The 230,686-nt window shown below is 60.3% G+C and carries 204 protein-coding genes, 1 other RNA gene, 1 pseudogene and 1 riboswitch (2 of these 207 cut by a window edge); of the genes and pseudogenes, 97 read left to right on the forward strand and 109 right to left on the reverse strand.

The genetic code is table 11. From position 1 onward, the window contains the following. Positions 1-2,014: the 5' portion of a CS1-pili formation C-terminal domain-containing protein gene (locus tag QMK52_RS01710; protein ID WP_320403754.1), read on the reverse strand. 509 nt of this gene lie to the left of the window's left edge; the window shows 2,014 of its 2,523 coding nt (coding positions 1-2,014); its start codon is at positions 2,012-2,014; the stop codon falls past the left edge of the window. Positions 2,015-2,122: 108 nt separating this feature from the next. Beyond that, positions 2,123-2,620 carry a CS1 type fimbrial major subunit gene (locus QMK52_RS01715; protein WP_005785186.1) on the reverse strand — a complete coding sequence of 166 codons (498 nt, stop codon included), beginning with the start codon at positions 2,618-2,620 and terminating at the stop codon, positions 2,123-2,125. A gap of 493 nt (positions 2,621-3,113) precedes the next feature. On the opposite strand from QMK52_RS01715, the gene QMK52_RS01720 reads away from it, so the two are divergent. Next, a complete protein-coding gene (locus tag QMK52_RS01720; RefSeq protein WP_104501815.1) occupies positions 3,114-3,623 on the forward strand; it encodes a PadR family transcriptional regulator in 510 nt (169 codons plus the stop codon). Then, a complete protein-coding gene (locus tag QMK52_RS01725; protein WP_320403755.1) occupies positions 3,620-4,387 on the forward strand; it encodes a siderophore-interacting protein in 768 nt (255 codons plus the stop codon). The genes QMK52_RS01720 and QMK52_RS01725 overlap by 4 nt, the downstream gene beginning before the upstream one ends. A gap of 1 nt (position 4,388) precedes the next feature. Here QMK52_RS01725 and QMK52_RS01730 read toward each other — a convergent pair whose 3' ends face one another. Next, positions 4,389-5,012, reverse strand: a complete 624-nt coding sequence (locus QMK52_RS01730) for a Pr6Pr family membrane protein (protein ID WP_005785181.1) — start codon at positions 5,010-5,012, stop codon at positions 4,389-4,391. A 4-nt stretch (positions 5,013-5,016) separates the two neighbouring features. Then, positions 5,017-5,250 carry a VF530 family DNA-binding protein gene (locus QMK52_RS01735; protein WP_003188882.1) on the reverse strand — a complete coding sequence of 78 codons (234 nt, stop codon included), beginning with the start codon at positions 5,248-5,250 and terminating at the stop codon, positions 5,017-5,019. 171 nt (positions 5,251-5,421) lie between these two features. Between QMK52_RS01735 and QMK52_RS01740 the strand changes: the two genes are divergently transcribed. The 4 genes from QMK52_RS01740 (at position 5,422) to QMK52_RS01755 (ending at position 12,718) form a co-directional block, all read left to right on the forward strand. Beyond that, positions 5,422-7,440 (forward strand): TonB-dependent receptor, encoded by a 2,019-nt coding sequence (locus QMK52_RS01740; protein WP_005785178.1) that lies wholly within the window; start codon positions 5,422-5,424, stop codon positions 7,438-7,440. A 381-nt stretch (positions 7,441-7,821) separates the two neighbouring features. Further along, positions 7,822-10,239, forward strand: a complete 2,418-nt coding sequence (locus tag QMK52_RS01745) for a glucose/quinate/shikimate family membrane-bound PQQ-dependent dehydrogenase (protein WP_320403756.1) — start codon at positions 7,822-7,824, stop codon at positions 10,237-10,239. Positions 10,240-10,416: 177 nt separating this feature from the next. Continuing rightward, positions 10,417-11,262, forward strand: coding sequence for a 2OG-Fe(II) oxygenase (locus tag QMK52_RS01750; RefSeq protein ID WP_005785174.1), 846 nt, complete (start codon positions 10,417-10,419; stop codon positions 11,260-11,262). Positions 11,263-11,296: 34 nt separating this feature from the next. Then, the gene (locus QMK52_RS01755; protein WP_320403757.1) at positions 11,297-12,718 is read left to right on the forward strand and encodes a pyridoxal phosphate-dependent decarboxylase family protein; all 1,422 of its coding nucleotides are present in this window, start codon (positions 11,297-11,299) and stop codon (positions 12,716-12,718) included. On the opposite strand, the gene QMK52_RS01760 is transcribed toward QMK52_RS01755, so the two are convergent. Beyond that, complete coding sequence (locus QMK52_RS01760) at positions 12,715-15,051, reverse strand: putative bifunctional diguanylate cyclase/phosphodiesterase (protein WP_320403758.1); 2,337 nt, start codon at positions 15,049-15,051, stop codon at positions 12,715-12,717. The two genes, QMK52_RS01755 and QMK52_RS01760, sit on opposite strands and share 4 nt — an antisense overlap. Positions 15,052-15,401: 350 nt before the next feature. On the opposite strand from QMK52_RS01760, the gene QMK52_RS01765 reads away from it, so the two are divergent. From QMK52_RS01765 to cmoB, 6 genes are all read left to right on the forward strand, one after another. Beyond that, on the forward strand, positions 15,402-18,956 hold the full coding sequence (locus QMK52_RS01765) for a YncE family protein (protein ID WP_320403759.1): 3,555 nt from the start codon (positions 15,402-15,404) through the stop codon (positions 18,954-18,956). Between the two features lie 176 nt (positions 18,957-19,132). Beyond that, entirely contained in the window at positions 19,133-21,553 is a 2,421-nt protein-coding gene (gene lon, locus QMK52_RS01770) for an endopeptidase La (protein ID WP_122736131.1), read from the forward strand. A gap of 200 nt (positions 21,554-21,753) precedes the next feature. Then, entirely contained in the window at positions 21,754-22,143 is a 390-nt protein-coding gene (locus QMK52_RS01775) for a protease inhibitor I42 family protein (RefSeq protein ID WP_320403760.1), read from the forward strand. A gap of 1 nt (position 22,144) precedes the next feature. After that, positions 22,145-22,801, forward strand: a complete 657-nt coding sequence (locus QMK52_RS01780) for a lysoplasmalogenase (RefSeq protein ID WP_320403761.1) — start codon at positions 22,145-22,147, stop codon at positions 22,799-22,801. A gap of 35 nt (positions 22,802-22,836) precedes the next feature. Further along, the gene (gene cmoA / locus QMK52_RS01785) at positions 22,837-23,580 is read left to right on the forward strand and encodes a carboxy-S-adenosyl-L-methionine synthase CmoA (protein ID WP_005785157.1); all 744 of its coding nucleotides are present in this window, start codon (positions 22,837-22,839) and stop codon (positions 23,578-23,580) included. Then, positions 23,577-24,533 (forward strand): tRNA 5-methoxyuridine(34)/uridine 5-oxyacetic acid(34) synthase CmoB, encoded by a 957-nt coding sequence (cmoB, locus tag QMK52_RS01790; RefSeq protein WP_320403762.1) that lies wholly within the window; start codon positions 23,577-23,579, stop codon positions 24,531-24,533. Before cmoA ends, cmoB begins: the two co-directional genes overlap by 4 nt. 140 nt (positions 24,534-24,673) lie before the next feature. Here the strand turns inward: cmoB and tadA are convergent, their stop codons facing one another. The 10 genes from tadA to lptF form a co-directional block, all read right to left on the reverse strand. Further along, on the reverse strand, positions 24,674-25,171 hold the full coding sequence (gene tadA / locus QMK52_RS01795; protein WP_005785153.1) for a tRNA adenosine(34) deaminase TadA: 498 nt from the start codon (positions 25,169-25,171) through the stop codon (positions 24,674-24,676). Beyond that, positions 25,171-26,553, reverse strand: a complete 1,383-nt coding sequence (locus tag QMK52_RS01800; protein WP_320403763.1) for a multicopper oxidase family protein — start codon at positions 26,551-26,553, stop codon at positions 25,171-25,173. Before QMK52_RS01800 ends, tadA begins: the two co-directional genes overlap by 1 nt. A gap of 225 nt (positions 26,554-26,778) precedes the next feature. Next, positions 26,779-27,522 carry a pyridoxine 5'-phosphate synthase gene (pdxJ, locus tag QMK52_RS01805; RefSeq protein WP_005785150.1) on the reverse strand — a complete coding sequence of 248 codons (744 nt, stop codon included), beginning with the start codon at positions 27,520-27,522 and terminating at the stop codon, positions 26,779-26,781. A 51-nt stretch (positions 27,523-27,573) separates the two neighbouring features. Beyond that, positions 27,574-28,263, reverse strand: coding sequence for a DNA repair protein RecO (recO, locus tag QMK52_RS01810; RefSeq protein WP_005785148.1), 690 nt, complete (start codon positions 28,261-28,263; stop codon positions 27,574-27,576). Between the two features lie 154 nt (positions 28,264-28,417). Beyond that, positions 28,418-29,320, reverse strand: coding sequence for a GTPase Era (gene era, locus QMK52_RS01815; protein ID WP_005785147.1), 903 nt, complete (start codon positions 29,318-29,320; stop codon positions 28,418-28,420). Beyond that, positions 29,313-30,002: a ribonuclease III gene (gene rnc / locus QMK52_RS01820; RefSeq protein ID WP_005785145.1), complete on the reverse strand. Its 690-nt coding sequence runs from the start codon at positions 30,000-30,002 to the stop codon at positions 29,313-29,315. Before rnc ends, era begins: the two co-directional genes overlap by 8 nt. Positions 30,003-30,154: 152 nt before the next feature. After that, entirely contained in the window at positions 30,155-31,009 is an 855-nt protein-coding gene (gene lepB, locus QMK52_RS01825; RefSeq protein WP_005785144.1) for a signal peptidase I, read from the reverse strand. A 5-nt stretch (positions 31,010-31,014) separates the two neighbouring features. Next, positions 31,015-32,814, reverse strand: coding sequence for a translation elongation factor 4 (gene lepA, locus QMK52_RS01830; RefSeq protein WP_005785142.1), 1,800 nt, complete (start codon positions 32,812-32,814; stop codon positions 31,015-31,017). A gap of 151 nt (positions 32,815-32,965) precedes the next feature. Beyond that, positions 32,966-34,045: an LPS export ABC transporter permease LptG gene (lptG, locus tag QMK52_RS01835; protein ID WP_005785141.1), complete on the reverse strand. Its 1,080-nt coding sequence runs from the start codon at positions 34,043-34,045 to the stop codon at positions 32,966-32,968. Then, positions 34,038-35,156: an LPS export ABC transporter permease LptF gene (lptF, locus tag QMK52_RS01840; protein ID WP_005785139.1), complete on the reverse strand. Its 1,119-nt coding sequence runs from the start codon at positions 35,154-35,156 to the stop codon at positions 34,038-34,040. Before lptF ends, lptG begins: the two co-directional genes overlap by 8 nt. A gap of 284 nt (positions 35,157-35,440) precedes the next feature. Between lptF and QMK52_RS01845 the strand changes: the two genes are divergently transcribed. From QMK52_RS01845 to rlmF, 5 genes are all read left to right on the forward strand, one after another. Next, entirely contained in the window at positions 35,441-36,931 is a 1,491-nt protein-coding gene (locus QMK52_RS01845) for a leucyl aminopeptidase (RefSeq protein ID WP_005785138.1), read from the forward strand. 51 nt (positions 36,932-36,982) lie between these two features. Next, a complete protein-coding gene (locus tag QMK52_RS01850; RefSeq protein WP_005785137.1) occupies positions 36,983-37,411 on the forward strand; it encodes a DNA polymerase III subunit chi in 429 nt (142 codons plus the stop codon). 8 nt (positions 37,412-37,419) lie between these two features. Further along, positions 37,420-37,794 (forward strand): hypothetical protein, encoded by a 375-nt coding sequence (locus tag QMK52_RS01855; RefSeq protein ID WP_005785135.1) that lies wholly within the window; start codon positions 37,420-37,422, stop codon positions 37,792-37,794. 212 nt (positions 37,795-38,006) lie between these two features. Then, on the forward strand, positions 38,007-40,853 hold the full coding sequence (locus tag QMK52_RS01860; RefSeq protein WP_005785134.1) for a valine--tRNA ligase: 2,847 nt from the start codon (positions 38,007-38,009) through the stop codon (positions 40,851-40,853). A 138-nt stretch (positions 40,854-40,991) separates the two neighbouring features. Continuing rightward, positions 40,992-42,011 carry a 23S rRNA (adenine(1618)-N(6))-methyltransferase RlmF gene (gene rlmF / locus QMK52_RS01865; RefSeq protein WP_005785132.1) on the forward strand — a complete coding sequence of 340 codons (1,020 nt, stop codon included), beginning with the start codon at positions 40,992-40,994 and terminating at the stop codon, positions 42,009-42,011. 78 nt (positions 42,012-42,089) lie between these two features. On the opposite strand, the gene QMK52_RS01870 is transcribed toward rlmF, so the two are convergent. Next, on the reverse strand, positions 42,090-42,371 hold the full coding sequence (locus QMK52_RS01870) for an HU family DNA-binding protein (RefSeq protein ID WP_005785131.1): 282 nt from the start codon (positions 42,369-42,371) through the stop codon (positions 42,090-42,092). Between the two features lie 397 nt (positions 42,372-42,768). Here QMK52_RS01870 and yejK point away from each other — a divergent pair, with 397 nt between their 5' ends. Together yejK and QMK52_RS01880 are read left to right on the forward strand one after the other, a co-directional pair. Continuing rightward, positions 42,769-43,773 (forward strand): nucleoid-associated protein YejK, encoded by a 1,005-nt coding sequence (gene yejK / locus QMK52_RS01875; RefSeq protein WP_003171997.1) that lies wholly within the window; start codon positions 42,769-42,771, stop codon positions 43,771-43,773. Beyond that, entirely contained in the window at positions 43,773-44,123 is a 351-nt protein-coding gene (locus QMK52_RS01880; RefSeq protein WP_005785130.1) for a glutaredoxin family protein, read from the forward strand. The genes yejK and QMK52_RS01880 overlap by 1 nt, the downstream gene beginning before the upstream one ends. A gap of 90 nt (positions 44,124-44,213) precedes the next feature. Here QMK52_RS01880 and QMK52_RS01885 read toward each other — a convergent pair whose 3' ends face one another. The 6 genes from QMK52_RS01885 to QMK52_RS01910 form a co-directional block, all read right to left on the reverse strand. Continuing rightward, positions 44,214-46,454, reverse strand: coding sequence for a TonB-dependent receptor (locus QMK52_RS01885; protein WP_194440170.1), 2,241 nt, complete (start codon positions 46,452-46,454; stop codon positions 44,214-44,216). A 150-nt stretch (positions 46,455-46,604) separates the two neighbouring features. After that, positions 46,605-47,582 carry a FecR family protein gene (locus QMK52_RS01890; protein ID WP_194440169.1) on the reverse strand — a complete coding sequence of 326 codons (978 nt, stop codon included), beginning with the start codon at positions 47,580-47,582 and terminating at the stop codon, positions 46,605-46,607. Further along, a complete protein-coding gene (locus tag QMK52_RS01895) occupies positions 47,579-48,157 on the reverse strand; it encodes an RNA polymerase sigma factor (protein ID WP_005785126.1) in 579 nt (192 codons plus the stop codon). The genes QMK52_RS01890 and QMK52_RS01895 overlap by 4 nt, the downstream gene beginning before the upstream one ends. 7 nt (positions 48,158-48,164) lie before the next feature. Continuing rightward, complete coding sequence (locus tag QMK52_RS01900; RefSeq protein ID WP_005785124.1) at positions 48,165-48,491, reverse strand: DUF3325 domain-containing protein; 327 nt, start codon at positions 48,489-48,491, stop codon at positions 48,165-48,167. Then, entirely contained in the window at positions 48,491-50,065 is a 1,575-nt protein-coding gene (locus QMK52_RS01905) for a PepSY-associated TM helix domain-containing protein (protein WP_320403764.1), read from the reverse strand. Before QMK52_RS01905 ends, QMK52_RS01900 begins: the two co-directional genes overlap by 1 nt. Then, positions 50,062-50,364, reverse strand: a complete 303-nt coding sequence (locus QMK52_RS01910) for a DUF3649 domain-containing protein (RefSeq protein WP_320403765.1) — start codon at positions 50,362-50,364, stop codon at positions 50,062-50,064. Before QMK52_RS01910 ends, QMK52_RS01905 begins: the two co-directional genes overlap by 4 nt. Positions 50,365-50,534: 170 nt before the next feature. Here QMK52_RS01910 and QMK52_RS01915 point away from each other — a divergent pair, with 170 nt between their 5' ends. From QMK52_RS01915 to fecA, 3 genes are all read left to right on the forward strand, one after another. Beyond that, entirely contained in the window at positions 50,535-51,023 is a 489-nt protein-coding gene (locus tag QMK52_RS01915; protein ID WP_320403766.1) for a sigma-70 family RNA polymerase sigma factor, read from the forward strand. Beyond that, positions 51,020-51,961 (forward strand): FecR domain-containing protein, encoded by a 942-nt coding sequence (locus tag QMK52_RS01920; protein WP_194440167.1) that lies wholly within the window; start codon positions 51,020-51,022, stop codon positions 51,959-51,961. Before QMK52_RS01915 ends, QMK52_RS01920 begins: the two co-directional genes overlap by 4 nt. A gap of 90 nt (positions 51,962-52,051) precedes the next feature. Continuing rightward, the gene (gene fecA / locus QMK52_RS01925) at positions 52,052-54,388 is read left to right on the forward strand and encodes a TonB-dependent Fe(3+) dicitrate receptor FecA (RefSeq protein ID WP_320403767.1); all 2,337 of its coding nucleotides are present in this window, start codon (positions 52,052-52,054) and stop codon (positions 54,386-54,388) included. 135 nt (positions 54,389-54,523) lie between these two features. Here the strand turns inward: fecA and QMK52_RS01930 are convergent, their stop codons facing one another. Further along, positions 54,524-55,396, reverse strand: coding sequence for a LysR family transcriptional regulator (locus QMK52_RS01930; RefSeq protein ID WP_005785114.1), 873 nt, complete (start codon positions 55,394-55,396; stop codon positions 54,524-54,526). Between the two features lie 106 nt (positions 55,397-55,502). Here QMK52_RS01930 and QMK52_RS01935 point away from each other — a divergent pair, with 106 nt between their 5' ends. After that, positions 55,503-57,014, forward strand: coding sequence for an MFS transporter (locus QMK52_RS01935; protein ID WP_320403768.1), 1,512 nt, complete (start codon positions 55,503-55,505; stop codon positions 57,012-57,014). A 54-nt stretch (positions 57,015-57,068) separates the two neighbouring features. Here QMK52_RS01935 and QMK52_RS01940 read toward each other — a convergent pair whose 3' ends face one another. Then, on the reverse strand, positions 57,069-57,479 hold the full coding sequence (locus tag QMK52_RS01940; protein WP_005785111.1) for an HPF/RaiA family ribosome-associated protein: 411 nt from the start codon (positions 57,477-57,479) through the stop codon (positions 57,069-57,071). Between the two features lie 212 nt (positions 57,480-57,691). Then, positions 57,692-58,639, reverse strand: coding sequence for a LysR substrate-binding domain-containing protein (locus QMK52_RS01945; protein ID WP_005785109.1), 948 nt, complete (start codon positions 58,637-58,639; stop codon positions 57,692-57,694). Between the two features lie 137 nt (positions 58,640-58,776). Here QMK52_RS01945 and QMK52_RS01950 point away from each other — a divergent pair, with 137 nt between their 5' ends. The 3 genes from QMK52_RS01950 (at position 58,777) to QMK52_RS01960 (ending at position 62,086) form a co-directional block, all read left to right on the forward strand. Then, the gene (locus QMK52_RS01950; protein ID WP_005785108.1) at positions 58,777-60,153 is read left to right on the forward strand and encodes an L-serine ammonia-lyase; all 1,377 of its coding nucleotides are present in this window, start codon (positions 58,777-58,779) and stop codon (positions 60,151-60,153) included. Between the two features lie 61 nt (positions 60,154-60,214). Then, entirely contained in the window at positions 60,215-61,501 is a 1,287-nt protein-coding gene (locus tag QMK52_RS01955; protein WP_320403769.1) for a serine/threonine transporter, read from the forward strand. A gap of 267 nt (positions 61,502-61,768) precedes the next feature. Beyond that, a complete protein-coding gene (locus tag QMK52_RS01960) occupies positions 61,769-62,086 on the forward strand; it encodes a DUF3509 domain-containing protein (RefSeq protein ID WP_032877639.1) in 318 nt (105 codons plus the stop codon). Here the strand turns inward: QMK52_RS01960 and QMK52_RS01965 are convergent. Beyond that, positions 62,083-62,571: a phosphate-starvation-inducible protein PsiE gene (locus tag QMK52_RS01965; RefSeq protein ID WP_003188808.1), complete on the reverse strand. Its 489-nt coding sequence runs from the start codon at positions 62,569-62,571 to the stop codon at positions 62,083-62,085. The two genes, QMK52_RS01960 and QMK52_RS01965, sit on opposite strands and share 4 nt — an antisense overlap. A gap of 294 nt (positions 62,572-62,865) precedes the next feature. Here QMK52_RS01965 and QMK52_RS01970 point away from each other — a divergent pair, with 294 nt between their 5' ends. Then, positions 62,866-63,126, forward strand: a complete 261-nt coding sequence (locus QMK52_RS01970) for a YebG family protein (RefSeq protein WP_005785100.1) — start codon at positions 62,866-62,868, stop codon at positions 63,124-63,126. Positions 63,127-63,181: 55 nt separating this feature from the next. Here the strand turns inward: QMK52_RS01970 and QMK52_RS01975 are convergent, their stop codons facing one another. Beyond that, on the reverse strand, positions 63,182-64,201 hold the full coding sequence (locus tag QMK52_RS01975) for a Glu/Leu/Phe/Val dehydrogenase family protein (RefSeq protein WP_005785098.1): 1,020 nt from the start codon (positions 64,199-64,201) through the stop codon (positions 63,182-63,184). Positions 64,202-64,387: 186 nt separating this feature from the next. On the opposite strand from QMK52_RS01975, the gene QMK52_RS01980 reads away from it, so the two are divergent. After that, entirely contained in the window at positions 64,388-65,191 is an 804-nt protein-coding gene (locus QMK52_RS01980; protein WP_005785096.1) for a SirB1 family protein, read from the forward strand. 265 nt (positions 65,192-65,456) lie between these two features. On the opposite strand, the gene QMK52_RS01985 is transcribed toward QMK52_RS01980, so the two are convergent. The 4 genes from QMK52_RS01985 to hmgA are packed head-to-tail and all read right to left on the reverse strand — an operon-like array spanning position 65,457 to position 70,092. Next, positions 65,457-66,818: an MFS transporter gene (locus QMK52_RS01985; protein ID WP_005785094.1), complete on the reverse strand. Its 1,362-nt coding sequence runs from the start codon at positions 66,816-66,818 to the stop codon at positions 65,457-65,459. 52 nt (positions 66,819-66,870) lie between these two features. Beyond that, a complete protein-coding gene (maiA, locus tag QMK52_RS01990) occupies positions 66,871-67,506 on the reverse strand; it encodes a maleylacetoacetate isomerase (RefSeq protein WP_005785092.1) in 636 nt (211 codons plus the stop codon). A 12-nt stretch (positions 67,507-67,518) separates the two neighbouring features. Then, positions 67,519-68,805 carry a fumarylacetoacetase gene (fahA, locus tag QMK52_RS01995; protein ID WP_320403770.1) on the reverse strand — a complete coding sequence of 429 codons (1,287 nt, stop codon included), beginning with the start codon at positions 68,803-68,805 and terminating at the stop codon, positions 67,519-67,521. A 3-nt stretch (positions 68,806-68,808) separates the two neighbouring features. Then, positions 68,809-70,092 carry a homogentisate 1,2-dioxygenase gene (gene hmgA, locus QMK52_RS02000; protein ID WP_320403771.1) on the reverse strand — a complete coding sequence of 428 codons (1,284 nt, stop codon included), beginning with the start codon at positions 70,090-70,092 and terminating at the stop codon, positions 68,809-68,811. Between the two features lie 120 nt (positions 70,093-70,212). Between hmgA and QMK52_RS02005 the strand changes: the two genes are divergently transcribed. Further along, positions 70,213-70,992 carry an IclR family transcriptional regulator gene (locus QMK52_RS02005; protein WP_005785085.1) on the forward strand — a complete coding sequence of 260 codons (780 nt, stop codon included), beginning with the start codon at positions 70,213-70,215 and terminating at the stop codon, positions 70,990-70,992. Between the two features lies 1 nt (position 70,993). Here the strand turns inward: QMK52_RS02005 and dacB are convergent, their stop codons facing one another. The 6 genes from dacB to QMK52_RS02035 all read right to left on the reverse strand — a co-directional run bounded on the left by dacB (position 70,994) and on the right by QMK52_RS02035 (position 77,670). After that, a complete protein-coding gene (gene dacB / locus QMK52_RS02010; protein ID WP_320403772.1) occupies positions 70,994-72,451 on the reverse strand; it encodes a D-alanyl-D-alanine carboxypeptidase/D-alanyl-D-alanine-endopeptidase in 1,458 nt (485 codons plus the stop codon). Between the two features lie 168 nt (positions 72,452-72,619). After that, positions 72,620-75,034, reverse strand: a complete 2,415-nt coding sequence (locus tag QMK52_RS02015) for a TonB-dependent receptor (protein ID WP_320403773.1) — start codon at positions 75,032-75,034, stop codon at positions 72,620-72,622. 109 nt (positions 75,035-75,143) lie between these two features. Further along, complete coding sequence (locus QMK52_RS02020; protein WP_005785079.1) at positions 75,144-75,416, reverse strand: GIY-YIG nuclease family protein; 273 nt, start codon at positions 75,414-75,416, stop codon at positions 75,144-75,146. A gap of 37 nt (positions 75,417-75,453) precedes the next feature. After that, complete coding sequence (locus QMK52_RS02025; RefSeq protein ID WP_005785077.1) at positions 75,454-75,924, reverse strand: nuclear transport factor 2 family protein; 471 nt, start codon at positions 75,922-75,924, stop codon at positions 75,454-75,456. A 91-nt stretch (positions 75,925-76,015) separates the two neighbouring features. Then, complete coding sequence (locus tag QMK52_RS02030; RefSeq protein ID WP_005785075.1) at positions 76,016-76,651, reverse strand: response regulator transcription factor; 636 nt, start codon at positions 76,649-76,651, stop codon at positions 76,016-76,018. Positions 76,652-76,851: 200 nt separating this feature from the next. Continuing rightward, on the reverse strand, positions 76,852-77,670 hold the full coding sequence (locus QMK52_RS02035) for a response regulator (protein WP_005785072.1): 819 nt from the start codon (positions 77,668-77,670) through the stop codon (positions 76,852-76,854). A gap of 404 nt (positions 77,671-78,074) precedes the next feature. Here QMK52_RS02035 and QMK52_RS02040 point away from each other — a divergent pair, with 404 nt between their 5' ends. The 9 genes from QMK52_RS02040 to QMK52_RS02080 all read left to right on the forward strand — a co-directional run bounded on the left by QMK52_RS02040 (position 78,075) and on the right by QMK52_RS02080 (position 86,414). Next, positions 78,075-78,698 (forward strand): DUF1120 domain-containing protein, encoded by a 624-nt coding sequence (locus QMK52_RS02040; protein ID WP_005785071.1) that lies wholly within the window; start codon positions 78,075-78,077, stop codon positions 78,696-78,698. Positions 78,699-78,713: 15 nt separating this feature from the next. Next, positions 78,714-79,331, forward strand: coding sequence for a DUF1120 domain-containing protein (locus tag QMK52_RS02045; RefSeq protein WP_194440654.1), 618 nt, complete (start codon positions 78,714-78,716; stop codon positions 79,329-79,331). A 33-nt stretch (positions 79,332-79,364) separates the two neighbouring features. Continuing rightward, positions 79,365-79,985 carry a DUF1120 domain-containing protein gene (locus QMK52_RS02050; RefSeq protein ID WP_005785067.1) on the forward strand — a complete coding sequence of 207 codons (621 nt, stop codon included), beginning with the start codon at positions 79,365-79,367 and terminating at the stop codon, positions 79,983-79,985. 16 nt (positions 79,986-80,001) lie between these two features. Then, entirely contained in the window at positions 80,002-80,622 is a 621-nt protein-coding gene (locus QMK52_RS02055) for a DUF1120 domain-containing protein (protein WP_005785066.1), read from the forward strand. 3 nt (positions 80,623-80,625) lie between these two features. Then, entirely contained in the window at positions 80,626-81,309 is a 684-nt protein-coding gene (locus tag QMK52_RS02060) for a DUF1120 domain-containing protein (RefSeq protein WP_005785064.1), read from the forward strand. A gap of 32 nt (positions 81,310-81,341) precedes the next feature. Further along, a complete protein-coding gene (locus tag QMK52_RS02065; protein WP_005785061.1) occupies positions 81,342-82,046 on the forward strand; it encodes a fimbria/pilus chaperone family protein in 705 nt (234 codons plus the stop codon). 120 nt (positions 82,047-82,166) lie between these two features. Further along, positions 82,167-84,593, forward strand: coding sequence for a fimbria/pilus outer membrane usher protein (locus QMK52_RS02070; RefSeq protein WP_005785060.1), 2,427 nt, complete (start codon positions 82,167-82,169; stop codon positions 84,591-84,593). Between the two features lie 11 nt (positions 84,594-84,604). Next, the gene (locus tag QMK52_RS02075; protein WP_320403774.1) at positions 84,605-85,744 is read left to right on the forward strand and encodes a DUF1120 domain-containing protein; all 1,140 of its coding nucleotides are present in this window, start codon (positions 84,605-84,607) and stop codon (positions 85,742-85,744) included. A 25-nt stretch (positions 85,745-85,769) separates the two neighbouring features. Continuing rightward, a complete protein-coding gene (locus tag QMK52_RS02080) occupies positions 85,770-86,414 on the forward strand; it encodes a DUF1120 domain-containing protein (protein ID WP_005785057.1) in 645 nt (214 codons plus the stop codon). On the opposite strand, the gene QMK52_RS02085 is transcribed toward QMK52_RS02080, so the two are convergent. From QMK52_RS02085 to QMK52_RS02110, 6 genes and pseudogenes are all read right to left on the reverse strand, one after another. Next, positions 86,411-87,676 carry a CynX/NimT family MFS transporter gene (locus QMK52_RS02085; protein ID WP_005785054.1) on the reverse strand — a complete coding sequence of 422 codons (1,266 nt, stop codon included), beginning with the start codon at positions 87,674-87,676 and terminating at the stop codon, positions 86,411-86,413. The genes QMK52_RS02080 and QMK52_RS02085 overlap by 4 nt on opposite strands. Next, positions 87,666-87,820, reverse strand: a pseudogene (locus QMK52_RS02090) (GntR family transcriptional regulator); the annotation flags it as partial. The pseudogene QMK52_RS02090 and the gene QMK52_RS02085, both read right to left, overlap by 11 nt. A 187-nt stretch (positions 87,821-88,007) precedes the next feature. Beyond that, the gene (locus tag QMK52_RS02095; RefSeq protein ID WP_005785051.1) at positions 88,008-88,772 is read right to left on the reverse strand and encodes an amino acid ABC transporter ATP-binding protein; all 765 of its coding nucleotides are present in this window, start codon (positions 88,770-88,772) and stop codon (positions 88,008-88,010) included. Positions 88,773-88,783: 11 nt separating this feature from the next. Further along, complete coding sequence (locus QMK52_RS02100) at positions 88,784-89,881, reverse strand: amino acid ABC transporter permease (protein ID WP_005785049.1); 1,098 nt, start codon at positions 89,879-89,881, stop codon at positions 88,784-88,786. 10 nt (positions 89,882-89,891) lie between these two features. Beyond that, on the reverse strand, positions 89,892-91,073 hold the full coding sequence (locus QMK52_RS02105; RefSeq protein WP_005785047.1) for an amino acid ABC transporter permease: 1,182 nt from the start codon (positions 91,071-91,073) through the stop codon (positions 89,892-89,894). 72 nt (positions 91,074-91,145) lie between these two features. Further along, positions 91,146-92,177, reverse strand: coding sequence for an amino acid ABC transporter substrate-binding protein (locus QMK52_RS02110; protein WP_005785045.1), 1,032 nt, complete (start codon positions 92,175-92,177; stop codon positions 91,146-91,148). A gap of 346 nt (positions 92,178-92,523) precedes the next feature. Here QMK52_RS02110 and QMK52_RS02115 point away from each other — a divergent pair, with 346 nt between their 5' ends. Both QMK52_RS02115 and rhlB read left to right on the forward strand, forming a co-directional pair. Further along, entirely contained in the window at positions 92,524-93,180 is a 657-nt protein-coding gene (locus QMK52_RS02115; protein WP_005785043.1) for an alpha/beta hydrolase, read from the forward strand. A gap of 95 nt (positions 93,181-93,275) precedes the next feature. Then, positions 93,276-94,742: an ATP-dependent RNA helicase RhlB gene (gene rhlB, locus QMK52_RS02120; protein WP_005785041.1), complete on the forward strand. Its 1,467-nt coding sequence runs from the start codon at positions 93,276-93,278 to the stop codon at positions 94,740-94,742. Positions 94,743-94,807: 65 nt separating this feature from the next. Here rhlB and QMK52_RS02125 read toward each other — a convergent pair whose 3' ends face one another. The 8 genes from QMK52_RS02125 to QMK52_RS02160 all read right to left on the reverse strand — a co-directional run bounded on the left by QMK52_RS02125 (position 94,808) and on the right by QMK52_RS02160 (position 109,922). Further along, on the reverse strand, positions 94,808-99,538 hold the full coding sequence (locus QMK52_RS02125) for an RHS repeat-associated core domain-containing protein (protein ID WP_320403775.1): 4,731 nt from the start codon (positions 99,536-99,538) through the stop codon (positions 94,808-94,810). Between the two features lie 60 nt (positions 99,539-99,598). After that, the gene (locus tag QMK52_RS02130) at positions 99,599-101,614 is read right to left on the reverse strand and encodes a hypothetical protein (RefSeq protein ID WP_320403776.1); all 2,016 of its coding nucleotides are present in this window, start codon (positions 101,612-101,614) and stop codon (positions 99,599-99,601) included. Between the two features lie 128 nt (positions 101,615-101,742). Further along, a complete protein-coding gene (moaE, locus tag QMK52_RS02135; RefSeq protein WP_005785035.1) occupies positions 101,743-102,195 on the reverse strand; it encodes a molybdopterin synthase catalytic subunit MoaE in 453 nt (150 codons plus the stop codon). Between the two features lie 2 nt (positions 102,196-102,197). Beyond that, on the reverse strand, positions 102,198-102,440 hold the full coding sequence (locus QMK52_RS02140; RefSeq protein ID WP_005785032.1) for a MoaD/ThiS family protein: 243 nt from the start codon (positions 102,438-102,440) through the stop codon (positions 102,198-102,200). Beyond that, complete coding sequence (gene moaC, locus QMK52_RS02145) at positions 102,437-102,910, reverse strand: cyclic pyranopterin monophosphate synthase MoaC (RefSeq protein WP_005785030.1); 474 nt, start codon at positions 102,908-102,910, stop codon at positions 102,437-102,439. The genes QMK52_RS02140 and moaC overlap by 4 nt, the downstream gene beginning before the upstream one ends. A 124-nt stretch (positions 102,911-103,034) precedes the next feature. Beyond that, complete coding sequence (locus QMK52_RS02150; protein ID WP_320403777.1) at positions 103,035-106,763, reverse strand: autotransporter domain-containing protein; 3,729 nt, start codon at positions 106,761-106,763, stop codon at positions 103,035-103,037. A gap of 299 nt (positions 106,764-107,062) precedes the next feature. Beyond that, positions 107,063-108,457: a PhoH family protein gene (locus QMK52_RS02155; RefSeq protein WP_005785025.1), complete on the reverse strand. Its 1,395-nt coding sequence runs from the start codon at positions 108,455-108,457 to the stop codon at positions 107,063-107,065. Positions 108,458-108,797: 340 nt separating this feature from the next. Then, positions 108,798-109,922, reverse strand: a complete 1,125-nt coding sequence (locus QMK52_RS02160) for a polysaccharide deacetylase family protein (RefSeq protein WP_005785023.1) — start codon at positions 109,920-109,922, stop codon at positions 108,798-108,800. A 120-nt stretch (positions 109,923-110,042) separates the two neighbouring features. On the opposite strand from QMK52_RS02160, the gene yaaA reads away from it, so the two are divergent. The 13 genes from yaaA (at position 110,043) to QMK52_RS02225 (ending at position 128,209) form a co-directional block, all read left to right on the forward strand. After that, positions 110,043-110,822: a peroxide stress protein YaaA gene (yaaA, locus tag QMK52_RS02165; protein ID WP_005785021.1), complete on the forward strand. Its 780-nt coding sequence runs from the start codon at positions 110,043-110,045 to the stop codon at positions 110,820-110,822. Positions 110,823-111,700: 878 nt separating this feature from the next. Beyond that, positions 111,701-113,017 (forward strand): nucleotide sugar dehydrogenase, encoded by a 1,317-nt coding sequence (locus tag QMK52_RS02170; RefSeq protein ID WP_014717010.1) that lies wholly within the window; start codon positions 111,701-111,703, stop codon positions 113,015-113,017. An 83-nt stretch (positions 113,018-113,100) separates the two neighbouring features. Beyond that, a complete protein-coding gene (gene alg8 / locus QMK52_RS02175) occupies positions 113,101-114,582 on the forward strand; it encodes a mannuronan synthase (RefSeq protein WP_005785017.1) in 1,482 nt (493 codons plus the stop codon). 37 nt (positions 114,583-114,619) lie between these two features. Next, a complete protein-coding gene (locus QMK52_RS02180) occupies positions 114,620-115,786 on the forward strand; it encodes an alginate biosynthesis protein Alg44 (protein WP_005785015.1) in 1,167 nt (388 codons plus the stop codon). A gap of 83 nt (positions 115,787-115,869) precedes the next feature. Beyond that, positions 115,870-117,318, forward strand: a complete 1,449-nt coding sequence (gene algK / locus QMK52_RS02185) for an alginate biosynthesis TPR repeat lipoprotein AlgK (RefSeq protein ID WP_320404220.1) — start codon at positions 115,870-115,872, stop codon at positions 117,316-117,318. Next, complete coding sequence (locus QMK52_RS02190) at positions 117,315-118,805, forward strand: alginate export family protein (RefSeq protein WP_005785011.1); 1,491 nt, start codon at positions 117,315-117,317, stop codon at positions 118,803-118,805. Before algK ends, QMK52_RS02190 begins: the two co-directional genes overlap by 4 nt. Continuing rightward, positions 118,805-120,373 carry a mannuronan 5-epimerase AlgG gene (algG, locus tag QMK52_RS02195; RefSeq protein ID WP_005785009.1) on the forward strand — a complete coding sequence of 523 codons (1,569 nt, stop codon included), beginning with the start codon at positions 118,805-118,807 and terminating at the stop codon, positions 120,371-120,373. Before QMK52_RS02190 ends, algG begins: the two co-directional genes overlap by 1 nt. 11 nt (positions 120,374-120,384) lie before the next feature. Further along, entirely contained in the window at positions 120,385-121,833 is a 1,449-nt protein-coding gene (locus tag QMK52_RS02200) for an alginate O-acetyltransferase (protein WP_194440154.1), read from the forward strand. Between the two features lie 8 nt (positions 121,834-121,841). Next, entirely contained in the window at positions 121,842-122,951 is a 1,110-nt protein-coding gene (locus tag QMK52_RS02205; RefSeq protein WP_005785006.1) for a mannuronate-specific alginate lyase, read from the forward strand. 229 nt (positions 122,952-123,180) lie between these two features. Further along, entirely contained in the window at positions 123,181-124,713 is a 1,533-nt protein-coding gene (locus QMK52_RS02210) for an MBOAT family O-acyltransferase (protein WP_032877692.1), read from the forward strand. A gap of 11 nt (positions 124,714-124,724) precedes the next feature. After that, positions 124,725-125,897, forward strand: coding sequence for an alginate O-acetyltransferase (locus tag QMK52_RS02215; protein ID WP_005785003.1), 1,173 nt, complete (start codon positions 124,725-124,727; stop codon positions 125,895-125,897). 16 nt (positions 125,898-125,913) lie between these two features. After that, entirely contained in the window at positions 125,914-126,570 is a 657-nt protein-coding gene (locus QMK52_RS02220) for an alginate O-acetyltransferase AlgF (protein ID WP_005785001.1), read from the forward strand. Positions 126,571-126,757: 187 nt separating this feature from the next. Continuing rightward, complete coding sequence (locus QMK52_RS02225) at positions 126,758-128,209, forward strand: mannose-1-phosphate guanylyltransferase/mannose-6-phosphate isomerase (RefSeq protein ID WP_005784999.1); 1,452 nt, start codon at positions 126,758-126,760, stop codon at positions 128,207-128,209. A 154-nt stretch (positions 128,210-128,363) separates the two neighbouring features. Here QMK52_RS02225 and QMK52_RS02230 read toward each other — a convergent pair whose 3' ends face one another. Further along, a complete protein-coding gene (locus tag QMK52_RS02230; RefSeq protein WP_320403778.1) occupies positions 128,364-132,086 on the reverse strand; it encodes a dermonecrotic toxin domain-containing protein in 3,723 nt (1,240 codons plus the stop codon). Positions 132,087-132,438: 352 nt separating this feature from the next. Here QMK52_RS02230 and QMK52_RS02235 point away from each other — a divergent pair, with 352 nt between their 5' ends. From QMK52_RS02235 to QMK52_RS02250, 4 genes are all read left to right on the forward strand, one after another. Further along, positions 132,439-132,903 carry a hypothetical protein gene (locus QMK52_RS02235; RefSeq protein ID WP_005784995.1) on the forward strand — a complete coding sequence of 155 codons (465 nt, stop codon included), beginning with the start codon at positions 132,439-132,441 and terminating at the stop codon, positions 132,901-132,903. Positions 132,904-132,917: 14 nt separating this feature from the next. Then, on the forward strand, positions 132,918-133,730 hold the full coding sequence (locus tag QMK52_RS02240) for an SDR family oxidoreductase (protein WP_194440151.1): 813 nt from the start codon (positions 132,918-132,920) through the stop codon (positions 133,728-133,730). A 90-nt stretch (positions 133,731-133,820) separates the two neighbouring features. Continuing rightward, entirely contained in the window at positions 133,821-135,167 is a 1,347-nt protein-coding gene (locus QMK52_RS02245) for an AAA family ATPase (protein ID WP_320403779.1), read from the forward strand. Next, a complete protein-coding gene (locus QMK52_RS02250; RefSeq protein WP_320403780.1) occupies positions 135,160-135,780 on the forward strand; it encodes a retron system putative HNH endonuclease in 621 nt (206 codons plus the stop codon). The genes QMK52_RS02245 and QMK52_RS02250 overlap by 8 nt, the downstream gene beginning before the upstream one ends. Before the next feature lie 2 nt (positions 135,781-135,782). Here the strand turns inward: QMK52_RS02250 and QMK52_RS02255 are convergent, their stop codons facing one another. Further along, entirely contained in the window at positions 135,783-136,640 is an 858-nt protein-coding gene (locus QMK52_RS02255) for a LysR family transcriptional regulator (RefSeq protein WP_320403781.1), read from the reverse strand. 112 nt (positions 136,641-136,752) lie between these two features. Here QMK52_RS02255 and QMK52_RS02260 point away from each other — a divergent pair, with 112 nt between their 5' ends. Together QMK52_RS02260 and QMK52_RS02265 are read left to right on the forward strand one after the other, a co-directional pair. Then, positions 136,753-137,940: an MFS transporter gene (locus QMK52_RS02260; protein WP_005784987.1), complete on the forward strand. Its 1,188-nt coding sequence runs from the start codon at positions 136,753-136,755 to the stop codon at positions 137,938-137,940. Next, complete coding sequence (locus QMK52_RS02265; protein WP_005784985.1) at positions 137,933-138,334, forward strand: hypothetical protein; 402 nt, start codon at positions 137,933-137,935, stop codon at positions 138,332-138,334. The genes QMK52_RS02260 and QMK52_RS02265 overlap by 8 nt, the downstream gene beginning before the upstream one ends. Before the next feature lie 426 nt (positions 138,335-138,760). On the opposite strand, the gene QMK52_RS02270 is transcribed toward QMK52_RS02265, so the two are convergent. The 4 genes from QMK52_RS02270 to QMK52_RS02285 are packed head-to-tail and all read right to left on the reverse strand — an operon-like array spanning position 138,761 to position 143,521. Next, positions 138,761-139,621, reverse strand: a complete 861-nt coding sequence (locus QMK52_RS02270) for an HlyD family secretion protein (protein ID WP_194440148.1) — start codon at positions 139,619-139,621, stop codon at positions 138,761-138,763. Positions 139,622-139,631: 10 nt separating this feature from the next. Beyond that, positions 139,632-139,832 (reverse strand): DUF1656 domain-containing protein, encoded by a 201-nt coding sequence (locus QMK52_RS02275; RefSeq protein ID WP_005784982.1) that lies wholly within the window; start codon positions 139,830-139,832, stop codon positions 139,632-139,634. Beyond that, positions 139,822-141,999, reverse strand: coding sequence for an FUSC family protein (locus QMK52_RS02280; protein WP_320403782.1), 2,178 nt, complete (start codon positions 141,997-141,999; stop codon positions 139,822-139,824). The genes QMK52_RS02275 and QMK52_RS02280 overlap by 11 nt, the downstream gene beginning before the upstream one ends. Positions 142,000-142,009: 10 nt before the next feature. Next, a complete protein-coding gene (locus tag QMK52_RS02285; protein WP_320403783.1) occupies positions 142,010-143,521 on the reverse strand; it encodes an efflux transporter outer membrane subunit in 1,512 nt (503 codons plus the stop codon). Between the two features lie 181 nt (positions 143,522-143,702). On the opposite strand from QMK52_RS02285, the gene QMK52_RS02290 reads away from it, so the two are divergent. The 5 genes from QMK52_RS02290 (at position 143,703) to QMK52_RS02310 (ending at position 148,229) form a co-directional block, all read left to right on the forward strand. Next, positions 143,703-144,671 carry a LysR family transcriptional regulator gene (locus tag QMK52_RS02290; protein ID WP_005784976.1) on the forward strand — a complete coding sequence of 323 codons (969 nt, stop codon included), beginning with the start codon at positions 143,703-143,705 and terminating at the stop codon, positions 144,669-144,671. A gap of 144 nt (positions 144,672-144,815) precedes the next feature. Next, the gene (locus QMK52_RS02295; protein ID WP_005784974.1) at positions 144,816-145,790 is read left to right on the forward strand and encodes a 2-hydroxyacid dehydrogenase; all 975 of its coding nucleotides are present in this window, start codon (positions 144,816-144,818) and stop codon (positions 145,788-145,790) included. 198 nt (positions 145,791-145,988) lie between these two features. Next, positions 145,989-146,891 carry a chemotaxis protein CheV gene (locus QMK52_RS02300; protein WP_005784972.1) on the forward strand — a complete coding sequence of 301 codons (903 nt, stop codon included), beginning with the start codon at positions 145,989-145,991 and terminating at the stop codon, positions 146,889-146,891. 3 nt (positions 146,892-146,894) lie between these two features. After that, positions 146,895-147,377, forward strand: a complete 483-nt coding sequence (locus QMK52_RS02305) for a GNAT family N-acetyltransferase (RefSeq protein ID WP_032877712.1) — start codon at positions 146,895-146,897, stop codon at positions 147,375-147,377. Between the two features lie 108 nt (positions 147,378-147,485). Beyond that, positions 147,486-148,229 carry a YkgJ family cysteine cluster protein gene (locus QMK52_RS02310; protein ID WP_103734610.1) on the forward strand — a complete coding sequence of 248 codons (744 nt, stop codon included), beginning with the start codon at positions 147,486-147,488 and terminating at the stop codon, positions 148,227-148,229. Positions 148,230-148,280: 51 nt separating this feature from the next. Here QMK52_RS02310 and QMK52_RS02315 read toward each other — a convergent pair whose 3' ends face one another. Both QMK52_RS02315 and QMK52_RS02320 read right to left on the reverse strand, forming a co-directional pair. Then, positions 148,281-149,063, reverse strand: coding sequence for a transporter substrate-binding domain-containing protein (locus tag QMK52_RS02315; RefSeq protein ID WP_005784966.1), 783 nt, complete (start codon positions 149,061-149,063; stop codon positions 148,281-148,283). Positions 149,064-149,225: 162 nt separating this feature from the next. After that, positions 149,226-149,459, reverse strand: coding sequence for a hypothetical protein (locus QMK52_RS02320; RefSeq protein WP_005784964.1), 234 nt, complete (start codon positions 149,457-149,459; stop codon positions 149,226-149,228). Positions 149,460-149,652: 193 nt separating this feature from the next. Between QMK52_RS02320 and QMK52_RS02325 the strand changes: the two genes are divergently transcribed. The 6 genes from QMK52_RS02325 to QMK52_RS02350 all read left to right on the forward strand — a co-directional run bounded on the left by QMK52_RS02325 (position 149,653) and on the right by QMK52_RS02350 (position 159,722). Continuing rightward, positions 149,653-150,819, forward strand: a complete 1,167-nt coding sequence (locus QMK52_RS02325) for an efflux RND transporter periplasmic adaptor subunit (RefSeq protein WP_320403784.1) — start codon at positions 149,653-149,655, stop codon at positions 150,817-150,819. Next, entirely contained in the window at positions 150,816-153,911 is a 3,096-nt protein-coding gene (locus tag QMK52_RS02330) for a multidrug efflux RND transporter permease subunit (RefSeq protein WP_194440145.1), read from the forward strand. Before QMK52_RS02325 ends, QMK52_RS02330 begins: the two co-directional genes overlap by 4 nt. 7 nt (positions 153,912-153,918) lie before the next feature. Further along, positions 153,919-154,596 carry a heavy metal response regulator transcription factor gene (locus QMK52_RS02335; RefSeq protein ID WP_005784958.1) on the forward strand — a complete coding sequence of 226 codons (678 nt, stop codon included), beginning with the start codon at positions 153,919-153,921 and terminating at the stop codon, positions 154,594-154,596. Next, positions 154,586-155,950: a heavy metal sensor histidine kinase gene (locus tag QMK52_RS02340; RefSeq protein ID WP_320403785.1), complete on the forward strand. Its 1,365-nt coding sequence runs from the start codon at positions 154,586-154,588 to the stop codon at positions 155,948-155,950. Before QMK52_RS02335 ends, QMK52_RS02340 begins: the two co-directional genes overlap by 11 nt. A gap of 859 nt (positions 155,951-156,809) precedes the next feature. Further along, on the forward strand, positions 156,810-158,132 hold the full coding sequence (locus tag QMK52_RS02345; RefSeq protein ID WP_005784954.1) for an OprD family porin: 1,323 nt from the start codon (positions 156,810-156,812) through the stop codon (positions 158,130-158,132). 105 nt (positions 158,133-158,237) lie between these two features. Then, positions 158,238-159,722 (forward strand): diguanylate cyclase, encoded by a 1,485-nt coding sequence (locus QMK52_RS02350; RefSeq protein WP_005784952.1) that lies wholly within the window; start codon positions 158,238-158,240, stop codon positions 159,720-159,722. 67 nt (positions 159,723-159,789) lie between these two features. Here the strand turns inward: QMK52_RS02350 and lpxC are convergent, their stop codons facing one another. From lpxC to rsmI, 18 genes are all read right to left on the reverse strand, one after another. Next, positions 159,790-160,701, reverse strand: a complete 912-nt coding sequence (gene lpxC, locus QMK52_RS02355) for a UDP-3-O-acyl-N-acetylglucosamine deacetylase (RefSeq protein WP_003171886.1) — start codon at positions 160,699-160,701, stop codon at positions 159,790-159,792. A 112-nt stretch (positions 160,702-160,813) separates the two neighbouring features. Then, positions 160,814-162,019: a cell division protein FtsZ gene (gene ftsZ, locus QMK52_RS02360; RefSeq protein WP_005784951.1), complete on the reverse strand. Its 1,206-nt coding sequence runs from the start codon at positions 162,017-162,019 to the stop codon at positions 160,814-160,816. 75 nt (positions 162,020-162,094) lie between these two features. Then, positions 162,095-163,357 (reverse strand): cell division protein FtsA, encoded by a 1,263-nt coding sequence (gene ftsA, locus QMK52_RS02365; protein ID WP_003188682.1) that lies wholly within the window; start codon positions 163,355-163,357, stop codon positions 162,095-162,097. Between the two features lie 15 nt (positions 163,358-163,372). Continuing rightward, on the reverse strand, positions 163,373-164,242 hold the full coding sequence (locus tag QMK52_RS02370; RefSeq protein WP_032803262.1) for a cell division protein FtsQ/DivIB: 870 nt from the start codon (positions 164,240-164,242) through the stop codon (positions 163,373-163,375). 3 nt (positions 164,243-164,245) lie between these two features. Beyond that, positions 164,246-165,202, reverse strand: coding sequence for a D-alanine--D-alanine ligase (locus QMK52_RS02375; RefSeq protein ID WP_032877721.1), 957 nt, complete (start codon positions 165,200-165,202; stop codon positions 164,246-164,248). Beyond that, on the reverse strand, positions 165,199-166,647 hold the full coding sequence (murC, locus tag QMK52_RS02380) for a UDP-N-acetylmuramate--L-alanine ligase (protein WP_320403786.1): 1,449 nt from the start codon (positions 166,645-166,647) through the stop codon (positions 165,199-165,201). The genes QMK52_RS02375 and murC overlap by 4 nt, the downstream gene beginning before the upstream one ends. Then, a complete protein-coding gene (murG, locus tag QMK52_RS02385) occupies positions 166,640-167,710 on the reverse strand; it encodes an undecaprenyldiphospho-muramoylpentapeptide beta-N-acetylglucosaminyltransferase (RefSeq protein WP_005784943.1) in 1,071 nt (356 codons plus the stop codon). Before murG ends, murC begins: the two co-directional genes overlap by 8 nt. Beyond that, positions 167,700-168,923 carry a putative lipid II flippase FtsW gene (ftsW, locus tag QMK52_RS02390; protein WP_005784942.1) on the reverse strand — a complete coding sequence of 408 codons (1,224 nt, stop codon included), beginning with the start codon at positions 168,921-168,923 and terminating at the stop codon, positions 167,700-167,702. The genes murG and ftsW overlap by 11 nt, the downstream gene beginning before the upstream one ends. Then, positions 168,920-170,266, reverse strand: coding sequence for a UDP-N-acetylmuramoyl-L-alanine--D-glutamate ligase (murD, locus tag QMK52_RS02395; RefSeq protein ID WP_320403787.1), 1,347 nt, complete (start codon positions 170,264-170,266; stop codon positions 168,920-168,922). The genes ftsW and murD overlap by 4 nt, the downstream gene beginning before the upstream one ends. 6 nt (positions 170,267-170,272) lie before the next feature. Then, positions 170,273-171,355, reverse strand: a complete 1,083-nt coding sequence (gene mraY / locus QMK52_RS02400; RefSeq protein WP_005784939.1) for a phospho-N-acetylmuramoyl-pentapeptide-transferase — start codon at positions 171,353-171,355, stop codon at positions 170,273-170,275. Further along, positions 171,355-172,725: a UDP-N-acetylmuramoyl-tripeptide--D-alanyl-D-alanine ligase gene (locus QMK52_RS02405; protein ID WP_320403788.1), complete on the reverse strand. Its 1,371-nt coding sequence runs from the start codon at positions 172,723-172,725 to the stop codon at positions 171,355-171,357. Before QMK52_RS02405 ends, mraY begins: the two co-directional genes overlap by 1 nt. Next, positions 172,718-174,181 (reverse strand): UDP-N-acetylmuramoyl-L-alanyl-D-glutamate--2,6-diaminopimelate ligase, encoded by a 1,464-nt coding sequence (locus tag QMK52_RS02410; RefSeq protein ID WP_005784935.1) that lies wholly within the window; start codon positions 174,179-174,181, stop codon positions 172,718-172,720. Before QMK52_RS02410 ends, QMK52_RS02405 begins: the two co-directional genes overlap by 8 nt. Beyond that, complete coding sequence (locus QMK52_RS02415) at positions 174,181-175,923, reverse strand: peptidoglycan D,D-transpeptidase FtsI family protein (protein WP_164699553.1); 1,743 nt, start codon at positions 175,921-175,923, stop codon at positions 174,181-174,183. The genes QMK52_RS02410 and QMK52_RS02415 overlap by 1 nt, the downstream gene beginning before the upstream one ends. Then, a complete protein-coding gene (gene ftsL, locus QMK52_RS02420) occupies positions 175,923-176,216 on the reverse strand; it encodes a cell division protein FtsL (protein WP_003188663.1) in 294 nt (97 codons plus the stop codon). The genes QMK52_RS02415 and ftsL overlap by 1 nt, the downstream gene beginning before the upstream one ends. Next, positions 176,213-177,160, reverse strand: a complete 948-nt coding sequence (gene rsmH / locus QMK52_RS02425) for a 16S rRNA (cytosine(1402)-N(4))-methyltransferase RsmH (protein WP_413817830.1) — start codon at positions 177,158-177,160, stop codon at positions 176,213-176,215. The genes ftsL and rsmH overlap by 4 nt, the downstream gene beginning before the upstream one ends. Continuing rightward, the gene (gene mraZ / locus QMK52_RS02430) at positions 177,157-177,612 is read right to left on the reverse strand and encodes a division/cell wall cluster transcriptional repressor MraZ (protein ID WP_003171868.1); all 456 of its coding nucleotides are present in this window, start codon (positions 177,610-177,612) and stop codon (positions 177,157-177,159) included. Before mraZ ends, rsmH begins: the two co-directional genes overlap by 4 nt. A 355-nt stretch (positions 177,613-177,967) precedes the next feature. Continuing rightward, positions 177,968-178,321: RNase P RNA component class A (rnpB, locus tag QMK52_RS02435), an RNA gene on the reverse strand. A gap of 95 nt (positions 178,322-178,416) precedes the next feature. Further along, positions 178,417-179,322 (reverse strand): 16S rRNA (cytidine(1402)-2'-O)-methyltransferase, encoded by a 906-nt coding sequence (gene rsmI, locus QMK52_RS02440; RefSeq protein ID WP_164699512.1) that lies wholly within the window; start codon positions 179,320-179,322, stop codon positions 178,417-178,419. A gap of 176 nt (positions 179,323-179,498) precedes the next feature. On the opposite strand from rsmI, the gene QMK52_RS02445 reads away from it, so the two are divergent. The 4 genes from QMK52_RS02445 to QMK52_RS02460 all read left to right on the forward strand — a co-directional run bounded on the left by QMK52_RS02445 (position 179,499) and on the right by QMK52_RS02460 (position 182,946). Further along, positions 179,499-181,310, forward strand: a complete 1,812-nt coding sequence (locus QMK52_RS02445; RefSeq protein WP_005784928.1) for a penicillin-binding protein activator — start codon at positions 179,499-179,501, stop codon at positions 181,308-181,310. Continuing rightward, on the forward strand, positions 181,310-181,681 hold the full coding sequence (locus QMK52_RS02450) for a YraN family protein (RefSeq protein WP_005784926.1): 372 nt from the start codon (positions 181,310-181,312) through the stop codon (positions 181,679-181,681). The genes QMK52_RS02445 and QMK52_RS02450 overlap by 1 nt, the downstream gene beginning before the upstream one ends. Before the next feature lie 93 nt (positions 181,682-181,774). Continuing rightward, positions 181,775-182,368: a phosphoheptose isomerase gene (locus tag QMK52_RS02455; RefSeq protein WP_320403789.1), complete on the forward strand. Its 594-nt coding sequence runs from the start codon at positions 181,775-181,777 to the stop codon at positions 182,366-182,368. After that, the gene (locus QMK52_RS02460; RefSeq protein ID WP_005784922.1) at positions 182,365-182,946 is read left to right on the forward strand and encodes a BON domain-containing protein; all 582 of its coding nucleotides are present in this window, start codon (positions 182,365-182,367) and stop codon (positions 182,944-182,946) included. Before QMK52_RS02455 ends, QMK52_RS02460 begins: the two co-directional genes overlap by 4 nt. Positions 182,947-183,015: 69 nt before the next feature. Here the strand turns inward: QMK52_RS02460 and QMK52_RS02465 are convergent, their stop codons facing one another. Both QMK52_RS02465 and QMK52_RS02470 read right to left on the reverse strand, forming a co-directional pair. After that, the gene (locus QMK52_RS02465; RefSeq protein ID WP_005784920.1) at positions 183,016-183,786 is read right to left on the reverse strand and encodes an OmpA family protein; all 771 of its coding nucleotides are present in this window, start codon (positions 183,784-183,786) and stop codon (positions 183,016-183,018) included. A 174-nt stretch (positions 183,787-183,960) separates the two neighbouring features. Next, positions 183,961-184,605 carry an MBL fold metallo-hydrolase gene (locus QMK52_RS02470; protein ID WP_005784918.1) on the reverse strand — a complete coding sequence of 215 codons (645 nt, stop codon included), beginning with the start codon at positions 184,603-184,605 and terminating at the stop codon, positions 183,961-183,963. Between the two features lie 148 nt (positions 184,606-184,753). Here QMK52_RS02470 and QMK52_RS02475 point away from each other — a divergent pair, with 148 nt between their 5' ends. From QMK52_RS02475 to QMK52_RS02490, 4 genes are read left to right on the forward strand one after another with little or no spacing between them, the layout of a single operon-like run. After that, positions 184,754-185,344, forward strand: a complete 591-nt coding sequence (locus tag QMK52_RS02475; protein ID WP_005784917.1) for a paraquat-inducible protein A — start codon at positions 184,754-184,756, stop codon at positions 185,342-185,344. Then, complete coding sequence (locus QMK52_RS02480; RefSeq protein WP_005784915.1) at positions 185,341-185,985, forward strand: paraquat-inducible protein A; 645 nt, start codon at positions 185,341-185,343, stop codon at positions 185,983-185,985. Before QMK52_RS02475 ends, QMK52_RS02480 begins: the two co-directional genes overlap by 4 nt. Beyond that, entirely contained in the window at positions 185,966-187,615 is a 1,650-nt protein-coding gene (locus QMK52_RS02485; protein ID WP_005784913.1) for an intermembrane transport protein PqiB, read from the forward strand. Before QMK52_RS02480 ends, QMK52_RS02485 begins: the two co-directional genes overlap by 20 nt. A gap of 14 nt (positions 187,616-187,629) precedes the next feature. Further along, the gene (locus QMK52_RS02490; RefSeq protein WP_032803258.1) at positions 187,630-188,187 is read left to right on the forward strand and encodes a membrane integrity-associated transporter subunit PqiC; all 558 of its coding nucleotides are present in this window, start codon (positions 187,630-187,632) and stop codon (positions 188,185-188,187) included. Between the two features lie 12 nt (positions 188,188-188,199). On the opposite strand, the gene QMK52_RS02495 is transcribed toward QMK52_RS02490, so the two are convergent. From QMK52_RS02495 to QMK52_RS02515, 5 genes are all read right to left on the reverse strand, one after another. After that, on the reverse strand, positions 188,200-190,932 hold the full coding sequence (locus QMK52_RS02495; RefSeq protein WP_320403790.1) for a LuxR C-terminal-related transcriptional regulator: 2,733 nt from the start codon (positions 190,930-190,932) through the stop codon (positions 188,200-188,202). A gap of 251 nt (positions 190,933-191,183) precedes the next feature. Beyond that, a complete protein-coding gene (locus tag QMK52_RS02500; RefSeq protein ID WP_005784906.1) occupies positions 191,184-192,548 on the reverse strand; it encodes a DUF1329 domain-containing protein in 1,365 nt (454 codons plus the stop codon). A gap of 42 nt (positions 192,549-192,590) precedes the next feature. Next, the gene (locus QMK52_RS02505; protein WP_320403791.1) at positions 192,591-194,450 is read right to left on the reverse strand and encodes a DUF1302 domain-containing protein; all 1,860 of its coding nucleotides are present in this window, start codon (positions 194,448-194,450) and stop codon (positions 192,591-192,593) included. Positions 194,451-194,782: 332 nt separating this feature from the next. Further along, the gene (locus tag QMK52_RS02510; protein WP_005784903.1) at positions 194,783-196,465 is read right to left on the reverse strand and encodes a fatty acid--CoA ligase; all 1,683 of its coding nucleotides are present in this window, start codon (positions 196,463-196,465) and stop codon (positions 194,783-194,785) included. A gap of 265 nt (positions 196,466-196,730) precedes the next feature. Continuing rightward, positions 196,731-197,363: a LysE family translocator gene (locus tag QMK52_RS02515; protein ID WP_005784901.1), complete on the reverse strand. Its 633-nt coding sequence runs from the start codon at positions 197,361-197,363 to the stop codon at positions 196,731-196,733. An 87-nt stretch (positions 197,364-197,450) separates the two neighbouring features. Between QMK52_RS02515 and QMK52_RS02520 the strand changes: the two genes are divergently transcribed. From QMK52_RS02520 to QMK52_RS02530, 3 genes are all read left to right on the forward strand, one after another. After that, entirely contained in the window at positions 197,451-198,413 is a 963-nt protein-coding gene (locus QMK52_RS02520) for a 2-hydroxyacid dehydrogenase (RefSeq protein ID WP_005784899.1), read from the forward strand. A 30-nt stretch (positions 198,414-198,443) separates the two neighbouring features. Further along, the gene (locus QMK52_RS02525; RefSeq protein WP_005784897.1) at positions 198,444-199,442 is read left to right on the forward strand and encodes a class I SAM-dependent methyltransferase; all 999 of its coding nucleotides are present in this window, start codon (positions 198,444-198,446) and stop codon (positions 199,440-199,442) included. Positions 199,443-199,493: 51 nt separating this feature from the next. Further along, positions 199,494-199,613, forward strand: a riboswitch (yybP-ykoY riboswitch). 88 nt (positions 199,614-199,701) lie between these two features. Further along, positions 199,702-200,286, forward strand: coding sequence for a TMEM165/GDT1 family protein (locus QMK52_RS02530; RefSeq protein ID WP_005784895.1), 585 nt, complete (start codon positions 199,702-199,704; stop codon positions 200,284-200,286). 69 nt (positions 200,287-200,355) lie between these two features. On the opposite strand, the gene QMK52_RS02535 is transcribed toward QMK52_RS02530, so the two are convergent. From QMK52_RS02535 to QMK52_RS02550, 4 genes are all read right to left on the reverse strand, one after another. Further along, positions 200,356-201,174 carry a M48 family metallopeptidase gene (locus tag QMK52_RS02535; protein ID WP_005784894.1) on the reverse strand — a complete coding sequence of 273 codons (819 nt, stop codon included), beginning with the start codon at positions 201,172-201,174 and terminating at the stop codon, positions 200,356-200,358. Between the two features lie 109 nt (positions 201,175-201,283). Continuing rightward, positions 201,284-201,904, reverse strand: a complete 621-nt coding sequence (locus QMK52_RS02540) for an SOS response-associated peptidase (protein WP_005784892.1) — start codon at positions 201,902-201,904, stop codon at positions 201,284-201,286. 37 nt (positions 201,905-201,941) lie between these two features. Continuing rightward, positions 201,942-202,202 carry a putative signal transducing protein gene (locus tag QMK52_RS02545; protein ID WP_005784889.1) on the reverse strand — a complete coding sequence of 87 codons (261 nt, stop codon included), beginning with the start codon at positions 202,200-202,202 and terminating at the stop codon, positions 201,942-201,944. Positions 202,203-202,233: 31 nt separating this feature from the next. After that, positions 202,234-202,416 (reverse strand): CPXCG motif-containing cysteine-rich protein, encoded by a 183-nt coding sequence (locus tag QMK52_RS02550; RefSeq protein WP_005784887.1) that lies wholly within the window; start codon positions 202,414-202,416, stop codon positions 202,234-202,236. 132 nt (positions 202,417-202,548) lie between these two features. On the opposite strand from QMK52_RS02550, the gene QMK52_RS02555 reads away from it, so the two are divergent. Then, the gene (locus QMK52_RS02555) at positions 202,549-203,712 is read left to right on the forward strand and encodes a 1-acyl-sn-glycerol-3-phosphate acyltransferase (protein WP_194440139.1); all 1,164 of its coding nucleotides are present in this window, start codon (positions 202,549-202,551) and stop codon (positions 203,710-203,712) included. Positions 203,713-203,878: 166 nt separating this feature from the next. On the opposite strand, the gene QMK52_RS02560 is transcribed toward QMK52_RS02555, so the two are convergent. Further along, positions 203,879-204,127, reverse strand: coding sequence for a hypothetical protein (locus QMK52_RS02560; protein ID WP_005784883.1), 249 nt, complete (start codon positions 204,125-204,127; stop codon positions 203,879-203,881). Positions 204,128-204,309: 182 nt separating this feature from the next. Here QMK52_RS02560 and QMK52_RS02565 point away from each other — a divergent pair, with 182 nt between their 5' ends. Beyond that, complete coding sequence (locus tag QMK52_RS02565; protein WP_005784881.1) at positions 204,310-204,519, forward strand: hypothetical protein; 210 nt, start codon at positions 204,310-204,312, stop codon at positions 204,517-204,519. Between the two features lie 59 nt (positions 204,520-204,578). On the opposite strand, the gene QMK52_RS02570 is transcribed toward QMK52_RS02565, so the two are convergent. After that, positions 204,579-205,163 carry a YajG family lipoprotein gene (locus tag QMK52_RS02570; RefSeq protein WP_005784879.1) on the reverse strand — a complete coding sequence of 195 codons (585 nt, stop codon included), beginning with the start codon at positions 205,161-205,163 and terminating at the stop codon, positions 204,579-204,581. Between the two features lie 182 nt (positions 205,164-205,345). On the opposite strand from QMK52_RS02570, the gene QMK52_RS02575 reads away from it, so the two are divergent. Both QMK52_RS02575 and mqo read left to right on the forward strand, forming a co-directional pair. Then, positions 205,346-205,579, forward strand: a complete 234-nt coding sequence (locus tag QMK52_RS02575; protein ID WP_005784877.1) for a hypothetical protein — start codon at positions 205,346-205,348, stop codon at positions 205,577-205,579. A 726-nt stretch (positions 205,580-206,305) separates the two neighbouring features. Continuing rightward, positions 206,306-207,814: a malate dehydrogenase (quinone) gene (gene mqo / locus QMK52_RS02580; protein ID WP_005784875.1), complete on the forward strand. Its 1,509-nt coding sequence runs from the start codon at positions 206,306-206,308 to the stop codon at positions 207,812-207,814. 54 nt (positions 207,815-207,868) lie between these two features. Here the strand turns inward: mqo and QMK52_RS02585 are convergent, their stop codons facing one another. The 3 genes from QMK52_RS02585 to QMK52_RS02595 all read right to left on the reverse strand — a co-directional run bounded on the left by QMK52_RS02585 (position 207,869) and on the right by QMK52_RS02595 (position 209,257). Further along, complete coding sequence (locus QMK52_RS02585) at positions 207,869-208,156, reverse strand: PA4642 family protein (protein ID WP_005784873.1); 288 nt, start codon at positions 208,154-208,156, stop codon at positions 207,869-207,871. A gap of 72 nt (positions 208,157-208,228) precedes the next feature. After that, positions 208,229-208,696, reverse strand: coding sequence for a WbuC family cupin fold metalloprotein (locus QMK52_RS02590; RefSeq protein WP_194440138.1), 468 nt, complete (start codon positions 208,694-208,696; stop codon positions 208,229-208,231). Positions 208,697-208,699: 3 nt separating this feature from the next. Then, a complete protein-coding gene (locus QMK52_RS02595) occupies positions 208,700-209,257 on the reverse strand; it encodes a hypoxanthine-guanine phosphoribosyltransferase (protein WP_005784869.1) in 558 nt (185 codons plus the stop codon). 164 nt (positions 209,258-209,421) lie between these two features. Between QMK52_RS02595 and upp the strand changes: the two genes are divergently transcribed. Then, on the forward strand, positions 209,422-210,060 hold the full coding sequence (upp, locus tag QMK52_RS02600; protein WP_003188608.1) for a uracil phosphoribosyltransferase: 639 nt from the start codon (positions 209,422-209,424) through the stop codon (positions 210,058-210,060). A 2-nt stretch (positions 210,061-210,062) separates the two neighbouring features. After that, positions 210,063-211,337, forward strand: a complete 1,275-nt coding sequence (locus QMK52_RS02605) for a uracil-xanthine permease family protein (protein WP_005784866.1) — start codon at positions 210,063-210,065, stop codon at positions 211,335-211,337. Positions 211,338-211,460: 123 nt separating this feature from the next. On the opposite strand, the gene hisC is transcribed toward QMK52_RS02605, so the two are convergent. The 10 genes from hisC to QMK52_RS02655 form a co-directional block, all read right to left on the reverse strand. After that, the gene (gene hisC / locus QMK52_RS02610; protein WP_320403792.1) at positions 211,461-212,513 is read right to left on the reverse strand and encodes a histidinol-phosphate transaminase; all 1,053 of its coding nucleotides are present in this window, start codon (positions 212,511-212,513) and stop codon (positions 211,461-211,463) included. A 3-nt stretch (positions 212,514-212,516) separates the two neighbouring features. Then, a complete protein-coding gene (gene hisD, locus QMK52_RS02615; protein ID WP_003188601.1) occupies positions 212,517-213,833 on the reverse strand; it encodes a histidinol dehydrogenase in 1,317 nt (438 codons plus the stop codon). 128 nt (positions 213,834-213,961) lie between these two features. Then, complete coding sequence (gene hisG, locus QMK52_RS02620; RefSeq protein WP_003188599.1) at positions 213,962-214,597, reverse strand: ATP phosphoribosyltransferase; 636 nt, start codon at positions 214,595-214,597, stop codon at positions 213,962-213,964. Positions 214,598-214,735: 138 nt separating this feature from the next. Beyond that, a complete protein-coding gene (murA, locus tag QMK52_RS02625; RefSeq protein WP_005784861.1) occupies positions 214,736-216,001 on the reverse strand; it encodes a UDP-N-acetylglucosamine 1-carboxyvinyltransferase in 1,266 nt (421 codons plus the stop codon). A 23-nt stretch (positions 216,002-216,024) separates the two neighbouring features. Continuing rightward, a complete protein-coding gene (locus QMK52_RS02630) occupies positions 216,025-216,264 on the reverse strand; it encodes a BolA family protein (RefSeq protein WP_003188597.1) in 240 nt (79 codons plus the stop codon). Between the two features lie 115 nt (positions 216,265-216,379). Further along, positions 216,380-216,685: a lipid asymmetry maintenance protein MlaB gene (locus QMK52_RS02635; RefSeq protein WP_005784859.1), complete on the reverse strand. Its 306-nt coding sequence runs from the start codon at positions 216,683-216,685 to the stop codon at positions 216,380-216,382. Next, positions 216,682-217,329, reverse strand: coding sequence for a phospholipid-binding protein MlaC (locus QMK52_RS02640; RefSeq protein WP_005784857.1), 648 nt, complete (start codon positions 217,327-217,329; stop codon positions 216,682-216,684). Before QMK52_RS02640 ends, QMK52_RS02635 begins: the two co-directional genes overlap by 4 nt. A gap of 11 nt (positions 217,330-217,340) precedes the next feature. Further along, positions 217,341-217,808: an outer membrane lipid asymmetry maintenance protein MlaD gene (gene mlaD, locus QMK52_RS02645; RefSeq protein WP_005784855.1), complete on the reverse strand. Its 468-nt coding sequence runs from the start codon at positions 217,806-217,808 to the stop codon at positions 217,341-217,343. Continuing rightward, on the reverse strand, positions 217,808-218,605 hold the full coding sequence (mlaE, locus tag QMK52_RS02650; RefSeq protein ID WP_005784853.1) for a lipid asymmetry maintenance ABC transporter permease subunit MlaE: 798 nt from the start codon (positions 218,603-218,605) through the stop codon (positions 217,808-217,810). Before mlaE ends, mlaD begins: the two co-directional genes overlap by 1 nt. Beyond that, the gene (locus QMK52_RS02655) at positions 218,605-219,414 is read right to left on the reverse strand and encodes an ATP-binding cassette domain-containing protein (protein WP_005784851.1); all 810 of its coding nucleotides are present in this window, start codon (positions 219,412-219,414) and stop codon (positions 218,605-218,607) included. Before QMK52_RS02655 ends, mlaE begins: the two co-directional genes overlap by 1 nt. A 298-nt stretch (positions 219,415-219,712) precedes the next feature. On the opposite strand from QMK52_RS02655, the gene QMK52_RS02660 reads away from it, so the two are divergent. The 10 genes from QMK52_RS02660 (at position 219,713) to QMK52_RS02705 (ending at position 226,719) form a co-directional block, all read left to right on the forward strand. After that, a complete protein-coding gene (locus tag QMK52_RS02660; protein WP_005784849.1) occupies positions 219,713-220,687 on the forward strand; it encodes a KpsF/GutQ family sugar-phosphate isomerase in 975 nt (324 codons plus the stop codon). Beyond that, on the forward strand, positions 220,688-221,212 hold the full coding sequence (locus tag QMK52_RS02665; protein ID WP_005784847.1) for a KdsC family phosphatase: 525 nt from the start codon (positions 220,688-220,690) through the stop codon (positions 221,210-221,212). An 8-nt stretch (positions 221,213-221,220) separates the two neighbouring features. Then, positions 221,221-221,793, forward strand: coding sequence for an LPS export ABC transporter periplasmic protein LptC (gene lptC / locus QMK52_RS02670; protein ID WP_005784845.1), 573 nt, complete (start codon positions 221,221-221,223; stop codon positions 221,791-221,793). Further along, positions 221,780-222,313: a lipopolysaccharide transport periplasmic protein LptA gene (gene lptA / locus QMK52_RS02675; protein WP_005784843.1), complete on the forward strand. Its 534-nt coding sequence runs from the start codon at positions 221,780-221,782 to the stop codon at positions 222,311-222,313. Before lptC ends, lptA begins: the two co-directional genes overlap by 14 nt. Then, positions 222,313-223,038, forward strand: a complete 726-nt coding sequence (gene lptB / locus QMK52_RS02680; protein ID WP_005784841.1) for an LPS export ABC transporter ATP-binding protein — start codon at positions 222,313-222,315, stop codon at positions 223,036-223,038. The genes lptA and lptB overlap by 1 nt, the downstream gene beginning before the upstream one ends. 183 nt (positions 223,039-223,221) lie before the next feature. Further along, a complete protein-coding gene (locus tag QMK52_RS02685; protein WP_005784839.1) occupies positions 223,222-224,715 on the forward strand; it encodes an RNA polymerase factor sigma-54 in 1,494 nt (497 codons plus the stop codon). A 75-nt stretch (positions 224,716-224,790) separates the two neighbouring features. After that, positions 224,791-225,096: a ribosome hibernation-promoting factor, HPF/YfiA family gene (gene hpf, locus QMK52_RS02690; RefSeq protein ID WP_003171804.1), complete on the forward strand. Its 306-nt coding sequence runs from the start codon at positions 224,791-224,793 to the stop codon at positions 225,094-225,096. 9 nt (positions 225,097-225,105) lie between these two features. Further along, positions 225,106-225,570 carry a PTS IIA-like nitrogen regulatory protein PtsN gene (gene ptsN, locus QMK52_RS02695; RefSeq protein ID WP_005784836.1) on the forward strand — a complete coding sequence of 155 codons (465 nt, stop codon included), beginning with the start codon at positions 225,106-225,108 and terminating at the stop codon, positions 225,568-225,570. Between the two features lie 2 nt (positions 225,571-225,572). Further along, complete coding sequence (gene rapZ / locus QMK52_RS02700) at positions 225,573-226,430, forward strand: RNase adapter RapZ (RefSeq protein WP_005784834.1); 858 nt, start codon at positions 225,573-225,575, stop codon at positions 226,428-226,430. A 16-nt stretch (positions 226,431-226,446) separates the two neighbouring features. Next, positions 226,447-226,719 carry an HPr family phosphocarrier protein gene (locus QMK52_RS02705; RefSeq protein WP_005784832.1) on the forward strand — a complete coding sequence of 91 codons (273 nt, stop codon included), beginning with the start codon at positions 226,447-226,449 and terminating at the stop codon, positions 226,717-226,719. A gap of 21 nt (positions 226,720-226,740) precedes the next feature. On the opposite strand, the gene QMK52_RS02710 is transcribed toward QMK52_RS02705, so the two are convergent. The 6 genes from QMK52_RS02710 to pmbA all read right to left on the reverse strand — a co-directional run. Beyond that, positions 226,741-227,634, reverse strand: a complete 894-nt coding sequence (locus QMK52_RS02710) for a ZIP family metal transporter (RefSeq protein ID WP_005784830.1) — start codon at positions 227,632-227,634, stop codon at positions 226,741-226,743. Positions 227,635-227,666: 32 nt separating this feature from the next. Continuing rightward, the gene (locus QMK52_RS02715; protein WP_005784828.1) at positions 227,667-228,278 is read right to left on the reverse strand and encodes a superoxide dismutase; all 612 of its coding nucleotides are present in this window, start codon (positions 228,276-228,278) and stop codon (positions 227,667-227,669) included. 1 nt (position 228,279) lies between these two features. After that, complete coding sequence (locus tag QMK52_RS02720; RefSeq protein ID WP_005784824.1) at positions 228,280-228,708, reverse strand: hypothetical protein; 429 nt, start codon at positions 228,706-228,708, stop codon at positions 228,280-228,282. 27 nt (positions 228,709-228,735) lie between these two features. Next, positions 228,736-230,112: a class II fumarate hydratase gene (locus QMK52_RS02725; RefSeq protein WP_320403793.1), complete on the reverse strand. Its 1,377-nt coding sequence runs from the start codon at positions 230,110-230,112 to the stop codon at positions 228,736-228,738. Continuing rightward, on the reverse strand, positions 230,105-230,500 hold the full coding sequence (locus QMK52_RS02730; protein ID WP_005784820.1) for a hypothetical protein: 396 nt from the start codon (positions 230,498-230,500) through the stop codon (positions 230,105-230,107). The genes QMK52_RS02725 and QMK52_RS02730 overlap by 8 nt, the downstream gene beginning before the upstream one ends. A gap of 147 nt (positions 230,501-230,647) precedes the next feature. After that, positions 230,648-230,686, reverse strand: partial view of a metalloprotease PmbA gene (pmbA, locus tag QMK52_RS02735; protein WP_005784818.1) — the final stretch only. The gene runs 1,308 nt beyond the window's last position; the window shows 39 of its 1,347 coding nt (coding positions 1,309-1,347); the start codon falls outside the window, past its right edge; it ends in the stop codon at positions 230,648-230,650.

Below are 230,686 nucleotides of genomic sequence, written 5' to 3' on the forward strand. Positions count from 1 at the left end.
CGGTTTCCACGTCGATGATCATCCCGGCACCGTTGCCCTGGTACTGGCTGCTCAGGAGCATTTTCCCGGCACCGGCAACAAAGGTGCTGTTGAGGTTCAGGCCACCGCTCAAATCACCATTGAAGGAGCTGCGCTGGATAAAGCCGTCACCGCTGACCACGTCCGTACTGAAGCTGGTCATGCCTGATAGGCCGACGCCGTAGGTATCGGTGATCGCGGTCGCCGAGATGCTTTGCAGCACGTGGTCGGTGAGGTCCTGGCGCAGGGTCACCGAAGCGTTATTGTCGCGCCCGCCATCACGGGCGGTACGGGTGCCGATGCTGCCGGAAATCTGCCGGCCATCGCGGCCCAGGTTCATGCTGACACTCACGTCCACACCGCGATTGCGCGCATCGTTGGTGCCAGCGCTACCGGGCCGATCGAACACCGAGAAGCGCCAGTTGGCATCGCTGCCGAACAGGTTGTCGTGGCGGCTCCAGCCCAGGTCCAATCCCGCGCCCTCGATATTGCCCTCACTGTGGGACAGGCGCATGTTCAGGGTGTTTTTCGCGTCGAGCCGGTGGTTGACCGACAACGCGGTGTTGCTGGCCTCGCCGACAAAGGTATTACGCCGCAGACGTGTGCCGTCGGGCAGGGTTTCGTAGGTGTCGCGGGTGTCGAGCCAGCTGCGGTTGTGGCTGAACACCAGGTTGGTCGCGCCGAAGGTGTAGAGCCCTTGCAGGTCCATGCCGGTGCCGTGGTCCTGAGTCTGGTACAGGTTGGCATAGACGCTGGTGTTGTTGGCCACCGTCCAGTCCATCGAACCGCCGTACTGGAGTTGCTCGCGCACCTGGCGGGCCGACAGGCCAAGGATCACGCGCGGGTGTACCAGATAGTTGAGCGACGCACCGGCCGTCATCGCGCCCGAGGCTTGCTCATCCCAGTTGCTGAAGAGTTTGGTCTCGCGCCCGGCGAACAGGTTGTAGCGCCAGCGGTCTTCGGCGTTGCGCCAGTTGCTGGGCTTGTACACCAGCTCCTGGGTGGTGCTGGTGGTGAGGCCGTCTTCCACCAGGCGCACTTCCACTTCATAGATGCCGCCGGGCAGTGGCCGTGTATCGAGGGTTTGCAGGCCTGCCGCGACCGCCTGGGTATTGATCAGCAAGCCGTTGCGGTAGATCTCCACCGCCGCCTGGCGGTTGGCGGTAACGTAGATCGGATACACGCTGGGCTTGGAATTGTTGATGGCCAGGCTGTCGGAGCTGCCGTACATCAGACCCAACGCCGTATCGGGGCTGGCGCCGAAGCTGCGCAATTGACGGGTCAGGCCGTCGGAATTGGGGGTGAAGTGACCCAGGCGGAAAAATTGCCTTTCGAGTTCGCGCTGGGTGTACAGCTCGTGAATCGCGTGGCGCATGGGTTCGTTGTCGCCACTCTGACGCGCCAGTTGCAGGTTGAATACCTGGCTCCAGTTACCCACGCTGGAACTGGCTTGCAAGCCATAGCGACCGCCCAGGCTGTCTTCCTGGCTGCCGTTGAGGTTGAGCTGGTTGTTAATGATCAGCCCCAGGCTGCCGCCTTCGGGCTGGTCATAGAAACGCGGAATGTCGTCGCTGCGTTCGACGTCCTGGGTCAGGATCGCCAACTGGGAGTTTTCCAGGTTGTAGAACGCCGAGATCATTTTTTCCGGGCAGGCCTGGGTGCAGGCGCCCAGGGCCACGCCTTTTTCCAACAGGGCTTGCCAGGTATCACGGGTAGCGGCCGGTACTTTGCTGTCGCCGGTGTCGGTGAATTCGAGCAAGGTCACGCGATCATCCCGCGACAGCACAATCAGAGCCTCGCCCAGCGGTTGCTGGTCAAGGTCCAGACGCACCGCCAACGGCACGTCGAAAAAGTGATCACTGAAACCTGCGGGCAGGCCTTGGGCCTGGGTAATCAAGCTGCCAGGGGTTGCAGCGCCGGAGGCAGCGGGTGCAGCCAGCGCACTCGTACACATCAACAGCGCAAGCGCAGCCGCGATAGGCGTCATCGGAAACATGAACGGATACCCTGAATGCCAAGAGATAAAAAAATCAGGTCGGCGGACAGAGAAGGGAATCAGCCGACCTGCAAGTGAATGCCCGTGATTAACAGGCACTCATTGGCATCACAGGGCTGGCAGTACGGCGTCGAATACCAGCGGTATCACGGCAGTGTAGGAACCACGCTGAGTCGCCGTAGGCCTGGCAGCGGAGATGTTCAGTTCAACACCCGCACCTGGAGTGGAGTCGGCTTCGTTGAGCACTTCCTGCGGGGTGCCGGACAGGGCCACACGATTGAGGGTGGTGGTAAGCGGGATGTTCTGCGCGGCATCACCGTTGAACAGCACCGCCGGGCCACCTTCGATGTAGGCGGCAACCGAACCGTTGGTGTTCTTGATGTCGTAGATGGCGCTCAGGGGCGCCAATTCACCGCTGACCAGGTTGTAGGTCATGGTCTCGTCACGGCCCCAGTTCGGATCACGCGGCTGGGCGTGGAACACGGTGGTCGGGATGTTTGCCTTGAGGTTGACGGTGTGGCTGGCTTCACCGGCAGCGATAGCGGTTACCGAGGAAGACAGCGCCAGAACAGCCAGGGGAACAGCAACAGCAAACTTCTTGAACATGGTCAATACCTGTAGTTGACAACATTGGTTGGTTCATTGCGAAGGAGATCCCTAACAACGAATTACATTGCCGATTAGTTGGAACAAGCAATGCCAAACAATGATCAATCGAAACTAGAGGCAGGTATGCAGGCGCATTCTAAAATTAGCGTAGCCCTTGTAAACAGCGGTTGAGCGAAAAAGATGGCATTTCGCCAAAACTTTAAAAGTATCCGTAGGAAACAGACTACACACTTAAAAACACGATAAAGAAGTTACTGTAAGACGCAGACCACACTAACTCAAAAGCGCCTGCACAACCACGGGTTAGATAAGAATTCGAGTCATGACTCTAATTAAAGTTATAGCTCTATAAATAAAAAAGATCCAATCGGACTTGTTTCATTTATGACCGAAACCCGCGGCTACCCCATTGACCGTTGGTCGCCAAGGGCTATCCTCCGCACAAAGATATATCTTAAGTTATATCTAAACTTGTTCAGAGGACTTGCGCATGAAACACGAGCATCGCGGCGAATTTGAAAAACGCGGCGGCCGCGGCCCACGGGTATTCGCCCCCGGCGACCTGAAGCTGCTGCTGTTGTCATTGATCGCCGAGCAACCTTGCCATGGCTACGACCTGATCCGCCGCATCGAAAGCCTGTTCGACGGCGCCTACAGCCCCAGTCCCGGCGTGATCTACCCCACCCTGACCTTTCTTGAAGAGAGCGAGCTGATCAGCGGCGACGCCGATGGCGGAAAAAAACGCTACACAATCACCGACGCCGGTCGTCTCTTCTTAAGCGAACAAGCCGTTGCCCTGGAGGGTGTGCGCATGCGCCTGGATGTCAGCAAGCGCTCGCTGCGTGGCCACGACCGCCCACCCCAGATCCATGAGGCGGTGCACAACCTGCGCCACGCCTTGCATTCGCACAACGGGCACTGGAGCCCGGAAGAAATCATTCGTGTCGCGGCGCTGCTCAATCGCACCGCTCAAGCCATTGCCGACGGGACAGACCAATGAACACACAAGCCATTCATCGCGTGACCCACGAAATCAAACGCCGCCGCCTGGAAGTTCTGCGGGTGGTGGACATCACCCCGCGCATGCGTCGCATCACACTGGGCGGGCCTGAACTGGAGGGCTTTATCAGCCTGGGCAGCGACGATCACATCAAGCTGCTGTTCCCGCAGAACGCCGCCGAGCAAGCAGCGCTTGAAAGCCCGACGTTCGCCATCAAGGGCGACGGCCCGCAACCGGCCATGCGCGACTACACGCCACGGCGCTACGACCTGGAAATCGGCGAGCTGGATATCGACTTCGTGCTGCATGGCGATGGCCCTGCGTCCACCTGGGCCGAGCAGGCGCAGGTCGGGCAGCACCTGTATATCGGTGGGCCACGGGGCTCGATGATCGTGCCGGACATTTTCGACAGCTACCTGCTGATCGGCGATGAAACCGCCCTGCCCGCCATTGCGCGGCGTCTGGAGGAGTTGCCCGCTGGGCGCAAGGTGATTGCAGTGATTGAAATCGCCAATGCGGCGGAGCAACAGACGCTGCAAAGTGCGGCCGATGTGGAGGTGATCTGGGTGCTGCGTGGCCACGATGACCTGCTTGAGGTGGTGCAAAACCTGACGCTGCCCGACGGCACGCTGTACAGCTTCGTGGCGACCGAAACCAGGTTGTCGCGCCAGGTACGGCGGGTGTTGCTGGACACCCACAAAGTCAATGAAGAATACCTCAAGGCCGTGGGTTACTGGCGCGCCGACGGTAGCTCGCAAGAGTGAGTCAGGGCCGGGGCTTGATGAATTTATCCAGCCCCACCATCACCAACGCTATCGCCACAAACCCCGCCAGAATCCCCCCGGCATTCACAAACACTTGTGGATAACCGAGGCGGTCCACATCGATGAACGGGTACTGATACTGCCCAAGCAAATGCCCACGCATCAGCACATACGCGAAGTACATCAATGGGTAAATCACCCAGGCGCCGATGTGCTTGAGGCGCAAAAAACCCTTGGGCACACAGCGCCACCAATAAATCAGAAACAGCAACGGCATCACGTCGTGCAGCAATTCATCGGCGATAAATTGAAAGCCTTCAGGGCTCCACAAATGCCGCAGCAGCAGGTTGTAGGCCAGGCTTACCACCACAATGCTCACGGCGACTCCACTGCTGATGTGAGGCGCCAGGAAAAACCGTTTGCCGGCTGACTCCCGGTTGACCCAGGCGTAGCTCAACACCACCACCACCAGGGTGTTGGTCAACACGGTGAAGAAACTGAAAAAACTCACCAGCCCACCCAGCAGGCTGGCTTCAATGGACCAGCGTGAATAAAGGATCAGGTACTGCTGGATCGTCAACCCCACCCAGCCGGCAAGCGCCGCCGTCGCGACAAAACGCTTCATGGGTTCAGTCCAGCGGGCGTTTGGTGCGCATCAGCTTGACGTACAACCCTTCGACTTTTTCCCGCGCCCAGGGCGTCTTGCGCAGGAAGGTCAGGCTCGACTTGATGCTCGGGTCGCTCTTGAAGCAGCGGATATCAATACGTTCGGCCAAGCCGCTCCATTCGTAATGCTCCACCAGGGTGGTGAGCACGTGTTGCAGGGTCACGCCGTGGAGCGGGTCGTTGCTTGTCGCGGTCATGCCAGGCCTTTTGCAAAAAGAGGAAACACAGCCGCGCACCTTAGCCGACGAGGCGTGCAGGTGGAAGCATCGCATTGAATATAGCCCGCCAGGAAAAGTTCCCCTTCCTGACGAAAAAAGAGATGTTATATTGTAACTATATCTATCAGACGTTTTGCCTAGGAATATCCGATGTCCCTGCCTTCTCTCTGGCGCTTGTCCCCTCTCGCCGCCGCCTTGTTGATCAGCTCACAAGCCTATGCCCTGGAACTGCCCCCCCAAGTCGTCACTGGCAACCCGCTGGGTAGCGAACAACTGGCCTCGCCCACCACTGTGCTGGAAGGTGATGAGCTGACCCTGCAACAAAAAGGCAGCCTCGGCGAAACCCTGAACAAGCAGCCCGGGGTGTCATCGTCGTATTTCGGCCCAGGCGCCAGCCGCCCGATCATTCGCGGCCAGGATGGCGACCGGATTCGCATCCTGCGCAACGGCGTGGGGGCGCTGGATGCGTCGTCGCTGTCCTATGACCACGCGGTGCCGCTGGACCCGATCAATGTCGACCGTATCGAAATCGTGCGCGGCCCCGCAGCACTGCTGTACGGCGGCAGTGCCATCGGTGGCGTGGTCAACACCTTCGACAACCGCATCCCCACCGAGGCCATCGAAGGCATCCACGGTGCGGGGGAACTGCGCTACGGCGGCGCCGACACCACCCGCAGCAGCGCGGGCAAGCTGGAGGCCGGCAATGGCACATTCGCCTTGCACCTGGACGCCAATGCGCGGGAATTCAACGACCTGAAAATCCCTGGTTATGCGCGCAGCCGCCACGCGCCGGAGAGCGAAAACGGCCCCGGCAAAAACGGCCGCCTGGGTAACAGCAACGGGCGTCAGGACGGCGGTGCGGTGGGTGGTTCCTACACCTGGGATGATGGTTACGCGGGCCTGTCCTACAGCAACTACGACAGCAATTATGGCTCCCCCGCCGAGCAGGATGTACGCATCCGCATGAAGCAGGATCATTACGCCTTTGCCTCCGAAATCCGCAACCTGCAGGGCCCGTTTACCTCGGTGAAGATCGACGCGGGCTACACCGAGTATCAGCACCGCGAAATCGAAGGCGGCGAAACCGGCACCACCTTCAAGAACAAAGGCTATGAAGCCCGAGTGGAGGCGCGTCACCAGCCCATCGGGCCGTTCGACGGCGTGGTCGGCGCCCAAGTGACCCGCAATGAATTTTCGGCCCTGGGTGAGGAAGCGTTCGTACCGCAGACCGATACCAACGCTGGCGCCCTGTTTATCCTGGAAGAGATGCAAGCCACCGAGCGCTTGAAACTCAGCCTGGGTGCGCGCCTTGAGCACACCAACGTCGACCCGGATGGCAAGGGCAATGCGCGCTTTGCCACTGCGGATAAATCCAGCGACTTCACCGCTGGCAGCCTGTCGTCGGGTGCGGTCTACACGCTTACGCCCATCTGGTCGGTGGCCGCGACGCTGGGCTACACCGAGCGCGCCCCGACCTTCTACGAGCTGTATGCCAACGGTGCCCACGTCGCCACCGGCACCTATGAATTGGGCGACGCCAACCTGTCGAAAGAAAAAGCCGTGTCCAGCGACCTGGCCCTGCGTTTTGACAATGGCACCCATAAGGGCAGCTTTGGCGTGTTCTACAGCCGCTTCTCCAACTACATCGGCTTGCTCGGCACTGGCCGCACGTTGAACGACGAGGGTGAAGAGGATGCTGGCGGTATTCCCGAGTACGGCTACTCCGGCGTACGTGCGCGTTTCGCCGGTTTCGAAGCCCAGGATCACTGGAAGCTCGGCGAAGGCGCCTACGGCAAGTTCGCGCTGGAACTGTCGGGCGACTACACCCGCGCCACCAACCTGGACAGCGGCGAAGCCTTGCCGCGCATTGCGCCCCTGCGTTTGAACAGCGGCTTGCTGTGGGAACTGGATCGCTGGCAGGCACGTATCGATGTGGAACATGCCGCGGGCCAAGGGCGCGTGCCGGATAACGAGAGCGGCACCGATGGCTACACCACTTTGGGAGCAAGCGCGGGCTATCGCTTCAACGTCGGTGGCAGCCAGTGGCTGGCGTTCGTCAACGGTGAAAACCTGACCAACCAGACCGTGCGCTACGCCAGCTCGATCCTGCGCGACATCGCACCAGCACCGGGACGCAGTGTGCAATTCGGCATCCGCACCACCTTCTGACCAACACCGAAAACCCTTTGTGGGAGGGAACAAGCCCCCTCCCACATTATTAGATTAGCCAGCGACTATCTGTCACTGTTACCAAAACTGAAATGATGCATCTTGCGATTCACCCTTTCTCAAAACGCCCCGCCGCATTATCCTTCGCAACAATCTGAAACGCTTCACCTCCCGGTCGCCCCATTTGCCGAATCTCTTCCTGCACAAAGACAGCGCTGTCTTGAATCGACCAGCGCCGGGGGGTTTATTGCCCGCTTGTGGATAACCGAGTTATCCACAGAAAAAACCAAAAATAACGATGAACCAAGCCCGAGCCGAATCGTCATCTACAGTGAGTGAAGCACGGGGTTACATAATTCCAACGTAACGGAGAAACACACTATGAGCACTGATGGTGCCTCAAGCCCAAGCCGCCTGTTGCCCAGGCTGCTGGGGGTCTTGCTGCTGATCATGGGGCTGGCCTTGCTGGCCGGCGGCGTCAAGCTGAGTATGCTCGGCGGGTCGCTGTACTACCTGCTGGCCGGTATCGGCATTGCCCTGACCGGCGTGTTGCTGCTGGCTACCCGCCGCGCTGCGCTGGGCCTGTATGCACTGGTGTTGTTCGCCAGCACCGTGTGGGCCCTGTGGGAAGTGGGCCTGGACTGGTGGCAGTTGGTGCCGCGCCTGGCCCTGCTGTTCGCCCTGGGCATCGTCATGCTGCTGCCGTGGTTTCGCCGGCCATTGCTGCGTGGCCAAGCCGCGCCGCTGGGCACTGGCGCGCTGAGCGTGGCCTTGGTGCTGGCGGGCGCAACCGCCCTGGCCAGCCAGTTCACCAACCCAGGTGAAATGGTCAAGACCGGCCAACTGGACCGCGACGCGGTACCCGGCATGGCCAGCGCCGCACCCTCCCAAGCCGATGGCGACTGGAACTCCTATGGCCGTTCGGCCTTCGGTGACCGTTACTCGCCACTGGCGCAGATCACCCCGGAAAACGCCCACAAACTGGTGCCAGCGTGGACCTATCGCACCGGCGATATCCCGGGGCCGAACGATCCGGGTGAAACCACCGCGGAAAACACCCCGCTGAAAGTCAACGGCATGCTCTACGTGTGCACGCCGCACAGCCAGGTGATCGCGCTGGACCCGGACACCGGCAAGGAAATCTGGCGCTTCGATCCGAAGATCAGCAGCCAGGGCGCCGAGAACTTCAAGGGTTGGGCGCACATGACCTGCCGTGGCGTGTCGTATCACGATGACGCCGCCTACGCTTCCGAACAGAGCCCGACTGGCAGCGCTAGCCCGGCTGCAGCACCGACTGCCTGCCCGAAACGCATCTTCGTGCCGACTGCTGACACCCGTCTGATCGCCCTGAACGCCGACACCGGCAAGATGTGCGAAGACTTCGGTGACAAAGGCCAGGTCGACCTGCGTGCCAACATCGGCAGCTTCGCCCCAGGCGGCTACTACTCCACTTCGCCACCGGCCGTGACCAAGAACCTGGTGGTGATCGGCGGCCATGTGACCGATAACGTTTCCATCGACGAGCCTAGCGGTGTGATCCGCGCGTTCGACGTGCACACCGGCAAGCTGGTGTGGAACTGGGACAGCGGCAACCCGGACGACACCACCCCGTTGGCCGAGGGCAAGACCTACACCCGCAACTCGCCGAACATGTGGTCCATGTTCGCCGTGGATGAAAAACTCGGCATGTTGTACCTGCCGATGGGCAACCAGATGCCCGACCAGTACGGCGGCGACCGTACCGATGATTCCGAGAAATACGCAGCTGGCCTGACCGCTCTGGACATCGACACCGGCCACGTGAAGTGGACCTTCCAGTTCACCCACCATGACCTGTGGGACATGGACGTGGGCGGCCAGCCTTCGCTGATCGACATCAAGACTGCTGACGGCGTCAAGCAAGCGGTGATGGCATCGACCAAGCAAGGCAGCATCTACGTGCTGGATCGCAGCAACGGTCAGCCAGTGGTTCCGATCAACGAAATCCCTGTACCGCAAGGCGCAGTGGCCGGCGATCGCACCTCCCCGACCCAACCCAAGTCCGACCTGAACTTCATGCCGCCGCCCCTCAAGGAGCGTGACATGTGGGGCGTGACGCCGTTCGACCAACTGATCTGCCGGATCGACTTCAAGTCGATGCGCTACGACGGCCCGTTCACCCCGCCATCGCTGCAAGGCTCGATCGTGTACCCAGGCAACTTCGGCGTGTTCGACTGGGGCGGCATCTCGGTTGACCCGGTGCGTCAGATCGCGTTCGTGAACCCAAGCTACATGGCGTTCAAATCGAAACTGATCCCGGCAGCCGACATCGCCAAGCAAGGCCCACGCGTCAGCGAAACCGAAGGCGTACAGCCGAACAAAGGCGCGCCGTACGGTGTGATCCTTGAAGCACTGCTGTCGCCGATGGGCCTGCCGTGCCAGGCGCCAGCGTGGGGCTACGTGGCAGCGGTCGACCTGACCAACCACCAGACCATCTGGATGCACAAGAACGGCACCGTGCGTGACAGCTCGCCGGTCCCGATCCCGCTGACCATGGGCGTGCCTAGCCTGGGCGGTACGTTCACCACCGCCGGTGGCGTCGCGTTCCTCAGCGGCACCCTGGACCAGTACCTGCGTGCCTATGACGTGAAGAACGGCAAGCAACTGTGGGAAGGCCGCCTGCCAGCAGGCGCGCAAACCACCCCGATGACCTACACCGGCAAGGACGGCAAGCAATACGTGCTGGTCATGGCTGGCGGTCACGGCTCGCTGGGCACCAAGCAGGGTGACTATGTGATGGCGTTCAAACTGCCGGATTAAGCAGCATCGGCGGTCAATGAAGGCGGCTACCTGATGGGTAGCCGCTTTTTTTTCGTCCCTGATAACCACCACGCAAAGAGAAATCCTACTTGCCCGCTGCCCGTTGTCAGTAATTTAGTGCACAAGCCCTGCGTAACATCTGGGTGCACGGATGAAATTCAAATGGAGCTTTTCACTATGACGGACCATAGCGCTGTACAACCAAACCTGTGTATCTCGACAAAAATCCTGGAACTGGAACAACTCGACAGTCCAAGTTTAAGAAAGCTGATCAGCGGGCAAGTGCTTGCCATTCGAGTGCCCGACTTCGCCAACGAAAAAACCAGTGCACGGTTGATTCAGAGCATCAGCGAAACCGCCACGCTGGAGCAATACAGCCACGAAACCTACGAGGGCGGGCACGTCGTACAGCACTTCTATGGCGTGCATCGCTGGGGCACGCCGTTCAATTCCACCTATGGCAAGGTTGCGGGCAGTGATGCCCAACGCAAGTATTACGCTGACGCTGCCCATATGCGCAGCCTGATCGACCGCATTTGCGCCCCGCAACAGCCGCCCATTCAAGACTTGATGGAGCAGTTCCAGAGCATTTGGCCGCAAGGCGCACAAGCCGCTGCATTCCAGGGCCAGCCGATGTTCTGCGGGATCATCCGCGCCATGTTTCCCGAGACGGCGCACCTCTCTGAAACCGTTCCTCACGTGGATTGCCTGCCCCGCTTGATCGCTGATCTGGAACATCAGTTCAGCGCCAATATCTACCTTCAGACACCACCTTCGGGAGGAGAGTTAGTCATTTGGGATACCCCAGCGTTTGCCTATGACGAGGTCAAGCATTTCGAAGGCGCCCAACTGCCCGAGCAGCGCTTGCAAAAGCCGTTGCGCATTCAGCCACGCAAAAACGAACTGGTGATCATCAACACACGCCGCCCCCACGCCATTTGCGGATTCGATTCGGGCACACGCATCAGCATGCAATCGTTTATCGGCTACGTTCCTGGCGAACCGTTTTACTTCTGGTGCTAACCCTTTTATCGCGCTTGCAAATGGACATGTTGATATGACCCCCGAAGAATTCCGTCGCCATGGCTACGCCATGATCGACCTGATCGCAGACTATCGAGAAAACATCGAGCAACGCGGCGTGCAGCCCAACACGGTGCCTGGCGAAATCAAGGCCGCCCTGCCAGCGAGCCCGCCTGACAGCGCCGAACCGTTCGAACAGATCATGGGCGATGTCGAAAAGCTGATCATGCCCGGGCTGCTGCATTGGCAGCATCCGAGTTTTTTCGGCTTCTTCCCTTCCAACGTGGAGCTGTCTTCGGTGCTGGGCGATTGCCTGAGCACTGGCCTGGGTGTGGTGGGCTTGTCCTGGCAATCCAGCCCGGCCCTCACCGAAATCGAAGAAGTGACCACCGATTGGCTGCGCGACATGCTCGGCCTGAGCAGCGCCTGGAGCGGCGTGATCCAGGACTCCGCGTCCACCTCCACCCTGGTGGCCCTCATCAGCGCCAGGGAGCGCAGCTCCGATTACGCGCTGATGCATGACGGCCTGCAAAACAGCGGCGCGCCCCTGATCGTCTACACCTCAGCCCACGCCCATAGCTCGGTCAACAAGGCGGCGATCCTGGCCGGATTCGGCCAGAACCATATCCGCACCATCGCCACCGACCAACACAATGCAATGTCGCCCCAGGCATTGGCGCACGCCATCGAACAGGACCTGGCCGCCGGCAATCGCCCCTGCGTAGTAATTGCTACCACCGGGACCACAGCCGCCATGGCGATCGACCCTCTGGATGCGATTGGCGACCTGACCCAACGCCACGGTGTGTGGCTGCATGTGGACTCGGCCATGGCCGGCGCTGCGATGATCCTGCCGGAATGCCGGGCACTGTGGCAGGGCATCGAAAAAGCCGACTCCCTGGTGCTCAACCCGCACAAATGGCTGGGCGCGGCCTTCGATTGCTCGGTGTACTTCGTGCGCGACCCCGAGCATTTGATTCGCATCATGACCACCAACCCGAGCTACTTGCAGTCCAGTGCCGACGGCCAGGTCAGAAACTACCGCGACTGGCGGATTTCACTGGGCAGCCGCTTCCGTGCCCTGAAGCTGTGGTTTCTGATACGCGAACAAGGCGTCAGCGGCTTGCAGGCACGGCTGAGGCGCGACCTGGCCAATGCACGCTGGCTGGCTGAACAGATCGAAAGCAGCGCGCAATGGAAACTGGTGGCCGCGCCAGCCCTGCAAACCCTGTGTATTCGCCATGAACCGCCAGGGCTGAACGGCGAGGCGCTGGATCAGCACACGCGGGCCTGGGCAGAAAAGCTCAACCAGTCCGGTCATGCCTATGTCACCCCGGCCCTCCTCGAAGAGCGCTGGATGGTGCGGGTGTCCATCGGAGCATTGGGCACCGAGCGCCAGCATGTCGAACGGTTATGGACGCGGCTGCAAAGCCTGGTCGAGCAAACGCATTCTTAGGTCGACACCCGCGCACGGCGCATCCAGCGCTCGAACGCCATGGCATTCAGTGGCCGGCTGATCAGGTAGCCCTGGGCCGTGTCGCACTGCCAGTGCTTGAGCAGGGTGAGGCTGTGCTCGAACTCCACCCCCTCGGCCACTACCTTGAGGCCCAGGTTGTGGCTCATCTCGATGGTGGAGCGCACGATCACGCCGTCGCCGCTGGTGCTGTCGAGGTTGCGTATGAACGACTGGTCGATCTTCAACTCCTGTACCGGCAGGCGCTGCAACTGCGCCAGTGATGAGTAACCGGTACCGAAGTCGTCCACCGACAGGCTGATGCCGCAGCCGCGCAGTTGTTCCAGCACGCTGAGGGCTTGCTGTGGATTGTGCATGATGGCGCTTTCGGTGATTTCGAAAAGCAAATGCTCGGCGCTCACCTCGTAGTGGATCAATAGCGCAGTGACGCGAATGGCCAAGTCGTCATCGACCAGGTCGTTCACCGAGATATTCACCGACAGTTGAATCACCAGGCCACGCAGCGCCCATTCGGCAATCTGGCGGATGGCCTCCTCAATCACCCATAAGGTCAGGGGCCCCATGCTGCCGGTGCGTTCGGCCAGGGGAATGAATTCTGTGGGCGACACTTGCCCAAGGGTCGGGTGTTGCCAACGCAGCAAGGCTTCCGCCTGGCCCACATGGCCGTGCTTGAGGTCGAGCTTGGGCTGATAGCACAGGAACAACTCGCCTTCGACCACCGCCCGGCGCAGATCGCGGATCAAGGTAATCTGGCGTTGGTGAGCGAGGTCGCGATCAGGCTGGTAGATCTGCAAATGCCCCGGCATGGTGGCCGCGTCATGCCGAGCGATGGCGGCGCGGTTGATCAGTTCCTCGACCTGCTGACCGTCTGCGGGATACGCGGCAATGCCGATGCTCACTTCATGACGCACTTCATCGTTACCGATGCGCTGGGGTTCGGTCAGCAGCCCGTACACGCGGTCGGCACGGGCGACGGCGGAGTCGATTTCGGTGTTTTCCAGCAACAGCAGAAACTCACTGCCGGCAATGCGCGCGGCGGTGTCGCTGGCCAGCAGGCTCATGGACAGGCAGCGGCTGGCTTCGCACAACATTTCTTCCACACCCTGGGGGCCGAAGCCTTCGTTGATGACCCGATAGTTTTCAATCCCCAGGTACAGCAACACCACCGGCCGCCGCGCACTGATCGCACTGCCCAGACGCTCCATGGCCAGGGCACGATTAGGCAGGCCGGTGAGCGCATCATGCAAGGCGTTATGGGCCAACTGTCGTTCGCGCACGGCGATGCCGCTTTGCATGGCATTGAAAGCGCGGGCCAAGAGGCCGAACTCATCGTGGCTGCGCACCCGCACCGGCGTGTGGTAGTCACCGGCGCCGATCCGCTCAGCGGCCCGCACCAATGCATTGAGCGGGCGTGATACACGCCGCGCAAGAAACAACGCCGCCCCCAGCGAGACCAACAGCACCGCCACGGCAATCACCAGAAACTGCCGGTCCAGCGGTGCGAAGGATTCCAGGGCGTGGTCCAGCGGGCTTTGCAGCAGCACGCGCACTTCATCGCCTTCGCCGCTATTGGCCAAGGGCAACACCTGGCTGAGCACGCGCTGGCCATGGAACCCATGGACCCGCGCCTGCGGATCGATCGACGTGCCCAGCAGCAGGTCGATGACGCTCGGGCGCACACTGCCCGGCTGGGTAGTGAAGAGCTGGCCGACATGGCCGCCTTGCACACTGAGGAACGACACCTCAAGGTTGCTCATGGAGCGCAACTCATGGGCAAATTGCGTATCCATGGGAAAGCCCATGATCACTCGGGCGATGGGCGCAGGTTCAAGGACTTCCTTCTGCACCAGCAAGTAGGGGCGCCCAGCCATGGCGACGATCAACATTTGCTGGCCGCTGCGGCGCGCGCTGCGCAATGCATTGGCATAAGGGAACGCCTCCCCTTGCTTCATCGTCAGCAAGGTACTGACCATGACCCTGTCATCCAGGCCCAACACGAACACTTCGCTGGAATTGACCCCCGTACCGTGGCGCCCCAGGGCCTCCAGGATCGGCACCGTTGCGCCACCGGCCACGGCCTGCTTGAACGGGCCATCGATGGTGAGCCAGTCCAACCCATATTGCAGGCGGCGGCCGCGCAGGTCCAACAAGCGCTCGAACACCTGCCGCCCAGTGTCCAACTGCACCTGGGCCTGGTTCTCCACGGCGCGGGTAGTAGCGGCCTTGACGGCGAAATATGTGGCCGCCACCACCACCAGCAACAACAGCGCCAGTACTCCGGCAATCCGGGTTTGAAAGGTGTGCAGCCAGTGCATGGGCGTGCCTTCGGGTATCACCCGCCGCTGCGCGTGACTCCATCCTGTTCTCATACCTGTCCCTGGCGACCTGATCCGCCGTCAAAAAAACATTCATTTAGAGCGAATATTCAATTCACGCAGATTAGCTGGGACTAGAGATAAGTAAAACCCGTAAAAACAGGGGCCGGCGCGCCATATTTTTGACATAAAAGTCTTCGTCATCACTGCAAAGCCCACTGTACCGTCGGTCGGCACTGTCATTTCTCACAGCTAGGCGAAGTGAAAAGGGTCGGATTGAATGAGTTACGGCTCGATCAAGCACAGGCTGCGAGTCGCACTTCTGACTCAATCACAATCAGGTGCCCGCCATGTCTTACGATCCAGACCATCTGTTACACGTGCCCAGCGCCCCCCGTTCTGCAGATTCAAGCGACAAGCCTGCTGGAGGACTTTCGGGAGACCCTGCAAACCCAACGTTGCTCGAAGAGGAAGAAGAGGAAAAAGTTCCGTTCTCCGACTTGGTGCTGAATATCGCGAACATCACCCCAATACCGGGTACCGATGGAGGCCTCAACAACGCAGCGCTGATAGTCAACCCCTCGGGCGTCAACTGCACCTTCAGACCCTGGATCAATATGGCCTATGACGACCGTGCATCCATTAATGTTAACGATATCGAAGCGGCTCATTACAACGTCACAGAGGAAGACGTCAGGGTTGGCAGGTCCGTGACCCTGACGATAGATCGTTTCAAGTTTGTCGACCAGGCACAAAACAAACTTCAAGGCGTAGTCAAAGGCGTGAACAGCGGCACTACCAGAGAATTCAGCATCTTGGTGGACAGCAAAGCGCCCGGTGGCCTGGACCCCGATGGCAGTACTGAGTTGACCAACGAAAACCTGGCGCGGATTGAATTCGTAGACCCCATCATCGAAAGCACAGGCATCGTAAACAGTGGACACATCACCAACGGCGTCAAGATCCGCATCGCCAAATACCCGGTGAATCAGGCGGTAGATCAGGTTTATCACCGCAAAGAGGGCGACGTCATCCACGTGAACATTGGGGGGGTGGTCAGTACTCATCAAGTGACCAACGCGGAGGCAGCCAGCAACGAGCCGGTCATCATGACGATCGAACACGGCAAGTGGATGGAGATGACCAAGGGCGCGAATATCGCCCTCTGGTATGTGAGAGACCGGGTGGGTAACCAGTCTTTCGGCTTTTCGATCCCAAGGACCATACAGAACAGAACGTACGCGGGCACCAGCCTGAGCGCCGGGGAAGTTCATGAACACGAGTACGATGCAGACAATAACGAGTATTACATCGACGCCGATGCTCACGCGCGCGACCTGAACTATAAGGTCCGCCTGAACGGTGACGGCTGGCAGATCAACGATGAGTTACACGTCACCTACTTTGGGTTGACCTCGGCGGGAGCACTCAAACACATTGAAACTTATCCGGTGCTGCGCCCGGATTTGCTGCGCGTTGACATCCGGCTGCCACTGGCCTTTGTCAAACAACTGGTAGGCGTTTCACTGATTGCCTACCACGAACGCGTGCGCCCCGGAGAGCCAGAGAATGTCCCGTCCGAAACCGTTATTTACAAGGTTCGAGGTACACCCGTCGACAACCGATACCCAGCGCCCATCGTCGAAGGCCTGGTCAACGGCACGCTGCCCAATATCGACCCTGTATGGATTAAAGTGCCCCGCGGCAGGCTGATCAAAGATGACAGGATCGAATTGTCCATTACCGGTAAAACACCTTCCGGCGACGACGTGTATGCGTCAGACGTCCTACGCGTAACCGAAGATGACCCGGACTACATTTGGTTCTCGTTCAGATACCAACTGGTGTTCAAGCCGTTGGAGGGATCGGCGTTCACTGCAAAATACGTGGTCAATCGAGACGCCGAGAACCCCTCGCAAGCGGTTACCGTACCGGTCGGTGACATCGCTCTCCCCCTGCCCGCTCCCGTGTCACCGGACGCGCCACCGCCTGAACATCGGTTTGATGAGTTGGTAACCAAAGGCAATCTCAGAGCGAACGTCGAGTGGCATTCGAGCATCGCTCTGAACGATGAGGTAAGGATACTTGCCGAAGGAAGCAAGACGAACGACTCGGTTCCCACCTCGTGGCTCAAAGTTGATGGCACTTGGTATGGCGACACCCTTCCCTTCTACATCCCGCGCACCCTACTGCTGAACAATAGACACGGAACCGTGACGCTGCGTTGGGAAGTACGTACTCCGCCCTCGGTCAGCGTGCGTAGGTCCCTGCCGCTGATCGTCAAAGTCGGTGTGGGGTTGCAACTGACCGAATGCCCGACCCTGGTGGAAGCAGACCCAGTGTCGTCTTGCAGGGTCAGCCTCGATCCCCTGCGCGTATGGACCCCGTTTGCTCGCACAACTACATTCAGGGTCACTTACCCCATGGATCGCAATGACTGGGTCACCCTGAAAATAGAGGGAAAAGCCGGTGTGGGCACGCCGCAGATTCCGCCTAAACGTGGTGTTCCCGATGCGGGTCATGACTACATCACGTTTGCCTGGCTCAGTGACTTTATCGCTGCGTACCCAGGCGAATCCTTCGAGGTGTACTTCGAAGTGCTGCGCGACAACGACACGACTGAATCGCCTCGGCTTACCGTTCAGGTGCAACGTTTCCCTGCGCAAACGCTTAACCTGCTGAGCGTACCGGAGGCGGTGAACGGGGTGATCGACCCTGACAAAGCCAATTCGGTACAAATCAGGGCCTGGCCGTTTTTCCGCGCCGGCCGCGCAGTAGGGATCAACCTCTACAGCACGACCGACCTGGCGCTGCGGCGCGCGATTGATGTAACACCGGCAGAAGTGAGTGCCGGGCGTACGCTTGATCGGATACCGACCGAGTATTTTGAAGACTTCGCCGATGACACCGATGTCCGCGTAGAAGGCTGGGTATCGATGGATGGGTACAATTGCGAGGAAACAGCCCAGCGCTTTAACGTGGGCATATACCGCGTACGCAGGGCGGCGGGGGGGATTGTCCGGGAGATCGACGTGGGGAATGGGCCGACTTATATCGCGGTCAGTCGGGACGGTAAAAAGGCGTGTGTGGCAAATGGGCGTACGCCGTCGATTTCGGTAATTGATCTGGAGAACAATACGGCCCGGACGGTAAATACGGTGGGTTCTGTTATTAATGGATTGGCGTTGCATCCTTCGAACTCGAATCTGTATTTCTCGGTGGAAGGTGCCGGCACATCACATAGAAATCCAATTTTAAATATCAGCAATTTCACTTTCCGCTATGGCAACTGGCTACACGGTGATACCCGTGCAATATGCCTAAATCCAGGCGGAACACGACTCTTTATCGGGCCTCTAACCAGCACTTTTATTTACTATTGGAGCACCGTAACAGAGAAGCACGAGACTAGTGCCTCCACAGTCCAAACCGGCTCCAGAGCGATAATAACTAACCCTCAAGGCACAGCATTTTATTCAGTTAGCGAGAACACACAGCGTGTTGATATCAATAGCAAAGTTCGCACCCACTCGGCCGCTAATAACGGAATCGCAAGTGCTCTAGCACACTCCCCACTGTTCGCCACCTTCGAACGGCTATTTGTATGTGTGCCTAACTTAGGAAAAGTAGATATCTACAACACCTACAACAACGGCCTTACTTACGTCAAATCCCTAACCGGACTGGCGACTCCACGGGGCGTAGCCTTCCACCCAGTCAAACCGCTGGCCTACGTGACGGAGTTCGCCAGCAACACCGTCCGAATCATCGACACCACGACCGAGGAACTGGTGGGCAGTATCCCTGGCTTCAATCAACCCACGGGCCTCGCGTGCAGCGAGGATGGCAGGTACTTGTTCGTCTGCAACTTCGGCAACAACACCGTAGCAGTGGTCAACGTGTAACCACCGAAAAATGCCGCGTCTGCCTCAGGACGCGGCATTCAACCGCTCTACAGCGCCGGAGGCCATCTGCGCCATGCCCGGAAATCTCATGCAATATGTTGCTATCTCACCCCCACCATTGAAACCACTGCTCCCCCGCCCCATCTAACCTGCATACTCCCTTATGCAGGTGCCCCATGAGCGACCAGCAAGACGTCCCTGATTACGACCTCAACGATTACGCCGACCCCGAAAACGCCGAAACCGCCTCGTCCAACACCGGCCTGGCGCTGCCTGGGCAGAACCTGCCGGACAAGGTCTATATCATCCCGATCCACAACCGGCCGTTTTTCCCGGCGCAAGTGCTGCCGGTGATCGTCAATGAAGAGCCGTGGGCCGAGACCCTGGAGCTGGTGAGCAAATCCGACCACCACTCCCTTGCCCTGTTTTTCATGGACACGCCGCCCGAAGACCCACGGCATTTCGACACCTCGGCCCTGCCGCTGTACGGCACCCTGGTCAAGGTGCACCACGCCAGCCGCGAGAACGGCAAGCTGCAATTCGTGGCCCAAGGCCTGACCCGTGTGCGCATCAAGACCTGGCTCAAGCACCATCGCCCACCGTACCTGGTGGAGGTCGAATACCCGCATCAGCCCAGCGAGCCCACCGACGAGGTCAAGGCCTACGGCATGGCGTTGATCAATGCGATCAAGGAACTGCTGCCGCTCAACCCGCTGTACAGCGAAGAGTTGAAGAACTACCTCAACCGCTTCAGCCCCAACGACCCGTCGCCGCTCACCGACTTCGCCGCCGCCCTCACCTCGGCGACAGGCAATGAGTTGCAGGAAGTGCTGGACTGCGTGCCCATGCTCAAGCGCATGGAAAAAGTGCTGCCGATGCTGCGCAAAGAGGTCGAAGTGGCGCGCCTGCAAAAAGAACTGTCTGCCGAAGTGAACCGCAAGATCGGCGAGCACCAGCGCGAATTCTTCCTCAAGGAACAGCTCAAGGTCATCCAGCAGGAGCTGGGCCTGACCAAGGACGACCGCAGTGCGGACGTCGAGCAGTTCGAGCAGCGCCTGGAAGGCAAGGTGCTGCCGGCCCAGGCGAAAAAACGCATTGATGAAGAATTGAACAAACTGTCGATCCTGGAGACCGGCTCGCCGGAATACGCCGTCACGCGCAACTACCTGGACTGGGCCACTTCGGTGCCATGGGGCGTGTACGGCGCAGATAAGCTCGACCTCAAACACGCGCGCAAGGTGCTGGACAAACACCATGCGGGCCTGGATGACATCAAGAGTCGCATCCTCGAATTCCTCGCGGTGGGCGCCTATAAAGGCGAAGTCGCCGGCTCCATCGTGTTGCTGGTAGGCCCGCCGGGCGTGGGCAAGACCAGCGTGGGCAAATCCATTGCCGAGTCCCTGGGCCGACCGTTCTACCGTTTCAGCGTCGGCGGTATGCGCGATGAGGCCGAGATCAAGGGCCATCGCCGCACCTACATCGGCGCCCTGCCCGGCAAACTGGTGCAGGCACTGAAAGACGTGGAAGTCATGAACCCGGTGATCATGCTCGACGAGATCGACAAGATGGGCCAGAGCTTCCAGGGCGACCCGGCATCGGCGCTGCTGGAAACCCTGGACCCGGAGCAGAACGTCGAATTCCTCGACCACTACCTGGACCTGCGCCTGGACCTGTCCAAAGTGCTGTTCGTGTGCACCGCCAACACACTGGACTCGATTCCGGGCCCGTTGCTGGACCGCATGGAAGTGATTCGCCTGTCGGGTTATATCACCGAAGAAAAAGTCGCCATCGCCAAGCGCCACCTGTGGCCCAAACAGCTGGAAAAAGCCGGCGTCGCGAAAAACAGCCTGACCATCAGCGACGGCGCGCTGCGTGCTTTGATCGACGGTTATGCGCGGGAAGCCGGGGTGCGTCAGTTGGAGAAACAACTGGGCAAACTGGTGCGCAAGGCGGTGGTCAAGCTGCTGGATGAGCCCGACAGCGTGATCAAGATCGGCAACAAGGACCTGGAAAGCTCCCTGGGGATGCCGGTATTCCGTAACGAGCAGGTGCTGTCCGGCACCGGCGTGATCACCGGCCTGGCCTGGACCAGCATGGGCGGCGCCACTTTGCCGATTGAAGCAACGCGTATCCACACGCTCAATCGCGGCTTCAAGCTCACCGGGCAGTTGGGTGAAGTGATGAAGGAATCCGCCGAAATCGCCTACAGCTACATCAGCTCGAACCTGAAGTCGTTTGGCGGTGATCCGAAGTTCTTCGACGAAGCCTTCGTTCACTTGCACGTGCCGGAAGGCGCCACGCCGAAAGACGGCCCGAGTGCGGGTGTGACCATGGCCAGTGCGCTGCTGTCGCTGGCACGCAACCAGCCGCCAAAGAAAGGCGTGGCCATGACCGGCGAACTGACCTTGACCGGGCATGTACTGCCGATTGGCGGGGTGCGTGAAAAGGTGATTGCGGCGCGGCGCCAGAAGATCCACGAGCTGATCCTGCCGGAGCCCAACCGTGGCAGCTTTGAAGAGTTGCCGGAGTACCTGAAGGAAGGCATGACGGTGCACTTCGCCAAGCGCTTTGCGGATGTGGCGAAGGTGCTGTTCTGATAGAGCTCTAGCGCCTGAACCGGCCTCATCGGGGGCAAGCCCCCTCCCACAGGGAACCGGCGTCGTGGATGACAACGCGGTCAAATGTGGGAGGGGGCTTGCCCCCGATGGCGTGAGTGGCCGCGACACATACCCTCCTTGTCACACCCTGGCTCATCTTCGGTTATGCTCGCCCTTCGTCGTGTATAAACGGAGCCTCCATGACCACTGCCCGCCTGCTTCTCCCCTTGAGCCTTGCCCTGTTGGCCGCGTGCGCCAGTGCACCGAAGCAAAACGTCACCGTGGACAACCAGAGCGCCTGCCCGCTCCAGCTTAAAACCAATCAGAACCTGATCCTCACCTTGCCCAGCAACCCCACCACTGGCTACCGCTGGGCCATCCAGGACTCCGCTGGCGGTGTTCTGCGCGCATTGAGCCCCGAGGTCTATAGCAGCACCGAATCCGGTGTGATCGGCGGCGGTGGTCAATCGACCTGGCGCTTCCAGGCATTCGCCCCAGGGCAAGGCCGTTTGCGCCTGACCTCCCAGCAACCCTGGGAGCCGGAAGCCGAACCTGTCGAAACCTTTGACTGCGCCATTACGGTGAACTGATATGCCCTGGCTGATCCTTGCCTTGATGGGCGCCGGTACCTTTATCTACGGCCTGGCGACTCACGCGACGCTGCTGTGCCTGCTGGTCAAGCCACTGCCGGTTCTGGCACTGCTGGGTTGGCTGCATGACGCGCCGCCTACCGATTATCGACGCTGGATCAGCCTGGGGTTGATTTTTTCCGTGGTGGGCGACGTATTGCTCGCCTGGCCGGGGGACCTGTTTATCTTTGGCCTGGGCGCATTTCTATTTGCGCATCTGGCTTACCTCAAAGCCTATTTCAGCGACTGTCGACGTCTGGCAATAGTACCGCTGGTGCTGGCCCTGGCTGTCGGGGCGATCCTGCTGGGCATCCTGATCTCCCACGGTTTAGGCGAGTTGCTGATACCGGTGGTGGTTTACGCGCTGGTGATCAGCGCCATGCTCTGGCGTGCATTGGCAAGGTTGGGCAGCGCGGTACCGCAACGCTCGGCACTGCTGGCGGCAGCGGGTGCGGTGTCGTTTGTGTTTTCCGATACGTTGATCGGTATCAACCGGTTTGTATTGGCCTTCGATGCGGCGCCCTATTTGTTGATCGCCACTTATTGGCTCGGGCAATGGGGCATCACCGCCTCAGCTTTCCATCAGACAACCCGCGCATCCGAGGGCCAACTTGGCTAAAATGCCGGCCTTTCCCCCTCGTCGCCGGAACAACCGTGAGCAAAGAACCCGATCGCCTATTCGCCCAGCCCCTGCCCCAGGTGCCGGACTTCGCCTTTAACGAGGATGTGGTGCGGGTGTTCCCGGACATGATCAAACGCTCGGTACCGGGCTACCCGACCATCGTCGAGAACCTCGGCGTGCTGGCCGCGCAATTTGCCCAGCCGGATAGCGTGCTGTATGACCTGGGCGCGTCCCTGGGTGCCGTGACCCAAGCCCTGCGTCGCCATGTGCGCACCGATGGCTGCCGGGTGATCGCGGTGGATAACTCGGCGGCGATGGTCGAGCGCTGCCGCGAATACCTCAACGGCCAGGACTCGATGTTCCAGGAGCTGCTGCCGGTCGAGGTGATCGAGGGCGATATCCTCGCGCTGAAATTTGAGCCGGCATCGGTGGTAGCACTGAACTTCACCCTGCAATTTATCGCCCCTGACGAACGTTTGGCGTTGCTCGGGCGTATCCGCCAATCGCTGCTGCCGGGCGGGGCGTTGATCCTCTCGGAAAAGCTGCGCTTTAACGATGTTGAAGAACACGCACTGCTGACCGACCTGCATATCGCGTTCAAACGCGCCAACGGCTACAGCGAACTGGAAATCGCCCAGAAGCGCAGCGCCATCGAAAACGTCATGAAACCCGACAGCCTCGAAGAACACCGCGAACGCCTGCTGGCAGCCGGGTTCTCGAAAGTCGTGCCGTGGTTCCAGTGTCTTAACTTTGCCTCGTTGATTGCCTTGCCATGATTGATTTATCCCCCCTCGCCCGCCATCTGGTCGGCACTCCTTTGGCCGTTTGGGCCCAGGGCCTGCAAGCGCAGCTCGACAGCAAGATGGAAAAAGGTCACGGCGACCTGGAGCGTTGGCAGAGTGCTTTGGACGCACTGCCGAAGATCCAGCCCAACGAAGTCGACCTGTTGAACGGCCTGGTGCTGGACACCGATTGCGACGACGAAACCCGCACCCGGATGCACTCGGCACTGATGGGGCTGAGCCCATGGCGCAAAGGCCCGTTCCACCTGTTCGGCGTGCATGTGGACACCGAATGGCGTTCGGACTGGAAATGGTCGCGGGTTGCGCCGCACTTGAACTTGAAGGGCAAACGCATCCTCGATGTGGGCTGCGGCAACGGTTACTACATGTGGCGAATGCTCGGCGCGGGCGCCGACAGTGTGATTGGCGTGGACCCCAACTGGCTGTTCTTCTGCCAGTTCCAGGCAGTGCAACGTTACCTGTCTGAGCCCAAAGCCTGGCACCTGCCGTTCCCGTTCGAAGACTTGCCAGCGAACCTGGAAGGCTTCGACACGGTGTTCTCCATGGGCGTGTTCTACCATCGCCGCTCGCCGATCGAGCACTTGCTGGCGCTCAAGGACACCTTGGTCAAGGGCGGCGAGCTGGTCCTGGAAACCCTGGTGGTGGAAGGCGATCAGCAGCAGGTGCTGGTGCCGGAAGACCGTTATGCACAGATGCGTAACGTGTGGTTCCTGCCCTCGGTGCCGGCATTGATGTTGTGGCTGCGCCGTGCAGGCTTCAGTGAGGTGAGGTGCGTGGATGTGAGCGTGACCACGGTTGAGGAACAGCGTGGAACAGAATGGATGAAATATCAGTCGCTCAGTGACTTCCTCGACCCCGAAGATCACAGCAAGACCATCGAAGGGCTGCCGGCGCCGATGCGGGCGGTGATCATCGCTCGCAAATAAGTCCACTATCTTCCTGAAAAAATGGAGATCAAATGTGGGAGCTGGCTTGCCTGCGATAGCGGTGGGTCAGTCAAGATTGGGGTGACTGACAGATAGCTATCGCAGGCAAGCCAGCTCCCACATTGATACTTCAGTGTTCTTCAGAGTGGTGGCTTGGCCCGGCGAGCCTTGAAGAACTCGCTCAACACCGTGCCGCACTCCTCGGCCAGCACGCCGCCTTCAAACAGTACCTTATGGTTGAGAAAACCCTGGGTAAAAAACTGCCCCTGGCTCTGCACAATCCCGGCCTTGGGCTCCAGTGCGCCATACACCACCCTTGCGATGCGTGAATGCACGATCAACCCGGCGCACATGCTGCACGGTTCCAGGGTCACATACAGCGTGCTGCCCACCAGGCGATAGTTGCTGATCGCTTGCGCAGCGGCGCGGATCGCGACCATTTCGGCATGGGCGCTGGGGTCGTTGCCGCTGATCGGGCAATTGAAGCCGCGACCGATGATTGCACCATCCTGCACCAGCACCGCACCCACCGGCACTTCGCCCAGTGCGGCGCCTTGGGCGGCCAGGGCGAGGGCTTCGCGCATAAAGTCCTGGTCGCGGCTGCGGTCGATAATCGCGCTGGGGCGAATCTGGCGCATCACGCCACCTCGATAGCGGCCATCAGGCCGGTTTCCATATGGTCGATCACGTGGCAATGGAACATCCACACTCCCGGGTTATCCGCCACCAGCGCCACGCGGGCGCGTTCGTTCTTGCCCAGCAGGTAGGTGTCGGTGAAATACGGGATGACCTTGTGGCGGTTCGACGCGATCACCTTGAAGCTCATGCCATGCAGGTGGATCGGGTGCTGGTACTGGGTCATGTTCTTCAATTCAAAGATGTAGCTCTTGCCCTTTTCAAGCCTGGCAATCGGGCGGTCGGCACAGGTCTTGTCGGTGATGTCCCAGGCCTGGCCGTTGATCTGCCACAGGCTGGGCGGCTTACCGTTTTCGACGTTGACCGACACCGAACCGACCCATTCGAAATTGAAGTTGAGTTTCTCGGCATTGGCCAGGTCCGGCTCGGCAACCGGGTTGGCCGGCAATGCCGGTGGCCACTGGGTAGGCGCATCGGTGTTGGGCACCGAACGGAAGGTGCCCAGGCGCACCGGGCCGTTGCGGATAGACAATTCTTCACCCACCGGCGGGGCCTTGATTGCCAGACAGATGCGCATCCCCGGGCCCAGCCAGTATTCCTTGCCCAGCGGGCGCGGCTCGATGGGGTTGCCGTCCAACGCGTAGATCTGCGCTTCGACGCCGGGGATGTTGAGGCGATAAGTCAGGGTGTTGTCGAGGTTGAGCAAGCGCACGCGAGTGATTTGCCCGGCGGGCAGGTCGATGACCGCCTGGGGCACGCCGTTGATGGTGGAGAGGCGCCCTGCAGTGCCGCCCCGCGCCGCTTCACGGGGGATACTGAACTCGACAAACGCGCCCTCTTCGTCAATGTGCCAGTTCTTCAGGCTCAAGGTACGTTCGTATTTGAAGCCGGTGGGCTCGCGCTCTTCCACAATCAATGGGCCGACCAGGCCACGGCCAAGTTCTTCGCTGCTGCTTACGTGGGGGTGATACCAGTAGCTGCCGGCATCGGGCACGCGGAATTTGTAGTCGAAGTATTCGCCCGGCAGCACCGGCAATTGCGAAACGTAGGGGACGCCGTCCATTTCCATCGGCAGGCGGATGCCGTGCCAGTGGATGGTAGTGGCGACCGGCAGGTGATTGATGAAACGTACCCGCAGCCATTCGCCCTGGCGCACACGCAACTCGGTGCCAGGCGCCGAAGGGCCGAATGCCCAGGCTTGGGTCTTGTACCCCGGTACCAACTCTACGTCCAGGGGCGCCGCAATCAACTCGTAATCGTGCCCGGCCTCGGACTCAGCGACTTTCCCCAGCCAGTAGCGGTAGCCACCGCCGGCACCGACGCCTACTACGGCCAGGCCAGCAAGACCACCCAGGATTTGTCGACGGGAAAAGGATCGGGACACAACAACCTCGCGTATCTGCCGCAGGCCAAGGGCCCGCAAAGGGCTGATACGATACACCTGCGTCGGCTAAACAGTAAGGCTTCGCATTGCCGCACATTGAAAACGCCGAAGACTCGTCATGTGGGAGCTGGCTTGCCTGCGATTGCGGTGGGTCAGCTACGAATGCATCAACTGATACTCCGCTATCGCAGGCAAGCCAGCTCCCACATTGATCTTCATTGTTTATTAATGCTTGGCAGCGGCCAGAATCAGGGCTTTCATCTCGGCCACGGCGCCTTTGAAACCGACGAACAACGCATGGGCCACCAGCGCATGGCCGATATTCAGTTCGTTGATGCCCTTGATCGCCGCCACAGCTTCGACGTTGTGGTAGTGCAAGCCATGGCCGGCGTTGACGATCAAGCCTTCGTTGAGCCCGCAGTTCACGCCGTCGATGATGCGTTGCAGCTCGTCGGCCACTTCAGTCGGGGTGGTGGCGTCGGCGTAACGGCCAGTGTGCAATTCGATGGCCGGGGCACCAACCCGGCGCGAGGCTTCGATCTGGCGCTCGTCGGCGTCGATGAACAACGAGACTTCACTGCCGATCTTCGACAGGCGCTCCACCGCGGCCTTGATCCGCGCTTCCTGGCCGGCGACGTCGAGGCCGCCCTCGGTGGTCAGCTCCTGGCGGGTTTCGGGCACCAGGCAGATATGCGCCGGGCGAATGCGCTCGGCAAACGCCATCATTTCTTCGGTGACGCCCATTTCGAAGTTCATGCGGGTTTGCAGCACGTCCTTGAGCAGCAGCACGTCGCGCTCCTGGATGTGGCGGCGGTCTTCGCGCAGGTGCACGGTAATGCCGTCGGCGCCCGCTTCTTCGGCGTCCAGCGCGGCCTTGACCGGGTCAGGGTAACGGGTGCCCCGGGCCTGGCGCAGGGTGGCGACGTGGTCGATGTTGACGCCAAGAAGAATGCGATTGCTGGTGGTCACGGAAGCGCTCCTGAAAAGGGAAAGAATCGGTGCACAGCATACACGGGGATGTCAGGGCTTTCGAAACAACTCGCGACTGACCAGCGGTCGCCCGCCCAGGTGCACGGCCAGGGCCTGGCGCATCAGGCGCTTGGCGGCGGACAAGGCGCCCGGCGCGCTCCAGTCCGCATCGCTCATGGCCAGCAGTTCGCTGCCCTGGAACAGCCCCGGCTGCAACAGGTACACGCGTTCAAGGCCCGCATCCACTTGCAGGCGGTACATGCCGTCGGCGGCGACGGGATCGCCGTGCAGGTCGTTGTGCAATTCAAAGCCATAGCCCAGGTCGTCGAGCAAGCGCCATTCGAAGGCGCGCAGCAGCGGCTCCAGGGGCCGGCCTTCAGCGAGGGCCAGCAAGGTGGCAGCGTAGTGATCGAAGACTGCCGGGTGCGGGTCTTCGGCGGGCAACAGTCGGATCAGCAGTTCATTGAGGTAAAGGCCGCTGAACAGTGCATCACCGTTAAGCCAGGCGGAAGTGCCGACGCTTTCCAGGCGGCCGACGTTTTTCAGCTCGCCCTTGCCGCGAAACTCCACATCCAGCGCCACGAATGGCCGCGCCAAGGTACCTGCCTTACCCCGTGCGCTGCGCAGCACCGCACGCAGGCGGCCTTGAGGCGTGAGGAAGTCCACCAGCGCGCTGGTCTCGCGATAGGCGCGGCTGTGCAGCACGTAGGCGAGTTGGCTGGGAGGTGGGGATTGAGACATGGGAACTCACTGCTGGAATGCAATTTTGAAAACCACACAACCTAATATGGGAGGGGGCTTGCTCCCGATGGCGGTGGGTCAGTTAACAAATAAGTGACTGACCCTCCGCTATCGGGAGCAAGCCCCCTCCCACATTTTTTACCCTGCGGTGTTCTTAAAGGTCGCCGTAGCCCAGTGAGCGCAACGCACGCTCATCATCGGACCAGCCACCCTTAACCTTCACCCACAGGTTAAGCATGATCTTGGAGTCGAACAGCAATTCCATATCCTTGCGCGCTTCAGTGCCGATGCGCTTGATGCGCTCGCCCTTGTCGCCAATGATGATTTTTTTCTGGCCGTCACGCTCGACGAGGATCAGCGCATGGATATGCAGGGTCTTGCCCTGCTGCTTGAACTCTTCGATTTCCACGGTGATCTGGTATGGCAGCTCGGCACCCATCTGACGCATGATTTTCTCGCGTACCAGCTCGGCGGCGAGGAAGCGGCTGCTGCGGTCGGTGATCTGGTCTTCCGGGAAGAAATGCTCGTTTTCCGGCAGGTAACCGGCAATCACGCGCTCCAGGGCTTCGAGGTTGTGGCCGTGCTGGGCCGAGATCGGCATGATCTGGGCGTTCGGCAGTTGTTCCTGCAACCAGGTCAGGTGCGGCATCAGCTCGGCCTTGTCTTCGATGCGGTCGGTCTTGTTCAACGCGACGATCAAGGGGCCGGTGACGTACTGCACACGCTCGAGAACCATCTGGTCTTCGTCGGTCCACTTGGTGCGGTCGACCACGAAGATCACCACGTCGACGTCTTTCAACGCCGCCGAAGCGGTCTTGTTCATGTAGCGGTTCAGGGCTTTCTCACCGCCTTTGTGCATGCCCGGGGTATCGACATACACCGCTTGCACGTTGCCTTCGGTCTTGATGCCCAACATGTTGTGACGAGTGGTCTGGGGCTTGCGCGAAGTGATCGCGAGTTTCTGACCGAGGATGTGGTTGAGCAGCGTGGACTTGCCCACGTTCGGGCGGCCGACGATGGCAACATAGCCACAGCGTGTTGCGGTTGAATCAGTCATGGCCATTCTCCACGCCCAGGGCAATCAGTGCTGCAGCGGCCGCTACCTGTTCGGCAATACGACGGCTCACACCCTGACCTCGGCTTTTTTCATTCAATAGGGTGATTTCACATTCCACGAAGAACACGCGGCAATGGGGCTCACCCTGGATATCCACCACTTCGTAGCGTGGCAGTTCGCAACCGCGGGACTGCAGGTATTCCTGCAGGCGGGTCTTGGGATCTTTGTTGGTGTCGACCAGTGTCAGGCTTTCGATTTCAGAAGCCAGCCAGGCGACCACGCGCTCCTTGGCCGTCTCCATCCCTGCATCGAGGTAGATCGCGCCGATCAAGGCTTCCAGGGCATCAGCCAGAATCGATTCGCGACGGAAACCGCCGCTTTTCAATTCACCGGACCCCAACCGCAGGTACTCGCCCAGGCCGAAACCTCGGGCCAGCACGGCCAGGGTCTCGCCTTTCACAAGGCGCGCCCGCAGGCGCGAAAGCTGGCCTTCGCGCGCTTGAGGAAAACGCTCGAACAGCGCCTCACCGGCGGCAAAATTGAGGATGGCATCACCGAGGAATTCCAGGCGCTCGTTATTGCGCCCTGCAAAGCTGCGGTGTGTGAGGGCAAGGACCATCAATTCGGGGTCCTTGAAGGTGTAGCCGAGCTGGCGCTCGAGACGACTTAGAGAAACGGTCACGGTTTATCCATATCTAGTTGGTGGCACCGGCGGCCATCGACGATTGACGCAGTGTTCAAATTCACATCCTGGTTGGTGCTGCATGGGGCCGGACGATTAATTGTCCAAACCCCAGAAAAGCATTCGGCGCTGTGTTCACAGCGCCGCCTGTATTACTTGATCAGCCCGACCCGCGAGAAGTTCGGCAGGTGGCTGAGCTTGGGCTCCGGCCAACTCATCCAGACCGCGAAGGCTTTGCCGACGATGTTCTCGTCGGGCACCATGCCCAGCAGGTCCTTGGGAATATTGGGGTCATCCCAGTAACGGCTGTCATTGGAGTTGTCGCGGTTGTCGCCCATCATGAAGTAGTGCCCGGCGGGTACTTTCCACTGGCCATCAGGCATTGCGCGGTAGCGGCTCATTTCCTTGCGGATCTCGTGCTCTACCGCACCGAGTTTTTCCTGGTACAGCTCGGCGCTGCCCAGGGTGTTCGGCTCGGCGCCCAGCAGCTTCTCGGCCACCGATTCACCGTTGATGAACAGGCGCTTGTCGCTGGTGTAGCGCACCACGTCGCCCGGCAGGCCGACTACACGCTTGATGTAGTTGACGTTAGGGTCGCTCGGGTAGCGGAATACCATCACATCGCCGCGCTGCGGGTCACCGATCTCGATGACTTTCTTGTCGATCACCGGCAAGCGGATCCCGTAGGAAAACTTGTTCACCAGGATAAAGTCGCCCACGTCCAGGGTCGGCTTCATCGACCCAGAAGGGATCTGGAACGGCTCCACCAGGAACGAACGCAGCACCAGCACGATGAACAACACCGGGAAGAACGACTTGCCGTATTCAACCAGCAAGGGCTCTTTGTTCAGCTTCTCGACCACCACCGCATCGGGCTGGCTGACACTGCCCTGATAGGAAGCAATGGCCGACCGCCGACGCGGGGCGAAGAACACCAGATCGAGCAACGCCAGGAGGCCGCAAACGGCGACGGCGATAACCAGCAACAGCGGGAAATTTAGTGACATAGGACCTAACTATCCAACCTGAGCACCGCAAGGAAGGCTTCTTGTGGAACTTCCACGTTACCTACTTGCTTCATGCGTTTTTTACCGGCCTTTTGCTTCTCAAGCAGCTTGCGCTTACGGCTTACGTCACCGCCGTAGCATTTGGCCAGTACGTTCTTTCTGAGAGCCTTGACGGAAGTCCGTGCAATGATCTGCCCGCCAATGGCGGCCTGGATCGCAACGTCGAACATCTGGCGCGGAATCAGTTCTTTCATCTTCTCGGTCAGTTGGCGACCTTTGTAGTGCGCGTTGTCCTTGTGCACGATCAGCGCCAGGGCATCTACCTTGTCGCCGTTGATCAGCACATCCAGTTTCACCAGATTAGCCGATTGGTAACGATCGAAATGGTAATCCAGCGAAGCATAGCCGCGACTGGTGGATTTGAGACGGTCGAAGAAGTCCAGGACCACTTCGTTCATCGGCATATCGTAGGTCACTTGCACCTGGGTACCGAGGAACAGCATGTCGCGCTGTACGCCACGCTTTTCGATACACAGGGTGATGACGTTGCCCAGGTGCTCCTGCGGGACCAGGATATTGGCCCGCACGATTGGCTCACGCATGTCTTCGATGGCCGACAGATCCGGAAGCTTGGACGGGTTGTCGACGTAAATCGTTTCACCGGTTTTGAGCAACAGCTCGAAAATAACGGTCGGCGCCGTGGTGATCAGGTCCAGGTCGTACTCGCGCTCAAGGCGCTCCTGGATGATTTCCATGTGCAGCATGCCCAGGAACCCGCAGCGGAAGCCGAAGCCCAGGGCGTCGGAGCTTTCCGGGGTGTACTGCAACGACGAGTCGTTGAGGGTCAGCTTTTGCAGGGCTTCGCGGAAATCCTCGAAGTCGTCGGAGCTGACCGGGAACAGGCCGGCGTAAACCTGTGGCTGGATACGCTTGAAGCCGGGCAGTACGTCGACATCCGGCGTGGAGCTCAGGGTCAGGGTGTCACCCACCGGTGCACCGTGGATGTCCTTGATACCGGCGATGATGAAGCCTACTTCACCGGCTTTCAGATCAGCGGTGGCGGTGTGCTTGGGGTTGAATACACCGACGCTGTCCACCAGGTGGATCTTGCCAGTGGACTTGACCAGGATCTTGTCGCCCTTCTTGACACGGCCATGGCGCACGCGGACCAGGGAGACAACGCCCAGGTAGTTGTCGAACCAGGAGTCGATGATCAACGCTTGCAGCGGATCTTCGTAGTTGCCGGTCGGCGCGGGAATGGTGTGCACCAGGCGTTCGAGTACTTCGTCGACACCCAGGCCGGTCTTGGCGCTGCAGGTGACGGCGTCGGTGGCGTCGATGCCAATGATCTTCTCGATCTCTTCCTTGACGCGCTCAGGCTCGGCCTGGGGCAGGTCGATCTTGTTGAGCACGGGCATGACTTCCAGGCCCTGCTCGATCGCGGTGTAGCAGTTGGCAACCGACTGCGCCTCGACGCCCTGGCCGGCGTCGACCACCAGCAAGGCACCTTCACAGGCCGCAAGCGAACGGCTGACTTCGTAGGTGAAGTCGACGTGGCCCGGGGTGTCAATGAAGTTCAGCTGATAGGTGATGCCGTCTTTGGCCTTGTAATACAGAGTAACGCTGTGGGCCTTGATGGTGATCCCGCGTTCGCGTTCGAGGTCCATGGAGTCCAGTACCTGGGCTTCCATTTCACGCTCGGCAAGGCCGCCGCACATCTGGATGAATCGATCGGCCAGCGTCGACTTGCCATGGTCAATGTGGGCGATGATGGAGAAATTGCGGATATGACTCAAATCACTCACGGATCAACACTCAAAAAGGCTGCAGGCAGATTGCCCGCTGAAAAATAGCCGGGAATTGTACCTGATGCTCAGGCCAGACGTCATCTTTGCTGACCAGAACAAAAATGCCCCACTCACGAGAGCGGGGCATTTTTTGTGCATAAGCGCAGCTTCAACCGGCCCGACGCAGCAGCCAGAACCCGGCCACGGCGCAGATGGCCGTCGGCACCAGCACCGCAAACAGCGGCGAGAAACCGAACACCAGGCTCGACGGCCCGAGCAGATCCTGGGCGATGCGGAAGGTAAAGCCCACCAGCACGCCGGTAAATACCCGCTGGCCCAGGGTTACGGAGCGCAACGGCCCGAAGATGAAGGAGATCGCCATCAACACCAACGCGGCGGTTACCACCGGCTGCAGGACTTTCACCCAGAACGCCAGCCAGTAGCGGCCGTTGTTCAGGCCCTGCTCCTTGAGGTAATGGATGTAGCTCCACAACCCCGAGATCGGCAGCGCTTCGGGGACCATCACCACGGTGTTGAGCAGTTCCGGCTTCAGGGCGATATCCCACTGCTCGGTCGGTGCATTGACCACTTCGGTGCTGGCCTTGGTGCCCTGGCCCACATTGCGGAAGTAGGTGGTGGTGACGTCGCTCAGCTGCCATTGCTCGGCATTGTATTGCGCGCGCTTGGCGAAGCTGGAGGACAGCATGTGCCGCTCTTTATCGAAGGTATAGCGCGTGACACCGATCAACAGGCCGCCTGGCTGCACGGCGTTGATGTGGATGAACTCATCACCCTGACGGTGCCACAGGCCGTGCTTGGCGCTTTGCGCATCGCCCGAGCCCTGGGCCAGGGCGCGATTGGCCTGGGCAGTGGCTTCGGCCGGGGGCGCGACGTATTCACCGATCAGCACGCTGCACGCCATCAGCAGCAGCATCGGCTTCATCACCGCCCAGACGATACGACCAATGGAAACGCCAGCGGCGCGCATGATGGTCAGCTCGCTGTTGCTGGCCAGGGTGCCCAGGCCGATCAGGCAACCGATCAGCGCCGCCATCGGCATCATGTCGTAGAGACGGCGCGGCGCAGTCAGTGCCACGTAGCTCAGTACATCCGTGACCGTGTAGGTGTCGGTGACGTTGCCCACTTCATCAATGAAGGCGAACAGCAAGGCCAGGCCAAGAATGATGCCCAGTACCGCGAGGATGGCGATCAGTACGCTGCTGCCAATGTAGCGATCAAGCTTAGCCACGGGCCAACTCCTTCAGGCCACGACGGCTCTTCATTTTCAAACGGATAGGTTCCCAATAGAGCAGCCCCAGGCCGATCAACAGGAAAACCCCGTGCACCCACCACAGGCCAAGGGCTGGCGGCAACTTGCCTTTCTCGAGGGAGCCACGGGCGGAAATCAGGATGGTCAGGTAGGCCATGTACAGCAGGATCGCCGGCAGCAGTTTGAGGAAACGCCCCTGGCGCGGGTTGACGCGCGACAGCGGCACGGCCATCAAGGTTACGATAAACACCAGCAGCGGCAAGGACAAACGCCATTGCAGCTCGGCAATGGAGCGCAGTTCCTGGCTGCCGAACAGCGATGCAGTCGGCAGTGCGTCGCGGTCGGTGACCTCGCCGCTGATCTCAGGCTTGGGCAGCATGACACCATAAGTGTCGTACTTGATCGCCCGATAGTCCGCCAGACCAGGGCTGCCGTCGTAGCGGTAGCCATTTTCCAGGATCAGGTAGCGGTTGCCGTCGGGGCGCACTTCCTGGCGGCCACTGTCGGCCACCAGAATGGAAATGCCACGGTCCTTCTGGTTCTGGCCAAGGTTTTTCTGGGAAATGAACACGCCGCCGAGGTTGGAGCGGTCATCGGTCATGGTTTCGGTATAAGTCACCCGCGTGCCGTCGCTGAGCGCCTGGAAGCGCCCGGGCTCGAGGGTATCGAACTCGGTCATCGCATCCTGCTTGTTCAACAGCAGCTGGAACTGCATGGCGCCCTGGGGCGCCAGGCTCATACTCAACCAGGCCACCACCAGGGCAACGCCGGCGGCCGGCACCATGGTCATGGCCAGCAAACGTTGCTGGCTCATGCCAGTGGCCGACAGCACGGTCATTTCACTCTCAAGGTACAAGCGGCCATAGGCCAGCAATATGCCGAGAAACAGGCCAAGGGGCAGGATCAGCTGCAGCATCCCGGGCATCCGGTAGCCCATGATCAAGAACAACGACCCCGGATCCAGGGCGCCTGCGGCGGCTTGAGCCAGGAACTTGACGAAACGACCACTCATGATGATGACCAGCAACACCGCACTCACGGCACTCAGGGTCAACAGGACTTCGCGGGACAGATAACGGAAGACGATCAAACCAGACACTCCAGGGTTGTCAGGCTAAGGCGGCCAAACAAGCAAGCATACCGAGACGACCCGTTTATCACGGATCGGCTAAAAAGATGGCGCATTATCCTGTGATTGACCGCGCCTGTCACGGAGCTTACTCATGCGCACGCACAAAGCGTGCGCCAAGGGTTGTCAGGCTCCGCCGGCGAGGTTCAAACTGCGGCCTTTGTCCGCTGGCGGTTTACCAAGCTGCCGAGCTTCAAGCCTGAGTACAAACTCCAGGCTCACAGACCTTGATAAGGGACCCGAACATGGAATTGGTTGTAAAAAGCGTTAGCCCCGAAACGTTGAAAACCGCCACCCTCGTGGTCGCTGTCGGCGAAGGCCGCACACTCGGCGTCGCCGCCAAGCAACTGGACGAACTGAGCGGCGGCGCGATCAGCGCGATCCTCAAGCGCGGCGACCTGGCCGGCAAAGTCGGCCAGAGCCTGCTGCTGCAGAGCCTGCCCAACCTCAAGGCCGAGCGCGTATTACTGGTGGGCGTGGGCAAGGACGCCGAACTGGGCGACCGTCCATTGCGCAAGATCATCAGCGGCATCCTTACCACCCTCAAGGGCCTGGGCGGCAGCGATGCGGCACTGGCACTCGACGAAATCGTGATCAAGGGCCGTGACAGCTACGGCAAGACCCGCCTGCTAGCCGAGTCGCTGCTGGACGGCGGCTATGTTTTCGACCAGTTCAAGAGCCAGAAGGCCGAACCCCGCGCCCTGAAGAAAATCACCCTGCTGACCATCAAGGCTGCCCAGGCTGAAGTTCAGCGCGCCGTGACCCACGCCCAGGCCATCGCCAACGGCATGTCGTTCACCCGCGACCTGGGCAACCTGCCGCCGAACATCTGCCACCCGACATTCCTGGGCGAACAGGCCAAGGCATTGGGCAAAGAGTTCAAGGGCTTGAAGGTTGAAGTGCTGGATGAAAAGAAGATCAAGGACCTGGGCATGGGCTCGTTCTATGCCGTAGGCCAGGGCAGCGACCAGCCGCCACGCCTGATCGTGATGCAATACAACGGCGGCAAGAAATCCGAGAAGCCTTACGCCCTGGTGGGTAAAGGCATCACCTTCGACACCGGCGGCATCAGCCTCAAGCCGGGCGCGGGCATGGATGAGATGAAATACGACATGGGCGGCGCGGCCAGCGTGTTCGGTACCCTGCGTGCCGTGCTGGAACTCAAGCTGCCGATCAACCTGGTGTGCATCCTGGCCTGTGCCGAGAACATGCCGAGCGGCGGCGCGGCCCGCCCGGGCGATATCGTCACGACCATGAGCGGCCAGACCGTGGAAATCCTCAACACCGACGCCGAAGGCCGCCTGGTGCTGTGCGACGCCCTGACCTACGCCGAGCGCTTCAAGCCCCAGGCCGTGATCGACATCGCCACCCTGACCGGCGCGTGCATCGTTGCCTTGGGCTCCCACACTTCGGGCCTGCTGGGCAACAACGACGAACTGATCGAGCAACTACTCAGCGCCGGCAAGGCTGCCGACGACCGCGCCTGGCAACTGCCGCTGTTCGATGAGTACCAGGAACAACTGGACAGCCCGTTCGCCGACATCGCCAACATCGGTGGCCCGAAAGCCGGCACCATCACGGCGGCCTGCTTCCTGTCGCGCTTTGCCAAGAACTTCAACTGGGCCCACCTGGACATCGCCGGCACCGCCTGGACCAGCGGCGGCAAGGACAAGGGCGCAACCGGCCGTCCGGTGCCACTGTTGACCCAATACCTGCTGGATCGCGCCAAGGCCTGAAACTGAAGATGCCGGGGCGACCATCCCGCCGCCCCGGCCTCAGGAACCGCAATGACCCAAGTCGACTTCTATATATTGCCCAGCGCCGATCCCCTCGCGCGCCTGGACTTTGCCTGCAAGCTCACCGAAAAAGCCTGGCGCATGGGCCACCGCATCTACCTGCATTGCAGCGATGCCGCCCAACGCGATGAGCTGGATGCCCGCCTGTGGCGCTTCAAGGGCGAAAGCTTCGTGCCCCACGGCCCCGCCGAATCCGAACCTGAAAGCCTGGTAGTCCTGGGTGTGGGCGACAGTTGCGGCGATCACCATGACCTGCTGGTCAACCTGGACCTGAAAGTACCGGCCTTTGCCAAGGCGTTCGCCCGCGTGGCGGAAGTGGTGGTGGAGGACCCGGCTATTCGTCAGGCCGCGCGGGAGAGTTTCCGTTTCTATCGCGAACAGGGCTATTCTCTGCAGGATCACCGGCTACAACGACTTTAGAGCACACGATGGACACTCCCAACCCGCTGAAAAAAGACGACCACCTGCTGGACGACCTGGAGTCGATCCGTCAGTTGCTGGGTGATGACAACCTGCAACCGCCGCTGCTGACCGAAACGGCCGACGGCGAGGTACAGATCCCGCTGCTGTTCGACATGGTCAGCGGCAAGCCTGCCGCGCCGGAACCTGTGGTTGCAGAACCCGCTCCCGCCGCAGAAAAAGCCCCCGATGCCCTGCTCCTGCACCTGGACAATGAACTGCGCGCTGCCGCGCAATTGATCATGCAGGATGTGATCGACGACTTTGCGCCGCATATTGAAGCCGAGATCAAGCGTCGGATGGATGCGCGGATGGAGCGGTTGCTCAGCCAGTACCAGTCCTAAACGACACTGATATTTCCTGTGGGAGGGGGCTTGCTCCCGATAGCGTTGTATCAGCCGATGATTCGGTGGCTGACACTCAGCAATCGGGAGCAAGCCCCCTCCCACATTAGTTTTGCATCAGCCTTAAGTCCGTCTTCAACTCGCCCTCCTCGTCCTCCCCCGTTATACTTGCCGGCTTTCCTGAATAAATGCCAACTAGGGTCCCGCCGCGCATGGATAAGACCTACCAGCCCCACGCTATCGAAACTTCCTGGTACAACACCTGGGAGTCCGAGAACTATTTCGCCCCACAAGGTGCGGGCGACTCGTACACCATCATGATCCCGCCACCGAACGTCACTGGCAGCCTGCACATGGGCCATGGCTTCAACAATGCGATCATGGATGCGTTGATCCGTTTCCGCCGTATGCAGGGTCGCGACACCCTGTGGCAGCCGGGCACCGACCACGCCGGTATCGCCACGCAGATGCTGGTGGAACGCCAACTGGAAGCCACCGGCCAGAACCGTCACGACCTGGGCCGCGAGAAATTCCTGGAGAAAGTCTGGGAATGGAAAGATCAGTCCGGCGGCAATATCAGCCGTCAGATCCGTCGCCTGGGCTCCTCCGTGGATTGGAGCCGCGAGCGCTTCACCATGGACGACGGCCTGTCGGAAGCCGTGAAGGAAGCCTTCGTGCGCCTGCACGAAGACGGCCTGATCTACCGCGGCAAGCGCCTGGTCAACTGGGACACCAAGTTGCACACGGCCATTTCCGACCTCGAAGTGGAAAACCACGACGAGAAAGGTTTCCTGTGGAACCTCAAGTACCCGCTGGCCGATGGCGCCAAGACTGCTGAAGGCAACGACTACCTGATCGTCGCCACCACTCGTCCGGAAACTATGCTCGGCGACGCCGCCGTAGCCGTTAACCCGAACGACGAGCGCTACCAGGCGCTGATCGGCAAGTTCGTCGAACTGCCACTGGTTGGCCGCCGCATCCCGATCATTGCGGACGACTATTGCGATCCCGAATTCGGCACCGGCTGCGTGAAAATCACCCCGGCCCACGATTTCAACGACTATGAAGTCGGCAAGCGCCACAACCTGCCGCTGCTGAACATCTTCGACAAGAATGCCGCCGTATTGCCGGCCTGCCAGGTATTCAACCTGGACGGCTCGTTGAACGACAGCATCGACGGCAAGATTCCGGCCGAATATGCAGGTCTGGACCGTTTTGAAGCGCGCAAGCAGATCGTTGCCGCCTTCGACGCCGCCGGCTTGCTGGTCAGCGTCGACGACCACGGCCTGAAAGTGCCGAAGGGCGACCGCTCCGGCACCGTGATCGAACCGTGGCTGACCGACCAATGGTACGTGTCCACCAAGCCGCTGGCAGAGCCTGCCATCGCCGCCGTGGAAGATGGCCGCATCCAGTTCGTGCCTAAACAGTACGAAAACATGTACTTCTCGTGGATGCGCGACATCCAGGATTGGTGCATCAGCCGTCAGCTGTGGTGGGGCCATCGTATTCCGGCCTGGTATGACGAGTCGGGCAAGGTCTATGTAGGCCGCGACGAAGCCGAAGTGCGTGCCAAGCACAACCTCGGCGCCGACATCGCGCTGCAACAGGACAACGACGTACTCGACACCTGGTTCAGCTCGGGCCTGTGGACGTTCTCCACCCTGGGTTGGCCGCAGCAGACCGAATTCCTGAAGAAATTCCACTCCACCGACGTGCTGGTCACCGGCTTCGATATCATTTTCTTCTGGGTTGCCCGGATGATCATGCTCACCATGCATTTGGTGAAAAACGAAGACGGCACCCCGCAGGTACCGTTCAAGACCGTGTACGTACACGGCCTGGTACGCGACGGCCAGGGCCAGAAGATGTCCAAGTCCAAGGGCAACGTCCTGGACCCGCTGGACATCATCGACGGCATCGACCTGGAAACCCTGGTGCAGAAACGCACCTCGGGCCTGATGCAGCCAAAACTGGCGAAAAAGATCGAGAAGCAGACTCGCGACGAATTCGCCGACGGCATCGCCAGCTACGGCACCGACGCCCTGCGCTTCACCTTCTGCTCGCTGGCCTCTACCGGTCGCGACATCAAGTTCGACATGGGCCGCGTCGAAGGCTATCGCAACTTCTGCAACAAGATCTGGAACGCCGCGCGCTACGTGCTGGATAAAGGCGAAGACTGCGGCCAGAACGGCGAAGCCTATGAGTTGAGCCTGGCTGATCGCTGGATCATCTCGCAGTTGCAGCGCACCGAAGCCGAAGTGACCCGCCAGCTCGACCAGTTCCGTTTCGACCTGGCTGCACAGGCGCTGTACGAGTTCATCTGGAACCAATACTGCGACTGGTACCTGGAACTGTCCAAGCCGGTATTGTGGGACGAAAACGCCCCGGTCGAACGCCAGCGCGGTACTCGCCGCACCCTGGTGCGCGTACTGGAAGTGGCATTGCGCCTGGCGCATCCGTTCATGCCGTTCATCACCGAAGAGATCTGGCAGCGCCTGGCGCCGCTGGCCGGTATCGAAGGCAAGACCATCATGCTGCAACCTTGGCCGGTGGCCAATGAAGCGCGCATCGATGAGGCCGCCGAAAGCGATATCGAATGGCTCAAGACCCTGATGCTCGGCACTCGCAACATCCGCGCCGAGATGAACATCGGACCGGGCAAACCACTGGCCGTGTTCGTGAAGAACGCCAGTGCCGAAGATCAGCGTCGCCTCAGCGAGAACGACGCGTTGCTCAAGAAGCTGGCCAAGCTGGAGTCGATCACCGTATTGGCTGCCGATGCCGAAGCGCCGCTGTCCGCCACTGCATTGGTGGGCGACATGGAAGTGCTGGTACCGATGGCCGGCCTGATCGACAAGGGCGCCGAACTGGCCCGTCTCGACAAGGAAATCGCACGCCTGCAAGGCGAAGTGCAACGCGTGGGCGGTAAGCTGTCCAACGCGGCATTCGTCGACAAGGCGCCGGCGGAGGTGATCGAGAAAGAACGCGCCAAGTTGGCCGAAGCTGAACAGGCTTTGGGCAAACTGGCCGAGCAACATGCGCGGATTTCCAGCCTGTAAGGCTTGAGTCGCGTAAAAAAAGAGACCTTCGGGTCTCTTTTTTTGCTTCTGTGGGAGCAAGCCCCCTCCCACATTTGACCGGGTTGAGCTCAGGATGTGTGACAATGGCCGCCACTTTGAGCCAACACCAGAATCATCATGACCGCCCCCACTACGCCTAAACCTTCGCGCAAGAAGCCTAAATCCGCTACCCCGGCCAAGCCCGTGGTACCGCGCAAAGAGGCCACCCTGCACCCGCGCAACCGCCACACGGGCCGTTACGACTTCCCGGCGCTGATCAAGACCACGCCAGAACTGGCGAAATTCGTGATCATCAACCCCTATGGCAAGGAAAGCATCGACTTCGCCAGCCCGGACGCGGTGCGGGTGTTCAACCGGGCGTTGCTCAAGTCGTTCTATGGCATCCAGCATTGGGACATCCCGGCCGATTACCTGTGCCCGCCGGTACCGGGGCGTGCCGACTATGTGCATTTTCTCGCCGACCTGCTGGCCAGCGTCAACGACGGCAAGATCCCGCGTGGCTCGATCGTCAAGGTGCTGGATATCGGCATGGGCGCCAACTGCGTCTACCCGCTGATTGGCTACATGGAGTACCGCTGGAACTTCCTGGGCTCGGAGGTCGACCCTATCGCCGTGAGCGCCGCCAAGGCCATCGTGCAGTCCAACGACCTGAGCAAGGTTATCCAGCTGCGCCAGCAGCCCAACCCCAAGCAGATCCTGCTGGGTTTGCTGGAACCCGGTGAGCGCTTTGACCTGACCATGTGCAACCCGCCGTTCCATGCGTCCATGGATGAAGCCACCAAGGGCAGCGAGCGCAAGTGGCGTGCCCTGGGCAAGGCGGATCCGAAACGCAAGTTGCCGGTACTCAACTTTGGCGGCCAATCGGCTGAACTGTGGTGTGAAGGCGGCGAAGCACGCTTTGTGACGCAGTTGATCGCCGAGAGCGCGCATTTTGCCCACAAGGTGTTGTGGTTCAGCACCCTGGTGTCAAAAGCGTCCAACTTGCCTGCGATCGAAACCGCGCTGAAAAAAGCCGGCGTGCTGGAAAGCCAGGTGGTAGAGATGTCTCAGGGGCAGAAGCAAAGCCGGTTTGTGGCCTGGACCTTCCAGACCAAGAACGAACAGCAGATCTGGCGCCAGCGCTGGGTGCGCGATTAACCTTTCATCACAATAAAACCGCAGGCAACAAAAAACCGTGCCCGGATCACTCCGGAGCACGGTTTTTTTTACTGCGTCTTACTTGTTAACAGCGTCGGTCAGGCCTTTAGCCACAACCAGCTTGATAACTTTCTTGGCAGCGATTTCGATGGCAGCGCCAGTCGAAGGGTTACGGCCAGTACGGGCAGGACGCTCGGTTACTTTCAGCTTGCCAATGCCTGGCAGAGTGATTTCGCCGCCATTTTCCAGCTGATCAGCAACGATCTGGCCCAGTTGGTCCAGAGCAGCGCGCGCGGTGGTTTTTGGCGCGTCGATAGCTTCAGCGATATCAGCGATCAGTTGGTCTTTAGTCAAAGCCATTGTGGTGTTCCTTCCCTATCAAATTCATATGGATTGCAGAGTGCAGTGTCAGCCGTCGAGCCCGACCGTCATGGCCTGGCATCCCCGGCTATAACCACGGAGATCGGGGTTATAGATGCTTGAAACGGGGATTGGTTCGACCTGACAAATGCTGAATGCACGCTTAACGCCGAGACTTGGCGTAAGACGGGGCAAAACTAGCACAGAGACGGGGAAATATCCGCCTCAACATACCCATTTGGTCAGCTTTATCGCTCTAAACCGTGAAAAAAAGGCATATGGGCAGTCGGAGGGCATCCAAAATGCCCTTCGGGGCACGTCACGGCCAATGGGTGCGGTACACTGGGCGACTTTTCGGGGAGGCCGCCCCCTCCCCCTTCAACCAGCCGAGAAGCCTATGCCGATCCGTCATTGCATCGTCCACCTGATCGACAAAAAACCCGACGGCACCCCCGCAGTGCTCCATGCCCGCGACTCCGAACTGTCCGAGTCGGCCGCCATCGAGAACATGCTTGCCGACCTCAACGAGAGCTACAACGCCAAACAAGGCAAGGCCTGGGGTTTCTTCCATGCCGAGTCCGGCGCGCATCCGTTCAGCGGCTGGTTGAAGGAATACTTTGACGGTGGCCAGGACTTCACCACCTTCAGCCGCACGGCGGTGGAACACCTGCAGAAGCTGATGGAGGAGTCCAACCTCTCCACCGGCGGCCATGTGCTGTTTGCCCATTACCAACAAGGCATGACCGACTACCTGGCCATCGCCCTGCTGCACCACAGCGAAGGCGTGGCAGTCACCGACGAGCTGGACGTGACGCCCTCGCGCCACCTGGACCTGGGCCAGTTGCACCTGGCGGCACGCATCAACGTCTCCGAGTGGCAGAACAACAAGCAGTCAAAGCAATACATCTCCTTTATCAAGGGCAAGAACGGCAAGAAGGTCTCGGAGTACTTCCGCGACTTTATCGGTTGCCAGGAAGGCGTCGACGGCCCGGGCGAAACCCGCACCCTGCTCAAGGCGTTCAGTGACTTCGTTGAAAGCGAAGACCTGCCTGACGAATCCGCCCGCGAAAAGACCAAGACTCTGGTGGACTACGCCAGCAGCCAGGCCAAGCTCGGCGAACCCATGGGCCTGGAAGAACTCTCCGGCCTGATCGATGAAGATCGGCCAAAAGCGTTCTACGACCATATCCGCAACAAGGATTACGGCCTGTCGCCGGAGATTCCGGCCGACAAACGCACCCTCAACCAGTTCCGCCGCTTCACCGGGCGCGCCGAGGGCTTGTCCATCAGCTTTGAAGCGCACCTGCTGGGCGACAAGATCGAATACGACGAAGCCGCCGGCACCTTGATCATCAAGGGCCTGCCAACCCAACTGACCGATCAGCTCAAGCGCCGTAACTGATGCTGGGCGGGGTTTTAAAGAAAGTCCTGCTGGTGTTGCTGGTGGTGGTCGTGATCCAGAACTGGGGCAAGATCGAGCGGGTGTTCAACCCGTCCCAGGTGGTGTCGGAGCAGGTACGCGCCTCTGCGCGGGTGGTGCTCTATGCGACCGAGTGGTGCGGGTACTGCAAGCAGATCCGGCGTTTTCTGGACCAGAAGGGTATCCCGTACCAGGCCGTCGATATCGAGAAGGATACCCAGGCGCGCAAGGCGTATGAAGCGCTGGGTGGGGGTGGGATTCCATTTGTGGACGTCAATGGCACATTGATCCGCGACTACAACCCGGATGCGATCATGGCGGCCCTGAAGTAACCCCCGTCTCAAAAGCACAGCAGAACTAAATGTGGGAGGGAGCAAGTCGAATCGTCGCACCGCCCCTCCCACATTTGGTTTGTGGTGGTCTTAGAAGTTGGCTTCCAGCGACACCATCGCTGTACGCTCCTCGCCCACGTTGTAATACGCCGTACTCGCCCCCAACCCGTTGACCGGCGCCGAGTTGAACGCCACGGTACGCGCCGAACTCAAGTATTCCTTGTCGAAGACGTTGAGCATCGACAGGCGCAGGGTCGCCGACTTGATGACCCTCTTGTCCACCGGTAAGTAAATACCGGCATTGAGGTCAAACACCGTACGGCCTTCGATCTTCTCCTTGTTGGTCAAATCACCATAGAAGCTGCCGACATACTTGCCCGCGACGTTGCCGTAAAACCGCGAGTCGTCGTACCCGAACACCAGGTTGAACATGTTTTCCGGCACGTTGGCCAGTTGCTTGCCCGACGTTGGCAGCAGCACATTCTTACTGAGCAGGTCGTCCTTCTGCTCGGACTGGGTGTAGGTGTACGAGGCGTAGTAGTTGAAGTTGTGCGGCAACAAGCCACTCCACTCCAGCTCCAGGCCCTTGTTATCGACGCTGCCGACGTTAAGCACCATGTAGTCACCGCTGGCGTCGGTGGTCGACACCTGGCGATCCTTGAAACTGATATAGAACAAGGTCGCACTCAGCGCCATGTCGTCTTCGGTGTAGCGCCAGCCCAGTTCCTGGTTCCAGCTCAATTCGGACTTGAGGCTGACGGAGTCGCCCTTGTTGTACAGCACGTAGTTGGGAGGCGTGCGCATATTGCGAGTGACGTTGTAGAACGCCTGGTTGCTTTCGTCGACCTGGTACTTGGCGCTGAAGTTGGGCAGGAACTGGTGGTAACGGGTGTTACGTTTTTCCGCTTTGTCGTAGAGGCTGCCGAGATTGTTGCCGTCGCGCTCGACGTATTGGTAGGCCAGGCCCGCGACAAAACTCAGGTCCGGCGTGGCTTGCCAGTTGTCCTGTACCCAGAGTTTCTGCGCCGGGGTGACGGTGTAATAGTGGCGGCCTTGTACAGTGGCGCCATTCTTGTCGACCACCTGCCCGCCGCTGTTGTAATCGCCCCACACATCATCGGGTGCGCCCTCGCCGTTGATCCCGATAAATGGCTGGGTCTGGCGCTGGCGTGCGCGTTCATACCAGTAGCCGTAGTCCAGACTGTGCGCTTCGTTGATGTCCCACTTCATTTTGGCCGTGACGCCCGGGCGCCAGGTCTCGGTCCATGAAGGGCGGTAATAGTTGGCCGATTGCAGGTTACTCAGGTCGTAGTTGCCGGCCTTGTCAGACTTTGGCCCCAGGTTGGAGGCGGTCTGGCCGCTGAAGCTGCCGCCGTTGGACCAGTAGTAGTACGGCGTGACTGTCAGCGACAGGTTGTCTTGCAATTGCCAGCGCTGGGTCAGCGTGGCGTTTACGCTTTCGAAGGGGTTGCGGTTGAGCTTGTAGGACGCAGACAACAGACCTGCCTTGTACACCGGGCTTTCGGCGTAGTCCTTGCGCCGCCCCTCCGTGTCAAACTGTGATTTGCTCAGGCTGTTGTAGTTGTAGTTTTCCTGTTTGTTGTACTTGACCGTGGCCAGTGTGGAATTGCCGTTGTCACCTTCGAACAAGCTGCTCCACTCGATCTTGTCGCTGCGCAGAGTGCCCTTGCCGCGCCACTTGTCGCCTTCCAGGTGCGACGCCGAGACCCAGGTTTTCAGGCCGCCAAAATCGCCGGTATTAGCCCGCACAAACGTCTTGCGCAGGGCGTTGGCACCTACGATCTGCTTGGCGAATACCCCGGCATCCTTGGTCGGCCGGACAGTGATCATGCCGATGTTGCCGCCGCTGGAGCCAATGTGCGGGCCGTCTGCCTCGGAAGAGCCTTGGGTGGCGAACACTTCGGCGAGGTTTTCCGGGTCACCCAGCTGGTTGGAATACACGCTGTAGTTGCCCGAGTCGTTGATCGGCACGCCGTCGACCGAAACCCCGACCTGGTCCGAACTCATGCCGCGCATGGTGAAGGTGGTGCCGCTGGTGCCGCTGGCGTCATCACTGGAAACGTTGATGCCCGGGGTGTACTTGAGCTTGTCGATGGCGTTGGCGGTGCCCGACATTTCATCCATGGCTTCTTTGGTGACCGTGGAACGCGCCTTGGCACTTTCTTCGCGGATCATATGGCCGTTGCCCAGGGTCTGCTTGCCGGTAACGTTCACCGACCCCACATCCTGTGTGCCATCGGCCAGAACCAGCGGCGCAAAGCCGCCCAGGCCCGATGCCATAAGCAGGGCATAAAGAGTGTTGTAGTTCACGTGTAGATCCCTTACTGACATTGTTGTGTTGTATGGGGCAGAGGTGCTCTTCCTGACCACTTGTTCAGGAACCCAGGGATGATCCACGGCACGTGTAACCGTTTGGTGACAGGTTTTGGCGATTGCGATGAAGGTTTGGTGAAGCGCGCCCTAGCGCAACACGATCATGCGCCCCAGCAGCGAGTGTTGTTCAAAGCCGAGCACCGCTTGCAGCGCATTCAACACCGCCTGCGGATCCTTGCTTGGAAAGCTGCCGCTGACGCGCCTGGCGCCCATCTCATCGTTAAGCAACACGATGCGGCCCGGGTAATAACGGCTCAGGTCCTTGACCACATCCGCCAGCGGCGCCTTGTAGTAATTGAGCCAGCCGTCACGCCAGGCCAGGCGTGACTGGCTGTCGACAGCGTGCAGGGTGTCGGCTACGCCGTCGGCATAGGCCACTTGCTGACCTGCGGCCAGTACCTGTTGCAGGCCCTGTCTGGATGGCGTCACGCCAACCCGTCCGGATAACACGGTGACCTCTGCCCCGGCAGGTTGCAGGCGCACTTCAAACTGGGTGCCCAGCACCCGCGCCTCACCACCGCCCGCCTCCACCACGAAGGGCTGACCCGTGTGGGTCACACTGAAAAATCCCGCACCGCGACGCAGTTGGATATGCCGCGCGCCATGGCTGAAATCCACGGCAATGGCGCTGTCGGCGTCGAGGGTGACCTGGGATTGATCTGCCAGGGTAAAGGTCTTCACCTCCCCCGCCGCCGTCACGTAATCGGCACCTAACTCATCGACCCAGCGCGACGGCTGCCAACCGGCGCCCATCGCCACCATCAGCAGCAGGCTTGCAGCCATCGCCAGGGTGCCGGACCAACGCACCCCACGTGAACGCTTGGAGGTGTTGATCTTGTTGAGGTAGCCCTGCAAGGCCAGCGCATCCTCATCAGCCAGCTGACGTGCCGGCACTTCGCTCAACTCCCACAGCACCTGGGCCTGGGCGTAGGCCTCGACATGCGCGGGATCAGCGCGCAGCCAGCGGCTGAAAGTAGCCTGGTCGCCGCTGCTGGGCTGGTCATGCAACAGGCTCAGCCAGGCCAGCGCAGCCTGTTCCTGGGCGGGTGTGGGCGTAACGTTCACGGTGCTTTCCCTGGCGTGCGTGGAGGCGGTGGTTCGCGAAGGCTGGCCTTGCAGGCTTCGAGGGCGCGCATCATATGTTTTTCCACGGCACTTTGGGACAGCCCCATGGCCTTGGCGATCTCTGCATATTTGCGACCGTGGATGCGGTTGAGCAGGAAAATCTGCCGGGTGCGCTCGGGCAAGCTGCGCAAGGCGGCTTCGACATGGCGCAGATCATTGCCGGCCTCCAGCGCCGCCTGGAACTCGCACCTCTGGTTGTCTTGCTGCTCCGGCAACCAGCCTTCATTGCTGCGCACTCGGGCGCCTTCAGTGCGCAAATGATCGATGGCGATATTGCCCGCGCAGCGCAGCAGGTAGGTACTGAGCTCTTCGACCTGCACCAGGGGGCGGCGCCAGAAACGCAGGAACAAATCCTGCACCAGGTCGGCCGCGGTGGCGCGGCAACCGACGCGGCGGCTGACCAGGGCCTCCATCTGCGAACGCTGGGACAAAAATACCTGCAGGAAATGCGCTCGCCCACCGGCCGCATCGGTGTGCGGGCTGTCCTGGGGTTCCGGCGGTGGACTGATCATCATGGCAGGCTCAGGACAGGGCGAATGCCGCAACAGGGCTGGCCAGCAGGCTCAGGCCCGCCAGGATCAAGGCCAGCCTTGGGCGATAAGGCAGCAGCAACACCAGCAGCAAGGCGCTGAGCATCAACACCGCGCACCACTGCACCAGGCCCTGGCTCCAGCCGGCGGCAAGCACCGCGGGCCAGATCGCGACAATCAGCAGCAACCAACCGCCCACGCGCAGCCCCAAACGCCGAGTGGGCGTGGGTTTGCTGTGCAGCAGCTCGCCGTGGTGACGGTCTGTGGACAGGCATAGCGCAGTAAACCCGGCGTAGCACATCAGCAGCGCGAGCAGCATCAGCTGGCCTCCTGCTTGAGCGTCAGGCCACGTGCACGTTCGGCCTTGGGTTGCGGCGCGGTGCGATGGTGCATCTTCCAGGCCGCCCAGGCGAGAAACGCGCCACTGGCCAGGCAGGTCAGGTCGAAGCCGGCCATGGCCCAGTCGCCATTGACCAGAGAAACACCCAAATGCTGCGAGGTGGTGCTGGCGTTAAGCAGTGGGACCGCCGCAAACAGCAACGCGCCGAAGCTCAGTTGCTCGACCCAACCCTGGCGACCGCGACGCAACATGGCGTGCAGCAGGCTCAGGCCCCAGGCGGTAAAGAAGGCTTGTACTTCCCAGTCGGAACGCTCGGCGAAACTCACCGGCAACAGTCGGTTGGCCCAGAAAAACGCAGCGATGGCGATCATCAGCCCGGACATGCTGGCAATGTTCAACACTTCTACCAACCGCAGTTCAAACGGCATCACCGAAGTTTTGGCATGCTTGAGCTGGCGCTTGCCGAGCCAGATCACCAGCCCCGTGCCGATCATCGCCGTGCCCGCCAGGCCGCAGATAAAGTACAACCAACGCAGCACGGGACCGGCAAAATGGCCCATGTGCAAACCATAGAAACTACCACCAATCACCGCAGGCAAAGACGGCTCGCCACTGGCCCGCAACAGCTCGCCAGTGGTGCCGTTGAACGACAGGGTATTGCCAAAGGCGTGCACCACGCTGTCGGAGCCAGCGCGAAACACATTCACCGAGGCGTTGACATCACCAGGGTTATTGACCGCCAGCCGCCCCACATGGCCGCCCGCCCACTGCTCGCGCGCCTGCTGGTACATCGGCAGTAACGGCAGCAACTGACCGGGCTGGCCGAGGGCCGGCGCATTGTTGGTAGCGGGGAACAACTCATCGAAGAACGCCCGGCTGTCGTCGCCATAGGACGCCATGATGGGCGCGGGCATGACCATGTTCATGAAAATCACCAGGCTGCTGTAGGTGATCATCAGGTGAAACGGCAGCACCAGCACGCCCACCGCGTTGTGCCCGTCGAGCCAGGAGCGCTGGCCTTTGCGCGGGCGGAAAGTGAAGAAGTCCTTGAAGATTTTCTTGTGGGTGATGATGCCGGTGATCAGCGCGACCAACATCACCATCGCGGCGATGGTCGACAGCCAGCGGCCCCACGGGTAAGGCATTTGCAGCTGGAAGTGGAACCGATAGAAGAACTCGCCGCCCTTGCTGTCGCGGGCCTGCACGGGTTGGCCGCTGACCGGGTCGAGGGTTTTCTGGATGAAGGTGCCGCGCTTGCCGGGCTCGACCTTGTCTTGCCACATCACGGACAGGCCGGGATCACGATGGGTAGGCAAGGTAATGAACCAGCGTGCGGCCGTGGGCGCCTGTTGTTGCAGGTAATTCTGGGCTACGGCAAGGCTACGCCCGTCGTCCAGGGGATGGGCCTGCACTTCGGGCTGCATCCAATGGGTAATTTCGTCTTTGAAATAGGCCAGGGTGCCGGTCAGGAAAATCGCAAACAGCAGCCAGCCGAAGATCAATCCGGCCCAGGTATGCAGCCAGGCCATGGCCTGGCGAAAGCCCTCTTTCATGTGCGCGACACCCAGAAACCAACGCCGGCCAACGTGGCAAACAGCGCACTTGGCACCATCACCCCGGCCCAGGCGCGCCAGGCCGTGCGGCAAGCGAAACACCAGAGCACCGCCAGCAGGTAGAACACGAACGAACTCATCATGCCGGTGACCACCGCATCGGCGCGGGAAGTGGGCAACCAGAGCGCCAGGCAGATGGCGGCCAGGGAGGCCATCAAGTAACCACCGATCACAGCCGCCAGCACGCGCGAGGTGACGGCGAGGCGATAGGAAATGGGCAATGCGGTTTTGCTTTTCATGCGGCAGGCGCCAAGTTCATCAACGCGCAATATTAATGATAAATATTCTCATAAGCAAAAGAGAACGGATGAATCACCTGCCCTGGCCGATTGCCGAAGCTCGTTACCCGCCCTACAATGCGAACAATTCTTGTTCTCTAAAGCATGTCAATGCTTGTGGAGTGATCGCGTTGCAGCCGTCCAACACCGTCGAAGTTTTGTATAACGACCATCACCACTGGCTCACCGGCTGGTTGCGACGCAAGCTCGGCTGCCCGGAAAATGCGGCCGACCTGGCCCAGGACACCTTTATTCGCGTGCTCAGCGCACGGGATACCCCGACACTGATCGAGCCCCGCGCCTTCCTCACCACCGTGGCCAAGCGCGTGCTGTGCAACTTCTATCGCCGCCAGGACCTGGAGCGCGCCTACCTCGATGCCTTGGCGCAAATGCCCGAGCAGATGGCGCCATCGGAAGAAGACCGCGCAATCATTCTGCAAACCCTGCTGGAGCTGGACCAACTGCTCGACGGCCTGCCCCGGCTGGTTAAACGCGCGTTCCTGCTGGCCCAGCTCGACGGCCTGACCTACGCGCAAATCAGCGCAGAACTGGGCATTTCCATCGCCACGGTCAAACGCCACCTGACCAAAGCCGCCATGCGCTGCTACTTCGCCCTATGAACGTGTCCAGCCAAGTCGCCGAACAAGCCGTGCACTGGCTGCTGGAAATGCAGCAAGGCGCGCTCACCCCTCGCCAGCAAGCGGCCTGGCAACAATGGCTGAACGCCCACAGCGAGCACCAGCGTGCGTGGGAGCAGATTCAACAGGTCAATCAGCGCTTGCGCGGGATGCCCTCGCCCCTGGCCCATGCAGCCTTGAATGCACCGCGCTCCAGCAGCCGACGCCAGGCGCTGAAGTTGCTGCTGATCCTGGGCGCTGGCTCGGCAGCGGCCTGGAGCCTGCGTCAGCAACATATTCTGCCGCCGCTGAGCGCCGACTATCGCAGCCCGGTTGGCCAGCGCCGTACGGTGCAATTGGCCGACGGCAGCCAGTTACAGCTCAACACCGGCAGCGCGGTGGATGTGCATTTCGACGGTCGGCAGCGCCTGGTACGCCTGCTCGAAGGGGAAATCCTGCTCACCTCCCGTGCCGGTGATACGCCGTTGCGCGTGCTGACCGGCCAGGGCCTGCTCAGCAGCCAGGCGGCGCGCCTGAATGTGCGCCAGTTCAACGACCACACCCAATTGGCGGTGCTGGCCGGCCAGGTCGAGGTGATGCCCAACAACTACAGCGGCTTGCCGCTGAGCGTCGATGCCGCACGCCAGGTCAATTTCACCCGCAAGGGCTGGGACACCCCACGCGCCACCGACGCCAACTGCGGCGCCTGGGCCGACGGTATGTTAGTGGCTGCACACATGCGCCTTGAAGACTTCTTGAATGAACTGGGGCGCTATCGTCGCGGCCAGCTCAATTGTGACCCGCAAGTGGCAAACCTTTTGCTGTCCGGCAGCTACCCGCTGGATAACAGCGAACGCATTCTGGACCTGCTGGAAATCAGCCTGCCAGTGAAAGTTCGGCGTTTCACCCGCTATTGGGTGACCGTGCAGGCCCGGGCCTGAATTTATTTTGCATTTGTGTGAGCCGTTTTCCGCACCTGGCGTGACAGAGAAGGAAAGCCACCTTGATCCTTCCTTCTCAGGACCACCTTCATGCCCCAGCAACCGACGCTTCTTGCCCGCACCTTGCGCCAACTCCTACTGGGCGCCAGCCTCAGCCTGACCGTGCTGCCTGCGGTGATGGCCGCCGACGCCAAGGCGTACCACATCGCGCCGACCACCCTGGAAGCGGCCCTGAACCAATTTGGTCGCCAAGCCGGTGTGCTGGTGTCGTTCGGTTCTGATGTGACGGCTGGTATGCAAAGCCACGGCCTGTCGGGCAATTACAGCGCGGCCGAGGGCCTGAGCAAACTGCTGGAGGGCACCGGCCTGCAAGCCCGGGCCGAGGGCGACAACGCCTTCAGCCTGCAACCGGCTGGCGCCCCCGCCACCCTCGAACTGCAAACCTCCAACGTGGTCGGCGACTGGCTCGGTGACGCGGCGCAAACCAACGTGTTCGAACACCCCGGCGCCCGTGATGTGATCCGCCGCGAAGAGTTCGAACGCCAAGGTGCAACCCAAGCTCGCGACGTGCTCAACCGCATTCCCGGCGTCAACGCCCCGGAAAACAACGGCACTGGCAGCCATGACATGGCGCTGAACTTCGGCATTCGCGGGCTCAATCCGCGCCTGGCATCGCGCTCCACGGTGCTGATGGATGGCATCCCGGTGCCCTTCGCGCCCTATGGCCAGCCGCAGTTGTCCTTTGCACCGATCAGCATGGGCAACATGGACGCGGTAGACGTGGTCCGTGGCGGCGGTGCGGTGCGTTATGGCCCGCAAAACGTCGGCGGCATCGTCAACTTCGTGACCCGCGCCATCCCGGATGCGCCCACGGTCAAAGGCGGCTTGCAGACCGAAACCAGCCCGTCTTCCAGCCACGACGGTTTCAAGACCACCGGCAACCTGCTCGCCGGCGGCACTGCCGACAATGGCCTGGGCGGCGCGATCCTGTACTCCGGCACCCGCGGCGGCGACTGGCGCGAAAACAGCAACACGCGCATCGACGACCTGATCCTCAAGGGCAAATACCAACTGGACGACGCCAACAGCTTCAACGCCATGGCGCAGTACTACGAAGGCCAGGCCGACATGCCCGGAGGCTTGAACGTCAAGGACTACAAGGCCGACCCGTATCAGTCCACCCGCCCCTACGATAAATTCTGGGGCCGCCGTACGATGTTCAACGTCGGCTATCGCTACGAGCAAGACCGCCGCGAATTCACGGTCAACAGTTTCTTCACCAAGACCCTGCGCAGCGGTTACCTGGACCAGGGCAGCTTCCTGTCGCTGTCGCCACGCGAATACTGGGTACGCGGCCTTGAAACCCGCTTCGCCCAGGGCTTCGACCTTGGCCCGACCAGCCATGAAGTGGGTGTCGGCTACCGCTATATCAATGAAGCCGGTCACGAGTTGCGCTACCGCACGCCGATTGCCGCCAACCAGCAAATCCCCACCACCAACAGTCGCAACGACCGCGACACCCGTGGCGGCACTGAAGCCAACGCGTTCTTTATCGACGACCGCATTGATATCGGCAAGTGGACCATCACCCCGGGCGTGCGCTACGAGATGATCAAGTCTGAGCAAACCAACAATCTGAGCAACGTCAAATACAAGGGCGACTACAACACCGCGCTGCCGGCGCTGAACGTGCTCTATCACCTCACTGACGACTGGAACCTCTACGCCAACACCGAGGGCTCGTTCGGCAGCGTGCAGTACAGCCAGATGCCCAACCGCGTGAACCGCGGCGAAGTAAAACCGGAAAAAGCCCGCACCTGGGAACTCGGCACGCGCTACGACAATGGCAGCCTGCGCGCCGAAATCGGCGCGTTCCTGATCAACTTCGACAACCAGTACGACAGCAACCAGACCAACGACACGGTGATCGCCCGCGGTGAAACCCGTCACCAGGGCATCGAGTCGAGCATCAACTATGCGCTCGACGGCCTGAGCCCGGCGCTGGCGGGTTTCGATGTGTATGCCACTTATGCCTATGTCGACGCGACCATTCGTGAAGACGGCCCGAACAAAGGCAACCGCGTGCCCTTCTCGTCCAAGCACAAAGGCACCCTCGGCGTGGGTTACACCGAAGGCCCGTGGAAGCTGAATGTGGACAGCAGCTACCAGAGCAGCCAATTCGCCGACAATGCCAACACCCAGGCCGAAAGCGCCGACGGTGCCAATGGACGCATCCCCGGCTACATGCTGTTCAGCAGCCGCGCGGCCTATGACTTCGGCCCGCAATTGTCGGATTTGAATGTGGCGGTGGGGGTGAAGAACATCTTCAACAAGCAGTACTACACCCGCTCGTTTGACGACAACAACAAAGGCAAGTACGTGGGTGAGCCGCGCACGGTGTATGTGCAAACCTCTATCGCGTTCTGACCCAAATCTGCAGAACAATACAGAACCTACTGTGGGAGGGGGCTTGCTCCCGATGGCGGTGTGTCAGTCGGTACATTTGCCACTGATACACCGCTATCGGGAGCAAGCCCCCTCCCACATTGGCCCCCAGTGGCTTCAGCTGCCCGCCAGGCAACTGGGGGTGGCCGCCACCAACGCATCGATGGCACACCGCGTCTTGGCCGGCATATGCACCGCCGTCGGCCAGACCACATGGATCGGCGCAGGCTGTTCGCGATAGCTGGGCAGCACCGCTTCCAATTGCCCCCGCAGCGCATAGTGAGCAATCAACCAACTCGGCAACCAGGCCAGGCCCACGCCCGCGATGGCGGCATCGGCTAGCGCCTGGAGGTCGTCCACTATCAGGGGCGAAGCCAGGCGCGAGCGATGCGTGGTGTTGCTGCGATACGCAATGCCGCGATGAGCGGCCAGGTCTTCGATACTCTCAATGGCACCCTTGCGCTGCAGATACGCCGGTGACGCTGCCAGCCCCATAGCCTGTTGGCCCAGGCGACGGGCACTCAGGCGGTCGGTATCCGGTAACGGGCCGATGCGTACGGCCATATCGAAGCCTTCCTGCGCCAGATCGATCATGCGGTCGGAGAAGCAAATCTCGATTTCAAGTTCAGGGTAACGCTCCATCAGGCCCCACAAGGCCGGTGCCGCATAGTGGTGCCCGAATGCCAGCGGCACACTGACCCTCAGTCGTCCCCGTGGTTGTTGCCGGCCACTTTCGAGCACCGATTCGGCCGCTTCCAGTTCGGCCAATGCGCGCAGGCAATGTTCGTAGTAGGCCTGCCCATCCTCGGTCAACCGCTGGCGGCGTGTGGAACGCTGCAACAGGCACGTGCCCAGCCGCGCCTCCAGACGCGCCAAGCCTTTACCGACGGCCGAGCGTGTAAGGTTCAGGCGCTCGGCGGCGTCGGTCAGGTTGCCGCTCTCGACGATTTGCAAAAACAGCTCAACGCCATCAAAACGCGGGGTAGCCATGCGTCAATTGTCGCCCTTGATTCCCATATCGATGGAAAACTTATCACGAATAACGAATTCGATTCCCGAGAGAATAGAGCCCTCCCCTATTTGAAAGGAACTCGTCATGCCGTCCGCCGCTGCTGCATCGGCCCTCAACCCGCCGAGCGCCGCCAGAAATGCCCTGGCCCTCACCGCCGTTTGCCTGGTGGCCCTCATGTTCGGCCTGGAAATCTCCAGCGTGCCGGTGATCCTGCCGACGCTGGAACAGGAATTGGGTACCGGCTTTCAAGACGCCCAATGGATCATGAATGCCTACACCCTGGCCTGCACCAGCGTGCTGATGGCGGCGGGCACGCTGGCGGATCGCTTCGGTAGGCGGCGCGTGCTGGTGCTGTGTCTATGGGTGTTCGCCCTGGCCTCGCTGGCGTGTGGCCTGGCCCACGATGCGCCGACACTGATCGTGGCGCGATTCATCCAGGGCATTGGCGCCGGCGCGATGATGATTTGCCAGTTTGCCATCTTGTCCCACCAGTTCCGCGAACCGGCGGCGCGGGCGCGAGCCTTCGCGATATGGGGCGTAATTGCCGGCGTGGGCCTGGGTTTCGGGCCGATGATCGGGGCAGTGATACTGGCCGTGGCGGACTGGCGCTGGGTTTTCCTGGTGCATGTACCACTGACCTTGTTTACCTTGGCGCTGCTGCACATCAGCGTGCAGGAATCCCGTGACCCGGCCAGCCATCGCCTCGACATTGCCGGCATGTTGACCATGACGCTGGCGGTGTTTGCGCTGGTCTACTTCATCACCCAAGGCAGCGAGAACGGTTTCGGCACCCCGGCGATGCTCGGCTGGGCCGGCCTGTCGGTCTTCGGACTGCTGCTGTTTATCTTGATTGAGCGGCGCAGCGCCCATCCGATGTTCGACTTCTCGGTGTTCCGCATCCAACGTTTCAACGGCGCCTTGATGGGCTCAATCGGCATGAACTTCAGCTTCTGGCCGTTCATGATCTACTTGCCACTGTATTTCCAGGCGGGCCTGGGTTACGACACGCTGACCACCGGCGCGGCGCTGCTCGCGTACACCTTGCCCACTTTGTTGGTGCCGCCATTGGCCGAACGCCTGGCCCTGCGCTTTGGCGCCGAATGCATCATCCCCCTGGGCCTGGGGACGATGGGCGCAGGTTTTTTGGGCATGGCCGCGGTTAATTACGCCGAACAGCCCAGCACAGCACTGGTGCTGCTCAGTTGCGCGATCGCCGGCATTGGGCTGGCACTGACCAATTCGCCGACCACCAATACCACCACCGGCGCCGTCTCGACTGACCGCGCAGGCATGGCCTCGGGCATCGACTTCAGCGCACGGCTGATCACCCTGGCGCTCAACATCGCATTGATGGGGCTGGTGCTGTTGCTCGGAATCAGCCATCACCTGGCCAATGTATTGCCGGCCAGCACGGCGGCGGATTGGGCAACCCTCAGCCAGCATATTGCGGCGGGCAAGCTGAACGCGCCTGGACTCACACGCCTGGAGGCACAGACGGCCCTGCGTAGCGGCGCTGGTTGGGCCATGCTGTTTGCGGGCTTGGGCGCTTGCGGGTTGGCCGCTCTGAGCCGGTATTTCTTCCAGCGACGGCGTTGAACGAAAACGGGCCTGCATATGCAGGCCCGTTTTCAGTGGGGAATGAAAAAACAGTTAGCTGTTAATGACAGCGTTTTCGTTTTCCAGGAATTCCTCTTCCAGCGCGTCTTCATTCACTTTGTTGATCGGCTGGTTTTTCCCGGCAGCGCGAGGCTTGCCTTGCAGTTTGCCGAACAAGTGTTCCAGCGCATGATCCAGCTTGGTGGCGGCGCCATCGATCGCTTGCTCCAGCGTATCGGCTTTATGGCACACGGAAACTGGCTGGTGGCCCTTTGGCCGTGCTTCCAGGCGGCAACTTAAATCGTGGGGTCCGGGCTTGTCGCCGTTCTCGTCCCGCAGGTAGACCTCAACGCGGGTCAGGTCTTCTTCATAACGTTCGAGCGTGCTCTCAATGGTAGTACGTACCCACTCCTCCAGTCGGATGCTGCTTTCAATATGGTTATCGCTATTGACTTGGATTTGCATAGTTCTTCCCTTATTTCAGCTAGCTCGCCAGAGATCACAAACTGCAACACCGGGGTGGTGAAACCATGACCTCTTGATTACACAATTGAGCACCTGCTGAAACAATTCAACCCCTTTGCAAAGATAAATCCCACATTACAAATTAACCCTGACGACGAGCAAAAACGCTGGTAGGGTGGGGAGTTAGTTACAACTTCTTACGTCCTGTTTCCTCACAATTGCCCCTCTCCCAACGGGTGCAAACCGCGAAAAATCCCTGCTTCCTCCACCAGCCAGTCGTGCACCGCGCGCACGCCGGGGTGGCTCAATGCACCTGGCGCATACAGCAGCACATAGCGCTTATGGTTGGGCACGGCCAGGCCAAACGGCACAATCAGGGTGCCGCGCTCCAGTTCATCATTGAGCAACGTGCGCCGCGCAATCGCTACCCCCATGCCGGCAATGGCGGCTTCGATGGTCAGGTGGTTGCGGTTGAAGGTATGCCCGCGCCGCACGTCGGCACCGTGGTGGCCGATGGCATTCAGGTAGAACTCCCACTCGGCATATTCATAACTCCCACGCCAGGCAGTGATGTCGTGCAGCAGCGGAAAATGCGCCAGATCGGCCGGGCCATGCAACGGCGGCCGTCCACGTAGAAGGCTGGGGGCGCACACCGGGAATATCTGCTCGTCCAACAGGGCTGTGGATAACAAGCCGGGGTAGCTGCCATCGTTGAGGTCGATGGCCAGGTCGAAGTCGCCTTCATGCAGGGCGATGCTGCTGTCTTCGGCGACCATGCGCAGTTGGATGTCGGGAAAGCGCTGCTGCAAACGTGGCAGGCGCGGGGTCAGCCACTTGCCGAGAAACGAGGGGATCGAGCGCAGGCGCAGGGTGCCGCTGATCATCCCGGCATCCAAGCGCTGCAACTCCGCATCAATGCTCCCGTAAGCCTCGCCGACCACCGCCGCCAGGCGCTGCCCCTCGGCGCTGAGTTCAACCCCGCGGGCGCGCCGATGAAACAGCCGAAAGCCCAGGCGCTCCTCCAACTGGCGAATCTGCTGGCTCACCGCCCCCGGCGTGATGTGCAGTTCTTCGGCGCAGCGGGTGAACGACAGATGCCGTGCAGCGCAAGAAAACACATGCAGCCACACATAGGTCTGGCCGTGAAGGGGGCGGGTCATAGCGTTTAGTCCTGCTAAAGGGTGTCTTAGGATAATTCGTTGGTCAGTGCCGATCCAGAGGCTCAGTATCGCGCCAATTCCGCCTGCTCTACAAAACATGGCAGCGATTTCTACTCCATTGCTTGTAAGGCTTTAGCATGGCTATCAGTGTTTTCGATCTATTCAAGGTGGGCATTGGCCCCTCCAGTTCCCATACCGTCGGCCCGATGCGCGCTGCCGCGACGTTCGCCCAGGCCCTGACCGATCAGCATTTGCTCAGCCAAACCCGCCGCGTTGAAGTACGCCTGTACGGCTCGCTGTCCGCCACCGGCGTAGGCCATGCCACTGATCGCGCCTGTGTGATGGGCTTGATGGGCGAATGGCCGGACCGCGTCGACCCCACCTCGATCAATGCACGTATCCAGCAACTGCGCGAGTCGGGTCAATTGCTGCTGGCCGGCTCCCAGGCAATCGCTTTCAACTGGCACACCGACCTGTTGCTGCTGGATGAAAGCCTGCCTTACCACCCCAACGCCATGTCCCTGCACGCCTATGGCGACAACGGCCTGCTGAGCGAGCAGACCTATTACTCGGTAGGCGGTGGTTTCATCATCGAGGCCGCCGAAGCCGCATCAGGCATTGCGCCGACCAGCGACGTGCAATTGCCCTACGACTTTTCCAGTGCTGTGGAACTGCTGGCGTTGTGCAACAAGCACGGCTTGCGGGTTTCTGAACTGATGATGGCCAACGAACGTGCGTGGCGCAGCGACGAAGACATCCGCAGCGGCCTGCTGCACATCTGGTCGGTGATGCGCGAATGCGTGGAACAGGGCCTGCGCGATGAAGGTATCCTGCCCGGCGGCCTGGACGTGCCGCGCAGGGCGGCGAAATTGCACCGCAGCCTGCTGGAAATCGGCAAACCCAATGTGATCACTTCAACCTTGTCGGCGATGGAATGGGTCAACCTGTTCGCCCTCGCCGTCAACGAAGAAAACGCCGCCGGCGGGCGCATGGTCACCGCCCCGACCAATGGCGCGGCCGGCATCATCCCGGCGGTGCTGCATTACTACATGAAATTCAACGCCGACGCGTCTGACGACGATGTGGTCAATTTCTTCCTGGCCGCCGCCGCCGTCGGCATCCTCTGCAAGAAAAACGCCTCGATCTCCGGCGCCGAAGTCGGCTGCCAGGGCGAAGTGGGCTCGGCCTGCGCCATGGCCGCCGCCGGCCTGGCCGATATTCTCGGCGCCACCCCCGAGCAACTGGAAAACGCCGCCGAAATCGGCCTGGAACATAACCTCGGCCTGACCTGCGACCCGGTCGGCGGCCTGGTGCAGGTGCCGTGCATCGAGCGTAATGCCATTGCCGCGGTCAAGGCGATCAACGCCACGCAAATGGCCCTGCGCGGTGACGGCAAGCACTTCATTTCCCTCGACCGGGTCATCCGCACCATGCGCGATACCGGCGCCGATATGCATGACAAATACAAAGAAACTTCACGGGGCGGCCTGGCGGTCAGCTGGGTGGAGTGCTGATCGGAGCACTGCTACCCGCCCCAACGTGAGCCCGCGCAAAAATAATAACGAGGCAATACCGATGACTGATGTACGTACACCTGCTGCCGAAAATCCTGTATCCGAAGCAAGCGTGACCACCGGCTGGACCAAACACGACACCACCTGGATGCTCGGCCTCTACGGCACCGCCATCGGCGCCGGCACCCTGTTCCTGCCGATCAACGCCGGCGTCGGCGGTTTCTGGCCGCTGATCGTACTGGCGCTGCTGGCTTTTCCGATGACTTTCTTCGCCCACCGTGGGCTGACGCGCTTTGTGTTGTCGGGCAAATCCGGCGACATCACCGAAGTGGTCGAGGAACACTTTGGTGTCGGCGCCGGCAAGCTGATCACCCTGCTCTACTTCTTTGCGATCTTCCCGATCCTGCTGGTGTACAGCGTGGCACTGACCAACACATTGGGCAGTTTCATGGAGCACCAACTGCACATGACGCCACCGCCCCGTGCGATCTTGTCCCTGGTGCTGATCCTCGGCCTGATGGCCATCGTGCGTTGTGGCCAGGGTGTGATCGTCAAGGCCATGAGTGTGCTGGTGTACCCTTTCGTTGCTGCGCTGTTGCTATTGGCTGTCAGCCTGATTCCCAACTGGAATGGCGCGTTCTTCGCCTCCGCCAGCGAAGGCATGCCGCTGCCGCTGTTCTTCAAGACGCTGTGGCTGGCGATCCCGGTGATGGTGTTCTCGTTCAACCACTCACCGATCATCTCCGCTTTCGCCGTGGACCAGAAGCGCGTCTACGGCGCCCAGGCCGAGCGAAAAAGCAGCGGCATCCTCGCCACCGCCCACGCCATGATGGTGCTGACCGTGATGTTCTTCTGCTTCAGTTGCGTACTGGCGCTATCGCCCGCTGACCTGGCCGCCGCCAAGGCGCAGAACATCTCGATCCTGTCGTACCTGGCCAACCACTTCCAGACGCCAGTGATCGCCTACGCCGCGCCGCTGATCGCACTGGTGGCGATTACCAAATCGTTCCTGGGCCACTACATCGGTGCCAGCGAAGGCTTCCAGGGCTTGATCGTCAAATCCCTGCGCGGGCGCAACCGCTCGATGTCGGCGAAATGGCTGGAACGCTCCACCGCGCTGTTCATGGTGCTGACCTGCTGGGCCGTGGCCACCTTCAACCCAAGCATCCTGGGCATGATCGAAACCATGGGCGGACCGATTATCGCGTGCCTGCTGTTCCTGATGCCGATGTACGCGATTCGCCGCGTGCCATCGCTGCGCCAGTATTCGGGCCAGCTGTCGAACGTGTTTGTAGTGGTGATCGGGTTGATTGCGCTGTCTGCGATCGTTTTTTCCGTGATGCCCTGAAATAGCTCACCTGCCTGAGTAACAACACAGACCCAATGTGGGAGGGGGCTTGCCCCCGATAGCAGTCTTTCAGCCGAGTATTTATTGGCTGATACACCGCTATCGGGGGCAAGCCCCCTCCCACATTGAGCTTCCAACGCCTGTACGGCACGGCCCTTGCTGTAGAACTTTTGAGGAAAACGGAATTTGGCCGATGGTCAGGCAATGCGAACTAATCCTGACACCGGCCGTCAATGACTGCATGTTCTTATCAGGCGGTAACGCACCATGGACAATCCTTTTCAGATCATCACCGACACCTTCACCCCCCAATACCGCGTCAATCTGAGCATCCAGCGGCTGGACGGCAGCATCATGCTCACCCTCTCGGACGAGACCGGCGTGGTGGCCAAGCGCATGATCAGCGCCGAACAGCGCAACGACCCGCAGCGCCTCAAACGCCTGGTGCAAAGCATCCAGTTCGGTATCGCCATCGAACAGGGTCATAGCGCCGTGGAAATCCTCGAACTGATGACGGACGGCGACAGCCACAAACTCCTGCAGCGCCCGCCTGCCCGCACCCTGCCCTTCAGCGTGGGGCTTTAAAGCTCGCCCTTCTCGGTCTCCAGGCTCGCCTCGCCTTTGCGACGCGGGCTTTCGACCTTCACCGAAGGGAACGCCGACGACGCATAGCGCACCACCAGAATGGCAAACGCCAACAACAGAATTCCGCCGCACAGGTAGATGATGCCCACATCCGGCGGGTTGTGGTGCGACACGTTGGAGATCAGCAAACGCGTAAGCGCGGTGATTGCCACATAGATCAGGAAGCGTACCGGCATGTGGTTGGTCTTGAAGTAAATCCCGACCATCGCGCCCAGTTCCAGGTAGATGAACAGCAGCAAGATGTCATCGATCTTGATATGGCCGTTCTCCAGCATCCCCAGGAATTCCATCACCGCCGCCCAGGCGGTCACCGCACCAATGGCAAACAACGCCAGGTAGTGAAACGACTCGACAAACAGATTGCCCAGGGACTCGGCCAGCCCGTGGACTTGCTGGCGCAGCCTTTCGGCCCAGTTGATTTTCACGATGATGCTTCCTTAGGTCGGTTCGACCGGATAATGCGAGTTGGACGTGACGGTTGTTCTGTATGCAGAAAAAAGGCCATAGACAGGGTATTGAGATGATGGCGGGCTGATATTAGGCACTTAATCAATCTTTGTGGCGAGAGAGCTTGCTCCCGCTGGTGTGCGCAGCGCCCCCATTTCCCAACTACATTAAAAACCTACTATCCAAACCCCGGCGTTTGGCTTATCCTTTTCGCTGTATATAAATACAGTAGTCGCAAAAGACAACTATCGTGAAGGCATGTGAGGTGGTGAATGGCCGTCGAAGTGGTATACCGCAGCAGCCGAGATCTGGAGCGTTTGTTCATGGATAAAGCCGAAGCTGACCGTCATGACAAGATGCTTGAACTCGCTGAGTTGCTGGCAGAGGTGTTGCAAAAAGCCGTGCCATCTTTGAGTGAGCAGCAGGTGGAGGAAGCCGGGATCTACATGGCGAAGAACCGCGATGTATTTGCCAAGGCATTCAAAAGCCAGCCGGACGCGTTGTCCGAGTTGCTGAACGCGGTGGCAGAGTAAAGCCCGAATTGAACAGGCCCTGAATCATGGATTCAGGGCCTTTTTAATGCCCGGCCTATTTGTACAGCAGACGTTCGGCCAGCTCATCGGCGACCCGTGCGGGGGAGCGCTTTTCGGCTTGGGCGTGGGCGAAGATTTCGGTCAGGCGCGTGCCAATGTTCGACAGGTGCGCGGTAATCCCGGGCAGGTCGGTGCCGGCGTGTTTGAGGGCGACGTAGATCAGGCCGCCGGAGTTGATCACGTAGTCCGGGGCATAGAGGATGCCGCGGCCTTCCAACTGGTCGGCGATGTCCAGGTTGGTCAATTGTGCGCTGGCCGAACCTGCCACGGCGGCGCACCGCAACTGGCCGACGCTGTTGCGGTTGAATACAGCGCCGACGCCGCAGGGCGCGAGGATGTCGCAGGGGGTGCTGAGCAAGGCATCGTTGGCAATCGGGTGGGCGCCCAGTTGTTCCATGGCCAGTTGCACCTTGCCGTGGTCGATGTCGCTGACCAACAGTTCTGCACCCGCAGCGTGCAGTTGCTCAGCCAGGGCATAACCGACGTTGCCCAGGCCCTGCACCGCTACGCGCAAGCCTTCAAGGTTGTCGCTGCCCAGGCGCGCCATGGCGGTGGTACGGATGCCGGTAAATACACCCATGGCGGCATGAGGCGCAGGGTCGCCGGCGGCGGTGGTGCTGGTGACGAAGCGAGTGTGCTGGGCGATGCAATCCATGTCGGCGACCGAGGTGCCGCTGTCGATCGAGGTAATGAAACGGCCGTCGAGTTTTTCGATACAGCGGCCAAACGCCTCGAATAGCGCGGCGCGGCTCTCCACGTGCACAGGGCGGATGATGACCGCCGTACCGCCGCCCACCGCCAGCCCGGCCAGTGCAGCCTTGTAACTCATGCCTTGGGCCAGGCGCGCGGCATCGGCCACGGCACTGTCATCGTTGGGGTAAGCCAGGTAGCGACAGCCGCCCAAGGCAGGCCCCAGGCGACTGTTGTGGATGGCGATGATCGCTTTCAGCCCGGTCACCGGGTCGACGCTCAGGTGCAGCGATTCAAGGCGGGTGCTGTGCATGAGCGCAAACATCAATGAGCTCCCGAATCACTTTTGGTTGTGGGCAAAGTATAGGCTCGCGGCAGAAAACTGCTGGATTGCACTGGAATAAGCCGCGCTGTTTCGTAAGATCCAGGACATAAGCACGCAGGATATTTTTCAAGATACTGGACGAAATTTCCTGGCAAGGCTAAAACGGGGCATCCGCCGGAGAACGCGATGAATCCCCGCACAGCCTTTTTCGCCTGCCTGGACCGTTCACCCCCTGCGCTGTTTGAAGCCGCGCTGTGGATGGCTGCCGAACACGATGCCAGCGTACAGCCGTTGCTGATCCTGCAAGAGCTGCGTGTGCTGCAACAGCAGGTCAGCCTGGGCATGCCCCTGTTGCCGGCCGATGAACTCGGCCAGCCGCTGCTGCGGCGCCTGAATGACCTGGGGTTTGCCCAGGATGACCAGACCCCGTTGCGCCCCGCCGCCGCGCTGCTCGACAAAGTGCTGCGGCGAAAACGCGGGCAACCCTTGGCCATGGGCCTGATCGCCCTGGAAATGGCACGGCGCCTGGATATCCCCATGGTCGGGGTAAATTTCCCCGGCCACTTCCTGCTACGCGTACCCGGTGCCGACCACCTGCTGGACCCGTGCGGCGGTCGACGCTTGTACCCCAACGATTGTCGCGAACTGCTGCACCGGCAATACGGGCCAAAACTCAACTTGCACGCCGACCACCTGCACACCGCCGAGCCTAGGGCGATCCTGCAGCGGCTGTCACGTAACCTGCGCCAACTGCACCTCGCCAACGACGATCCCCTGGCTGCCCTGGTGGACGCCGAGCGCGTACTGGAACTGGGCAATGCCAGCGCCGCCGACTACCTTGCACGCGCCAGCCTATACCAGCGCCTGGATTGCCCGAGTGCCGAGCGCTTTGACCTGGAACATGCGTTGATGCTCAGCGAAGACCCGATCCAGCGCCTGCGCCTGACCGAGCGGCTGGGGCACCTGCCGCCCAATTCAGTGGTGCATTGACCTAGGGGGCGTTCTCAATTAGTTTCCCCGCCGCGTTGTCGCCTTAAAGCGGGCCAGGCAAGGCGCAGGCCGCAGGGAATGGTTGTTCCCTTTCCAAGGCCTGCAACGCAGGCTGGCCCGCTTTAAGGCACAACCCGAAGGGCCTGCTGTTGTGCAGGGCTGCGTTGCTCGAAGCTTATTTGGAATGACCAAACCACGCTTCTCGCGCCTTGCCCTGCACAACAGCAGACCCGGCGCGACGGGGAAACTAATTGAGAACGCCCCCCTAGGTGCGATTGAGAATATCGCCAGGCACTGGCGTTTTTAGCGTAGTGGAGCCCGGCGCCCGCACCTGAATAATCAACAGCGCCGCAATCACGGCCGGAATCGCACAGAAGAAGAAAATCTGCTGCACCGGTATATGCATCGCCAGCAACATACTGCCGAACAGCGGCCCCAGGATTGATCCAAAACGCCCTACCCCCAACGCCCAGCCTGTGCCGGTGGCGCGCACCTGCGCCGGGTAGAAATTGCTCGCAAAGGCATTGAGGGTCAGTTGCCCGCCGATGATGCAGAACCCGGCAGCGAACACGCAGGCCACCAGGTAACGTGGATTGTCGTGGTTCAAGCCCAGCAGGATGGTGCACAACGCAGCCGCCGCCAGCACGCCGGACAACAGTCGCACCTTGCTTTTCAGGCGGTCGGCAAACCAGGCCATGAGGATGGCGCCCAAGGTGCCGGCAAACAGGAACATGGACGTGACCAGGTTGGCTTCGTTCAGCGCCAGGCCGCTTTCGAGCAACAGCGATGGCAACCAACTGATCATGAAATACAGCAAAATCAGGCTGACAAAAAAGGTCGCCCAGATCAGCAGCGTCGGGCGCGCGTAGCCGTTGCGAAACAGCTCCACCACCGTCAGTTTGCTGCCTTGTTCCTGCAGGTTTTCAGCTTCGGTCGCGGGCGGCGGTTGCCAGTCGGGCAGCATCCGCGCCGTGACTTTGCGCAGACGCAGATACGGCGGCGCATCGCGCAACAGGCGTGGCAAGGATTCGGGCAACAGCCACACCAGGAACGGGAACAGCAGCAACGGTGTTACCCCACCAGCCAGGAACACCGCCTGCCAACCAAAGCTATCGATAAACCCGGCCGCCACAAAGCCGCCTGCCGCGCCGCCGAACGAAAAGCCGCAGGCCGCCAGGGTCACCATCAAGGTGCGCATGCGCGGCGGCGAATATTCAGACATCAATGCCATGGCACTGGGCATTGCGCCTCCCATGCCGATGCCGCAGATAAACCGCGCCGCCATCAGTGTGGTGAGGGAATTGGCAAACACCATCAGTACGGTCAGGCTGGCGTAGATCAGCACACAGGCCAACAGGATGCGCCGCACGCCGAAACGATCCGCCAGCGGTGTCACCAGCAGCGAGCCGAGGGTCAACCCAAGCAGGTTGGCGCTGAATACCGGCCCGAACGCGGCTTTTTCCAGGCCCCAATCCTGAGCCAGTGCCGGCACTACATAGCCCAGCACCTGGGCGTCGTAGCCATCGGTGACCAGCAGCAACGCCAGCAACACGAGAATCAACCACTGGTAGCGCGACACCGGACGGGCGTCGAGTGCCGCGCGAAAGCTGGCAATCTGATTGTGCATCGCAAGGTACCTTTATTTTTTATTAGGTTGGCACGATCAAATGTGGGAGGGGCTATGGCGTGTCAGGTTGATTGGCGGGGTGGGCCTGCACGAAGGCCGGATGTTGGGCCGCCAACGCCGCCACTCGCCCTATGCGCGAGTACGCCGCCAAGGGCACCTTGAAACGCTCGGCCGCGTACAACTGCGGGATCAGAAACGTATCGGCCAAGCCCGGCTGCTCGCCAAAGCAAAACCCTGTGTCGCCAATCAACTGCTCCACCGCGCCCAGGCCCTGACTGATCCAGTGCCCGATCCACTCCAGCAATTGCGCCTCATCGTGCCCCCACTTGCGCAACAGGTTCTGCGTGCTGGAGTTGTGCAGCGGGTGGATATCGCAGGCGATGATCGACGCTACCGCCCGTTCATGGGCACGGGCTGCCGGATCACTTGAGAGCAGTGGCACCTGTGGATAACGCTCCTCCAGATATTCGATGATCGCCTGCGATTGGATCAACGTCTGCCCTTGATCAGTACGCAACGCCGGCACGCGCCCTTGCGGGTTGATCGCCAGGTACTCGGGCTGGTGATTGGCGCCGCCTGCCGGGACCAGCAGGTTGACGGGCAGCGCGGTGAAATCCAGGCCCTTGAGCGCCAGGGCAATACGTACCCGATACGACGCGGTGGAACGGTAGTAAGTATAGAGTTCCATGACCCTGCCCTCTTAACGTGCCGCAACCACAGTACCGCGGCATTCACCAAAGCCGATGCTGGCAAAACCTTCGCGGCGGCAACGGCCACGCAGGATGATTTCGTCACCATCTTCAAGGAATTTACGTACCTCGCCCGAGGCCAATTCAATCGGCTTCTTGCCGCCTTCGGTAATTTCCAACAGGCTGCCGAACTGCCCCGGCTGCGGCCCGGACAAGGTGCCTGAACCAAACAGGTCGCCGGCCTGCAACTGGCAACCGTTGACGCTGTGGTGCGCAACCATTTGCGCCACTGTCCAGTACATATGCTCGGTATTGCTCAAGGTCAGGCGATGGGCGGGCAGGTTCTGCTCGCGCATTGAGGCTGTGGTGAGCAGCACTTCCAGCTCGATATCAAAGGCGCCCGCGTTCTGATCACGTTTATCCAGCAGATACGGCAGCGGTTGCGGGTCGCCCTCGGGCCGCGCCGGTTGCGCTTTGCGAAAGGGCTCCAGCGCTTCGGCGGTCACCACCCATGGCGAAATACTGGTGATAAAGCTTTTCGACAGGAACGGGCCCAGCGGCTGGTATTCCCAGGCCTGGATATCTCGCGCCGACCAGTCATTGAGCAGACAGAAACCGGCGATGTGCTCGGCCGCATCGCCGATGGCAATCGCTTCGCCCATGGCATTGCCCTGGCCGATCCAGATGCCCAGCTCCAGTTCGTAGTCCAGGCGCGCGCAGGGGCCGAGCGTCGGTTCGGACTGGCCGGCCGGCAGTGTCTGGCCTTTGGGGCGCCGGACCTGCGTGCCCGACGGGCGAATGGTCGACGCACGGCCGTGGTAACCAATCGGCACGTACTTGTAGTTGGGCAACAGGGGGTTATCCGGGCGAAACAGTTTGCCGACGTTCTGCGCGTGCTCGATGCCGACGTAGAAGTCGGTGTAGTCATTGATCTTCGCCGGCAAGTGCATCTGGCAATCGGCGGCGCAGTGCAGCACCTGCGCTTCGCGCTGTTGCAGCTGGCTGCCTTCGGCCAGCAGCTCCAGCAGGCGCTCGCGTAACGCCACGCGTGGCCCACGGCCAAGTTCAAAAAAAGCGTTCAATTGGCCACCCGCTGTTGCCTCAACGGCACGCCGGGCATCACCGTCAAATTCATCCAGCGCGGCGTGCAGGTCGAGGACCATATCGCCGATCGCCACGCCACAGCGCGGGGCCGAGCCGTTGATACTGAACACGCCCAGGGGCAGGTTCTGCAGGGGAAAATCCGCGTGACCGTTGGCCGAGGCCACCCAGCTGCGGGTCTGCGTTGGTTGCGTCATGGGTTATCTCCGATTCGGGTTGAAGGTGGCGGGCAGTGAGGCCCAGCACGCGTCGTAAGCAGGTTGCAGCTGCGGGCACTCCAGGGCGAACTGGGTCGGGCGCAGCACTTGGCTGGTCTCGAACATGAAGGCCATGGTGTTATCGATCTTGTGCGGCGCCAGGTCCGCATTGATGGCCTTGGTGCAGGTCTCGCCATCCGGGCCATGGGCGCTCATGCAGCTGTGCAGCGACGCGCCGCCGGGCAGGAAGCCTTCGGCCTTGGCATCGTAGGCGCCCTGGATCAGGCCCATGTATTCGTTCATCAGGTTGCGATGGAACCATGGCGGACGGAAGGTATTCTCGGCCACCATCCAGCGCGGCGGGAAGATCACGAAGTCGAGGTTGGCCAGGCCATGCACGCTGGTAGGTGAGGTCAGCACGGTGAAGATCGACGGATCCGGATGATCGAAACTCACCGTGCCGATAGTGTTGAAGCGACGCAGGTCGTATTTGTACGGCACGTTGTTGCCGTGCCAGGCGACCACGTTGAACGGTGAGTGGTCCAACTCGCAGGCCCACAGTTCACCGAGGAATTTCTGTACCAGCGTGGTCGGTTGCTTGAGGTCTTCGTAGCGGGCCACTGGCGTCAGGAAGTCGCGAGGGTTGGCCAAACCGTTGCTGCCGATAGGACCCAGGTCGGGCAGGCGCAGCGGGGCGCCGTGGTTTTCAGCGACGTAGCCGCGAGCCTGCGCGTCCAGCAGTTCGATACGGAATTTGAGCCCACGGGGCAGTACCACAATTTCCAGTGGCTCGACGTCGAGCACACCCAATTCGGTGGCGACGCGCAGGCGGCCCTGCTCCGGCACGATCAGCAGTTCACCGTCGGCATTGAAGAACACCCGCTCCATGGAACGATTGGCGCGGTAGGTATAGATGCTGATGCCCGAAGGTTTTTCCGACCCCGAGTTGGCAACCATGCCGACCAGTCCATCAATAAAGTCGGTCGGCTCACTCGGAATATCCAGCGGGTTCCAGCGCAGGCGATTGGGCGTCACTGCGCCCAAGGGTCCACCGGCCATTTGCCGCGCAAGCTTGACGAACGCCGGGTGATTGGCCGACGGCTGGATGCGGTACAGCCACGTGCGCCGCGCTTCACTGCGTGCCATGGTGAAGGCAGTGCCGGAAAATAGTTCGGTGTAGAGCCCGTAGGGGGCTTTTTGCGGTGAGTTCTGGCCGACCGGCAGCGCGCCAGGCAAGGCTTCGCTGGCGAATTCATTGCCAAAGCCCGACAGGTATTCGAGGTCCATGGATCTTCCTCTGTACAGAAGTTGTTTTTATCGTAATCCAGTTACGCATAACGTAATTTGATCACTATCGACCGTCAAGCTATAAAGACGCCCATTCATCTCTCGGATTCTCGCCCTTCCATGGAAAAGCCCCGCGACACCGGTAAACAGAAAGTCCGCTCGGCGGAAGTCGGCACCGATATTCTCAAGGCTCTGGCCGAATTGTCCCCGGCCACCTCGCTGTCGCGCCTGGCCGACCATGTGCAGATGCCGGCGAGCAAGGTCCACCGTTATTTGCAGGCGCTGATTGCCTCCGGCTTTGCCGAGCAGAACACCGCCACCAACCATTACGGCCTGGGCCGGGAGGCTTTGCGCGTGGGGCTGGCGGCGCTGGGCAGCATGGATGTGTTGAAAGTCGGCGCCATGCCCCTGGCCGAGCTGCGCGATGAATTGAATGAGACCTGCTTTCTGGCGGTGTGGGGCAACCAGGGCGCGACCGTGGTACAGATCGAGCCGGCAGTGCGCGCCGTTACCGTGGTGACGCAGTTGGGCTCAGTGCTGCCGCTGCTCAGTTCGTCCACCGGGCTGGTGTTCAGCGCTTACCTGCCGTCACGGGAAACGGTGGAACTGCGCGAACGCGAGATTCAATCCGGCACCGCCCACTCGCTGGCGGACGATCAGGCCTACGCCACGGTGTGCGAGCAAATCCGCAGCCGTGGCCTGCACTTTGTGCATGGCCTGCTGATGCCCGGCGTGGATGCGTTGTCGGCGCCGGTGTTCAATGCGGTCGGGCAAGTGGCGGCAGTGATGACCGTGGTCGGCCCGACCTCACTGTTCCATGCCGATGAAGATGGCCCGGCGGCGCAGCACCTGCTGGCGGCGACCCGGGCCGTGAGTTGGCGCATGGGCTATCAGCCCTGAATCAATCGTCGCTGCGCGACAGCGCAACGGCCACGCGGTCTTCCAGCGCCTTGACCTGCGCGCCGGCCACTACGTAGTTGTTGGTCAGCATCGCGAACACCAGCTTGCGCCCGCCGGCGTCGGTGATGTAACCACTCAATGACGACACGCCGCCCATGGAGCCGGTCTTGGCGTGCAGGTTGTTTTGCGCCTGCGTGTCGCGCAGACGGTAGCGCAGGCTGCCGCCGGTCATGCGGTCAGTGCTGCCGGCAATCGGCAGCGCGTTGTACCAGGCGTCGAACCACGGCTGTTTGCTGGCGGCCAGTAGCAGGTCGGTTAGGGTTTGCGACGATACCAGATTGCGCCGCGAGAGGCCGGAGCCGTCGACCTGACTGAACGTGCTGGTGTCCAGTCCCTGACGCTTGAGAAACCCGGCCACCGCCACGGCGCCCGCCGCTGCCGTGCCGCTATTGGCGGTCTGGCGCCCCATGGCCTTGAGCAAGGCTTCAGACATGTTGTTGTTCGAGAGTTTGAGCAGCGGCACGATCAACTCCTGTAACGGAGCCGATTGGTGCTCGGCCAGCACCGTCACTGCAGCCGGGCTTGCCCCACCCATCACTCGACGCCCCAATACGGTGATGCCCTGTTGCGCCAAGGCTTGTTCGAATAGATTCGCGACCAGTTGCGTCGGCTCCCAGACGCTGACCAATTGCTGGCTCTGGCGCCCCGGCGCCACTGCGCCGCTGAGCTGCAACAGGTTGGTGCCATGGCGACGGTTGATCCCATAGCTATTGCCCGGCCCACTGATGGCGCGGTTGCTCAGTTGCAGGTAGTCGCTGGGCGGGAAAATATCGACACTCACCGGTGTGCCGGCCCGTAACGGCGCCTTGGCTGTGACCAGCACGCTGCCTGCATCAAAGTCCGCATTGGGTGCCACGGTCAGCGCCGAAATCTGCGCGCCGTAGTAGGTGGTTTCATCGTCATGGGACCAATCCACCCCCAGCCGCTCGGCATCGAACCAGGTGTCGTCGAACACAAGGTCGCCCTGCACCTGGCGCACGCCCTGGCTGGCCAATTGCGCGGCCAGGGTCTGGTAATCGGCAAACTGAACGGTCGGGTCGCCGAGGCCACGCAGGTACAGGTTGCCGGTCAAACGGTCGCCCTGGCGTATGCCATTGCTCAGCAGTTGGGTGGCGAAGCGGTATTGCGGCCCCAGCACATCCATCGCCGCGGCGGTGGTCAGCAACTTGAGGTTGGACGCGGGCACCAGCCGGGTGCGCGGGTTGTGCTGATACAGCGTGGAGCCCGTGCGGGCGTCACGTACCATCAGCGAGACCGTAGCGCCTTGCAGCGCCGGATCGCTCAACAGTTTATCCAGGGTTGCCGGCGTGGAAGTTTGGGAGACGCTGGCGCAGCCGCCCAGTAAAAAACTCAAACCGACCAGCAGGGTGCCGGTGCGTAACCATTTTACAAAGTGCATCGTTGCGTTTTCCATAAGCATGCAATGGCGGCAACGCTAACAGCTCGCTATCAATGTGGCGACCGCTTTCCTGTGGGAGCTGGCTTGCCTGCGATGCAGACAACTCGGTGTATCAGGCAAACCCAGTCGATGCCATCGCAGGCAAGCCAGCTCCCACAGATAAATGAATCAGAAGGTCAAGGTGCTGGACACCGACACCTGCCGCGCATCGCCCATGGACACAAACTGCGTATTCACCGATGAGGTGTAGTAAGTACGATCGAACAGGTTCTTCACATTGAGCTGGAACTTGACCTTCTGCCCTTCAAGCCGGGTGTCATAGCTGGCGAACACATCGGCCACGGTGTAGCTGGGCAGGTCGAAACTGTTGGCCGCGTCACCTGCCCGCTCGCCGACATAACGCGCTCCGGCGCCGACGCGCAGTTGATCGCCGCCCAGGATACTGCCGAAGTCATACACCGCCGACAACGAGCCGGTGCTTTTTGCCACATTCTGCAGGCGATTGCCTTTGAGCTTAGGGTCTTCGGTAACCTCGGCATCGGTATAGGCATAGCTGCCAATCAGGCTCCATTTATCCGTCAGTTGGCCGCTGGCATCCAGCTCCAGACCGCGAGAGCGCACCTTGCCGGCCACGCTGTACTCCGAGGTCAGGCCCTCGCCTACCTGCACCAACACGTTGCGTTTATCGATGGTGAACAGCGCGGCACTGGCGGTGATGCGCCCCGGCAGGTCGAACTTGGTACCCAGCTCCCAGGCTTTGGATTCTTCCGGCTGCAAACTGCCACTCAACACGGTTTTATTGGCCAGCGGCGCGATGGTGGAGTTGGGTTTGAACGACTCGGTATAACTGCCGTAGAACGACAATTGATCAGTGTAGCGATACACCAGCCCGGCCCGTGGTACCCACTTCTGGCCATTGCCGTCGGTGTTGGCGGTAAACGGCACGCCTTTGCCGGCGTATTGGTCGTACATCTGGTAGCGCGCACCGCCGACCAGAATCCATTGATCGTTGAGGTGGATGGCATCCTGGAAGAACAGCGAATCGCTGCGCAGCAGGTCGGTCTGGTTGCTGTCCGGCGCGCTGACTTTGGAACCGGCGACTTCATTGCCGTACACCGGGTTGTTGTAATCGAAGGTGCCCCGCGGCGCCTGGCGGATCAGGTCGGCACGGTAGATCTTGCGGTACTCATCGTCCAGGCCGAACACCAGATCGTGCTGCATACCTGCAACATCGACCTTGCCTTCAAGGCTGGCGGTGGCGAAGCGATCGGTGGTCAACGCGCCCTGGGTACCGTCCATGCTACGGGTCAGAGTGCCGTTGGTGTTGACCTTGACCACGCGCACCTGGCTGGCGTCATAGGTTTCGCGATTCCAGCTGTAGCCGAAGTGAGCCTTCCAGTCGTCGTTCAGATCGTGGTCGACGGTCAGGCGATACAGATCGGAGCGCCCTTCCATATTGTTGAACGGCTCATCCAGACGCCGGGTCGCGGGGATGTTCAGCGGGTGGTTGGTCTTGGGATCGATGGCGGTGCCACGGTCGAACGGCGCGAGAAATTCGCGGTGTTCATAGGCCAGCACCACTTGGGTGGTATCGCCGTACCAGGCCAGGGACGGCGCCACCAGGGTCTCGCGATGGATGCCGTAGTTACGCCAATAGTCTTCGTCTTCATGATCGACAATCAGGCGATAAGCCAGGCCGCTGTCGCCGAGGGGGCCGGTGGTGTCGAGGTTGCCGCCACTGCCGTTCTTGCCGCTGCCGAAGGTCGAGCCGCGCGCGGTCAGGGAGGTGGACTGCACCAGCTCAGGCTTTTTGCTGACGATATTGACTACGCCGCCCGGGTCCTGGATGCCATACAACAGCGAGGACGGGCCCTTGAGCACTTCAATACGCTCGGCGGTAGCGTTCATGGCACGGCCCTGCACCACCGGCATACCGTCCTTCATGATCGAGCCGTTACGGTTGTCGCCAAAACCACGCAGCATCACCGCGTCCTGAGTACTGCCGAGGGTGTTGGACTGGGTGATGCCGCTGATATTGCCCAGGGCGTCATCCAGGTTGCGCGGTTGCTGGTCGCGCAGCACCTGGGCCGGCACCACGTTGACAGTTTGCGGGGTTTCCAGCAGCAACCCATGGGAGCGCATCACCGAACTGGTGGGCGGCGGCTGATAGCTGGTGCTGTCCTGCGTCGGGTTGACCGCGCTGATGGTGGTGGCGCCAAGGTTGACCGCACCGTCGCTGGGCAGCGGCTCCAGGGCCAGGGTGCGAGCGTCGATCTGGCGGAAGGTGAAACCTGTATTGCTCAGCAGACGTTGCAGGGCCTGGGTTGCGCTCATCTGCCCACTGACCGCCGGGGCATTGAGGCCGAAGGGCGCTTCATCGGTGTAGATCACACTGATGCCTGTGACCCGGCTGAACTCGCTCAGGGCCTGGGGCAGTGGTTTGGCTGCCAGGGCAAAATTGAACTGGGCGCTTTGCTGCTCCTGCGCACGCGCAACGCTCAACGGCAGCAACGCCAGCCCTGACACCGCCAGGACCGAGGCTCCCAGCCACTGTTTTACCCAACCACCCGCCGCTGACTTCATGCTGTGAGAACCCGTGTAGAAAACGCTGTTAATGCGAATAGATCGCAGTTTCATGCACTACACGGATGGGCCGGGGATTTACCTCACCTGAATCAGCAAATAATTTCGATCATTGCTTGCCACTCGTCGCGAGACACTCCTTGGCGCTCTTCTTCAGCTTCTTGATCAGCCGCTCCTGGCGCAACGCCTCACCCTTGCTCGCGCATTGTTCGGTGTACACCAACGCCACCGCCGGGCTGGACAAGAAGAACCGCGCGCCCTTGCCGCTTTGGTGGCAGGCAAAGCGGCGCACCGGGTCATTGCTGATGCCGCAATACAACGAGCCATTGGCGGCACGCACCAGGTAGACGAACCAGGGTTTGGGTTCTGCAGGATCAGTCACAGGGCAATTTCGGTAAACCAGAGGAGCGCCAATCTTATCAACGACCGGCCTGGAATGCCTTCAAGCCTTTAAGTGCCTGGGCCCGCACCGCATTTTTCAGCGCCGGCGACCAGCCCAACAGCAGCCCTTTCAAGCCCAGCGCCTGGCGCGACCATCGCCACAGGTCGAAGTGATCCTGGTGCTCGCAGATCTTGCCGTCGCGAAACACAAAGCGCGCACCGATGTCGTTGACCACCGTATTCCCCGTGGCGCTGAACAGGTAAGTCGCCACCCAGTGCGCGCTGCCTGTGCTGTCATCACTGCGCACGTGGTCGAAGGTCAGGGAGAAATCCTTGGCCCGCGTGGTGAGCATGCGCCACATATCCCCAGCGTCGCGCCCGCGCAACTCGCCGAAGGCCGGGTCGCTGAACACCACGTCTTCGGTGTAGCAGGCGGCCATGGCTTCGGCATCCAGGCGCTGGAAGGCACTGTAGAACTCGGTGATCAGGGCGTTATGGGCATCACTCATGGGCAGGCTCCGCAGGTGTCGAAAGAATAAGCGCACGATAGGCTGCCCAGACCGCGCTGGCTACTGACATTCGCCAGGCAAATGCATGAGCCTACGGCACCATCCCAGTGCTGCGAGCGTAGGCGAACAGGTCTACATCGGTGGAGATACTCAGCCGCTGCATAGCCGTGCTTTTCTGCTTACTGATGGTCGAGATACTGCGGTTGACCTGTGCCGCAATCTGGCTGACGGTCATGCCGCTGGCCAACATGCGCACCACCTCACGCTCCTTGCAGGACAATTGCGGCACCTGGGACTGATCGCCCGTGCCCGCCTCCACCATTTGCACCCGCAGGGATTCACTGGCGAACGTCTGGCCGGCACACACAGCCTTGATCGCCTGGGGCAGCTCTTTGGCGGAAGCACTTTTGGCCACCACGGCCTTGGCACCATGGGCGAAGGAAGCACGCAGGGTGGCGACGCTGGCGAACATGGTCACCAGAATCACCGGCAACTGCGGATACTGGCGGTGCAACAGGCTCAACAGCCCGTAGCCGTCGGCCTGCTGGCCGCCTGGCATGGCAAAGTCTGTGACGAGCAAGTCACACGGGGTTGTCCTCAACACTTCGAGCAACTGATCGGGGCCGTCGGCCTCCGCGACCACTTTGCACCGGCCATGCGCCTCAATCACGACTTTCTGCCCGATACGCACAATAGGGTGATCGTCAGCAATAATTACTCGAAGCATAGATTCCCACGAATGATGGCAAACTGAATCCGCGCAAAATACCCCCGCTGGCGCTCATCAACAACCGCTAACAAAGCGCTGCTGGCAGCCGCGCTCAATGTTCAGTAGCTCACACTTTTTTGCCTACAAAACAATAAGAAAATACCTACAGCAAAGACAAGATCAACGGATTGCAAAACGTTCTGCGTCAACACTGCCTCTCAGACTTCAGAGAGGTACTCGAGATAGACGAACAAGCGCGCCAGGAACAACTCCAATTGCACCTTGTGCGCAGCAACACCCTGGGACTGGACCTGTTCGATCAGCCTCACGGCGCTTGATTCAAGGCCAGTACCACCCAAAAACACCAGGCTGCCCACCAAGCGATGGAGGCGCTCAGCCGTCAGTGATGAGTTCAACGTCAAGCAGGCATGACGCAACACGCGGTGGTCTTCCCAGGCCTCGAACAACAGGGTTTCCAACAATTGATCGACGATACGCTCGCTGCCAAACATCGCGACCAACGTGGCACGGGTTGGCCAGCCGGCGAGCGGTGCAACAGCTCTCTGGGCGACATGCGCGTCATCCTCGCCCGGCAACCAGCGTGCCAACACGGCGTGCAGCTGTTCAAGGGTCAATGGCTTGAGCAGCCAGGCATCCATGCCGGCGTCGCGGCAACGCTGGGGGCTGTCGTTTTGCAGGTTGGCGGTCAAGGCAATGATCGGCACTCGCCTCTGCCCGTTGTCACACTCATGCTGGCGAATAGCGCGAGCCATGCTGTAGCCATCCATAACGGGCATCTGGCAATCACTGATCACCAAGTCGAAGGGCCGGCTGGCGAAGGCCACCAGCCCGAAGTACCCATCGTCGGCCAATTCGTATCCCAGCCCCAACTTCTGCAGCAAACAACCCAGCAACAGGCGGTAGGCCGAATGATCTTCCACCACCAGCACGCTCAGCTGCTGCCAATGAAGCGGGGGGGCACCTTGCGGCTTCAATTTGCGGTTCGCTCCTGCTGTTGAACCTGCCAGCGAACCCATCAGTACCTCTATCGTGACTATTGATCCGGCAGTAATCTCCGGCACTGGTGCAATAGCCCTCGAGACCTTTCATGCAGCAATGATCGAAATACCCTTTCAGGGGTTATCGACAAAAAACATATAATCCTTTGAGTCAATCAGAGTCGATACAACAACTACGAAAAGCACTACCGAACCACCCTCTCCCGGCACGTCCTTCGTACCCCTGCCAATGTCGTATTAGTTGTATTTCCCCCGTGCATCCCCCTGGCTAGATTATGCCTACCCCAAAGAGGGACGGCTTGCCACTCCCCGGCAAGCGCTAAAAAACATCGAGATCACCGCCAGGCAACCACCCGTCCACACACGATCGGGCGTTGCTCTGCCGCATCTCAATCTGCCAGCTTGTAATGGAACAATTTGAAATGAAGACCTCTGTATCCCTACTGAGCAGTGCCCTGCTGCTCGCCATAACGTCATCCGCTTTCGCCGCCAGCAGCGTCGACCTGACTGTCAAAGGGTTGATCACGCCCAGCGCCTGCACACCCAGCCTGCCGGGTGACGTCGATCTTGGAAAAATCGCCGCAAAAGATCTGTATCAAGACAGCTATACGCCGCTTGAGAAAAAGACCCTGCAACTGAGCGTCAATTGCGACGCGGCGACGCTGTTTGCAATCCATCCCGTCGACAATCGAGCCGGTTCCGCCGCGTCTGGCGCCGCCTTTGGCCTGGGCTTGATCAACGAAAACCAGAAGCTCGGCCTGTATCAGTTGACGTTCACCAACCCCGTCACTGAAACACCATCCACCCTGATTGCAATGTACAACTCCGAGGGCCGATGGACAGAACTCCTTAAGGATGAGGTCATTGCCCCCAACGATCTGGTGGCGCTGGGCAGCCGCGGTGAGAACGGTTGGGCCCCCCACCCGATCAAAGAGGCGCTCATGGACATGACGCTGCACACCTTGATTGCACCTGCAAGAAACCTGACCTTGACCAGCGAAGTGGCCATCGACGGCTCCGCGACCTTTGAAGTGAAGTACCTGTAAATGGACGTTTCCCAGATGAAGACCCGCCTGCCCCTGTTGAGCAGCGCCCTGCTGCTCACCCTGGCGTCATCCGCTTTCGCTGCCAGTTCCGTGGACCTGACCGTCAAGGGCTTGATCACACCGAGTGCCTGCACCCCGAACCTGCCAGGGGCTGTGGACTATGGAAAAGTCGCAGCAAAAGACCTGAACCTCGACAGCCATACCTGGCTTGAGGACCAGACATTACAACTGAGCGTGAGTTGCGAGGCGGCGACGCTGTTTGCCATCAAGCCCATCGACAACCGAGCCGGCTCCTCAACGTTCGGCGCCTACGGCCTGGGTGTAGCCAACGGCACAGAAAAGCTCGGCGGGTACCAACTGATGTTCAGTAAGCCCGTCGCCGAAACGCCTTCGACCTTGCTCTACCAGTACGAACAGCGCCCCTGGGCGCCGCTCTATCCGGAGGACCCGCTGCAAGACGCTATGTTGGTGGCCCTGGGCAGCCGTGCCGATTCCGGCTGGGCCCCGCACCCCGTGCAGAACGCGCTCATGGACATCACCGTGCACACCGCCATTGCACCCGCCAACGGCTTGAGCCTGGCCAACGAAGTGGCGCTGGACGGCTCCGCAACTTTGGAAGTTCTGTACCTGTAACCCCTCATCTTCGTACTAAGGAAGGTTCAAACGATGACTTACTTAAGAGCCACGCCCCTGGCCGTCCTATTGTTGACCACCTCGCCTCTCACACTGGCCGCCAGCAGCCTGGACCTCACCGTCAAAGGCATCATCACGCCAAGCGCCTGCGCGCCAGAGGTCTCCGGCGGTGGCAATGTCGACTTCGGCAAGGTGTCGGTCAAGGATCTCAATAGCGACACCTACACCGACCTGCCCCGAGAAACCATGCTCTTGAGCGTGCGTTGCGAAGGGCCGACGTTTTTTACCCTGAACACCATCGACAACCGTGCCGGCACCACTGCCAGCCACTTCAGTTGGCACGGCCTGGGCATGACCCCCAACGATGAAAAAGTCGGTGATGCCGGGCTTGGCCTCTACCAGCCGGTCGCCGACAACATGCCGGTACGCACCATTATCTCCAGGGATGGCGGCACAACCTGGATGCCCTCCGTGATGCTCAGCCACACCGTGCTGACGGCGGTTGCCAACAACGACGGCCTGGTGCCGATTGCGATCCAGAAGCTGGACGCCGAGATCCGCCTGATCACTCACATTGCGCCTGCCAGCAACCTGACGCTGACCGACGATGTACCTATCGACGGCCACGCCACCGTGCAAGTCAATTACCTCTAAGGATATGGAGCCCCCGATGAACATTCGATTGACCACCCTGGCCGCCAGCGTACTTCTGCTCAGCTCAACCACTGCCTTCGCTGCCTCCAGCGTCGACCTGACCGTCAAAGGGCTGATCGTGCCCAGCGCCTGTATACCCACCTTTCACGGTAGCAATGTGATCGACCACGGCAAGATCTCTGCTAAAGACCTGAAACCTGACAACCCGACAGTCATTGGCAACCATACCCTGGTCCTGGCCGTCAATTGCGATGCGCCGATCCAATTCGCCCTGCACTCGATCGATAACCGTGCATCCTCAGGTATCTCTTCGAGTTACGGCCTGGGCTTTATCAATGACACCCAGAAGCTGGGGGGATACAGCCTCACGCTTGCCAATCCACTGGCCGATGATGGTGTAGTGGTGCAACCCATTGCATCGTCCGACCAAGGTAATACCTGGTTCAAAGAAAAGTTCTGGGATCCGGGCCTGTACATGTCGATCGCCGCAATGGATGACGACAGCCAGCCGCTGCCTGTCAAAGACCTGCAGGTCGATCTGCAAGTGCAGACCTTCATCATGAGCACTGCCGGCATGGACCTCAGCAATGAGGTGACCATCGACGGCTCCGCCACCCTTGAAGTGAAGTACCTGTAACCCATGGCCGCCCACCCCTCGAGCGCCGGCAGGCATGGGCTGCGTCTGGCGCTGCCCGTGCTCGCGGCATGGGGGCAAAACGTGGCCATCGTGCTTGGCCTGGCCGCGATGACCGATGCCCACGCAGCGTCGACCGTCGACCTCACGGTGACCGGCCGGGTGACACCGGATGCCTGCCATATCGAGCTGACGAATGACGGCATCATCGAGCACGACAAGATCCCCGCACATAGCCTCAATGCAGACGAGTTTACCGTGCTGCCCAGCCAGCTACTCGAACTGCATGTGCTCTGCGCCAGGCCCATGCTGTTTGCCTTGGTAGGCATCGACAATCGCGCCGACTCCTCGCTGGCCCCCGACTTTTTCTACGGACTGGGCAGAAACATCCACGCCCCCGAGGAGCGTCTCGGCTCCGTGGCGTTGTCCTATCGCAACGCGGTGGGCGATGCGCAGCCCATGCAGGTATTGGCCTCCACCAACAACGGGGAAACCTGGTCGCCGGACCCCAACGCCTATCCAAGATCCTATATGGCCTTTGCACCGCTGGGCGACCGTCAACCGGATTTCATCAGCCAACTGACCGCCGAGCTTCAGGTGGTCACCGCCATCAACTTTTCGCAGTACCTGACGCTGGACCAGGAAGTCCCCCTCGACGGCTCCATCGTCCTGGATTTGCGCTACCTCTGACCGATGCCTTTTGGCCTAATGGAAAACCCGTCATGACGACGACATTCTCAAACACCGCTGTCGGCCTTGTCGCCCTGCTGCTGATACTCGGCAATCAAGTCAAAGCCGACGGGATGATACCGGACACCTCCGTGGTGATCGTGTTCGAAGCCGAAGGCGAAGCGGCAGTGTCAGTGACCAACACCGACAGCCAACTCGCGCTGCTGCATGTGACCCTGCAGGATATTCCGGAGGACACCGAGCCGCTGCTGGTGGTGACCCCGCCGCTTTCACGGGTCGAGGCGTCCAAATCCCAGTTGGTGCGCTTCATCCTGCAAAACCGGAAGCCGTTGCTCACCCAACGGCTTAAACGCGCGGTGTTCGAAGGCATGCCCCAAGGCCGTGACGCGACCGCCGCCGGACATGCCCGCGTGGGTGTGACCGTGCGCCAGAACTTGCCGGTGATCGTGCATCCCAAAGGCCTTGCCCCCAACCGCACGCCCTGGACCGACCTGACCTGGACCTTGCGCGACGGCCAGTTGCAGGTGCGTAACGACACGCCCTATGTAGTACGCCTGGCGCAGGAACTGCTGCTGTTGCCCGGCAACGGCAGGGCGATGCTGCCGCGCACTTACGTGCTGCCCGGCGAAGCCTTGAGCGTGCCGGCCAGCGGCGGCAAGGCCAACACGGTCAGGTTGCAGCCGGCCACTGTGTACGGCTTTGCGGTGAAGGCCTACGACGCACCGATCACCCTCTGACTGAAAACCGCAGGCGTCGCCCCCCTGACCGCCGCCTGAATAACGAAGTGACGGCTCATTGACCGTCACCAGAACGCCTGGGCACACGGGGCCCGCGCGTTCACTACTCGAGTACCTTGCGTGAAAACAGTATTGAGTTACCGTGACGGCGAAGCCGTGCCCGACATCCCTGTCAGCTCGACCTTGCCGCTGGTGTTACTGCTGTGCGCGCTGATGCCCGCCAAGGCATGGGCCGAAAACTCCAGCTTCGACGCCCAGACCTTGCATCAACGCGGCATTGATCCACAGCTGGCCAGCCTGCTGCTGGCAGCACCGCGCTTCGCCAGCGGGCAACACACGGTCAATCTGCGGGTCAATGGTCAGCGACACGGCCGGCTGGATGTGACCTTCGATCAGCAAGGCAACCTGTGCTTCGACCGCGCATTGCTGGACGCCGCCAACCTGGTGATCCCGAATGAAACGGCAGGTTGTCAGGATTTTCTTGCGCAATATCCACAAACCCTGGTTGAACCGGACCCGGCGACGCTGACGGTGTCACTGGTGGTACCCACCGAGGCGCTGCGCCCCATACAACAGGATATCTCGGGGTACGAAACCGGCGGGTTTGCCGGGCTGCTCAACTACGACCTCAGTGGTTTCTACAACCGCTTCGGCGATGACGCCAGCCGCTTTGGCTCGGCCAACACCGAGGTGGGGTTCAATGCCGGCGATTGGATCGTGCGCAGCCGCCAAGTACAGACCTGGCAGGATGGCCTGTCACGCAGCACCCACTTGCAAGCCTATGCCCAACGCACCTTTGCCAGCCACCAGGCGGTGCTGCAGGCTGGGCAAATCAACCTGTATAACCCGGTACTGTCCGGCGCGCAGATCACCGGGGTGCAGGTGCTTACCGAGCACGCCCTTCAAGAACAGGGCCAGGGTGCGCGGATCCAGGGCATTGCCAACAGCCCTGCCCAGGTGGAGGTACGACAGAACGGAGCGTTGATTCACTCCACCGTCGTGCCCGCTGGTCCCTTTACCCTGACCGATGTACGTCGCTTGAATACGCGCTCGGACGTGGAGGTCACGGTCAAGGAAAGCGCTGGCGGTGAGCGGCGCTTCACCGTGCCGGCGGCCATGCTCGGCCTTGGGTTGCCAGCACCGGGTTACTCCGTGGCGGCGGGTCGGGTGCGTAATGTGGGCGACGCCAAAGGCGCTGATCCGTGGGTGGTCAGTGGCGGCTGGACCGGTGCGCTGCACCCGCAGTTGACCCTGGGCACCGGTGTACTGGCAGCCAGCGATTACCGCTCGGTGGGCGCCAGCCTGGGCTGGTTGCCGTGGGTGGACAGCCAGATCCAACTGTCCACGCAGCTGTCCAACACCCAGGCGTGGGAAAAGGTTTCGGGCGTACAGACTGACCTTTCCTGGTCCCAGCGCCTGGGCGAGCAGTGGTCGATCAGCGTCGCCAATTCCTGGCGCAGCATCGGCTATCGCGAACTCGAAGAAAGCACGTATGAGCGTGGTGACAGCAACCGCGACTCTCGTTATCGCGACCAGCAAAGCCTCAACCTGGGCTGGTCGCATCCGCTGCTGGGTGCGTTCAGCGCCGGGGTTGCGCGCTCGGCCAACTTCGCTGGCGACAGCAGCAGCCGTGCGTTGGCCTCGTGGGGCACGAGTATCGGTGCTGTGTCACTGTCGGCCAGTGCCGAGTGGCAAATGGGCGGTAGCCAGCAACAGGACAACGCCGTGTACCTCAATATCAGCGTGCCGTTGGGCGAAAGTCGCCGGCTACGTAGCTGGGCGCGCAATTCCGGCGGTGAGAACCGCACCGGCCTGGGCCTCACCGAACAGATCGACGACCAACTCAGCTATCGCGTCAGCGCCGAACACGACAGCAGCGACCATCAAGTGGAAACCACGCTGGGCGTCTCGGTATTGCCGCGTTACAGCCAGCTCGATTTCAGCTACAGCCGCTCCGATGCCGAACGCTCCAGTTATCAAGGCGGCGCTCGCGGCGGTGTGGTGATACATGGCGACGGCGTAACTTTTTCACCCTACCCGGTGCGCGACACCTTTGCCCTGGCGTCGGTCGGCGATATGAGTGGCATCAAGCTCAGCACCCCCAGCGGCGCGGTATGGACCGACTGGCAAGGCCAGGCCGTGGTGCCGCAAGTCACCGCCTACGGGCGCAGCCCAGTGGAAGTGCAGACACGTTCACTGCCGCGCAATGCCGACATCCACAATGGCCTGGCGATGATCTCGGCCGGACGCGGCGCTGTTGACCGAGTGGAATTTGGCATCAGCTTGACCCGTCGCATATTGCTCACCGTCAGCACCGACCAGGGTAAACCTCTGCCTGCCGGAGCCTCAGTCAGCAGCGCCAGCGGCGAGTTCGTCACCTTGGTGCAAGACGGCAGCCAGGTGTTTCTACCCAACGTGCTGGACCAATCGACGCTGTGGATAACCATGCCCGATGGCGGTCGATGCGAATTGCGTTACTCACTTCCGGAAAAAGCCGACCCCACGGTGTACTTCGAAACTGCTCCCGCGCGTTGCCACGCGCCTTGAGGATCCCCGTCATGCCCTTCGCAACGTGTATGCGCCAACTGTGCCTGTGGTTATTGATCGGCGGTGCCGGCACCGCCCACGCCTTGGAAGAATGCCAACTGAATATCAGCGAACCCCTGATCGATTTCGGCTTGATGAGCCGCCTGGCACAAAGCGACAGTGCACTGGAACGCTTGCTTGGCGAGCGGCGCCTGAGCGTGACCATCAACTGTCCGCAAGCGCAAGATTTGAGCCTGTTCTATCGCGCACTGGCCGCTAGCCCGCAGCGCCTGCAATTTACCCCGCATGGCAGCTATGCCATCGAAGCCGGCAACGCCGTGCTCGATGGTCGCGCCGTAAAGTTGGGGCTGCTACCTGCTGCGGGCCAGGCGCCCGTGGCCAATGGCACGGAGCTGGAATGGCGCTCCGGCCATGGCGTCGCGCCGGTCGAACACGGTGCGGTGCTCAGGGGCAACACCCTGTCGTTGCAACTGACGCTGCGCGCCTGGGCCGACCCCGCTGCCACTCAAGTGCGCGACAACACCACCTGGGAAGTTTCCGGGATGGTGTACAGCGCACAAAACGGACGCTACCGGGAACTGACCGTGCGCGCGCACTTTGCGCCCATCGCCTGCCTGCCGACATTATCCGACCACGGCGTGGTGGACTACGGCACCCTGTATGCCAAAGACCTCAACGCCACCACTGAAACACCGCTGCCCATGCGCACACTGCGCCTGAGTGTGACCTGCGATGCGCCGATCCGCTTTGCTCTGCACATGAAAGACAATCGCGACGGTTCAGCCACGGGCGGTACCGATGAAACCGCGTATGGATTGGACCTGGATGCCAGTCGCAACAAAATCGGGCGGTTTTACCTGACTATCGACCCGGCCGAATTCAGCGCCGACACCTTCCCCGCGCTGTACCGCACCGACTCCACCAGCAACGGCGTGGCATGGAGCAGTTCCACCGCACGGCAAATCCCCATGGCCGCCAACAGCCTGCTGGGGTTTACCGACACGATGGGGGTCACCACCGGCCCGGTCGCCATCCAGACCCTGACCGGCACGATGCGCCTCAAGTCTTACCTTGCCCCCATGCAAAGCCTGAATCTTCGCGAGGTGGTGCATATCAATGGTTCCGGCACTATCGAAATCGTCTACCCCTGACCCGTCACTATGAGGAACTCGTCCCGTGAAAACCCGCCTCTTTACCAGTCTGTTGCTGTTGACCAGCACGCCCTCTGTGCTAGCCGCCTCGGCGGTGGACCTGAGTGTCAAAGGCCTGATCACTCCCTCCGCCTGCATGCCGCAGTTCCCCGGCGGTGCCCTGATTGACTACGGCAAGATTGCCCAACAGGACTTGAACCTGGAGACTGCTACGCGTCTGCCCGTCAAGACCTTGACCGTCGGCATCGCCTGCACGGGCACGGTTCGCTTTGCCCTGCGCATGCGCGACAACCGCGACGGCTCGGCCATGGTCGACAGCGAGATTTACTACGGCCTGGGGTTCGATGTCAGCGGCAACCGCCTGGGGGTCTACTCCATGACCTTCGACCCACGACAGACCCAGGCCGGCAACATTGCGCAGATCTACGGCACCGAGTCCACTACCGGGGGCCTGGCGTGGCGCACGTCCAACCTCAACCCCATCGACATCGGCTCCAGGAGCTACCTGGGTTTTACCGACGTAGAGGGTAGTGTCAGCGGCCCCGCGGCCATCGGTTTAATGCTGAGCACCGTCACCGTGCAGACGGTGATCAATGCTCGACAAAACCTGGACCTGAGCGTGGAAACCCCGCTCGACGGTTCAGCCACTCTGGAAGTGGTTTACCTCTAGAGCTTCTCGCTGGTGACCTGTACGTAGCACGCACGACCGGCGCCCAGGCCCGCGACAATCGCGCCCAGGCCGATCACCGCGAAGATCCAGCCGATAGCCGCCCAGCCGCCGGTCCAGTCGTGCACCAGGCCAACCGCAAACGGGCCCATTGACGCCAGGGTGTAACCGATCCCCTGGGCCATGCTCGACAGGTTGGCGGCGACGTGAGCGTCACGCGAGCGCAGCACGATCAAAGTCAGCGCCAGGCTGAAGGTGCCGCCCTGCCCCAGACCGAGCAGAATCGCCCAGCCCCATAAACCGTCCAGCGGCGCATACAGGCAACCGAACAGGCCGCCGAGGGTCAGCAGCATCACCACCACAATCGCCAGGCGCTGGTCCTTGCCTCGGGTGGCCAACCACGGTGCGGCCAGGGAACTGAGCAGTTGCACAATGATGGAGCCTGAGAGCGCCAACCCGGCTTCGGTAGCACTCAGGCCACGTCCGATCAGGATTGACGGCAACCAGCCAAACACAATGTAGGCCAGGGACGATTGCAGGCCCATGTACAAAGTCACCTGCCAGGCGAGCGGGTCACGCAGCAAGCCCCTGACCCGGTAAGCCACCTGATGGGCACCGTGCTTTTGCCCCACTTGTGGCAACCAGAACAAGGCCGCCAGCAACGCCGGAATAACCCAGAACCCCAGGCCGATGGCCCAGCTGTCTGCGAAATATTGGCTCAGGGGCACCGTGGCTCCCGCAGCCAACGCAGCCCCTAGACACAACGCCATGGTGTAGACGCCGGTCATGGCACCCGCCTGCCTGGCAAAATCGCGCTTGACGATGCCCGGCAGCAACACGCCAATGATGCCAATACTCGCACCGGCAATCAGGCTGCCGGCGAACAGCCCCACTTCACCGAACGAACTGCGCAGGATAATTCCGGCGGCCAGGGTCAGCAGGATGCCCAGCACCACGCGCTCGGCGCCAAAACGTCTGGCCAGGATCGGCGCAGTGGGCGCGAACAGGCCCAGGCACAAGACCGGCAAAGTAGTCAGCAACCCGGCCTTGGCCGCAGATAACCCAAGGCTGCTGGAGACTTCAGCCAGCAGTGGCGACATGCTCGACAGCGCCGGCCGCAGGTTCAACGCCACCAGTACCAGGCCCAGTAGCAGGAGCCACGGACGAACCACCCGCGGATGGGCCTGCTGGACGGCCTCGTCATCGGCTTCGGCGTCGATCAACAGTTCTTCGAGTTCAGTCGTACGTTTGGCTTCAAGGTTCATTGATCAACTGCCGGCAGAGGGATTTGGCACGTTCGCGGTCTTGGTTTCTACCGCGTCGAGCAAGGCGATATGCAGGTCGAATACAGCCTGGCGACGCGGTGAGATGTTCAGGGCCTGACGTAACTGGGCGCCGACGAGGCTATTCGCAGTTGCCTGCAAAGGCAACGCACCAGAGTGCCTGGATTAGCAAAAGAAGCAGTAGAGTGGCTAGGCCAGGGTATTTGCGCAGGTTTACTCATATCCTCAACACGGGAGCCAGAGGCGCTCAAGGCTTGCTAGCCGACAAACAATAAACCCGGCACCAGGCCGGGTTTATGTGTTCAACCATCGATCAATGCAGTATCTGGCTCAAGAACAACTTGGTCCGGTCATTCTGCGGGTTGTCGAAGAAGTCATTCGGCGCCGCCTGCTCCACGATCTCGCCCTTGTCCATGAAGATCACGCGGTTGGCCACGGTGCGCGCAAAGCCCATTTCGTGAGTCACGCACAACATGGTCATGCCGTCTTCGGCCAGGCCAATCATGGTGTCCAGAACCTCTTTCACCATTTCCGGGTCGAGTGCCGAGGTCGGCTCGTCGAACAGCATGATTTTCGGTTTCATGCACAAGGCACGGGCGATGGCCACACGCTGTTGCTGGCCGCCGGACAGTTGCCCCGGAAACTTGTGGGCCTGCTCTGGAATGCGTACGCGCTCAAGGTAGTGCATGGCAATTTCCTCGGCCTTGCGCTTGGGCATCTTGCGCACCCACATCGGCGCCAGCGTGCAGTTTTGCAGGATGGTCAGGTGTGGGAACAGATTGAAGTGCTGGAACACCATGCCCACTTCACGGCGGATCGCTTCGATCTGCTTGAGGTCGTTGGTCAACTCCACGCCATCGACCACGATGCGGCCTTGCTGGTGCTCTTCCAGGCGGTTGAGGCAGCGAATGGTGGTGGACTTGCCCGAGCCCGACGGCCCGCACAGCACAATGCGCTCGCCCTGCTTGACGTTGAGGTTGATGTCTTTCAACACGTGGAACTGGCCATACCACTTGTTGACGCCCTGCATCTGAATAATGCCTTCAGGGCTCACCGGCTGCTTGATTGCTTGGCTCATTAAAACAACTCCTAACGCTTGTGGCCGGTGTCGAGCTTGCGTTCCAGATGCATGGAATAGCGCGACATACCAAAACAGAAAATCCAGAACACCAGGGCGGCGAACACGTAGCCTTCAGTGGCCATGCCCAGCCATTTGGGGTCGGCGGCGGCTTGCTTGACGCTGTTGAGCAGGTCGAACAGGCCGATGATGATCACAAGGCTGGTGTCCTTGAACAGTGCGATGAACGTATTGACGATGCCCGGTATCACCATCTTCAAGGCTTGCGGCAGGATCACCAGGCCCATGCTGCGCCAGTAACCCAGGCCCATCGCCGCAGCCGCTTCGTATTGCCCCTTGGGGATCGCCTGCAAGCCACCGCGCACCACTTCTGCCACATAGGCCGACTGAAACAGAATCACGCCGATCAGGGCACGCAACAACTTGTCGAAGTTCATGCCCTCGGGCAGAAACAACGGCAACATCACCGATGACATGAACAGCACCGTGATCAACGGCACGCCGCGCCAGAACTCGATGAAGGTCACGCAAACCACCCGAATCGCCGGCATGTTCGAACGCCTGCCCAACGCCAGCACAATGCCCAACGGCAAGGCGCCGGCGATGCCCACCGTGGCGATCACCAGGGTCAGCATCAAGCCGCCCCATTGGCTGGTCGCCACGTTGCTCAGCCCGAACACGCCGCCATGCAGCAAGCAGTAGGCGATGATCGGGTACAGCAGCAAAAAGCCCAGGCCGTAGATCGCCTTGCGTGGAAAACGCGAGATGAACAACGGCGCCACGCCAACGATGGCCAGCCATACCGTCATGTCCACGCGCCAGCGCAGGTCGACGGGGTAATAGCCATACATGAACTGCCCGAAGCGCTGCTGGATGAACACCCAGCAGGCGCCCTCTTTGGTGCAATCGGCGCGCGTGGTGCCGACCCAGTTGGCATCCAGAATCGCCCAATGCAAAATCGGCGGCACCACCAGGTACACCAGGTAGATCGCCAGCAAAGTCAGCAGCGTGTTGAGCCAGCTTGAGAACAGATTGGCGCGCATCCAGGCCACCGGCCCGAAGACTTTGCCCGGGGGTGGCATATCAGGTTTGAACGTATGCGTAGTCATGGGCGTCTCCTCACCGCTCGATCAGCGCAATGCGCTTGTTGTACCAGTTCATCAGCAGGGAAATGCTGATGCTGATCGCCAGGTACACGCTCATGGTGATGGCAATGACTTCGATGGCCTGGCCGGTCTGATTGAGCACCGTGCCGGCAAACAGCGAAACCATTTCCGGGTAACCGATACCGGCGGCCAACGAGGAGTTTTTCGCCAGGTTCAGGTATTGGCTGGTCAACGGGGGAATGATCACGCGCAAGGCTTGCGGGATGATGACCTTGCGTAGCGTCGGCCCCGGGCGCAGGCCCAGCGAGCGTGCCGCTTCAGTCTGGCCATGGCTGACGGACTTGATGCCAGAACGCACGATCTCCGCAATGAAGGCCGCCGTGTACACGGTCAGGGCCAGGGTCAATGCCAGCAGTTCCGGAATCAGTACCCAGCCGCCGACGAAGTTGAAGCCTGCAAGCCTGGGCATTTCCCAATGCAGCGGTGCGCCGAAGGTCAACCCGCACAACGTCGGGATCACAATCAATAGCGCCAGGCCCGTCCAGAATTTATGGAACGGTACGCCTGTCGCTTCAAAGCGCTTGTTGGCCCAGCGGGTCATCAGCACGATAGCCACGATAGCGACCACCACGCTGGCGACAAACGGCCAGAACCCATCGGCCGCCAGCGCCGCCGGCATGTTCAGGCCACGACTGCTGACGAAGAACATGTCACCGAAGTTATGGCTGTTGCGCGGCCCCGGCATGGTCAGGAACACCGCGAAATACCAGAACAGGATTTGCAGCAACGGCGGGATATTGCGAAAGACTTCCACATAGACCGTCGCCAGCTTGTTGATCATCCAGTTGGGCGACAGGCGCGCCACGCCGATGATGAAACCGAGCAGGGTTGCCAGCACCACACCAATGACGGTCACCAGCAAGGTATTGAGCAAGCCGATCACAAACACCCGGGCATAGCTGTCCGATTCGGTGTAGTCGATCAAATGCTGCGCGATGCCAAAGCCGGCACTGCGCTCAAGAAAGTCGAAACCGGAGGTGATGCCCCGGTGTTGCAGGTTGGTCTGGGTGTTGTGAAACAGGTACCAGCCCAGCGAGACCACCGCCACAATGGTGATGATCTGGAAGAGCCACGCGCGCACTTTGGGATCGCTGAAGCTGAGCTTCTGCTTGGGTGCGCCGATGAGATTTTGCATGGAATGCCCCGCAAGGAATGGAACAGAACATCACCCGGCGGTTGGCCCACCGGGTGATAGAACCATCAGCGATCAGCGCACAGGAGGTGCGTACTGGATACCGCCGTTGTTCCACAGCGCGTTCAGGCCACGGTCGATTTCCAGCGGCGTGCTCTTGCCCAGGTTGCGCTCGAACATTTCGCCGTAGTTACCCACTTGCTTGACGATCTGTACGACCCAATCCTTCTTCACTTTCAGGTCTTTGCCGTATTCGCCATCGGCACCGAGCAGACGCGCAACGTCCGGGTTCTTGGTGGACTTGGCTTCGGCCTCGACGTTCTTGGAGGTCACACCGGCCTCTTCAGCGTTGAGCATGGCGTAGCCCACCCAGCGCACGATGGCCAGCCACTCGTCGTCGCCGTTACGCACCACCGGGCCCAGTGGTTCCTTGGAAATGGTTTCCGGCAGCACCACGTAGTCTTTCGGCGCCGCCAGCTTGCTGCGCTGGGCGAACAGTTGCGACTTGTCGGAAGTCAGCACGTCGCAACGCCCGGACTCCAGCGACTTGGCGCTTTCATCAGAAGTGTCGAAGGTGATCGGGGTGTACTTGAGGTTGTTGGCGCGGAAGTAATCGGAAACGTTCAGCTCAGTGGTAGTACCCGCCTGGATGCAGATGGTCGCGCCGTCCAGTTCCTTGGCACTTTTCACGCCGAGCTTGTTGTTGACCAGAAAGCCGATGCCGTCGTAGTAGGTGATGAAGCCCGGGAATTTCAGGCCCATGCCCGCATCGCGGGAACTGGTCATGGTGGTGTTGCGCGACAGGATGTCGACTTCGCCCGATTGCAGCGCGGTGAAACGCTCCTTGGCGTTCAACTGGCTGAACTTGACCTTGGTGGCGTCACCAAAAACCGCAGCAGCCACAGCGCGGCAGTAGTCAGCGTCAATCCCGAGGATCTTGCCGCTGGCATCCGGCACCGAGAAACCCGGCAAACCGTCACTTACGCCGCATTGCACAAAGCCTTTTTTCTGCACGGCATCCAGAGTGGCGCCCGCCTGGGCGAAACCACTGACACCCAGTACAGCCGCCGCGGTGACGATGGCCAGGGTGGACTTCAATACCTTCATTACATACCTCCAGTTGCTCTTGTTGTGTCCAAGCTCCAACCTCAGCGCACCCTTATGAGGCGATATCGACCCGTGTTGGCTTTTTTTGGGGTCAAGCAGCATGAGGTTTTTGCGGTAATTCCAGTTGCTTTCCCACCGGCGGCAGTCACTGATAGTGTTACCGCCCTGGGAGAGTTCTGACATCGACCTACACATAGCAAGGCGCGTACCAGAGTGCTGGCCGAGTCGCTGCCCGTCCTGTTCAGTGGTAAAAGATTCAACCTTGCGACATTCTCTTAACAGATCAACCTGTCGCGCACCGTCCCGATGCCCCCAATCCAAGCGTGCGCACATATATGGAGCAGACATGACCGACCCCTTGATTCTTCAGCCCGCCAAGCCCGCAGACGCCTGCGTTATCTGGTTGCATGGCCTGGGTGCCGATCGCTACGACTTCCTGCCGGTGGCCGAGGCGCTGCAGGAAAGCTTGCTGACCACCCGCTTCGTTTTGCCCCAGGCGCCCACTCGTCCGGTGACCATCAACGGCGGTTATGAGATGCCGAGCTGGTACGACATCAAGGCCATGAGCCCGGCGCGTTCGATCAGCCTGGAAGAACTGGAAACCTCGGCCAAAATGGTCACGGATTTGATCGAGGCACAAAAGAGAACCGGAATAGACGCTTCGCGAATTTTTCTCGCGGGTTTTTCCCAGGGTGGCGCAGTGGTTTTCCACACGGCGTTCAAACACTCGGAGGGTCCATTGGGTGGCGTAATTGCCCTCTCCACGTATGCACCGACCTTTGACGATGAGCTGGAGTTGTCCGCCAGCCAGCAACGCATTCCCGCCCTCTGCCTGCATGGCCAGTACGACGACGTCGTCCAGAACGCCATGGGTCGTAGCGCCTACGAGCATTTAAAGAGCCGTGGTGTCACCGTGACATGGCAGGAATACCCAATGGGCCACGAAGTGTTACCCGAAGAGATACGCGATATCGGCACCTGGCTGGCTGAACGCCTGCGCTGAAACCCGCGTTTATGTAGCCGTATGACAGACGCACTACGCCGCGCCCGATTCTTGCATTACACTGGCCGGCGTACATTCCTTAACCAATTAATGAGATGACCGTGCTCAAAGCACTCAAGAAGATGTTCGGCAAAAGCGAGGCTGAGCCGCTCGCGCCTGTTCCCAGTGCTCCTGCCCCCAAGCCCGGCAACCGCAATGACGGTCCACAGCCTGGCCGGACTACGCCTGCCGCCTCACCGAAAAAACCCACGGTGACGCCGCCTGAACAGGTAACGCCTGCTGAGGCCGCCCCAGCACCTGCGGCCAAACCTCGTCGCGAGCGCGCGCCCAAGCCGCCGGTGACCCCGTGGAGACTCGAAGACTTCGTCGTCGAGCCCCAGGAAGGCAAAACCCGCTTCCACGACTTCAAGCTGGCCCCGGAACTGATGCACGCCATCCAGGACCTGGGTTTCCCGTACTGCACGCCGATCCAGGCGCAGGTGCTGGGCTTCACCCTGGCCGGCAAAGACGCCATCGGCCGCGCCCAGACCGGTACCGGCAAGACCGCCGCGTTCCTGATCTCGATCATCACCCAGCTGCTGCAAACGCCGCCGCCCAAGGAACGCTACATGGGTGAACCGCGCGCCCTGATCATCGCCCCTACCCGGGAGCTGGTGGTGCAGATCGCCAAGGACGCCGCCGACCTGACCAAGTACACCGGCCTCAATGTCATGACATTTGTCGGCGGCATGGACTTCGACAAGCAGCTCAAGCACCTCGAAGCCCGTCACTGCGACATCCTGGTCGCCACTCCAGGCCGCCTGCTGGACTTCAACCAGCGCGGCGACGTGCATCTGGATATGGTCGAAGTGATGGTGCTGGACGAAGCCGACCGGATGCTCGACATGGGCTTTATCCCGCAAGTACGCCAGATCATTCGCCAGACGCCGCCGAAAACCGAGCGCCAGACTCTGCTGTTCTCCGCGACCTTCACCGAAGACGTGATGAACCTCGCCAAACAGTGGACCACCGACCCGTCGATCGTCGAGATCGAGGCGCTGAACGTTGCCAGTGAAAACGTCGAGCAACATATCTACGCCGTGGCCGGTGCCGACAAGTACAAGCTGCTCTACAACCTGGTCAACGACAATGGCTGGGAACGCGTGATGGTCTTTGCCAACCGCAAGGACGAAGTGCGCCGCATCGAAGAACGCCTGGTGCGCGACGGCGTCAATGCTGCGCAACTGTCGGGCGATGTGCCGCAGCACAAGCGCATCAAAACCCTGGAAGGCTTCCGCGAAGGCAAGATCCGCGTGCTGGTGGCCACCGACGTGGCCGGTCGCGGTATTCACATCGACGGCATCAGCCACGTGATCAACTTCACCCTGCCGGAAGTGCCGGACGACTATGTGCACCGCATTGGCCGTACCGGCCGTGCCGGGGCGGCGGGTGTGTCGATCAGCTTTGCCGGGGAAGATGACTCGTATCAGTTGCCGTCGATCGAGACGCTGCTGGGGCGCAAGATCAGCTGTGAGACGCCGCCGACGCATTTGCTGCGTCCTGTAGAACGCAAGCGACCGTAAGGTTGAACCAATGCCAGTCAGCGAGCCTGACTGGCATTTTTTATGCGCCCACTGCCTTGTCCAGATCAGTCACTATCGCCCAGGTCACTCCAGACAGGCTGACGAATACGCATGGCCTCTTTTCGAAATTCCCCATAGAACTGAAAACTGCTCCCCGGCATGTCTGCCAGCCCCAGGCTTATGGGGCGCGGCTGTGGTTGCTGCTGGCGCTGTGACTGCTCGTCGTCGGCCGACGGCTGAGCTTGCAGGCTCTTGGTTCGCGCATCCAAGCCACGACCGAAGTTAGTCCACCGGAGTACCGCGCGGGTAGCACCGAATAGTTGACTGGCAGTGGTTACCCTGGCTGGCACAGCGAGCGAGTAGGATAACCCTGCCGCGTTCTTGCCGGCCGCAACGAGCCCGCTGCCCAATTGACTGGAAAGTAAGCCCGTGGTTTTTTCGGAGGCCGAGGACGCCGCGCTTTTGAAAGCGATAATCCCAGCATTGACAGAGATCGAGACCGCGGCAACGACGCCTACCGTAGAAAACCCGAAAGATGCCCATCCAAGGTTCTTGATGTGCTGCGAACGATCCCACCCCATTTGCTTGTCGACGGCCTCGATACTCAGCCCTGTAATCCCCAGCGTGCCGCCTACCGAGCTAGAGCCCGTAGCGATGACGCCCAGAATATTTGCCGCCTTTACCGCCCCTTTAGCGAGCGCCGCCGCCATCCCGACCACTGCAACCTTGAACGCCACCACCGATAAGGCCAGCGCAATCCCGGTCAGCACCCAAGACAGCCACTTTGGAAAAAGCCCACTCGGGTCGATGAGGTTGATCGGGTTACCAGCGCAGTAGGCGTAGCTGTTAATCCCACCCTCATCAAAAGGCGCCAATGGATCAGCCGAAAAGAACACCATCAAGCCCGGGTCGTAGGCACGCGCACCCAAATGGTAAAGGCCTGCCGCCGCATCCAGACGCTCGCCGTTAAACGCCGGCAGTTGCAGATCCGCCATCGATCGCACACTGCCGTCCTGCGGCACAACCTGGCCCTCGCCATACGGCGCGTAATGACGCTGCACAGGCGCTTGCCCAGGTTCCACCACGCCGCGCACGGTACCGGCCCCGTCATTCAGATGCAGCTGCGGCCCCTCGACGCCACCGGTACGCGCCTGCACTTGGCCCCCGACGTTGAAGTAACGCAGTTTTCTACTGCCCTGCACCAACCTATCCAGATGATCCCCCGCATAGACCATGACCACAGGTGATTCATTGTCACGTGTCGCCACGACTTGTCGAGACTCGGCATCGTACTGGTAGCTGCACTGCAGGGAACCTTCCTGCACGCAGGTCAACTGGTCATAGCCGTTGTAGGTGTAAGTTCGCCCTGCTGGCCCCCCGGTCAAATTACCCGCCGCATCATAGGTCAGGGCATCATCCTGCAACGGGTTGGAGTGGGTCACACGGGTCAGGCGCGTGGGGTCTGCGTCGGTGAAAAACCGCTCGCTGATGTCCTGCGCGCCGTCAGCGAAAGTCGTCACGACGTGCGTGATGTTATCCAGGCTGTCGAAGCAAAATTGCTGCCCAACGATGTCGCGCCCCAGCGAGTCCTGGGGATGTTCACGCCCCTCGCATTTGTAAGTCTTGAGCCGCAGGAAGGCGTCATAGGTGAAGGTCTCCCCCATCACCAATTCAGAGGCTGCGTCACGCACGATGCGACTGGCCAGCAGGCTGTTGGGATGATAAGTGCTGCTGATGATGTGTAGCAGCACGCCATTGTGCAAAAAGCGCCGCTGCGCCTCCCGCCCCAAGGGGTCGTAGCTCACCTGCGTGACCACCTCGGTATCGGCGTAGCGAGTGGTCAGTACGTCAGGTCGCGCAAACATGTCATAGCGCTGTTCAATGACTACCGTCCCAGCAGTCATCGTGCAAACCCTGCCCATGGAGTCATATTCAAACTCGCTACGCTGCCCATCATCCGAGATGTGTTGCAACATACGCCCGCCGATTGAATAACCATACTGCGTGACCAGTGCCATACCGAGGACCGTTTGTATCTCTTTTTCCGGGTAGCCGTTCACATCATGGAACAACTCATGTTTGAGCGTGCCACTCTCTGAATAGGTCGGCTGACCACTGACCGGATCATGCCGGTACTGCCTATCAGTGTGCCCCGACATTTTGACCGTGCTCGGGGTGCCCAACTCCTTGTCGTAGGTCCATTGCTGACGGTGCCCACTGCCCGAGACCACGGCGACAGGTTCGGTCCAGTTTGTCTCATAGTGCCAAGTGGTGGCGGGTGCCGTGCCCCTGGACTGAGCAGTCAAACGCCCCAGGCTGTCGTAGGTGCGCGACCCCACCTGTTTGCCATCGATACTGATTGAACTGGGCAGCGACTCGCTGGTTCCACGCGCGTAGGCCACCGTGCGCAGCCGCGCAGGGCTGCCATCCGAAGGCGTGTGGAGGGTGGTCAATACGCGGTCGAACAGGTCGTAGGTGTAATCGATGCGATGCTTGTCCACGTCCACGCGTGACAGGCAGCGCCCCAGGCCGTCATAGAGGCATGACTGCACTTCGGTAATCTGCCCGAGGGCGTCCACCTGGTTCACCAGGAACGGCTGATGATGAGCATTCAGATAGGTTTCCAGGCGCTCGCCGCCTTCGACCCCCGTTACACGCAGGTGCAGCCTTGGGTCATATTCATCGATCGCCACGCTGCCATCGGCACGGCTTACACGGCAGGCGTTGCCCCACGCGTTATAAGCGTAGCGCGTGGTCAATACACGCTCGCCATCCGGCAGATAATCAATATGAGTCCGTTCCACCGTTTGCCCAAGGGCGTCATAGCGCCAAGTCCCGAGGGGCTGCTCCTTTGCACCGTTTTCCAGCAACAACGCCTCGGCGACCGGCCGCCCCGCCCCGTCGAAGTAAGTGACGGTACTGCGGCCTTGTGCATCAGTCATCACCAAATGAGCGCGTTTCGTTGGCGCTGCATAGTGATAAACAAAACTACGACTGGCCTGCTGCGGCTCACCTGGCGAAGCGGTTTGCGCCGTCAATCGTCCTGCAACATCGTACGCGGTGACCAGCGTTGCCCCTCCATCCCGGCTCATCAACAGTAGGCGCCTGTCGACCAGAGAGTGCGTGCGCACTGATTCCAGCCAGTGGCCCTCACGCCCCAACAGCCGACAGGTTTCGCTAAGCGTGTCGCCTGTGACGGTGTAACTGTAATTGCTGACTAACACCTGGCCATCAACGGTAGACGTGGTGCTTTTCAACCGGCCAGCCAGCTCGGCAGGCGCGTCGTAGTAGGTTTGCTGTGTGCTGAATGCGCCAGCCTGAGTGACCGACTCCGGCATGACAAAATAGCTGTTATCCGTATGCTGCACACGGGTATGGGTGTACTCGGTGAATCGGACGGCAGGCGTGCCCCCGGCGGGGATAAGACGCTCTTGCTTGACATAGCGCGGGAACAAATCATGGGGGTCGGCCGGACACTTACCCAGTTCTCCGTCTTTGGAGTAATAACTGTATTCAATGCGCACCCCGGAGTCCTCGGTACGGCTTAGCTCGTTACCGTAGTCGTCAGTCTCAATCTCGACCTTTACCACCCGCTCCGCGCCTCCCGCCACCAGCGCATAACTGGTCGTGATAACGCGGGGTAGCTGGAGGTTGGGAGGCTGCGCCGGAAAGAGCCCTGGGCACACGTTATATTCAATGGTCCTGGTAGTCCGGGTGCCTTCGCGCAGGACCTGCTCCTCGGTCAGCAGGTGGAATTTGTTGTAAGTGGTACGCGTAACGCTCAGCGTTGTCTTACTGGTTATGTCATCGATGCGGGTCTCTTCCGTCCAATAGTTGTAGTCACTGCCTATGAGGTACAGATTATCCTCGCCCTCACGAAAACCGCCTGAAAAGGGATAGCCGGTGAAATTCCTGCCCGGGCTGTAACTATAGGTACGTGACATGCCGGGCTGGCCGGCAGCGGGTGTCTGGACCCAACTGGTGACGCGGGGGATGTGTTGACCATTGGCATACTGATGGCCGTTTTCAGCATAGTTGATCAACTCATCACCCCCCATCGGTGGGCGCACCCGGCGGATCGCAATCATGCCGTTGCGAAAAGCTTGTCCGTACTCCAATACATAGTTTGCACTGGGAGGCGACTCGCGACTGTCATAAGGGGCGGTGAAACCGGTCAGTCGACCATTCGACTGAGTGAAGGCGATACGCGCATAACGTCCTCCGTCGACTCGCGTATCACTACGTACCAAGCGCCCGTTGGAGTAGGTCAACAACAGCAGCACTTGCTGATCATGATCCAGAATACGCTCAAGAGAACCACCCGGCGCGTACTCCCACTTCAGACGCTCACCGTTTTCAAACTGGATAGCATCAATACGATAGGGCGTGGTGCTGCCCGTACGCTTCAATATCTCGACGGTACCGTCCTTGTAAATCACATGAAGCGTCGTGGCATCCGGTCGTTTGACTACCAGGTCCTTAAGCTTGCGGTCCTTGATCAGCAGCGTTCCTCCAACTGGGGGCAGGCTTTGGGTTTTAAATTGTTCGCCGGTGAGCAGTGTGAGCCGCGAAAGGGTGCTGTCAAACTCGGTGTTGCTGATGCTCCAACTGGTTCCATAAACACCCACTTTGTTATTCAGCATGGAGAATGACAGCGCGATCGTTCTACTGATCTCCAGCGGGCCTTGCGGGTACAAGGTGGCCAACTGAATTCGACAACCGTATTGGCCGGTGCGTGGGTCTACTGCGCCGCCGAAGTAAGAGCGGAAATTAAAGGCTTGAGAGTAAACATCCATATCTGACTCCGACACTTAACGTAGAATCCAGAATGAGAGAAAGCAAAAACCCACAACACTCTAAACATCCGTCAAACCAAGCTTATCTCCGTCATATAATTGCTCAATTCGAAAAACATGTTCGCATCCGTAATTATCCCACAAGCGCCAAACACTATTATTATCCCTGCTACCCGTTATATTATATTCCCCACAAAAACGAACAGCTCGCATTATTGTCGATCGCCGATTGAACCTGACAGAATCTCCGGATGGATTGGGGTGTCCGCTAAAAATATCCCCTATCAAAACTGAAGCATTAACAGTATCTTTATTAATCACCACCCCGCCCTTTGCAAATGAACTTTGCTTGTTTCTTGTAAAATAGGAGGTGCGAAAATTCCATCCTTCAGCAGGAATTGACGCAGGGGAGTCAAGACCTCTATTTACAAGAAATCGCAAACCCGCCGGGGGTGTCCAATAATAAACATCGACATCACACAGATTATCACTATAAGCATCATTATCGACATACTCGACAAGCTGGCTCGTTGACAACGCATAGGGTAGTGTTGCGCGAATCGTTACATACGAGTCAAAGGCAACATCATCATCACTGTAGTTAGTGGTGTACGTCACCCCACCTAATTCGATTGACGCCATGAATCTGCGCTCTTCGATGGGCACACTCGGATCCACACGTAAATAGCGCTCTATGATCTCGACTTGTCGCTGAGCGTGCCCAGCCACGACCTCTGGTTTTTGATCCGGCCTTACCTCATCGATACGTGTACGCCATAGACCCGTATCGTAAATGTTCTTCTCCTTATCACAACTCCAACCTTCAGGAAGCGGCTCATTGACATTTGGCGAGTAGAGCGTAATGGTCAAGCTATTACGCTCCGCATCCGACAGCCTGGCAGGTATCCAATACCCACCAGCATCCAGTTGTTCAACAACAACCTCAACGACCACCTTGCATTGATGACGCCCATTGGCATACAGCTCATCGGTAACGGTCCCGCCACCGGGCAACATGATTTTAAAATGAATGAGCTTGAGGGTCCGAACGATCTCGCCGGTCAATTTAAAAAAAGGAACGCCAGGAAGATTCAGTGGATCTGTGTGTTTCACTAAAAATTTTTGCTCAGTGCCATAGTTATCCAACACCCGCCAAAAACTCTTCGCGTCGCGATTTTCAGGCACCAGTGGGGACTTCAACCTGATCGCACGCAGCACAGTCGCTCTTTTGTTAAACGGGATTAAGGGATCGGGAGAGGGTGCAGGAAGCCCTGCATCAATCTCATGCAGATGAAGTGTCGAGTCGAGCTCATCCTTGTTTATAAAGGTTCCTACCCTGCTTGAAGTAGTGTTATCGATAGGCGAATGCCACGATAAAACGCTCTGAAAATCCTTACCCTCCCCCGGCAAACCCAGCGGGCTATCAAAACCCATATTTTTTACTACCCACAAGCCTCCTGGTGGGGTCCAGTAGTAAACATCCACCAAGGTGCGATAAGGAGGCGCACTGGAGTAGGCGAGATAATCCACATAAAGATCCATATCGTCCGCATCCCAGCTCATTGGGCGAACAGGGTTAATCGTGATAAAAGACTCAAAAACGGCGTCGCGCTTAAAGCTGTAAGTTGTGTAAACACAACTATCTATGGTCACACACGCCATAAATACTGCTGGCCCGATGGGTGCGTCCGGAGCGCAACGTAAATAGCGCTTGATAGGTTCCTCCAATGAACGCTCAAGACGTTTTTCCAAGTCGTTGCCCGGCTCCAGCGGCAGTGATTTATCCCGCCAAAGCCCAAGCGTGAATTGATTTTTTTCTACATCGCAGCTCCACCCGGGTGTGAGGGTTTGATTGCCATGTTCTGAGCATTCGACAACGGTAACACTGGCGCGCTCTTCATCAGTCAAGCGCACACGGACCCACTCGTCGCCTACGCCACTGATTTCTTTAACAACGTCAATGAGGACTTCACATTGATGGCGTCCGTTGGCATAGAGCCCATTAGCCGCTTGCGTATTGGCGGGACGACTGATGCTGAACTTCGACAAACGACATTTGCTTGCTTGTGTGACCATGTCCCACCCCATCATTAAGTAAGTCCTGAGATCATCAGAACCCGCAAAGAGGGGCGGAACAACTGTCAGATCTGACAGTTCTATAGATTTATTTTAAATATCGCTATCGGTTAAAAGCGCGGCAACGCCTATGATTTCCAGCGATCCGCCGCTGCGTGATCACTGTCTCGCCCATCCACCCAACGAACCCCCTCACTGGTGTTCTCCTTTTTCCAGAACGGCGCCCGCGTCTTCAGGTAATCCATCACAAACGCACAGGCGTCAAACGCCGCCTGCCGATGAGCACTGGCCGCCGCCACGAACACAATCGGCTCACCCGGTTCCAAGGCGCCAATGCGGTGCAACACCTCCAACTTGAGCAACGGCCAACGCTGCTCAGCCTCAACGGCAATCTTGGCCAAAGCCTTTTCAGTCATGCCCGGGTAGTGCTCCAGAAACATCCCAGACACATCGCGTCCGTCATTGAAGTCACGCACGTAACCGACAAAGCTCACCACCGCGCCTACGCCCACATTGGCCGCGTGCATGGCGTTGACTTCGGCGCCCGGATCAAAGGCTTCGACCTGCACACGAATGGCCATGCTCAGCCTCCGGTCACGGGCGGGAAAAACGCGACGTCGTCACCCGCTTGCACCGGCTCATCAAGGCCGCACAGTTCTTCATTGCGTGCGCACATCAGGCTGCTCTCGTTGAGCACTGCAAACTCCGGGTCACCGGCCAGCGCCAGGCGCACAGCATCGACGGTGGCGAAATCGCCCTCCATCTCCAGAGAGTCCAAGCCTACCGCTTCAGCGTAACGCGCAAAAAACAATACGTTGATGCTCATATCTGGTCCGCCTTGAAATGCCCGCTTTTACCGCCAAGCTTTTCCAGCAGGCGAATACTTTCGATGGTCATGCCACGGTCCACCGCCTTGCACATGTCGTAGATCGTCAGCGCGGCGACGCTGGCCGCCGTCAGGGCTTCCATTTCCACGCCGGTCTGGCCGGAGAGCTTGCAGCGCGCCAGGATATGCACGGCATCCACGCCATCGGCGCGCAGTTCGACCTTGACCCCGGTGAGCATCAGCGGGTGGCACAGGGGGATCAAGTCACTGGTTTTTTTCGCCGCCTGGATCCCGGCAATGCGGGCCACGGCGAACACGTCGCCCTTGGGGTGGGCGCCATCGACAATCATTGTCAGGGTTTCGGGCAACATGCGCACCCGCGCTTCGGCCACGGCCTCACGGAACGTCACGGCTTTGTCGGTGACGTCGACCATATGGGCACGACCTTGGGAATCGAGATGAGTCAGCACAGCAATACTCCTGATCAGGAGCAGCGATTGTAAACCTGTGGGTCAAATTTGCGCAGGGCTGTTTATTCCATAGATGACTGTGGCGCGGGAGCAAGCTCCCTCGCCACAGGGCACCAGTGCAGGGTCAGAAACGGAAGGTAAACCCGGCGTTGATCCCGTTGTTGTTACCGCGGTTGGACAGCAAGCCGCTGTAGTTCAGCGACACCAGGGTGTCTTTGGTCAAGGCCATTTGCGCACTGGCCTTGATCACCGCGCCATCCCGGGCGACGGGCACGCTATTAACGGCAAAAGCAGTGTCGCTGCCGGCAAACTTCAGCGAGGCTTCGCGATCGGTATCACCGAACTGATGCTCCCAACCCAGCTCACCGCGCAACGTCACTGCCGAGGTGGAGCTGACCGGCAACTGCGTATGCGCACGCAGGCCCACCGTAGAGAGCGTCGCGTCCTGGCTTTGCTTGCTGGCGTGCAAGGCAGCGGCGCCGCCTTTTTCCTTGAACGAGTCGCTCTGGTAGTTCAGGTACGTGAGGTTGGCGAAGGGTTCGAATGGGTTCCACTGGGTGTAGCCGATCTCGGCAAACACTTGGTCGGTGCGCGCATTGTAATCGGCCTTGGCATAGTCCGACTGGTTGGCGTAAGCCACCCGCCGCGAAGTATCCAGACGATGCCAGGTGGTAGCGCCGCCCAGGCGTAAGGCGATCGCCTCGAAGCGCTTACCGCCATACACCGACAGGTGGTAGTTGTCGCTGTCCGCCGAAGCCGACTGGCCATTGAGGTGGCTCTGGGTATAACCGGTCGCCGCCCCCACGCGCCAGCCGTCGCTGACCTCGGTATCCAGCCCCAGCAATACCCCACTGGTGGACGAAGAATAGCCACTGGCGTTGTTGTCACCGCTGACGTTATTGCGCCCACCGAGCAGTTGCACCCAGCCGCCGTTGTCACGGCTATCGATCTGCGCGCTGGAATCCAGGGCCTGGGCCTGTTGCAGACGAGCATTGACCGCTTCGCGAAGGTATCGACTGTCGGCCATTTGCGCCGCCGCAACATCCGAATGCAGCTGCCCCGACAATTGCTTGAATGCATCCCGAGCCTGTGCAGCGGAATCGGAAGCCAACAGGCTTTCGTAAACCGGGCTGCCGGCGCCCAGCGTCTCGGCCGCTGTCGCCACAGCCCGTTCGTTGCGGGTTTGCGCGACGCTGGCGAAGGTGGTCTGGTTGCGCGCTATCGCCAGGGTCAGTTGGTTCGGTTGGTAAGCGAGTTGCGTGCCGATGAACAGGTAGTTGGGCGCGAACGCCGCAAACTGGCCATTGATACCCTGACTGGCGCTGAGGATGTTGAACTGCTGGCCCAGCAAACTGCGCGCCTCGCTGGCGGACAGCAGGTTGGGACTGTTCTCCAGGGACACGTTCACCACACCGCCATTGAGGGTCGCCACGCCGCTGCTCTGGATCTGGTCGCTGCGGCCATTGGCCCCCACTTCAACGGCATACACCGAGCCAGGGTTGAAGGTCACGTCGCCGGTACGCAGCGTGCCAATCGAATGCCCCGGCGCCACGCGCCCGCCAGTGTTGACGGTCAGGGCGCCCACCGTGCCGTTGCCGGCCAGGGTGCCGCCCACTGTGGTCATTACGCCATTGTCAGCATTACGCGTGCCCACGGCACTGCCATCCACCGTCACGGCAGAGGTCAACGCACCGTCCACCGACAATGTGCCTCCGCGCACCCAGGTGCTACCTGAATAGGTGTTCTGGCCTTCCAACACCAACTCGCCGTCACCGGACTTGACCAGGCTACCGACGTAGGTGGCGCCGGTGAGCAAGTCCTGGCCACGGGTGAGCGTCGCCTGCTCCCGTGCATGACCGATCTCGTATTCGAACTGATCATCGGCCGAGGCACTGGTGGGCAGGCCATTGAGCCAGCCCTTCTGCTGCTTGGTCGCCGCCCAGGTGGCCTGCTCGGCAGCGTCTTCCACACGGCGGGCGCGAATGGCTTCATCGGAAATCGGGTTGGCCCAGATATCGCGGGTACCGGTAGGCAAGGCCACCGCCACGGCACCCAGGAACTGCCCCGGCCCTTGCATCGCTTTTTGCAGATTGGGCAGGCCCCATCCGCTGACCACACCCGGCACTTGCGGCGTTCCCGGCGCGGCATCATGCACCGGTTGCAGGTTGTCGTAGGTGCGCCCTCCCGTCAGCTCGCCCACGGGCGTGTCCGCACCGTCCGGCGCCTGCAGGCTGGAGGTGGTGAGCAACACATCCCGCGCCTGGCTGGCGGTCATGTAGGGAAAGCGCTGGATCACCAAGGCCAAGGCGCCGGAAACGCTCGGCGCCGCCGCGGAGGTACCATTGGCATTCGGGATGATTTCGCCCTCAGGCCCGGCAGACGGGATGCCCGATACGCCCATTACACACCACCACTTCGAGGTGCCGCAGCGGTTGTAGACCTGGGCGCTGGTCTCGTCATAGCCGGTGATCGCGAGGAACTTGCCTTCGATATCCGGCTTGAAAAACGGCAGGTTCGCGTTGGTGTCCGGGTTGTCACCATGGCTGTCGTTGCCCGCCGAGATGATCTGGATAAAGCTGTTTTGCCGTGCAGTGTCGGCCATGGCGTCCATCCAGGTTTTGTGCCCGGCGTGGGCCTTGTCCCAGAACGGGCGATAGGCGGCGGTCATGTCCCGCAGGTTTTGCGCGGCGCTGTCGCCGACATTGCCAAAGTGGTTCTCCACGTCATCGCGCGAGCTTTGCCCCCAGCTCTGGTTGACGATCGACACGTTCTTCGCCGCCAGGGCGTTGTAGCTGGCCATGAACGCGTTGTAGTCGAGGTCGTTGGAGCCCTGGTACCGATCGTTGTCGCTGCCGCCTGTGTTGGCGACAAAGATATTCGCATCGAAGGCAATGCCGTGCATCCCGGTGCCGTTGCGATTGGCGCCGAGCACACCGGACATTTCCGTACCGTGGCCATCGTTGAACGCCGGGTCATACTCACCGGGAATACTGAAATGTTCACCCTGCTTGAACTCGCCGCTGGGCACTTCAAGGCGGTAGCGCGGATGGGTGGCGTAGTACTCGCCAGTGGAAGTCACCGCCTGCACTCGGTCCTGGCCCTGGGCATTCTTGCCCTGGAATTCGAAGTGCCGGGTGAGGATGCCCGAGTCCAGCACGCCGACATTCACACCCTTGCCGGTGATGCCCAGGGCATAGGCGTAATACGCGTTGGTGCGGTCCAGGCCAGAGTTGACCTGGGCTTCCGGGGTCTTCCAGGTTTGCGCGTTGGCGCTCCAGTCACGGGTCGCGCCGGCCCAGGATTGCCCGGCGTTCAGTTGCCCAGTGAGATTGCTGCTCACACCCGGCTCTACGTAGGTATAGGGCTTGGCGGCCGGCAGGTTGGCGATGATGGCCTTGGAGAAATCGAGAATATTGGTGGTGTAGCGACCATTGTTGCTGAACAGCCGGCTGCGGTAGTAATCCAGGCGCGAGGTGTAGTCCAGCGGTCGCCGTGTATCGCCGAGCATGGCGCCGATGGTGAGGTTTTCAGGCTGTAGTTCGTAGTTCTGCTTGAGGGCCGAATCGAACTTGCCGGACTGGGCGGCGAAGTCCTTGGCCGCCAGGTCGACGATATCCGCGTAGGCAAACCGCAGGTTCTTGTACACCTCAGTGTCGGAGCCGAAGGAGGCGACGGCTTTGCGAAATGCCGACTCCAGTACCTGGGAGGTGTAGGGATTGTCGTCCGCCCAGGCCAATGAGCCCTGGCCCAGCCAGAGGGCCAGGCCGAGTGCGATAGGTGTCAGGGGTATCTGCTTGAAACGAGTGGCGTGCTTGCGTTGCGACAAAGTGAAGCCATTACCTGCTACGTCCATTTTCCTTTCCCTTTGGATATGTGCGTCATCAATGAGCGATGTATCGGGCTTTTGTAATAGGCAGGGTCACGGTGAAAACCCTAGACAGGTCTTCAAAACGTTCGTCGAATCAAGGAGGTGGTGTTCCGACGGGTTGTGGAGTGTTCTTATTGTTTTTACCGCGGGAAAAAATGTAACAAAATAATTACAAAAACCACAAGTACCCAGGGCGCGTTATCGCAGGCAAATGTCGCCCACAACAAAAACCCCGGATTTCGTGAAAAATCCGGGGGGGTTCGTGGCATTTAGCCACTTGTTGGTTACAGGTGGGATTCGGCGTATTCAGCCAGAATCGAACGAGGCACCCCTTGCAGCGCGATATGCACGCCGTTGGGGAAGTCTTTGAAACGTTCCGTCAGGTAGGTCAGCCCGGAGCTGGTCGCGGACAGGTAAGGGGTGTCGATCTGTGCCAGGTTGCCCAGGCACACCACTTTGGAACCGGCACCGGCACGGGTGATGATGGTTTTCATCTGGTGCGGGGTAAGGTTCTGGCATTCATCGATCAGTATCAGGCTCTGCTGGAAGCTGCGACCTCGGATGTAGTTGAGGGATTTGAACTGCAACGGCACTTTGCTGAGGATGTAATCGACGCTGCCATGGGTGTTTTCGTCATCCATGTGCAAGGCTTCGAGGTTGTCGGTGATCGCCCCCAGCCACGGCTCCATTTTTTCCGCTTCGGTGCCGGGCAAAAAGCCGATTTCCTGGTCCAGGCCCTGCACACTGCGGGTGGCGATGATGCGGCGATAGCGTTTGGTCACCATGGTCTGCTCGATGGCGGCCGCCAGGGCGAGGATGGTTTTGCCCGAGCCTGCGGCGCCGGTCAGGTTGACCAGGTGGATGTCCGGGTCGAGCAGCGCATACAGCGCCAGGCTCTGGTAGATATCACGCGGTTTCAGGCCCCAGGCTTCCTGGTGCAACAGGGGTTCCTGATGCAGGTCGAGGATCAGCAGCTTGTCGACCTGGATCTCTTTGATCCAGCCCACGAAGCCTTGTTCATCGACGATGAATTCATTGATATGCACGGCCGGCAGGTTGTCGATCAGCTGTACCTGGTGCCAGGTGCGGCCATGGTCCTGACGGGTCTCGACCTTGCTGACACGGTCCCAGAACGAACCGGTCATCATGTGATAACCCCGCGACAGCATCGACACGTCGTCGACTAGCTGGTCGGTGCTGTAGTCCTCGGCAGCGATCCCACACGCTCGTGCCTTGAGGCGCATATTGATGTCTTTGGTCACCAGCACTACGCGCAGGTCCTTGTCGCGCGCGTGCAGGTCGATCAATTGGTTGATGATCTTGTTGTCGTTCAGGTTTTCCGGCAGCAGGCTGTTGGGCTCGCTGCGCTTGCTCATCAGGATCGACAGCAAACCCTTGGGCCCGCTTTTGCCACGCTGGATCGGCACACCGACCTCAACGTCCTCGGGCGAGGCTTCGCCCAGGGTCTTGTCGATCAGACGGATGGCCTGGCGGCATTCGGCGGCGACGCTGTGGTGGCCGCTTTTGAGTTTGTCGAGCTCCTCAAGCACGATCATCGGGATGGCGACGTGGTGTTCTTCAAAGTTAAGCAATGCGTTTGGATCGTGGATCAATACGTTGGTATCAAGCACGTAAAGGATTGGCTGGTCGGAAGAAGGGTTACGTCCATGATCATCCATACTCGGTCACCTTTGTGGGAGCCAGTCGACGCAATACCTGGGCGGTGCTGCGCCTCGATTCGACCACCGAATGCACCTGAGGGACGTCAAGTGCACTGCCCACATGAGGAGTCTTGGAAGACGCCACCTGTGTCGCAGGGTTCGGCGGTCTGACTTCGTAATACCGCAAAACCCATGACAGGAAAAAGCACTTTGACGCTTTTTTGAAGTTTATTTTTCAGGATGACGAATAGCACTAGCCGAGTGCCAGCCACCCCGTTAAAGTCGGAAGTCCGCCTGCATCGAAATGTCGCAGCAAATCACCCCAGAAATGCCTCATCCTCAACGGGGCCGGGGATTTTCAGCGAAATGCCTCGCGACACTCCTGCCAACCCAAACCACTCTGCGCCGTTGCCTGCAACACCATCGGCAATGCCACTCGCGCCTTGTCCTGGGTGTCGTGATACACAATCACGCCTTTGCGCCACAGCAGCATCAGCGTCAGCACCCGCTGCGCCGATTCCTCGGCCTTGAGTTTGCCCGGATCGTCCTGGGAATCGATGTCCCACAACGCCACCTGCAAACCCTGCTGCTGGAAGAACCCCTGGCTGTCCGCACGACGCTGCCCATAAGGCGGTCGGAACAGCGGCACATAGTTTTCCGGCATCAGGTTCTGCACCAGCGCGGCACTGCGGGTGATGGAGCTTTGCCAGTCGACCCAATGGCTATGGGAACGGTATTGCCAACCCTGGATACCCACGCACTGCCCTTGGTACAGCGCCTGCACATCCGCAACAGAACTGCGCTCCACACGGCTTTGCAAACTGCTGCCGAGGGAGAAGAACGTGGCGTTCATCTTCTGCTTGCGCAGGTAGTCGGTGAGCCAGTCGGTATTACCGCCCACCAACGCCGGGCCGCCATCGAAGGTCAGCAGAAACATGCGATCGTTGAGCTCGTCGCCATTGCGCTCATGGTCGCCAAAGCGCGCCACTTCGCTACTGATCTGCGGGAACAGCGCAGCCTTGCGCAGCAGCTCATCCAGATAGCGCTCATGAAAGTGCCGGCTGGGTGCGGCCCAGCCTATATAGAACGAGTTGTCACTGACCTCGAACTTGCCGGCCTGCTCGCGCAGGTCGTCCATGTTTTCCACCAGGTAGCAGAACGAAGCATCTTCTTCGCAGCTCTGCTGGGCGAATGTGTAGTTCTCCAACAGCCGTTGCCAGAGCTGGCGACGCAGGTCGTCGATGGCCGCCAGGTTGATGATCTTCAGCCCCAGGCGTTGCTTGAGCGCGGTGTCGTCCAGGGCTTCGCTGGCAAGCAGGCCGTGGGCAAACATCAGGATTTCCGCCCGCGAGGCCACATCGAACAGCGCGGGGCTGGTGAGTTTTTCCGGCCAGGTGCTGCGGTCGAGGCTGGCGACATCCACCGGCGCCGCTTGGGCGGTGACGCACAGCAGGCAAGCCGACAATAAAAGCGCTAATCGCACACGGGGTCTTCCTTTCCAGAGTTACCGCCCATCATAGCGGATCGCATCTATCGCCATCATAGGTGGAGTCCAAACGCCCCAACCCCTAGAATCTCGCCCACGATTCCAGGAGCCAATTTCATGCTGATGGTGATTTCCCCCGCCAAAACCCTCGATTTCGAGTCCAAGCCGGTCACTGCGCGCTTTACCCAACCGCAATACCTGGACCATTCCCAGGAGCTGATAGAACAGCTGCGCGAACTGAGCCCGGCACAGATCAGCGAATTGATGCACGTCTCCGACAAGATCGGTGGCCTCAACGCCGCCCGTTTCGGCAGCTGGACGCCCGCCTTCACCCCGGCTAATGCCAAGCAGGCGCTGTTGGCTTTCAAGGGCGATGTGTACACCGGTCTCAACGCAGAGACCTTCAGCGATGCCGATTTCAGCTATGCCCAGGACCATCTGCGTATGCTCTCAGGCCTGTACGGCCTGCTGCGCCCGCTGGACCTGATGATGCCGTATCGCCTGGAGATGGGCACCAAGCTGGCCAACGCCCGGGGCAAGGACCTTTACGCGTTCTGGGGCACCCGCATCAGCGAATGGTTGAATGAGGCCCTGGCCGCACAAGGCGACGATGTGCTGCTCAACCTGGCGTCCAATGAGTACTTCTCGGCGGTCAAGCGCACGGCCCTGAATGCGCGCATCATCAACACCGAGTTCAAGGACCTGAAGAACGGCCAGTACAAGATCATCAGCTTCTACGCAAAAAAGGCCCGGGGCATGATGAGCCGCTTTGTGATTGAAGAACGCATCAACGATCCGGCCAAGCTCAAGCAGTTCGATGTGCAGGGCTATCGCTTCAATGCGGAGCAATCCAAGCCGGATAACCTGGTGTTTTTGCGCGATCACGCACCGGAGTAAGGCCTGTACAGCCACCAAAATCAAATGTGGGAGCTGGCTTGCCTGCGATAGCGCAGGGTCAGCCGGCTCACATGTTTCTGATAGACAGCTATCGCAGGCAAGCCAGCTCCCACATTTTTTGCCTGCATTTCACCTTAAGAATCGTCATTTATTTGGCGCCAGAAAAACATCCAGACACAACCCTAACGATTTTTTCACTCGACACTTGTCGGTTTTTTTCGTAGTGGCACCACTTTTTTTAATCAGTAGTGGCACAAAACTATCCTCTCGCACCAACTCCCCATAACTACTGGTCTAAATAGCAAGTGCTATCAATATAGTACCAGTGCCATCTTTTCTAATATTTCAAAAAATTTCGGGAAAGGGGATGAGCGGCCAGGAACTTCGTCCTGATGCACCGCTCATACCACCGGTAACGAAATTCTCTGTTTGCGTAAGAGATGACTTACATAACGACCAACGGAAGTAGCCAAGTTGTCATAAAACACTTTGGTTCTATGGTCATAACATCAACTGATCGAGTTAAGGGTGGCGATAAGTACGCATTGCTATCCCCTGCAGGCCAAGGCAGCGCTGACCTAAATGAGCCCGTGCAAATACACAAGGCATTGATAGAAAAGGCATTTTGCCTTCATCAGAACCTTGCCGCACCGGCGCCGGAGCCTTCCTCCAAGGAAGCACGGCTGCATTTCAGGGCAAGCCCCAATAATAAGGCCTCGTTGCGCACAACTTGAGTGCAATAGTTAGTCACTCGTTATTCAACATGCCTGCACGCGGTAAGTCGGCGTCTATTCGCCTAACTTTCGCGGCATCAGTGACGCTTGCAAACATGAACTCCGGCCATTTAATGGCATGAATTAAACAAAGAGGTAATTGCGATGCGCATCAGCATATTTGGTTTGGGTTACGTTGGCGCCGTGTGTGCCGGTTGCCTGTCTGCCCGTGGCCACGAAGTGGTCGGCGTAGACATCTCCAAGGAAAAGATCGATCTGATCAATGCGGGTAAATCGCCGATTGTTGAGCCGGGTCTTGGCGAGTTGTTGAGCCAGGGTATCCAGACCGGCCGACTGCGTGGCACTACCAACTTCGCCGAGGCGATTCGCGATACCGACCTGTCGATGATTTGCGTCGGCACGCCCAGCAAGAAGAACGGCGACCTGGAACTGAACTACATCGAGTCGGTATGCCGCGAGATCGGTTTTGTCCTGCGTGACAAGACCACCCGCCACACCATCGTGGTGCGCAGCACCGTCCTCCCGGGCACCGTCGCCAACGTTGTGATTCCAATCCTCGAAGACTGCTCCGGCAAGAAAGCCGGCGTCGACTTCGGCGTTGCGGTCAACCCGGAATTCCTGCGTGAATCCACCGCCATTGCCGACTACGACCTGCCACCAATGACCGTCATCGGCGAGTTCGATAAAGCCTCCGGCGATGTCCTGCAATCGCTGTACGAAGAACTCGACGCGCCGATCATCCGCAAGGACATCGCCGTCGCCGAAATGATCAAGTACACCTGCAACGTGTGGCACGCCACCAAAGTCACCTTCGCCAACGAGATCGGCAACATCGCCAAGGCTGTCGGCGTCGATGGTCGTGAAGTGATGGAAGTGGTCTGCCAGGACAAGACCCTCAACCTGTCCCAGTACTACATGCGCCCTGGCTTCGCTTTCGGCGGTTCGTGCCTGCCAAAAGACGTGCGTGCCCTGACCTACCGCGCCGGTTCCCTGGACGTGGAAGCACCGCTGCTCAACTCGCTGATGCGCAGCAACGAATCCCAGGTGCAGAACGCCTTTGACATCGTTTCCAGCCACGACAAGCGCAAAGTCGCCCTGCTGGGCCTGAGCTTCAAGGCCGGTACCGATGACCTGCGTGAAAGCCCATTGGTAGAACTGGCGGAAATGCTGATCGGCAAGGGCTACGACCTGAGCATTTACGACAGCAATGTCGAGTACGCCCGTGTGCACGGCGCGAACAAGGACTACATCGAAGGCAAGATCCCGCACGTGTCGTCGCTGCTCAACTCGGATTTCGATGATGTGATCAACAACTCCGACGTGATCATCCTCGGTAACCGTGACGAGAAGTTCCGTGCCCTGGCGCATAACGCTCCGGAAGGCAAGCAAGTGGTCGACCTGGTGGGCTTCATGTCCAAGGCCACCAGCGTGAGTGGCCGTACTGAAGGTATTTGCTGGTAACAGCAACGGCAAGTTTCAGGCTGCAAGTGTCTTTATCCCCAGTGCTTGCAGCCTGAAGCCTCCTCCCCTTCCGGATGACGCTTATGTCCAAGTTAAAACATGTATTTCTGCAATCGGCCGGCTGGCTGTTATTCCTCAGCCTGTTGATGGGTCTCGCCCTGCTGTTGCCGGCGAGCACCTTCGATTCGCAATCGAAGAATTTTATTTTCCTGATTGGCGCCGTGGGTATCTGGCGCTACTCGATGGGCGCCACGCATTTCTTTCGCGGCATGCTGTTCCTGTACGTGGTCTACCCGCACCTGCGCCGCAAAGTGCGCAAGCTGGGCAAGGCCGCCGACCCGTCCCATGTGTTCCTGATGGTCACCAGTTTCCGCATTGACGCGCTGACCACCGCCCAGGTCTACAGCTCGGTGATTCGCGAAGCCATCGAATGCGGCTTCCCTACCACCGTGGTCTGCTCGCTGGTGGAAATGTCCGATGAGCTGCTGGTGAAAAGCCTCTGGGAAAAGATGAACCCACCGGCCCACGTCAAGCTCGACTTCGTGCGCATTGCCGGCACCGGCAAGCGCGACGGCCTGGCCTTCGGCTTCCGTGCCATCTCCCGCCACCTGCCGGATGACCGTGCCGTGGTAGCCGTGATCGATGGCGACACCGTGCTCGCCGAAGGCGTGGTCCGCAAGACCGTCCCCTGGTTCCAGCTGTTCGGCAATGTCGGTGGCCTGACCACCAACGAATTCTGCGAAGTGCGCGGCGGCTACATCATGAGCGAGTGGCACAAGCTGCGCTTCGCCCAGCGCCACATCAACATGTGCTCCATGGCCCTGTCCAAGCGCGTGCTGACCATGACCGGGCGCATGTCGGTGTTTCGCGCCAGCGTAGTGACTGACCCGGGCTTTATCGCCGATGTGGAAAGCGACTCGCTGCAACACTGGCGCCTGGGGCGCTTCAAGTTCCTCACCGGCGATGACAAGTCCAGCTGGTTCAGCCTGATGCGCCTGGGCTACGACACCTTCTACGTACCGGACGCCGCCATCAACACCGTGGAACACCCGCCGGAAAAGAGCTTTATCAAAGCCAGCCGTAAACTGATGTTCCGCTGGTATGGCAACAACCTGCGCCAGAACTCCCGTGCCCTCGGCCTGGGCGTGCGTCGCCTCGGCGTGTTCACCAGCGTGGTGCTGTTCGACCAGCGCGTGTCGATGTGGACCTCCCTGCTCGGCCTGACCGTGGCGATGATCGCCACGTTCAAGTATGGCGGCGCGTTCATCCTCGCGTACCTGCTGTGGATCGGTATCACCCGCCTGATCCTGACCCTGTTGCTGTCGTGCTCAGGCCACAAGATCGGCCCGGCCTACCCGCTGATTCTCTATTACAACCAGATCATGGGCGCGTTGGTGAAGATCTACGTGTTCTTCCGCCTTGATCAACAGTCCTGGACCCGCCAGGACACCAAACTGACCCGCGATTTGGCCAGCTTTCAACGTTGGTTCAACACCTGGTCGTCTCGGACCATGACCTTCTCCGCCGGCAGCATCTTCGTTGCCGTGTTGCTGATGATGGTCTGACCCTGCCAAGCCTGAATTAACTAGGAAATCGAATACTATGAACAGCCAAGTAAACGCCAACGTTGTCCACGAATCCGAAGCCCAGCGCCAGCACGCCCGGGTCAAAATCCCGGCCAAGCTGCGCTTCTTCAACAGCGACCGCACGCCGACCGAAGCACGCGTGATCGACCTGTCCGCCGGTGGCCTGGCCTTTACCGCCACCCAGCCGCTCACCGTCGGCCAAGTGCACAAGGGCCGCCTGCAGTTCGTGATCGATAACCTCGGCCTGGCCATGGACGTGGAGCTGCAAATCCGCTCCTACGATCGCCAGACCGGCCGCACCGGCTGCCAGTTCCAGAACCTCGATGCCCAGGACATTTCCACCCTGCGCCACCTGATCACCTCGCACTTGTCCGGCGACATCGTGACCATGGGCGACGTGCTGGCGACGCTGCAACGCGACAACTTCACCAAGGCGCGCAAGGTCAAGGACGGCGGCAGTGGCATGACCGCGTTCGGTCGCCTGCGTGCGGTGACGTTCAGCCTGGCGATTTTCCTGGTTGGTCTGGCCGCCTTCGGTTTTGTCTTCAAATCGCTGTACGGCATGTACTTCGTCAGCCACGCCCAGGCCGGCCTTGTGAGCGTACCGGGCATGAACGTGACCATGCCGCGTGACGGCACCGTGCAGAGCCTGCTCAAAGGTGACTCGGTAGCGGCCAAGGGCGCGCCACTGGCGACGTTCAGCACCAGTATGCTCGACGTACTCAAGGGCCACCTGGACGAAGACCAACTGCAACCGGCCAAGGTTGAAGAGCTGTTCGGCAAGCAAATGACCGGCACCCTCACCTCGCCATGCGATTGCGTAGTGGCCCAGCAACTGGTCGCCGATGGCCAGTACGCCAGCAAGGGCGATGTGATCTTCCAACTGGTGCCGCGTGGCAGCCAGGCTAACGTCGAAGCCCGCTTCACCTACCGCCAGTTTGGCGATGTGCGTCCAGGTACGCCGGTGAGCTTCCAGGTCGCCGACGAAGAACAGGTTCGCACCGGCACCATCGTCAGCAGCACCAGCCTGAACAGCGCCGACCTGTCCTCTGACATCCGTGTGCAGATCAAGCCCGACGCACCGCTGGACAGCACCTACGCCGGTCGCCCGGTGGAAGTCACCAGTGACCGTGGCCCATCGCTGAACTGGCTGATCGACAAAGCCATGGCTCACGGTCTGTAAGCGAGGACATGCCTGTGAACCCTATTCCAACAACACCGCTGACCTCTGTGGGAGCCGGGCTTGCCCGCGATGCAGGCGACTCGGTGCATCAGTTGCACCGCAGCGATGCCATCGCAGGCAAGCCAGCTCCCACACAGAGCAGATTTCACTTGGCCTCTGCGTACTGCGCGCTGGCACTGGCCGTGAGCCTGGCCGGTTGCGCCGGCCTGCCCGACCAACGCCTGGCCAATGAAGCCCTCAAGCGCGGCGATACCGTCACCGCGCAGCAGAATTACCAGCAACTGGCAGACCTGGGCTACAGCGAGGCCCAGGTGGGCCTGGCCGATATCCAGGTCGGCACCCGCGACCCAGCGCAGATCAAGCAGGCCGAAGCCACTTACCGTGCAGCGGCGGACACCTCGCCGCGTGCCCAGGCACGCCTGGGTCGCCTGCTGGCGGCCAAGCCGGGCGCCACTGAGGCCGAGCACCACGAAGCCGAAAGCCTGTTGAAAAAAGCCTTTGCCAATGGCGAAGGCAACACCCTGATCCCGCTGGCGATGCTGTACCTGCAATACCCGCACAGCTTCCCCAACGTGAATGCCCAGCAGCAGATCAGCAAATGGCAAGCGGCCGGTTACCCGGAAGCCGGCCTGGCCCAGGTGCTGCTGTATCGCACCCAGGGCACTTACGACCAGCACCTGGATGATGTGGAGCGCATCTGCGAGGCCGCGTTGAACACCACCGATATCTGCTATGTCGAACTGGCCACGGTCTATCAGAAAAAACAGCAGCCTGAACAACAGGCCGAATTGCTCAAGCAGATGGAAGCAGGCTTCAGCCGTGGCAGCGTCACCGCCCAGCGCGTCGACAGCGTCGCCCGCGTACTCGGCGATGCCACCCTCGGCACCCCGGACGAAAAAACCGCCCAGGCTTTGCTTGAAAAAATCGCCCCCGGCTACCCGGCGTCCTGGGTCAGCCTGGCGCAGTTGCTCTACGACTTCCCCGAACTGGGCGATGTCGAGCAGATGATGAAGTACCTCGACAACGGCCGCGCCGCCGACCAGCCGCGCGCCGAATTGCTGCTGGGCAAGCTCTACTACGAAGGCAAGTGGGTGCCAGCCGACGCCAAGGCCGCCGAGGCGCATTTCGAAAAAGCCGTGGGCCGTGAAGTGGCCGCCGATTACTACCTCGGCCAGATCTACCGCCGTGGCTACCTGGGCAAGGTCTACCCGCAAAAGGCCCTGGACCACTTGCTGACCGCTGCGCGCAACGGCCAGAACAGCGCCGACTTTGCCATTGCCCAACTGTTTTCCCAAGGCAAGGGCACCAAGCCCGACCCATTGAACGCCTATGTCTTCAGCCAGTTGGCCAAGGCCCAGGACACGCCAGAGGCCAATGACCTGGCCACCCAGCTCGAAGCGCCGTTGACCCCTGAGCAACGCGCCGAGGGCCAACGCCTGGTGCAACAGGAACTGGCCGCCCGCGGCACCCTGGCCCAAAGCACGCTGCAACTGCACGCCCTGCAAGAAGAAGACGGCGAGGAATCCCTATGAAGCTCAACCCATTCGTCAAGGCCGGTATCGGCCTGTCCTTCGCCCTGCTGTGGTCGTGCCCGACCCTGGCCGCGCTGACCGAAGCCAAGAACTTCGGCCTGGAAGTCAAAGCCACCGCGCAGTCCGAAGACGACCGCGACCTGGGCACCCAGAAAGGCGGCGACGTCAACGGTATCGGCCTTGACCTGCGCCCCTGGATCTACGGCGAAAGCGGCGCGTGGAGCGCCTATGCCATGGGCCAGGCGGTGGTGTCCAGCGACATCATCGAGACCGACACCCTGCAACAGTCGGCCGATGACACCACCGAGCAGCAGTCGAGCAACGACGACCGCAAGGCCAAGAAAAACTATCTGGCCCTGCGCGAGTTCTGGGTCGGCTACAGCGGCTTCACGCCCTACCCCGGCGAGATCCTCAAGTTCGGTCGCCAGCGCCTGCGCAATGACGACGGCCAATGGCGCGACACCAACATCGAAGCGCTGAACTGGACCTTCGACACCACCTTGCTCAAGGCCAATGTCGGCGCCGCCGAACGCTTCAGCGAATACCGCACCGACCTCAAGGAACTCTCGCCAGTCGACAAGGACCGCCAGCACTTCTACGCCGACGCCGCCTACCAGTGGACGCCGGGCCAGTGGATCGGCCTGCGCGGCCACCACACCCATGACGACGGCAAGCTCGATTACGCCGAACCGGGTGTGGCCAGTGACCCGTTGGACAAGCGCGAAAACGGCGACCTGACCTGGCTCGGTATCGAAGCCAACAGCGATGCTTACAACTGGCGCAACACCAACACCGTCAACTACTGGGCCAGCATCACCGGCATGCGCGGCGACCGCGACAAGGTCAACGCCTTGAACGCCGACGGCACGCGCCCCACCAGCGCCAAGCGCAGCGATGACCTCAGCGGCTGGGCCACCGACATCGGTGTGCGCCTGCGCCTGGACCCGCAATGGCAAGTCGGCGCGGCCTATTCCCGTGCCAGCGCCGAATACGAACAGAACGGCCTGCAAAGCAACCGTTCGAACTGGACCGGCACCCAGTCCCGCGTGCACCGTTTCGGTGAAGCGTTTCGCGGCGAGATGAACAACATGCAGTCCATGAGCCTGTTCGGTTCCTGGCAGCTGCGCGAGGACTACGACGCCAGCCTGGTGTACCACAAGTTCTGGCGCGTGGACGGCAACAAGCCGGTGGGCAGCAACGGTATCGATGCGGTGCAGAACAACACCGACGACGTCACCGGCGCGATCCTCTCCAGCACCTCCCTGCCGCTGGAAGATGGCAAGAAGGACCTCGGCCAGGAGATGGACCTGGTGGTCACCAAGTACTTCAAGAAAGGCTTGCTGCCCGCCGCGCTGAGCCAGTCGATCGACGAGCCATCGGCCCTGGTGCGCTTGCGCGCCGGCGTGTTCAAGCCGGGCGACGCCTACGGCAGCCAGGTCGACTCCTACATGCACCGCGCGTTTGTCGACGTGGTCTGGAAATTCTGATGGGAGCCTGCGCCATGAATGCTCAAAGCCTACTCGTCGCGGCAATGCTGATGGCCAGCGCCACAGCGTTTGCCGATACGGCGGCCAAGGCGCCGATCATCGCCAAGGAACTGCAACAGGCCAAGACCTACACTATTTCCAGCCCGCCCACCGCGCCGCTGGAAATGGCCAAGCCGGCGCTGCCCGATCTGTCGGGCTACACCGCCGCCGCGATGGAAAAGAAGATCATCAAGACCAAGGCGGGCAAAATCAGCATCCGCCGCATGATGCAGGAAGACGCGCTCAAGGACTTTATCGGCGGCGATAACAAGATGGCCGAATGGGTGGTGCGCCAGCATGGCATCCCCCAGGCAATCTTTGTCGACGACGGCTACATGAACCTCAAGGACCTACTGGGCAAGGTGCCCAAGCAGTACTTCAGCGAAACGTCGCCGGGTGTCTTTTTGGCCAAACTGCCGATTGTGGTCGGACGCAAGGGCATCCTCGATATCGACAAGAACACCCAGGAATTGCGCCTGTCCCAGCAAGCTGGCTCATTTTTGATCAACGACGGCCAGTTGTTCGTACGTGACACCAAGGTCACCGGCTGGGATGAAAAAACCAACGGCCCTGCCCTGTTCAAATCGCCCAAGGAGTTCCGCCCATTCCTGCTGGCCTGGGGCGGCACTGAGACCTATATCTCCAAGACCAAGATGGCCAGCTTCGGCTACGCCAACAGTAAGTCCTACGGGGTGAGTATTTCCCAGTACACGCCGAACATGGCCAAGGTGCTCAAGCGTCCCGAGCCGACCGGTTGGATCATCGACTCCGAGTTCTCGGACATGTGGTACGGCTTCTACTGCTACGAGACCACAGGCTTTGTGATCAAGGGCAATACCTACAAAGACAACATCGTCTACGGCATTGACCCCCACGACCGCTCCCACGGCCTGATCATCGCCGACAACACGGTGTACGGCACCAAGAAGAAGCACGGCATCATCATTTCGCGGGAAGTGAACGACAGCTTCATCTTCAATAACCGCAGCTACGACAACAAGCTCTCGGGCCTGGTGATCGACCGTAACAGCGTGAACAACCTGATCGCCGACAACGAGATCTACCGTAACCACACCGACGGCATCACTCTCTATGAGAGCGGTGACAACCTGCTGTGGGGCAACAAGGTGATCAGCAACCGTCGCCACGGCATCCGCGTGCGTAACAGCGTGAACATCAAGCTCTACGAAAACACCTCGATGGCCAACGGCCTGACCGGCGTGTACGGCCACATCAAGGACTTGACCGACACCGACCGCGACATCGCCCTCGACCCATTCGATGCCAAGGTCTCGCTGATCGTGGTGGGTGGTGAACTGGCGGGTAACGGCAGCGGGCCGCTGTCCATCGATTCGCCGTTGAGTATCGAGTTGTATCGCGTGTCGATGCTGGCGCCGACCAAATCCAGCGGCATCAGCTTCTCCGGCATTCTGGGCGATCGCCAGGAAGAAATTCTCGACCTGCTGGTGCGCCAGCAGAAAGCCGTGCTGATCGACCCCGTCGAACGCCAGACCGAATTGCAGGACTGAGGATGACCCTTATGCACCCACACATGATCAAACTGCTGAGCCTCTCGGGTCTGACCCTCGGCCTGCTGGCGGCCAGCCAGGGCGTGCGCGCCGATGAAGTCAAGGCACCGACCTTCACTGCCGAGCCGTGCTGCAGCCTGTGCCCGGCGGCCCATGACGCGAAGAACTACACCACGCGCTACCAGCAGAACTTCACCACCCTGGTACAAGCCCAGGGCGATTGGTTGTTCCGTACCCAGGAAGACCTGCGCACCGAATTCGACACCACACCGGCCGGCTACAAACGCATGCAGCAATTGCACGATGCGTTCAAGGCCAAGGGCGTGGAACTGGTGGTGGTCTACCAGCCAACCCGTGGCCTGGTGAACCGCAACAAGCTCAACCCTGAAGAAAAAGCCAAGTTCGACTTCGACAAGGCGCTGACCAACTACAAGACCATGCTTGGGCGTTTCGCCAAGATGGGCTACGTGGTGCCGGACCTGTCGCCGCTGACCAACGAGCAGTTGCCGGACGAACTGCCGGCTCACGACTTCTACTTCCGCGGCGACCAGCACTGGACCCCCTACGGCGCCCAGCGCACGGCGAAGATCGTCGCGGCCAAGGTCAAGCAGATGCCGGAGTACGCCGAGATTCCCAAGCGCGAATTCGAGACCAAGCGCTCGGGCCGCATGGGCAAGACCGGCACCCTGCACAACATGGCCGGGCAACTGTGCGGCACCAGCTATGCGATCCAGTACATGGACCAGTTCACCACCGAGCCCAAGGGCGAAGCCGGTGACGGTGACCTGTTCAGTGATTCGGGCAACCCGCAGATCACCCTGGTGGGCACCAGCCACAGCGGCAAGAACTACAACTTCGCCGGTTTCCTCGAAGAAGAAATCGGTGCCGACATCCTCAACGTCGCCTTCCCCGGCGGTGGCCTGGAAGGCTCGATGTTGCAGTACCTGGGCAGCGACGAGTTCCAGAAGACCCCACCGAAGATCCTGATCTGGGAATTCTCGCCGCTGTACCGTCTCGACCAGGAAACCATCTACCGCCAGATGATGGCGCTGCTGGACAACGGTTGCGAAGGCAAGCCTGCACAGATGTCCGCCAGCACCACCCTCAAGCCCGGCAAGAACGAACTGATGGTCAACAGCGCGAACAGAGACCTGCGCAACGCCAACCATCAGGTCGACATCCGCTTCGCCGATCCATCGGTCAAAACCTTGCAAGCCACCCTCTGGTACATGAACGGTCGCCACGAGGACATCAAGATCGAGAAACCCGAGACATCCGATACAGACGGGCGTTTCGCCTTTGAACTGCGCACCGATGAAGACTGGGCCTCGCAGAACTTGCTGGCCGTGGAAGTACAGGGCCCGGAAAAGGGTGCTGCCGCGCAGAAAGTCGAAGCGAAAATTTGCACACGCAACGTATTCCCAAGCGGTGGTCAGCAGACCGCTTCAACTGGGCAATGAGGTTACTTATGCAGAAGCTATTGATTCCATCGTTACTGGGCCTGGCGATCTTCGCCGGGGCAGCCAACGCCGCCGCGCCGCTGCGCCCGCCCCAGGGCTATTTCGCACCGATCGAAGCGTTCAAGACCGGCGACTTCAAGGAAAACTGCGACACCATGCCGACCCCCTACACCGGGCCGTTGCAGTTTCGCAGCAAGTACGAAGGTTCGGACAAGGCGCGCTCCACGCTGAACGTGCAATCGGAAAAAGCCTTCCGCGATAGCACTGCCGATATCACCAAGCTGGAAAAAGACACCAGCAAACGGGTGATGCAGTTCATGCGCGACGGTCGCCCGCAGCAGCTCGAATGCACCCTGAACTGGCTGGTGTCGTGGGCCAAGGCCGACGCACTGATGTCCAAGGACTTCAACCACACCGGCAAGTCCATGCGCAAATGGGCACTGGGCAGCATGGCCTCGGCCTATGTACGCCTGAAGTTCTCCGAATCTCACCCGCTGGCCAACCATCAGCAGGAGTCGCAACAGATCGAAGCCTGGTTCAACAAACTGGCCGATCAGGTGGTGAGCGACTGGGACAACCTGCCACTGGAAAAAACCAACAACCACTCCTACTGGGCCGCCTGGTCGGTGATGGCGACCTCCATCGCCACCAACCGTCGCGACCTGTTTGACTGGGCCGTGAAGGAATACAAGGTCGGTGTGAACCAGGTCGATGACCAGGGCTTTTTGCCGAACGAATTGAAGCGTCAGCAACGCGCGCTGTCGTACCACAACTACGCCCTGCCGCCGCTGTCGATGATCGCCAGTTTTGCCCTGGTCAACGGCGTGGACCTGCGCCAGGAAAACAACAGCGCGCTCAAGCGCCTGGGCGACAAAGTGCTGGCCGGGGTGAAAGACCCGGACATCTTCGAGCAGAAGAACGGTAAAGAGCAGGACATGAAGGACTTGAAGCAGGACATGAAATTCGCCTGGCTTGAACCCTTCTGCACCCTCTACACCTGCGCACCGGATGTGATCGAGCGCAAGCACGGGATGCAACCGTTCAAGACGTTCCGCCTGGGTGGCGACCTGACCAAGGTCTACGACCCGGCGCACGAAAAAGGCAACAAAGGCAGCTGATACATAGCTCCCGGTTGGACTCGGTCCAACTGTGGGAGCTGGCTTGCCTGCGATAGGGGTCTGACATTCAACATTGATGTCGACTGATACACCGCCATCGCAGGCAAGCCAGCTCCCACAGTTAACCCGGTTCCTTCAGTGAAATTGCAATACAACCTCCCCCCGAAATCGTGGGGGGGTTTGGGGGGGCTCTGGCCCTTGACTGTTGGTTAAACATGGAGAGATCGGGATGGTTTTCTCGTCCAATGTGTTCCTGTTTCTGTTCTTGCCGATCTTTCTCGGCTTGTACTATTTGAGCGGGCAACGCTATCGCAACCTGCTGCTGCTGATTGCCAGCTATGTGTTCTACGCCTGGTGGCGAGTGGACTTCCTGGCGCTGTTCGCCGCCGTCACGCTGTGGAATTACTGGATCGGCCTCAAGGTCGGTGCCGCTGGCGTGCGCACCAAGCCGGCGCAGCGCTGGCTGCTGCTTGGCGTGGCGGTCGACCTGTGCATCCTCGGCTACTTCAAGTACGCCAACTTCGGCGTCGACAGCATCAATGTGATGATGAAGTCGGCCGGCCTGGAGCCGTTCATTCTCACCCACGTGCTGTTGCCGATTGGTATCTCGTTCTACATCTTCGAGTCCATCAGCTACATCATCGACGTGTACCGCGGCGACACCCCGGCGACCCGCAACCTGATCGACTTCGCGGCGTTCGTGGCAATCTTCCCGCACCTGATCGCCGGTCCCGTGCTGCGTTTTCGCGACCTAGCCGACCAGTTCAACAACCGCACCCACACCCTCGACAAGTTCTCCGAGGGTTGCACGCGGTTCATGCAGGGCTTCATCAAGAAGGTATTTATTGCCGACACCCTGGCGGTGGTGGCCGACCATTGCTTCGCCCTGCAAAACCCCACCACGGGTGACGCCTGGCTCGGCGCACTGGCCTACACCGCGCAGCTGTACTTCGATTTCTCCGGCTACAGCGACATGGCCATCGGCCTGGGCTTGATGATGGGTTTCCGCTTCATGGAAAACTTCAAGCAGCCCTACATCAGCCAGTCGATCACCGAGTTCTGGCGGCGCTGGCACATCAGCCTCTCTACCTGGCTGCGTGATTACCTGTACATCACCCTGGGCGGCAATCGTAAAGGCACGTTGACCACCTACCGCAACCTGTTCCTGACCATGCTGCTCGGTGGCCTGTGGCACGGCGCCAACATCACCTACATCGTGTGGGGCGCCTGGCACGGCATGTGGTTGGCGATTGAAAAAGCCATCGGCCTCAATACTGCGCCGCGCAGCTTCAACGTGTTGCGCTGGGCCTTCACCTTCCTGCTGGTGGTGATGGGCTGGGTGATCTTCCGCGCCGAAAACCTGCACGTCGCAGGCCGCATGTACGGTGCGATGTTCAGCTTCAGCGAATGGTCGCTGTCGGAACTCAACCGCGCCAACCTTACTGGCCTGCAAGTGGCAACGTTGGTGGTGGCCTACGCAACCCTGGCGTTCTTCGGCCTGCGCGATTTCTACACCAACCGCCCTGCCGACAAGACCAAGCCAGCCGACCCGAGCCTGATCAAGGCGGTACCGGGCGACAACCCAGGCAGCATTCACGAGCCCGGTTTCAGCGTGGGCCGTGACGCCGCCGTGCAACCGGCCTACTGGACCGCTGACTGGCCACGCTACGCCATGCGCGCTGCGGTGCTGCTGCTGTTCGTGGCGTCGATTCTGAAACTGTCGGCGCAGAGTTTCTCGCCGTTCCTTTACTTCCAATTCTGAGGGAGCCGACCATGACCCGTTCATTACGCGTCCTCTATATCGGCCTGTTCCTGGTGCTGCTGCTGGCACTGGGGGCGTGGTCACTGCGCAGCTTCTTTGGCTTCAGCACCAACGCTGATGCCACAGTGCTTAACGGTCGCTGGACCAAAGCCGTCGAGACTCACTACGACGAGGAGTTCCCGATCAAGCGCCTGGGCACCAACCTGTGGGCTGCGCTGGACTACAAGCTGTTCAATGAAGGTCGCCCTGGCGTAGTGCTGGGCCGCGACCACTGGCTGTACAGCGACGAGGAGTTCAATCCGGCCGTCAACGAAGACCAGAACCTTGAAGGCAACTACGCGCTGGTCGAAGGCGTGCGCCAGAAACTCAAGGCCCAAGGCATCCAACTGGTGATGGCGATTGTGCCGGCCAAGGTGCGCCTGTACCCGGAACACCTGGGTGAGGTGAAACCGGCGAGCATTCACGCCAACCTGTACCAGGACTTCCACGCCCGGGTCGCCGCCGACAACATCCCGGCCCCCGACCTGCTCGGCCCGCTGCAACAGGCCAAGCTGGGTGGCAAGCAGGTGTTCCTGCGTACCGACACTCACTGGACTCCGGACGGTGCGCAAGTCGCTGCCACGCAATTGGCCAAGGCGATTGCCGACAAGACCCCGCTGAGTGGCGAGCCGCAGCGTTTTGTCACCGAGGCCGAGAAAACCGAGCCGCATAAAGGCGACCTGCGTTTGTTCCTGCCCCTGGACCCGCTGTTCGAAAACCTGATGCCGCCCAAAGAGCCGCTGGAAAAACGCGTCACGCACCTGGCCGAAGAGAAAGGTGACGACGCGCTGTTCAGCGACAGCGAAACCCCGGTGGCCCTGGTGGGCACCAGCTACAGCGCCAACCCCAACTGGAACTTCGTGGGCGCGCTCAAGCAAGCCTTGCACAGCGACGTGGTCAGCTACGCCGAAGACGGCCACGGCCCGATCCTGCCGATGCTCAGCTACCTCAAAAGTGACGATTTCAAGAACAACCCGCCCCAGGTGCTGATCTGGGAATTCCCCGAACGCTATCTGCCCGTGAATAACGAAATCGGTGACGCCGACCCAGCGTGGGTTGCGCAGCTTAAACAAGCCGGTTCGCGCCAACAGAACATGGCAATCAATACATCTAAATCCGAGACGCCCGACCGGGCGCAAAACTGAAAGAGAGGTAACTCACATGACTTTCACTACTACTCCTCGTCGTCTCGCCAAGACCCTGGCTATCGCTGCCGGCCTGAGCTTCGTATCAATGTCCGCCTTTGCCGGTGGTGACGCCGCCCTCTACGGCCCAACCGCGCCGAAGGGCTCCAGCTTCGTGCGCATATACAACGCCAGCAACCAGGAAGTCAGCGCCACCGTCGGCGCCACCAACCTCAGCGACGTTGCACCGTTGGCCAGCAGCGACTTCAGCTTCATGCCGGGCGGTGACTACAGCGCCAAGGTCGGCAGCCAGACCGTACCGGTCAAACTCGCCGCCGACCACTACTACACCCTGGTCAACAGCGGCAGCGGCCAACCGCAGTTGATCGAAGAACCGCCGTTCAAGAACAAGCAGAAATCCCTGGTACGCGTGCAGAACCTCAGCGACAAGGCCCTGAGCCTGAAAACTGCCGACGGCAAGACCGATGTGGTCAAGTCGGTAGCCGCCAAGGGCCGTGGCGAACGTGAGATCAACCCGGTGAAGGTAAGCCTGGCGTTGTATGACGGCGACAAGAAGGTCGGCGATGTGAAGCCGGTAGCGCTGGAGCGTGGTGAGGCAGCGGTGCTGTATGTCACCGGCTCCGGTTCGAGCCTGTCGCCAGTGTGGGTGAAACGCCCAGTGTCGACCCGCTGATTATTTCCCTGAGTTGACACGTCCCCTTGTGGGAGCTGGCTTGCCTGCGATGGCGGTCTTTTAGGCGCCATCGCAGGCAAGCCAGCTCCCACACTGACCGGTTTTCAACTCAGGACCGAGACAAAAACAAGAGTGAAACGACAAACCTTCGTAGCTCTGACCCAAACTGATTCAAGGAGAAACACCCATGATCCCAGTAATCCTTTCCGGTGGTAGCGGCTCACGTCTTTGGCCGCTTTCGCGTAAACAGTTCCCAAAACAATTCCTGGCCCTGACCGGCGAGCACACCTTGTTCCAGCAAACCCTGGAACGCCTGGTGTTCGAAGGCATGGACTCCCCTATCGTGGTCTGCAACAAGGATCACCGCTTCATCGTCAACGAGCAACTGAGCGCACGTAAGCTTGAATGCCAACGCATCCTGATGGAGCCCTTTGGGCGCAACACCGCACCGGCCGTGGCCCTGACCGCGATGATGCTGGTCAACGAAGGCCGTGACGAGCTGATGCTGGTGCTGCCTGCCGACCACGTGATCGACGACCAGAAAGCCCTGCAACGTGCCCTGGCCCTGGCCACTGTGGCGGCCGAGCGTGGCGAGATGGTGTTGTTCGGCGTACCGGCGACCCGTCCGGAAACCGGCTATGGCTACATCAAGTCCACCAACGACTCGCTGCTGCCCGAAGGCGTGAGCCGCGTGCAGCAGTTCGTGGAAAAGCCCGATGAAAAGCGCGCCATCGAGTTCGTCAAAAGCGGTGGTTACTTCTGGAACAGCGGTATGTTCCTGTTCCGCGCCAGCCGCTTCCTCGAAGAGCTGAAAAAGCACGATCCGGACATCTACGACACCTGCGTGCTGACCCTGGAACGCAGTGAGCAGACCCACGACACGGTCACCTTCGACGACGCCACCTTCGCCTGCTGCCCGGACAACTCCATCGACTACGCCGTGATGGAAAAGACCCAACGCGCCTGCGTGGTGCCATTGGCCGCCGGCTGGAGCGACGTGGGTTGCTGGGCCTCGCTGTGGGCGGTCAACGACAAAGACGCCAACGGCAACGTGAGCAAAGGCGACGTAGTGATCCAGGACAGCCGCAACTGCATGGTGCATGGCAACGGCAAACTGGTATCGGTGATCGGCCTGGACAACATCGTGGTGGTGGAAACCAAAGACGCGATGATGATTGCCCACAAGGACAAGGTCCAGGGCGTCAAGCAGATGGTCAACACGCTCAACGAACAGGGCCGCAGCGAAACCCAGAACCACTGCGAAGTCTACCGTCCGTGGGGCTCCTACGACTCGGTGGACATGGGCGGCCGCTTCCAGGTCAAGCACATCTCGGTCAAACCGGGTGCGTGCCTGTCGCTGCAGATGCACCACCACCGCGCCGAACACTGGATTGTGGTCAGCGGCACCGCGGAAGTCACCTGTGACGACAACGTGTTCCTGCTCTGCGAGAACCAATCCACCTACATCCCGATCGCCTCGGTGCACCGCCTGCGCAACCCGGGCAAGATCCCACTGGAGATCATCGAAGTGCAATCGGGCAGCTACCTGGGGGAAGACGATATCGAGCGGTTCGAAGATATCTACGGTCGCTCGACGCCGGTTGAACGTGGCGTGTCAGTGAAAACTATCGCGCAGTAAAACAGTCGTACAAGAAGCCCTCGCCCAGCCCATTGCGTCCCCTATCCGCAGTGGGTTGGGTGGGGGCTTTTTGTTGAGGGCTTTGTGGTGAATAGGCCGAAAGCACGACAGTCATCATGGCCACCCAATACCGGCCAACGCCATGGGCTTATATTTAAATCGGCGTTCTCCCATGAGAAATAACGCGATCGACTAATTCACCGTTAGGCCCACCCCGGTACTTCAAAGGAATGGAAAACGGCACATCCACATAGAAAATATGCGGATTATCAGGGCTTTGGATAACATTTAACCCCGACGTATTGACTTCGTAGTAGCGCGACATTTTATCCATCGCATTGCCATACTTACGCTTCCCAAAGATGGTTTCGGAAATCTGTCGGGCAGGCATATTCCCTGGCGTCAAGTCCGTAAAGTAATGCCGGCCTCGCTTTCCGGGCAGAGGTCGACCGCTCAAATCTGAACTTGAAGGTGAAAGGCTCCTATCGGCCATGATTGCGGCATGCGGTTTATCCCCGGTGTAGTGATAAAAAACATTCTTACCTTTTACCGGTGGCTCCATCAGCGCTTTTTCTCCCGGAAAGCTTTCCGGCACCCTCGGTCGCTTATTGGCCGGTTGAGCACTTGTCGCGTTACTCGTGCCGACGCTGCCTGAAGAGCTGCCTTGGTCAAACGGGCGCTTGCTCGGCCGAGATGCCCCCGTAGCAGTGGGAGCCCCGCCCGGCAATCGGCTCAAACGCCACTCACCGTTACCCGCGGACTCCAGAAATGCTTGAACCCTATAGAGCTTCGACGTCTCCAGTGGCGCCTGAGGATCCACGATAGCGACCCGCCCGTCACGTGCGTGGAAGGCCGAATCAATCTGATACACCTTGTTGACCCCCGTACTGTCGGTAAAGCGCACGTAAAAATCATTGCCCAAGTTATAGGTACCGTCTGGCCTCAAAGGGCGACCTTTGATGACGTCTTCCGACACGGAGAAGGTGCTCAGATTAAGGTTTGGACGCGCGCCAGCCGTTGGTGCTCTGACGATGACTGGAGGGGCTGGCGGGACCACCGAGCTTTTGAACACCGGCCGCAACGGCACGGCACTCACATTGGGAATACCAGAGGCGGCCAGCGTGAAATCCGAGTAGACCGCACGCAGTGCGCCCGGGCTTTTGAGCAGCCGCGGCAAGATTCGGGCATTGGCGCGCAAGGCCGTCACGGCAGCCTTTCCTAAGCGAACCCCCATGGAGATGCCTTTTCCGAGCACTGGCAACAAGTCGAGGAAGATGGAGGCCACCTCAACGCCGAACTGAACTTTGTTGATTCTCGATTGATACGCGACCTCTGCGCTGCTGACGCTTTGGTGGTCCGCGTGATCGATGAGTAACTTTACTTTCTGCTTGTACAGCTCATCCTGAAAGTTGCCATCGAAGGGCTTGAGTGTCACGGGAACGTCCGTCAACTTAAGCACCTTGATAAGCGTATCCAGAGCGCGCAAGGGGTTCTTCGTCGGATCGAATGTGTGTGCCTTGATCGCCTCGCCAGCTTTAACCACGTCGCTCTTATCGACCGGTGACGCTCTGCTCGCGGTGTAGAGCCGCCACTCCTTTTTCGCCATCAAGGCGTTCAAGGCGCTCAGATCCGCCACCTCGCGAAAACACACGCCATCGGGCGCATTCGGCGTGCACAGTACAAGCGAGGCGTCTGTGTCATTGCCAATCACCATCGCTCCCTGAACCGGCAACCCACGCTGGATAAGGGCATTGGTGACAATTTTTTTCCCATCCACCAAAGGCCGGTCAGCCGGGTCCGGGTAATCAAGAACAGCCGCGACCCACTGCGCCCCTCGCTTGGTGCTAGTGTCTTGGGTAGCGTCTATGTTGTAGCTATTGGGGTTGAGTGCTGCGAGAAAAGCCTCTTTATCCAGCATGTCGCTCAGGTGGGTTTTCCACGCATTGCGGACGTCGCCGGCCGCACCCGACGGGGCATCCGCGGCCAACTCCTGTTTAAGCAGCTCGGTATAGGCTCCTCCTACATCAGCAGTGTTGACCAACGCTTTGAGCTGCTCGGTATTCAGGACGACCTGCTTGCCATCGTCGCCCAACAGAGGGTTGCCGTGAGTATCCGTCAGCGGTAATTCGAAGGTGAGCTGGGTGAAGTGGCCGTGCTGGACGGCTGGAAACTCACTGGGGTTTTTCAGCGCCAGATCAGTCAGCGATACGCGGTGGTGCTTGACGGTGAGCGTATGACTGCTGCTTTGCCCGCCAGTGTGAGGATTGGACCTGGTTTTCACCCGCACCATCAGCTTGTCCGCATCGACCTGTGCAGCGGGGAACTGCCGTTTGATTGCTTCGTTCATCCGGTCGCGGGAAAAGCTACCCAGAGAAGGAAGGGTTGCCAGCGATGACGCCAGCGCATTTGCACTGCGGGCCTCGGTGTGTTCCAGGTAATCAAACAACGCTTCCTGGGCCGGGCTCAGGTTTTTCAGCCACTCGGGGGCCAGCTTGTCAGCCAGTTGTTCATCCCGCGCCGCCATGGCGTTGTCGCTACTGAGCAAGTACGACCAGTCAGCGGCATCATCCATGCGCTTGAGTGCTCCCGGCTCTGTCGATACCCGGGCGAGATTCGCAACGACTTCCTCCTGCTGACGCTTGAGCATCCAGGGGATGCCCTCGGCCAGCACATCCCCCGTCAAGGGTGAGGCGCTCAACATCACATCGTCGCCAGAGGGCGGTTCGGACTTGTTTTGTAACGACAACGGCAGTGTTTGCAACAATAGGTCAGCGTCGGTACCTCCCCCGTCAAGGCGCGCTGCAATCGCCTGGCGCGCCAGGGCCGGCGTCGCGAACTGCTCGAACCCCTCACCCGGGGTGTACAGCACGACCGGCCCGTTCGTCTCATCAAGTGCCAGGGTCCGGCTTTTGGTCCAGACGGGGGGCGTGGCCCCGGAGCCGTCGGTGCTGGTGATCAGGAAGCAGCCCGCCATCAAGGCTCCCCCCTCGCTACCGTCATCAACGGTAAGCGGGTAGACACCAGGGCGTGCGCCATTGGGGAAGGCCGCTTCCCGTTCAGCCAGCGTGGGGTATTGCAGTGCTGCGTCGATCAACCGCTTGCTCGCCGCGCTCAGTGTTCCATCGCTCACGCGCAATGCCGCCAGCGTCGAAAGTTGCTGCTTGTGCAAGGTCAACAACTGGTCTTGAGGGGCCTGCAGAACCTGAGGGTCTTTCAACGTCGGGCGGGGGGTTGTCCAGAAGGTTTGAAGGACCATCGGAAACTGCGTGACGATGCGCTGGGCAATCGTATCCAGGGTCAACTGTGGCGTGACGAGGGTGCTCGGGCTGGTGTCCGTGGCACGGGTAAAAATGCCGGACTGTTCAACGTCGTCTGCCTTGGGCTGCTTGTCAGGATTGGCCAGCAAGTTCGCCACCTTCCTGTTCAAGGCGTCCAGCACCGGCTCGGACGACAGTGTTTTGATAGAGCCATCGTCCTGCTCGACCCAGCGCTTGAAGACCAGGTCTTGTGGCTTCAAGGTCGACATGTACGGAAACATTTGGCCCACTTGCTGACGCAGGAAGTCCTGGAAGCTCGGTTGCTCACCGTGCAAACGCTGCATGTCGCGGGATTGAAGGGCGTGTTGGGTGACAAACGCCTCCTGATTGGTAACCTTGAATTGCTGCATGAGCCGTGGGTATTCCAGCCTGGCCGGGGGGATGCCGGCCGAGGTGGGAAGAGGAATATCGTCCGGCGCGTAGGTCAATACCGGTGGCAGGTGCACGGGCTTTAGCGGGGGGGTGTCAACGGCAATATCGGTTTGGGTGGCCAATGCGTTTGGGGCAACAACGCTTTGTGGGGGGGAAAGGTGGGTCGAGTTGTCGGTCGCTGCAAACATAAAATAAACCTTACATAGAAGAGTTGAACGTCGCCGCTACCTCCCTGTAGGTCGTCAGATAAGTGGACGTTCAATGCGCTCCGGTTCCTGCCAGGAATGTAAGCTCAAGTAGCAGATCGCTGTGAGCTCTGCTGAATAAGATCAAGTACCAGGGCGCTGTACGGCCCTATTGATTGAAGTAAAAAACACCTGCTTTGCGTACAGCCCCCTCCCACATTTGAATGTGTTCACAAATCAAAGGTGGGAGGGGGCTTGCTCCCGATGAGGCCCGCAGGGTCACCACAGCACTCAAGGTAACCAATCCCACCTACGCTTCAGTTAGGATGCTCGTTCCCCATTCGAGGTGGTCTCCATGTTCTTCGGCGTTCTCCTGATCATTACCTGGCTGATCCTGCTGCTGCGTTACCCGGCCAAGGCACTGCCGGTTTCGCTGGCCGCTGCGGTCGGCCTGGGTTTCGTCGCCGTCTGGGTGGTGTGGCTGGACAACCGCGAAGCCGCGCAACTGGCACGCCTCGAGTTGCGCATCAGCTACGCCCCTCAGGACTGCCCCGCCGACCGACCGCTCAAACTGACCCTCAACAACGGCAACGACGTACCGCTCACCGAGCTGCGCTGGCGCGTCGCCGCCTATGCACCGGGCGATACGGTCAACCTGGCCGACAACGTCTACGCCGCCCCACGCTATCGCGGCCCCGGCGAATTGCAGGCCGGCGCCACCTGGGACGATTGCCTGCCCACACCGCCCCTGCGCCCTGGCTATCGCCCACAAACCCTGGAATTTCGCGCCGAGCACCTGCAAGGCAGTTTCTCGGACTGACAAAGGAATGATGCATGCTCAACGTACTGATCACCGGTTGCTCCAGCGGCATCGGCCGCGCCCTCGCCGACGCGTTCAAAGCCGCAGGCTTCAACGTGTGGGCCAGCGCCCGCCAACCCGATGACGTCGCTGCGCTTACCGCTGCAGGCTTTAATGCCGTGCAACTGGACGTCAACGACAGCGCCGCCCTGAAACGATTGTCCGAACAGTGGGGCGAGCTGGATGTACTGATCAACAACGCCGGCTACGGCGCCATGGGCCCGTTGCTCGACGGCGGCACCGAAGCGATGCAGCGCCAGTTCCAAACCAATGTGTTTTCTATCGTCGGCGTGACCCAGGCGCTGTTTCCGGCCTTGCGTCGCAGCAAGGGCCTGGTGGTGAACATCGGCAGTGTTTCCGGCGTATTGGTGACGCCGTTCGCCGGCGCCTACTGCGCATCCAAAGCCGCTGTGCATGCCTTGAGCGATGCCCTGCGCATGGAACTGGCACCGTTTGGCGTGCGGGTGATGGAAGTGCAGCCCGGTGCGATCAATACCCATTTTGCGAAGAATGCCGGGGCCCAGGCCGAATTGTTGATCAATGAAACGTCGCCGTGGTGGCCGCTGCGCGAGGGCATTCGCGCGCGCAGCCAAGCCTCCCAGGACAAGCCAACTCCAGCCACTGAGTTTGCGGCGGATGTGCTCAAGGCCGTGCAACAAGACCAGCCACCGCGCCTGCTACGCTCGGGCAACGGCAGCCGCGCACTGCCGTTGATGGCGGCGCTGTTGCCCAAGGGGTTGCTGGAGAAGGTGTTGAAGAAGCGCTTTGGCTTGGGCGGCGTGTTGTAAGCACGCGTGAAGCCTACCTGCCAAAACTCGGGATGAGTGCCATAATCGCCGCCTGCCTCTTGAAACTGACCGGCCCATAAGGGTAATGCGATGGAAATCAGAAAAATTCGACTGAATAACGTCGGTCGTTTTACCGACTTGGAAGTCGCCTTTGCGCCTACCGAAAAGCATGCGTCGAAGGTGACGGTGTTTGTGGGGAATAATGGGGCGGGGAAGACGACAATTCTGAAGTCGCTGGCGACGGCGCTTAGTTGGTTTGTAGCGAGAGTGAAGACTGAAAGAGGGAGAGGCTCGTCGATTGCTTCAGAGGTCATTAAAAACGCTGCCAACACAGCCGCCATCTACATTGAAATAAACGACACCAGGCATTCAAAACGCTCAACTTATTACTGGACGATTTCCCAGTCACGCCAAGGTCGAATGGGGTTGGGCACCAGTGAACTTGCAGATGCAACTGAATTGGCTGGTAACTACCGGTACCATTGGTCATTGGTGGACGAAAACATCTCTCTACCTATGATCGCTTTTTATCCTGTAGAGCGGTCCGTATTACAAATTCCGCTAGCCATCAAAAAAACTAAAAACTCTGCTGACCAACTGAGCGGTTATGAAAACTCCTTGGGAGGAAGCGTAAATTTTTCACACTTTTTCGAATGGTTCCGAGACCGTGAGGATGGTGAAAATGAAGCTGCCATACCTTTCGATGTATTGGTCCACCTGAAAAAAACTTTCGGGGCAGACAAAGAATTTGTTGATGAGCTGAATCGCGTACAAAATGCCTCAAGAGACCGCCAACTCTCAGCAGTGCGCTCTGCAATTACCGTATTTATGCACGACTTTGACAACTTGCGAGTTCAACGAACACCTAACCTACATATGGCAATTGATAAAAAAGGGGTGACACTTAATGTCTCACAACTTTCTCAAGGCGAAAAATCTTTAATGGCCTTGGTTGGTGATATCGCCCGTCGTCTCGCCATAATGAACCCCGCTTTAGAAAACCCATTATATGGATCAGGCATTGTTCTGATAGACGAAGTAGATCTTCACCTACATCCCAAATGGCAAGGCAATCTTATTTGCCAGTTGACTGAAACCTTCCCCAACTGCCAATTCATCCTGACGACCCATTCTCCATTAGTGATCAGCGATGCCAAGGATGTCTTGTGCTACGTCCTCGATGACGGCGAATTGGAAGAACGCAATGGCCTCTATGGCTTGGACGCTAACCAAGTGCTGATTAGTGTCATGGACACGGACGTGCGTAATAGTAAGGTTCAGGCCAGTCTTGATCGTCTATTGGAACTGGTGCAAGACAAAAAGCTAAGCAAGGCCAAGGTCCTCTTCGAAGAGTTGTCCTCAGACCTTCCTCCAGGACATATCGAACTCACCAAAGCCGCCCTTCTGATTCGCAAACTGGAGTTGCGCAGTGCGTAAGATCATCAAAGGAGATGAACCCGCAGCACTAACGCAATGGAAACGTGCAAACCCAAAGGGTCGCTACCAAGACTTGGCGCATGAGCCAAGCCAATCCATTCGGCAGGCATGCGTCGAAGAACAACATGGACTTTGTGCTTACTGCTGCCACGAAATCACTGCTAACAACGCTCGCAATGAGCATGTTCAAGCTCGAAAACTCGCGCCAAATCGCACATTGGATTTTTCCAACATCGTCGCTAGCTGCGACAGGTCCAAACAATGCGACAAAGCCCACGGCCACCAAGTATTACCACTCACACCGTTAATGGATGAATGCGAAAGCGAACTGAAATTTTATATTTCAGGACGAGTGGAGGGGCTGACCCCAAGCGCAGCAACCGCCATTAAAGTGCTAAACCTGGGTGACAGCCATGAAAGCAACCGAGCATTGATTAATGCCCGAAAAACTCTAGTGGAAGCGCTTCTGTATGAGGGGGGAGTAGAGCTCGAAGTAGAAAATACCGAGCTGTTGCTCCTGTTAATGGATGAGTTGAGCGTTCCAGACGCCAACAACCGACTGAAACCTTTCGCGCCTGTCCTCATAAACGTCATCCGCCAGCTAACCACCTGACATTATCCCTTCATAAAATCAATAAACGCCCGCACCTTAAGCGGCAAATGCCGGGTATCCGGATACATCGCGTAGACCCCTTGAGGCGCGAAGCGATGGTCCGCCAACACACGCACCAGCCGTCCCGCCTCCAAATCCTCCTGCACAAGCCACTGTGGCAAGATCGCCACACCGTGGCCACGCACCGCAAACGCCTGGAGCACCGCGGCACTGTCGGCCACCAACGCGGCCGGACCTGCGCGGTATTGATGCTCATCACCGGCAGGGTTGGTCACGCTCAACTCAGTCAAGCGACCATGGCCCAGCCTGGGCACCTGCTCCAACTCCTCCAGGGTCTGAACGCCCGCAAACGCTGGCGCCGCGACAGCGAACACTTCAAACGTCGACAACTGCACCGCCCGATGATTGGAGTCCAGCAAGCGCCCCAGCCGAATCGCCACGTCAAAACGCTCGGAGATCAAATCGGCGTGGGTGGAGGATGTGGATAAGTGGATATTCAGGTCCGGGTGCAGGCGGCGAAACGCTTCCACCGCCGGGGCGACCACGGCCAGGGCATACTCGACTGTGGTGGTGATGCGCAGCGTACCTTTGAGCTGCGCATGTTCGGAACGGGCCTCTTCCACCGCCAGGCGCGCCTCTTCGAGCATTCGTGTGCAGCGCAGGTAGAAACGTTCGCCGGCATCGGTGAGCGCCAGTTGGCGAGTGTTGCGGGTCAGCAGGGTGACGCCCAACTCCGCCTCCAGGCGCTTGAGGTTGAAGCTGACCACGGCGCGGGTCTGGCCGAGCAGATCCGCGGCGGCCGTGAGCGAGCCGGCCTCGACCACGGCCTTGAAGGTGTCGAATCGATCCAGGCTGACCATGGGCCACGCCCTCCGTTTGTCAAAATATTTTTGACAAACTAACAGGCAAACCGAGGTATCCCAAACCCTGCTTGCCGCCTACCCTGCGCGCTTCATTCGCAGGATCGCGTTCATGACCTACCGCTCGAAAGTCGCCTGGATCTTTCTACTGGGCTTTGCCCTGGACCTGGTGAACATGTTTGTCGCCACCGTCGCCTACCCGGACATCGCCCGCGAACTGCACGCCTCGGTCACGCAGCTGGCGTGGATCAGTAATGCCTACATGCTCGGGCTAACGGTGATCATTCCCTTGAGCGTGTGGCTGGCGGCGCTCATGGGCGAGCGCACCCTGATCGCCACCAGCCTGCTGCTGTTTGCCGGGGCATCGGTGATGGTCGGCCAGGCCGGCTCCATCGAGACGTTGATTGGCTGGCGCGCTGTGCAGGGGCTCGGTGGCGGCTTGCTGATTCCAGTGGGGCAAGCCATGGCTTACCGACACTTTCCCGCGGCCGAGCGCAGCCAGTTGACGGCGCGGGTCATGTCGGTGGCATTGCTGGTACCGGCATTGTCTCCAGCGCTGGGTGGGGTGATTGTCGACAGCCTGTCCTGGCGCTGGATTTTCTACGCCAACCTGCCTCTGGCGCTGGTGACCCTGCTGCTGGCGCTGCTGTGGATAAAACCCGATGTGCCTTCCACCGTACGCCCGCCCCTGGACCTGGGCAGTATGTTCAAACAAGCCGCCAGCCCGATGCTGCGTGTGGCAATGCTGGTTTACCTGTGTATTCCGGGGATATTTATCGGCACCAGCCTGATCGCCATCCTCTACGTGCGTGACCTGGGGTATGACGCCACCCAGACCGGCGCACTCATGTTGCCGTGGGCATTGGCCTCAGCCGTGGCGATCTACCTGAGCAAGCAACTCTTCAATCGTTGTGGCCCGAAACCCTTGCTGGTGGCGGGCATGGCGCTGCAATGCGGCGGCATCCTGTTGCTCAACGAGCCGGCGCTGATGATTGCGGCCTACGTCCTGATGGGCCTGGGCGGCAGCCTGTGCAGCAGCACCGCACAGACCCTGGCCTTTCTGGATATTCCCGCCGAGCGCATGGGCCACGCCAGCGCGTTATGGAACATGAACCGGCAAGTGAGCTTCTGCGTGGGCGCCGCCTTGCTCAGTGCAGTACTGTCGACCTTGGATTCCTTCGCCATAACCTTCACGATAGCGGCAGCTCTGACCCTGTTGCCGCTTTTCGCAGTGCTGCGTCTGGATGCGTCCAAGGTACGCAGGCTGCTTCACCCTTGCAGCGAGCCCAACCATGATTGACTACAGCGATTTTTTTGAAGAAGTGATCCAGACTCATGTCGAGATCGAGCAGTGGTTTGCCGGCGTTGCGCCTGAGGGCACGCTGCAAAATCTGCTGGCGCGCTTCTCACCGGAGTTCAGCATGGTCGCGCCGGCCACCGGTACGCGGGTCAACAGGGCCGGGGTCAATGCGTTGTTCACGCGCCTGGGTGGGATGCGGCCGGGGTTGAAAATCACCTTGAGTGAAATGACCGGGATTGATCGTCATGCGCGGGGAGCCACGGTGACGTATCGCGAGCATCAGCTGGATGACAGTGGCACCCAGACAGATCGCCGCGCCACGGTGGTGTTCGAGAAGCAGGCCAGTGGTGCGCTTTTGTGGCGTCACTTGCATGAGACGTTCATCAAGGCTTAACGCGGGCCTGAATGTGGGAGGGTCTTGCCCCCGATGAGCATAGGTATCTACGCAACTTCAGTTCGCAGCCCCCTACGGTAACCACGATGCAAAGCGAGCCGCTCTTGATCTTGATCTGCTTTTGATCTTAGGCGCCCTCCCAAATCACTGTCGGATTACGGGCACACCGAGCCTAGGCGAGGTGCCCAGTGGTGGGGCAAGAGCCTTTTGCTTACTTTTGGCTGGGCCGGCATTCCGGCTCTTTTCAAAAGTGAGCCGCTGTAAGAGCGGAACCAATAGCAGCCGTTACCCAAATAACGGATATGTACTCGGTCTGATCCAACATTTTGGTCGGCTGTCAGGCCGCCATCGGGGGCAAGCCCCCTCCCACAGGGTCCCGCGGTGTACCGAAAAGTTGTGTAGATACTTCATGCCCCTCCCACATTTTTAGTTTTGTGTTGGGTTTACGATCACGGTGCAGGTAATCCCTGCCGCCAGCAGCACGCCTTCGGGCACTTCATCAATGTGAATGCGCACCGGCACACGCTGGGCCAAACGTACCCAATTGAAAGTCGGGTTCACATCGGCGATCAGTTCCCGGCTCTCAGGGTTGTCGCGATCGTAGATACCGCGCGAAATGCTTTCCACGTGACCCTTGAGTGTCTCGCCGCTCATCAATTGCATATCGGCTTTATCCCCGACGTTGACGTGGGGTAGCTTGGTTTCTTCAAAGAAGCCATAGACCCAGAACGAATTCATATCCACCACAGCCATCTTCGCTTCACCGATACGCGCATAGTCGCCGCGATGCACGTTGAGGTTGGTGACGTAGCCGTCCACCGCCGACAGCACGCGGGTACGTTTCAAGTTGAGTTCAGCGGCCTCCAGTTGCGCCAGGGCGTGCTGGTAATCGGCCAGGGCCGAGTCGGCGATGTTACTGGCGTCGTCGCGGTTTTCCCTGGAGATCACCAGAGCGTCAAGGTCGGCGCGGCGGTGGGCGTTGAGCTTGCGCATCTCCCAGGTAGCCTTGCGTGAAGCCACCAGCGATTGCGCCTGCTTGACCGCGATGCGGTAATGCTCGGGGTCGATCTGCATCAGCAGGTCGCCTTTTTTCACCAACTGGTTATCGCGTACCGGCACCTCTACCACTTCGCCGGTAACGTCCGCCGCGACGTTGATGATGTCGGCGCGCACGCGGCCGTCGCGGGTCCATGGCGTTTGCATGTAGTGCACCCACAACGTGCGGCCAATCCAGATCGCCAGGGCCAGCACCAGCAAGGTCGCGAGCAGGCTGAAAAACTTTTTCATCGGGGCATTCTCAACGGTAGACGCTCAGCGCCAGGGCGCCGAACAGGCAAGCAAACAGGCTCAGGCGCAACAGCGCCGGGTGCCAGAAAAACCGGTACAGGTCGAACCCGGCCAGAAAGCGATCAATCGCCCAGGCCAGCCCGGCGGCGATCAGGAACATCAGGGTCATGGTCGGCATATAGATGCCGTGGAATGCGATTTCACGGGGCATTCGAGGCTCCTTTGAGGGCCGCCAGTGGCGATTGCGGGTCGAGCAACGAGGTGCGGATAAAGTGCAGGTAGCTCTTTACCCGGCGCAGGGCTGAGGTATCGAAGTGCGGGGCGAAAGGTTCGTCGGTGGCCTGCACGCGGCTGATCGCATGGTCGACGGCGATCAAGCCGCGCTCCAGGTTGCTGGCGCTGGGTTGCAGGAACAACCGCACCAGCGAACGGCCCATCACGCGGATCGCCTGGCGCCACGGCTGGGACTCGGCATAGGCCGGATGCACCGGCAGAATCGCCTGTTCCTTGCGCAACTCGATGATTGCGTGACCGACCTCCAGCACCACGAACATCCAGCGCAACAGGTCGCGTTGCACCTGCGGCTGGCCGGCCGCGAGGCCATAAGCCTGGTGCAGCAGGTCGCGGGTACGGCTTTCAAAACTCGACGCCAGGCCCTTGAGCTTGCCGCTGATCGCATACACCACCTGCTCACGCAGGTCCTGCTCCAGGCGGCGCCACAGCCAGCGGCTGTTGGGCGGCAGGATGATCGCCCCCGCCGCCGCGCACACCAACATGCCGATGACCATGGCGATGTAGTCGTTGATAAAGGTGTAGGGGTTGTAGACCGTGAGGTTGTCCGGCACCGAGCCGGTGCTGAAGAAAATCAACAGGCCCACGCCGACACCGGCGTACTGCGGGCGGGAGGAGAGGAAAGCACCGAAGATGATCACCGGTGCGAGCATCACGCACAGCAGCGGGAAGCCGTCGATCCAGGGGAACACGAAGAACATTTCGACAAAGCCGACCAAGGCGCCGATCAAGGTGCCGCAGGCCATCTGGAACGCCATGCGCTTGGGGTTGGGTGTGGCAGCGGAGAGGCCCACCGTGGCCGCCGCGATCAAGGTCATGGTCGCGCCGCTGGGCCAGGCGGTGGCTACCCAGTAACTGCCCAGCACGATCAGGATAAACGAGGCCCGCACCCCGGCGGCGGCGCAGGCCAGCCAGTTGGTTTTTGGCGTATAGGCTTCGTGCCAGTCTTCCCGCGCATGGCGGTGATCAGCCAGTGAGGCGTGGGTTTGTGCGTAGTTGTGCAGGTCGTCAACGAAGCGGTACAGCAGCTCGTAGGCCGTATGAAAGTCCAACTGCTCGGCTTCGGTCGGGTTATCGCCCTGGAAGCTCGCCCGCAGGCTGCGCACCTTGGCGGGCAGGTCGTCCTTGTAGGCGCTCAGTTGATTGACCAGGCGCGCGGCGTCCGGGCTGGTGAGGGCGCGACCGGAGAAGCTGTCGAGCACTTCGGCCAGGTCTTGCAGCCCGGGCTTGATCGCTGCGACCACATGATCGGCCTCATCGGCACGCAAGCGTTCAAGCAACTGGTGCAAGGCGTTGAAGCGCGTGGTGATGCTCATGAATTCGCTGTTGAGGCGACTGAGCCGCCCGTTGCGTCGGCGCATGTGCGGGTCTTCGAATACGGTGACGCTGCGCAGCCCTTCCAGACCCACGGCTTCGGCGATAAAACGCACGTTACTGGCCTCGAACCCTTCGCGCTGGCTGCGCCCGCGCAGGCCGTCGGTGACGAACAGCGCGAACACGCCAAAGCGCTGGTACAGCGCGTTGCGCATGGCGGCGCTGGAGGTCTGCGGCAGGATGGCGGCGCTGACCACTGTCGAGCACAGAATCCCCAGGGAGATTTCCAGCACCCGCCACACCGCTGCCATAAAGGCGCCGTCCGGGTGGGCCAGTGCCGGCAGGCCGACCATCGCGGCGGTGTAGCCGGCAAGCACAAACCCATAGGCGCGGAAGTTGCGGTTGCGCGTAGCGCCAGCGGTACAAATGCCCACCCAGATCGCCAGCGCACCGAGGAACAGTTCGGTGTTCTGCGCAAACAAGGCGATCAGCAGCACCATCACCGCCGAGCCTGCCAGGGTGCCGAGGAAACGGTAGAAACTCTTGGCGAACACCTGGCCGCTCTGGGGCTGCATCACGATAAACACGGTGATCATCGCGGTGCGCGGTTGCGGCAGTTCCAGGCGCATCGCCAGCCACAGCGTGAGGAACGCGGCGACCAGCACCTTGAAGATATACACCCAGGTCACGCCGTCGCTGCGTGCCCAGTCGAAAAAGCCACGGCGCCACTCAAGGGAATGCAGCCAGCGCAGCGGTGCAGGCAAGGAAGTCATCGAATCCTACTCAGTGGTCGAACACGGCAAGTGCCGCCGGGGTCTTGCTTGGAAGGGTCTTGGCATCCTGGGGCACATCGTTGCCGGCACCTAGGCCGCCACCCAAGGCGGTCACCAGTTCGGCGTGGGCACTCAGGCGCGCCGCCTGCACCTGTTGCTCGACCTGTTGCTGACGGAACAGCAGGGTCTGGGCGTTGAGCACATTGAGGTAGTCGGTGAGGCCACGCTGGTAGGCGACCATCGCGATGTCGTAGGTCTTCTGCGCCGAGGCCACCGACTGCGCGGCGAAAGCCGACTGCTTGTCCATGGACTCGCGGCGGATCAACTGGTCGCTGATGCCCTTGAGCGCATTGACCAGCGTCTGGTTGTACTGGGCGACCGCGATGTCATAGCCGGCACTGGCTTCGCCCAATTGAGCACGCAGGCGGCCGCCATCAAAGATCGGCAAGGTGATCGCCGGACCGACGTTGTAGTTGAATTTCTTGCCAGCCAGGAACTCCAGCATACCGCCGCCCGTGGCCATGTAGCCGAGGCTGCCGACCAGGTCGACGTTGGGGTAGAAACCGGCGTGGGCCACATCGATGCCACGGGCCTGGGCCGCCACCTGCCAGCGGCTGGCGACCACATCCGGGCGTTGGCCGAGCAGTTGCGCAGGCAGGCTTGAGGGCAACTTCAATGGCGCGGCGAGGGCCAGGGTCGGGCGTTGCAACTGCGCGCCCTCGCCTGGACCTTTACCGGCCAGCGCCGCCAACTGGTTGCGGCTCAGGGCTATTTCCTCGTCCAGGGCATCCAGTTGGCGATGGGTTTCCGGCAGCGGGGTTTCGGCCTGGCTGACGTCGAAGTGGGTGCCGATCCCGGCGTTAAGGCGTTTGTTGGCCAGGTCGAGAATCTGCTGTTGCTGGGCCAGGGTGGCCGCGGCGATATCGCGGTTGGCGTAGTGCAACGACAGCTGGATATAGGCGCGCACCACGTTGTTCTGCAGTTCGAGCTGGGCCTGACGTGCTTCGGCAGCGCTCATGTGCGCCAGGTCGACCGCACGTTCGGTGCTGTTGCTTTCCCGCCCCCACAGGTCGAGGGCGTAACTCAGGCCTAGGGACGAGTTGTTGTCCCAGGTGTTGGCGCCGCTCAATTCGCCGGGGCCGTAGAACTGATCTTTCGGCCAGTTGTGGCGCTTGAGGGTGGTGTCGCTGTTGATCTGCAACGACTCGGCCGACTCCGCAACCCCGGCCAGCGCCCGCGCTTGCCGCACGCGTGCGGCGGCCACGGCCAGGCTGGGACTGTTCTGGGTGGCGAGTTCGACCCAACGGTTGAGCTGCGGGTCGCCGTAGGCTTGCCACCATTGGGCGGTGGGCCAATGGGCATCCTGGGAGGCGTCTTGAATGGCTTCATCGGTGGCCAGGGTATTGGCGTTGAGGGCCTGGCCTTGGGGGGCAATTCCTCCGGTTCCGATGCAACCGCTGATGGCTAACGATAAGGCCCAAACACTGAGAGTCTTCAGCTCTCTGCTGATGCGACGCGGCACGGCAAGCGAATTCCTGAGAGGTGTTGCGCAAGAGGTGGCGCAATTCTAGGCGGCGGCATGGAGGACGATAAGCTGGCATTCCTGTGAATCTTTGTTACCGTTCAGGCGATAATCCGTTGGTAGGGATCACTGGTCGGCGTAACTTTCTGTCACAATTTGTCATCTCCCTTGAGAACACTCCATGGACACTTTGCAAAACATGCGCGCTTTCAGTTGCGTGGCCGAAGCCGGCAGCTTCACCGCCGCCGCCGCGCAACTGGACACCACCACGGCCAATGTCTCGCGCGCGGTCTCCAACCTTGAGGCCCACCTGCAAACCCGCTTGCTCAACCGCACCACCCGGCGCATCGCGCTGACCGAGGCCGGCAAACGTTATTTGCTGCGTTGCGAGCAGATCCTCGCCTACGTCGAAGAAGCCGAGGCCGAAGCCAGCGACGCCCACGCCCGCCCTGCCGGGCAGCTCAAAGTGCACACCATGACCGGCATCGGCCAGCATTTCGTCATCGACGCGATTGCCCGTTACCGCCGCACCCACCCCGACGTGACCTTCGACCTGACCCTGGCCAACCGCGTACCGGACCTGCTCGACGAGGGCTACGACGTGTCCATCGTGCTGGCCAGTGAACTGCCGGACTCGGGTTTCGTGTCCCAGCGCCTGGGCATCACCTACAGCATCGCCTGTGCTTCCCCGGAATACGTCAAGGCCAAGGGCTGTGCACAGCAGCCGCAGGATTTGCTCAACCATGCGTGCCTGCGCCTGGTCAGCCCGGTGATCCAACTGGACAAATGGACCTTCAACGGGCCTGAAGGCCAGGAAAGCGTGGCGATCAACAGCTCGCCGTTCCTGGTCAATTCGGCCGACGCGATGAAAACCGCAATCACCAGCGGCATGGGCGTCGGCCTGCTGCCGGTGTATGCCGCCATCGAAGGGCTGCGCAACGGCACGCTGGTGCGGGTGATGCCGACCTACCGCTCTCAGGAACTGAACCTGTACGCCATCTACCCTTCGCGCCAATACCTGGATGCGAAGATCAAGACCTGGGTGGAGTACCTGCGTGGTTCGTTGCCGGAGATCCTGGCGGCGCACCAGGCGGAGCTGGTGGCGTATGAGTTGAGCGGCGGCCTGGGTGGCACGCGCATTGCGACCTGATTTTGGAATGCTGCTTCCCACCCCTTATAAATTCATTGTGGGAGCTGGCTTGCCTGCGATGACGGTGGATCAGCCAATACAATAGTGACTGACATACCGCCATCGCAGGCAAGCCAGCTCCCACACGTTGAGTGGAGTTCTACAATGAAAAAGACTGTCCTGGCCTTCAGCCGCATCACCCCACCGATGATCGAACGCCTGCAACAGGATTTCGAGGTGATCGTGCCCAACCCCAAGCAGGGTGACATCAACGCGCAGTTCAACGACGCCCTGCCCCACTCCCACGGTTTGATCGGCGTGGGCCGCAAGCTGGGCCGTGAACAGCTTGAAGGCGCGAGCAAACTTGAAGTGGTGTCCAGCGTGTCGGTGGGCTACGACAACTACGACGTGCCGTACTTCAACGAGCGCGGCATCATGCTGACCAACACCCCCGATGTACTCACCGAGAGCACTGCCGACCTAGCCTTTGCGTTGCTGATGAGCAGCGCACGCCGGGTGGCCGAGCTGGACGCTTGGACCAAGGCCGGTCAGTGGAAAGCCAGCGTCGGCGCGCCGTTGTTTGGCTGCGATGTACATGGCAAGACCCTGGGCATCGTCGGCATGGGCAATATCGGCGCGGCCGTGGCCCGCCGTGGGCGCCTGGGTTTCAACATGCCGATCCTGTACAGCGGCAACAGCCGCAAGACCGCGCTGGAGCAAGAACTGGGCGCGCAGTTCCGTAGCCTGGACCAGTTGCTGGCCGAGGCGGATTTTGTCTGCCTGGTGGTGCCATTGAGCGACAAGACCCGTCACCTGATCAGCACGCGCGAATTAGGCCTGATGAAGCCCAGCGCGATCCTGATCAATATTTCCCGTGGGCCGGTGGTGGATGAACCGGCGCTGGTCGAAGCCCTGCAAACCCAGCAAATTCGCGGTGCCGGGCTGGATGTGTATGAAAAGGAACCGCTGGCCGAATCGCCGTTGTTCCAGTTGAGTAATGCCGTGACCCTGCCGCACGTCGGTTCGGCCACCGGTGAAACCCGCGAAGCCATGGCCAATCGTGCTTTGGATAACCTGCGCAGCGCCCTGCTGGGCCAACGCCCGCAGGACCTGGTGAACCCACAGGTCTGGAAGGGCTGATACATAACCCAATGTGGGAGGGGGCTTGCTCCCGATGGCGGTGGATCAGTTGTACATCTGCTGACTGACACGCCGATATCGGGAGCAAGCCCCCTCCCACATTAGCAGTGCCCGACACAAAATCCGGTTAAAGCCCAGGCCAGCCGAGTCGATAACCTTCCATAGATGATCGTCATCCCTGATCCACAGAAGGTTTTTATGTCCACCACCAAAGCCCGCGCAGACTCACTTTCGCTTCTGCTCTTTACCCTGCGCAGCGGCAAGCTGATGGCCATCAACCTGTTGAAAGTCAGTGAAATCATCCCCTGCCCGCCGCTGACCAAGCTGCCGGAGTCCCACCCGCACGTCAAAGGCATTGCCACCTTGCGCGGCACCTCGCTGTCGGTGATCGACTTGAGCCGCGCCCTCGGTGAAATGCCCTTGCAAGACCCGGACGGCGGCTGCCTGATCGTCACCGACGTCAGCCGTTCCAAGCAGGGTTTGCATGTGCAGGCAGTGAGCAAGATCGTGCATTGCCTGACCACCGACATCCGCCCGCCACCCTACGGCTCCGGGGGCAACCGTGCATTTATCACTGGGGTAACCCAAGTGGAAGGTGGCCTGGTACAGGTGCTGGATATCGAGAAAGTCATCCACGGCATCGCCCCGGCACCGATTGAAACGGCGCCGACCGACCTGACCATGGAAGAAGCCGAAGTGCTCGGCAACGCCCGCATCCTGGTGGTGGACGACAGTCAGGTGGCCTTGCAGCAGTCGGTACACACCCTGCGTAACCTTGGCCTCACCTGCCACACCGCGCGCAGCGCCAAGGAAGCCATCGATGTGTTGCTGGAACTGCAAGGCACGGGCGAGCAGATCAATGTGGTGGTGTCGGATATCGAGATGTCCGAGATGGACGGCTACGCCCTTACCCGCACCCTGCGCGAAACCCCGGATTTCAAGGACCTATACGTGCTGTTGCACACTTCCCTGGACAGCGCGATGAACAGCGAGAAAGCCCGCCTGGCCGGTGCCGATGCGGTGCTCACCAAGTTCTCCTCCCCGGAGCTGACCAAGTACCTGGTCATCGCCGCGCAAACCGTGGCACAAAAGGGCCTGTAAGCAGTGGCCGAGTATTTCCAGCTGCTGCGTCGCGACCTCACGGGCAGCCTGCCCGCCCCGCAGTGGCCAGCGAATACGCGGCTGGATCATTACCGGGATGAATTGGCCCCGGCGATCCATGCCGTGTTGCGCATGACTCAAGACCAGGGCGGAGGCCGTGTCGCCAGCCTGGATGAATGGCGCCGACAGTTCGTGACCGATGCCGAGTGCGACCCGACGTTGTGCCTGGTCGCCATTAACGCCGACGGCATTCTCGGTGTCGCCCAGTGCTGGACCAGCGCCTTCATCAAGAACCTTGCGATACATCCTTGCGCCCAGGGCCAGGGGCTGGGGCGCGCCTTGTTGCTGCACAGCTTTCAGGTGTTCAAGCAGCGCGGCGAACCTTATGTCGACCTCAAGGTGCTGGAAAGCAACCTGCGTGCCCGGCAACTGTATGAAAGTGCCGATATGAGATTTGTCCTGCGCGACACTGTGCCCAAGGGCTGACAACCCCTGGCGCATAACTTGCTTCCAGAGTGCCGAGCGGTCGATAGAGGTAAAAAACCCGTCACCCCTCAAGCGTGCCCTCTGACCTAGCCTGGTGACAGATCCGCCATGAACACTCAGTTTTCTTGCGTAGGTTGCGGCAAATGCTGCAGCGACCATCACGTCCCCCTGACCCTCGCAGAAGCCCGTAGCTGGGCGGCGGACGGCGGTAACGTCATCGTCCTGGTCGAGGGTTTCCTCGGCAACGGCCTGGGCCTGCCCCTGCAACAACGTGAACACGCCGAGCGCCGATCGGTGATGGTGCCCAGCGGCACTACCGAGGCGTTTGTGGCAATCACCTTTGCCGCCTATAACGCCGGACGCTGCCGGAATCTTGACGAAGACAACCTTTGCCGTATCTATGAACGACGCCCACTGGTGTGCCGGATCTACCCGATGGAGATCAACCCGCATATCCCGCTGAACCCGAGTGCCAAGGATTGCCCGCCAGAATCCTGGGAACAGGGCCCGGCTTTGATCGTCGGTGGCGAGTTAATGGACAAGGAACTGGCTGAACTGATCGGCCGCTCGCGCCAGGCCGACCGTGATGATGTACAAACCAAGGAAGCGGTGTGTGCGTTGCTCGGCATTCGTACCACAGCACTCAAGGGCGACGGTTTTACCGCCTACCTGCCGGATATGCAGGCGTTTGCCCAAGCTGTCGAGCAGGCAGTGGTCCAGCCGAGCATGGCCAATGAATGGGTGTTCCATGTATCCGGTATGGACATCGCCGAACAACTGCTGGACGCCGGGGCGCAGATTGCCACCGAAGTGCCGGCCAACTATGCGTTTATCTCGTTGCGGGCTGCCTGACCGCCGACGGGGATTTGACTGAGTCTGCTCCGGCATTGAGATCTATCGCGATCATGGAGTGGCAGGCGCTACATCCAGACGATAGGGCTGGAGGATGCGTTGGTATTCGCCGTTTTGCATCAGCTGTTCAAGCGCATGGTTCAGCTCATTGCGCAGCGCGGTATCAGGTTTTCGTACCGCGATAGCCACGCTGTTGCCCAACAGGCCCGATGACACCACAGGCCCCAGGAAACCGAAGTCCAGGCCGTCGGCTGTGTCGAGCAGCGCCTCACGGATCTCCACGGCACCTTGCAAGGTCGCATCGATATCACCCGACACCAGGCTCTGAACCAGTTGGTCGTTGAGCCAGAAACTTCTGATGATCACCCCCGCCGGTGCCCACTGCGAGAGCGCAAAGGCTTCACGATTACTCCTGACCAGCACCCCCACGCGCTTGCCCTTGAGCGAGCGCCGGCCAGGGGTCAAGCCTGAGCCTTTACGACCCACCAGGCGGGTGGTGATCGGGTAGAGGTCATCGGTAAAACTCACCCGTTGTCGGCGCCGACATGTCGGCGCCATGCCCATGATCGCGTCGAACTGCCGGGCTTCGAGGGCCGGAAAATTTTCCATGACGACTTGGTCAACCCAGATACAGCGCACGTTGAGTTGTTCGCACAAGGCATTGCCCAGTTCGATGTTCAGCCCCACCAGTTGCCCTTGCGGGTTGCGGCTCTGAAAGGGGGGAAAATGCGCGGCCACGGCGAAACGGATCTCGCGCCGCGGTTGAACGTCGCCCGCAACGGCCGTCGTCGAGAGCAAGAAGGCAAGCACTGCACAGAGGTGTATCAGGGCCACGGGAACGTCCTTTTCCGGAAAGCTTACTCACTCGTCCCGATGGAGCGTCATCGGGACGAAGCAAACGCTGTGCAAGCTTTCAAGAATCGACCGCGGACCTACAAGTAGAAATATCGACAGGCGACGTAGGCAACAGCCTATAACGCTAGCTTCGATTTAGCCTTAACGTTTACCCATCGAACGGCGCGTGCCTGGGGGTGCCATGCCAGGGGTCTTGGTATGGCCGTTCTTGGCGCCGCCTTTGTACCAGGGCTGGCTGGCGTTTTTGGCGCCTGCCAGTTCACCCGGCTTGAAGGGGAACTTGAATGCCGGGATCTCGGCTTTTTCAGCACTGTCGGCGGTGGCCGAATCGACGAGGTCGGCCGCTTCAACAGGGGGTTGGGTGGGGGAAGTCATAGGGGCTCCGGCACAGCTATAGGTGTAAAAACGCGAGTATACGGGGCCGAGGCTGCCAGCAGTAACTTCAAGCGACAGGCTCACACAGCCTAACTGTCACGGCTGTCAGTTTGCCGTCACCGTGCTGACGGTGAAACAGCGCTATAAAGCAGCTTTCCAAACTCCAACGTGCAGTTTGCGCCGGCGCCCTCCTATGCAGATCAAACGAAACATGGCCCTGATAGTGGGTGCCCTCCTGATACTGGCTGTCGCAGCCTGGGCATTGACCCGGCCGGCCAAGGCGCGGCTGGCGGCGCCTACCGCCATTCCCGTGCGGGTGGTGAGCGTGACGCAACAGGATGTACCGCGGTTTGTCAGCGGCATCGGCTCGGTGCTGTCGTTGCACAATGTGGTGATTCGCCCGCAGATCGACGGCATCCTCACCCGGTTGCTGGTCCAGGAAGGTCAGTCGGTGAAGGCCGGTGACCTGCTGGCGACCCTCGATGACCGCTCGATCCGCGCCAGCCTCGACCAGGCCAAGGCGCAACTGGGTGAAAGCCAGGCGCAGTTGCAAGTGGCACTGGTCAACCTCAAGCGCTACAAGGCGCTGAGCGTTGACGACGGCGTATCAAAGCAGACTTATGACCAGCAGCAGGCATTGGTGAACCAGCTCAGGGCCACCGTGCAAGGCAATCAGGCTGCGATTGATGCTGCTCAGGTACAACTTTCCTACACCCAGATTCGCTCCCCCGTCAGTGGTCGCGTGGGCATTCGCAGTGTGGATGAAGGTAATTTCCTGCGCATGAGCGACACCCAGGGGTTGTTCTCCGTCACCCAGCTCGACCCGATCGCCGTTGAGTTCTCCCTGCCGCAGCAGATGCTGCCGACCCTGCAGGGCCTGATCGCGGCGCCAACCCCGGCCAGCGTCGACGCCTACCTGGGCGCCGATACCGACGGCGACACCGGCCACCTGCTCGGCGAAGGCCACCTGAGCCTGATCGACAACCAGATCAGCTCCACCACCGGCACCCTGCGAGCCAAGGCCGAGTTCAACAACCCTGCGCAAAAGCTGTGGCCGGGGCAACTGGTGACCATCAAGATCCAGACGGCCCTCGACAAGCATGTTCTAGTGGTACCACCGACCGTAGTGCAGCGTGGGCTGGACGCGCACTTCGTGTACCGGGTCAACGGTAATAAAGCAGAAGTGGTGCCGGTACAGGTTGCCTATCAGGACAGCGAGATCAACATCATCACCGGCGTGCAGGCCGGGGACGTGCTGGTCAGCGACGGTCAGTCGCGGCTCAAGGCCGGCGCCCAGGTGGAAGTACTCAAGGAGCCACCACAGGTGATCCAGACCGCTGACGCCACGGTGCAACCATGAGCGGCAGCCGTTCGCCCTCGGCCTGGTGCGTTGATCACCCGGTAGCCACCCTGTTGTTGACGTTTGCCTTGGTACTGCTGGGGATCATCGCCTTCCCACGCCTGTCCATCGCCCCGCTGCCGGAAGCGGAATTTCCGACGATCCAGGTCACCGCGCAACTGCCCGGTGCCAGCCCGGACACCATGGCCTCATCAGTGGCCACGCCCCTGGAGGTGCAATTCAGTGCCATCCCCGGCGTGACCCAGATGACCTCCAGCAGCGCCTTGGGCTCAAGCCTTTTGACGTTGCAGTTCACCCTGGAAAAAAGCATCGACACCGCCGCCCAGGAAGTCCAGGCCGCAATCAACACCGCCTCCGGCAAGCTGCCCAGCGATATGCCGAACTTGCCGACCTGGAGAAAGGTCAACCCGGCCGACAGCCCGGTGCTGATCCTCAGCGTCAGTTCAGGCAGCATGCCCAGCACCGAGCTGAGTGATTACGTGGAAACCCTGCTGGCGCGCCAGATCAGCCAGATCGACGGCGTCGGCCAGATCAACATCACCGGCCAGCAACGCCCGGCGATTCGCGTGCAGGCCTCCCCCGACAAACTCGCGGCCATCGGCCTGACCCTCGCCGACATACGCCTGGCCATTCAGCAGTCGAGCCTCAACTTGGCCAAGGGCGCGATCTATGGCGAGAACAGCGTCTCGACCCTGTCGACCAACGACCAGCTGTTTCATCCCGAAGACTACGGCCAGTTAATCGTTTCCTACAAAGACGGCGCACCGGTTCAACTGCGCGATATCGCCAACGTCATCAATGGTTCGGAAAACGCCTACGTGCAAGCCTGGTCCGGCGATACGCCAGGGGTCAACCTGGTGATTTCGCGTCAGCCCGGCGCCAACATCGTCGAAACCGTCGACCGCATCCAGGCCGAACTGCCGCGCCTGCAAGGCATGTTGCCGGCCTCGGTGCAGGTCAGCGTATTGACCGACCGCACCAAGACCATCCGCGCCTCCCTGCATGAAGTGGAAATGACCCTGCTGATCGCCATCCTGCTAGTGGTGGCGGTGATGGCGCTGTTTTTGCGCCAGCTCTCGGCGACACTGATTGTGTCGGGCGTGCTGGGTGTATCGCTGGTGGCCAGTTTTGCCCTGATGTACGTGATGGGGTTCAGCCTGAACAACCTGACCCTGGTCGCTATCGTGATCGCCGTGGGCTTCGTGGTGGACGATGCGATTGTGGTGGTGGAGAACATCCATCGGCACCTGGAGGCCGGCCTGGGCCAGCGCGAAGCGGCGATCAAGGGGGCCGGCGAAATCGGTTTTACCGTGGTGTCCATCAGCTTCTCGCTGGTAGCGGCGTTTATTCCGCTGCTGTTCATGGGCGGTGTGGTCGGGCGGTTGTTCAAGGAATTCGCGCTGACGGCCACTTCGACCATCCTGATTTCGGTGGTGGTTTCGCTGACATTGGCGCCTACCCTGGCCGCCTTGTTCATGCGCGCACCGAGCCATCCTGCCCACGCCAAACCCTCCTTCAGCGAGCGCCTGCTGGCCGGCTACGCACGCAATCTGCGCCGGGCACTGGCGCACCAACGCAGCATGGCGGCGATCTTCGTGGTGACCCTGGCCTTGGCTGTGGTCGGTTATGTGTTTATCCCCAAGGGTTTCTTCCCGGTGCAGGACACCGGTTTCGTGCTCGGCACCAGCGAGGCGGCGGCCGATGTGTCGTACAAGGACATGGTTGCCAAGCACAAGGCCCTGGCGGACATCGTCAAGGCCGACCCGGCGGTGCAGGCGTTTTCCCACTCGGTGGGCGTCACCGGCAGCAACCAGACCATCGCCAACGGGCGCTTCTGGATTGCCTTGAAAGATCGCGGTGATCGCGACGTGTCCGCCAGCCAGTTCATCGACCGCCTGCGCCCGCAACTGGCGAAAGTGCCCGGTATCGTGCTGTACCTGCGCGCCGGCCAGGACATCAACTTGAGCTCCGGCCCCAGCCGCGCCCAGTACCAATACGTGCTCAAGAGCAACGACGGCCCGACGCTCAACACCTGGACCCAACGCCTCACGGAGAAACTGCGCAGCAACCCTGCGTTTCGTGACCTGTCCAACGACCTGCAACTGGGCGGCAGCATTACCCACATCAACATCGACCGCCAGGCCGCAGCCCGCTTCGGCCTGACCGCCACCGATGTCGACCAGGCGCTGTACGACGCCTTCGGCCAGCGCCAGATCAACGAGTTCCAGACCGAGATCAACCAGTACCAGGTGATACTCGAACTGGACAGCCAGCAACGCGGCAAGGCCGAAAGCCTCAACTACTTTTACCTGCGCTCGCCGCTGACCAACGAAATGGTGCCGCTGTCGGCACTGGCCAGGGTCGAGCCGCCCAGCGTGGGGCCCTTGTCCATCAGCCATGACGGCATGTTCCCCGCCGCCAACCTGTCGTTCAACCTGGCGCCCGGCGTGGCCCTGGGCGACGCGGTGATCATGCTCGACCAGGCCAAGAACGACATCGGTATGCCGAGTACCCTGATCGGCAACTTCCAGGGCGCGGCCCAGGCGTTCCAGAGTTCGCTGGCCAGCCAACCGTGGCTGATCCTCGCGGCGCTGGTGGCGGTGTACATCATCCTGGGTGTGCTGTACGAGAGTTTCGTGCACCCGCTGACGATCATTTCCACCCTGCCCTCGGCGGGCCTGGGTGCGCTGATCATGCTATGGCTGCTGGGCCAGGACTTTTCGATCATGGCCTTGATCGGCCTGGTGTTGCTGATCGGCATCGTCAAGAAAAACGGCATTTTGATGATCGACTTCGCCCTGGAAGCCCAGCGCGTGCGCGGGCTGACGCCGGAGGATGCGATTTATGAAGCCTGCGTCACGCGGTTCCGACCGATCATCATGACCACCCTCGCCGCCCTGCTCGGCGCGGTACCCTTGATGCTGGGCTCGGGCCCGGGGGCGGAACTGCGTCAACCGCTGGGCATTGCGGTGGTGGGTGGCTTGCTGGTGAGCCAGGCGCTGACGCTGTTCACGACTCCGGTCATATACTTGTACCTTGAACGGACTTTCCACAGGCCCAAACCAGCGCTGGCGCTGGCGACCACACACTGAGGCGGTCATGCGCGTCCTGATTATTGAAGATGAAGAAAAAACCGCAGACTACCTGCACCGTGGCCTGACAGAGCAAGGCTACACCGTCGATGTGGCACGCGAAGGCGTCGAGGGCCTGCACCTGGCGCTGGAGAATGAGTACGCGGTGATCGTGCTCGACGTGATGCTCCCCGGCCTGGACGGCTTTGGCGTATTGCGGGCGTTGCGCGCCCGCAAGCAGACGCCGGTGATCATGCTCACCGCCCGCGAGCGCGTGGAGGACCGCATTCGCGGCCTGCGTGAGGGCGCCGATGATTACCTGGGCAAGCCGTTTTCGTTTCTTGAGCTGGTGGCGCGCCTGCAAGCCCTGACCCGCCGCAGCGGCGGCCATGAGCCGGTGCAGGTAACCGTTGCCGACCTGTGGATCGACTTGATCAGCCGCAAGGCCAGTCGCAACGGTGTACGCCTGGACCTGACCGCCAAGGAGTTCTCGCTGCTCAGCGTGTTGGCGCGGCGCCAGGGAGAAATCCTGTCCAAGACCGCGATTGCCGAGATGGTCTGGGACATCAATTTCGACAGCGATGCCAACGTGGTGGAAGTGGCGATCAAGCGCCTGCGCGCCAAGCTCGACGGGCCGTTCGAACACAAGCTGCTGCACACCATTCGCGGCATGGGTTATGTACTGGAGAACCGTAGTGTCGGCTAATTCCATTGCCCTGCGTTTGAGCAGCATGTTCACTCTGGTGGCGCTGCTGATCTTCGTGCTGATCGGCGGCGCGCTGTACCAGCAGGTGGATCGCGGCCTGGGGTTGTTGCCGGGCGCCGAACTGGATGCGCGCTACAGCGTGCTGGAATCGTCGGTGAACCGCTTCGGCACGCCGGAGCATTGGGTCAAGATAAAGTCCAAGCTCAAGCTGCTGGGCGAAGAAGACAAGCGCATTCGATTCTGGGTGGTCAGCAGCGACCCGAGCTATGAATATGGCGAGCCGGACGCGCAAATCCGTGCCTTTGCACAGGGCCCGACGGGCAAGCGCGACCTGCGCCTGCCCGGCCACGCTTATCCGTTCAAGGTGCTGGTCAGCCAGTTTGCGGCCAAGGACCAGCGCCCGGCGTTGCGCTTTATGATCGCCATCGACACCGAAAACTTCCGCGCCACCCAGCATCATTTGCTGGTGGCGTTGATCAGCCTGGCAATGGTGGGTGTGGTCATGGCCGCGCTGCTGGGCTTCTGGGTTGCGCGCATCGGCTTGAAGCCACTGGAAAAGCTCTCCGACGAAGCGCGCAAACTCGCCCCGCCCAAACTCTCGGGGCGCTTGCAATTGTCACCGCTGCCGCCGGAGTTGAGCCTGTTCGTCAATTCGTTCAATGCCACTCTCGACCGCGTGGAACAAGCCTACTCGCGCCTGGAATCGTTCAACGCCGACGTGGCCCATGAACTGCGCTCGCCGCTGACCAACCTGATCGGCCAGACCCAAGTCGCACTGACACGTGGGCGTTCGGCCGAGCACTATTTCGAGGTGTTGCAATCGAACCTGGAAGAGCTGGAACGGCTGCGCTCGATCATCAACGACATGCTGTTCCTCGCCAGCGCCGACCAGGGCAGCAAAGCCACCAAGCTGATCGAATGCTCCCTGGCCGATGAAGTGGCCACCACCCTCGATTACCTGGACTTCATCCTCGAAGACGCCCAGGTCCAGGTGCGCGTGCACGGCGATGCCCGGGTACAGATCGAAAAGGCCCACCTGCGGCGTGCGCTGATCAACCTGCTGAGCAATGCCGTGCAACACACCGCGCCCGAGCAGGTTATCAACGTGCACATCCAGGTGCAGGGGCAACAGGTAGCGATTGGCGTGACCAACCCTGGCGAGGCGATCGCCAGCGAACACTTGCCGCGCCTGTTCGAACGTTTCTACCGGGTGGATGCATCACGCAGCAACAGCGGGGCCAATCACGGGCTGGGGCTGGCTATCGTCAAGGCGATTGCGTTGATGCATGGCGGGGATGTGTTTGTGCGCAGCGAAGGCGGTGGCAATACCTTTGGTATCACCCTTCCGGTCTAAACAACTCGGTCAAAAATGTGGGAGCTGGCTTGCCTGCGATAGCCATAGGTATCTACACAACTTGATAGCAACCGACGGTAACCACGATGCGAAGCGAGTAGCTCTTGATCTTGATCTGCTTTTGATCTCAGGCGCCCCGTTAAACCACGCTGGCCGGAATCCGACATGGATTTGGGGGGTAAACCGGCAGGGATGCCGGTTTAGCCGCCCCGCGCCATGGATGGCGCGTGGCGGCGGCCCCCCAAATCCATGGCGGATTACGGGCACACCGAGCCTAAGCGAGGTGCCGAGTGTTGGGGCAAGAGCGTTTTGCTTACCTTTGTCTGGGCCGGCATTCCGGCTTTTCAAAAGTGAGCCGCTGTAAGAGCGGAACCAATAGCAGCCGTTACCTAAATAACGGATATGTACTCGGTCTGACCCAGCACCCTCGTCGGCCCTGAGGCCGCCAGCGGGAGCAAGCTCCCTCGCCACAGGTACAGCGCCGTACCAAAAGATGTGTAGATACCCATGCTGCGATAGCATCATCCCGGCGCGCGTGGCATACCGAGGTGTCTGCATCGCAGGCAAGCCAGCTCCCACAGAAGATCCTATCGCCCACACTGTTGCGATTTGGGCAATAGTTATTATCTTGTTACACTCTGTATCGCACCGCTCGCCTGCGTTACTTTGACGCATCGATGAGCGCGACGGCAAAGGCAGCTGACCCGCTTACCCGAATTTCCCTCGACTTATTTCCAGGGCTCTACACTGGGAATCTGTCTTAAAGCCGCTGACTTCAGCGGCTTTTTTTTGCCGTGAAAAAAGGCCGGGCACACCCCACGACACTGGCCGTTCATGATTGACCAAAGGAGCTCCACCGGTGAAGAACTCGCTGACGTTCACCCCGTTATTCCTCGCAATCGCAGCAACGATCATCCCCCTTGCCCACGCGGCGGACGCCCCGCCCGACGAAGGCTTCGTCGAGGGTTCGCACCTCACGGTCAACACCCGCAACTACTACATGAACCGCGACCGACGCGACACCCATACCGATGACAGCAAGGAATGGGGCCAGGGCTTTATCGGCACTTTCGAGTCCGGCTACACCCAGGGCACCGTCGGCTTTGGCCTGGACGTCAACGCCATGCTCGGCCTGAAGCTCGACGGCGGCGGCGGCACTGATGGCTCCAGCATCCTTCCCTACGGCAGCGGCAACGGCAAGGCACCGGGTTCGTTTTCCACCGCCGGCGGCACCTTGAAAATGCGTGCCTTCGATACCGAACTGAAAGCCGGCGACCTGTTCCTTAACAACCCGGTGATCGCCGGCGGCATGACGCGCATGTTGCCGCAGACGTTCCGGGGTGTAAGCCTGACCAACCACAGCTTTGACGGCTGGATGATCGAAGGCGGCCAGGCCAGCTTTACCAAGCTCTACAACCAGAGCGGCCATCGGCGCATCGGCACCAGCTACGGCGCATTGCCGGCCAATGCCGACAGCCAGCACCTGGACTGGGCCGGCGTGTCGTTCAGCGGCATTGCCGGGTTGACCAGCAACCTGTACGCCTCCGAACTCAAGGACGTATGGCACCAGTACTACTACGACCTCGAATATACCTACGCCCTCAATGATCTGGTCAGCCTGACCCCCGGCCTGCACTACTACCACACCCAGGACACCGGCCAATCGCTGCTGGGTGATATCGACAACAACACCTACAGCCTGCATTTCACCGTAGGCGTGGGCAACCACAGCGTCACGGCCACCTACCAGCGGGTCAACGGCAACACGCCGTTCGACTACATCACCCAGGGCGACAGCGTGTACCTGGACAACTCCCAGCAGTACTCGGACTTCAACGGCCCCAACGAGCGCTCCTGGAAGCTCAAGTACGCCTACGACTTCGCCGGCCTCGGCGTGCCGGGGCTGACGTCTGCCGTGTCCTACATCAGCGGCAAGACCGACCTGACCAAGGTCGACCCCAACAGTCGTGGCTACAGCAGTTGGTACAGCGCCGACGGCAAGGACGCCAAGCATTGGGAACGGGATATCGACGTGAAATATGTGGTGCAGGGTGGCAAGGCCAAGGACCTCGCCGTGCGCCTGCAATGGGCGACTAATCGAGGAAGCAATGGCTACTCGGCAGTGGATCGGGATGTGGATGAGTACCGTGTGATTGTGGATTACCCCATCAACATCTTCTGACAAGGTTCCAAATGTGGGAGGGGGATTGCTCCCACATTTGGGTTCTGCGACCTATTCCAGAGTTGCTACTAAGCTATTGGCATCCTCAAAGCAGAAGTGCGTCCGATGAGCCCAAGCCTTACCCGCCCTGAGCGCCTGCTTATTCTGGGCAGCACGCTGACAGTGTTGCTGATCGTGGGAGTCGTCACGGCGCTGCTGATTCGTGAACACGCCAATACCTTGCAGACGGCCAAGCGCACCGCCAATACCATCACCCAATTGATCGACGCCGACGTGTTGCGCAATGTCGAACTCTACGATGTGGGCCTCAAGGGTTTGATCACCGCTACCGAACGTACTGACCTGCAGGATGTATCCGCGAGTATCCGTCAGTTGGTGCTGTTCGACCGCTCCGCCGCCGCGCCATACAAGGGCGATGTCCTGTTGCTGGACCCCACCGGCGAGGTGATTGCCGACTCGTCACTGCTCACGATCAAGCCCGGCAACTTCGCTGATCGGGACTATTTTCAGGTTCACCGCCAGAATCCGGACGTGGGGTTGTACATCAGCCGTCCGTTCATGGCCCGCTGTGTGTGCGATGACCAATGGCGCATCGCGTTCAGCCGCCGCGTTTCGTCACCGGACGGGCGCTTCCTGGGAGTCGCCGTCGCGTCCATGCGCCTGTCGTACTTCCGCCAGCTGTTCACCAGCCTGAATATCGGCAGCAACAGCACGATCAACCTGCTCAACCACCAAGGCATCCTGCTGGCGCAAGAGCCTTTGCTGGAAGCGGATATCATCAACAAGGACCTGAGCCAACGCCCCAACGTCGCACGTATGCTGCGTGAACGGGACGGCAGTTTCCGAAGCATCTCCAGTGTCGACCATCAGGCACGCCTTTACAGTTTCTCCAATGTGGGCAATTTGCCATTGATCGTTGCGGTGGCCCTCTCCAGTGATGAAGTGTTCGCGCCCTGGCGGCGCGCGGCGTGGCTGGTCAGCCTTGCAACGGGGGTGTTATGTGTGGGTCTGTTGTGGCTGACCTGGGCGCTGTGCATGGAATTGCGCCGTCGCCATCGTGCCGAGCAGGTGCTGTCAGAACTGGCAGCCACCGACGCCCTCACCGGCCTGGCCAACCGTCGCACTCTGGACGAGCGTTTGCGTATGGAATGGGACCGTGCGCAGCGCTCAACCGAGCCGCTGACCGTGCTGATGATCGACGTGGACCACTTCAAGGCCTTCAACGACCGCCACGGCCATCAGGGTGGGGATGATGCGTTGCGGGCAGTCGCGCAGGTAATCAACAGCACTATCCGTCGCCCGGCCGACCTGGCAGCGCGTTATGGCGGTGAAGAGTTCGCCGCGGTGCTGCCCCATACCGACGCCAAGGGCGCCTGGGTGATCGCCGAGCGTATCCGCCAGAGCGTTCAGCATTTGCCGCAGGTGGCCGGGGATGATCAGCCGATCACGGTGAGCATCGGCATGAGTACCTGGCACAAGCACAGCCGTATCACCCTTGAGGACTTGCTGCTCAAGGCTGACCAAGCGTTGTATGAGGCCAAGCACAGTGGGCGCAATCGCATTGTGGACGCGGCAACCCTTCCCATATAAAACGGCGCGCCATAAAAAAAGGCCACCCGAAGGCAGCCTTTAAAAACTAAAGAAAGAGAGTTGTTACTTACACCGCCGCAACGGGACGCATGTAAGAGATCGGTGCGGTGCTGGCATCTTCGAAGGTCACGACTTCCCAAGCGTCTGTCTGCTCAATCAACTTGCGCAGCAGCTGGTTGTTAAGGGCGTGGCCCGACTTGAAGCCTTTGAACTCGCCTATCAGGCTATTGCCCAGCAGGTAGAGGTCACCGATTGCATCGAGGATCTTGTGCTTCACGAATTCGTCTTCGTAGCGAAGGCCGTCTTCGTTCAGTACACCATCCGCGTCGACCACAATGGCGTTTTCAACGCTGCCGCCGAGTGCGAGGTTGTGCTTGCGCAGGTACTCGATGTCACTCATGAAACCAAAGGTACGGGCGCGGCTGACTTCTTTTACGAACGAAGTGCTGGAAAAATCCACGCTTGCACTTTGGGTGCGGTCACGGAATACCGGGTGATCGAAATCGATCTCAAAGCTCACTTTAAAGCCTTCGAACGGGACGAAGGTGGCGCGCTTGTCGCCGTCTTCTACTGTCACTTCCCGCAGAATGCGAATGAACTTCTTGGCTGCGTCCTGTTCTTCCAGGCCGGCAGATTGAATCAAGAATACGAAGGGTCCAGCGCTGCCATCCATGATCGGGACTTCGGACGCGGAGAGCTCGACGTAGGCGTTATCGATGCCCAGGCCAGCCATGGCCGAGAGCAAGTGCTCCACCGTGTCCACTTTGACGTCACCGTTGACCAGAGTGGTCGACATCGTGGTTTCGCCAACGTTTTCCGCGCGAGCAGGAATCTGCACCACAGGGTCCAGGTCGGCACGAACAAACACGATGCCGGTGTCGACAGGTGCGGGCTTGAGGGTCAGGTATACCTTCTCCCCGGAGTGCAGACCTACACCTGTGGCACGGATAATATTCTTCAGGGTGCGTTGTTTAATCATGGCTTGGACCGCTTCAGCGCAAATTGCGAACTGGTATCAACAAAGGCTGGCGATAATAACAGACCAGACCTTTGCTGAACACCAATCACCTTCATAGCCCTGATACATTCCATTAATCGGCCTGACGACGCAGGAATGCCGGGATGTCCAGGTAGTCCAGATCATCTTGCGGATTCAGGCTACGGGATGCAGCAGCACCGGCCTGGGCCTGGTTGCGCATCACGGTCGGACGGTCCAGATCACGGTAGTTCACCGACGGCAGTTCCTGGCGAGCAGGTGCTGCAGCGGCCGCTGCCTGATTAGCCTGGCTGACCTGGCTGTTGTGCAGGGTGTTGTCGATGACCTTTACAGGCTTCTCGATTTTCGCACCCAGGCCGGTCGCAACCACGGTTACATGCAGTTCATCACGCATGTCCGGATCGATAACGGTACCCACCTTGACCATGGCGTGCTCGGACGCGAAGGCTTCGATGATGCTACCCACGTCGGAGTACTCACCCAGGGACAGGTCGGGACCTGCGGTGATGTTCACCAGGATGCCGCGTGCGCCTTGCAGGTTCACGTCTTCGAGCAACGGGTTGCGGATGGCCGCTTCGGTCGCTTCGCGTGCACGGTTAGGACCGCTGGCGCAGCCAGTGCCCATCATCGCCATGCCCATTTCGCTCATGACGGTACGAACGTCGGCAAAGTCGACGTTGATCATGCCCGGACGCTTGATGATGTCGGAGATACCGCGAACGGCACCGGCCAGTACATCGTCAGCCTTGGCGAACGCAGACAGCAGGCTTGCGTCCTTGCCCAGGATGGTCAGCAGTTTCTCGTTGGGAATGGTGATCAACGAGTCGACGCTTTCAGACAGCAGACGGATACCTTCGTCGGCGATCTGCATGCGCTTGCGGCCTTCGAACGGGAACGGACGCGTCACGACAGCGACGGTCAGAATCCCCATTTCCTTGGCCACTTCGGCAATGATCGGAGCAGCACCGGTACCGGTACCTCCGCCCATGCCGGTGGTGATGAACACCATGTTGGTGCCTTGCAGCACTTCGGCAATACGCTCGCGGTCTTCCAGAGCGGCTTGACGGCCGACTTCCGGATTGGCGCCAGCGCCGAGGCCCTTGGTCACCGCTGTGCCCAATTGCAGGATGGTCCGCGCGCCGATGCTTTTCAGCGCCTGGGCATCAGTGTTGGCGCAGATGAATTCAACGCCTTCAATGTTGCTCTTGACCATGTGGTTGACAGCGTTGCCGCCGCCACCGCCGACACCGATTACTTTGATAACCGGGCTAGCGGGGATGTTGTCTACGAGTTCAAACATGTTCCCTCTCCTTTCGTTTTCTCTAGTTTTTTCGCCTACTGCTTACTGCGGGTGCTGCGGTGTCGCGGTAAATCTTTAGAAATTGCCTTTGACCCAAGCCTGCAACCGCTCGAACAACGGCGCTTTGGCTTCGTCGTCACTGCGGTAGCTGTCGCGGATGCTCGGGCCCGACAGGGAAATGCCATCGGTCTGCTTTTGCAGCCCGTACAACAGCAAGCCCACACCGGTGGAATAAATCGGGTTGCGCACGACGTCGCCAAGGCCTTTCACGCCATGGGGCACGCCCAGGCGCACAGGCATGTGGAAGATCTCTTCGGCCAGTTCGACCGCGCCTTCCATCTTCGAGGTGCCACCGGTCAGCACGATGCCGGCCGGGATCAGATCTTCGTAGCCGCTGCGACGCAGTTCAGCCTGGATCAGGGTGAACAGTTCGTCGTAGCGCGGCTCGACCACTTCGGCCAGCGCCTGGCGCGACAGTTCGCGCGGTGGACGGTCGCCCACGCTTGGCACCTTGATGGTCTCGCCGGCACCGGCCAGTTTGGCCAGGGCACAGGCGTAGCGGATCTTGATTTCTTCGGCGTACTGGGTCGGTGTACGCAACGCCATGGCGATGTCGTTGGTGACCTGGTCGCCGGCAATCGGGATCACCGCGGTGTGACGGATCGCACCCTCGGTGAAGATCGCGATGTCGGTGGTGCCGCCGCCGATGTCCACCAGGCACACGCCCAGCTCTTTTTCGTCGTCGGTGAGTACCGAGTAGGCCGAAGCCAACTGCTCGAGAATGATGTCGTCGATTTCCAGGCCGCAACGGCGCACGCATTTTTCAATGTTCTGTGCGGCGTTGACGGCGCAGGTCACCACGTGAACCTTGGCTTCCAGACGTACGCCCGACATGCCCAGGGGCTCGCGCACGCCTTCCTGGTTATCGATCACGTAGTCCTGCGGCAGGGTGTGCAGCACGCGCTGGTCAGCCGGGATCGCCACGGCCTGGGCGGCGTCGAGGACGCGCTCAAGGTCGGCCGAGCTGACTTCACGGTCGCGGATCGCCACGATGCCATGGGAATTCAGGCTGCGGATATGGTTGCCGGCCACGCCGACAAACGCCGAGTGAATCCGGCAACCGGCCATCAGCTGCGCTTCTTCGATAGCGCGCTGGATCGATTGCACGGTGGACTCGATGTTCACCACCACGCCCTTCTTCAGGCCCCGGGACGGATGCGTGCCAATACCGACGATTTCGATCGCGCCGTCTTCCCCAACCTCGCCCACCAGCGCCACCACCTTGGAGGTGCCGATATCGAGACCGACGATCATTTTGCCGCTTTGCACGTTTGCCATGGGTCCTGCCTCTTCTTAATTCTTCGCGACAGCGGGTTGTGCTGCCGTGGGCGCGGCCGGTGCACGCCAGCCGACGGCCAGGCCGTTGGCGTAACGCAGGTCGACGCTCGCAATGTTCGTAATCTGTTCTTTCAAGGTTTTTTCATAGATGGCAATAAAGCGGCGCATCTTTTCCACCAAGCGGTCGCGTCCCAGCAACAACTCGATGCCCGGGCCGGAACTGCCTGCCCCGGTCGTCAAAAACCAGCTGCCCCGTTCACGCAGTTCCAGGCGTGCAATGGAGAAGCCCAGTGGCCGCAGCATCTGGCTCAAGGCCTGGTACTGCTGCATCACTTGCTGCTGCGCCCGCTGCGGCCCGAACAGCTGCGGCAGGTGCTCATAGTTGGCCAGCTCACGCGGGGTGAACGCCTGGCCCTGGTTGTTCAACAGCGCTTCATCACCCCAACGGGCCACGGGCAGCTGTTCTTCCAGGCGGATCGTGACCTGGTCGGGCCATACGCGGCGCACTTCGGCGTGGGCGATCCACGGCATCTGTTCCAGCTCCGAGCGCATGCCGGCCAGGTCGATGGTAAAGAAGCTCGCCGCCAGGTACGGGCCGATGCGCTGCTGTACCGCCTGCTGGCTGATGTAGCTCAAGTCGCCCTGCACGCTGATCTTGGTGATCGGCCGGTCGGCATACGGCAGCAGGCGTTGCGCGCCTTCGTAGGTACCGAAGCCCAGCACCACCAGCAATACCGGCCAGAACAGCGCCTTGATAAAGCCAAAGTTGGCTTTGGGCAGGCGCGCCGACATCGGCTCTTTGGCCACCATGCGGCTGGCACCCCGTGGCACCGGCTTGCGGCTCGGTGCTTGTGGGGGCTGATGACGAAGCGATGCGCCTTTCATGTCTTAGCCTCGTGACTCGATACTTGCCGCCAGGATCGCCAGCACCAACTGCTGAAAATCCAGGCCGGCTGCGCGAGCGGCCATCGGCACCAGGCTGTGGTCGGTCATCCCCGGTGCGGTGTTGACTTCAAGGAACCAGAAATTCCCTTGGTCATCCTGCATCACGTCTGCCCGCGCCCAACCGGCGATACCCAACGCCTCACAGGCTTTCGCCGTGAGGTCCATCAATTGCTGTTCCTTGGTTGCTTCGAGGCCACATGGGATCCGGTACTGGGTATCGGAAGCCAGGTACTTGGCGTCGTAGTCATAAAAGGTGTGGGGCGTGCCCAAGGCGATGGGCGGCAATACCTGGCCACGCAGGGTGGCGATGGTGTACTCGGGACCGGAAATCCACTGTTCCACCAACACTTGCGAATCGTAGGTACTTGCCGCTTTCCATGCGTCGATCAATTCGGCGGCCGAGTTCACTTTAGCCATGCCGATACTGGAGCCTTCATGGGCTGGTTTGACGATCAAAGGCAGGCCCAGTTCCTTGGCCGCAGAAATACAATCGTCTTCGCTGCACAGCACGGCGTGACGCGGGGTCGGAATACCCAGGCTGTGCCACACCTGCTTGGTGCGCAATTTGTCCATCGCCAGCGCGGAAGCGAGGATACCGCTACCGGTGTAGGGGATGCCGGCACATTCGAGCAGGCCTTGCATGCTGCCGTCTTCACCGCCACGACCATGGAGGATGATGAAGGCACGGTCGATCTTCTCGGCTTGCAGACGGGCGAGGAAGTCATCGCCGACGTCGATGCCAAAGGCGTTCACACCGGCACTTTGCAGCGCCTGGAGCACGGCATTGCCGGACTTGAGCGACACTTCGCGCTCAGCGCTCTTGCCGCCGAACAGCACGGCGACGCGACCGAAATCGGCAGGCGCGACAGTGGAAAACAGGGAGCCGTAGTCAGTGATCATTTCGACGCCCCCTTTGCCAAGGCTGCAAACAGCGGGCTCGCCAGCAACTTGGGCGCAAGGCCACCGATATCACCGGCACCCTGGCACAGCAGGATGTCGCCGGCGCGCAGCAACGGCTTGACGATAGGGGCCAGGTCGACGCCACGCTCGATGTAGATCGGGTCCAGTTGGCCACGCTGGCGGATGCTGTTGCACAGCTTGCGGCTGTCAGCGCCCGGGATCGGTTCTTCACCGGCCGGGTAAACCTCCATCAGCAGCAGCACGTTGGCATCGGCCAGTACATTGACGAAATCGTCGTACAGGTCGCGGGTACGGCTGTAGCGGTGCGGCTGGTAAACCATCACCAGGCGGCGCTCCGGCCAGCCGCCGCGCACGGCCTTGATCACAGCGGCAACTTCGGTCGGGTGGTGACCGTAGTCGTCCACCAGCATCACGTCACCGCCTTCAACCGGCAACTGGCCGTAAACCTGGAAGCGACGGCCGACACCGGCAAAGCGCGACAGCCCTTCGACGATGGCTTCATCGCTGACGCCCTCATCGGTGGCGATGCAGATGGTCGCCAGGGAGTTCAGCACGTTGTGGTTGCCCGGCATGTTCACCGAGACATCCAGCGGTTCGCGGTCAGGACGCAGCACGGTGAAGAAGGTTTGCATGCCTTCCTGGCGTACATTGATTGCGCGCACATCGGCGTCTTCGCTGAAGCCGTAAGTCACGGTCGGACGCTTGACCTGCGGCAGGATTTCACGCACCACCGGATCGTCCAGGCACACCACCGCCAGACCGTAGAACGGCAGGTTGTGCAGGAAGTCGACGAAGGTTTTCTTCAGTTTATTGAAGTCACCGTCGTAGGTCGCCATGTGGTCTTCGTCGATGTTGGTGACGACGGCGACCAGCGGTTGCAGGTGCAGGAAGCTCGCATCGCTCTCATCGGCTTCGGCGATCAGATAGCGGCTGGTGCCGAGCTGGGCATTGGTGCCGGCTGCATTCAGGCGGCCACCGATGACGAACGTCGGGTCCAGGCCACCGGCGGCGAACACCGAGGCGATCAGGCTGGTGGTGGTGGTCTTGCCATGGGTACCGGCGACGGCGATGCCGTGGCGATAGCGCATCAGTTCGGCGAGCATCTCGGCACGCGGCACCACCGGGATACGGCGTTCAAGGGCGGTGGCCACTTCCGGGTTGGAGGTGTTCACGGCACTGGACACCACCAGCACATCGGCCTCGGCAGCGTTCTCGGCACGGTGGCCGATAAAGATCTGCGCACCGAAGGACTTCAGGCGCTCGGTGACCGGCGACTCTTTCAAGTCCGAGCCGGACACCTGGTAGCCCAGGTTCAGCAGTACTTCGGCGATGCCGCACATGCCCACACCGCCGATACCGACGAAATGAATGCGACGGATGCGGCGCATCTCGGGTTGCGGCATGGCTTTCTGATTCTCAACCATGGGCCACCTCCAGGCAGATATCGACCACGGTGCGGGTTGCGTCAGGTTTGGCCAGGCGGCTTGCGGTGCTCGCCATGCTGTTGAGTCGTTCCGGTTGCATCAAAACCTCGGTCAGGCGTGCGGCCAAATCGGCGGCGCCAGTCGTTCTTTGCGGCAGCAGGAAGGCAGCGCCCTCCCCGGCCAAATATTCGGCGTTGCGGGTCTGGTGATCGTCGATCGCATGGGGCAAAGGCACCAGCAACGACGGCAGACCGGCAGCGGCCAGTTCACTGACGGTCAGCGCACCAGCGCGGCAGACCACCAGGTCGGCCCAGCCATAGGCTTGGGCCATGTCTTTGATGAAGGGCTGTACATTCGCCTCCACACCGGCCTCGCGATAACGCGTGGCGGTGACTTCATCATGGTTCTTGCCGGCCTGGTGGAAGATCTCCGGGCGCACATCCTCAGGAAGTTGCGCAACGGCTTCAGGCAGCAATTTGTTCAGTGGCTCGGCGCCCAGGCTTCCGCCCAGGATCAGCAGGTGCGCCTTGCGCCCGGCCAGAGCGTCACGCGCAATGGCCATGAACAGTTCGGTACGCACTGGGTTACCGGTGGTACGAAGCTTGTCCGAGGCAGCGAAGGTTTTCGGGAAGGCTTCACACACCCGCGATGCCAACGGCACCAGCAGACGGTTGGCAGTCCCGGCGACGGCGTTCTGTTCGTGCACGATCACCGGTACGCCAGCGAGCTTCGCCGCGACGCCACCAGGGCCGGTCACATAACCGCCGAAACCGAGCACACACACCGGCTTCAGTTCGCGGATGATCCTGCGTGCCTGCATGACCGCCTTGAGCAACACGAACGGCGCCTTGAGCAGGGACAACTTGCTCTTGCCACGCAGGCCGGTGACGTTGATCAGATGCAGGGGCAAACCGGCATTGGGCACCAATTCGTTTTCAATGCCACGGGGCGTACCCAACCAGTGCACGGTATAGCCGCGGTTCTGGAATTCACGGGCGCAAGCCAGGGCCGGGAACACATGCCCCCCGGTGCCGCCAGCCATGATCAACACGTTAGCGCCCATGGGTCGGCTCCTCGGCGAAGTCGCTTTCGCTGAACTCCATCTCTTCGCTGCCCAAGTGGGTTCGACTCTCCCACTCGATACGCAGCAACAAGCCAAGACAGGCGCAGCAGATCACCAACGAACTGCCACCGTAACTGAGGAACGGCAAGGTCAGGCCCTTGGTCGGCAGCAGGCCGACGTTCACGCCGATGTTGATCAGGAACTGGCCGATCCACAGGAATGCCAGCCCGTAGGCAACGTAGGCGGCAAAGAACTGCTTGGCCTTCTCGGCCCACAGACCGATGTACATGGCGCGTACACAGACGAATACGAACAGGCCGACAGTGCACAGCGAACCCACGACACCCAGCTCTTCGGCGAGTACCGAGAACACGAAGTCGGTGTGGGCTTCGGGCAGGTAGAACTGCTTCTGCACGCTGTTGCCCAGGCCCACGCCCAGCCACTCGCCGCGACCGAAGGCAATCAGCGCCTGGGTCAACTGGTAGCCGGAACCGAACTGATCGGACCAGGGGTCGGTGAAGGTAATCAGACGGGCCATCCGGTAAGGTTGCGCCTGTACCAGAATGGTCACCGCCGCGACTGCCAGCACCACCATCAAGGTGAAGCGGAACAGGCCGACGCCGCCGAGGAACAGCATGGCCGCCGCAGCGCCCATCATGACCACGGTGGCACCGAAGTCGGGCTCCATCAGCAACAGCCCGGCCATGGGCAGCAGCACGATGAAGGGTTTGAAGAAGCCCATCCAGCTTTCGCGCACTTCTTTCTGACGGCGTACCAGGTAACCGGCCAGGTAGATCACCACGAACACTTTGGCAATCTCCGAGGGCTGCACGTTGAACGCGCCGAAGCCGATCCAGCGCATCGAACCGTTCACCTCGCGGCCGATGCCGGGCACGATCACCATCACCAGCAAACCGAACGCGCCGATCAGCATCAGCCAGCCCAGACGCTGCCAGGTGGCGATAGGAATCATCATGGTGACGATGCACGCGCCGAGGCCGATCACCAGATACACCAGGTGACGGATCATCATGTAAAGGGTATTGCCCGACTGCACGGCAGCCACTTCGGAGGATGCCGAAGTGATCATCACCAGGCCCAGGCCGAGCAGCGCGAGGCACCCGGCGAGCATTGGGAAATCGAGGTCGATGCCGCGCCCGGTAATGATCGGCGACGGGTACGGCTTGATGATGTTTTTCAGGTTGAGGCTCATGCCAAGGCCTCCACGGCGCGGGCGAACAGCTGACCGCGCTCTTCGTAATTCTTGAACATGTCGAAACTGGCGCAGGCCGGCGACAGCAACACCGCGTCACCCGGCTGGGCCAGGGCTTTGCAGTGGGCAATGGCGTCATCCAGCGAAGTCGCGCGTACTTGCGGCACCGCGTCGCCGAGGGCGGCGGCGATCAGGTCCGAATCGCGGCCCATCAGCACTACGGCGCGGCAATGGGCGGCAACCGGACTTGCAAGGTCCTTGAAGTCGGCGCCCTTGCCATCACCACCGGCGATCAGCACCAGCTTGCCGTCGATATCGGCACCCAGGCCCTCGATGGCAGCCAGGGCGGCACCGACGTTGGTGGCCTTGGAATCGTTGTAGTAGCTCACGCCATTGAGGTCGCGTACCCACTGGCAGCGATGCTCAAGGCCGGCGAACGTACGCAGGCTGGCGAGCATGGCGTCGAATGGCAGGCCAACCGCATGACCAAGCGCCAGGGCAGCCAGGGCATTGGACTGGTTATGTGCGCCACGGATCTTCAGCTCGCGTACCGGCATCAGGTTCTGGAATTCGAAGGCCAGGTACTTCTCGCCGTTCTCTTCGCGAATGCCGAAGCCTTTGAAGTCGGGTTTGCCCAGGCCGAAAGTCCAGCAAGGCATGCCCTCGCCCATCAGCGGACGGCTCAGGGCATCCTGGCGGTTGACTACAAATTGCCTGGCGCCACGGAAGATCCGGTGCTTGGCCAGGTGATAAGCCGGCAGGCCGCTGTAGCGGTCCATATGGTCTTCGCTGACATTCAGCACGGTGGCCACTTCAGCGCCGAGATCGTGGGTGGTTTCCAGCTGGAAGCTCGACAACTCCATCACGTACAACTCGACGTCGTCGCTGAGCAGATCCAGCGCCGGCACACCGAGATTGCCGCCCACGGCCACGCGCTTGCCGGCCGCAGCCGCCATTTCGCCGACCAGGGTGGTCACGGTGCTCTTCGCGTTGGAACCGCTGATGGCCACGATCGGCGCCTTGGCGTTACGCGCAAACAGATCGATATCGCCGGACAACTTGACGCCACGCGCTGCGGCAGCTTGCAGGGCGGGTGTAGCCAGGGCCAGACCGGGGCTCACGTAGAGCTCATCGGCACGGCACAGAAACTCGACATCCAATTCGCCACAACGCACTTCCACGTGCGGGTAGTCACGGCGCAGCGTGACCAGCTCCGGTGGATTTTCCCGCGTGTCGGCCACGGCAAACGACGTGCCCCGGTTCGCCAGGAAGCGAACCAGGGACATGCCGCTCTTGCCGAGGCCGACAACGATGCGGAAGTGGTCTGAAGCGATCAGGGACACTCGTTTCTACCTCAGTTTCAGGGTGGCAAGGCCGACCAGTACCAGAATCACGGTGATGATCCAGAAACGGACGATCACACGTGGCTCGGGCCAGCCCTTGAGTTCAAAGTGGTGGTGGATCGGCGCCATGCGGAACACACGACGCCCGGTCAATTTGAAGGAAGCCACCTGGATGACCACCGACAGGGTTTCCATCACGAACACACCGCCCATGATGAACAGCACGATTTCCTGGCGAACGATCACCGCAATGGTGCCCAGGGCAGCGCCCAGCGCCAGCGCGCCGACGTCGCCCATGAAGACTTGTGCCGGGTAGGTGTTGAACCACAGGAACCCCAGGCCGGCACCGATCAGCGCGCCGCAGAACACGATCAGCTCACCGGCGCCCGGTACGTAAGGGATCAGCAGGTATTCAGCGAATTTCACGTTACCCGACAGGTAGCAGAAGATGCCGAGTGCACCGCCAACCATCACCGTCGGCATGATCGCCAGGCCATCAAGGCCGTCGGTCAGGTTCACTGCGTTGCTGGAGCCGACGATCACGAAATAGGTCAGCACCACGAAGCCGACACCCAGTGGAATGCTTACATCCTTGAGCATCGGGATGATCAAGGTGGTTTCCACGGCGCTTGGCGCAGTGGTGTACAGGAAGACTGCCGCAGCGAGGCCGAACACCGACTGCCAGAAATACTTCCAGCGGCTTGGCAGCCCCTTGGAGTTTTTCTCGATCACTTTGCGGTAGTCATCCACCCAGCCGATGGCACCGAACAACAGGGTCACCAGCAGCACCACCCACACGTAGCGGTTATGCAGGTCGGCCCAGAGCAAGGTGCTGACGCCGATGGACGACAGGATCAGCGCACCGCCCATCGTCGGCGTGCCGGACTTGGACAGATGCGACTGCGGGCCGTCGTTACGAACCGATTGACCAATTTGCAGGTTCTGCAGGGTGCGGATCATCCACGGCCCCAGGAACAGTGACAAAGACAGCGCGGTCAGCACACCCAGGATCCCGCGCAGGGTCAGGTACTGAAAGACCGCGAAGCCTTTGTGGAACTGTTGCAGATACTCAGCCAGCAGCAGCAGCATTAATGTTTCTCCGTACTTGAGCCACACAAGGCTGCGACGACGTTTTCCATCACCGCGCTGCGCGATCCCTTGATCAAAATGGTTGTGTGTTTGTCGTGTTCAGTCGCCGTCAGCGCCTGGATCAATTCAGCTTGCGTCGCGAAATGCCGCGCACCGGGACCAAAGGTGCTCACGGCGTGAGTCATGTTCGGGCCGACCGCGTAGAGCGCGTCGACCTTGCCGCTGGCGTAGGCACCCACTTCGCGATGGGACTGCTCGGCCCAGTCGCCCAGTTCGGCGATATCGCCCAGCACCAGTACTTTGCGGCCATCGAAACCCTTGAGCAGATCTATGGCGGCGCAGACCGAGGACTGATTGGCGTTGTAGGTGTCATCAATCACGCGCATGCCGTTGGCAGCCAATTGCGCCACGGTGCGGCCCTTGACCGGCTGCACCGCGCCCAGGCCCGTAGCGATACCGAACAGCGACACGCCCAGGGCATGGGCGGCGGCGGCGGCGGCCAGGGCGTTGGCAACGTTATGGTTGCCCAGCAGGTTCAACTGCACGTGTTCGCTGCCTTGCGGGGTATGCAAGGTGAAAGACGGGCAACCGCGGGCGTCAACGGTGATATTTGAAGCATGGAAGTCGGCCGCGGCATTGAGCACCGCAAACGTCAGCACCTTGCGACCGGCGGCGCGTACACGCCAGGTCTCGAAAGCCTTGTCGTCCAGGTTCAGCACAGCGGTGCCCGAGGCGTCGAGCCCTTCAAGGATTTCACCCTTGGCTTCGACGATTTTTTCCGGGCCGCCGAACTCGCCGACATGGGCGGTACCGGCATTGTTGATGATCGCCACGTGAGGCTTGGTCAGCGCCACGGTGTAGGCGATTTCGCCGATGCGCGAAGCCCCCAGCTCGATCACGGCTGCCGTGTGCTCCGGGGCCAGCTCGAGCAGGGTCAGCGGTGCGCCGAAATCATTGTTGAGGTTGCCACGAGTCGCGAGCACTGGCCCGCGCGTACGCAGGACGCCGGCAAGCAGTTCCTTGACCGTGGTCTTGCCGCTGGAGCCGGTAATGGCCGCCACCGGCTTGTCAAAAGCCGCGCGGTTGAGCGCACCCAGTTGGCCCAGGGCCAGGCGGGTATCGGCAACCAGCAATTGCGGCAAGGTGGAGTCGGCCACTTCACGCTGTACCAAGGCACCGACGGCACCTTCGGCGGCGACTTCGTTCAGGTAGTCGTGACCATCGAAGCGCGGGCCTGCCAGGGCGACAAACAACTGCCCAGGCTGAATGTTGCGGCTGTCGATACTCACGCCGTTGAAGGTGCAATCGCTCGACACTACGCGGGCCGACAGGGCCTGGGTGAGTTCGCTGAACTGCATGACTTTAAGCATGGGCGACCTCCCAGGCAGTCAAGGCGTGATCAGCCTCGACCAGATCGGAGAAGGCATGGCGCTCGCCGTTGATTTCCTGGTAGTCCTCGTGCCCCTTGCCCGCCAGCACCACCACATCGTCAGCGCTGGCGCTGGCAATCAGTTGGGCAATGGCGGCACCACGACCGGCAACGAAGGTGGCCTTGGAGGCATCTTTGAAGCCGACACGGATGTCATCGAAAATCTGGCTTGGGTCTTCGCTGCGCGGGTTGTCGTCGGTGACGAGTACGCCGTCGGCCAAACGCTCGACAATCTCGGCCATCAACGGACGCTTGCCGCGATCGCGATCACCGCCGCAGCCGAACAGGCAGAGCAATTTGCCCTTGGCATGTGGGCGCAGCGCTTCGAGAACTTTTTCCAGGGCATCCGGGGTATGGGCGTAATCGACCACCACCAGCGGCTGCTTGCCGCCACCCAGGCGCTGCATACGGCCAGCCGGGCCCTCAAGCTTGGGCAGTACGCGCAGGATTTCATCCAGGGCGTAATCCAGCCCCAGCAGCGCGCCGATGGCAGCAAGTACGTTGCTCAGGTTGAAGCGGCCGAGCAAGGTACTGCGCAAGTGGTGTTCGCCCTGGGGCGTGACCAACGTGGCGCGTACGCCCTCGTCATTGAACTGGGCTTCGCGGCAATACAGGTAGGCACTGGAATCTTTCAGGCTATAGCTGATCAGGCGTGCTTCGCTTTCTTCGCCAGCCAGTTGACGGCCAAATGCGTCGTCCAGGTTGATCACTCGGCACTTCAGGTCATTCCAGGCAAACAGCTTGGCCTTGGCGGCGGCGTACGCCTCCATGGTGCCGTGGTAGTCGAGGTGATCACGGGACAGGTTGGTCATCACCGCAACGTCAAAGGCCAGGGCAGCCACTCGCCCCTGATCCAGACCATGTGAGGAAACTTCCATTGCAACCGCCTTGGCGCCGGCCTTTTTCAGGTCGGCCAGGGTCGCTTGCACGGCAATCGGGTTCGGCGTGGTGTGCAGGCCGCTTTGCAGCGCACCATAAAAGCCAGTGCCCAGGGTGCCGACGATGCCGCAGTGCTGGCCCAAAAGGTCAAGGGCCTGGGCGACCAACTGGGTCACGCTGGTCTTGCCATTGGTGCCGGTCACGCCGATCAGGTTGAGCTGGCGGCTCGGGTCGCCGTAAAAACGCCCGGCGATGTCAGAGAGCTGCGCAGCCAGGCCCTTGACTGGAATCAACGGCACGTCGGTGATCGGCAGCACAGTGGCGCCTTCCACTTCATAGGCCACAGCCGCCGCGCCGCGTTGCAGGGCGTCTGCGATATGCGCACGACCGTCGAACTTGCCGCCAGGCACCGCCAGGAACAGGTCACCGGCGCGTACGTTGCGGCTGTCCAGGCTCAATTCGCGAATCAGCAGATCGCGGCCGGCATGGGCAAAAATCTTGTTGAGGCTCAGAGACATCAGCCGCGCCCTCCATTGGCTTTGACAGCGGCGGCCGGTGGTCCGGCGTTGGCTTGTTGGGTCGGCGGCAGGTTGTCCGGCGTGATGTTCATCAGGCGCAGGGTGCCGGACATCACTTTGCTGAACACCGGCGCCGATACCAGGCCACCGAAGTAGCCGGCTTTACTCGGTTCGTCGATCACCACGACGATGGCGTAGCGCGGGTCGCTCATCGGGCCGAAGCCAGCGAACAGCGAGCGGTAGGAATTTTCGGCGTAGCCCTTGGTGCCTACCGATGTCTTGCGCGCAGTACCCGACTTGCCTGCCACGTGATATGCCGGCACCTGGGCACGGAACACCCCGCGTGGAGCTTCGATCACTTGTTGCAGCATGCCCTGGATGGTCTTGGCGACTTTTTCCGGAATGACCTGATTGGCTTTCGGCGGTTCATCCACATGGATCAGGCTCAACGGCACCATGCGGCCGTTGTTGGCTAATACAGAGAACGCGTGGGCCAGCTGGATCGCAGTGACCGACAGGCCGTAGCCGTAGGACAGCGTGGCAGTCTCGGCCTTTCTCCACTCGCGGTAGTTCGGCAGGTTGCCCACGCGCTCACCCGGGAAATCGAGGCCGGTGGGTTGCCCCAGACCGATTTTTTGCGCCAGGTGATAGATCGTTTCGCCGCCAATGTCGAAGGCGACCTTACTCATGCCCACGTTACTGGAGTTGATCAGAATACCTGTCAGATCCAGCACCGGACCTTCGCTGCGGGATACGTCGCGAATGGTGTATTTGCCCAGTTGCAAGGTGCCTGGGTAAACCTCGACCTTGTCGGTAGGTTTCCAGCGCCCGGTTTCCAGAGCAGCGCTCATGGAGATGGCTTTCATGGTCGAACCCGGCTCGAACACGTCGATCATTGCGCGGTTACGCATCATCGCCGGCTGCAGGTTGCGACGGTTGTTGGGGTTATAGGTCGGCTGGTTGACCATGGCGAGGATCTCGCCGGTCTTCACGTCCATGATCACCAGGCTACCGGCCTTGGCGCCGTTCTCGATGATCGCGTTACGCAGTTCGCGGTTGGCCAGGTATTGCAGGCGCAGATCGATCGACAACGCCAGAGGCTTGCCGGCCTTGGCGTTTTTGGTGACCTGGACATCCTTGATCAGCCTGCCGCGCCGATCCTTGATGACCTGCCGCTTGCCCGGAACTCCGGCCAGCCATTCGTCGTACGCCAGCTCAACACCTTCGCGACCATGATCATCGATATCGGTAAAGCCGACCATGTGCGCGGTGGTTTCACCGGCCGGGTAGAAACGACGAAACTCCTCGATGCCGTAGACACCGGGGATTTTAAGGTCGAGCACCTGCTGGCCTTGCTCGGGGGTGAGCCCGCGAACCAGATAGATGAATTCCTTGTTGGCCTGGGCTTCGAGGCGATCGGTCAGGGCCTTGCGGTCCTGGCCAAGGGCGGCGGCCAGCTCGGGCCACTTGTCCTTGGCAACTTGCAGCTCTTTAGCGTTGGCCCACAGCGTCGTCACCGGGGTACTGACGGCCAGGGGCTCGCCATTGCGGTCGGTGATCAGGCCGCGGTGCGCAGGAATTGGAATATGCCGCAGGCTGCGGGCGTCACCCTGGCCGATCAGGAAGTCGCGGTCGACCACCTGCAGGTCGAAGATGCGCCAGACGATCGCACCCACCATCAATGCCAGCAAGCCGAGCATCAGGCGGAAGCGCCACGGGTAGAGTGCGCCTTCGAGCTTCATCATGGCGCCACCATGCGGACTTCGGCCGCGCCCGGGATGTGCATCTTCAGCTGCTCGGTAGCCAGCACTTCGATACGGCTGTGGGCTGTCCAGGTACTTTGTTCGAGGATCAACCGGCCCCACTCCGCCTGCGCCTTGTCACGCACGCTCAACTCCCCATACAGGGTATTGAGCAACTGGCGGTTCCAGTGGGCGCTGTAGGACACCGCAATCGCGGACACCAGCACGCCGACAAACAGCAGCAACATAAAGAAGCTGCCGCCCGGCAGGGGTTTGGCGAAAAGCTTGCTCACCGCAGCTTCTCCGCGACGCGCATGACGGCGCTACGGGAACGTGGGTTGGCCTTGAGTTCGGCTTCGGAAGCGAACTGCGCTTTGCCATGGATTTTGATTTTCGGCACAAAGGCTTCGAAACGTACCGGCAGGTTGCGCGGCAGGTTGTCGGACTCGCCCTTGACCAGACGACGCATGAACAGTTTGACGATGCGGTCTTCCAACGAGTGGAAGCTGATCACCACCAGGCGACCGCCCACTTCCAGAGAATCCAGAGCGGCTTCGAGGCCGGCTTCCAGATCACCCAATTCGTTGTTGACGTGAATGCGCAGGCCCTGGAACGCACGGGTTGCCGGGTTCTTGCCCTTTTCCCACGCTGGGTTGGCGACCTTCAGCACTTCAGCCAGGTCGGCGGTACGCTCGAATGGCTGGATTTCCCGACGCTCGACCACGGCACGCGCCATCCGGCCGGCGAAGCGTTCTTCGCCGTATTCCTTGAATACGCGGGCGATTTCTTCCACCGGTGCGGTGGCGATGAACTGGGCAGCGCTGACCCCTCGGGTGGGGTCCATGCGCATGTCCAGGGGGCCGTCGTTCATGAAGCTGAAGCCGCGCTCCGGGTCGTCGAGCTGCGGCGAAGACACGCCCAGGTCGAGCAAAACCCCGGCCACCTTGCCTGCCATGCCGCGCTCGGCGACTTCGGCACCCAACTCGGCAAAGCTGCGCTGCACAACGACAAAGCGGCCGTCTTCGGCCGCTAGCGCTTGCCCGGTGGCAATCGCTTGAGGGTCCTTGTCGAACCCGAGGAGCTTACCGTCGGGCCCGAGCTGGCTGAGTATCAAACGGCTGTGCCCGCCCCTGCCGAAGGTGCCATCCAAATAGCAGCCATCCGCGCGTACGGCGAGAGCCTCAACGGCTTCGTCAAGCAGTACGGTGATGTGGTTAAAGCCGCTATCAATAGTCACAGGATCAAATCACGCAGTTCATCAGGCATCGCGCCCGGTTGTTGAATAGCAGCCAGGTCAGCTGCAGAAACAGCATCCCAGGCATCTTCGTCCCACAATTGGAACTTGTTCAGCTGGCCTACCAGCATTGCGCGCTTGTCGAGCTTGGCGTACTCGCGCAGACGCGGCGGTACCAGGAAACGACCGCTGCCATCGAGTTCTAGGTCAACGGCATTGCCGATCAGCAAACGCTGGAGGCGGCGGTTTTCTTCACGCAATGAAGGCAGCGCGCGCAACTTGGTTTCAATCAACTCCCACTCATCGAGGGGGTAAACACACAAACAAGGGTCAACGGCGTCAATCGTGATGATTAACTGCCCTGAACTTCGCGAAATGAGCTCGTCACGATACCGGCTCGGCATGGCGAGACGGCCTTTTGCATCGAGACTGATAGCGTTAGCTCCGCGAAACACAGATGCGTTTCTCCAAATTTTAGCGTTTTACGTTCAAAAAACCCACTTTGTGCCACTTTCCGCCACTTGCGCACACTATAGGAATGCGCCTACCACACCGTCAAGGCGCGTATTCAAGGAAAAGCCTTACAGAACGGAGATTTAGGAAGGTAAAAGGAGGAGAAACGAGAGTTTGCCGATGTTTTTGACTCAACAACGGCAAATAGCTCATGGAGCTACGACTTAAAGTTAAAGTGATTTATTAAGAGTAAGATTTTTTTGGTATTACGAAGACGCATCTGCCAATGATTTGGCAGGGAGGGATTCTTGCGTTACTACCGGGTTTGCGCACGAGATTCGAACGCAAGGAAAAAAGGTGGAGAGTCGATCTGTAAGCCGGGTTCTGTCTTGAACAGTCATTCGTCTACGATGGCCATCACTGGACATCTTTAGCAACCTACCCGGTCCCAGCGCGGGCCACGCCTTGGGACCCTATTTGGTCTTGCTCCAAGTGGGGTTTACCTAGCCACGAACTGTTGCCAGTCGTGCGGTGCGCTCTTACCGCACCTTTTCACCCTTACCGGCACCGAAGCGCTTAGGCGGTTATTTTCTGTGGCACTTTCCGTAGGCTCACGCCTCCCAGGCATTACCTGGCACTTCGCCCTATGGAGCCCGGACTTTCCTCCCCCCCCTAATTTTCATAGAGGGCAGCGACTGTCCAATCGACTCTCCGCCGCGCAGGTTAACGGCACGAAGGTCTGAGGACAAGTATTAAAGTGCAGCAGTGCCATCATGTTCGGACGAAATACAGATTCGACCCCGGAACTATTCAGCCTTCTGTTTATCGAGCGCCACTTGATACAACACGTTTTTGCGCACCCCGGTAATTTCTGCGGCAAGGGCAGCGGCACGCTTGAGCGGCATTTCCTTGAGCAACAGATCGAGGATGCGCATGGCTTCGCTGCCCACGGCGTCTTCATTCTCCGGCGCACTCCAGCCCGCCACCAGCACCACACATTCGCCCCGCTGCTGATTGCTGTCGCCCTCGACAAACGCTCGCAACGCCTCCAGCGGCAGCCCCTTGAGGGTTTCGAAGGTCTTGGTCAACTCCCGGGCCAGCAATGCCAGGCGCTCGCCGCCGAACACCAGTTCCATATCCTGCAGGCATTCAAGGATGCGGTGCGGAGCTTCGTAGAAGATCAGGGTGCGCGGCTCTTCCTTCAGGGCCTGAAGGCGTGCGCGACGGCCGACTGCCTTGGCCGGCAGGAAACCTTCGAAAATAAACCGATCCGACGGCAAGCCTGCGGCAGATAATGCGGCAATCAGCGCGCACGCTCCCGGAACAGGCACTACATTGATACCAGCGGCGCGTGCCTGGCGGACCAAGTGGTATCCCGGATCGGAAATCAACGGCGTACCCGCATCGGAGATCAATGCCACGTCATCACCGGCCAGCAAGCGGGTGATGAAACGGCTGCCTTCTTCGCGCTCGTTGTGTTCATGGCACGCCGCCAGTGGCGTGCTGATTCCAAAATGCTGCATCAACCGTTGGGAGTGTCGCGTGTCTTCCGCCGCGATCAATTTAACCTCGCGCAACACCTTCAGCGCCCGGGCACTGATGTCGTCCAGGTTGCCAATCGGCGTCGCCACCACAAAAAGCGAGCCAGCAGTGGAATTCAATGGACCTGGAGCAGTCAAAACGCACACCTCGATGGTTGGCAAAAGCCACATTGTAGCGCGTAGACGCCGTGAAAATATGCCATCACGGTGGATGCCGTTTCAGCCAGCACTGGTTAATCGCAACATTTGCACGACCTAAATCCATGGTTTCACGCCACTAACATCGCGCCTGGGCCAGTGCTTGGGTACACTTCCACGCTAATTTGATCGGTATCAGGAACACTTACATGATCGCTTGCCTGCGGCTGCTCTCCGCCCTCTGCCTCGCTGCCTTGCTGGCCGCGTGTGCCAGCTCGCCCTCGTCCAGCCTTGGCGACCTGCCACGGACCCCGGATGCCAGTATCGAGCAACTGCTCGAACAGGCAACGAACGCCAACACGCCGGAAAAGGCCGCCATGCTGCGCCTGAGTGCGGCAGACCTGGCCTACCAGCAGAACAATGCCGGCCGCTCGTCGCAGATCCTTGCGCAGGTGCCCCTGGACGTCCTCAAACCCGCCGCGCAGATATTTGCCAGCACCCTGGCCGCCGAACTGGCGATGACTCGCAACCAGCCCAAGGCGGCATTGGCGGCGCTGAACCATCCCAGCCTGCAAAGCCTGAAGGAGCTGCCGGCAGACCAGCAGATCCGCACCGGTACCGTGCACGCCCGCGCTTACGAAGCCGACGGCCAGACCCTGGCCGCCGCTCGCGAGCGGGTTGCCATGGCGCCGCTGCTGACCGGCGATGCCGCTGCAAGCAACCACGAAGCCATCTGGGTGCTGATTGCCGCGCTGCCGGCCGAACAGTTGCAGGCCACCGGCAACCCGACACTCGATGGCTGGGTGACCTTGGCCCAGGCGGTCAAGGGCGCCGGCACCCTGGAGCAACAACAGGCCGCTATCGATACCTGGCGCGCGCAGAACCCGGGCCACCCGGCAGCGGTGCAACTGCCGACGCCATTGACCAGGCTCAAGGAGCTGGCCAGCCAGCCCCTGAACAAGATCGCCGTGCTGCTCCCGCAGGAAGGCCCATTGGCTTCGGTCGGCAAGGCATTGCGAGAAGGTTTCATGGCGGCTCACTACCAGGCCGAACAGGCCGGGCAGAAGGCGCCGGTCATCGAGTTCTACGACAGCTCGCGCATGACCTCCCTCGACGACTTCTACGCCAAGGCCCAGGCCGCCGGCGTGCAATTGGTGGTAGGCCCGCTGGAAAAACCGCTGGTCAAGCAACTCAGTGCACGCCCGCAATTGCCGATCACCACCCTGGCACTCAATTACAGCGAGACTGATCAAGGCCCGGCGCAACTGTTCCAGTTCGGCCTGGCCGCTGAAGACGAAGCCCGTGAAGTATCGCGCCGCGCCCGTGCCGATGGCCTGCATCGCGCCGCAGCCATGGTGCCGCGTGGCGAATGGGGCGAGCGTGTCTACAAAGCCTTCCGCCAGGATTGGGAAGCCAATGGCGGCACTGTGATGGGCGTCGAGTATGTCGATCAGCCAGTGGCACTGGCCCAGCAGATCGCCGACCTGTTCCAGTTGCGTAAAAGTGAAGGTCGCGCCAAGAGCCTGCAAAGCACGGTCGGCACCGACGTTGCCGCCCAGCCTTCGCGTCGCCAGGACATCGAGTTCATCTTCCTGGCGGTCACCCCGCAACTGGCCCAGCAGATCAAGCCGACCCTGAACTTCCAGTACGCCGGCGATGTGCCGGTCTACGCCACGTCCCATGTCTTCAGTGCCAGCGGCGACCGCAACCAGTACCTGGACATGACCAACGTGATGTTCTGCGAAACCCCTTGGCTGCTTGACACCACCGACCCGCTGCGCAACCAGGTCGCCGCGCAATGGCCGCAAGCCAATGGCAGCCTGGGCCGCCTGTACGCGATGGGCGTCGACGCCTACCGCCTGGCGCCGCGCCTGGGCCAACTCAAGGCATTGCCGGACACCCGTGTCGACGGTCTCTCGGGCAACCTGGGCATCAGCGCCAACCAGCGCGTTGACCGCCAGATGCCATGGGCGAAATTCGTCGGCGGCGCCATTCAGCGCCTGCCCGATACCCCACGCTGATGCCCGAGCGGTCCAGCGCACAAAGCGGCAAGGATGCCGAACTTCAAGCGCTGAAATATCTGCAACAACAGGGTCTGCGTCTTCTGGCGCAGAACTGGTTATGTAAACGCGGCGAGCTTGATCTGGTCATGCTTGACGGCGATACAGTAGTATTCGTCGAAGTCCGCTACAGAAAACACGCACAATGGGGTGGCGCGCTCGCCAGTATCGACGGGCGCAAGCGTCAGAAACTGATACTCGCCGCGCAGTTTTTTCTGCTAAAAGAGCATCGCTGGGCTGACAGCCCCTGCCGTTTCGATGTGGTCGCCATAGAAAGCACACCGTCGGGTCCTGCTGATCTGAACTGGCTCAAAGATGCCTTCGACAGCTGACGCACCCGGCACCTTCACCACACACTTTTGCTCTTTGCATTGCGGGCTGCACATTACCTGTGCCAAACAGCCGCGCTACTTAAGGTCACACAGATGGACATGCAATCCCGAATTCGCCAGCTTTTCCAGGCCAGCATCGACACCAAGCTACAGGCGATGGACGTACTTGCACCGCACATCGAGCAAGCCAGCCAGGTCATGGTCCACACCTTGCTCAACGGAGGCAAAATGCTTTCGTGCGGCAACGGTGGTTCGGCTGGCGATGCCCAGCATTTTTCTTCCGAACTGCTCAACCGCTTTGAGCGTGAACGCCCGAGCCTGCCGGCCATTGCCTTGACCACCGACTCATCGACGATCACCTCGATCGCCAACGACTACAGCTACAACGAAATATTCTCCAAGCAGATCCGCGCCCTCGGCCATTCGGGCGACGTGTTGCTGGCGATTTCCACCAGCGGCAACTCAGCGAATATTATTCAAGCGATCCAGGCCGCACATGATCGTGAAATGATTGTCGTAGCCTTAACCGGTCGCGATGGTGGCGGCATGGCTTCGCTGCTGCTGCCTGAGGACGTGGAGATTCGCGTCCCGGCCAATGTCACTGCACGTATTCAGGAAGTCCACCTGCTGGCGATCCACTGCCTGTGCGATCTGATCGACAGCCAACTGTTCGGGAGTGAAGAATGACCGTTAACCGCCTCAGCCTTTTGGCCATCACGCTGTGCCTTGCCATCAGCGGCTGCAGCTCGGCAATCACCGCTACACGGGACACCCCCATCCAGGACGACCGCGGCACACGTACTTTCGGCAGCACCATTGATGATTCGCTGATCGAAACCAAGGTCAAGGTCAATGTCGCCAAGGCCGCCACAGACCTGGGCAACGGCGCCTCGCGCATCGTGGTGACCAGCTTCAACGGCGTCGTCCTGCTGGCAGGGCAAACCCCACGTGCCGACCTCAAGGCCCAGGCTGAACAAGCCGCTGCGGGCGTGCAACGAGTCAAAAAGGTCCACAACGAATTGCAGGTCATGGACCCGATCACCCTGCTGGCCATCAGCAACGATGCGCTGCTGACCACCAAGATCAAGGCGCAGATGCTCACCGACAGCGCGGTGCCGGGCTCGCGCATCAAGATCGTTACCGATAACGGCATCGTCTACATGATGGGCCTGCTGACCCAGGCCGAAGCGACCCGCGCCGCCAACCTGGTGCAGGGCGTGTCGGGCGTACAGAAGATCGTGAAGGTGTTCGAATACATCGACTGATGTAGACACACAGCCACAAAAAAGGGCGCCGTGCTTTGACTGCACGGCGCCCTTTTTAGTGCCTAGCGTTTACTGGTATTGCTGGTACGGATTGCCTTGGAACTGGTTGTTCTGCTGTGGCGCCTGCTGCTGACCAGGCTGGCCGTATTGCTGGCCAGGGATCGGGCCGAGGTTGACCTCGACACGACGGTTCTGGGCGCGGCCATTCACGTCGGCGTTGCTGGCAATCGGGTTATCCGGGCCGGCACCGCGCGCGCTCAGGTTGGCACCATTGACGCCTTGGGACGTCAGGTAGTTGGCCACGCTCTGCGCACGGCGCTGGGACAGGTCCATGTTCAGTTGGCGGCTGCCGGTGCTGTCGGTGTAGCCGACGATCTGAATAGTGTTCTGGTTGAACTGCTTGAGGGAGTTGGCCAGGTTGTTCAGCGGCTGGTAGAAGCTGCTGGAGATCGCATCGGAGTTGGTGGCGAAGGTGATGTTGCCCGGCATGATCAGCTTGATCTGGTCACCCTGGCGCTGCACTTCCACACCGGTGTTGGCCATGCTTTCACGCAGTTTTTTCTCTTGCTGGTCGGCGTAGTAGCCATAGCCTGCAGCACCGGCACCCGCAACGACGGCGCCAATCAGCGCGCCCTTGCCACGGTTGTTATGATCGATGGCCGCACCGGCCAATGCACCGGCCAGCGCGCCGAGGCCGCCGTACTTGGCGGTCTTGCTCATACCGCTTTCAGAACCATTGCCGGCCTGTCCCTGGCTGCCGTCATAAGGATTAGGTGAGGCACAGCCAGACAACAGGGCTACGGCGGTAGCGACAACAAGCAGACGACGCGGAGTAAACATGAAGGGAGCTCCTACTTTTGCATTCTGTGATGCAGAGGACATTGGCAATGGACCTGTGCCGAGTTTGGAACGCGACAAGCGGCAAAAATTCCGTGGGCACGCAAAGCATAGCTGTCTTTGGCTCGAGCCTGTGCCTGCGTGTCTGTACCGACTTGTATCAGAGCCGACAACCCATCACGCACGCACGAAAGGGTTCTCTCGCATCTCATCGCCCAGCAACGTATCCGGCCCATGCCCTGTCACCACTGTCGCGCGCTCATCCAGCGTGTATAAGCGCTGCTTGATCGACCGCACGATCGTCGCCTGGTCGCCGCCCCACAAATCCGTGCGCCCAACGCCGCGCCGGAACAAGGTGTCACCGGCAATCAGCAGCTGGGCATCAGCAAACCAGAAGCTCATCGAACCCGGCGTATGCCCAGGGGTGTGCAAGGCAACACCGCATCCACAGGCCAATTCTTCATCATGTTCCAGCCAGCGATCCGGCGACGGCACTGGCACATAGGGCACGCGAAACATCTGGCATTGCATTTCCAGGTTGTCCCATAGAAATTGATCATCTTTGTGCAGGTGCAGCGTGGCTCCGGTTTTTTCTTTCAATTGGCCAGAGGCCAGGAAGTGATCCAGGTGAGCATGGGTGTGGATAATGCTCACCACCTTCAGACCCAACGCATCAAGACGCGCCAGGATCAATTCGTGATTGCCGCCGGGGTCGACTACGATGGCTTTTTTCGTGATCGGGTCGCCAATGATGGTGCAGTTGCACTGCAACGGGCCGACGGGGAAGGTTTCGCGAATCAGTGGTGGTTTTTCGGTAGTCATGAGTGTCCTGCAAGCTCTCTGGCGCGTTCCAAGTGCAGTATGGTGGAGGTGCCCCCACTCTGGAAGGGATCGATTCGGCGGTGTATCCGCTGCTAAGCTACACAAGCGCCATCCCCCGCTGCAGTCAGTCGCATTTGGAGCAACACCCATGGCGAATCAACAGATCATCTGCGAGCACTGCGACTGCGTGTACGAAAAGGTCACGCTCGCCAAACATCAAAAAGCCCTGTGTGTGCGGTGTTCGGGTGTGCTGCAGCGCTATAACGGCCTGTCGGTGCAACAACGCCTCGCGCTGACGGTGACCGCAGCAGTGCTGTGGACCTTTGCCAACTTTTATCCGGTGATGAGCATCAGCCTGCAGGGCTTGAAAAACAGTGCGACGCTGTGGGATTCGGTGGTGGCGCTGAGTCTGGGGCCGATCACGTTCATTGCGTTGGTGGCGGCGATCTCCATCATCATCGCGCCGGTGTTTCAGCTGGTCTTGCTGATCTGGGTTTTGAGTTTTGCCTTGGCCGGCCAGCGTTCGCCGGCGTTCAAACTGTGCATGCGCTGGCTGGAAGCGCTCAGGCCCTGGAGTATGCTGGAAGTCTGCCTGCTGGGCGCCATGGTTGCCGTGTTCAAACTGGCGGGTATGCTGGATGTAATCCCCGGTACCGGCCTGTTTGCCTTGGCCGCCCTCAGCCTGTTGCTGATCCGCATTGCCGGGCGCGATGTCCGCGACCTGTGGGACACCGTATGAATTCACCGCCCACCGCCCGCGAGCTCAACCTGTGCCTGTGCCATACCTGCGGCCAGGCCTGCGACATGCGCCTGGAGCCCACTGAATGCGAGCGCTGCGGCGCGCCCTTGCACCGGCGCAAAACGCAATCGCTGACACGCACCTGGGCCTACTTGCTCACCGCCCTCGCCTTTTACATACCGGCCAATTTGCTGCCGGTGATGAACACCACCATGCTCGGCTCCGGCGCAGACAGCACCATCATGAGCGGCGTGCTGGAGTTCTGGCAGCATGGCGCCTGGGACATCGCCCTGATCATTTTCATCGCCAGCATTGCCGTGCCGGGCATCAAGTTCTTGTCACTGGGGTTGCTGCTGATCACCGTGCAGCGCAACAGCCAGTGGGCGCGCAAGGAACGCTCAAAGCTGTTTCGGTTTATCGAGCTGATCGGCTATTGGTCGATGCTGGACGTCATCGTGGTCGCACTGGTGGCCGCGCTGGTTAAGTTTCAAGCCCTGGGCACGATCGAACCGCGCCTGGGCATTCTGTTTTTTGGCTTGGTGGTGGTATTTACCATGCTCGCGGCCATGAGTTTTGATCCCCGGCTAATCTGGGAAAACCCACATAACGAGGAGACCTCGGATGAGCGCATCCAAGGCTGACACCCCTGCGGGGCAACCCGCGATCAAGACGCGTCGCTTCAGTGTCTCACTGGTCTGGATCGTGCCGATTGTCGCAGTGCTGGTGGGGATCTCGCTGGTGATTCACAGCGTCATGCAACAAGGGCCGACCATCGTCCTCAACTTCAAGACCGGCAGCGGGCTGGTCGCCAACAAGACCGAGGTCAAATACCGCAATGTGGTGATCGGCCAGGTGACCGCCGTGGCCTTGAGCGGTGACCAGAAAAGTGTCAACGCCACCATCGAGCTGTCCAAACAGGCCGAAAGCTTCACCCGCGAAGACTCTAAATTCTGGGTGGTGCGCCCACGTATCGGCGCAGGCGGCGTATCCGGTATCGACACGCTGCTGTCCGGCGACTACATCGGCGCGGATATCGGCCAGTCCGAAACCCGCGCCAAACATTTCACCGGCCTGGAAAACCCGCCACCCATCACCTATGGCGAGCCTGGCAAGCGTTTCACCCTGCACACGCAGACGCTCGGCTCCCTGGACATCGGCTCACCGGTCTATTACCGCAAAATCCCGGTAGGCCAGGTGGTGGCTTATGAGTTGGACAGCGAAGGCAAGGGCGTGAATGTCGAAGTGTTCATACACGCACCCAATGATGGGTATGTCACCGAGAACACGCGGTTCTGGAATGCCAGCGGTGTCGATCTGAGCGTCGGCGCCAATGGCTTTGCACTGAAGACCGAATCGGTGTCGTCCATGCTGATGGGCGGGATCTCCTTCCAGGCCCCACCCTACAACCCCAACGACAAGCCGGCTGAGGAAAATCGCGGCTTTGAATTGTTCGAAGACCAGCAAAGCGCCCTCGCCCCGCCCAATGGCAAAGGGCAATACATGGTCCTGCGCTTTGATCAGGCCCTGCGTGGGCTGAAAGTCGACGCACCGGTGGAGTTCCTCGGCGTCGAGTTCGGCAAGGTGGTGTCGATCAATCTGGATTTCGATGCGAAGAAACGCAGCTTCCCGGTCAATGTCGGCATCGTGATCTACCCGCAACTGCTCGGCGCGGCCCACACCAAGCTGCTCAAGGCCATGCACAACAACCCTGACGATGAGGCGGCCGGCGTGCGCCTGATCGGCAGCTTCATTGAAAACGGCCTGCGCGCCCAGGCCCGCAGCGGTAACCTGCTGACCGGCCAGTTGTACATCGCCCTGGACTTCTACCCCAAGGCCGAGAAAGTGGCGTTCGATCCGAACCAGCGCCCCGTGGGTATTCCCACCATCCCGGGCAACCTGGAACAACTGCAGGAGAAGTTCGAAGGTATCGTCAACAAGCTCAGCCAACTGCCGGTCGAGCGGATTGCCGGCAACCTCGACGCCAGCCTGGTCGAACTGCGCAAGGGCCTGGCGCAATTCAACGCCAAGACACTGCCGGGTGTGCAGACGACACTGGCCGACGTGAGCAAGACCCTGCAATCGGCCAGCTCAACCCTGGCAGAAGACTCACCCCAGCGTGAACAACTGACCCAGACCCTGGATGAACTGGCACGCATGTCGCGCTCCTTGCGCGAGCTGTCCGATTACCTGGGCCGGCATCCGGAGTCGCTGATTCGCGGTCGTCCTGATAACGCCGCGCCGAACGACCTGCAAGGGCCACCCCGCAAATGACCATTGGAGCCGCCATGACGTCGCCGTTGAAGATCACCCTGCTGACCACGATGCTGTTGCTCGCGGCCTGTCGCAGTGACCCCATCGCCTTCCACACCCTGACCCCGGCACATGCGAGCAACAGCTCACGCGCAGATGCCGGTGGTGTACGGATTGAAAGCCTCAGCGTGCCGCCCCAGGTAGACCGCGCGCAGATAGTGGTGCGCCAGGGTGACAGTGGGTTGGCGATTCTTGAAACCCAGTGGTGGGCCGCCAGCCTCGCTGACGAACTCAGGAGCGCGTTGGTGGATCAATTGGCCAATAGCGATCCACGCCACGCTGTGGCCCTGCGCCTTGAAGTGCAGCGCTTTGACTCGGTCCCCGGGCAGTACGCGCTGCTCGACGTGCGCTGGCGCCTGCGCCAGATCAATGGCGACCGCCCACCCCTGACTTGTCGCAGCACCTTGCAGTCACCCGCAGGGCCAGGCATCGACGATCTGGTGGTGGCGCATCAGAACAACCTCAAGCGGTTCGCGGCACTGATCAATCAAACCATCGGCACGTCACTCAAAGGCTGCCCTGCCGCGCCATAAACTGCGCTGGGCTCAGACCAGCAAGCCCATGGCCTTGGCTCGCGCCACTGCCTGGGTTCGGCGCTCCACGCCGAGCTTGCTGTTGATATGGCTGGCGTGGGTCTTGACGGTGTGCAAGGAAATAAACAGCTGGTTGCTGATTTCCTGGTTTGAACAGCCTTGGGCAATCAGTTGCAGCACCGCCAGCTCTCGCGTACTCAGGGTTTCTTGATGAGCCGGGGCCTGGACCACGCTGACCTGGGGCAGCAGCGCCAGCAAGCTCTGGTTCAGCAGACCATGGGGATCTTTGCCCAACTGCTCACGCATCCAGTCCGGGTAGCCCTCCAGCAACCGCTGGAACGGCTGCAACGCGCCGCCCGAGCCGGCTTCAAGTGCACGGGCCAATACCTGTCCGGCCTTGGCCTCCTGGCCGCCCGCCAACAGAAGCTGCGCCTGCTGGGTCAGCGCCATCAAGGCAATCATCTGTCGCCCACTGTTCTGGGACTGTTGCGCCAATGCTTCCAAACATTGCAACGCGGTGTCGGGCTGATGGCGTATGGCATCGAGCGCGGCTTGTTGCAGTTCGATATGTTGTGGCAGGTGTGGGTGGAACTCCGGCGCGGCAGCGGCGTGCTCGCCGTTGTAGGTCTGCCCCAGCCTGGTCAGCCAGGCGTCCGCCAGCTCGGTACGGCCCTGGGCCAGCCATAGCTCGCATTTGATCAACGTAATCATCGCCAGGTAATAGATCGGCGGTACGTCCCAGATGTGCATCAAGCGCTCGGCCTCGGCCAGCTCGGCAAAGGCATTGGAAAACTGGCCGCGCCGCCCTTCAAAGTTGGCGATCACGCAATGCCCGATCAGCACGCTGATATCCCGGCAGGCACGGGCTTCGGCCAAGCCGGCGCGCAAACGCACAAGGCCGGCTTCGGGCTGGTAACGCGCCAACAACAGGTAACCTTCGTAGAGCGACAACCGCGCACGCACCGCATACAGGCGCTGGGGCGCCAGGCCGTGCAAGCGTTCCAGGCCCTGGCGCACTTCGTCCAGGGCGCGCAGGATTTCGCCGCGTGACTGCAACACCCGCGCCCGGTCGTAATGGGCCAAGGCTTCAAACAACGGATTACCGACGCGCTGCGCCAGCTCCAGGGATTCGCGGTTCAAACCGCGGGCGCGCCACAGGTCGGCATCGACAATCGCCAGGTTGGACAGGGTCGACAGGCACATCAGGCGCTGGCCGTAGCGCTTTTGCGGCAGGCTTTCCAATGCCTCGTTGCAATAGCGCAGGGTCAATTCGCGATCCCCGCGCCCACGGGCAATAATCCCGCTCAACGCCAGCCACTGGGCCAACATCGACCTTTGCGCGGTCGCCGAGGGTGCCGGCAGGAAGCGACTGAGGTAGCTGGAAAGCTCCTGGGCCGCGTCCAATTGGCACGCCAGCCCCAATGCCCAACTGTAGAGCACGATCAAGCGCGGCGTGCTGATCAGCAGGCTGTCGGGCAAGTCCATCTTCCAGCGCAGCAACATGCCAACATTCTGCTCTGCCAACAGTTGCTCTTCGGACAGGTTCTGGACCAGGTTCGCCGCCACGTCCAGATGGCCGGCCCGCAGCGCCTGCTCTACTGCCTCGTCGATCAAACCCTGGGTGTTGAACCAGCGGCAGGCGCGCAAGTGCAAGCTGGCCGGCGGCAATGTGGTGCTCTTCTCGCGGCGGGTACGCAGCAGGTCGGAAAACAAATGGTGATAACGGTACCAGTGGCCCTGCTCATCCAGCGGCACCAGGAAAACCTGATGGGCCTGCAAATAACTCAGGATTTCGGCGCTGTCATGGGCTTCGCGGACCGCGTCGCACAACTCGCTGCAAAAACGCTCCTGGGGAGCAGTGTCGTACAGGAACGCTTGCACGTCGGCAGGCAGGCAGTCGATGACTTCTTCAAGCAGGTAATCACGAATCAGCCCTTCGCCACCGTGCAGACTTTGGGGCAAGGCCCCCTCATTGCCACCGGCTTCGGACGCTGCCAACAACCAGAAGCGCAGGCCGGCGACCCAGCCCTCGCTGCGGCGGATCAGGTTTTCCAACGCTTCGCCGCCTAATGCGCTGCTGTGTCCATCCAGCACGGCAAGGGATTCGTCGTGGGTCAGGCGCAGGTCTTGTTCATGCAGCTCCAGCAGATGCCGCGACAAACGCAAGCGCGCCAGGTGCCAATCCGGACGCTGCCGGCTGGTGACCAGTACCAACAGACCGTCGGGCAAATGATTGAGGAAAAATTGCAGGCAACGATCCAGCACCGGGCCCTGGGCCAGGTGGTAGTCATCCAGCACCAGCAATAGCGGCGAGCGCGTGGACAGATGCTCCGCCAGCTCATCGAGCAGGCCATCCAGCCATTCTTCAAAGGCAAAGGGTTGATGACGCTGACGCATTTTCAGCAAACCCAGGGATTGGGCGCCCAACTGCGGAAAATAGTGCTGCAAGCCGTCGAGCAATCGCTCCAGGAAGCGGCCGGGGTCATTGTCCCGTGGGCTCAGGCCCAGCCACAGACTTTGCCAGTGGGCCGGCAGGCCCTGGCAGAACTCCACCGCCAACGAACTCTTGCCGAACCCCGCCGGTGCGCAGACCAGCAACAATCGCCCGTCCAGGCCGGCGTTCAACCGTTGGCACAGGCGCGGGCGCAGCACGTAGCCGTCAGGCAATGGGGGCCTGTAGAAGCGGCCTTCCAGGGTTGGCATCACCACACTGGCAGGCCCTTGGATTCGGGACAGATCAGTCATCGCCGGGCTCTTGTAGAAGGCTGTTGTCGGCATTGCAGATGTCCGCAGACTAGCGGTAAAAGCGGCGGGATTGTAGATCTTTGCAACAATTGGCTGAAAAAGAACTGCGACAAGAAATATCCCTACAAACAGCACACACAAAAAGTGGGAGGGGGCTTGCTCCCGATGGCGGTGGATCAGCCAATGTATCCATCGACTGTCAGACCGCTATCGGGGGCAAGCCCCCTCCCACAGGGGTGCACTAGTGTTGGTTAGCGAACACCGTCCTGACGCAGGGCCGCTGGGGTGAAGTCGCTGGTGGTGGCGGTGAAGCCGAAGTCATAAGCCTGTTTCTCTTCGTTCTTCATGCCCAGGGCCAGGTAGCGGCCGGACTGCAGGTCGTACAGGGTTTCCAGGGCGTACCACGGCACTTGCTTGTCGTAGTAGTTCTCGGCATGGGCTTCGGCAACGCGCCACAGTTGGCCACGGCCGTCGTAGTGGTCGATCACCGCCGCTTGCCAGGTGTCTTCGTCGATGAAGAAGTCACGCTTGGCGTAGATGTGGCGCTGGCCTTCCTTCAAGGTGGCGACCACGTGCCAGACGCGGCGCAGCTCGTAGCGCGCCAGGTCCTGGTTGATGTGGCCGGCCTTGATGATGTCGGCGTACTTGAGCTTCGGATCGTCGATCTTGTAGCTGTTGGAGGCGATGTAGATTTCTTTCTTGCCTTCCAGCTTCCAGTCGTAGCGATCCGGCGCACCGTTGTACATGTCGAGGTTGTCGGAGGTGCGCAGGCCATCGGCAGCAGTACCCGGCCCGTCATAGGACACTTGCGGGGCCCGGCGCACACGGCGCTGGCCGGCGTTGTAGACCCACGCCGAACGCGGTTCCTTGACCTGGTCCAGGGTTTCGTGCACCAGCAGTACACCACCGGCCAGACGCGCTGGCGCGGTGACTTGCTGCTTGAAGTAGAACAGGATGTTGCCCGGGTTTTTCGGATCGAAATCCTTCATCTTGTCGCGGAACACAAACTGATCGCGGAAGTACACCAGGCTGTAGGAACCGTTGGTTTGCGGCGTGGCCTGGGTGACCAGACGGGTTACGCTGCCGCCGCGATAACGGGTGATGTGGTTCCAGATGACTTCAACGCCGGTTTTGGGAATCGGGAACGGCACGGCGGTCTCGAAGTTTTCCAGACCGTTGCCGCCGGACACCAGGTTGGTAGTGGTGGCGTTTTTCTTGATGGCGGCGAACACGTCAGCCGGCACCGTGGCCCCGCGATGAGTCGGGTAGACCGGCATCTTGAAGCTGTCCGGGTAACGCTTGAACATCGCGTACTGCCCTGGAGCCAGCTTGTCTTTGTACTGTTCGACGTTCTGCGCGGTGATGGTGAATTGCGGTTGTTCGCTGGCATATGGGTTGGCCAGGAAGCCACGGGCATCCACGGCGCCGGCGTTGGTTGGCAGGGGTGACCATTTTGGGATGGTGCCGGCCGCGTTGCCCGCCATCTCGGCGCCCATCGGGGTCAGGGTCGTACCGAGCTTGGCAGCTTCATCCGCCGAGACTGCCGCCATGACGTTGCTCGCCAGGATCGACAGCCCAAGCACACCGACGTGCAACAGACTTTTAGTTATTTTCATACTCTGGTCTTCCTGAATACATGCCACTTGAAAAGAGTGTGCTTAGAAGTTGGCGCCGAAGCTCAAGGCGACAAAGTCGCGGTCATCCACGGTGCTGAACTTGCCACCAAAGAAGTTGGTGTACGCCAGGCTCGCGGTGTAGGTGTTCTGGTATTCGGCATCCAGGCCAAGGCTGACCGCCTTGCGACCCTCTTCAAAGTTGCCGCCAGGACCTGGCGAGTAACCTTTGACGTCATGGGACCAGGCCACGTTGGGCTTGAGGTTCACGCCAGCGAACACGTCCGGGTATTCCCAGATGGCACGGGCGCGGTAGCCCCAGGACGTTGCAGTGGTGTAGCCGTCGTTGTTGCAGTTGGTGTTCAGGCCGGCAGCGTTGGGCAGCCCGGCGCCGTTGGCGGTGGAGTTGTTCAGCGCGGCGCAGAAGCCACCCGGCAAGGTGCCTGGGCCGAACACCGGATCGCGACCATAGCGAGCCTGGGACTTGCTTTCCAGGCCACCCACATGGGTCACACCGATTTCACCGACCGTGGTCAGGCGACTGGCGCCCATCACCTGGTCGAAGAAGTGCGTAAAGGTGGTCTGGAACTGGGTGACTTCCTTGCGGTTGTAGCCATGCAGGTCCTGGCCCGGCGAGCCCTTGAGTACCGAAGCATTGCCAAAACCAGGGATCGGCGTGACACCGGCATACAGAATGTCGGTGGTGCTCAACTGCACCGGCGCATTCGGCCGATAGCTCAACTCGCCACTCCAGGCGGTGCCGGTAGGCAGCGTGGTGGAGAAGCTCAAGCCGTAGAGACGAATATCTTCCGGGTACTCGACGAAGTAGTTCGAACTGCCCGCCACGATCAGTGGACGCAGTGCCCCCAGCGGGCCCAGTGGACGGGTATAGGCCGCAGACGGCGCACCCTGTGCACTGAAGATCGGCGCACGGCTGTGGTAGTTCATGAAGTAGGCGCCGAACTCGGTGTCCAGCGGTTCGAAGTTGTAGTGCATGGCCACGCCGAACTGGCCGCTGTCCCGTGCATCACGGTCCGGCCCACGGCGCACCAGCACGCCTTCGCTGTTCACGTCCACGCCCAGGGCACCCAGGGTCGGCAGTGCCGCAGCGGGAATGGTCGAGCGCTTGTTCAACACCCGCAGGTTATTGCTGCAACCATCGGAGATCACGTCTGGCTGGGAGAAGAAAGTGCCGCAGTTATCAGTGACGGTCTGGTCCCATTCCAATTGGTAGAACGCTTCGGCCGACAGGTTGTCGGTGAGCGTCTGGGACACGTAGAACATGTTGACCGGAATCAGGCCCTCCTTGATCTCGGCACCCGGGCGACGAAACGCCGACACGTCGATAGGGTTGATGGAGTTGATGCCGCCGCCGATGAAGGTACTTTCGCCCCAGCTCACGACCTGCTTGCCAAAACGCACGGAACCCGGCGCATCGGCAATCGAGTAGTTGTGGTAGACGAACGCATCGAGAATCTGACCGCCAGAAGACTTGGCGCCTTCCTTGCGGTTGTTGTCGCTGATGTCCTTGAACTGACGGCTCTCGTCCTTGAGTTCAAAGTCGTACCAGTACTTGCCGCGCACAAACACGCCGGTGTCGCCGTACTTCAGTTCCAGGTCATGAATACCCTTGAAGATCTTCGAGAACGTCTCGCCGCGCTTGAAGTTCAAGTGACCGTCATCGGAAGTCTGGGACAGGCCCTTGCCGCCATTGTTGGCGCCGATCAGATCACGATTGGGCTTGGCCGTAGACCAACTCGCACCCACCGAAAGCGAGGAGTCAAAGCTCCCTTCGATTTCACCGATGTTGAAACTGACGCCGAATGCAGGCCCGGCGAGCGTAGAAGCGAGACTGACGGCCAGGGGCAGTCTTGCCCGGCGCCAGAACTGGTTTACTTGGGTCATCGACGCTACTCCATGTGCATATTTTATTGTTATGGCAGTGAGCCCTTTCTTCAGATGTAACGGCCGGGATACAACGATTCCAATGCCGAAACGCAACCAAGCCTCCCTGGCTCGATGCGCAACATCCGCGAAAAACTCTGAAAGGGACTATAGCCAGAGGGGGGTAGTGCTTGATCCCTCTAAAGTGTGATTTGCATCACCAACCTGTCTGCCACAACCCTTTCGCCACGCCGACGAAGGTCGACGCGGGAAGGATGGCTGAAATTCGGCAAATCACAAGTAGAGGCTTGAGATAGAGCAGCGCCGCGCCCGAAAGGGCGCGGCGAGGGGCGTCAAAGCGTAGACAGGAAGGTGCTGTTGTTGGCCTGCCATTCGATGATGTCGATACGGATACGTTTTTTGTCGAGCTTGCCTACGCTGGTCTTGGGAATTTCAGTAACAACGGCGATCTGGCTCGGAATCGCCCACTTGCTCAAATGCCCCAGTTCAACGTAAGGCTTGAGGTGCTCCTTGAGCTCCCGCGCCCCAATCACTTGGCCCTCATGCACCACCAGCAAGGCAAAGGGGCGCTCGCCCCATTGCGGATCGGCGATGCCCACCACCGCTACCTCGCGTACCGCCGGGTGGCGGCTGACCAGGTCTTCGAGGGCCAGGGACGAGATCCATTCCCCACCGGTCTTGATCACATCCTTGATGCGATCACGGATATCGATCACACCAAACGCGTCCAGGGTGGCAACGTCGCCGGTGTGCATCCAGCCGCCGGCCCACAGTTCGGCGCCCTTTTGCGGTTCGTTGTAATAACCCTCGGTCAGCCAGGGCGCGCGCAACACCAGTTCGCCCTGGGTTTCGCCGTCGGCGGGAAGAAAGTTGCCGTCGGTGTCCATGATTGCCGCCTCCACCAACGGCCCAGGCACACCGGCCTTGATGCGATAGGTGGTGCGTTCGTCTTCGCTGCCGGCCATCAGCTCTTCATTGAGGTGTGCGCACGACACCAGCGGCCCGGTCTCGGACATGCCATACGCGGCGGTCAATTGAATGCCGCGGGCCTTGGCGGCTTCGTACAGCGAGCGGTTGAGCGCGCTGCCACCAATGACGATTTTCCACCCACCAAAATCCACACCCTGGGCAGCCTTGGCGTTGAGCACCATTTGCAGGATGGTCGGCACGCAATGGGAGAACGTGACCTTCTCCTTGCGCCACAGCTGCACCAGGTATTCGGGGTCATAGCGCCCGGGGTAGACCTGCTTCAAGCCGAGCATGGTCGCCACATAGGGCAGGCCCCAGGCGTGTACGTGGAACATCGGTGTGATCGGCATATACACATCGTTGGTGCCCAACAGACGCACGCTGTCGACGCTGCCCATGATGGTCGCCACACCAATGGTGTGCAGCACCAACTGGCGATGGGTGAAATACACCCCTTTGGGGTTACCGGTGGTGCCGGTGGTGTAGAAGGTGGTGGCGACGGAGTTTTCGTCGAAGTCCTGGAAGTCGTACTGGGGGCTGGCGGCGGCCAGCAGGGTTTCGTACTCACCGACCAGATTGGGTAGTTCGGCGGTGTGGGTGTCACCATCGGTAATCAACAGGGTCTTGTCGACGGTGGTGAGCTGCCCGGCAATCGCCTGATAGAGCCCCACGAACTCACTGTTGACCAGCACGAAGCGGTCTTCGGCGTGGTTCATGGTGTAGAGAATCTGTTCCGGCGACAGGCGCACATTGATGGTGTGGATCACCGCGCCGATCATCGGAATGGCGAACATGCATTCCAGGTAACGGTGGCTGTCCCAATCCATCACCGCCACGGTATCACCAGCCTTGACCCCGGCTTCGGTCAGCACATTGGCCAGGCGCGCAACGCGCTCGATCAGCGTCGGGTAGGTGTAGCGCAGCTTGTCGCGGTAGATAATTTCCCGGGTCTTCTCGTAGCGAGTCCCGGACATCAACAGGCGCTTGATCAGCAGCGGGTATTGGTACGCACCTTCGGCGGGCGGGATAACACGGGTCTGCAACATACGAATCCCTTTAATGACTGCACGGTCTTGGCTTGAAGACCTGCACTGTAGAGGGCTTATGTTTCAACCAAATCAGCCAAAGGAATGATTTGCGGAACTCAGCAAATGCTAGCTTTGCGCCAGTATCTGCGGCTTATGGAAGACCACTGTGGGAGGGGGCTTGCTCCCGATTGCTGGGCATCAGCCACTGTATTTGCTGGCTGATCCACCGCTATCGGGAGTAAGCCCCCTCCCACATTTGGAAAAAGTTCACGAGAAACCGAGGTTACTTCATGCTGGTAAAGGCCAGCTTCACCCCGATGGCAATCAACACCGCACCCATGGTCCGATCAAACCAATGCCCCATCCGCGCAAACCCGGCCCGCACGCGTTGCTGGCTGAACAACATGGCCACCAGGCAAAACCACAAGGCCGTCGCCACCGCAAGGTACACGCCATAACCGGCTTGTACCGCCAGCGGCGTGTGAGGGTTGATCACAACAGTGAACAGCGACAGGAAGAACAGCGTGGCCTTGGGGTTCAAGCCATTGGTCACAAAGCCTGCGGTAAACGCGCCGCGTGGAGTGCGCTCGCCCGCTTCGCGGTGCAACTCGCCCTCGGCGGCGGGCTTGGCCGGCTGCGCACGCAGGGCCTTGAAGCCGATATACAGCAGGTACGCTGCTGCGGCCCATTTGAGCGCATTGAACAACACGATGGACTGGGACACGATCAAACCGATCCCCAGCAACGAGTAACCCACATGCACGAAAATCGCCGTGCCGACGCCCAGGGCCGTCCAGGTGCCGGCGCGGCGACCGTGGGTCACGCTCTCACGGACCACCACGGCGAAATCCGGGCCGGGGCTGGCCACCGCCAACAAGTGAATCAAGGCTACGGTCAAAAACTCGGCGACGTACATGCTCACTCCATTAAGTAACTGATTATTTCATCTGATAGGCTCGGAAGATTACGCCTTCGAACCTCGTCGCAAAAGGTACAGTTGATCATGAACAATCGCCGCGCCGTCTTCCTCGACCACCCTTCGCTGGACTTGGGCGACCTCGACCTCAGCGGTTTGCGCGACTGCTTCAGCCAGTTGCAGCTGTTTGAGCAGACTACGCCACAGAATGTGCTGGAACGCTTGCAGGGCGCTCAAGTCGCGATCAGCAACAAAATACCGCTCACCGCGCAAACCCTGGCGGCGTGCCCCGAGCTCAAGCTGATCCTGGTTTCAGCCACCGGCACCAACAATATCGACCTTGAAGCCGCCCGCGCCCACGGCATCACCGTGAGCAACTGCCAGGGTTACGGCACGCCGTCGGTGGCCCAGCACACGATCATGCTGCTGCTCAACCTCGCCACGCGCTTGAAGGACTACCAACAGGATGTGGCCGCCGGCAAATGGCAGCAGGCCAGGCAGTTCTGTCTGCTGGACCATCCAATTGTCGAGCTGGAAGGCAAAACCCTCGGCCTGCTCGGCCATGGCGAACTGGGCAGCGCGGTGGCGCGCCTGGCCGAAGCCTTCGGCATGCGCGTGGTACTCGGCGCGATTCCCGGGCGCCCTGCCCGCGCCGACCGCGTGCCACTGGATCAACTGCTGGCCCAGGTCGATGCGCTGACCTTGCATTGCCCGCTCAATGAACACACCCGCGACTTTATCGGCGCCCGTGAACTGGCGCTGCTCAAGCCCGGCGCGTTTATCGTCAACACCGCCCGTGGTGGCTTGATCAACGAACAGGCGTTGGCGGACGCGTTGCGCAGTGGTCATCTGGGCGGCGCGGCGACCGACGTGTTGAGTGTGGAGCCGCCGATCAATGGTAACCCGCTGCTGGCCGGCGATATTCCTCGGTTGATTGTCACGCCCCACAATGCCTGGGGCAGTCGCGAAGCGCGGCAACGCATCGTCGGCCAATTGACGGAAAACGCCCGAGGCTTTTTCAGCGGTGCCCCGCTGCGCGTCGTCAGTTGATAAACTGCGCCCCTTTTCAAGGAGCAGACCATGGATCCGCGCAGTGAAGTACTGCTTCGTCAGGCCGAACTTTTTCAAGGCAACCTGCTGCTGGCAGGTTTGCCTGCCGACGATTTGCTCGGGCGCTTGCCCAACGCCCATGGCTGGTGCTGGCACGCCGGCGACCAGGCCGCGCTTGATGCACGGTTTCCCGAGCGCAGCCAGTTCGGGGTGAATGTGCCCGAGCGTGCCTTCGATGCCGCGGTGATCTTCCTGCCCAAGTCCAAGGACCTCACCGACTACCTGCTCAACGCCGTGGCCGCTCGCCTGCCTGGCGCCGAGCTGTTTTTGGTGGGTGAGAAAAAAGGTGGTATCGAAAGCGCTGCCAAGCAGATGACCCCCTTCGGCAAGCCGCGCAAGCTGGATAACGCGCGGCATTGCCAGCTATGGCAAGTCACCGTCGCCAACGCCCCGCAAGCGGTCGAACTGGAGAGCCTGGCACAGGTCTTCGATGTACCACTGGCCGAAGGCCCGCTGAAGGTGGTGAGCTTGCCGGGAGTGTTCAGCCATGGCCGCCTGGACCGCGGCACCGAGTTGCTGCTGGAGCACCTGGACAAGCTGCCCAGCGGGCATCTGCTCGATTTCGGTTGCGGCGCCGGGGTACTGGGGGCTGCGGTCAAGCGTCGCTACCCGCATAACACCGTGACAATGCTGGATGTGGATGCCTTCGCAGCTGCCAGCAGTCGGCTGACGTTGGCGGCGAACGGCCTGGAAGCCGAGGTACTGACCGGGGATGGAATCGATGCCGCGCCAATGGGGCTAAACGCGATTTTGAGCAACCCGCCGTTCCATGTCGGGGTGCATACCGATTACTTCGCCACTGAAAACCTGCTGCGAAAAGCAGCCAAACATCTGGCAAAAGGTGGCGAACTGCGTTTGGTTGCCAACAGCTTCCTGAAGTATCAGCCGCTGATCGAAGAGCATCTGGGTATCTGCGCAATCAAGGCTGAAGGCAATGGTTTTCGCATCTACCGCGCCAAGCGCCCCTGACGGCCGTTTGAAAAAGAAGGCTTGCCGAATGGGTTTTGCCTAGGCAGAATCCGCAGCGTCCTAGGGGAGTAGTCTCCCACGAGCCACACGCTCGTCCGGCATACGTCAACATACTTGGTCAGCAGATCATGGCGTATGCGACCCAGGAGTCCGCACAGACGGACCGGGGTTTGACAAGACCTATGACACGCACACCTTACCCGGGGCGGGAAGGCTGTACGTGTCATAGCCGTGTCGACCCGCCCCTGGAAACTACCTGATGCTGGATTCACTACTCGTTCCTACCGCAATCGTTGCCTTGGCCGAAATCGGCGACAAGACGCAGCTACTCGCGCTCATTCTTGCTGCCCGCTTTCGCAAACCCTGGCCGATCATTGCCGGCATTGTCGCCGCAACCCTGGCCAACCATGCGGCCGCCGGTGCCGTGGGCGCCTGGTTCGGGAGTTTCTTCTCGGATGCGGTGCTGCACTGGATCCTCGCGGCAAGCTTCTGTGCCACGGCACTCTGGACACTGGTGCCGGACAAACTCGATGATGACGAAGCCAGTACCACACGCAAGTTCGGGCCATTTCTGACCACGCTGATTGCGTTCTTCCTTGCGGAAATCGGTGACAAGACCCAGATCGCCACGGTGATGCTGGCAGCGCAGTATCCGGAGTTGTGGCTGGTGATTATCGGCACCACGCTGGGTATGTTGATTGCCAACGTACCGGTGGTTCTGGCGGGGAATTTCGCGGCGGAGAAACTGCCGCTGACCTTGATTCGTCGATTGGCGGCCACAGCGTTCTTTGTACTGGCGATTGTGGCGGTGTACAAAGCCATGCAAAGCAGTGGCTGGATCTAAACCGAACACCAGGGATGGTTGGCCCTGATGCCTGTAGGAGCGAGCTTGCTCGCTCCTACACGGCGTCCATCAGGATTTTTTGGCCTGTTGGTACAGCGGCATTACCTTTGGAATTGCCGCCTGCAGCGACGCGATGCGGCTGTCGGAAGCCGGGTGAGTACTCATGAATTCCGGCGGCGCGCCTTCGGAAGCCTTGGCCATTTTGTTCCACAAGGTAATCGCGGCGTTCGGGTTGTAGCCGGCACGCGCCGAAAGCTCCAGGCCGATCAGGTCGGCTTCGTTTTCGTTGCTGCGGCTGTTGGGCAAGGTCATGCCATAGTTGGCCACGGTATCGGCCAGTGCCAGGCTGTCCTGGCCGAGACCGAATATTGCACCAGCGCCCTGCTTGGCCATTTCAATACCGTACGCCTTGGACATCGCTTCACGACCGTGCTCACGCAGGGCGTGGGCGATTTCATGGCCCATCACCGCAGCCAACTCGTCATCGGTGAGCTTGAGGTTGTCGATCAGCGCGCTGTACACCAGGATCTTGCCGCCAGGCCCGCAGTTGGCATTCATCTCGTCGCTTTTGATCAGGTTCACTTCCCAGTTCCACTGGGCGGCATCTGCGCGAAAGGTCGGCGCCTGGGCGATCAGGCGCTTGGCGATGGCCTGCACACGCTTGGCGTTGGCGCTGGTCTTGTCCAGAACGCCTTTGCCACTGGCTTCACCCAGGGTCTGCTGGTAAGACTGGGCGTACATCTGGTCGACTTCCTGGCTCGACAACATGCTGAACATGTATTGCTTGCGCTCAACCCCAACAGCACCGCCGCTGGTCGTGTTGACCGACTGGCAACCCGCCAGCAACATCGCTGCAACCAAACCGCTTACCGCCAATGACTTCTTCATGAACACGCTCCCTGAAAACATGGCGCGTATCGTAGGCGGTCGTTTGTATTGGCGCCAGATACATCAGACATTTAACCGCTGAATTTCGGATACATCCCACAGTGCAGGCTCAAGCCGGGGTCAGGCACTCCGGCCCATTGAGCTTGGGATCATTGACCATATTGGCCAGCACGCGCTCACGTAAAGCGCTGGGCTCACCGGCCAGCAGCCCCTGCAGCACATGCAACGGCGTCTCGGGGTCGAGCCAGGCGGCTTGCCCCGCCGCATCAAGAATCAACGGCCGACGTTGGCTTTGCGCTGCCTGGGTGACCACGGCGGTGCTCAGCCACACCTGCTCCTGCACGGGATACGCTTCCCAGATCGCAGCAAAAAACAGGGTGGAGCCCTCCCCCGGCGTCAACCAATACGGGCGCTTGCGCTGGGTACCGCGCCATTCGTAGAAACCGTTGGCTGGCAACAGGCAGCGGCGCTGGCGGAATGCCTCGCGGAACATCGGTTGCTCGGCGAGCGTTTCGGCGCGGGCATGGGCCGGAGTACGGGAAAGATCCGTCAGCCAGGGCGGCGTCAGCCCCCAACGGGCACGCGCCAGGGTGAGCTGGCCTTCGCTCAGGCGCTGGATCAGCACCGAATCATTGGGGGAAATGTTCCACTGGGCCTGCTGGTCGGCGGGGAAGCCGGGCAAGGCAGCAAAGGCAGGGTTCCAGCGAAACAGGGCATAACGTCCACACATGGGGCAACACGACTCTTGGGGTAAACCGACCGACAGCCTAACAGACCAATACGTCGGGGAAGTTGTCGGGTTCGTCGCCGGGCAAGGGTTGCGCGCCGATATAGGCCGTGATCAGCTCGCGGGCGTACGCCGCCTGATCATTATCGACCTCCAACCCCAGCAAGCCGAAGATCGGCAACTCGCCGGTACCACCGAGCAAGTGGCGGCCCATCAAGTGCGCTTCGATGCCCTCACTGGCCAGCATCTGTTGCAACAGCTCGCCTTCCATCAGGTTTTCCGGCTCATAGATTCGCTGCATGGGCGTACCTGTTATTCGTTTTCGCTACGCATCATTCATTTTCGCTGCGGGTTTCGAGCATCCACTCGTCACCATGCACTTGCAGGTCGAACGTGATCGGCCGGCAACACACCTGGCAGTCTTCTATATAGGTCTGGTCCCCGCCAGACAAATCCACTGTTGTCTCGACCACTTCGCCACAATAAGGACAATCGTACATCGCAGTTTCCAGCATCGCAGTCTCCAAGGTGACTTGTGCGTATAATCGCCGGTCTATTTACAGGGCTATTTCCGGCAGAGCCAGTTTACTCACGCCGCCCCTGCTATTTCCTTTACTTACCCTAGCCGTTTCTAACAAGAGAGCATGATGGGCGAATTCGATACCATCCGACCTTACAACGACAGCGAAGTCCCGGCAGTGCTGGCGCGTCTGTTCAGTGACAAGGCCTTTCTGGACATCCTGACCCACTTTCGCTTCCCGCGCTTTGCCGGCGCCCTGGGCTGGTTGCTCAAGCCGATGATCGCGCGTAAATTGCGCCGTGAGTTTGCCGGCGTCACCACCGTGGCGACGCTGCAAGACAAAGTCGAATACTACGTTGACCACACGATTGACCGGGCGACCGACGGCGTGACCTACACCGGCGTCGAGCAGCTCAAATCCGGCACCGCCTACCTGTTTCTGGCCAACCACCGCGACATCGTGATGGACCCGGCCTTCGTCAACTATGCCGTGTACCACGCCGGCCTGCCGACGCCACGCATCGCCATTGGTGACAACCTGCTGCAAAAGCCGTTTGTCAGCGACCTGATGCGCCTGAACAAGAGCTTCATCGTGCACCGTTCGATCACCGGGCGAAAGGAGAAGATGGCGGCCTACAACCTGCTGTCGGCCTATATCAACCATTCGATCCGCAACGACTGCCAGTCGATCTGGATCGCCCAGGCTGAAGGCCGGGCCAAGGATGGCGATGACCGTACCGAATCGGCGATTCTCAAGATGTTCCACGTCAGCCGCAAGGACGAGCCGTTTGCCGAGGTCATCCAGTCGCTGAACCTGACGCCGGTGTCCATCAGCTACGAGTACGACCCTTGCGATGCCGCCAAGGCCCGCGAGCTGTATATCCGCGCCACCACCGGCACCTACACCAAGGCGCCGGGCGAGGACGACGTGAGCATCGCCCTGGGTATCACCGGCTACAAGGGCCGCGTGCACGTGAACTTTGCGCCGCCGATTACCGAGCGCTTCGAAGATACCAAGCTGCTGGCAGTGGAAATGGATCGGCAGATCCTCGGTGGCTACCGCTTGTTTCCGGTGCATTACCTGGCGTACGCACAGTGGGATGATGCTGATCCGCAGTTGCAAGTGCCTAAAGCCGCCGAAGTATTCCCGGCCGATGAGTTGGCCAAGGCGAAAGCTGAATGGGAGCGGCGCCTGAACGAATGCCCGGCCGAACACCGGCCTTATCTGGTGGTGCAGTATGCGACGCCGGTACGCAATCAATACCGCGTAAAGGCCGGGATCCCTCTGTAATATGTGACCCTACAGGGGATATGTGGCAGGCGCTGATTCTACGGGCAGTACATGGCCAGTGTGGGAGCTGGCTCGCCTGCGAGAGCGGTGGTTCAGTTAAAGATTCAGTGGCTGATACACCGCCTTCGCGGGCAAGCCCGCTCCCACATTTGGTTTTGCAGTGGAATTAGAAATGGGTGCTGAACCAGGAGGCGGCCAGGGCCAGGCCAAGGCAGCCGAACCCCACACGGTAAGCCTGACGATGCGCCCGTTCAGTGTGCGTTTCCAGAAAAAGCATCGGCTGATCAATCGCGCGCTCTTCGCTACGCATGGCGAGTTCGGCCATCGCACGTTGCGCGTGCAGGCGGGTGATGAACAGCACCAAGGCGCCCGAGCAGGCAACCAACAGGGCAACAGCATTGATGAGCAGCGCCATCGCAAACCTCGGCGAATCAGTATTCGGATATCAGTCCAGATACCAACCTGAACGATAGTCGCCTCCTGCGCCTTTAATGCTCCTTCTCCGTTGACGGCTAATGTATCCAGTAATTTACAGCGTCACCTGAACGTCACCTTAACAAGTCACTCTGTTGCCCTTCGATGCTTGAGGAGCTAGTCATGTTGCACGCGCAAAACCAGGATCGGCTGTATCTGATCGCCCCAAACGATGAGCAAGAGGCGCTGGTCGGCAGCCTTGCGTTCAACGTCCAGGATCGCCACTGGCTGGTGTATTGCGCGCTCGGCGGCCACCAACATGCGGACTTGCCGGAACTGGATTTGCTCACCGGCGTGAGTGTGCTGGACTTCTATGTCGATACGGCGGCATGACCAAACCACGGGCATAAAAAAACCGGGCTCATCACTGAGCCCGGTTTTTTGTGCACGGTTTATTGCGAACTGAGCAACTGGCCGATGCTTGGATCCTTGAACAGGCGGGTCAAGGCATCGCTGAGCACATCGCTGACCAGCTTGGTGTTGGTTTCCTGGTTGGGCGACATGCCGAAGCGCTGGTTCAGCGATGCGGCGTAGCGGCCACTGTAGCGACGGGTACCGGCGCTGACGTCAGACTTGAAGGTCGCACCGATGGAGGCTTCGGTCACATACAGCCCCTCTTTGGGCGACTGGTACTTCAGCTCGGCCAGGGTCACGGTCAGTTGCGGCACACCTGGCGAGTTGGTCGGTGTAAAGCCCAGCAAGCGCACAGCGGCTTCAGCCTGGGCCTGCAGTTTGGGCAGCACATCCTGACCGGTTACCGAAATCAGCGCAGTCTCCGGATACAGGCCGCCACGCGAGCCCAGGGTTGGCGACGGACGACCGTCGACCACACGTACCGACACCGCCTGGCCATGGCCTACCGCAGCCAACGGCGCGGTGACTTTAGGTTGCGGGCTGAGTTGTTGCGGGCTGTTGGCGCAGCCAACCAGGGTCAAACTGGTCACAGTGATCAAACCGAACAACAGGCGTTGCAACATACTCATTTCTCCAGGACTAGGTGCAGACAGGTCGCCAGTATAACGGTGCACGCACGCCACTCACCAGCAATCCTGAACGGTGGCTGAAGCCATGGGCAAATTACAAATTCGCATAAATTGGTCACCGCAGTGTCATGCCACACTGGCAATCTTCAAGCATGTAACACACCAGGTACACAGCCATGCGCCTTCTCAAGACACTGTTCATGTCACACACCCGTCACCGCCACTTCGCCCTGCTCGACGCCCAGGGCCATTGCCAGGCATTCAAGCAATGCAGCCTGCCGCCCGTCGGTGAAGGCTGGGTGGAAGTGACCGAGACTCATCTGGGCTGGATGCACCGCCCTCTGCCGGCCAGCGCCCGGGTCAAGCCGCAGGTTTTTCGCGCACAACACCGGCAAGCGTTGGCCTCCTGACCGGGACCCGAATAAAAGTCATAAAACACGCCCATTTCCTTGGCGTTCTTCGCTACAATCTCCCCCCGATTATAAGGACGTCTCCTGATCGGGCCCCGCAGCATCGTTAATGCCCAGGCATTAGCCCCAAAATCGCCCACAGAGAGCCGCCCACACAGATCAAGTGAAGCTGGCGTGCTTGCTGTTTCCTTTGCAAACCACCCCGCCTTTATCGGATCTGCCAGAGCTGCCATTGCGCTCGGCCACTTGTGTTGTTTGCCCGTTTTGCCGCATGTCGGCAGAGGTTTACGGGCCAGGTGCCAGGCTGGGGCAGCCCTTTTTTGAGGTTCACGTCTTCAAAAGAGCGTGAAAAAACGGGTTTTCACAACTTCACAAGAGTGTGGCGAGCAAATGAATAGTTTGGCGTTTGTACAAGCACCATCAGCGTCTGGGGCAGCCCAATTACACAGGATCGAGCCTTCCTCAAAAACCGGAGCTTGAGCCTGTCCGCTACGGATTGGTTGCACGAATCGCACGCTTTGACCATAAGTCGAATTGCCACAGGCGCCCATGAATGCGTTCATAGGCAGATTAGCCCGGCAGGAAGCGTGTGCTGAAGTTGCAAAGAATTGCGAAACGGACATGGCGATCCTGGCCATGGGTAACCTGGGGCAACACGTGAACCGCCCCGTCACTCCTGGCAGCCATGCCGTCAATTTGGTGCTGCAGATTTTGGAGACGCGTTAAATGGCGCATAACGAAGCAGTCGACGTAGTTCTGGTAGGGGCCGGCATCATGAGTGCCACCCTGGCCGTACTGCTCAAGGAGCTCGACCCCGGCCTCAAGCTGGAAGTCGTTGAGCTGATGGATTCGGGTGCCGCGGAGAGTTCCAACCCGTGGAACAACGCCGGTACCGGCCACGCCGGGCTGTGTGAGCTGAACTACACGCCACAGGCCGCCGATGGCTCCATCGACATCAAGAAAGCCGTGCACATCAACACCCAGTTCGAGGTGTCGAAACAGTTCTGGGCGTACCTGACCAAGAAGGGCACCTTTGGCTCGTCCAAGTCGTTCATCAGCCCGGTCCCGCACCTGAGCTTCGTGCAGGGCGACAAAGGCGTTTCCTTCCTCAAGAAACGCTTTGAGACCCTCAGCCAGCACCACGCGTTTTCGGACATGCACTACACCGAAGACCGCAGCGAAATGGCCGAGTGGATGCCGCTGATGATGCCGGGCCGCCCGCTTGACGAAAAAATCGCCGCGACCCGCGTGATGAACGGCACCGACGTCAACTTCGGCGCCCTGACCAATCAGTTGCTCAGCCACCTGACCAGTTCGCCTGATGCCCAGGTCAAATACTGCAAGCGCGTCACCGGCCTCAAGCGTAACGGCGCCGGCTGGACCGTGAGCATCAAGGACGTCAACAGCGGCAACAGCCGCGAGGTGGACGCCAAGTTCGTGTTCCTCGGCGCCGGTGGTGCGGCCCTGCCGCTGCTGCAAGCCTCGGGCATCGAAGAAAGCAAAGGCTTCGGCGGTTTCCCGGTCAGTGGCCAGTGGCTGCGTTGCGACAACCCTGAAGTGGTCAAACAGCACCAGGCCAAGGTCTATAGCCAGGCTGCCGTGGGTTCGCCGCCCATGTCCGTGCCGCACCTGGACACCCGCGTGGTGGATGGCAAGAAGTCGCTGTTGTTCGGGCCATACGCAGGCTTTACCACCAAGTTCCTCAAGCACGGCTCGTTCCTTGACCTGCCGATGTCGATTCGCGCTGGCAATATTGGCCCGATGCTGGCCGTGGCCCGCGACAACATGGACCTGACCAAGTACCTGGTCAGCGAAGTGCGCCAATCCATGGAGCAGCGCCTGGAATCCCTGCGTCGCTTCTACCCCGAGGCGAAAGCCGAAGACTGGCGCCTGGAAGTGGCCGGCCAGCGGGTGCAGATCATCAAGAAAGACCCGAAGAAAGGCGGCGTGCTGCAATTCGGCACCGAGCTGGTGGCGGCCAAGGACGGTTCGCTCGCGGCGCTGCTGGGCGCATCTCCGGGTGCCTCGGTGACCGTATCGATCATGCTGGAGCTGATTGAACGCTGCTTCCCGCAGAAGGCTGCCGGTGAATGGGCGAGCAAGCTGCACGAGATCTTCCCGGCGCGGGAAAAGGTCCTGGAGACGGATGCCGAGCTGTATCGCAAGATCAACACGCAGAACAACATCAGCCTTGAGCTGGTGGAGCAAAGCAACGAAGCCCAAAGCTACGCTTAAGGTTTGAATGCAAAAAAAAACGCCCCTCGGGGCGTTTTTTTGTGGCTCGGATAATCAGCCGCGTGCTTTGTCGATCAGCTCGATGTATTCAGCGGCGTTGCGCTGGTCCTTGATCAGATCAACGAAGGTCTGGCCATGCTCGTCCTGGCCATCCAGGTCCAGGCCTGCTTCTTGGAAAAAGCCCAGGAAACGCTCGAAGTCGTCGATACGCAGGCCGCGATAGGCCTTGATCAGTTTGTGCAGGGACGGCGAAGTCGCATCAACCGGCTCGAAGTCTAGGAACAACTTGATTTGGTCGTCACCGATCTCGTCACCAATCACCTGTTTCTTATCTTTACGCATTACCGACTCCAGCCTGCAGACATTTACACGGGGTTTGAAGTCTACCTGCGCGACGCAGGATGTGGGAGGGGCTCAATCGAACTGGGCAAGCATCCAGCGGTGATACTCCGCCATACCCGCCTCGCCTTCACGGGGCGCCCAGCTTGCCAGCTCACCTTCGCCAACAGGACGGTAAGGGCCAGCCTTGCATTCAAACATCACGCTGTCCGGCTCCAGCACCACCAGGCTATGAAAAACACCTGGCGAAAGGTCTACGCCCTGGCACTCTCCGCCGGCTTGCAACACACGCTTGCTGAGTAGCTCGCCGACCTCGCTGAAAATCAAGATTCCCAAGCGCCCCTTGAGCACCAGCAGAGTTTCAGCTTTATCAGCGCTCAGGTGACGATGAGGCTGCACATAGGTGCTGGGTTGCAAGCCGACCGCCATGCGATGACAAGGCTCTTGCATCTCATGGAAGTTGACGTTCTGACGCCCACGGGGGCTGGCGGCCGCTTTCTCGGCCAATTCGGCAAACAGGGTCTGATCAAGAAAGCGGGCCATCGATTACATTCCTTTAACGGCAAAGATGCCATTGGCGTTACGCCAGTAGCCTTTGTAGTCCATGCCATACCCGAAGATATAGCGGTCGACGCACGGCAGCCCAACAAAATCGGCTTTCAATTCAGGACGGGCTTTGCGGTCGTGGTCTTTGTCGATCAGCACAGCGGTATGCACTTTGCGCGCGCCGGCATGTTTGCAGAAATCGATGATCGCGCCCAGGGTATGACCTTCATCGAGGATGTCATCGATGATCAGCACATCGCGGTCAATGAACGAAACTTCCGGCTTGGCCTTCCAGAACAGATCGCCGCCGCTGGTTTCGTTGCGATAACGGGTGGCGTGCAGGTAAGAGGCTTCCAGTGGGAATTGCAGGTGGGTGAGCAATTTACCGGCGAAGATCAGGCCACCGTTCATCACACAAAAGACCACCGGGTTGGTGTCGGCCATTTCGCGGGTGATGTGCTCGCCGACCTTGGCGATTGCTGCTTCGACCTGCGCTTCGGTGTACAGGCAGTCAGCCTCGTGCATGATTTGACGGATATGCTCGAGATCAGCAGACATGGCGCTCTCCAAGGGGGTGCTGTGGCAAGAAAAGCGGGCGAAGGTACGCTTCTCGTGCGCTCCAATCAAGCCTTTATGGACTAACGTACTTGATGTCTATAGGACAACACTCTCGGATAGATTAATCTAGGCCGGTTTTTTTGCCCGCCGCCGGAGCCTTTCCCATGCCCACTCGCGAGATCCGCCACCCGCTGATCCGACACAAACTCGGCCTTATGCGCCGTGCCGACATTAGCACGAAGAATTTCCGTGAGCTTGCTCAGGAAGTCGGAGCGCTGCTGACTTACGAAGCCACCAAGGATTTACCCCTGGAAACCTACGAGATCCCCGGTTGGGCCGGTCCCGTACAAGTGGAAAAAATCGCCGGTAAGAAAATTACCGTCGTCCCTATCCTGCGCGCCGGTATCGGCATGCTCGAAGGTGTACTCAGCCTGATCCCGGGCGCCAAGGTCAGCGCCGTGGGCGTTGCCCGCAATGAAGAAACACTGCAGGCCCACACCTACCTGGAGAAGCTCGTTCCGGAAATCAACGAGCGCCTGGCCATGATCATCGACCCGATGCTCGCCACCGGTAGCTCCATGGTCGCGACCATCGACCTGCTGAAAAAAGCCGGCTGCCGGGACATCCGTGCCATGGTGCTGGTGGCCGCGCCCGAAGGCATCGCCGCCGTCGAGAAAGCCCATCCGGATGTGCAGATCTACACCGCATCCATTGATGAGCGCCTGAATGAACACGGCTACATCATCCCAGGCCTTGGCGATGCCGGTGACAAGATCTTCGGCACCAAGCAGAAGGACGCGTGAACATGCAGGATGAATTCAACGACCCGCTTTGGCGCCAGATCCTGTCTGGCGCACAGATGCTCTTCGTAGCATTTGGCGCGCTGGTGTTGATGCCGCTGATCACAGGTCTTGATCCAAACGTCGCACTGTTCACCGCCGGCCTGGGCACATTGTTGTTCCAGGTGGTGACAGGGCGGCAGGTGCCGGTATTTTTGGCATCGAGCTTCGCGTTTATCACCCCGATCATCCTCGCCAAAGGCCAATTCGGCCTGGCGGCGACCATGGGCGGGGTGATGGCGGCCGGTTTCGTCTATACGTTCCTGGGCCTGGCCGTGAAGGTCAAGGGCACCGGCTTTATCGACCGGCTGTTGCCGCCAGTGGTGATCGGCCCGGTGATTATTTCCATCGGCCTGGCCATGGCACCGATTGCCGCCAATATGGCCATGGGCAAGTCCGGCGACGGAGCCGAGTTGATCCATTACCAGACGGCGATGCTGATCTCGATGCCCGCACTGCTGACCACCTTGATCGTGGCCGTGTTCGGCAAAGGCATTTTCCGCCTGGTGCCGATCATCTCCGGCGTACTGGTGGGTTTTGCCATGTCGTTCTACTTTGGCGTGGTCGACACGGCAAAGATCGCGGCTGCGCCGTGGTTCGCCCTGCCCCACTTTACCGCGCCAGAGTTCAACTGGCAGGCGATCCTGTTTATCGTCCCGGTGGCCCTGGCCCCGGCGATCGAACATATCGGCGGTGTGATTGCGGTGGGCAGCGTGACCGGTCGCGACTACCTGAAAAAGCCCGGCCTGCACCGCACCTTGCTGGGTGACGGTATCGCCACTACGGCTGCCGGCATGTTTGGCGGCCCGCCGAACACCACCTACGCCGAGGTGACCGGCGCAGTGATGCTGACCAAGAACTACAACCCGAAAATCATGACCTGGGCGGCAGTGTTTGCTATCAGCCTGGCGTTTATCGGCAAGTTCGGCGCACTGCTGCAGAGCATCCCCGTGCCGGTGATGGGCGGGATTCTGTGCCTGCTGTTCGGCTCGATTGCTGCGGTGGGGATGAACACGCTGATTCGCCACAGGATCGACCTGGGTGAAGCACGCAACCTGGTGATTGTGTCGGTAACCCTGGTATTCGGGATTGGCGGTGTGCTGGTCGGCACCGGCACCGGCCCGGACGATTTCGGCCTCAAGGGCATCGCCCTGTGTGCCGTGGTGGCGATTGGTTTGAACCTGTTGCTGCCGGGCAATGATGGCTGGAAGAACAAGAAGCCGGATGAGCCGCTGATCTAAGCCCTCCAGTTTTCTGGTGTAGCTGGTGGCCTCATCGCGGGCAAGCCCGGCTCCCACAGGGAAATGCAGTTTCCTGTGGGAGCCGGGCTTGCCCGCGATGAGGCCCTTACTGCCTGTAAAGAATTAGAGCTCGCCGAGCCCATCAATCAGCGCCTGGTTCTGCTCAGGCGTACCGATACTGATCCGCAGGAATTGGGCAATCCGCTCCTGCTTGAAGTGCCGCACGATAACCCCCTGCTCACGCAACTTGGCTGCCAATCCAGCAGCGTCATGCCGTGGGTGGCGCGCAAAGATGAAGTTCGCCGCCGAGGGCAACACTTCAAACCCTTTGCCTTCCAGTTGCGCGACCACCTTGTTGCGGCTGTCGATCACCATCTGGCAGGTCTGCTCGAAGTATTCACGGTCTTCGAACGCCGCCGCCGCGCCAACAATCGCCAGGCGATCCAGCGGGTAGGAGTTGAAGCTGTTCTTGACCCGCTCCAGCGCCTCGATCAGGTCTGGGTGACCCACGGCCAGGCCCACACGCAAACCGGCCAGTGAGCGCGATTTGGACAGGGTCTGGGTTACCAGCAGGTTCGGGTAACGGTCCACCAGGCTGATGGCGGTTTCGCCACCGAAGTCGATGTAGGCTTCGTCGACCACCACCACCGAATCCGGGCTGGCCTTGAGGATCTGCTCCACCGCATCCAGCGCCAGTAAGCAGCCGGTGGGTGCGTTCGGGTTGGGGAAGATGATCCCGCCGTTGGGCCTGGCATAGTCAGATGCGCGAATCTGGAACTGCTCGTCCAACGCCAGCGCGTCGTACTTGATGCCGTAGAGGCCGCAATACACGGGGTAAAAGCTGTAGCTGATATCCGGAAACAGCAGTGGCAGATCGTGCTGGAACAGGCCATGAAAGATGTGCGCCAGGACTTCATCGGAACCGTTGCCCAGGAATACCTTGCCGGCGTCGATCCCGTAATACCTGGCCACGGCTTGTTTGAGCAGGTCGCTGTTGGGGTCCGGGTACAGGCGCAAGTTGTCGTTCAACTCGGCCTGCATCGCTGCCAATGCCTTGGGCGATGGGCCGTATGGGTTTTCGTTGGTGTTGAGCTTGACCAGCTTGGTCAGCTTCGGTTGCTCACCGGGTACGTAAGGCACGAGGTCCTTGACGAAAGGGCTCCAGAATTTGCTCATGCCTTACTCTCCCTTGACGATGCGGTATTCAGCGCTGCGTGCGTGAGCGCTGAGGGATTCACCACGGGCCAGCACCGAGGCAGTCTTGCCCAGCTCGGAAGCACCTTGTGGCGAGCAGAAGATAATCGACGAACGCTTCTGGAAGTCATACACCCCCAGCGGCGATGAAAAACGCGCAGTGCCGGAGGTCGGCAACACGTGGTTAGGCCCGGCGCAGTAGTCGCCCAGGGCTTCGCTGGTGTGACGCCCCATGAAGATGGCACCGGCGTGACGAATCGACGGCAACCAGGCCTGTGGGTCCGCTACGGACAGCTCCAGGTGTTCCGGCGCGATGCGGTTGGCCACTTCGATGGCTTGCTCCATATCACGCACCAGAATCAGTGCGCCGCGGCCATTGATCGACTTCTCGATGATTTCGGCACGCTCCATGGTCGGCAGCAGCTTATTGATGCTGGCGGCGACCTTGTCGAGGAACTCGGCATCGGGGCTGACCAGGATCGCCTGGGCATCTTCGTCGTGCTCAGCTTGGGAGAACAGGTCCATGGCAATCCAGTCCGGATCGGTCTGGCCGTCACACACCACCAGAATTTCCGAAGGGCCGGCGATCATGTCGATGCCGACCTGGCCGAACACATGGCGCTTGGCGGTGGCGACGTAGATGTTGCCTGGGCCAACAACCTTGTCGACCTTCGGCACGCTTTCGGTGCCATAGGCCAGGGCCGCGACGGCCTGGGCGCCACCGATGGTGAACACCCGGTCGACACCCGCGATGCAGGCGGCAGCCAGTACCAGCTCGTTGATTTCACCACGAGGGGTCGGCACCACCATGACCACTTCAGTGACACCCGCCACTTTGGCCGGAATCGCGTTCATTAACACGGACGACGGATAAGAGGCTTTACCGCCCGGCACGTAAAGGCCGGCACGGTCCAACGGCGTGACCTTCTGGCCCAGTACGGTGCCATCGGCTTCGGTGTAGCTCCAGGAGTCCTGCTTCTGCTTTTCGTGGTAGCTGCGTACCCGCGCCGCTGCGACTTCCAGGGCTTCGCGCTGGGGCGCGGTGATACGCGTCAGGGCCAGCTCAAGGCGCTCGCGGGGCAGGATCAGGTCCGCCATCGACTTGACGTCCAGGCCGTCGAACTGACGAGTGAAGTCCACCAGCGCCGCATCACCGCGCTCGCGCACGGCCTTGATAATGTCGAGCACCCGCTGGTTGACCGAGTCGTCGGACACGCTTTCCCAGCTCAGCAGATGATCCAGATGATGGGCGAAATCCGGGTCGGCAGCGTTGAGTCGGGCAATTGCAGTGGACGTGGTCATAGCGAGGGCCTCAATAGAATTGGCAAAAACTCAGGCGCCCTAAACTAGCAGTCGTTTCCGCTTGGGCACCTGAGAATTCTGGCTATGAGGCGGATAGACGGGCGCAGCCTTTGGGCTACGCGGGTGAGTCAACCGCGGTGTCGAGACTCCACTGCCTTGCGCAGGGTGTCGATCAACGCCTGGATACGGGCGTGTTGCATCTTCATGGAAGCTTTGTTGACGATCAGGCGAGAGCTGATGTCGGCGATGAAATCCTGTGGCTCCAAACCGTTGGCGCGCAGGGTGTTGCCGGTGTCGACCACGTCGATGATCTTGTCGGCCAGGCCGATCAGCGGCGCCAGCTCCATCGAGCCGTAGAGCTTGATGATATCGACCTGGCGGCCTTGTTCGGCGTAGTAGCGCTTGGCGACATTGACAAACTTGGTCGCCACCCGCAGGCGGCCCTTGGGCTCGACATCACCGACACGGCCAGCGGTCATCAGCTTGCACAGGGCGATACGCAGGTCCAGTGGCTCATACAAGCCCTGGCCACCGTATTCCATCAGCACATCCTTACCCGCGACACCGAGGTCGGCGGCACCATGTTCAACGTAGGTCGGCACGTCGGTAGCCCGCACGATCAGCAGGCGAACGTCGTCCTGGGTCGTGGGGATGATCAGCTTGCGGCTCTTGTCCGGATTCTCGGTCGGCACGATGCCCGCTTCAGCCAGAAGCGGCAACGTGTCGTCAAGGATGCGGCCCTTGGACAGTGCGATGGTCAACATGGGAACGTCAGTCCTTCATCAGGCTATTGCTGTCCGGTCACAAACAGTGCCAGACACAGATCGAGGCCATGACAGCCTCGATTTGAAACAAACCAGTGTGTAGGAGCGAGCTTGCTCACCCCTACAGGGCAGCGGGGGTTAGCCCGGTACGCGGCGGATTTTAGCGCCGAGCATCTGCAGTTTTTCTTCGATGCACTCGTAGCCACGGTCTATGTGGTAGATGCGGTCGATCAGGGTGTCGCCTTCGGCGCACAGTGCCGAGATTACCAGGCTGGCGGAAGCACGCAGGTCGGTAGCCATTACTGGCGCGCCCTTGAGCTTGTCGATGCCGGTGACGATGGCGGTATTGCCTTCGACCTGGATCTTGGCGCCCATGCGGTGCAGTTCGTACACGTGCATGAAGCGGTTTTCGAAGATGGTCTCGATCACGGCACCAGTGCCTTCGGCAATCGCGTTCAGGGAGATGAACTGCGCTTGCATGTCGGTCGGGAACGCCGGGTATGGAGCGGTACGCACGTTGACGGCTTTTGGCCGCTTGCCGTGCATGTTCAGCTCGATCCAGTCTTCGCCGGTGGTGATCTCTGCGCCGGCTTCCTTGAGTTTTTCCAGGACGGCTTCAAGGATGGTCGGATCGGTGTCCTTGACCTTCACGCGGCCACCGGTCACGGCAGCGGCAACCAGGTAGGTACCGGTCTCGATGCGGTCAGGCATGACTTTGTAGGTGGCGGTGTGCAGACGCTCTACACCATCAATGGTGATGGTGTCGGTGCCAGCACCGGAAACTTTGGCGCCCATGGCGTTGAGGAAGTTGGCCAGGTCGACCACTTCCGGCTCACGCGCGGCGTTTTGCAGCACGCTGCGGCCTTTGGCCAGGGCAGCGGCCATCATGATGTTTTCGGTACCGGTCACACTGACGGTATCAAAGAAGAAGTTCGCGCCACGCAGGCCGCCTTCCGGCGCCTTGGCCTTGATGTAGCCGCCTTCGACGTCGATGACTGCGCCCATGGCCTCAAGGCCACGGATGTGCAGGTCGACCGGACGCGAACCAATGGCACAACCGCCAGGCAAGGCCACTTCGGCTTCGCCGAAACGAGCAACCATCGGGCCCAGCACCAGGATCGACGCACGCATGGTTTTCACCAGTTCGTACGGGGCGATCAGGGTCTTGATGGTGCGCGGGTCGATTTCGACGGCCAGCTTCTCGTCGATCACCGGCTCAATGCCCATGCGGCCGAACAGCTCGATCATGGTGGTAATGTCGTGCAGGTGCGGCAGGTTGGCTACAGTCACCGGGCCATCGCACAGCAGGGTCGCTGCCAGGATCGGCAAGGCGGAGTTTTTCGCACCAGAAATGCGGATCTCGCCATCAAGGCGGGCACCACCGGTAATAATCAATTTATCCATAAGAATCTCGACGCCTTGGGGGCTCAGGTGCGCTCGGCCCAGGCCGCGCGGCTGAAAAATTTCATAGTGACCGCATGGATGCTGCCATCGGTGATCCATGGGTTCAAATGGGCATAGATCTGCTGCTGACGCTTGACCGGGCTCAATGCCGCCAGTTCATCGCTAATCACGTTCAGCTGGAAATTGCAGCCTTCGCCTTCAACTTCAACAGTCGTTTCCGGCAGCTTTCCTTCAAGGAAGCTCTTAACTTCTAGGGCCTGCATGCTCAACCTCTATCGGCGCCCAGTGCGCACGGGTCGCACATCATACAAAAAAGCCCCGCGCCTGCGAACCCCGCATAGCAGGACTCTGACGGGGGGCTTTTCTGATAAATGTGTATTAAGGGTGTGCCAACAGCTCGGTCAGGCCGGAAACTTCGGCAATCTCGCGCATGTCTTCAGGCAAGGCACGGATACTGAGCGGCTTTTTTGCCGCTTCGGCATCGCGCATGAAGCACAGCAGCAACGACAGACCGACGCTGCTGGACTTGGTCACCGCCGAACAGTCAACCACCAGCGCAGGCGCATTGCTGGCCTTGATCAGTGCCTGGCCCTGCTTGCGCAGGTCAGGCCCGGTACGGTAATCGAGCACGCCGCTGAGCAACAGCTCGCCGGCGTCGCCGATACGAACAGCCGCCTCGGTCATTGCGCAGGCTTCCCGGCAGCTTTGTCGGTTTCTTCCTTGGCCTTGGCCACTTCACCGGCCCAACCATTGATGGTCTTGTCCAGGTTATTGCCATTGCGCTGCATCGCATCGGCGAACTGGTCACGGAACAGCTTGCCGATGTTGATGCCGTTGATGACCACGTTGCGCAGCTTCCATTCACCGTTGATTTTCGTCAGGGTGTAGGACACCGGATAGATCGCGCCATTGCTGCCCGAGACTTTCATCCCGACCTCGGCACGGTCGCCCGACTCCTCCCTGGCAGGGTCAACGACGATGCCCTGGTTGTTGTATTCCAGCAGAGCGTTGCCGTAAAACTGGAACAGACCACGCTTGAAGTTTTCCTGGAACGTCTGCATCTGCGCAGGTGTTGCCTTGCGCGAATACTTGACCGTCATGATGCTGCGCGAAATGCCCTCGGCATCGACTACCGGGCCGACAATGGTATTGAGCGCGTTATAAAACTGACTCGGGTCTTGCTTGTACTTTTCTTTGTTGGCAGTCAGGTCAGCCAACATTTTGTTGGTCGTGTCCTGCACCAGGTCGTGAGCAGAACCTGCCGCGTTAGCCATCAGCGGCAGCGCCGCCAGCAGCACCAGCAGGCCACGTCGCAAGGTAGAGATCATGAACAGATTCCTCATTTAGCGTCTTTATTGACCGTATTGAGCAGGAATTTACCGATCAGGTCTTCAAGTACCAACGACGACTGTGTGTCGTGGATTGTAGAGCCATCCTTGAGCAAGGCTGTTTCCCCGCCCACGCTGACACCGATGTATTTCTCGCCCAGCAGCCCCGCAGTGAGGATAGATGCCGTGGAGTCAGTCGGCAGGTTATCTACCTTCTTGTCCACCTGCATGGTCACTCGCCCGGTGAAGCTGTCGCGATCCAGATCGATTGCCGTGACCTTGCCGATGGTAACGCCGGCCATGGTCACTTTGGCTCTGACCGTCAAACCGGCGATATTGTCGAAATACGCGTAAAGTTTATAGGTATCGGCGGTGGGGCTGGCCGACAGGCCGCTGACTCGCAGGGCCAACAACAGTAAAGCCAGGATGCCAGCCAGCAAGAAAAGGCCGACACCGATCTCCACAGTGCGGTTTTGCATCAGAAATCTCCAAACATCAAGGCGGTCAAAATGAAGTCAAGGCCCAGTACCGCCAGCGAGGCGTACACAACGGTCTTGGTAGTGGCACGACTGATCCCTTCTGAGGTGGGCTCGCAGTCATAGCCTTGGAATACGGCAATCCACGTCACTACAAAGGCAAAGACAATGCTCTTTATGATGCCGTTGAGCACGTCACCGGTGAAGGTCACGCTGTTTTGCATGTTGGCCCAGTAGGAACCGTCATAGACGCCCAACCAGTCAACCGCCACCCACGAACCGCCCCAGATACCCACCACGCTGAAAATCATCGCCAGCAATGGCAGGGAAATGAAGCCGGCCCACAGGCGCGGGGCAACAATGTACTTGAGCGGGTCCACACCGATCATTTCCAGGCTGGACAGCTGCTCGGTGGACTTCATGTTGCCGATTTCGGCGGTCAGCGCCGAACCTGCACGCCCCGCGAACAGCAAGGCAGTAACCACCGGGCCGAGCTCACGCAGCAGGGTCAAGGCCACCATCTGGCCTACCGCCTGCTCGGAACCGTAGCTGGACAGGATGTTGAAGCCCTGCAGCGCCAGCACCATGCCGATGAACACCCCGGAGACCACAATGATCACCAGAGACATCACACCCACTGCGTGCAGCTGCTTGAGCAGCAGGCCGAAGCCCCCACCGATGCCGCCGCGGCCCAGCAAGGCGTGGAACAGGAAAATGGTCGAACGCCCCAGGACTTCGATGATGTCGATGCCCGAGCGACCGAAAAGGCGAACCTTTTCGATAAGAGATGTCTTGCGCATCAGCGCTTCCCCAGAAGATCTGAGCGGTAGTCCGCTGCCGGAAAGTGAAAAGGCACCGGGCCATCGGGATCGCCGGTCATGAATTGGCGGATACGCGGGTTATCGGCGTTCATCAGCTCTTCAGGCGTACCCTGCCCCAGCACCTGGCCATCACCCACTACATACAGGTAGTCGGCGATGCTCGCGGTTTCGGCCAGATCGTGGGAGACCACAATGCTGGTGATACCCAATGCATCATTGAGCAGGCGGATCAGACGCACCAGTACACCCATGGCGATCGGGTCCTGCCCCACGAATGGCTCGTCGTACATAAGGATCTGCGGGTCGAGGGCAATGGCCCGCGCCAGGGCGACACGGCGCTTCATACCGCCGGACAATTCGTCCGGCATCAGGTCGATGGCACCGCGAAGGCCAACGGCCTGCAGCTTCAGCAACACAATGTCACGAATCATTTCATCGGACAGCTGGGTATGCACCCGCAGCGGGAAGGCTACGTTTTCGAAAACATCGAGGTCGGTAAACAGCGCGCCGCTCTGGAACAGCACGCCCATATGCTTGCGCGCATCGAACAGATCGCTGCGCGACAGCGTCGGCAGGTTCTGGCCGTTGACCCACACTTCGCCGGCACTGGGGCGCAATTGCATGCCCATCAGGCGTAACAGGGTGGTCTTGCCGCAACCGGAAGGCCCCATGATGCCCGTGACCTTGCCGCGAGGAATGCGAATATCGACGTTATTGAAGATGCTGCGCGAACCGCGCTTGAAGGTAAGGCCCTTCAGCTCGACCGCGTAGGCGTTATCGGCACTCATCTAATCTCCTTGGGATGCAGCCTTTCACTCAGACACCATGTGTGCGACTTTGGTTTGCAACGGATGCGCAATAATTAGGCACATGGGTTGGGCGGACCGAACTGGCGGCGAACTATATCACCGCTGGTGCGGCGCCCCCAAGGCCGGAACAGCGCTCGTTCAGATTTAGGACAGGGAATAACCGTTACCGAAGGTGATTGGCTGGAACTTCGCGCACAAAGCCTGACGAACTTACGTGAGGGAATTGATCATTACCGCTATAATCGCCGCCTTTTCGTCAGGCTATACGATTTCAGACATGAGCCAATCCAGCGAACTTGTTCAATCCGCACAACGCACCATCCGCCTAGAGCTTGAAGCCGTAGAAGGCTTGCTGGCCCATATCAACGCGGATTTCGTGCGCGCCTGCGAGATGATCCTGGCCAGCAAGGGCCGCGTTGTCGTGGTCGGCATGGGTAAATCCGGCCACATCGGCAACAAGATCGCCGCCACCCTGGCAAGCACTGGGACCACCGCTTTTTTCGTGCATCCGGCCGAAGCCAGCCACGGCGACATGGGCATGATCACCAAGGATGACGTGATTCTGGCGCTGTCCAATTCCGGCACCACCAACGAAATCGTGACCCTGTTGCCGTTGATCAAGCGCCTGGGTATCCAGATGATCAGCCTCACGGGCAACCCGGAATCGACCCTGGCCAAGGCCGCCGACGTCAACCTCAACGTGCACGTGGCCCATGAGGCCTGCCCGTTGAACCTGGCGCCGACCTCCTCCACCACCGCTGCACTGGTCATGGGCGATGCCCTGGCGGTGGCGCTGCTGGAGGCCCGCGGGTTTACCGCAGAAGACTTCGCATTTTCCCATCCAGGTGGTGCCCTCGGCCGTCGCCTGCTGCTGAAAGTTGAAAATGTCATGCATTCGGGCGCCGAACTGCCAAGCGTTCCACGCGGTACCCTGCTCAGGGATGCGCTGATGGAAATGACCCGCAAGGGCCTGGGCATGACGGCAATCCTGGAGGCCGACGGACGCCTTGCCGGGATATTCACCGACGGTGATCTGCGCCGCACCCTGGACCGCACCATTGATATTCACACCGCCACCATCGACGCGGTGATGACACCCCACGGCAAGACCGCCCGCGCTGAAATGCTCGCGGCTGAAGCGCTGAAAATCATGGAAGACCACCGGATCGGCGCGCTGATCGTCGTCGATAACGACGATCGACCGATCGGAGCCCTTAACCTTGGCGACTTGCTGCGCGCAGGAGTGATGTAAATGACCAGCGATCTGTTGCAACGCGGTAAAAACATCAAGCTGGCGATTTTCGACGTTGACGGCGTGCTGACCGACGGCCGCCTGTACTTTCTCGAAGACGGCAGCGAATTCAAGACATTCAATACGCTCGATGGCCAGGGCATCAAGATGCTGATGGCAGCGGGCGTGCAAACGGCGATTATCAGTGGTCGAAAGACGCCGGTTGTGGAACGCCGCGCACAAAACCTCGGAATTGCTCACCTGTATCAGGGCCGCGAGGATAAACTGGTGGTGCTGGACGAGCTTCTTGGCCAACTCAACCTAAGCTATGAACAAGTCGCCTATCTGGGTGACGACCTGCCCGACCTGCCGGTGATTCGCCGGGTGGGCCTGGGCATGGCGGTCGCGAATGCCGCGGCGTTTGTGCGCGAACACGCCCATGGCATCACCACCGCCCGTGGCGGCGAAGGTGCTGCCCGCGAGTTCTGCGAGTTGATCCTGCGTGCCCAGGGCAGCCTTGAAGCGGCCCACGCCGCCTACCTATAGAGCGTTATATGCTGAGCAAAAAGATTCGCAACTTCCTGCTATTCGGGGTCATTGCCGCGCTGTTCCTGGCGGTGGGCTACTGGAATATCAGCCCGGAGCGCTTTCTCGACAAGCCTGTTGCGCAGGTTGACGAAGGTGTTATCGACTATTACGCCACCAACGCCTACAGCATTCAGTTCCTGCCAGACGGCAAGGTGCAGTATGAAATGACGTCGGACAAGGTCGAGCACTTGAAATCCTCTGAAGTCAGCCTGCTGACCAATCCGGACCTGAACCTGTATCGCGGCACCGAATTCCCGTGGCATGTCACCAGCAAACGTGGCGAGGTCAACCCGGACGGCACCGAAGTTGAACTGATCGACTCGGTCCGCGTCGCACGTACAGACGCGCAGAACCGCGACACCATCATTACCAGCAGTCGCATGACGGTATTCCCACAGAAGCAATATGCGCAGACCGAGCAAGACGTTAGAATCGACGGCGCTGGCGGTGTATCGACTGGCAAGGGAATGAAAGCGTATTTGAAAGAAAGCAGGATACACCTGCTATCGAACGTAAGAGGACAGTATGAGGCTCGTTAAAACCCTCCCTATTTTGCTCGGTCTGGGCGCAGCACTGGGAAGCGTGAGCGCCTGGGCTCTGCCGAACGATAGCCAGCAACCGATCCACATCTCGGCTGACGATGCGCAGCTCGATGACAAGCAAGGTGTTGCCACCTACACCGGCGGCGTCATCATCACCCAGGGTTCGATGAAGATCACCGGCAATACGGTGACCTTGACGCGTACCCAGGCCGGCGATATCGATGTCGTGACCTCAGTGGGCAACCTGGCTTACTTCGAACAGAAGCAAAAGGCAGAAGATCCAGGCCCGATGAAGGGCTATGGCAAGACCATTCAGTATCATGCCCTGCAGAATCGCATCGTCCTGATCGACCAGGCCAAAGTGCTCAGCGCCGACGGCAACTCGACTGAAGGCGAGAAAATCGTCTACAACACCAAGACCCAGGTCGCTCAGGCCGGTCGCGCCAATGGCAACAAGGTCACCGCACCTCGTCCACGTATCGACATGGTTATCCAGCCGAAGAAGAAGGCCGAGTAATGGCAACCCTGAAAGCCCAGCATCTGGCCAAGGCCTATAAAAGCCGCCAGGTGGTACGTGATGTCAGCCTGTCGATCGACAGCGGCCAGATCGTCGGTTTGCTCGGCCCCAACGGTGCCGGCAAGACCACCTGCTTCTATATGATCGTCGGGCTGGTCCAGGCGGATCAGGGTCGCGTATTGATCGACGACCTGGACGTCAGCCACCAGCCCATGCACGGTCGTGCACGCGCCGGTATCGGCTATCTTCCCCAGGAAGCGTCGATCTTCCGTAAACTGTCGGTAGCCGACAACATCATGGCGATCCTCGAGACCCGCAAGGAACTCGACCGCGACGGCCGCCGCAAAGAGCTGGAAAGCCTGTTGCAGGAGTTCCACATCAACCATATTCGCGACAACCTCGGCATGAGCCTGTCCGGTGGTGAGCGCCGCCGCGTGGAAATCGCCCGCGCCCTGGCCACCGCACCGAAGTTCATCCTGCTGGATGAGCCGTTTGCCGGCGTTGACCCGATTTCGGTCGGCGATATCAAGCAGATCATTCACCACCTCAAGGCCAAGGGTATTGGCGTGCTGATCACCGACCACAACGTCCGTGAGACGCTGGATATCTGTGAAACCGCCTATATCGTCAACGATGGTCAGTTGATTGCTGAAGGCGACGCCGAGACCATCCTGGCCAATGAACTGGTCAAGGAAGTTTACCTGGGTCACGAGTTCCGCCTGTAGACGGAGTGGTATCGCGCCTTTCGCCGGAGCGCGCAGGAGTCAATAGAAACCTTGGTTTTTTTATTGTTACCGCGCTCTAGGCAAAGGCCCTGATATCAGGCATATAATTTGCTTATGTTGGCGCTCACGCGCCCTGTCGTGGATGGCGCATTGCGCCGGCGAATAAGGTGTTAAGCCCCTGCCATGAAACCATCGCTAGTCCTGAGAATGGGCCAGCAGCTGACGATGACACCGCAGCTGCAACAGGCCATCCGCCTGCTCCAATTGTCGACCCTGGACCTGCAGCAGGAAATCCAGGAGGCCCTGGAGTCCAATCCGATGCTCGAACGCCAGGAAGAAGGCGACGACTTCGACAATGCCGACCCACTGGCCGACAACATCGAGCAAAAACCCAATCCCGACGTGCAGGAACCCTCCTACCAGGAAACCGCCCCTACGGTGGACAACCTGGAAGAAGGCGAATGGAACGAACGCATTCCCAACGAGCTTCCCGTGGATACCGCATGGGAAGACGTGTACCAGACCAGCGCCAGCAGCCTGCCGAGCAATGATGATGACGAGTGGGACTTCACCACCCGCACCTCGGCTGGCGAGAGCCTGCAGAGCCACTTGCTGTGGCAACTCAACCTGGCGCCGATGTCGGACACTGATCGCCTGATCGCGGTTACCCTCATCGATTGCATCAATAACCAGGGTTACCTGGACGAAACCCTCGACGAGATCCTCGAAGCCTTCGACCCGGAACTGGACATCGAGCTGGACGAAATCGAAGCCGTCCTGCACCGCATCCAGCAATTCGAGCCCGCCGGCATCGGCGCCCGCACGCTCAGCGAGTGCCTGCTGCTGCAACTGCGCCAGTTGCCTGCCAAGACGCCATGGCTCGCCGAGGCCCAGCGCCTGGTCAGCGACTACATCGATCTGCTGGGTAGCCGCGACTACAGCCAGTTGATGCGCCGCATGAAGCTCAAGGAAGACGACTTGCGCCAGGTCATCGAGCTGGTGCAAAGCCTCAACCCGCGCCCCGGTTCGCAGATTGAATCCAGCGAAGCCGAATACGTGGTTCCCGACGTGATCGTGCGCAAGGACAACGAGCGCTGGCTGGTGGAGTTGAACCAGGAATCGGTGCCACGCCTGCGGGTCAACCCGCAATACGCAGGTTTTGTGCGCCGCGCCGATACCAGCGCCGACAATACCTTCATGCGCAACCAGTTGCAGGAAGCGCGGTGGTTCATCAAAAGCCTGCAAAGCCGCAACGAAACCCTGATGAAAGTCGCCACCCAGATCGTCGAGCACCAGCGCGGGTTCCTGGAATACGGCGACGAAGCCATGAAGCCGCTGGTGCTGCACGATATCGCCGAAGCGGTAGGCATGCATGAATCGACAATTTCCCGGGTAACCACGCAAAAATTCATGCATACCCCCCGTGGTATTTATGAGCTGAAATACTTTTTCTCCAGTCACGTCAGCACCTCCGAAGGCGGCGAATGCTCGTCCACGGCGATCCGCGCGATCATCAAAAAACTGGTTGCCGCGGAAAATCAGAAAAAGCCGTTGAGTGACAGCAAGATCGCTGGTTTACTGGAGGCACAAGGCATTCAGGTCGCCCGTCGAACCGTCGCCAAGTACCGCGAGTCCCTTGGGATCGCGCCTTCCAGCGAGCGTAAGCGGTTGATGTGACGGGCGGGCCACAGCGTTCCAGTGGTGGGTATTCCTGCCCACCGCTTTATGCACTGGCAACGAAGGAGAAGCTGTATGCAAGTCAACATCAGTGGACACCAGCTGGAAGTCACCAAGCCCCTGCGTGAATACACCGAGAGCAAGCTGAACAAGCTTGCGGGGCATTTTGACAAGATCACCAACGTGCAGGTCATCATGGAGGTCGATAAGCTCAAGCAGAAAATCGAGGCCACCCTGCACGTACCGAATGCCAAGCTCGTTGCCAATGCAGAACATGAAGACATGTACGCGGCGATTGACTCGCTCTACGACAAGCTCGACCGCCAACTCATAAAGCATAAGGAAAAGAATCTGCACCTGATGCAAGGTACAGGTCGTTAACCCTCCCCCATGATCCAACTTCAAACCATCCTGACCCCCGGCCGTTCCCTTGTGAACGTGCCGGGCGGCAGTAAAAAGCGCGCCCTGGAACAAATTGCCAACCTGATCAGCAGCCAAGTGCCTGAGCTGGAGATGCAAGATGTTTTCGAGGCTCTGATTGCCCGTGAAAAACTCGGCTCCACCGGTTTTGGCAACGGCATCGCTATTCCTCACTGCCGTCTCGAAGGCTGCGAGACCCCGGTCAGCGCCTTGCTGCACCTGGAAAAACCCATCGACTTCGACGCCATCGACGGTGCTCCGGTTGACCTGCTATTCGTGCTGCTGGTCCCGCAAGCCGCCACAGATGCGCATCTGGAACTGCTCCGGCAGATAGCCAGTATGCTCGACCGCAAGGAAGTACGTGACAAGTTGCGCAGTGCCAAAAGCAACGAGGCGCTGTATCAGGTCGTCCTGGATGAACAAAACGGGCAGTAATCATGCGTTTGATCATCGTCAGCGGCCGCTCCGGCTCAGGTAAAAGCACCGCCCTCAATGTGCTTGAGGACAACGGTTTCTATTGTATCGACAACCTGCCGGCCGGCCTGCTGCCGGAGTTGGCGGAGCGCGCCCTTATCCACACCGAGCTGGCGCAGCCGCTGGTCGCTGTGTCTATCGACGCCCGCAACCTGCCCAGCCACCTCTCGCGATTCCCGGAACTGCTGGAAGAAGTGCGCGCCAAGCACATTCATTGCGATGTGCTGTACCTGGATGCCGATGAAGAAACCCTGCTCAAGCGTTTCTCCGAAACCCGTCGACGCCACCCACTCAGCAGCGCCAACCGCTCCCTGGCCGAAGCCATTGAAGACGAGACCAAACTGCTGGGGCCGATCATTGATCTGGCCGACCTGAAGATCAACACCACCAGCCTGAACCTGTACCAGTTGCGTGACGCGATCAAGTTGCGCCTGCTGAATCAGCCCGAGCCGGGCACGGCGTTCCTGGTCGAGTCGTTTGGCTTCAAGCGTGGCATGCCGGTCGATGCCGACCTGGTGTTCGATGTGCGCTGCCTGCCCAACCCTTACTGGAAGCCGGAATTGCGCGATCAGTCGGGGCTGGATCAGCCCGTCGCCGACTACCTCGCCGCGCAGCCAGATGTGGAAGAGATGTTCCAGGACATCTCCAGCTACCTGCTTAAATGGTTGCCGCGTTTTGCCGCGAGCAATCGGGCGTATGTCACCATTGCCATTGGCTGCACGGGTGGCCATCACCGCTCGGTTTACCTGACTGAGCGGCTAGGCCAGGTGCTGCAACAAACCCTCAAGAATGTACAGGTTCGCCACCGCGACCTTAGCTGAAAGGAACACCTGCGCGATGCCCGCTCTGGAAATTGAAATCATCAACAAGCTGGGCCTGCACGCCCGGGCGTCGGCAAAGTTCGTCGGCGTGGCTGGAAAGTTTCCCTGCCAGATCCGCGCCGGGCGCACCCCGGAGTCCATGGTCGATGGCAAGAGCATCATGGCGATGATGATGCTGGCAGCTGGCAAGGGCACCACGATTCATCTGCGCACTGAAGGCGAGCAAGAGCAGGAAGCGATGGACGCTTTGGTTGGGCTGATCAACAACAAGTTCGATGAAGGCGAATAACCGCCGATGCGAGAGCTGGCTTCAGCCCAACGCCGTATCCATCACCATCATCAGGCAAAACCCGATACACAACCCCAGGCTGGCGAGCTTTTCGTGACCGTTGCGACGCGATTCGGGGATCACTTCATGGGTCACTACCAACAACATCGCACCGGCGGCCAGCGCCAACCCCAAGGGAAGCAACACCTCGGCCAGGCTCACCAGCCAGGCGCAGAGCACCGCAAATACCGGTTCAACCAATCCTGATGCGGCGCCGATCAGGAACGCCTTGATCCGCGACATCCCCGCCCCAGCCAATACCAGCGCGATCACCAAGCCCTCGGGTACATCCTGCAAGGCAATGCCCATGGCGAGACTGTCAGCATCCGCCATCCCTCCTCCCGCGGAGACGCCCACTGCCATGCCCTCGGGAATGTTGTGCGCAATGATGGCGAACACAAACAGCCAGATGCGCGGCGGGATCACCGGCTTATCCGGCGTCCCCACCAGCATCTCCGGGCTGGCGCCGGAGACCTTGCGATCCACCAGATACAACCCGAATGCGCCCAGCATGATGCCGAAGCTGATCAGCCCACCCGCCCCCCACGGCGAAAGCCCCAGGCCTTCAGCCGCTGCGATACCCGGCACGACCAGGGAAAAAGCGGTCGCTGCGAGCATCACACCTGCACCGAAGCCCAGCAAGGTATCGCTCAACGCTACCGGCATCCGCCGAATCACCAGGACCGGCACCGCGCCCAGCGCCGTACCGAGCGCGCAAATCGCGCCGCCCTGCAACGCGCGCAGGATACGCGGCTCAAGGTCCAACCAGGCCAGCCCATGGGCCACCAGCAATGCAGTCCCTGCCAATAACAGCAGTGAACCGAACGCATAACGGAACATTCGCACGCTGCTGATCGCCAGTGTTTCAGTGCCCATAATCGCCCTTAGATCTTGTTTTAGAGTGAATGTCAGGCCAAGGCGGCCTGGTAGCGGGCAGCAACTTCCGGCCAGTTAATTACGCTGTAGAACGCATTGATGTATTCAGGGCGACGGTTCTGGTAACGCAAATAGTAGGCATGTTCCCAGACGTCCAGACCGAGGATTGGCGTGTTGCCACTCATCAGCGGGCTGTCCTGGTTGCCGCTGCTTTCCACGACCAGTGTGTTTTGCGGGGTGACGCTCAACCAGGCCCAGCCACTGCCGAAGCGGGTCAGCGCAGCCTTGGTGAATGCCTCCTTGAAACTGTCAAAACCGCCCAATTGCTCATCGATAGCCTTGCCCAGCGCGCCTTCGGGTTTACCACCCCCTGTAGGTGACATGACCGCCCAGAACAACGAATGGTTTGCATGGCCGCCTCCTTGATTGACCACGGCAACGCGTAACTTCTCCGGTAGTTTCTGCACGCTGGACACCAGCTTCTCCACCGGCCAACCAGCGAATTCCGTGCCCTCCACGGCAGCATTCAGATTATTGATGTAAGTCTGGTGATGCTTGGTGTAGTGAATCTCCATGGTTTGCGCATCGATATGCGGCTCAAGGGCGTCATAGGCGTAAGGCAGGGCCGGCAGGGTGTAAGTCATATCAATGTGCTCCATAGTGAGACGAGGTCGACTGCGGCGCAGCATCGCCCAGCAACCGGTGGGTGCGGGGGTACTCGCCGTGATCGCTGATGAAATTCAACAGCTCGACGTAGGTCTTGCTGCTCTGGCGCAACGCCGCCTCGCGCAACTGCGGGTTAAGGCGCGGGTCCTGCATGGTCTGCAACAATCGCTGGTGAATGGCGCAGAGGTATTCCGCGCTTTCCTCAGGTTGATTCAGGCGCAAGTGCAGGTCCGCCAGGTTGTGATGGGAAATGACACAAGCCGCCACTGCTTCGTCGGCATCCGCCCAGCGTTCGAACAACACTTGGGCCAGGGCCAGGGCTTGCAGATAAGCTTCGCGAGCATCCACCAGCTCGCCCGCCATAAAGCAGCGATTGGCCCGTTCGATCGTACGTTTCCAGTGCTCCATGGTGAGCCTCCAAAGCAGGGTGGTTAATTACACGCCGCCAGCCGTGAGCTTTTCCGGGTCCAGCAGGACTTCCAGTTGGCTGCGCGGCAGGTCGGTGTGCTCAAGGGCGACCTCGATGACCGGGCGGCCTTGCTGGTAAGCCTTCTTGGCAATTTCAGCGGCCTTCTGGTAACCAATGATCGGGTTAAGGGCGGTGACCAGGATCGGGTTGCGCGACAGTGCTTCTTTGAGCTTGGCTTGGTTGACCTTGAAGCTGGCAATGGCCTTGTCCGCCAGCAAACGACTGGAGTTGGCCAGCAACTCGAGGCTGCTGAGCAGGTTCTGGGCGATGATCGGCAGCATCACGTTCAGCTCGAAGTTGCCCGATTGACCGGCAACTGTGATGACGGTGTCATTGCCGATGACCTGCGCGGCCACCATTGCCGTAGCTTCCGGGATCACAGGGTTGACCTTGCCGGGCATGATCGACGAGCCCGGCTGCAACCCCTCCAGCTCGATTTCACCGAGGCCGGCCAAGGGGCCGGAGTTCATCCAGCGCAGGTCGTTGGCAATCTTCATCAGCGATACAGCCGTGGCCTTCAACTGGCCTGAGACTGCGACGGCAGTGTCCTGGGAGCCAATCAATGCAAAGAGGTCCTTGCCGGGCGCGAACTTCACCCCGGTCAAATGGCTCAGTTGCTGGCTGAAACGCCCGGCAAATTCAGGATGCGCGTTGATCCCGGTGCCCACCGCTGTGCCGCCCTGGGCCAGTGCCTGCAAGGCCGGAAGCAGGTCCTGCAAGTGCCCGATATTGGCCTTGAGCTGCTGCGCCCAGCCATGGAGCACCTGGCTCATGCGCACCGGCATGGCGTCCATCAAGTGGGTACGGCCGGTCTTGATGAACGGATGCACCTCTTCGGCCTTCTGCTCGATCACCTGCACCAGGTGCAGCAGGGCTGGCAGCGTTTGCTCATGCAGTACCAAGGCGGCGCTGACGTGAATGGTGGTGGGGATAATGTCGTTGCTGCTTTGGCCGCAGTTGACGTGATCGTTAGGGTTGACCACCTCGCCAAGCAAACGGCTGGCAAGGGTCGCAATCACTTCATTGGCGTTCATGTTGGAGCTGGTGCCGGAACCGGTCTGGAAGATATCCACCGGGAAGTGCTGCATGTAGTCGCCTTCGAGCAAGCCTTGGGCGGCGTCGACAATGGCCTTGCCCTGCCCTTCGCTGATCTGCTTGAGGTCGACGTTGACCTTGGCCGCGGCTGTCTTGGCCAGGATCAGGGCGCGGATGAATTGCGCCGGCATACGCTGATGACTGATCGGGAAGTTGTTCACCGCTCGCTGGGTTTGCGCGCCATACAACGCGTTTTGCGGCACATGCAGCTCGCCCATGCTGTCGCGTTCGATACGGGTGTTACTCATCATTAGATCCTTGCACCAAGTCAGAAACGGAAATCGAAGGCAGTAATTCACAGGTAGCCAACTGCCAGGCAAAGGTCTGCCAGCGCTTGAGGCGGCAGGCACACTGGGAGAGCTTTTCCAGGTCGCGCAGCGGGCGCCACGCTTGATCCAGGCACATCGAACGCCAATGCCAGGGCAGCGCGATATCGCTGGCGGTGTCGATCAGCAGGCGGAATGAAGTTTCGGCGATCGTCCACGGATGGGTCGCGGTGCAGCAGGCCAGGTATCGACCTTCATTGAGGTAATGTTCGATCAGGCGAGGTTCATTGGGATCGAAGCCACAGCGAATCTGGCGGCTCATCCAGCGCCAGCTTTCCAGATACGGATCCTCATGCAGGACAGAACTCATGATCCACACTCATTCGGTAATGATATTTATTATTAAATGATATTGAGAATCAAAACAAGAGTGGCCGATTAATACCCCTGTGACATGGGCAATAAAAAAGGCGCGCCATCCTTGGGATGGCGCGCCTTTCCTTGAGTGCCGGAGAGGTTAGCTACCGGCGACCGTCATTCGCTCGATCAGCACAGA

Source organism: Pseudomonas sp. P9_2, assembly GCF_034008255.1.
GTDB lineage: Bacteria > Pseudomonadota > Gammaproteobacteria > Pseudomonadales > Pseudomonadaceae > Aquipseudomonas > Aquipseudomonas synxantha_A.

Bases quoted from the DNA above. Each gene is read 5' to 3' on its own strand.
- QMK52_RS01715 (WP_005785186.1), bottom strand. From the start codon at position 2,620: ATGTTCAAGAAGTTTGCTGTTGCTGTTCCCCTGGCTGTTCTGGCGCTG.
- QMK52_RS01720 (WP_104501815.1), top strand. From the start codon at position 3,114: ATGAAACACGAGCATCGCGGCGAATTTGAAAAACGCGGCGGCCGCGGC.
- QMK52_RS01725 (WP_320403755.1), top strand. From the start codon at position 3,620: ATGAACACACAAGCCATTCATCGCGTGACCCACGAAATCAAACGCCGC.
- QMK52_RS01730 (WP_005785181.1), bottom strand. From the start codon at position 5,012: ATGAAGCGTTTTGTCGCGACGGCGGCGCTTGCCGGCTGGGTGGGGTTG.
- QMK52_RS01735 (WP_003188882.1), bottom strand. From the start codon at position 5,250: ATGACCGCGACAAGCAACGACCCGCTCCACGGCGTGACCCTGCAACAC.
- QMK52_RS01740 (WP_005785178.1), top strand. From the start codon at position 5,422: ATGTCCCTGCCTTCTCTCTGGCGCTTGTCCCCTCTCGCCGCCGCCTTG.
- QMK52_RS01745 (WP_320403756.1), top strand. From the start codon at position 7,822: ATGAGCACTGATGGTGCCTCAAGCCCAAGCCGCCTGTTGCCCAGGCTG.
- QMK52_RS01750 (WP_005785174.1), top strand. From the start codon at position 10,417: ATGACGGACCATAGCGCTGTACAACCAAACCTGTGTATCTCGACAAAA.
- QMK52_RS01755 (WP_320403757.1), top strand. From the start codon at position 11,297: ATGACCCCCGAAGAATTCCGTCGCCATGGCTACGCCATGATCGACCTG.
- QMK52_RS01760 (WP_320403758.1), bottom strand. From the start codon at position 15,051: ATGCACTGGCTGCACACCTTTCAAACCCGGATTGCCGGAGTACTGGCG.
- QMK52_RS01765 (WP_320403759.1), top strand. From the start codon at position 15,402: ATGTCTTACGATCCAGACCATCTGTTACACGTGCCCAGCGCCCCCCGT.
- lon (WP_122736131.1), top strand. From the start codon at position 19,133: ATGAGCGACCAGCAAGACGTCCCTGATTACGACCTCAACGATTACGCC.
- QMK52_RS01775 (WP_320403760.1), top strand. From the start codon at position 21,754: ATGACCACTGCCCGCCTGCTTCTCCCCTTGAGCCTTGCCCTGTTGGCC.
- QMK52_RS01780 (WP_320403761.1), top strand. From the start codon at position 22,145: ATGCCCTGGCTGATCCTTGCCTTGATGGGCGCCGGTACCTTTATCTAC.
- cmoB (WP_320403762.1), top strand. From the start codon at position 23,577: ATGATTGATTTATCCCCCCTCGCCCGCCATCTGGTCGGCACTCCTTTG.
- tadA (WP_005785153.1), bottom strand. From the start codon at position 25,171: ATGCGCCAGATTCGCCCCAGCGCGATTATCGACCGCAGCCGCGACCAG.
- recO (WP_005785148.1), bottom strand. From the start codon at position 28,263: ATGTCTCAATCCCCACCTCCCAGCCAACTCGCCTACGTGCTGCACAGC.
- era (WP_005785147.1), bottom strand. From the start codon at position 29,320: ATGACTGATTCAACCGCAACACGCTGTGGCTATGTTGCCATCGTCGGC.
- lepB (WP_005785144.1), bottom strand. From the start codon at position 31,009: ATGTCACTAAATTTCCCGCTGTTGCTGGTTATCGCCGTCGCCGTTTGC.
- QMK52_RS01845 (WP_005785138.1), top strand. From the start codon at position 35,441: ATGGAATTGGTTGTAAAAAGCGTTAGCCCCGAAACGTTGAAAACCGCC.
- QMK52_RS01850 (WP_005785137.1), top strand. From the start codon at position 36,983: ATGACCCAAGTCGACTTCTATATATTGCCCAGCGCCGATCCCCTCGCG.
- QMK52_RS01855 (WP_005785135.1), top strand. From the start codon at position 37,420: ATGGACACTCCCAACCCGCTGAAAAAAGACGACCACCTGCTGGACGAC.
- QMK52_RS01860 (WP_005785134.1), top strand. From the start codon at position 38,007: ATGGATAAGACCTACCAGCCCCACGCTATCGAAACTTCCTGGTACAAC.
- rlmF (WP_005785132.1), top strand. From the start codon at position 40,992: ATGACCGCCCCCACTACGCCTAAACCTTCGCGCAAGAAGCCTAAATCC.
- QMK52_RS01870 (WP_005785131.1), bottom strand. From the start codon at position 42,371: ATGGCTTTGACTAAAGACCAACTGATCGCTGATATCGCTGAAGCTATC.
- yejK (WP_003171997.1), top strand. From the start codon at position 42,769: ATGCCGATCCGTCATTGCATCGTCCACCTGATCGACAAAAAACCCGAC.
- QMK52_RS01880 (WP_005785130.1), top strand. From the start codon at position 43,773: ATGCTGGGCGGGGTTTTAAAGAAAGTCCTGCTGGTGTTGCTGGTGGTG.
- QMK52_RS01895 (WP_005785126.1), bottom strand. From the start codon at position 48,157: ATGATGATCAGTCCACCGCCGGAACCCCAGGACAGCCCGCACACCGAT.
- QMK52_RS01900 (WP_005785124.1), bottom strand. From the start codon at position 48,491: ATGCTGCTCGCGCTGCTGATGTGCTACGCCGGGTTTACTGCGCTATGC.
- QMK52_RS01905 (WP_320403764.1), bottom strand. From the start codon at position 50,065: ATGAAAGAGGGCTTTCGCCAGGCCATGGCCTGGCTGCATACCTGGGCC.
- QMK52_RS01910 (WP_320403765.1), bottom strand. From the start codon at position 50,364: ATGAAAAGCAAAACCGCATTGCCCATTTCCTATCGCCTCGCCGTCACC.
- QMK52_RS01920 (WP_194440167.1), top strand. From the start codon at position 51,020: ATGAACGTGTCCAGCCAAGTCGCCGAACAAGCCGTGCACTGGCTGCTG.
- fecA (WP_320403767.1), top strand. From the start codon at position 52,052: ATGCCCCAGCAACCGACGCTTCTTGCCCGCACCTTGCGCCAACTCCTA.
- QMK52_RS01930 (WP_005785114.1), bottom strand. From the start codon at position 55,396: ATGGCTACCCCGCGTTTTGATGGCGTTGAGCTGTTTTTGCAAATCGTC.
- QMK52_RS01935 (WP_320403768.1), top strand. From the start codon at position 55,503: ATGCCGTCCGCCGCTGCTGCATCGGCCCTCAACCCGCCGAGCGCCGCC.
- QMK52_RS01940 (WP_005785111.1), bottom strand. From the start codon at position 57,479: ATGCAAATCCAAGTCAATAGCGATAACCATATTGAAAGCAGCATCCGA.
- QMK52_RS01945 (WP_005785109.1), bottom strand. From the start codon at position 58,639: ATGACCCGCCCCCTTCACGGCCAGACCTATGTGTGGCTGCATGTGTTT.
- QMK52_RS01950 (WP_005785108.1), top strand. From the start codon at position 58,777: ATGGCTATCAGTGTTTTCGATCTATTCAAGGTGGGCATTGGCCCCTCC.
- QMK52_RS01955 (WP_320403769.1), top strand. From the start codon at position 60,215: ATGACTGATGTACGTACACCTGCTGCCGAAAATCCTGTATCCGAAGCA.
- QMK52_RS01960 (WP_032877639.1), top strand. From the start codon at position 61,769: ATGGACAATCCTTTTCAGATCATCACCGACACCTTCACCCCCCAATAC.
- QMK52_RS01970 (WP_005785100.1), top strand. From the start codon at position 62,866: ATGGCCGTCGAAGTGGTATACCGCAGCAGCCGAGATCTGGAGCGTTTG.
- QMK52_RS01975 (WP_005785098.1), bottom strand. From the start codon at position 64,201: ATGTTTGCGCTCATGCACAGCACCCGCCTTGAATCGCTGCACCTGAGC.
- QMK52_RS01980 (WP_005785096.1), top strand. From the start codon at position 64,388: ATGAATCCCCGCACAGCCTTTTTCGCCTGCCTGGACCGTTCACCCCCT.
- QMK52_RS01985 (WP_005785094.1), bottom strand. From the start codon at position 66,818: ATGCACAATCAGATTGCCAGCTTTCGCGCGGCACTCGACGCCCGTCCG.
- maiA (WP_005785092.1), bottom strand. From the start codon at position 67,506: ATGGAACTCTATACTTACTACCGTTCCACCGCGTCGTATCGGGTACGT.
- fahA (WP_320403770.1), bottom strand. From the start codon at position 68,805: ATGACGCAACCAACGCAGACCCGCAGCTGGGTGGCCTCGGCCAACGGT.
- hmgA (WP_320403771.1), bottom strand. From the start codon at position 70,092: ATGGACCTCGAATACCTGTCGGGCTTTGGCAATGAATTCGCCAGCGAA.
- QMK52_RS02005 (WP_005785085.1), top strand. From the start codon at position 70,213: ATGGAAAAGCCCCGCGACACCGGTAAACAGAAAGTCCGCTCGGCGGAA.
- dacB (WP_320403772.1), bottom strand. From the start codon at position 72,451: ATGCACTTTGTAAAATGGTTACGCACCGGCACCCTGCTGGTCGGTTTG.
- QMK52_RS02015 (WP_320403773.1), bottom strand. From the start codon at position 75,034: ATGAAGTCAGCGGCGGGTGGTTGGGTAAAACAGTGGCTGGGAGCCTCG.
- QMK52_RS02025 (WP_005785077.1), bottom strand. From the start codon at position 75,924: ATGAGTGATGCCCATAACGCCCTGATCACCGAGTTCTACAGTGCCTTC.
- QMK52_RS02030 (WP_005785075.1), bottom strand. From the start codon at position 76,651: ATGCTTCGAGTAATTATTGCTGACGATCACCCTATTGTGCGTATCGGG.
- QMK52_RS02035 (WP_005785072.1), bottom strand. From the start codon at position 77,670: ATGGGTTCGCTGGCAGGTTCAACAGCAGGAGCGAACCGCAAATTGAAG.
- QMK52_RS02040 (WP_005785071.1), top strand. From the start codon at position 78,075: ATGAAGACCTCTGTATCCCTACTGAGCAGTGCCCTGCTGCTCGCCATA.
- QMK52_RS02045 (WP_194440654.1), top strand. From the start codon at position 78,714: ATGAAGACCCGCCTGCCCCTGTTGAGCAGCGCCCTGCTGCTCACCCTG.
- QMK52_RS02050 (WP_005785067.1), top strand. From the start codon at position 79,365: ATGACTTACTTAAGAGCCACGCCCCTGGCCGTCCTATTGTTGACCACC.
- QMK52_RS02055 (WP_005785066.1), top strand. From the start codon at position 80,002: ATGAACATTCGATTGACCACCCTGGCCGCCAGCGTACTTCTGCTCAGC.
- QMK52_RS02060 (WP_005785064.1), top strand. From the start codon at position 80,626: ATGGCCGCCCACCCCTCGAGCGCCGGCAGGCATGGGCTGCGTCTGGCG.
- QMK52_RS02065 (WP_005785061.1), top strand. From the start codon at position 81,342: ATGACGACGACATTCTCAAACACCGCTGTCGGCCTTGTCGCCCTGCTG.
- QMK52_RS02075 (WP_320403774.1), top strand. From the start codon at position 84,605: ATGCCCTTCGCAACGTGTATGCGCCAACTGTGCCTGTGGTTATTGATC.
- QMK52_RS02085 (WP_005785054.1), bottom strand. From the start codon at position 87,676: ATGAACCTTGAAGCCAAACGTACGACTGAACTCGAAGAACTGTTGATC.
- QMK52_RS02095 (WP_005785051.1), bottom strand. From the start codon at position 88,772: ATGAGCCAAGCAATCAAGCAGCCGGTGAGCCCTGAAGGCATTATTCAG.
- QMK52_RS02100 (WP_005785049.1), bottom strand. From the start codon at position 89,881: ATGACTACGCATACGTTCAAACCTGATATGCCACCCCCGGGCAAAGTC.
- QMK52_RS02105 (WP_005785047.1), bottom strand. From the start codon at position 91,073: ATGCAAAATCTCATCGGCGCACCCAAGCAGAAGCTCAGCTTCAGCGAT.
- QMK52_RS02110 (WP_005785045.1), bottom strand. From the start codon at position 92,177: ATGAAGGTATTGAAGTCCACCCTGGCCATCGTCACCGCGGCGGCTGTA.
- QMK52_RS02115 (WP_005785043.1), top strand. From the start codon at position 92,524: ATGACCGACCCCTTGATTCTTCAGCCCGCCAAGCCCGCAGACGCCTGC.
- rhlB (WP_005785041.1), top strand. From the start codon at position 93,276: ATGACCGTGCTCAAAGCACTCAAGAAGATGTTCGGCAAAAGCGAGGCT.
- QMK52_RS02125 (WP_320403775.1), bottom strand. From the start codon at position 99,538: ATGGATGTTTACTCTCAAGCCTTTAATTTCCGCTCTTACTTCGGCGGC.
- QMK52_RS02130 (WP_320403776.1), bottom strand. From the start codon at position 101,614: ATGGTCACACAAGCAAGCAAATGTCGTTTGTCGAAGTTCAGCATCAGT.
- moaE (WP_005785035.1), bottom strand. From the start codon at position 102,195: ATGGCCATTCGTGTGCAGGTCGAAGCCTTTGATCCGGGCGCCGAAGTC.
- QMK52_RS02140 (WP_005785032.1), bottom strand. From the start codon at position 102,440: ATGAGCATCAACGTATTGTTTTTTGCGCGTTACGCTGAAGCGGTAGGC.
- QMK52_RS02150 (WP_320403777.1), bottom strand. From the start codon at position 106,763: ATGGACGTAGCAGGTAATGGCTTCACTTTGTCGCAACGCAAGCACGCC.
- QMK52_RS02155 (WP_005785025.1), bottom strand. From the start codon at position 108,457: ATGGATGATCATGGACGTAACCCTTCTTCCGACCAGCCAATCCTTTAC.
- yaaA (WP_005785021.1), top strand. From the start codon at position 110,043: ATGCTGATGGTGATTTCCCCCGCCAAAACCCTCGATTTCGAGTCCAAG.
- QMK52_RS02170 (WP_014717010.1), top strand. From the start codon at position 111,701: ATGCGCATCAGCATATTTGGTTTGGGTTACGTTGGCGCCGTGTGTGCC.
- alg8 (WP_005785017.1), top strand. From the start codon at position 113,101: ATGTCCAAGTTAAAACATGTATTTCTGCAATCGGCCGGCTGGCTGTTA.
- QMK52_RS02180 (WP_005785015.1), top strand. From the start codon at position 114,620: ATGAACAGCCAAGTAAACGCCAACGTTGTCCACGAATCCGAAGCCCAG.
- QMK52_RS02190 (WP_005785011.1), top strand. From the start codon at position 117,315: ATGAAGCTCAACCCATTCGTCAAGGCCGGTATCGGCCTGTCCTTCGCC.
- algG (WP_005785009.1), top strand. From the start codon at position 118,805: ATGGGAGCCTGCGCCATGAATGCTCAAAGCCTACTCGTCGCGGCAATG.
- QMK52_RS02200 (WP_194440154.1), top strand. From the start codon at position 120,385: ATGCACCCACACATGATCAAACTGCTGAGCCTCTCGGGTCTGACCCTC.
- QMK52_RS02205 (WP_005785006.1), top strand. From the start codon at position 121,842: ATGCAGAAGCTATTGATTCCATCGTTACTGGGCCTGGCGATCTTCGCC.
- QMK52_RS02210 (WP_032877692.1), top strand. From the start codon at position 123,181: ATGGTTTTCTCGTCCAATGTGTTCCTGTTTCTGTTCTTGCCGATCTTT.
- QMK52_RS02215 (WP_005785003.1), top strand. From the start codon at position 124,725: ATGACCCGTTCATTACGCGTCCTCTATATCGGCCTGTTCCTGGTGCTG.
- QMK52_RS02220 (WP_005785001.1), top strand. From the start codon at position 125,914: ATGACTTTCACTACTACTCCTCGTCGTCTCGCCAAGACCCTGGCTATC.
- QMK52_RS02225 (WP_005784999.1), top strand. From the start codon at position 126,758: ATGATCCCAGTAATCCTTTCCGGTGGTAGCGGCTCACGTCTTTGGCCG.
- QMK52_RS02230 (WP_320403778.1), bottom strand. From the start codon at position 132,086: ATGTTTGCAGCGACCGACAACTCGACCCACCTTTCCCCCCCACAAAGC.
- QMK52_RS02235 (WP_005784995.1), top strand. From the start codon at position 132,439: ATGTTCTTCGGCGTTCTCCTGATCATTACCTGGCTGATCCTGCTGCTG.
- QMK52_RS02240 (WP_194440151.1), top strand. From the start codon at position 132,918: ATGCTCAACGTACTGATCACCGGTTGCTCCAGCGGCATCGGCCGCGCC.
- QMK52_RS02245 (WP_320403779.1), top strand. From the start codon at position 133,821: ATGGAAATCAGAAAAATTCGACTGAATAACGTCGGTCGTTTTACCGAC.
- QMK52_RS02255 (WP_320403781.1), bottom strand. From the start codon at position 136,640: ATGGTCAGCCTGGATCGATTCGACACCTTCAAGGCCGTGGTCGAGGCC.
- QMK52_RS02260 (WP_005784987.1), top strand. From the start codon at position 136,753: ATGACCTACCGCTCGAAAGTCGCCTGGATCTTTCTACTGGGCTTTGCC.
- QMK52_RS02265 (WP_005784985.1), top strand. From the start codon at position 137,933: ATGATTGACTACAGCGATTTTTTTGAAGAAGTGATCCAGACTCATGTC.
- QMK52_RS02270 (WP_194440148.1), bottom strand. From the start codon at position 139,621: ATGAAAAAGTTTTTCAGCCTGCTCGCGACCTTGCTGGTGCTGGCCCTG.
- QMK52_RS02275 (WP_005784982.1), bottom strand. From the start codon at position 139,832: ATGCCCCGTGAAATCGCATTCCACGGCATCTATATGCCGACCATGACC.
- QMK52_RS02280 (WP_320403782.1), bottom strand. From the start codon at position 141,999: ATGACTTCCTTGCCTGCACCGCTGCGCTGGCTGCATTCCCTTGAGTGG.
- QMK52_RS02290 (WP_005784976.1), top strand. From the start codon at position 143,703: ATGGACACTTTGCAAAACATGCGCGCTTTCAGTTGCGTGGCCGAAGCC.
- QMK52_RS02295 (WP_005784974.1), top strand. From the start codon at position 144,816: ATGAAAAAGACTGTCCTGGCCTTCAGCCGCATCACCCCACCGATGATC.
- QMK52_RS02300 (WP_005784972.1), top strand. From the start codon at position 145,989: ATGTCCACCACCAAAGCCCGCGCAGACTCACTTTCGCTTCTGCTCTTT.
- QMK52_RS02310 (WP_103734610.1), top strand. From the start codon at position 147,486: ATGAACACTCAGTTTTCTTGCGTAGGTTGCGGCAAATGCTGCAGCGAC.
- QMK52_RS02320 (WP_005784964.1), bottom strand. From the start codon at position 149,459: ATGACTTCCCCCACCCAACCCCCTGTTGAAGCGGCCGACCTCGTCGAT.
- QMK52_RS02325 (WP_320403784.1), top strand. From the start codon at position 149,653: ATGCAGATCAAACGAAACATGGCCCTGATAGTGGGTGCCCTCCTGATA.
- QMK52_RS02330 (WP_194440145.1), top strand. From the start codon at position 150,816: ATGAGCGGCAGCCGTTCGCCCTCGGCCTGGTGCGTTGATCACCCGGTA.
- QMK52_RS02335 (WP_005784958.1), top strand. From the start codon at position 153,919: ATGCGCGTCCTGATTATTGAAGATGAAGAAAAAACCGCAGACTACCTG.
- QMK52_RS02350 (WP_005784952.1), top strand. From the start codon at position 158,238: ATGAGCCCAAGCCTTACCCGCCCTGAGCGCCTGCTTATTCTGGGCAGC.
- lpxC (WP_003171886.1), bottom strand. From the start codon at position 160,701: ATGATTAAACAACGCACCCTGAAGAATATTATCCGTGCCACAGGTGTA.
- ftsZ (WP_005784951.1), bottom strand. From the start codon at position 162,019: ATGTTTGAACTCGTAGACAACATCCCCGCTAGCCCGGTTATCAAAGTA.
- ftsA (WP_003188682.1), bottom strand. From the start codon at position 163,357: ATGGCAAACGTGCAAAGCGGCAAAATGATCGTCGGTCTCGATATCGGC.
- QMK52_RS02370 (WP_032803262.1), bottom strand. From the start codon at position 164,242: ATGAAAGGCGCATCGCTTCGTCATCAGCCCCCACAAGCACCGAGCCGC.
- QMK52_RS02375 (WP_032877721.1), bottom strand. From the start codon at position 165,202: ATGATCACTGACTACGGCTCCCTGTTTTCCACTGTCGCGCCTGCCGAT.
- murC (WP_320403786.1), bottom strand. From the start codon at position 166,647: ATGGTTGAGAATCAGAAAGCCATGCCGCAACCCGAGATGCGCCGCATC.
- murG (WP_005784943.1), bottom strand. From the start codon at position 167,710: ATGGGCGCTAACGTGTTGATCATGGCTGGCGGCACCGGGGGGCATGTG.
- ftsW (WP_005784942.1), bottom strand. From the start codon at position 168,923: ATGAGCCTCAACCTGAAAAACATCATCAAGCCGTACCCGTCGCCGATC.
- mraY (WP_005784939.1), bottom strand. From the start codon at position 171,355: ATGCTGCTGCTGCTGGCTGAGTATCTGCAACAGTTCCACAAAGGCTTC.
- QMK52_RS02405 (WP_320403788.1), bottom strand. From the start codon at position 172,725: ATGCTTAAAGTCATGCAGTTCAGCGAACTCACCCAGGCCCTGTCGGCC.
- QMK52_RS02410 (WP_005784935.1), bottom strand. From the start codon at position 174,181: ATGTCTCTGAGCCTCAACAAGATTTTTGCCCATGCCGGCCGCGATCTG.
- QMK52_RS02415 (WP_164699553.1), bottom strand. From the start codon at position 175,923: ATGAAGCTCGAAGGCGCACTCTACCCGTGGCGCTTCCGCCTGATGCTC.
- rsmI (WP_164699512.1), bottom strand. From the start codon at position 179,322: ATGTGGCTTTTGCCAACCATCGAGGTGTGCGTTTTGACTGCTCCAGGT.
- QMK52_RS02445 (WP_005784928.1), top strand. From the start codon at position 179,499: ATGATCGCTTGCCTGCGGCTGCTCTCCGCCCTCTGCCTCGCTGCCTTG.
- QMK52_RS02450 (WP_005784926.1), top strand. From the start codon at position 181,310: ATGCCCGAGCGGTCCAGCGCACAAAGCGGCAAGGATGCCGAACTTCAA.
- QMK52_RS02455 (WP_320403789.1), top strand. From the start codon at position 181,775: ATGGACATGCAATCCCGAATTCGCCAGCTTTTCCAGGCCAGCATCGAC.
- QMK52_RS02460 (WP_005784922.1), top strand. From the start codon at position 182,365: ATGACCGTTAACCGCCTCAGCCTTTTGGCCATCACGCTGTGCCTTGCC.
- QMK52_RS02465 (WP_005784920.1), bottom strand. From the start codon at position 183,786: ATGTTTACTCCGCGTCGTCTGCTTGTTGTCGCTACCGCCGTAGCCCTG.
- QMK52_RS02470 (WP_005784918.1), bottom strand. From the start codon at position 184,605: ATGACTACCGAAAAACCACCACTGATTCGCGAAACCTTCCCCGTCGGC.
- QMK52_RS02475 (WP_005784917.1), top strand. From the start codon at position 184,754: ATGGCGAATCAACAGATCATCTGCGAGCACTGCGACTGCGTGTACGAA.
- QMK52_RS02480 (WP_005784915.1), top strand. From the start codon at position 185,341: ATGAATTCACCGCCCACCGCCCGCGAGCTCAACCTGTGCCTGTGCCAT.
- QMK52_RS02485 (WP_005784913.1), top strand. From the start codon at position 185,966: ATGAGCGCATCCAAGGCTGACACCCCTGCGGGGCAACCCGCGATCAAG.
- QMK52_RS02490 (WP_032803258.1), top strand. From the start codon at position 187,630: ATGACGTCGCCGTTGAAGATCACCCTGCTGACCACGATGCTGTTGCTC.
- QMK52_RS02495 (WP_320403790.1), bottom strand. From the start codon at position 190,932: ATGACTGATCTGTCCCGAATCCAAGGGCCTGCCAGTGTGGTGATGCCA.
- QMK52_RS02500 (WP_005784906.1), bottom strand. From the start codon at position 192,548: ATGAAAATAACTAAAAGTCTGTTGCACGTCGGTGTGCTTGGGCTGTCG.
- QMK52_RS02505 (WP_320403791.1), bottom strand. From the start codon at position 194,450: ATGACCCAAGTAAACCAGTTCTGGCGCCGGGCAAGACTGCCCCTGGCC.
- QMK52_RS02510 (WP_005784903.1), bottom strand. From the start codon at position 196,465: ATGTTGCAGACCCGTGTTATCCCGCCCGCCGAAGGTGCGTACCAATAC.
- QMK52_RS02515 (WP_005784901.1), bottom strand. From the start codon at position 197,363: ATGTACGTCGCCGAGTTTTTGACCGTAGCCTTGATTCACTTGTTGGCG.
- QMK52_RS02520 (WP_005784899.1), top strand. From the start codon at position 197,451: ATGAACAATCGCCGCGCCGTCTTCCTCGACCACCCTTCGCTGGACTTG.
- QMK52_RS02525 (WP_005784897.1), top strand. From the start codon at position 198,444: ATGGATCCGCGCAGTGAAGTACTGCTTCGTCAGGCCGAACTTTTTCAA.
- QMK52_RS02530 (WP_005784895.1), top strand. From the start codon at position 199,702: ATGCTGGATTCACTACTCGTTCCTACCGCAATCGTTGCCTTGGCCGAA.
- QMK52_RS02535 (WP_005784894.1), bottom strand. From the start codon at position 201,174: ATGAAGAAGTCATTGGCGGTAAGCGGTTTGGTTGCAGCGATGTTGCTG.
- QMK52_RS02540 (WP_005784892.1), bottom strand. From the start codon at position 201,904: ATGTGTGGACGTTATGCCCTGTTTCGCTGGAACCCTGCCTTTGCTGCC.
- QMK52_RS02545 (WP_005784889.1), bottom strand. From the start codon at position 202,202: ATGCAGCGAATCTATGAGCCGGAAAACCTGATGGAAGGCGAGCTGTTG.
- QMK52_RS02550 (WP_005784887.1), bottom strand. From the start codon at position 202,416: ATGCTGGAAACTGCGATGTACGATTGTCCTTATTGTGGCGAAGTGGTC.
- QMK52_RS02555 (WP_194440139.1), top strand. From the start codon at position 202,549: ATGGGCGAATTCGATACCATCCGACCTTACAACGACAGCGAAGTCCCG.
- QMK52_RS02560 (WP_005784883.1), bottom strand. From the start codon at position 204,127: ATGGCGCTGCTCATCAATGCTGTTGCCCTGTTGGTTGCCTGCTCGGGC.
- QMK52_RS02565 (WP_005784881.1), top strand. From the start codon at position 204,310: ATGTTGCACGCGCAAAACCAGGATCGGCTGTATCTGATCGCCCCAAAC.
- QMK52_RS02570 (WP_005784879.1), bottom strand. From the start codon at position 205,163: ATGTTGCAACGCCTGTTGTTCGGTTTGATCACTGTGACCAGTTTGACC.
- QMK52_RS02575 (WP_005784877.1), top strand. From the start codon at position 205,346: ATGCGCCTTCTCAAGACACTGTTCATGTCACACACCCGTCACCGCCAC.
- mqo (WP_005784875.1), top strand. From the start codon at position 206,306: ATGGCGCATAACGAAGCAGTCGACGTAGTTCTGGTAGGGGCCGGCATC.
- QMK52_RS02585 (WP_005784873.1), bottom strand. From the start codon at position 208,156: ATGCGTAAAGATAAGAAACAGGTGATTGGTGACGAGATCGGTGACGAC.
- QMK52_RS02590 (WP_194440138.1), bottom strand. From the start codon at position 208,696: ATGGCCCGCTTTCTTGATCAGACCCTGTTTGCCGAATTGGCCGAGAAA.
- QMK52_RS02595 (WP_005784869.1), bottom strand. From the start codon at position 209,257: ATGTCTGCTGATCTCGAGCATATCCGTCAAATCATGCACGAGGCTGAC.
- upp (WP_003188608.1), top strand. From the start codon at position 209,422: ATGCCCACTCGCGAGATCCGCCACCCGCTGATCCGACACAAACTCGGC.
- QMK52_RS02605 (WP_005784866.1), top strand. From the start codon at position 210,063: ATGCAGGATGAATTCAACGACCCGCTTTGGCGCCAGATCCTGTCTGGC.
- hisC (WP_320403792.1), bottom strand. From the start codon at position 212,513: ATGAGCAAATTCTGGAGCCCTTTCGTCAAGGACCTCGTGCCTTACGTA.
- hisD (WP_003188601.1), bottom strand. From the start codon at position 213,833: ATGACCACGTCCACTGCAATTGCCCGACTCAACGCTGCCGACCCGGAT.
- hisG (WP_003188599.1), bottom strand. From the start codon at position 214,597: ATGTTGACCATCGCACTGTCCAAGGGCCGCATCCTTGACGACACGTTG.
- murA (WP_005784861.1), bottom strand. From the start codon at position 216,001: ATGGATAAATTGATTATTACCGGTGGTGCCCGCCTTGATGGCGAGATC.
- QMK52_RS02630 (WP_003188597.1), bottom strand. From the start codon at position 216,264: ATGCAGGCCCTAGAAGTTAAGAGCTTCCTTGAAGGAAAGCTGCCGGAA.
- QMK52_RS02635 (WP_005784859.1), bottom strand. From the start codon at position 216,685: ATGACCGAGGCGGCTGTTCGTATCGGCGACGCCGGCGAGCTGTTGCTC.
- QMK52_RS02640 (WP_005784857.1), bottom strand. From the start codon at position 217,329: ATGATCTCTACCTTGCGACGTGGCCTGCTGGTGCTGCTGGCGGCGCTG.
- mlaD (WP_005784855.1), bottom strand. From the start codon at position 217,808: ATGCAAAACCGCACTGTGGAGATCGGTGTCGGCCTTTTCTTGCTGGCT.
- mlaE (WP_005784853.1), bottom strand. From the start codon at position 218,605: ATGCGCAAGACATCTCTTATCGAAAAGGTTCGCCTTTTCGGTCGCTCG.
- QMK52_RS02655 (WP_005784851.1), bottom strand. From the start codon at position 219,414: ATGAGTGCCGATAACGCCTACGCGGTCGAGCTGAAGGGCCTTACCTTC.
- QMK52_RS02660 (WP_005784849.1), top strand. From the start codon at position 219,713: ATGAGCCAATCCAGCGAACTTGTTCAATCCGCACAACGCACCATCCGC.
- QMK52_RS02665 (WP_005784847.1), top strand. From the start codon at position 220,688: ATGACCAGCGATCTGTTGCAACGCGGTAAAAACATCAAGCTGGCGATT.
- lptC (WP_005784845.1), top strand. From the start codon at position 221,221: ATGCTGAGCAAAAAGATTCGCAACTTCCTGCTATTCGGGGTCATTGCC.
- lptA (WP_005784843.1), top strand. From the start codon at position 221,780: ATGAGGCTCGTTAAAACCCTCCCTATTTTGCTCGGTCTGGGCGCAGCA.
- lptB (WP_005784841.1), top strand. From the start codon at position 222,313: ATGGCAACCCTGAAAGCCCAGCATCTGGCCAAGGCCTATAAAAGCCGC.
- QMK52_RS02685 (WP_005784839.1), top strand. From the start codon at position 223,222: ATGAAACCATCGCTAGTCCTGAGAATGGGCCAGCAGCTGACGATGACA.
- hpf (WP_003171804.1), top strand. From the start codon at position 224,791: ATGCAAGTCAACATCAGTGGACACCAGCTGGAAGTCACCAAGCCCCTG.
- ptsN (WP_005784836.1), top strand. From the start codon at position 225,106: ATGATCCAACTTCAAACCATCCTGACCCCCGGCCGTTCCCTTGTGAAC.
- rapZ (WP_005784834.1), top strand. From the start codon at position 225,573: ATGCGTTTGATCATCGTCAGCGGCCGCTCCGGCTCAGGTAAAAGCACC.
- QMK52_RS02705 (WP_005784832.1), top strand. From the start codon at position 226,447: ATGCCCGCTCTGGAAATTGAAATCATCAACAAGCTGGGCCTGCACGCC.
- QMK52_RS02710 (WP_005784830.1), bottom strand. From the start codon at position 227,634: ATGGGCACTGAAACACTGGCGATCAGCAGCGTGCGAATGTTCCGTTAT.
- QMK52_RS02715 (WP_005784828.1), bottom strand. From the start codon at position 228,278: ATGACTTACACCCTGCCGGCCCTGCCTTACGCCTATGACGCCCTTGAG.
- QMK52_RS02720 (WP_005784824.1), bottom strand. From the start codon at position 228,708: ATGGAGCACTGGAAACGTACGATCGAACGGGCCAATCGCTGCTTTATG.
- QMK52_RS02725 (WP_320403793.1), bottom strand. From the start codon at position 230,112: ATGAGTAACACCCGTATCGAACGCGACAGCATGGGCGAGCTGCATGTG.
- QMK52_RS02730 (WP_005784820.1), bottom strand. From the start codon at position 230,500: ATGAGTTCTGTCCTGCATGAGGATCCGTATCTGGAAAGCTGGCGCTGG.